Source organism: Streptomyces sp. NPDC028635, assembly GCF_040637635.1.
In the GTDB taxonomy this organism is placed as follows: Bacteria; Actinomycetota; Actinomycetes; order Streptomycetales; family Streptomycetaceae; genus Streptomyces.
This window is the reverse complement of the sequence record NZ_JBEZWX010000001.1, coordinates 253,008-483,693: the sequence shown is the minus strand read 5'-3', so window position 1 is coordinate 483,693 and position 230,686 is coordinate 253,008. Positions and strand designations below refer to the sequence as shown.

Annotated in this window: 174 protein-coding genes and 3 pseudogenes (2 of these 177 only partly in view); 88 read left to right on the top strand and 89 right to left on the bottom strand. The window is 72.9% G+C overall.

Annotated elements, in window-relative coordinates; all coding sequences use genetic code 11:
- Window positions 1–16: the start of a YihY/virulence factor BrkB family protein gene (locus AB0E88_RS01720; RefSeq protein ID WP_361622033.1), read on the bottom strand. 884 nt of this gene lie to the left of the window's left edge; the window shows 16 of its 900 coding nt (coding positions 1–16); its start codon is at window positions 14–16; its stop codon lies off the left edge, out of view.
- 154 nt (window positions 17–170) lie between these two features.
- Window positions 171–356 carry a CsbD family protein gene (locus AB0E88_RS01715; protein ID WP_361622030.1) on the bottom strand — a complete coding sequence of 62 codons (186 nt, stop codon included), beginning with the start codon at window positions 354–356 and terminating at the stop codon, window positions 171–173.
- A gap of 216 nt (window positions 357–572) precedes the next feature.
- Here AB0E88_RS01715 and AB0E88_RS01710 point away from each other — a divergent pair.
- A pseudogene (locus AB0E88_RS01710) lies at window positions 573–771 on the top strand (hypothetical protein); the annotation flags it as partial.
- Between the two features lie 360 nt (window positions 772–1,131).
- Here AB0E88_RS01710 and AB0E88_RS01705 read toward each other — a convergent pair.
- The gene (locus tag AB0E88_RS01705; protein WP_361622027.1) at window positions 1,132–1,368 is read right to left on the bottom strand and encodes a hypothetical protein; all 237 of its coding nucleotides are present in this window, start codon (window positions 1,366–1,368) and stop codon (window positions 1,132–1,134) included.
- Between the two features lie 382 nt (window positions 1,369–1,750).
- The gene (locus AB0E88_RS01700) at window positions 1,751–2,686 is read right to left on the bottom strand and encodes a zinc-binding dehydrogenase (protein ID WP_361622024.1); all 936 of its coding nucleotides are present in this window, start codon (window positions 2,684–2,686) and stop codon (window positions 1,751–1,753) included.
- 68 nt (window positions 2,687–2,754) lie between these two features.
- Between AB0E88_RS01700 and AB0E88_RS01695 the strand changes: the two genes are divergently transcribed.
- From AB0E88_RS01695 to AB0E88_RS01630, 14 genes are all read left to right on the top strand, one after another.
- A complete protein-coding gene (locus AB0E88_RS01695; RefSeq protein WP_361622021.1) occupies window positions 2,755–3,393 on the top strand; it encodes a helix-turn-helix domain-containing protein in 639 nt (212 codons plus the stop codon).
- 235 nt (window positions 3,394–3,628) lie between these two features.
- Complete coding sequence (locus AB0E88_RS01690) at window positions 3,629–5,833, top strand: MMPL family transporter (RefSeq protein WP_361622018.1); 2,205 nt, start codon at window positions 3,629–3,631, stop codon at window positions 5,831–5,833.
- 49 nt (window positions 5,834–5,882) lie between these two features.
- A complete protein-coding gene (locus tag AB0E88_RS01685) occupies window positions 5,883–7,070 on the top strand; it encodes a sensor histidine kinase (RefSeq protein WP_361622015.1) in 1,188 nt (395 codons plus the stop codon).
- A 2-nt stretch (window positions 7,071–7,072) separates the two neighbouring features.
- The gene (locus AB0E88_RS01680) at window positions 7,073–7,720 is read left to right on the top strand and encodes a response regulator transcription factor (RefSeq protein WP_361622012.1); all 648 of its coding nucleotides are present in this window, start codon (window positions 7,073–7,075) and stop codon (window positions 7,718–7,720) included.
- A 352-nt stretch (window positions 7,721–8,072) separates the two neighbouring features.
- Window positions 8,073–9,095: a threonine/serine dehydratase gene (locus tag AB0E88_RS01675; RefSeq protein ID WP_361622009.1), complete on the top strand. Its 1,023-nt coding sequence runs from the start codon at window positions 8,073–8,075 to the stop codon at window positions 9,093–9,095.
- 240 nt (window positions 9,096–9,335) lie between these two features.
- Window positions 9,336–10,442: a hypothetical protein gene (locus AB0E88_RS01670; RefSeq protein WP_361622006.1), complete on the top strand. Its 1,107-nt coding sequence runs from the start codon at window positions 9,336–9,338 to the stop codon at window positions 10,440–10,442.
- Entirely contained in the window at window positions 10,439–11,647 is a 1,209-nt protein-coding gene (locus AB0E88_RS01665) for an aminotransferase class V-fold PLP-dependent enzyme (protein WP_361622003.1), read from the top strand. The genes AB0E88_RS01670 and AB0E88_RS01665 overlap by 4 nt, the downstream gene beginning before the upstream one ends.
- Window position 11,648: 1 nt before the next feature.
- Window positions 11,649–13,238, top strand: coding sequence for an AMP-binding protein (locus AB0E88_RS01660; RefSeq protein WP_361622000.1), 1,590 nt, complete (start codon window positions 11,649–11,651; stop codon window positions 13,236–13,238).
- Window positions 13,235–13,504, top strand: coding sequence for a phosphopantetheine-binding protein (locus tag AB0E88_RS01655; protein WP_361621997.1), 270 nt, complete (start codon window positions 13,235–13,237; stop codon window positions 13,502–13,504). The genes AB0E88_RS01660 and AB0E88_RS01655 overlap by 4 nt, the downstream gene beginning before the upstream one ends.
- On the top strand, window positions 13,501–14,505 hold the full coding sequence (locus tag AB0E88_RS01650; RefSeq protein WP_361621994.1) for a TauD/TfdA family dioxygenase: 1,005 nt from the start codon (window positions 13,501–13,503) through the stop codon (window positions 14,503–14,505). The genes AB0E88_RS01655 and AB0E88_RS01650 overlap by 4 nt, the downstream gene beginning before the upstream one ends.
- Window positions 14,506–14,591: 86 nt before the next feature.
- The gene (locus tag AB0E88_RS01645) at window positions 14,592–15,578 is read left to right on the top strand and encodes an EamA family transporter (protein WP_361621991.1); all 987 of its coding nucleotides are present in this window, start codon (window positions 14,592–14,594) and stop codon (window positions 15,576–15,578) included.
- Complete coding sequence (locus tag AB0E88_RS01640) at window positions 15,571–16,329, top strand: alpha/beta fold hydrolase (RefSeq protein WP_361621988.1); 759 nt, start codon at window positions 15,571–15,573, stop codon at window positions 16,327–16,329. The genes AB0E88_RS01645 and AB0E88_RS01640 overlap by 8 nt, the downstream gene beginning before the upstream one ends.
- Window positions 16,330–16,635: 306 nt before the next feature.
- Entirely contained in the window at window positions 16,636–17,895 is a 1,260-nt protein-coding gene (locus tag AB0E88_RS01635; RefSeq protein ID WP_361621985.1) for an MFS transporter, read from the top strand.
- A gap of 296 nt (window positions 17,896–18,191) precedes the next feature.
- Window positions 18,192–19,409 (top strand): hypothetical protein, encoded by a 1,218-nt coding sequence (locus AB0E88_RS01630; RefSeq protein ID WP_361621982.1) that lies wholly within the window; start codon window positions 18,192–18,194, stop codon window positions 19,407–19,409.
- Between the two features lie 63 nt (window positions 19,410–19,472).
- On the opposite strand, the gene AB0E88_RS01625 is transcribed toward AB0E88_RS01630, so the two are convergent.
- Window positions 19,473–20,192 carry a DUF2625 domain-containing protein gene (locus AB0E88_RS01625; protein ID WP_361621979.1) on the bottom strand — a complete coding sequence of 240 codons (720 nt, stop codon included), beginning with the start codon at window positions 20,190–20,192 and terminating at the stop codon, window positions 19,473–19,475.
- A 247-nt stretch (window positions 20,193–20,439) separates the two neighbouring features.
- A complete protein-coding gene (locus tag AB0E88_RS01620) occupies window positions 20,440–22,860 on the bottom strand; it encodes a M4 family metallopeptidase (RefSeq protein WP_361621976.1) in 2,421 nt (806 codons plus the stop codon).
- A gap of 155 nt (window positions 22,861–23,015) precedes the next feature.
- Between AB0E88_RS01620 and AB0E88_RS01615 the strand changes: the two genes are divergently transcribed.
- Window positions 23,016–23,975: a LysR family transcriptional regulator gene (locus tag AB0E88_RS01615; RefSeq protein ID WP_361621973.1), complete on the top strand. Its 960-nt coding sequence runs from the start codon at window positions 23,016–23,018 to the stop codon at window positions 23,973–23,975.
- 614 nt (window positions 23,976–24,589) lie between these two features.
- Window positions 24,590–27,628 (top strand): carbohydrate binding domain-containing protein, encoded by a 3,039-nt coding sequence (locus AB0E88_RS01610; protein WP_361621970.1) that lies wholly within the window; start codon window positions 24,590–24,592, stop codon window positions 27,626–27,628.
- 97 nt (window positions 27,629–27,725) lie between these two features.
- On the opposite strand, the gene AB0E88_RS01605 is transcribed toward AB0E88_RS01610, so the two are convergent.
- Window positions 27,726–28,466 carry a nucleotidyltransferase family protein gene (locus AB0E88_RS01605; RefSeq protein WP_361621967.1) on the bottom strand — a complete coding sequence of 247 codons (741 nt, stop codon included), beginning with the start codon at window positions 28,464–28,466 and terminating at the stop codon, window positions 27,726–27,728.
- A gap of 213 nt (window positions 28,467–28,679) precedes the next feature.
- Here AB0E88_RS01605 and AB0E88_RS01600 point away from each other — a divergent pair, with 213 nt between their 5' ends.
- Together AB0E88_RS01600 and AB0E88_RS01595 are read left to right on the top strand one after the other, a co-directional pair.
- On the top strand, window positions 28,680–29,249 hold the full coding sequence (locus AB0E88_RS01600) for a hypothetical protein (RefSeq protein WP_361622305.1): 570 nt from the start codon (window positions 28,680–28,682) through the stop codon (window positions 29,247–29,249).
- Window positions 29,250–29,255: 6 nt separating this feature from the next.
- Window positions 29,256–29,633, top strand: a complete 378-nt coding sequence (locus AB0E88_RS01595; protein ID WP_361621964.1) for a peptidase inhibitor family I36 protein — start codon at window positions 29,256–29,258, stop codon at window positions 29,631–29,633.
- A 130-nt stretch (window positions 29,634–29,763) separates the two neighbouring features.
- On the opposite strand, the gene AB0E88_RS01590 is transcribed toward AB0E88_RS01595, so the two are convergent.
- A complete protein-coding gene (locus AB0E88_RS01590; RefSeq protein ID WP_361621961.1) occupies window positions 29,764–31,404 on the bottom strand; it encodes a sulfatase-like hydrolase/transferase in 1,641 nt (546 codons plus the stop codon).
- 573 nt (window positions 31,405–31,977) lie between these two features.
- On the opposite strand from AB0E88_RS01590, the gene AB0E88_RS01585 reads away from it, so the two are divergent.
- Window positions 31,978–33,279, top strand: coding sequence for a cation:proton antiporter (locus tag AB0E88_RS01585; protein WP_361621958.1), 1,302 nt, complete (start codon window positions 31,978–31,980; stop codon window positions 33,277–33,279).
- Between the two features lie 130 nt (window positions 33,280–33,409).
- Here the strand turns inward: AB0E88_RS01585 and AB0E88_RS01580 are convergent, their stop codons facing one another.
- From AB0E88_RS01580 to AB0E88_RS01500, 17 genes are all read right to left on the bottom strand, one after another.
- Window positions 33,410–33,871 carry a hypothetical protein gene (locus tag AB0E88_RS01580; protein WP_361621955.1) on the bottom strand — a complete coding sequence of 154 codons (462 nt, stop codon included), beginning with the start codon at window positions 33,869–33,871 and terminating at the stop codon, window positions 33,410–33,412.
- 296 nt (window positions 33,872–34,167) lie between these two features.
- Window positions 34,168–34,536 carry a hypothetical protein gene (locus tag AB0E88_RS01575; RefSeq protein ID WP_361621952.1) on the bottom strand — a complete coding sequence of 123 codons (369 nt, stop codon included), beginning with the start codon at window positions 34,534–34,536 and terminating at the stop codon, window positions 34,168–34,170.
- A 224-nt stretch (window positions 34,537–34,760) separates the two neighbouring features.
- Window positions 34,761–35,141, bottom strand: a complete 381-nt coding sequence (locus AB0E88_RS01570; RefSeq protein ID WP_361621949.1) for a hypothetical protein — start codon at window positions 35,139–35,141, stop codon at window positions 34,761–34,763.
- Window positions 35,134–35,394, bottom strand: coding sequence for a hypothetical protein (locus AB0E88_RS01565; RefSeq protein ID WP_361622302.1), 261 nt, complete (start codon window positions 35,392–35,394; stop codon window positions 35,134–35,136). The genes AB0E88_RS01570 and AB0E88_RS01565 overlap by 8 nt, the downstream gene beginning before the upstream one ends.
- 68 nt (window positions 35,395–35,462) lie before the next feature.
- Window positions 35,463–36,293, bottom strand: a complete 831-nt coding sequence (locus AB0E88_RS01560) for a zinc-ribbon domain-containing protein (protein ID WP_361621946.1) — start codon at window positions 36,291–36,293, stop codon at window positions 35,463–35,465.
- Window positions 36,294–36,960: 667 nt separating this feature from the next.
- A complete protein-coding gene (locus AB0E88_RS01555) occupies window positions 36,961–37,527 on the bottom strand; it encodes a phage tail protein (RefSeq protein ID WP_361621943.1) in 567 nt (188 codons plus the stop codon).
- A 109-nt stretch (window positions 37,528–37,636) separates the two neighbouring features.
- Complete coding sequence (locus AB0E88_RS01550) at window positions 37,637–39,607, bottom strand: putative baseplate assembly protein (RefSeq protein ID WP_361622299.1); 1,971 nt, start codon at window positions 39,605–39,607, stop codon at window positions 37,637–37,639.
- Window positions 39,607–40,029, bottom strand: a complete 423-nt coding sequence (locus AB0E88_RS01545) for a GPW/gp25 family protein (RefSeq protein ID WP_361621940.1) — start codon at window positions 40,027–40,029, stop codon at window positions 39,607–39,609. Before AB0E88_RS01545 ends, AB0E88_RS01550 begins: the two co-directional genes overlap by 1 nt.
- Complete coding sequence (locus AB0E88_RS01540; RefSeq protein ID WP_361621937.1) at window positions 40,029–40,346, bottom strand: PAAR domain-containing protein; 318 nt, start codon at window positions 40,344–40,346, stop codon at window positions 40,029–40,031. The genes AB0E88_RS01545 and AB0E88_RS01540 overlap by 1 nt, the downstream gene beginning before the upstream one ends.
- Window positions 40,347–40,548: 202 nt before the next feature.
- Window positions 40,549–42,375, bottom strand: coding sequence for a VgrG-related protein (locus tag AB0E88_RS01535; RefSeq protein ID WP_361621934.1), 1,827 nt, complete (start codon window positions 42,373–42,375; stop codon window positions 40,549–40,551).
- Entirely contained in the window at window positions 42,372–43,094 is a 723-nt protein-coding gene (locus AB0E88_RS01530; protein ID WP_361621931.1) for a LysM peptidoglycan-binding domain-containing protein, read from the bottom strand. The genes AB0E88_RS01535 and AB0E88_RS01530 overlap by 4 nt, the downstream gene beginning before the upstream one ends.
- 95 nt (window positions 43,095–43,189) lie before the next feature.
- Window positions 43,190–43,615, bottom strand: a complete 426-nt coding sequence (locus AB0E88_RS01525; protein ID WP_361621928.1) for a phage tail protein — start codon at window positions 43,613–43,615, stop codon at window positions 43,190–43,192.
- 167 nt (window positions 43,616–43,782) lie between these two features.
- Window positions 43,783–46,185 carry a hypothetical protein gene (locus AB0E88_RS01520; protein ID WP_361621925.1) on the bottom strand — a complete coding sequence of 801 codons (2,403 nt, stop codon included), beginning with the start codon at window positions 46,183–46,185 and terminating at the stop codon, window positions 43,783–43,785.
- 1,062 nt (window positions 46,186–47,247) lie between these two features.
- Complete coding sequence (locus AB0E88_RS01515; protein WP_361621922.1) at window positions 47,248–47,406, bottom strand: DUF6760 family protein; 159 nt, start codon at window positions 47,404–47,406, stop codon at window positions 47,248–47,250.
- Window positions 47,403–47,903 (bottom strand): hypothetical protein, encoded by a 501-nt coding sequence (locus tag AB0E88_RS01510; protein WP_361621919.1) that lies wholly within the window; start codon window positions 47,901–47,903, stop codon window positions 47,403–47,405. Before AB0E88_RS01510 ends, AB0E88_RS01515 begins: the two co-directional genes overlap by 4 nt.
- Window positions 47,900–48,340: a phage tail protein gene (locus tag AB0E88_RS01505; protein ID WP_361621916.1), complete on the bottom strand. Its 441-nt coding sequence runs from the start codon at window positions 48,338–48,340 to the stop codon at window positions 47,900–47,902. The genes AB0E88_RS01510 and AB0E88_RS01505 overlap by 4 nt, the downstream gene beginning before the upstream one ends.
- 33 nt (window positions 48,341–48,373) lie before the next feature.
- On the bottom strand, window positions 48,374–49,930 hold the full coding sequence (locus AB0E88_RS01500) for a phage tail sheath family protein (RefSeq protein WP_361621913.1): 1,557 nt from the start codon (window positions 49,928–49,930) through the stop codon (window positions 48,374–48,376).
- 256 nt (window positions 49,931–50,186) lie between these two features.
- Here AB0E88_RS01500 and AB0E88_RS01495 point away from each other — a divergent pair, with 256 nt between their 5' ends.
- On the top strand, window positions 50,187–51,956 hold the full coding sequence (locus tag AB0E88_RS01495) for a DUF4157 domain-containing protein (RefSeq protein ID WP_361621910.1): 1,770 nt from the start codon (window positions 50,187–50,189) through the stop codon (window positions 51,954–51,956).
- A 25-nt stretch (window positions 51,957–51,981) separates the two neighbouring features.
- On the opposite strand, the gene AB0E88_RS01490 is transcribed toward AB0E88_RS01495, so the two are convergent.
- The 4 genes from AB0E88_RS01490 to AB0E88_RS01475 all read right to left on the bottom strand — a co-directional run bounded on the left by AB0E88_RS01490 (window position 51,982) and on the right by AB0E88_RS01475 (window position 59,138).
- Complete coding sequence (locus AB0E88_RS01490) at window positions 51,982–54,390, bottom strand: ATP-binding protein (protein WP_361621907.1); 2,409 nt, start codon at window positions 54,388–54,390, stop codon at window positions 51,982–51,984.
- Window positions 54,387–55,091 (bottom strand): DUF4255 domain-containing protein, encoded by a 705-nt coding sequence (locus tag AB0E88_RS01485; RefSeq protein ID WP_361621904.1) that lies wholly within the window; start codon window positions 55,089–55,091, stop codon window positions 54,387–54,389. Before AB0E88_RS01485 ends, AB0E88_RS01490 begins: the two co-directional genes overlap by 4 nt.
- Complete coding sequence (locus tag AB0E88_RS01480) at window positions 55,088–58,270, bottom strand: hypothetical protein (protein ID WP_361621901.1); 3,183 nt, start codon at window positions 58,268–58,270, stop codon at window positions 55,088–55,090. The genes AB0E88_RS01485 and AB0E88_RS01480 overlap by 4 nt, the downstream gene beginning before the upstream one ends.
- 148 nt (window positions 58,271–58,418) lie before the next feature.
- Window positions 58,419–59,138 (bottom strand): response regulator transcription factor, encoded by a 720-nt coding sequence (locus AB0E88_RS01475; RefSeq protein WP_361621898.1) that lies wholly within the window; start codon window positions 59,136–59,138, stop codon window positions 58,419–58,421.
- 251 nt (window positions 59,139–59,389) lie between these two features.
- Here AB0E88_RS01475 and AB0E88_RS01470 point away from each other — a divergent pair, with 251 nt between their 5' ends.
- The gene (locus AB0E88_RS01470) at window positions 59,390–60,745 is read left to right on the top strand and encodes a hydrolytic protein (RefSeq protein WP_361621895.1); all 1,356 of its coding nucleotides are present in this window, start codon (window positions 59,390–59,392) and stop codon (window positions 60,743–60,745) included.
- 464 nt (window positions 60,746–61,209) lie between these two features.
- On the opposite strand, the gene AB0E88_RS01465 is transcribed toward AB0E88_RS01470, so the two are convergent.
- The gene (locus AB0E88_RS01465; RefSeq protein WP_361621892.1) at window positions 61,210–62,415 is read right to left on the bottom strand and encodes a cytochrome P450; all 1,206 of its coding nucleotides are present in this window, start codon (window positions 62,413–62,415) and stop codon (window positions 61,210–61,212) included.
- 399 nt (window positions 62,416–62,814) lie between these two features.
- Between AB0E88_RS01465 and AB0E88_RS01460 the strand changes: the two genes are divergently transcribed.
- Window positions 62,815–63,390 (top strand): DUF6817 domain-containing protein, encoded by a 576-nt coding sequence (locus tag AB0E88_RS01460; RefSeq protein ID WP_361621889.1) that lies wholly within the window; start codon window positions 62,815–62,817, stop codon window positions 63,388–63,390.
- Window positions 63,391–63,481: 91 nt separating this feature from the next.
- Here AB0E88_RS01460 and AB0E88_RS01455 read toward each other — a convergent pair whose 3' ends face one another.
- The 4 genes from AB0E88_RS01455 to AB0E88_RS01440 all read right to left on the bottom strand — a co-directional run bounded on the left by AB0E88_RS01455 (window position 63,482) and on the right by AB0E88_RS01440 (window position 66,011).
- Window positions 63,482–63,889, bottom strand: a complete 408-nt coding sequence (locus tag AB0E88_RS01455) for a DUF3224 domain-containing protein (protein WP_361621886.1) — start codon at window positions 63,887–63,889, stop codon at window positions 63,482–63,484.
- Between the two features lie 43 nt (window positions 63,890–63,932).
- Window positions 63,933–64,520: an SMI1/KNR4 family protein gene (locus AB0E88_RS01450; RefSeq protein ID WP_361622296.1), complete on the bottom strand. Its 588-nt coding sequence runs from the start codon at window positions 64,518–64,520 to the stop codon at window positions 63,933–63,935.
- Between the two features lie 89 nt (window positions 64,521–64,609).
- The gene (locus tag AB0E88_RS01445) at window positions 64,610–65,134 is read right to left on the bottom strand and encodes an SMI1/KNR4 family protein (protein WP_361621883.1); all 525 of its coding nucleotides are present in this window, start codon (window positions 65,132–65,134) and stop codon (window positions 64,610–64,612) included.
- Window positions 65,135–65,225: 91 nt separating this feature from the next.
- The gene (locus AB0E88_RS01440; RefSeq protein ID WP_361621880.1) at window positions 65,226–66,011 is read right to left on the bottom strand and encodes a helix-turn-helix transcriptional regulator; all 786 of its coding nucleotides are present in this window, start codon (window positions 66,009–66,011) and stop codon (window positions 65,226–65,228) included.
- Between the two features lie 63 nt (window positions 66,012–66,074).
- On the opposite strand from AB0E88_RS01440, the gene AB0E88_RS01435 reads away from it, so the two are divergent.
- Window positions 66,075–66,881, top strand: a complete 807-nt coding sequence (locus AB0E88_RS01435) for an SDR family oxidoreductase (protein ID WP_361621877.1) — start codon at window positions 66,075–66,077, stop codon at window positions 66,879–66,881.
- Window positions 66,882–67,131: 250 nt separating this feature from the next.
- Here AB0E88_RS01435 and AB0E88_RS01430 read toward each other — a convergent pair whose 3' ends face one another.
- Window positions 67,132–68,703, bottom strand: coding sequence for a prepilin-type N-terminal cleavage/methylation domain-containing protein (locus AB0E88_RS01430; protein ID WP_361621874.1), 1,572 nt, complete (start codon window positions 68,701–68,703; stop codon window positions 67,132–67,134).
- A 68-nt stretch (window positions 68,704–68,771) separates the two neighbouring features.
- Entirely contained in the window at window positions 68,772–69,344 is a 573-nt protein-coding gene (locus tag AB0E88_RS01425; protein ID WP_361621871.1) for a hypothetical protein, read from the bottom strand.
- 442 nt (window positions 69,345–69,786) lie between these two features.
- Here AB0E88_RS01425 and AB0E88_RS01420 point away from each other — a divergent pair, with 442 nt between their 5' ends.
- Together AB0E88_RS01420 and AB0E88_RS01415 are read left to right on the top strand one after the other, a co-directional pair.
- On the top strand, window positions 69,787–70,935 hold the full coding sequence (locus AB0E88_RS01420) for a hypothetical protein (RefSeq protein WP_361621868.1): 1,149 nt from the start codon (window positions 69,787–69,789) through the stop codon (window positions 70,933–70,935).
- A gap of 267 nt (window positions 70,936–71,202) precedes the next feature.
- Window positions 71,203–73,191, top strand: coding sequence for an FG-GAP-like repeat-containing protein (locus AB0E88_RS01415; protein WP_361621865.1), 1,989 nt, complete (start codon window positions 71,203–71,205; stop codon window positions 73,189–73,191).
- Between the two features lie 178 nt (window positions 73,192–73,369).
- Here the strand turns inward: AB0E88_RS01415 and AB0E88_RS01410 are convergent, their stop codons facing one another.
- From AB0E88_RS01410 to AB0E88_RS01400, 3 genes are all read right to left on the bottom strand, one after another.
- Window positions 73,370–73,918: a helix-turn-helix transcriptional regulator gene (locus AB0E88_RS01410; RefSeq protein ID WP_361621862.1), complete on the bottom strand. Its 549-nt coding sequence runs from the start codon at window positions 73,916–73,918 to the stop codon at window positions 73,370–73,372.
- 158 nt (window positions 73,919–74,076) lie between these two features.
- Entirely contained in the window at window positions 74,077–74,901 is an 825-nt protein-coding gene (locus tag AB0E88_RS01405) for a prepilin peptidase (protein ID WP_361621859.1), read from the bottom strand.
- A 59-nt stretch (window positions 74,902–74,960) separates the two neighbouring features.
- A complete protein-coding gene (locus tag AB0E88_RS01400; RefSeq protein WP_361621856.1) occupies window positions 74,961–75,347 on the bottom strand; it encodes a prepilin-type N-terminal cleavage/methylation domain-containing protein in 387 nt (128 codons plus the stop codon).
- Window positions 75,348–75,650: 303 nt separating this feature from the next.
- On the opposite strand from AB0E88_RS01400, the gene AB0E88_RS01395 reads away from it, so the two are divergent.
- The 6 genes from AB0E88_RS01395 (at window position 75,651) to AB0E88_RS01370 (ending at window position 84,644) form a co-directional block, all read left to right on the top strand.
- Window positions 75,651–77,462, top strand: a complete 1,812-nt coding sequence (locus AB0E88_RS01395) for a GspE/PulE family protein (RefSeq protein WP_361621853.1) — start codon at window positions 75,651–75,653, stop codon at window positions 77,460–77,462.
- A 76-nt stretch (window positions 77,463–77,538) separates the two neighbouring features.
- Window positions 77,539–78,750, top strand: coding sequence for a type II secretion system F family protein (locus AB0E88_RS01390; RefSeq protein WP_361621850.1), 1,212 nt, complete (start codon window positions 77,539–77,541; stop codon window positions 78,748–78,750).
- Window positions 78,747–79,190, top strand: coding sequence for a prepilin-type N-terminal cleavage/methylation domain-containing protein (locus AB0E88_RS01385; RefSeq protein WP_361621847.1), 444 nt, complete (start codon window positions 78,747–78,749; stop codon window positions 79,188–79,190). Before AB0E88_RS01390 ends, AB0E88_RS01385 begins: the two co-directional genes overlap by 4 nt.
- Window positions 79,187–79,711, top strand: coding sequence for a type II secretion system protein (locus tag AB0E88_RS01380; RefSeq protein WP_361621844.1), 525 nt, complete (start codon window positions 79,187–79,189; stop codon window positions 79,709–79,711). The genes AB0E88_RS01385 and AB0E88_RS01380 overlap by 4 nt, the downstream gene beginning before the upstream one ends.
- The gene (locus AB0E88_RS01375; protein WP_361621841.1) at window positions 79,708–83,535 is read left to right on the top strand and encodes a hypothetical protein; all 3,828 of its coding nucleotides are present in this window, start codon (window positions 79,708–79,710) and stop codon (window positions 83,533–83,535) included. The genes AB0E88_RS01380 and AB0E88_RS01375 overlap by 4 nt, the downstream gene beginning before the upstream one ends.
- Window positions 83,532–84,644 carry a type IV pilus twitching motility protein PilT gene (locus AB0E88_RS01370; protein ID WP_361621838.1) on the top strand — a complete coding sequence of 371 codons (1,113 nt, stop codon included), beginning with the start codon at window positions 83,532–83,534 and terminating at the stop codon, window positions 84,642–84,644. The genes AB0E88_RS01375 and AB0E88_RS01370 overlap by 4 nt, the downstream gene beginning before the upstream one ends.
- A gap of 132 nt (window positions 84,645–84,776) precedes the next feature.
- On the opposite strand, the gene AB0E88_RS01365 is transcribed toward AB0E88_RS01370, so the two are convergent.
- Together AB0E88_RS01365 and AB0E88_RS01360 are read right to left on the bottom strand one after the other, a co-directional pair.
- Window positions 84,777–86,087 (bottom strand): methyltransferase domain-containing protein, encoded by a 1,311-nt coding sequence (locus AB0E88_RS01365; protein WP_361621835.1) that lies wholly within the window; start codon window positions 86,085–86,087, stop codon window positions 84,777–84,779.
- Window positions 86,084–86,575 carry a hypothetical protein gene (locus AB0E88_RS01360; RefSeq protein ID WP_361621832.1) on the bottom strand — a complete coding sequence of 164 codons (492 nt, stop codon included), beginning with the start codon at window positions 86,573–86,575 and terminating at the stop codon, window positions 86,084–86,086. Before AB0E88_RS01360 ends, AB0E88_RS01365 begins: the two co-directional genes overlap by 4 nt.
- A gap of 290 nt (window positions 86,576–86,865) precedes the next feature.
- Here AB0E88_RS01360 and modA point away from each other — a divergent pair.
- Both modA and AB0E88_RS01350 read left to right on the top strand, forming a co-directional pair.
- A pseudogene (modA, locus tag AB0E88_RS01355) lies at window positions 86,866–87,360 on the top strand (molybdate ABC transporter substrate-binding protein); the annotation flags it as partial.
- A gap of 406 nt (window positions 87,361–87,766) precedes the next feature.
- Window positions 87,767–88,186 carry a TOBE domain-containing protein gene (locus tag AB0E88_RS01350; protein WP_361621829.1) on the top strand — a complete coding sequence of 140 codons (420 nt, stop codon included), beginning with the start codon at window positions 87,767–87,769 and terminating at the stop codon, window positions 88,184–88,186.
- Between the two features lie 281 nt (window positions 88,187–88,467).
- Here the strand turns inward: AB0E88_RS01350 and AB0E88_RS01345 are convergent, their stop codons facing one another.
- On the bottom strand, window positions 88,468–88,881 hold the full coding sequence (locus tag AB0E88_RS01345) for a hypothetical protein (protein ID WP_361621826.1): 414 nt from the start codon (window positions 88,879–88,881) through the stop codon (window positions 88,468–88,470).
- A 290-nt stretch (window positions 88,882–89,171) separates the two neighbouring features.
- Here AB0E88_RS01345 and AB0E88_RS01340 point away from each other — a divergent pair.
- A pseudogene (locus tag AB0E88_RS01340) lies at window positions 89,172–89,561 on the top strand (FAD-dependent oxidoreductase); the annotation flags it as partial.
- A 15-nt stretch (window positions 89,562–89,576) separates the two neighbouring features.
- Here the strand turns inward: AB0E88_RS01340 and AB0E88_RS01335 are convergent.
- Together AB0E88_RS01335 and AB0E88_RS01330 are read right to left on the bottom strand one after the other, a co-directional pair.
- Window positions 89,577–90,128 (bottom strand): GNAT family N-acetyltransferase, encoded by a 552-nt coding sequence (locus AB0E88_RS01335; protein WP_361621823.1) that lies wholly within the window; start codon window positions 90,126–90,128, stop codon window positions 89,577–89,579.
- A gap of 158 nt (window positions 90,129–90,286) precedes the next feature.
- Window positions 90,287–92,608 carry an LPXTG cell wall anchor domain-containing protein gene (locus AB0E88_RS01330; RefSeq protein WP_361621820.1) on the bottom strand — a complete coding sequence of 774 codons (2,322 nt, stop codon included), beginning with the start codon at window positions 92,606–92,608 and terminating at the stop codon, window positions 90,287–90,289.
- Window positions 92,609–92,852: 244 nt separating this feature from the next.
- On the opposite strand from AB0E88_RS01330, the gene AB0E88_RS01325 reads away from it, so the two are divergent.
- On the top strand, window positions 92,853–93,338 hold the full coding sequence (locus tag AB0E88_RS01325) for a hypothetical protein (RefSeq protein ID WP_361621817.1): 486 nt from the start codon (window positions 92,853–92,855) through the stop codon (window positions 93,336–93,338).
- A 62-nt stretch (window positions 93,339–93,400) separates the two neighbouring features.
- On the opposite strand, the gene AB0E88_RS01320 is transcribed toward AB0E88_RS01325, so the two are convergent.
- Both AB0E88_RS01320 and AB0E88_RS01315 read right to left on the bottom strand, forming a co-directional pair.
- Entirely contained in the window at window positions 93,401–94,204 is an 804-nt protein-coding gene (locus AB0E88_RS01320) for a maleylpyruvate isomerase family mycothiol-dependent enzyme (RefSeq protein ID WP_361621814.1), read from the bottom strand.
- A gap of 11 nt (window positions 94,205–94,215) precedes the next feature.
- Window positions 94,216–95,625, bottom strand: coding sequence for a PLP-dependent aminotransferase family protein (locus tag AB0E88_RS01315; protein ID WP_361621811.1), 1,410 nt, complete (start codon window positions 95,623–95,625; stop codon window positions 94,216–94,218).
- 47 nt (window positions 95,626–95,672) lie between these two features.
- Here AB0E88_RS01315 and AB0E88_RS01310 point away from each other — a divergent pair, with 47 nt between their 5' ends.
- The gene (locus AB0E88_RS01310) at window positions 95,673–96,896 is read left to right on the top strand and encodes an MFS transporter (protein WP_361621808.1); all 1,224 of its coding nucleotides are present in this window, start codon (window positions 95,673–95,675) and stop codon (window positions 96,894–96,896) included.
- 112 nt (window positions 96,897–97,008) lie between these two features.
- On the opposite strand, the gene AB0E88_RS01305 is transcribed toward AB0E88_RS01310, so the two are convergent.
- The 3 genes from AB0E88_RS01305 to AB0E88_RS01295 form a co-directional block, all read right to left on the bottom strand.
- The gene (locus tag AB0E88_RS01305; protein ID WP_361621805.1) at window positions 97,009–97,347 is read right to left on the bottom strand and encodes a DUF732 domain-containing protein; all 339 of its coding nucleotides are present in this window, start codon (window positions 97,345–97,347) and stop codon (window positions 97,009–97,011) included.
- A gap of 261 nt (window positions 97,348–97,608) precedes the next feature.
- The gene (locus tag AB0E88_RS01300) at window positions 97,609–98,658 is read right to left on the bottom strand and encodes a M4 family metallopeptidase (protein WP_361621802.1); all 1,050 of its coding nucleotides are present in this window, start codon (window positions 98,656–98,658) and stop codon (window positions 97,609–97,611) included.
- 429 nt (window positions 98,659–99,087) lie between these two features.
- Window positions 99,088–99,411 (bottom strand): WhiB family transcriptional regulator, encoded by a 324-nt coding sequence (locus AB0E88_RS01295; protein WP_361621799.1) that lies wholly within the window; start codon window positions 99,409–99,411, stop codon window positions 99,088–99,090.
- A gap of 479 nt (window positions 99,412–99,890) precedes the next feature.
- Between AB0E88_RS01295 and AB0E88_RS01290 the strand changes: the two genes are divergently transcribed.
- On the top strand, window positions 99,891–100,928 hold the full coding sequence (locus tag AB0E88_RS01290) for an NlpC/P60 family protein (RefSeq protein WP_361621796.1): 1,038 nt from the start codon (window positions 99,891–99,893) through the stop codon (window positions 100,926–100,928).
- Between the two features lie 87 nt (window positions 100,929–101,015).
- On the opposite strand, the gene AB0E88_RS01285 is transcribed toward AB0E88_RS01290, so the two are convergent.
- Window positions 101,016–101,855: a patatin-like phospholipase family protein gene (locus AB0E88_RS01285; protein ID WP_361621793.1), complete on the bottom strand. Its 840-nt coding sequence runs from the start codon at window positions 101,853–101,855 to the stop codon at window positions 101,016–101,018.
- Between the two features lie 130 nt (window positions 101,856–101,985).
- On the opposite strand from AB0E88_RS01285, the gene AB0E88_RS01280 reads away from it, so the two are divergent.
- Complete coding sequence (locus tag AB0E88_RS01280; RefSeq protein WP_361621790.1) at window positions 101,986–102,642, top strand: TetR family transcriptional regulator; 657 nt, start codon at window positions 101,986–101,988, stop codon at window positions 102,640–102,642.
- A 286-nt stretch (window positions 102,643–102,928) separates the two neighbouring features.
- Here AB0E88_RS01280 and AB0E88_RS01275 read toward each other — a convergent pair whose 3' ends face one another.
- The 3 genes from AB0E88_RS01275 to AB0E88_RS01265 all read right to left on the bottom strand — a co-directional run bounded on the left by AB0E88_RS01275 (window position 102,929) and on the right by AB0E88_RS01265 (window position 104,814).
- Window positions 102,929–103,099 (bottom strand): hydrophobic protein, encoded by a 171-nt coding sequence (locus AB0E88_RS01275; RefSeq protein WP_121790737.1) that lies wholly within the window; start codon window positions 103,097–103,099, stop codon window positions 102,929–102,931.
- A 186-nt stretch (window positions 103,100–103,285) separates the two neighbouring features.
- Window positions 103,286–104,299 (bottom strand): hypothetical protein, encoded by a 1,014-nt coding sequence (locus AB0E88_RS01270; protein WP_361621786.1) that lies wholly within the window; start codon window positions 104,297–104,299, stop codon window positions 103,286–103,288.
- Between the two features lie 392 nt (window positions 104,300–104,691).
- Window positions 104,692–104,814, bottom strand: coding sequence for a hypothetical protein (locus AB0E88_RS01265; RefSeq protein WP_361621783.1), 123 nt, complete (start codon window positions 104,812–104,814; stop codon window positions 104,692–104,694).
- 155 nt (window positions 104,815–104,969) lie between these two features.
- Between AB0E88_RS01265 and AB0E88_RS01260 the strand changes: the two genes are divergently transcribed.
- On the top strand, window positions 104,970–105,524 hold the full coding sequence (locus AB0E88_RS01260; protein WP_361621780.1) for a GNAT family N-acetyltransferase: 555 nt from the start codon (window positions 104,970–104,972) through the stop codon (window positions 105,522–105,524).
- A 171-nt stretch (window positions 105,525–105,695) separates the two neighbouring features.
- Here AB0E88_RS01260 and AB0E88_RS01255 read toward each other — a convergent pair whose 3' ends face one another.
- A complete protein-coding gene (locus tag AB0E88_RS01255) occupies window positions 105,696–107,123 on the bottom strand; it encodes a non-reducing end alpha-L-arabinofuranosidase family hydrolase (protein ID WP_361621777.1) in 1,428 nt (475 codons plus the stop codon).
- A 709-nt stretch (window positions 107,124–107,832) separates the two neighbouring features.
- Between AB0E88_RS01255 and AB0E88_RS01250 the strand changes: the two genes are divergently transcribed.
- Complete coding sequence (locus AB0E88_RS01250) at window positions 107,833–109,284, top strand: endo-1,4-beta-xylanase (protein ID WP_361621774.1); 1,452 nt, start codon at window positions 107,833–107,835, stop codon at window positions 109,282–109,284.
- 235 nt (window positions 109,285–109,519) lie between these two features.
- Window positions 109,520–109,702, top strand: coding sequence for a hypothetical protein (locus tag AB0E88_RS01245; protein WP_361621771.1), 183 nt, complete (start codon window positions 109,520–109,522; stop codon window positions 109,700–109,702).
- Between the two features lie 73 nt (window positions 109,703–109,775).
- Here the strand turns inward: AB0E88_RS01245 and AB0E88_RS01240 are convergent, their stop codons facing one another.
- From AB0E88_RS01240 to AB0E88_RS01225, 4 genes are all read right to left on the bottom strand, one after another.
- Entirely contained in the window at window positions 109,776–110,546 is a 771-nt protein-coding gene (locus AB0E88_RS01240; RefSeq protein ID WP_361622293.1) for a class I SAM-dependent methyltransferase, read from the bottom strand.
- A 98-nt stretch (window positions 110,547–110,644) separates the two neighbouring features.
- Window positions 110,645–111,067, bottom strand: coding sequence for a hypothetical protein (locus tag AB0E88_RS01235; RefSeq protein WP_361621768.1), 423 nt, complete (start codon window positions 111,065–111,067; stop codon window positions 110,645–110,647).
- A 49-nt stretch (window positions 111,068–111,116) separates the two neighbouring features.
- Entirely contained in the window at window positions 111,117–111,827 is a 711-nt protein-coding gene (locus AB0E88_RS01230; protein ID WP_361621765.1) for a 3-keto-5-aminohexanoate cleavage protein, read from the bottom strand.
- Window positions 111,828–112,153: 326 nt separating this feature from the next.
- Window positions 112,154–113,035, bottom strand: a complete 882-nt coding sequence (locus AB0E88_RS01225) for an NAD(P)-binding domain-containing protein (RefSeq protein WP_361621762.1) — start codon at window positions 113,033–113,035, stop codon at window positions 112,154–112,156.
- A gap of 96 nt (window positions 113,036–113,131) precedes the next feature.
- On the opposite strand from AB0E88_RS01225, the gene AB0E88_RS01220 reads away from it, so the two are divergent.
- Window positions 113,132–113,647: a helix-turn-helix domain-containing protein gene (locus AB0E88_RS01220; protein ID WP_361621759.1), complete on the top strand. Its 516-nt coding sequence runs from the start codon at window positions 113,132–113,134 to the stop codon at window positions 113,645–113,647.
- Here the strand turns inward: AB0E88_RS01220 and AB0E88_RS01215 are convergent.
- The 6 genes from AB0E88_RS01215 to AB0E88_RS01190 form a co-directional block, all read right to left on the bottom strand.
- Window positions 113,550–116,873, bottom strand: coding sequence for an amino acid adenylation domain-containing protein (locus AB0E88_RS01215; protein ID WP_361621756.1), 3,324 nt, complete (start codon window positions 116,871–116,873; stop codon window positions 113,550–113,552). The two genes, AB0E88_RS01220 and AB0E88_RS01215, sit on opposite strands and share 98 nt — an antisense overlap.
- 90 nt (window positions 116,874–116,963) lie before the next feature.
- On the bottom strand, window positions 116,964–118,229 hold the full coding sequence (locus AB0E88_RS01210) for an MFS transporter (protein WP_361621753.1): 1,266 nt from the start codon (window positions 118,227–118,229) through the stop codon (window positions 116,964–116,966).
- Window positions 118,226–119,518: a condensation domain-containing protein gene (locus AB0E88_RS01205; RefSeq protein ID WP_361621750.1), complete on the bottom strand. Its 1,293-nt coding sequence runs from the start codon at window positions 119,516–119,518 to the stop codon at window positions 118,226–118,228. Before AB0E88_RS01205 ends, AB0E88_RS01210 begins: the two co-directional genes overlap by 4 nt.
- Window positions 119,508–122,654, bottom strand: coding sequence for an amino acid adenylation domain-containing protein (locus AB0E88_RS01200; protein WP_361621747.1), 3,147 nt, complete (start codon window positions 122,652–122,654; stop codon window positions 119,508–119,510). The genes AB0E88_RS01205 and AB0E88_RS01200 overlap by 11 nt, the downstream gene beginning before the upstream one ends.
- The gene (locus AB0E88_RS01195; RefSeq protein ID WP_361621744.1) at window positions 122,651–122,857 is read right to left on the bottom strand and encodes an MbtH family protein; all 207 of its coding nucleotides are present in this window, start codon (window positions 122,855–122,857) and stop codon (window positions 122,651–122,653) included. The genes AB0E88_RS01200 and AB0E88_RS01195 overlap by 4 nt, the downstream gene beginning before the upstream one ends.
- Before the next feature lie 53 nt (window positions 122,858–122,910).
- Entirely contained in the window at window positions 122,911–125,601 is a 2,691-nt protein-coding gene (locus AB0E88_RS01190; protein WP_361621741.1) for an amino acid adenylation domain-containing protein, read from the bottom strand.
- A 193-nt stretch (window positions 125,602–125,794) separates the two neighbouring features.
- Here AB0E88_RS01190 and AB0E88_RS01185 point away from each other — a divergent pair, with 193 nt between their 5' ends.
- Window positions 125,795–126,541, top strand: coding sequence for an alpha/beta fold hydrolase (locus tag AB0E88_RS01185; RefSeq protein ID WP_361621738.1), 747 nt, complete (start codon window positions 125,795–125,797; stop codon window positions 126,539–126,541).
- 87 nt (window positions 126,542–126,628) lie between these two features.
- Here AB0E88_RS01185 and AB0E88_RS01180 read toward each other — a convergent pair whose 3' ends face one another.
- The 8 genes from AB0E88_RS01180 to AB0E88_RS01145 form a co-directional block, all read right to left on the bottom strand.
- Entirely contained in the window at window positions 126,629–128,182 is a 1,554-nt protein-coding gene (locus AB0E88_RS01180) for an amino acid adenylation domain-containing protein (RefSeq protein ID WP_361621735.1), read from the bottom strand.
- The gene (locus AB0E88_RS01175; RefSeq protein ID WP_361621732.1) at window positions 128,179–128,850 is read right to left on the bottom strand and encodes a 4'-phosphopantetheinyl transferase superfamily protein; all 672 of its coding nucleotides are present in this window, start codon (window positions 128,848–128,850) and stop codon (window positions 128,179–128,181) included. The genes AB0E88_RS01180 and AB0E88_RS01175 overlap by 4 nt, the downstream gene beginning before the upstream one ends.
- A complete protein-coding gene (locus AB0E88_RS01170; protein ID WP_361621729.1) occupies window positions 128,847–130,208 on the bottom strand; it encodes a lysine 2,3-aminomutase in 1,362 nt (453 codons plus the stop codon). Before AB0E88_RS01170 ends, AB0E88_RS01175 begins: the two co-directional genes overlap by 4 nt.
- Window positions 130,205–131,884 (bottom strand): carbamoyltransferase C-terminal domain-containing protein, encoded by a 1,680-nt coding sequence (locus AB0E88_RS01165; protein WP_361621726.1) that lies wholly within the window; start codon window positions 131,882–131,884, stop codon window positions 130,205–130,207. The genes AB0E88_RS01170 and AB0E88_RS01165 overlap by 4 nt, the downstream gene beginning before the upstream one ends.
- A gap of 52 nt (window positions 131,885–131,936) precedes the next feature.
- The gene (locus AB0E88_RS01160) at window positions 131,937–133,070 is read right to left on the bottom strand and encodes an acyl-CoA dehydrogenase (RefSeq protein ID WP_361621723.1); all 1,134 of its coding nucleotides are present in this window, start codon (window positions 133,068–133,070) and stop codon (window positions 131,937–131,939) included.
- A 40-nt stretch (window positions 133,071–133,110) separates the two neighbouring features.
- A complete protein-coding gene (locus tag AB0E88_RS01155) occupies window positions 133,111–134,232 on the bottom strand; it encodes an acyl-CoA dehydrogenase family protein (RefSeq protein ID WP_361621720.1) in 1,122 nt (373 codons plus the stop codon).
- Window positions 134,233–134,294: 62 nt separating this feature from the next.
- Window positions 134,295–134,546, bottom strand: coding sequence for a phosphopantetheine-binding protein (locus AB0E88_RS01150; RefSeq protein WP_361621717.1), 252 nt, complete (start codon window positions 134,544–134,546; stop codon window positions 134,295–134,297).
- A gap of 490 nt (window positions 134,547–135,036) precedes the next feature.
- Window positions 135,037–136,239 (bottom strand): acyl carrier protein, encoded by a 1,203-nt coding sequence (locus tag AB0E88_RS01145; protein ID WP_361621714.1) that lies wholly within the window; start codon window positions 136,237–136,239, stop codon window positions 135,037–135,039.
- A gap of 369 nt (window positions 136,240–136,608) precedes the next feature.
- Here AB0E88_RS01145 and AB0E88_RS01140 point away from each other — a divergent pair, with 369 nt between their 5' ends.
- The 3 genes from AB0E88_RS01140 (at window position 136,609) to glnA (ending at window position 140,625) form a co-directional block, all read left to right on the top strand.
- On the top strand, window positions 136,609–137,316 hold the full coding sequence (locus AB0E88_RS01140) for a maleylpyruvate isomerase family mycothiol-dependent enzyme (protein ID WP_361621711.1): 708 nt from the start codon (window positions 136,609–136,611) through the stop codon (window positions 137,314–137,316).
- A 99-nt stretch (window positions 137,317–137,415) separates the two neighbouring features.
- Window positions 137,416–139,038: an AMP-binding protein gene (locus AB0E88_RS01135; RefSeq protein ID WP_361621708.1), complete on the top strand. Its 1,623-nt coding sequence runs from the start codon at window positions 137,416–137,418 to the stop codon at window positions 139,036–139,038.
- Window positions 139,039–139,215: 177 nt separating this feature from the next.
- On the top strand, window positions 139,216–140,625 hold the full coding sequence (glnA, locus tag AB0E88_RS01130) for a type I glutamate--ammonia ligase (RefSeq protein ID WP_361621705.1): 1,410 nt from the start codon (window positions 139,216–139,218) through the stop codon (window positions 140,623–140,625).
- Here the strand turns inward: glnA and AB0E88_RS01125 are convergent.
- Window positions 140,613–141,983: a histidine-type phosphatase gene (locus AB0E88_RS01125; RefSeq protein WP_361621702.1), complete on the bottom strand. Its 1,371-nt coding sequence runs from the start codon at window positions 141,981–141,983 to the stop codon at window positions 140,613–140,615. The genes glnA and AB0E88_RS01125 overlap by 13 nt on opposite strands.
- A gap of 342 nt (window positions 141,984–142,325) precedes the next feature.
- Here AB0E88_RS01125 and AB0E88_RS01120 point away from each other — a divergent pair, with 342 nt between their 5' ends.
- Window positions 142,326–142,724 carry a hypothetical protein gene (locus AB0E88_RS01120; protein ID WP_361621699.1) on the top strand — a complete coding sequence of 133 codons (399 nt, stop codon included), beginning with the start codon at window positions 142,326–142,328 and terminating at the stop codon, window positions 142,722–142,724.
- 11 nt (window positions 142,725–142,735) lie between these two features.
- Here the strand turns inward: AB0E88_RS01120 and AB0E88_RS01115 are convergent, their stop codons facing one another.
- The 3 genes from AB0E88_RS01115 to AB0E88_RS01105 form a co-directional block, all read right to left on the bottom strand.
- Window positions 142,736–143,446 (bottom strand): DUF4232 domain-containing protein, encoded by a 711-nt coding sequence (locus AB0E88_RS01115; RefSeq protein WP_361621696.1) that lies wholly within the window; start codon window positions 143,444–143,446, stop codon window positions 142,736–142,738.
- Between the two features lie 241 nt (window positions 143,447–143,687).
- A complete protein-coding gene (locus tag AB0E88_RS01110) occupies window positions 143,688–144,641 on the bottom strand; it encodes an RNA polymerase sigma-70 factor (RefSeq protein ID WP_361621693.1) in 954 nt (317 codons plus the stop codon).
- Window positions 144,638–145,828 carry an FAD-dependent oxidoreductase gene (locus tag AB0E88_RS01105; RefSeq protein ID WP_361621690.1) on the bottom strand — a complete coding sequence of 397 codons (1,191 nt, stop codon included), beginning with the start codon at window positions 145,826–145,828 and terminating at the stop codon, window positions 144,638–144,640. The genes AB0E88_RS01110 and AB0E88_RS01105 overlap by 4 nt, the downstream gene beginning before the upstream one ends.
- Before the next feature lie 229 nt (window positions 145,829–146,057).
- Here AB0E88_RS01105 and AB0E88_RS01100 point away from each other — a divergent pair, with 229 nt between their 5' ends.
- Window positions 146,058–146,381: a hypothetical protein gene (locus AB0E88_RS01100; RefSeq protein WP_361621687.1), complete on the top strand. Its 324-nt coding sequence runs from the start codon at window positions 146,058–146,060 to the stop codon at window positions 146,379–146,381.
- A 235-nt stretch (window positions 146,382–146,616) separates the two neighbouring features.
- Complete coding sequence (locus tag AB0E88_RS01095) at window positions 146,617–147,357, top strand: class I SAM-dependent methyltransferase (RefSeq protein ID WP_361621684.1); 741 nt, start codon at window positions 146,617–146,619, stop codon at window positions 147,355–147,357.
- Here AB0E88_RS01095 and AB0E88_RS01090 read toward each other — a convergent pair.
- Window positions 147,245–148,180 (bottom strand): DUF817 domain-containing protein, encoded by a 936-nt coding sequence (locus tag AB0E88_RS01090; protein WP_361621681.1) that lies wholly within the window; start codon window positions 148,178–148,180, stop codon window positions 147,245–147,247. The genes AB0E88_RS01095 and AB0E88_RS01090 overlap by 113 nt on opposite strands.
- A gap of 333 nt (window positions 148,181–148,513) precedes the next feature.
- Between AB0E88_RS01090 and AB0E88_RS01085 the strand changes: the two genes are divergently transcribed.
- Window positions 148,514–149,179, top strand: a complete 666-nt coding sequence (locus tag AB0E88_RS01085; RefSeq protein ID WP_361621678.1) for an MSMEG_1061 family FMN-dependent PPOX-type flavoprotein — start codon at window positions 148,514–148,516, stop codon at window positions 149,177–149,179.
- 183 nt (window positions 149,180–149,362) lie between these two features.
- On the opposite strand, the gene AB0E88_RS01080 is transcribed toward AB0E88_RS01085, so the two are convergent.
- Both AB0E88_RS01080 and AB0E88_RS01075 read right to left on the bottom strand, forming a co-directional pair.
- Window positions 149,363–149,653 (bottom strand): hypothetical protein, encoded by a 291-nt coding sequence (locus tag AB0E88_RS01080; protein WP_361621675.1) that lies wholly within the window; start codon window positions 149,651–149,653, stop codon window positions 149,363–149,365.
- Between the two features lie 69 nt (window positions 149,654–149,722).
- Window positions 149,723–150,904, bottom strand: coding sequence for an MFS transporter (locus AB0E88_RS01075; protein WP_361621672.1), 1,182 nt, complete (start codon window positions 150,902–150,904; stop codon window positions 149,723–149,725).
- A 244-nt stretch (window positions 150,905–151,148) separates the two neighbouring features.
- Between AB0E88_RS01075 and AB0E88_RS01070 the strand changes: the two genes are divergently transcribed.
- Both AB0E88_RS01070 and AB0E88_RS01065 read left to right on the top strand, forming a co-directional pair.
- On the top strand, window positions 151,149–152,066 hold the full coding sequence (locus AB0E88_RS01070) for a helix-turn-helix transcriptional regulator (protein ID WP_361621669.1): 918 nt from the start codon (window positions 151,149–151,151) through the stop codon (window positions 152,064–152,066).
- A gap of 216 nt (window positions 152,067–152,282) precedes the next feature.
- The gene (locus tag AB0E88_RS01065; RefSeq protein WP_361621666.1) at window positions 152,283–152,813 is read left to right on the top strand and encodes an FxLYD domain-containing protein; all 531 of its coding nucleotides are present in this window, start codon (window positions 152,283–152,285) and stop codon (window positions 152,811–152,813) included.
- A gap of 76 nt (window positions 152,814–152,889) precedes the next feature.
- On the opposite strand, the gene AB0E88_RS01060 is transcribed toward AB0E88_RS01065, so the two are convergent.
- Window positions 152,890–153,519, bottom strand: coding sequence for a class I SAM-dependent methyltransferase (locus AB0E88_RS01060; RefSeq protein ID WP_361621663.1), 630 nt, complete (start codon window positions 153,517–153,519; stop codon window positions 152,890–152,892).
- A 254-nt stretch (window positions 153,520–153,773) separates the two neighbouring features.
- Here AB0E88_RS01060 and AB0E88_RS01055 point away from each other — a divergent pair, with 254 nt between their 5' ends.
- Window positions 153,774–155,297 (top strand): chitinase, encoded by a 1,524-nt coding sequence (locus tag AB0E88_RS01055; RefSeq protein ID WP_361621660.1) that lies wholly within the window; start codon window positions 153,774–153,776, stop codon window positions 155,295–155,297.
- A gap of 147 nt (window positions 155,298–155,444) precedes the next feature.
- On the opposite strand, the gene AB0E88_RS01050 is transcribed toward AB0E88_RS01055, so the two are convergent.
- On the bottom strand, window positions 155,445–156,296 hold the full coding sequence (locus AB0E88_RS01050) for a phytanoyl-CoA dioxygenase family protein (protein WP_361621657.1): 852 nt from the start codon (window positions 156,294–156,296) through the stop codon (window positions 155,445–155,447).
- Between the two features lie 118 nt (window positions 156,297–156,414).
- On the opposite strand from AB0E88_RS01050, the gene AB0E88_RS01045 reads away from it, so the two are divergent.
- The 5 genes from AB0E88_RS01045 to AB0E88_RS01025 all read left to right on the top strand — a co-directional run bounded on the left by AB0E88_RS01045 (window position 156,415) and on the right by AB0E88_RS01025 (window position 164,528).
- Complete coding sequence (locus tag AB0E88_RS01045) at window positions 156,415–157,284, top strand: AraC family transcriptional regulator (protein ID WP_361622290.1); 870 nt, start codon at window positions 156,415–156,417, stop codon at window positions 157,282–157,284.
- A 258-nt stretch (window positions 157,285–157,542) separates the two neighbouring features.
- Complete coding sequence (locus AB0E88_RS01040; RefSeq protein ID WP_361621654.1) at window positions 157,543–158,439, top strand: hypothetical protein; 897 nt, start codon at window positions 157,543–157,545, stop codon at window positions 158,437–158,439.
- Window positions 158,439–160,670, top strand: coding sequence for a bifunctional serine/threonine-protein kinase/ABC transporter substrate-binding protein (locus AB0E88_RS01035; protein ID WP_361621651.1), 2,232 nt, complete (start codon window positions 158,439–158,441; stop codon window positions 160,668–160,670). The genes AB0E88_RS01040 and AB0E88_RS01035 overlap by 1 nt, the downstream gene beginning before the upstream one ends.
- Complete coding sequence (locus AB0E88_RS01030; RefSeq protein ID WP_361621648.1) at window positions 160,670–163,009, top strand: ABC transporter substrate-binding protein; 2,340 nt, start codon at window positions 160,670–160,672, stop codon at window positions 163,007–163,009. Before AB0E88_RS01035 ends, AB0E88_RS01030 begins: the two co-directional genes overlap by 1 nt.
- A gap of 250 nt (window positions 163,010–163,259) precedes the next feature.
- Window positions 163,260–164,528 carry a geranylgeranyl reductase family protein gene (locus AB0E88_RS01025; RefSeq protein WP_361621645.1) on the top strand — a complete coding sequence of 423 codons (1,269 nt, stop codon included), beginning with the start codon at window positions 163,260–163,262 and terminating at the stop codon, window positions 164,526–164,528.
- A gap of 55 nt (window positions 164,529–164,583) precedes the next feature.
- On the opposite strand, the gene AB0E88_RS01020 is transcribed toward AB0E88_RS01025, so the two are convergent.
- Window positions 164,584–165,510: a helix-turn-helix domain-containing protein gene (locus AB0E88_RS01020; RefSeq protein ID WP_361621642.1), complete on the bottom strand. Its 927-nt coding sequence runs from the start codon at window positions 165,508–165,510 to the stop codon at window positions 164,584–164,586.
- A gap of 218 nt (window positions 165,511–165,728) precedes the next feature.
- On the opposite strand from AB0E88_RS01020, the gene AB0E88_RS01015 reads away from it, so the two are divergent.
- From AB0E88_RS01015 to AB0E88_RS01005, 3 genes are all read left to right on the top strand, one after another.
- On the top strand, window positions 165,729–166,082 hold the full coding sequence (locus AB0E88_RS01015; protein WP_361621639.1) for a hypothetical protein: 354 nt from the start codon (window positions 165,729–165,731) through the stop codon (window positions 166,080–166,082).
- Window positions 166,083–166,310: 228 nt separating this feature from the next.
- Window positions 166,311–167,648: a hypothetical protein gene (locus AB0E88_RS01010; protein ID WP_361621636.1), complete on the top strand. Its 1,338-nt coding sequence runs from the start codon at window positions 166,311–166,313 to the stop codon at window positions 167,646–167,648.
- Between the two features lie 64 nt (window positions 167,649–167,712).
- Window positions 167,713–168,246, top strand: coding sequence for an SMI1/KNR4 family protein (locus AB0E88_RS01005; protein ID WP_361621633.1), 534 nt, complete (start codon window positions 167,713–167,715; stop codon window positions 168,244–168,246).
- A 205-nt stretch (window positions 168,247–168,451) separates the two neighbouring features.
- Here the strand turns inward: AB0E88_RS01005 and AB0E88_RS01000 are convergent, their stop codons facing one another.
- A complete protein-coding gene (locus AB0E88_RS01000; RefSeq protein ID WP_361621630.1) occupies window positions 168,452–168,577 on the bottom strand; it encodes a hypothetical protein in 126 nt (41 codons plus the stop codon).
- Window positions 168,574–169,539 (bottom strand): helix-turn-helix domain-containing protein, encoded by a 966-nt coding sequence (locus AB0E88_RS00995; RefSeq protein ID WP_361621627.1) that lies wholly within the window; start codon window positions 169,537–169,539, stop codon window positions 168,574–168,576. Before AB0E88_RS00995 ends, AB0E88_RS01000 begins: the two co-directional genes overlap by 4 nt.
- Before the next feature lie 103 nt (window positions 169,540–169,642).
- On the opposite strand from AB0E88_RS00995, the gene AB0E88_RS00990 reads away from it, so the two are divergent.
- Together AB0E88_RS00990 and AB0E88_RS00985 are read left to right on the top strand one after the other, a co-directional pair.
- Window positions 169,643–170,746 (top strand): saccharopine dehydrogenase NADP-binding domain-containing protein, encoded by a 1,104-nt coding sequence (locus AB0E88_RS00990; RefSeq protein ID WP_361621624.1) that lies wholly within the window; start codon window positions 169,643–169,645, stop codon window positions 170,744–170,746.
- Between the two features lie 101 nt (window positions 170,747–170,847).
- Entirely contained in the window at window positions 170,848–171,171 is a 324-nt protein-coding gene (locus AB0E88_RS00985) for a nuclear transport factor 2 family protein (protein ID WP_361621621.1), read from the top strand.
- 73 nt (window positions 171,172–171,244) lie between these two features.
- On the opposite strand, the gene AB0E88_RS00980 is transcribed toward AB0E88_RS00985, so the two are convergent.
- Window positions 171,245–171,829, bottom strand: a complete 585-nt coding sequence (locus AB0E88_RS00980; protein WP_361621618.1) for an alpha/beta hydrolase — start codon at window positions 171,827–171,829, stop codon at window positions 171,245–171,247.
- Window positions 171,830–171,980: 151 nt separating this feature from the next.
- Here AB0E88_RS00980 and AB0E88_RS00975 point away from each other — a divergent pair, with 151 nt between their 5' ends.
- Window positions 171,981–172,409, top strand: a complete 429-nt coding sequence (locus tag AB0E88_RS00975; protein WP_361621615.1) for a hypothetical protein — start codon at window positions 171,981–171,983, stop codon at window positions 172,407–172,409.
- Window positions 172,410–172,427: 18 nt separating this feature from the next.
- Here AB0E88_RS00975 and AB0E88_RS00970 read toward each other — a convergent pair whose 3' ends face one another.
- Together AB0E88_RS00970 and AB0E88_RS00965 are read right to left on the bottom strand one after the other, a co-directional pair.
- Window positions 172,428–173,642, bottom strand: coding sequence for a cation:proton antiporter (locus AB0E88_RS00970; RefSeq protein WP_361621612.1), 1,215 nt, complete (start codon window positions 173,640–173,642; stop codon window positions 172,428–172,430).
- Between the two features lie 216 nt (window positions 173,643–173,858).
- Window positions 173,859–174,707, bottom strand: a complete 849-nt coding sequence (locus tag AB0E88_RS00965; RefSeq protein WP_361621609.1) for a helix-turn-helix transcriptional regulator — start codon at window positions 174,705–174,707, stop codon at window positions 173,859–173,861.
- Window positions 174,708–174,845: 138 nt separating this feature from the next.
- Here AB0E88_RS00965 and AB0E88_RS00960 point away from each other — a divergent pair, with 138 nt between their 5' ends.
- Window positions 174,846–175,625 carry an NAD(P)H-dependent oxidoreductase gene (locus tag AB0E88_RS00960; RefSeq protein ID WP_361621606.1) on the top strand — a complete coding sequence of 260 codons (780 nt, stop codon included), beginning with the start codon at window positions 174,846–174,848 and terminating at the stop codon, window positions 175,623–175,625.
- 73 nt (window positions 175,626–175,698) lie between these two features.
- Window positions 175,699–176,223 (top strand): AAA family ATPase, encoded by a 525-nt coding sequence (locus AB0E88_RS00955; RefSeq protein WP_361621603.1) that lies wholly within the window; start codon window positions 175,699–175,701, stop codon window positions 176,221–176,223.
- 29 nt (window positions 176,224–176,252) lie between these two features.
- Here the strand turns inward: AB0E88_RS00955 and AB0E88_RS00950 are convergent, their stop codons facing one another.
- Window positions 176,253–176,618 (bottom strand): hypothetical protein, encoded by a 366-nt coding sequence (locus AB0E88_RS00950; RefSeq protein WP_361621600.1) that lies wholly within the window; start codon window positions 176,616–176,618, stop codon window positions 176,253–176,255.
- 109 nt (window positions 176,619–176,727) lie between these two features.
- On the opposite strand from AB0E88_RS00950, the gene AB0E88_RS00945 reads away from it, so the two are divergent.
- Complete coding sequence (locus AB0E88_RS00945; protein ID WP_361621597.1) at window positions 176,728–177,669, top strand: RNA polymerase sigma-70 factor; 942 nt, start codon at window positions 176,728–176,730, stop codon at window positions 177,667–177,669.
- 112 nt (window positions 177,670–177,781) lie between these two features.
- The gene (locus AB0E88_RS00940; protein WP_361621594.1) at window positions 177,782–178,981 is read left to right on the top strand and encodes an FAD-dependent oxidoreductase; all 1,200 of its coding nucleotides are present in this window, start codon (window positions 177,782–177,784) and stop codon (window positions 178,979–178,981) included.
- 251 nt (window positions 178,982–179,232) lie between these two features.
- Here AB0E88_RS00940 and AB0E88_RS00935 read toward each other — a convergent pair whose 3' ends face one another.
- Window positions 179,233–180,183, bottom strand: a complete 951-nt coding sequence (locus tag AB0E88_RS00935) for a YafY family protein (protein WP_361621591.1) — start codon at window positions 180,181–180,183, stop codon at window positions 179,233–179,235.
- 62 nt (window positions 180,184–180,245) lie between these two features.
- On the opposite strand from AB0E88_RS00935, the gene AB0E88_RS00930 reads away from it, so the two are divergent.
- From AB0E88_RS00930 to AB0E88_RS00840, 19 genes are all read left to right on the top strand, one after another.
- Complete coding sequence (locus AB0E88_RS00930) at window positions 180,246–180,713, top strand: hypothetical protein (RefSeq protein ID WP_361621588.1); 468 nt, start codon at window positions 180,246–180,248, stop codon at window positions 180,711–180,713.
- Complete coding sequence (locus AB0E88_RS00925) at window positions 180,710–181,258, top strand: NIPSNAP family protein (RefSeq protein WP_361621585.1); 549 nt, start codon at window positions 180,710–180,712, stop codon at window positions 181,256–181,258. Before AB0E88_RS00930 ends, AB0E88_RS00925 begins: the two co-directional genes overlap by 4 nt.
- Before the next feature lie 225 nt (window positions 181,259–181,483).
- Window positions 181,484–182,719, top strand: a complete 1,236-nt coding sequence (locus AB0E88_RS00920) for an epoxide hydrolase family protein (protein WP_361621582.1) — start codon at window positions 181,484–181,486, stop codon at window positions 182,717–182,719.
- Window positions 182,720–182,831: 112 nt separating this feature from the next.
- Window positions 182,832–183,251 (top strand): YciI family protein, encoded by a 420-nt coding sequence (locus AB0E88_RS00915; protein WP_361621579.1) that lies wholly within the window; start codon window positions 182,832–182,834, stop codon window positions 183,249–183,251.
- 205 nt (window positions 183,252–183,456) lie between these two features.
- Window positions 183,457–184,059 carry a dihydrofolate reductase family protein gene (locus AB0E88_RS00910; RefSeq protein WP_361621576.1) on the top strand — a complete coding sequence of 201 codons (603 nt, stop codon included), beginning with the start codon at window positions 183,457–183,459 and terminating at the stop codon, window positions 184,057–184,059.
- Between the two features lie 214 nt (window positions 184,060–184,273).
- Window positions 184,274–184,870, top strand: a complete 597-nt coding sequence (locus AB0E88_RS00905) for a dihydrofolate reductase family protein (RefSeq protein ID WP_361621573.1) — start codon at window positions 184,274–184,276, stop codon at window positions 184,868–184,870.
- Window positions 184,871–185,045: 175 nt separating this feature from the next.
- Window positions 185,046–186,245 carry a cytochrome P450 gene (locus tag AB0E88_RS00900; RefSeq protein WP_361621570.1) on the top strand — a complete coding sequence of 400 codons (1,200 nt, stop codon included), beginning with the start codon at window positions 185,046–185,048 and terminating at the stop codon, window positions 186,243–186,245.
- Between the two features lie 10 nt (window positions 186,246–186,255).
- Entirely contained in the window at window positions 186,256–186,492 is a 237-nt protein-coding gene (locus tag AB0E88_RS00895) for a ferredoxin (protein ID WP_361621567.1), read from the top strand.
- A 374-nt stretch (window positions 186,493–186,866) separates the two neighbouring features.
- Window positions 186,867–187,214 carry a YciI family protein gene (locus AB0E88_RS00890; RefSeq protein ID WP_361621564.1) on the top strand — a complete coding sequence of 116 codons (348 nt, stop codon included), beginning with the start codon at window positions 186,867–186,869 and terminating at the stop codon, window positions 187,212–187,214.
- 102 nt (window positions 187,215–187,316) lie between these two features.
- Window positions 187,317–189,071 carry an acyl-CoA dehydrogenase gene (locus AB0E88_RS00885; RefSeq protein WP_361621561.1) on the top strand — a complete coding sequence of 585 codons (1,755 nt, stop codon included), beginning with the start codon at window positions 187,317–187,319 and terminating at the stop codon, window positions 189,069–189,071.
- Window positions 189,071–190,756, top strand: a complete 1,686-nt coding sequence (locus tag AB0E88_RS00880) for an acyl-CoA dehydrogenase family protein (protein ID WP_361621558.1) — start codon at window positions 189,071–189,073, stop codon at window positions 190,754–190,756. The genes AB0E88_RS00885 and AB0E88_RS00880 overlap by 1 nt, the downstream gene beginning before the upstream one ends.
- 48 nt (window positions 190,757–190,804) lie before the next feature.
- A complete protein-coding gene (locus tag AB0E88_RS00875) occupies window positions 190,805–191,092 on the top strand; it encodes an acyl carrier protein (RefSeq protein ID WP_361621555.1) in 288 nt (95 codons plus the stop codon).
- Window positions 191,093–191,294: 202 nt separating this feature from the next.
- Window positions 191,295–192,620, top strand: a complete 1,326-nt coding sequence (locus AB0E88_RS00870) for an alpha/beta hydrolase (RefSeq protein ID WP_361621552.1) — start codon at window positions 191,295–191,297, stop codon at window positions 192,618–192,620.
- Between the two features lie 66 nt (window positions 192,621–192,686).
- A complete protein-coding gene (locus AB0E88_RS00865; RefSeq protein WP_361621549.1) occupies window positions 192,687–193,610 on the top strand; it encodes a DUF6039 family protein in 924 nt (307 codons plus the stop codon).
- Window positions 193,611–193,626: 16 nt separating this feature from the next.
- Window positions 193,627–194,427 carry an enoyl-CoA hydratase-related protein gene (locus tag AB0E88_RS00860; protein ID WP_361621546.1) on the top strand — a complete coding sequence of 267 codons (801 nt, stop codon included), beginning with the start codon at window positions 193,627–193,629 and terminating at the stop codon, window positions 194,425–194,427.
- Between the two features lie 28 nt (window positions 194,428–194,455).
- Window positions 194,456–197,392, top strand: a complete 2,937-nt coding sequence (gene fabD / locus AB0E88_RS00855) for an ACP S-malonyltransferase (protein WP_361621543.1) — start codon at window positions 194,456–194,458, stop codon at window positions 197,390–197,392.
- Window positions 197,389–198,213 carry a DUF6039 family protein gene (locus tag AB0E88_RS00850; RefSeq protein ID WP_361621541.1) on the top strand — a complete coding sequence of 275 codons (825 nt, stop codon included), beginning with the start codon at window positions 197,389–197,391 and terminating at the stop codon, window positions 198,211–198,213. Before fabD ends, AB0E88_RS00850 begins: the two co-directional genes overlap by 4 nt.
- Window positions 198,214–198,335: 122 nt before the next feature.
- Window positions 198,336–212,333 carry an amino acid adenylation domain-containing protein gene (locus tag AB0E88_RS00845; protein WP_361621539.1) on the top strand — a complete coding sequence of 4,666 codons (13,998 nt, stop codon included), beginning with the start codon at window positions 198,336–198,338 and terminating at the stop codon, window positions 212,331–212,333.
- A gap of 2 nt (window positions 212,334–212,335) precedes the next feature.
- On the top strand, window positions 212,336–230,686 hold the 5' portion of the coding sequence (locus AB0E88_RS00840; protein WP_361621536.1) for an SDR family NAD(P)-dependent oxidoreductase. The gene runs 4,986 nt beyond the window's last position; the window shows 18,351 of its 23,337 coding nt (coding positions 1–18,351); the start codon lies at window positions 212,336–212,338; its stop codon lies off the right edge, out of view.

The following is a 230,686-nucleotide window of genomic DNA, read 5'->3' as shown; positions in this document are numbered from 1 at the left end:
GCTCAGCCTCGTCCATGACCACGTACCTTCCCCGGTGATTCGGCCGGGCACCCTCTCGGCCCCTGCACCGGCCCGCACCGCACGGATCGGCCCGATGACACGGGAGCACGATGCGCGAAGGACGGGCCGCAGCCCCGTGGGCCATGACCCGTCTTCGTTCAGGATGCGCCTCAGTGCTTGAAGATGTCCTTCGCCGCGTCCTTGGCCTTTTCCCCGGACTGCTTGATGTCCCCTTCGAACTGCTCGGCCTTGCCTTCCGCCTCCAGGCGCTCGTTGCCGACTGCCCGGCCGACCGCTTCCTTGGCCTTGCCCTTGATCTTGCCGGCGGCGTTGTCCGCCTTGTCCCCGGAGCTCATCGAAACCGTTCTCCAAGCCACGCGCCCATCGCGTTCCCCGGCACCACTACCCCCGCCGCCTCAGGTGATGTCCGATCGGCGGCTGCGAGACCGACCACGCCGGCCGTGACATGGATGCCCTGAGGATCGTGGCCGACGAGGAGACTTCGCTGTCCGATGCCTTCCGTGCCGGCGCCGAACGCCTGACCGGCCGGCCGGCCGATCCTCACCACGCCGACCACCGGCGTGATGGGCTTCGACCGCGAGCCTGGGGGCACGTTGCATTCCATGACGACCGAGGGCAAGACGTACGTCTACGTCACCGACGCGATCGGCAGCGTGGTGGCGCTCGCCGACGTCGACGCCCAACAAGGTCGACGCTTACGCCTACAGCCCGCGCGGGGTGCGCATCCCCGCGCAGTCCTCGGAAGCGGTTCTTCGTGGGTAAGCCGGGGGCTGCGCAGCCCCCGGCTCATCGGAAGGGGCAAGAATGAACTCTCTCGTTCTCATCCTCGTCGTTGTCGCCACAGCGGCAGCTGCTGGTTTCACGATGTGGGCGCAGTCGGCAAGCGCACGTGACTACTGGCGACGGCGTCGCGGACAGTGAGGGCAGGGTGGTGAGTTCCATCGCCGTGGCTGCCTTGGCAGTCTGCGCAACGGTCGCCTTCTTCCTTCTTTTCCGGTCCTTGGCGGAGCGCCGGAACAAACGGCGGCGCAGGCACCCCTGAGGAACCCCCCGACACCCGGCTCGCCCGGCGCAGTTCTCGCTGCGCCGGGCGGTGAACGCACATGTCGATCAGGAAGGGTTGAGGACGTTGCCGTTCACGCAGTGGTTCACGGTGTTGCCCAGCCCGTCGCCGCCGACGGGGACGACTGCCAGTTCCTGGAAGCAGACGGCTGCCGCGCTGAAGTTCCAGTTGTTCGCGGCGTTGACGCCGGACCCGAAGTTCGAGTCATTGTCGGCGTGGGCGGCCGGGGCGGACAGGGCCAGCGCGGCGAGGGGAAGGCCGGCGAGTGTCATGATCTTCTTCATGACCGGTCCCAACGACCGGCCCTCGTCGAAGATGTGGTGGCTGCGCCGTACGGAGTCACCGCCTTTCCTGCCCGGCGAAGCCTCGCTGGTGACGGCCGATCACCTACCGCCGCACCCTCCCCTGGTGAGTCCTGAAAGCGGTTCCCCCAACCGATCTCCGTCAAGGGTGGAGCCCCAGGACGATTGACGCCGCCATTCGGCTGAGTCACCGCCACCTCGACGGCATTCCGGATCCTCCCTGGGGGTGCGAGCCGAGGGGCGCCGCACTGCTACTGGACGGCCGCAGCGCCTTGTACGTCGAGTCCGGGGACGAGCAGCACTTGCCTCCAAACCCGACAGCTGCAGGCGGTGTCACCGACAAGGCGCTCCGAATGAGCCGTGCTCAGTGGACGTCGAGCACGGCTTTGCCCGGCACGCGGCGGGCTGCGAGTTCGGCTGCGGCCCGCGCCGCCTGTGTCCAGTCCGTGCGCAGGGCGACTTGCGGGTCCAGCTCGCCGCGGGCGGTGAGCGCGGCGAGCCAGGTGAGGTCGGCGCCCAGCCCTGCGGCATCGTCCAGCAGGTAGTAGGTGGCGATCTGGCGGTTGTGGCGATGACCGTTACCGAAGAGAGCCCCGTAGGGGAACTGCTCGCCGTCGCCGGATATGTGTCCTGCGGCCACCAGGACGCCGTGGTCGGCCAGGGCGCCGTGCGCGGCGACCATGTGGGCACCACCGACCAGCTCGACCACGCCGTGCACGGGTTCGATGTGCTGGAGCGCGGCGAGGTCGGTGACGATCTCATGGGCGCCGAGTGCGCGCAGTGCGTCCGCCTTCGCCGGATCGCTGGTCAGGGCAGTGACATGGGCGCCGCCTCGGGCCGCAAGTTGCAGGGTGAAGCGGCCCACCCCGCCGCCCGCGCCGGTCACCAGGACGCGTCGTCCCAGGATCGGGCCGATGCGGTGCAGGGCGCGCAGGGCCGTGCCCGCTGCGACCGGCAGGGTGCTGATCGGGCCGAGGTCGGCGCCTGCGGGCACGGTGCCGATGAGATGGGTGTCCACGGCGCGCAGTTCGGCCCAGGCGCCGTCCGCCCCGAGAGTGACGACCGGGGTGCCGACGGCGGGACCGGAGCCGTCGGTGGCTGCGCGGACCACGACGCCGGCGGCGTCCCATCCGGGCACCGTGCCGGCTTCACCCTCGGGGACCACATGGTGGACCTCGCCGGCGTTGAGGGAGAACGAGTGGACCTGGATCAGGGCCTGGTGGGTGGCGGGTTCGGGGTCGGCGACCTCGGTGAGCGCGAGATGTCCCGGGGCTGAGTGATCAATCGTTAATGCCTTCACGCCGAGAGATACTGCCACTGAGTAGCGTAAGCCTACAAGGGGCAAACGCGACTGCTAGGCTCTGCCTCGTGCACACGGATCCGAAAGAACTGCCGCTGCGGGAGCGCAAGAAGCTGCGGACCCGTCAGGCGCTGGTCGACACCGCCCTGGAGTTGTTCACGGCACGGGACTTCACCACGGTCACGCTGGACGAGATCGTGGACGCGGTAGAGGTCTCCAAGCGCACCTTCTTCCGCACCTTCACCTCGAAGGAAGACGTGGCCCTGGCCCCGGAGAAGGAACTGTGGACCGCCTACCTCGCGGATATCGAGGATCGGCCCCTGACCGGCGGGCACCTGCTGCGCGCCTACAAGGACGCGCTGTTCGCGGCACTGGATCAGATGACGGACGGATGGGAGCGGCGCTTCCAGGCCAGCCGCAGCCTGGCCGATCGCACCCCGGCACTGACCGCGCACAGCCTGCGCCACTGCTCAGAGGTCTCCGCGAACGTCGTACGGATCGTGGCGGACCGGTTGGCCGGGCACTCCCCCGGCCACACCGAACTGCGGCTCCTGCTCGACCTCATGCTGGCCGCCTGGCACTGCGCGCTGGAGGCATGGACCTCGTCGGACCCCGTACAGCGGGACCGTACGGCGCTCACCGAGCACGTGCGCCAGGCCTTCGCGGCAATCCCTGCGGTGGCGGCCATGGCAGCACAGGACAGCTGAGCGGACGCCAAGGGCGTCTGCGGCAGCAGTGGTACGACGACCCGCCCGCCTTCACCTGCTCGCGCCGCCGGCCCGTCACCCGGCGACCTGTGGAGCTGCCCGAGCCGACGAGCCCGGCCGGCTTCCTGGGCATGTCCCCGCAGTCCCTGGGTGACACGGGTCCACCAGTCGGTGGACCCCAGGTTCAACCGGTCGCTGCTGTCGGCATCGCCGCCTCGTGAAGAGCATGGACGTCATGAGGAACCTTCCTGTACGCATGGCTCGTTGGAGCGCCGCCCACCCGTGGCGGGGCATCGTCGGCTGGTTCGTGTTCGTGGTCCTGTGCCTCGGTGTCGGCCTCTCGGTGGGCACGACCGCGGCGACCACCGAGGACTTCCGTATCGGTGAAGCGGGGCGCGGCGAAGCGATCGCCGCGGAGGGCGGATTGCAGCAACGCCCGGTCGAACACGTTCTGATCACTCCGAAACCGGGGACCGGAAAGCTCGACATCGCCGCGGCCGATTCGGCTGCCGCCGACGTCACCGCCCGGATGCGCAAACTGCCCGAGGTGCTGTCGGTCGCCGACCCGGTGCACAGCGTGGGTGGTACGGCGGTGCGGGTCAGCGTCACCATGAAGGGCCCGGAATTGGAGGGCAGGAAACACGTCGACCCGCTGATCGAACAGACCGCGGCTGTGCAGAAGGCCCATCCCGGCCTGCGCGTCGAGGAAACCGGTTCGCCGTCCATCAGCAAGGGCGTCGACAAGCTGCGCGGCGACGACCTCTCGCGCACCGAGGTGGTCGCCCTGCCGGTCACTCTCATCACCCTGCTGCTGGTGTTCAGCTCCGTGGCGATGGCCCTCGTTCCGCTGCTGCTCGCCCTGTCCTCGATCGTGGCGGCCGTCGGCCTGTCGATGGTGGCCTCGCACGTCTTCCCGGACGCGGGTGTCGGCACCAACGTCATCCTGCTCATCGGCCTCGCGGTCGGCGTCGACTACACGCTCTTCTACCTCAAGCGTGAACGTGAGGAGCGGGCGCGTGCCGACGGCCGACTGAGCCCGCGGACCGTCGTCGAACTCGCCGCCGCCACATCCGGTCGGGCTGTCGTTCTTTCCGGTCTCGCCGTCGCCGTCTCCAGCGCCACGCTCTACCTGGCCGACGACGTCATCTTCTCATCCATCGCCACCGGCGCGATCGTCGTCACCCTGGTCGCCGTCGTCAGCTCCCTGACCGTGCTGCCCGCCGTCCTCGCCGCACTGGGCTTGCGTGCGGAGCGCCGGGCCGAGCGCCGGGCGGCCCGCGGGATCGCGCCGAAGAAACGGAAGGCGCACAGGACCGGCCCCGGCCGGCTGACCGCCGCCGTGCTGCGCCCCGTCGCCCGGCACCCGGTCGCCACCCTCACCGTCACCGTCGTCGGACTGCTCGCCCTCGCCGCCCCGCTTCTCAGCCTCAAACTCACCGACATGGGCCGGGAGACGCACTCCCGCTCCATTGTCGCCATGCAGGTCTACGACCGGCTGAACGCGGCCTACCCGGAGCTGAAGTCCATGCACCAGGTCGTCGTCCGTGCCGACGCCGACCGTGCGCCCCAGGTGAAGGCCGCGCTGCGCGACCTCGCTTCCGACGTCCAGGAGGACCCGCGCCTGAGCGGCACCTCCCAGCTGACCACGTCGCCCGACAAGCGGATCAGCATGCTCCAGCTGCAGGTCCCGTACTACGTCAGCAGTGACGAGGCCCAGTCCTCGCTCAAGGACATCCGGGGCACCTACGTCCCGAAGACCGTCGGCCGGGTCCCAGGTGCCGAGACCGCGGTGACCGGTGACGTCGCCCGCTACACCGACTACCCGACCCACCAGGAACAGAAGCTGCCCCTCATCATCGGAGCACTGCTCCTGGTCACCTTCGCCATGACCGTCCACGCCTTCCGCTCCGTGGTCCTCGGCCTGGTCGGCATCGTCCTCAACCTCCTCTCCGCCGCCGCCTCGCTCGGCGTCCTCGTCATGGTCTTCCAGCACACCTGGGCCGAAGGCCTGCTCGATTTCCAGTCCACCGGGTCGATCGGCTCCCGTGTCCCGCTCTTCCTCTTCGTGATCCTTTTCGGCCTGTCGATGGACTACCAAGTCTTTGTGATCAGCCGGATCCGTGAGGCCGCCCTGCGCGGAGTGCCGACCCGCAGGGCCGTGATCGAGGGCATAGGCAGCTCGGCGGGCGTGGTGACCAGCGCCGCCGCCGTCATGGTCACGGTGTTCGCCAGCTTCGCCGCGCTGCACCTGATCGAAATGAAGCAGATCGGCTTCAGCCTCGCGGTCGCCGTCCTCCTGGACGCCTTCGTCATCCGGATGCTGGTGCTGCCGTCCCTGACACTCCTGCTCGGTGAGGCCAACTGGTGGCCCTCCCGACGAGTGCACCGTGCACTCCACACCGGCAAACAGGTCCCCCGCACCCGGGAATCGGTAGGCTGACGAAGTCCCCGCCCGATTGTCAACACCCCTATGGGAGAGGTGAATCCGCGTGAGACAGGGGCAGCAGGAGCCGGGCGACCGACTCATTCAGACACGTGTCCTTCGCTGGAACCTGGCAGGCTGGATCCTGTTCGGTCTGCTGCCGCCGGCCATCGCCGTGCTCGACGCCTCACCGGCCCGGAGAGACTGCCTGCTCGGCCTGCTCGCCCTGATCGCCCTGTGTCACACGGTCGTTCTCAACCGGCCGGACAAGCCCCTCCTGCGTCCCCTCACCTACCTCGGCCTCCTGGCGCTCGTCCTGGGGACGACGGCCTGCCTCCTGGACGGCGGGGCCGCCTTCTACGTGGTGTCCCTGCCGCAGTTCTGGCTCTTCACTCGCTCCCCGCGGGACGCGATCACCCTCAGTGGCGTCGCCGCGGCACTCACTGTGCTCGGTGGCACGCTCGGCCAGGGGTGGAGCCCTCAACTCCTCACGGGCAACGCCATATCCACCGTTGTCGCCTATGCCGCCGGGGTGGGTCTGGGGCTGTGCGCGCACCGCTTCGTCGTCCGGAGCAACGAACGGCAGAAGCAGCTGACCGCGGCACTCGCCCTCACCCAGGAGGAACTGGCAGCCGCCCATCAGCAGCAGGGAGCGGCCGAGGAACGCGAACGGCTCGCCCGGGAGATCCACGACACCCTCGCCCAGGGCTTCGCCTCCATCGTGGTGCTCGCGGAGGCGGCCCGAGCAGCCGCCATCACCGACCCCATACGCTGCGCCGAGCAGCTCACCTCCATCGAGCAGACCGCGCGCGAGAACCTGGCCGAGGCCCGGGTGCTCGTCGGCACCGCCCCCCAAAGCGGACTCGCGGCAGGCTCGCTGGCCACCACCCTGCGCAGAACCCTGGACCGTTTCGTCCAGGACACCGGCCTCACCGTCACCGCCGAACTGCCCGATGTGGACCTGGACCAGCGCACCCGCGTCGCCCTGCTGCGCTGTACGCAGGAATCCCTCGCCAACGTGCGCAAACACTCGGGCGCATCCGCCGTCGGCGTCGTCCTCACCGAACTCGCGGGCATTGTCGAGCTGGAGATCACCGACGACGGCCGCGGCTTCGTCGTCGAGGAGTCCCGTGGATTCGGCCTCGACGGCATGCGCCGACGACTGTCCGAACTGGACGGCGAACTCACCATCACCAGCTCCCTGGGCGACGGCACCCGCGTCCTCGCCAGCCTTCCCACGCACAGTCAGGATTGACCATGACCGACACCGAGTACGACCGGATCCGGGTGGTCGTGGTCGACGACCACGCCGTGATGCGCGCCGGAGTCATCGCCCTGCTCGCCGACGAGCCCACCATGGAGGTGGTCGGCGAGGCGAGTGACGGCCGTGAAGGCGTCGACCTCGTCAAGCGGCTCGCCCCCGAAGTGGCCCTCCTCGACCTGCGCATGCCGGTGCTCGACGGCGTGGCCGCCACCACTGAGATCGCCGCCCTGCCGACGGCCACCCGGGTATTGATCCTGACCACGTACGACACGGACATCGAGATCGAACGAGCGGTGGAGGCCGGCGCCGTCGGCTACCTCCTCAAAGACACCACCCGCGAGCAGCTCGCCGACGCCATCCGCTCGGCGGCGCGCGGTGAGACGGTCCTCGCACCCAAGGTCGCGGAGCGCCTCGTGGCCCGGATGCGCCGACCCCAGCCGGTCGTACTCACCGCCCGCGAGCGGGACGTACTGAACGCGGTCGCCGACGGCCTGTCGAACGCCGAGATCGGCCGTCGGCTGCTCATCGGCGAGGCCACGGTCAAGACGCACCTCCTGCGGGTCTTCGCGAAACTCGACGTCAGCGACCGCACCCGTGCGGTCGTCATAGCCCTGGAACGCGGCCTCCTCGCGCGTTCCTGAGCCCCACGCGCACGCCTTGCCAACGAGGCCTGGCGCGAAGAGATCCCCATCAGGTTCGTCACCTTGGCACGCGGCATCAACCGCGCCCCTGCCGCCCGCGCGTGGCGGAGCCGCCACCCCCGCCACCCCGCCGCCCCGGCGTCGAATTCGCGCCATTGTCGCGCCAATTCGGGGCGACCACAAAGGGAAATCCTACCGATCCGGTAGGAAACATCGTCAAGGTAAAGGGTGGCAAAATTCGCAGGGGTGGCCTTGAAGCGCTTGCAATTCATCACCTAGGTTCCTGGCTTGGTTCATTCACCCGCCGACGACGCCGGTTCCGAGATCCGGATCCGCCGACCCTGGAGCGAGGATGCCCCACCCATCCGGCTCGCCCCTGTCCCTCTCCGACTTAGCCGAGTCCCTCGTCCACCACGACGAGATCTCCGCAGCCGCCCGCCTGCTGGCGGGACGCATCCGCCGTACCCCCGTGCTCCCGCTCGAGGGAAGCGAACTGCTGCTCAAGGCGGAGCATCTGCAACTGCTCGGCTCCTTCAAGATCCGCGGCGCGCTGAACGCCGTCGCCACCCTCCCCGAGGACGTCCGCGCCCGGGGAGTGGTCGCCTTCTCCAGCGGCAACCACGGCAAGGCCGTGGCCTACGCGGCCGGCCTGTACGGCATCAAGGCCACCGTCGTCATGCCGCACACCGCCCCCGCCGTGAAGGTCGACGGGGTGCGCGCGCTCGGCGCCACCGTCGAACTGGTGACGCCCGAGCGGCGCGACGTGTACCCGTACGAACTCGCCGAACGCACCGGCGCGCACCTCGTGCACCCCTTCGACTCGCGCGCCGCGATCGCCGGGCACGGCACGCTCGCGCTGGAACTGCTGGAACAGGTCCCCGACGTCTCGGCCGTCCTCGTGCCGGTCAGCGGCGGCGGACTGCTCAGCGGCGTCGCCGCCGCCGTCAAGGCGCTGCGCCCGCAGGTCGCGGTCATCGGCGTCGAGCCGGAACTCGCCGGCGACGCCGCCGAGAGCCTGCGCCGCGGCGAGCGCGCCGTGTGGACCACGGCGGACACCTACCGCACCTGCGCCGACGGGCTGCGCGCGACCACGCTCGGGACGCTGCCCTGGGCGCACATACGGCGGCTCGTGGACGACATCGTCACCGTCTCGGAGGACGACATAACCGAGGCCCTGTGTTGTCTGGCCCGCCAGGGAAGACAGCTGGTCGAGCCGTCGGGAGCAGTGGCCCCGGCGGCTCTTCTGTGCGGCCGCCATGTGCCGCCCGCCACGGCGGGCCCGGTCGTGGCGGTCGTCTCCGGAGGGAACGCGCACCCCGCCCTGGTCGCCTCCCTGCTGACCGCACCGTCCCGAAAATCGATCCAGACCATGTGACCGCACCGTCCTGAAATCGATCCACATCATGGGGGAGCTTTGTCACCGCACGCTCGGACCTCACTGCCGGCGGCATGCACGGAAGCGGAATTCGCCTACCAGTCCTTATCGTTCTACCGGGAGTTGATCGATCGCCACGGTCTCGCGGAAAACGGACGTCTTCGTCTGGCGTCGGAGAAGGAATTCCGCGCCCTGCCCTTCACCGGAAAGCCGGATTTCCGTCGCGGATTTCCGGCCAAGGTGATCAACCCCGCGGAATCCCTGCCCCAACTGACCTACACCAGCAGCAGTTCCGGCACCACCGGGGACCGTCTGGTCACCGTGGTCCATCGGCCGCTCCTGGCCGAGCGCATGGCGGTCACCGCCGCCGCCCACCCGGCGCTCGCCGAGCGGCTCCTGGGCGCGGAGAACCGCCGGGTGGCCCGGCTCGCCGCGCCCAACTGCTCCGACGTGGAGTGCGCCACGCCGCTGTCCACCCGCGCCGACCGCACCCTGCCCGACGGAACCCTCGTCCTGTCCGTCTCCCACGACGTGCTCGCCACACCGGACGCGATGGTCGACCGGATGCTGGAGGAGATCACCGACCACGCGCCCGCCTGGCTCTACGCCGACCCCACGCACCTGGCCTTCCTCTGCCACCGGGCCCGCGCACGCGGCGTGACCCGCCTGCCGGTCCGGGCCGTCGTCCTGACCTATTCGCTGCTCACCCACGCCGCCCGCCGCGCGGTCACCGAGGCGCTGCCCGAGGACGCCGTCGTGGCGGAGGTGCTGTCCATGTCGGAGTTCGGCTGGTTCGGGATCGAGTGCGCCCTCGGCGCGCGGCACCTGAACGAGGAGAACTTCCACCACGAGATCCTGCGCGAGGACGGCACCGAGGCCGGCCCGGGCGAGCTCGGCGAACTCGTCGTCACCAGCATCGGCGACCGCCTCTCACCGCACGTGCGCTACCGCACCGGCGACCTCCTGGAACCCGGCGGCGCCTGTGCCTGCGGAGCCGCGGGCCGCACCGTGATCCACCACGGCCGCGCCTCCTCCGGCCTGCTCGACGGCCCCGGCGGACGTGCCGTGACACCCCGCCAGGTGGACGACGCCCTCGCCGACGTGATGGGCGTACGCCACTACCGCGTCGACCAGAGCGAGCCCGGCACGGTCCGCTGCCGGATCATCACCTCCCCCGGCACCGACCCCGCCGAGGAGAGCGGCGCCGTACGGGACCGGCTGCGCGCGCTGTTGCCGCACGTCGAACACGTCGAGGTGAGCACCGTCGCCCACATCGAGGCCGAGCGGTCGGGCAAGTTCGCCACCTGCTCGGGTCCGGGCCGGGTCCGCGAAGGAGCGCTGCTGTGACCGCCCTCGCCGACCCGCGTGCCGACTTCCCCCTGCTGCAGCGCACCGTGGACGCCGGACGCCTGGTCTACCTTGACAACGCTGCCACCACGCTCAAGCCGCACTCCGTCATCGACGCGATCGCCGGCTACTACGGCACCGTCGGCGCGAACATACACCGCGGCAAGCACATCCTGTCCGAGGAGGCGTCCGAGCGGTACGAGCAGGTCAGGGCCCGGATCGCGGAACGGCTGGGCGTGCCCCCGCGCAACGTGGTGTTCACGGCCGGCACCACCGAGGGCATCAACCTCGTCGCCGCCGGCCTGCCGCTGAAGGAGACCGACCTGGTCGCCCTGCCCGTCGACGCCCACCACTCCGCACAACTGCCCTGGCGCGGGCGGTGCCGCACCACCTGGCTGGCCGCGGGCGAGGACTCCACCGTCGACGAGGAGTCCTTCCAGGCCGTCCTGGAGAGCCGGCCCCGTGTCGTGGTCCTCACCGCCGCCTCCAACGTCACCGGCCACACGGCCGACGTGGACCGGCTCGCCGCCCTCGCCCACGAGGCGGGCGCCTGGACCGTCGTGGACGCAGCCCAGCTGGTCCCGCACCGGCTGCCGCGCGTCACCGCGGGCATCGACGCGCTCGCCTTCTCCGCGCACAAGATGCTCGGCCCCACCGGCATCGGCGTACTCTGCCTCAGCGACCGAATGATCGATGCCCTCACGCCCGACCGGCTCGGCGGCGGCACCGTCGACTGGGTCGACCAGGACGGCTACCGGCTGCGCCGCGCCCCGTACCGTTTCGAGGCGGGCACCCCCAACATCAGCGGGGTGTACGGCTTCGGCGCCGCCCTGGAGTACCTCGACCGGGCCGGCGCGGACACCGTCGCCGCACGGGACACCGAGCTGCTCACCGCACTGCTGGAACAGGTGCGCGACCGGCCGTACCTCACGGCGCTCGGCGGGCTCGGCGACCGGGGACGCATCCCCGTGCTCACCGTCACCCTGCGCGGCGTACCCGACCCGTCGGCGATCGCCCGCGCGCTCAGCGACTCCTACGGCGTGATGTGCCGGTCGGGCCACTTCTGCGCCCAGCCGTACTTCACGGCCCACGACCACACGGCCGGACTGCGGATCGCGCCCTACCTGTACAACACGCGCGAGGACATCGAGTACGCCTTCTCCGCCCTGGACGAGGTCCACCGGCTGCTGGCGCGGAGCGTGTGAGATGACCGAGCACACCGAGGGCTTCCACGAACGCTTCCGCGCGGTCGCCACCGCCGCGCCCGATCGCACGGCCGTGATCGGGCCGGACGGCCGGCGCACCACGTACGCGGAACTGGCCGCGCTGACCGAGGCGGCCACCCGCTCCCTCGCCGCCCGGCGGCGCTCCGAGGACTGCGTGGTCGTGGAGGCCGAACGCTCCCCGCGCCACCTCGCCGCCATGCTCGCGGCCTGGCGGCTGGGCCTGGCCTACGTACCGCTGCGCGCCCACGAGTCGCCCGCCCGGCGCGAGCACGTCCTGCGGCAACTCGCCGGCCGGGCCCTGCTCGTCTCCGGCGACGCCTCCGCCGCCCGCATCGGCCGGGTCGACCGGCGCCGGCACGGCGAGCTGACCGAGCCGCTGCGCTGGCCCAGCGGCCAGGCGGCCTACGTCGTCTTCACCTCCGGCAGCACGGGCACGCCCAAGGGGACCGTGCTCACCGCCGAGGGCTTCACCGCCCGGCTCGACTGGAGCCAGCGGTGCTACCCGCTCACCGCCGACGACGTGCTGCTGCAGCACACCGCGGTCTCCTTCGACTTCGCGGTGTGGGAGGCAGCGGCCGCCCTGCTGCACGGAGCCGCCCTGCTGCTCACCGAGGACGGCCCGTACACCGACCCCGAGGAGGCCGTGGAGTCGGCCGTACGGCACCGGGCCACCGTGGCCCACTTCGTCCCGTCGGTGCTCTCCCTGGTCGAGATGTCCGGACTGCTCGCCGGGTGGACCTCGCTGCGCCTGCTCTACTCGGGCGGCGAGCAACTGCGCGGCACCCTCGCCCAGCGCGTGCTGCACCAGGCCCCGCACACCCAGCTGGTCAACCAGTACGGACCCGCGGAGACCTGCGTCGACTCCACCCACCACCCCTGCACCCCGCCTCTGCCGGACGGCCCCGTGCCCATCGGCCGGGCCATCGACGGCACCCGGCTCACCCTGCTGCCGGTGCCCGGCCTCGGCCCGGACACCGGGGAACTGCTCATCGGCGGCCCCGGAGTCGGCTTCGGCTACCTGGACCCGGCCGACCCGGCCGGCGACCGCTTCGGCCACGACCGGCACGGCCGCACCTTCCGCACCGGCGACCTGGTGCGCCGGCTGCCGGACGGCGACCTGCTGTTCCTCGGGCGGGCCGACGACCAGCTGAAGGTCGGCGGTGTCCGGGTCGAGCTCGGGGAGATCGAGTCGATCGCCGCCTCGTTCCCCGGCGTGACCGCCGCCGCAGCCCTGGCCGTGCCCGGCCCGGACGGCACCGCGCTCGACCTGGTGGTGGAGAGCCGCCGCGCCGATCTCGACGTACGAGCGCTGCGCGGCACGCTCACCGAACGGCTCATGGGTCCGGTGGCGCCGCGCCGGCTGCGCGTCGTCACGGCCCTGCCCCGCACCGCGGGCGGCAAGGTCGACCGGGCACGGCTGGCGGCCGCGTCCCGCCCGGCCGGCACGCCGCCCGCGCCCGGCGAACCCGCACAGGCGGCCCCCGTACAGGCCGAATCCGTACAGGTCCCTTCCGCGCCGGCCGCAACCGCCCACGCTTCCCGCGCACACGTCCAAGAGGAGATGCGTTGACTTCAGCGAACGACACCCGCGCCACGGATACCGCGGCCCAGGTGGCACAGGTCTGGACGGACGTCCTGGGCTGTCCCCCGCCCGGCGCGGACCAGCACTTCTTCGACGACCTGGGCGGCAACTCGCTGCTCGCCTACCAGGCGACCGTGCGGCTGCGCACGGCCCTGGACCGGCACGTGCCGCTCAAACTGCTGTTCACCGCCCCGCGGTTCGCCGAGTACACCGCACAACTGGACGCCACCGCCGAGGAGGAGCAGCCCGCATGACCGACGGCTCGATCACCCTCGACGACTGCACCACGCACGGCACGTTCCCGCTGATCGTCACCGCGGACGGCGTCCGGGACGCAACCGGCTGGGCCGCCGCCCACGCCGAGCAGTTACGGACCGCGCTGCACCGCCACGGCGCGGTGGTCCTGCGCGGCTTCCCCGTGCCGGACGAGCGCGCCTTCGAGGACGTCGTCCGCGCGCTGAGCGGCGGTTCCTGGGCCGAGTACACCGAGCGCGCCACCCCCCGCTCCCATGTGGCGGGCAAGGTGTTCACCTCCACCGAGTACCCGCCGGACCGCTCGATCTTCGTGCACAACGAGAGCTCCCACGTCCTGCGCTGGCCCCGCCACCTGTACTTCTGGTGCGGCACGCCCGCGCAGGAGGGCGGCGAGACACCGGTGTGCGACACGCGCCGCGTCCACCGCGCGCTCGACCCGGCGCTGCGCGAGCGGTTCACCTCCGAGGGGTGGATCTACCAGCGCACCTTCGGCACCGGCATCGGCTTCAGCTGGCAGTCCGTGTACGGCGTCGACACCTTCGAGGAGCTGGAGAAGTACTGCGCCGACCACCACATGGCGGTGCGCCGCGACGGCGACACCGTGCGGGTGCGCTACCGGCGCTGGGCGGCGATCCGGCATCCGCAGACCGGCGAGGACAGCTGGTTCAACCACGGCGTCTTCTTCAACCGCTGGAACCTCGAACCCGAACTGCAGGAGTTCGCCGAGGAGTTGGGCGAGGACACGCTGCCGTACAACACCCTGTACGGCGACGGCTCCCCGATACCCCGCGAGGTCATCGAGGAGATACGCGCCGCCTACGACGCCGCGACCGTCGCCGAGCCCTACCGGGCCGGTGACGTCATGGTCGTCGACAACATCGCCGTGGCCCACGGGCGCAGGCCCTACCGAGGGCAGCGGCGCATCCTGGTCACGATGACCGACCCCACCGACGGCACGGCCTTCGCGCCACCCGCCGTCGTGGCCACCCCCGGCTGGTAGCCGGACGGCCGCCCGGCGCGGAGCACACCGGCCCGCGCCGGGCGACCGGACCCGCAGACGAGTACGACGACAAGGGAAGAGCTTTCGTGAACATCGTGCTGTACGCCGTGATCGTGCTGTTCTGGGGCACGACGTGGATCGGCATCAAACTGCAGCTCGGCAGCGTGGATCCGGCGGTGTCGGTCGCGTACCGGTTCCTGCTGGCGGCTCTGTGCATGTTCGTGTGGACCACGGTCCGCCGGCTGCCGATGCGGTTCACGGCCCGCAGCCATCTGCGCTTCGCCCTCGTCGGCCTGCTGATGTACTCGACCAACTACGTGCTCTTCTACTACTGCTCGCAGCACCTCGTGTCGGGGCTGGTGTCGATCATCTTCTGCCTGTCGGTGGGCTTCAACATCGTCAACGGGCGCATCTTCCTCAAGCGGCCCATCTCCCGCACGGTCGTCCTCGGCGCGCTCGCCGGGCTGTGCGGTCTCGCCATGGTCTTCGCGGACGACATCGCCGGCACCGAGGCGGGCTCGGGGCTGGTGACCGGGCTGCTGCTCGGGCTCGGCGCGACGCTGCTGTTCTCCTTCGGCAACATCGCCTCCTCCTGGAACCAGGCCCGCGCCGGGCTGCCGGTCGTGCAGTCCACTGCCTGGAGCATGCTGTACGGCGGCCTGTTCACCAGCCTGGGCTGCCTGGTGGCGGGCAACTCCTTCACCGTCGAGCCCTCGTTCAAGTACGTGGCCGGTCTGGTGTACCTGTCGGTGTTCGGCTCGGCCATCGCCTTCGTCACCTATCTGACGCTGCTGGCCCGGATCGGTCCCGACCGGGCGGCCTTCGCGACCGTCGTCTTCCCGCTGGTGTCCCTGTCGCTGTCGACGATCTTCGAGGACTACCACTGGAGCCTGCTGGCCGTGCTGGGCGTCCTGGTGGTCCTGTCGGCCAACGCGGTCATCCTGGGCGGGCCGCACCTGAAGGCCGCCCTCGGCCGCCTCCGCCCGGCCGGCGCCGACGCGGGCGCGAACGGCGCTGCGGTGCCGGCGGGTGAGCAGGCCGCCGTACCCGAGAGCGGGCCGGGCCGTGGCTGACGGCCGGCCGGGCGCCGCCGGGCGCTACTACCTGCTGCCCTACGCGGGCGGCGGCGCCGGCGCCTACCGGCGGCTGACGGAGCGGTGGCCGGACACCGTCGAGGCCGTTCCGCTGGGCTGGCGGCCGGCCGAGTACCTCGGCACGGGCGGCATCCGCCGGCTGGCCGCCGACCTGGCGCGGCGGGTGGCCGAGGACGAGGCGCGCCGCCCGGCCGCGGGTTACGGCCTGTTCGGGCACAGCATGGGCGCGCTCGTCGCCTACGAGACCGCCGCCGCGCTGCTGGCCCTGGACTGCCCGCCGCCCGCGGTCCTCGTCGTCTCGGGCCGGGCGGCACCCCAGTACGGCTTCCGCCCCGCCGTCGACCCGGACGTACCGCAGAGCACGGCGGCGTACCTGCGCTCGTGCGGCGGTGACCTGGCGGCGGCCGCCGAGGACCCGGAGTTCGTGGACCTGGTACGGGAACGGCTGCGGGACGACGTCCTGCTCGGCGGGGAACACCTCCACCCGGACCGGCCGCCGCTGCCGCTGCCCCTCGTCGCCCTCGGAGGCCGCGACGACCCCCTCACCACACCGCGGGAGACGGAGGGCTGGCTGCGGCACAGCACCGATCCGGGCGGCCTGCACATCTACCCGGGCGGCCACTGGTTCCTGTGGGACCACGTGCCGGCGGTCGCGGACCGGCTGACGACGGAACTGCACACCCGCACGGAAGCGAACACCCCGGCCGGGGAGCCGCACCGGGGCGGGTGAGCCCGCGGCGACTACGGGGGTGGGGGCCCAGGGGATTCAACCCCGGGGCCCCCACGACTCTGCCGGGTCTTGCGCGAGTCGGTGTCGAACGGTTCGACGGCCGGTCGAAGCGGACCACCGCGGCGGCACCGCCTGCTGCCGGCGGCCGGCCCTCGACGACCGGCCGCACTGCGCGTCCGCCGAAACGGCGACCGAGACGCCGCGCACGTCCCACCGGCCTACCCCCCACCGAACCCGGTCCGGACCGCCGTTCCCGCCATGCCCGCAGCCCCCGCCCCCGCTCCCGCTCCCGCCCCGGAAGAGGACATGACCTCACACGCACCCTCCCACGCGACGGTCCCCATACCCGATGCCGCTTCGTCACAGCGCCGCACCCTTCGGGTCCTGGTCGCCGCGCAGATCCTCAGCGGCGCAGGTCTCGCCGCAGGCGTCACCGTAGGGGCCCTCCTCGCCCAGGACATGCTCGGCTCCACCAGCCTCGCCGGCCTGCCCAGCGCCCTGTTCACGGCCGGATCCGCGCTCGCCGCCGTCGCCGTCGGCCGCATCTCCCAGGCGAGAGGCCGCCGCCCCGGCCTCGCCACCGGCTACCTCACCGGCGCCATCGGCTCGGCCGGCGTCATCACCGCAGCCGTTCTGGACAACCCGGTCCTGCTGTTCCTCGCCCTGTTCGTCTACGGCGCCGGCACCGCCACCAACCTCCAGGCCCGCTACGCCGGAGCCGACCTCGCCGCCCCCGGCCACCGCGCCCGCGCGGTCTCCACCGTCCTGGTGGCCACCACCCTCGGCGGCGTCTCAGGACCCAACCTCGCCGCCCCCACCGGCCATGTCGCCGAGCACCTCGGCATCCCGAATCTTGCCGGGCCGTTCCTCCTCTCCGGCGCTGCCTATGCGTTGGCCGCGCTCGTCCTCGCCCTGTGGCTGCGGCCCGATCCGCTGCTCCTGGCCCGCTCCCTCGCCAACGCCGGCGAAGCCGACGCCGACCCGGCCGCCGCCCGGGCCACCGATGCGAACGAGGGTCGCACAGGCGTGGTCCTCGGCGCCCTGGTCATGATCCTCACCCAGCTCGTCATGGTCGCGATCATGACGATGACCCCGGTCCACATGCACGACCACGGACACGGCACCGCCGCCTCCGGTCTCGTCATCGCCCTCCACATCGGCGCCATGTACCTGCCCTCGCCCCTGACCGGCCGGCTCGTCGACCGCTACGGACGCATGACGGTAGCCGCCGTCTCCGGCATCACCCTGCTCGCCGCGGGTGTCCTGGCCGCCGCCGCGCCCGGCGACTCCGTCGCCCTCCTCGCCCTCGCCCTCGCCCTGCTCGGCCTGGGCTGGAACCTCGGCCTCGTCGCAGGCACCGCGATCATCACCGACACCGTGTCACTGGCCACCCGCGCCAAGACCCAGGGCCTGGTCGACGTCTCCATCGCCCTCGCCGGCGCAACCGGCGGCATGGCCTCCGGCATCATGGTCGCCGCCACCAGCTACCCCACCCTCGCCCTTTCCTGCGGCATCCTCTCCCTCGCCCTCCTACCCGCCGTCGCCGCCACCGCCCGCGTCCGCTGAGCACCACCAACGCCGGTACGCCTACGCCGGATGTCACCGTCACCGGCGCCGGACTGCTCTGCGCCACCCTCCTGCTGCACCTGCACGGAGGCGTTCCATCAGGCGTCCGGGAAACGGCCGAGTCGACGTTGCGCAGGGCCGGCAGTCGCCATGCCCGCGACGGCAAAGCCCGCCAGTGGCAGCGGCGTTGACGAGTCTCACCGATCAAGAGCGACCCACCGAAGATGTTCTTACCAGGTGGTGTTGTGATGGGCCGGGTGCGGATGGACGGTTGGCGGGTGAGGGAAGGACGGAACGTGTGGATCGGGCGTTACCGGGTGCGATGGCACATCGTGCTGCTCACCCTCTGGACGGCCGTGTGGTTCGTCGTGGCCGAGCGCCACGGAGGCGTGTCCTGGCACTACCTGCGCGAGGGCCAGGAACTGCTCTTCGGCCAGCAGCCCGGCGGTGGCCTCGCCCTCTACGCCAACCATCCCGACCTGCAGATCGGCCCCGTCAGCTTCGTCGTGGCCGGGCTCTTCTCACCGTTCCCGGCCGACGTCGGTGAGAAACTCGCCGACGCGTTCATGTCCGGCCTCGGCCTGTACATGCTCGTCCTGGTCGGGCGCGCGGCCGCCGACCACAACCGGGGCACCGGCCTCAACCACCGTCGACTGCAGCAGCGCGTCCTGATCGCGGGCACGGCCTTCATCCCCATGTGGGTGGAGGTCTCGGTCCGTTTCGCCCACCTCGACGACGTCCTGGCCCTGTTCTTCGCCACCTTCGCCGTCCGTGCGCTGGTGCGTGGCCGGGCGACGGCGGTGGGTGTGTTCCTGGCGCTGGCGGTGGACTCGAAACCCTGGGCGGTCGGCTTCCTGCCCCTGCTCCTGGCGCTGCCCCGCCCGGCCCGACTGCGCTCGGCGGGCTGGGCGTTCGCTCTGGTGGCAGTCGCATGGCTGCCCTTCTACCTCACCCACCTGGACACTCTGCACGCGGCCCGTTTCGCCATCCCCAACCGACCGGCGTCCGCGCTGCGCTGGTTCGGCGTCGACGACCCCGTGACCCCCTGGTGGGACCGCCCCGCCCAGATGGCTCTCGGCACCGCCCTGGGCACGCTCGCCGTACGGCGCAACCGCTGGCCGGCGGTGGTGTTCCTCGCCGTCGACGCACGCATCCTGCTCGACCCGAGCGTATACACGTACTACAACGCCTCGGTTCTGCTGGGCACCCTGATCTGGGACGCGATCGGTCAGCGCCGCCTGGTCCCGTGGGTCAGCTGGATCGCGCTGATCTCCCTCTACGGCAGCGCCCTGCTGGTCCCTTCGGACTCGGTACAGGGCTTCATCCGCCTCGCCTTCGGGATCGGCGCGGCGGCATACGTGCTGCTGTGGCCGCAACGTGCGCCGCGGGGCGGGCGGGGACACCGGTCTGGGGCCCACTGCACATCCAGTCCGGCCCGGTGCGGACAGCCGTATCAAGACGCTTCAGGCACCCTGCCCGACGCTCGATCCGTGGGAGATCCCTTGGCCTCGTGACAGACATGCCGACGCCGGACTCGGGCCCTGATCCGCTACCGCCGGCTGGATGGGGCGGCCGCTTCATACGGCGCCAAGAAAGCCCGGATCAACGCCATCGAACTGCCGGCATGAGTCCCGGGCGACCCCAAGCAACTCCCCCATGGAAACGGCGCGGCGGCTGGTCGCGGCGATGTCCTGGCGCGCCTCGCGAGACCACAGCGGTGGGAACAGCGACAGGCCCTGCTTACCGTTCAGCGTCCGGACCTCCTCGCGCCAGCCGGACCAGCGCAGGTCGGCATAGAACTCGTCGAGCGCCCCGGACACCAGCCAGGCCAGCCACGTCGAGTGACCGACACCCAAAGCCTCCCAGCGCAGGGAGTCCGGGGCGAAGTAGACGACCTCGCCGGGCCGGCCGGCACCGGCAGGAGCAGCACCGTTGAGAGCGAAGACGCCGCCCAGCACGTCGTGCGCCACCACCAGACCCGTCTCAGGCCGCCACACCGGATCGAACGCTTCGGGGAACCGATTCACGCGAGCCAGGCTCGGCACCCCGTGCGCAGCACCGCTCACGGGGCTGCCGAAGACCCGCAGCCATCCGCCGTCAACCAGCAGACCGCCGCAGTGCAGCGCCACCGCACCCAGATACGACCTGGCCGTGACCTGCAGCTGAAGGATCGACGCACTGCCCAGATCATCATCGAGCGGAAGTACCTCGACAGACACCGGACTCGTATCAAGTGTCTCCCTGAGCTCCGGCCAGGCCGGTTCCTCGACATCGATCAGCTGGCTCAACTCACGCATGCCCGCATCGTCGCACCCGCACTGTGCGTCCCCCTGGGCAGGTCACTTCGACGAGGGACATGATCCACGTCGATCCGGACGGCGCCGCTGTTCACTGATCTTGCTATCAACAGTCGAGCCATCAACAGGCTCGCCCCTGCCGGTCGGGACGGCCCTGTCTGTGGGTCCGGCAGAAGGCGGTCTGGCCGGTGTGGCATGGTTCCGCACGCCGGGGGCCGAGTGCGGAACCATGTCGGTGTGTTCGTGCTCAGCCGGTCGTCAGGGCGGTGTCGTCCACGACGAAGTCGGTCGCGAGGTAGGCGTCTTCGACTCCGGTGAACTTCAGGGTGACCGTCTGGCCCGCCAGCGAGGACAGGTCGAAGGACTTCTGGCTGTAGCCGGAGGCCGCGTCGGCGTTCGAGTACGTCGCCAGGGTCCTGGAACCGGCGGTCACCGTCAGCTTGTCGTACGCGGTGCTGCCGCTCTCCGCGGTGTCGATGTGCAGGTAGAAGGTCAGGGTCGCCTTGCAGCCCGCGGGGATCGTCACCGTCTGGGACAGCGTGTCGGTGTGCGCGGAGCCCCAGCCGTTGAGCCAGGCCGTCCAGGAGCCGCTGTGGGCCGGCTCGCGGCTGTCGTCGGTGATGACGGCGCTGTCGGTCCAGCCGGTGTCGCCGGACTCGAAGCCGGGGTTGGCCAGCAGCTGGGTCGAGGAGCAGCCTCCGCCGCCGGCGCTGACGGTCCAGGAGAAGGCCGCGGTGCCGGTGGCGCCGGTGGCGTCCTTCACGCTGACGGTGGTGCTGTAGGTCCCGGCCGCGGTGGGGGTACCGGAGATCAGGCCGGTGGAGGCGTTGACCGACAGGCCGGTGGGCAGGCCGGTGGCGCTGTAGGTCAGGGAGCCGCTGCTGGTGCTGGACGCCTGGATCTGGAGGCTGACCGCGGTGCCCACGAGGGAGGACTGGCTGCCTGGGTTGGTCACCGTCACGCCGCTGCTCGGCGGGGTGATGTGGCTGCCGACGTTGATGCCCGCGAAGGCGTTGCCGACCGCCGCGTACTGGACGGAGTTGGCGCCGTACAGTGCGGAGGCCGCGTTGAGGGCGGCGGTGCGGGCGCCGGCGTAGGTGGTGCTGGACGTCATGTACGTCGTCAGCGCCTTGTACCAGATCTTCAGGGCGGCGTCGCGGCCGATGCCGGTGACGGCGACACCGTCGGAGGTCGGGCTGTTGTAGGTGACGCCGTTGATCGTCTTGGTGCCGCTGCCCTCGGAGAGCAGGTAGAACATGTGGTTGGCCGGGCCCGAGGAGTAGTGCACGTCGAGGTTGCCGACCCCGGAGTACCAGCTGTCGGCCGAGTTGCCGTCCTTGCTGGGCTTGTCCATGTAGCGCAACGGGGTGCCGTCGCCCCGAAGGTCGACCTTCTCGCCGATGAGGTAGTCACCGGGGTCGGAGCCGTTGTTGGCGTAGAACTCCACGCCGGTGCCGAAGATGTCGGAGGTCGCTTCGTTGAGACCGCCGGACTCGCCGCTGTAGTTCAGGCCCGCGGTGTTGGAGGTGACGCCGTGGCTCATCTCGTGGCCGGCGATGTCCAGCGAGGTCAGCGGGGCGCCGTTCCCGGCGCCGTCGCCGTAGGTCATGCAGAAGCAGCTGTCGTCCCAGTACGCGTTGGCGTACGCGTTGCCGTAGTGGACGCGGGAGTACGCGGCGACCCCGTCGTTCTTGATGCCGCTGCGCCCGAAGGTGTCCTTGTAGAAGTCCCAGGTCTCCTGGGCGCCGTAGGCGGCGTCCGCGCCGGCCGTGGCGGCGTTGGAGTTGGTCCCGTCACCCCAGGTGTCGCTGCTCTGCGAGAACAGGGTGCCGGTGCCGGAGGAACCGTGGTTCAGGTTGTACGTCTTGTGACCGCCGCGCGTGGCGTCGGTCAGGGTGTACGACGAGCCCGACCGGGTCGTGGTCAGCGGGACCTGGCCGCTGTAGCGGGTGTTGCCGACGCCGGTGTCGATGCCCTGGTAGCGGTACAGCTCCTTGCCGGAGGGCGCGTCGGCGATGACGTGCAGCTTGCTCGGCGTGCCGTCGTCCTGGAAGCCGTCGATCACGGTCTCCCAGGCGAGTTTCGGGGTTCCGCTGCCGGCCCAGATCACCTTGCGGGCGCTGTCGGTGGCGGGCTTCGTGGCGCCCAGGGCTTCTGCGGACCTCAGCGCTTTGCTCTCGGCGGATGCCTTGGTGAGCGTCGCGGTGGTGGAGGGCACGGCGATCCGGTGGCGGTTGTTGTACGTGGCGCTCACGGTGCCGGCCGCCAGCGAGGCGGGTGGGACGTGCACGACGAGGTCGCCGCCGAGGACGGGCAGGCCGTCGTAGGTGCGCTCGTAGTGCGTGTGCAGCGTGCCGTCGGCGTCCTTGGTGACGTCCTTGACGACCAGTTTCTCCTTGGCGCCCAGGCCGAGGGTGCGGGCGGTGCCGGTCGTCGTGCCCTGGGCGCTGCGGATGAGGGCCTGGTGCTGGGCCGGACTGAGCCTGGCCTCCAGGGCGCCGTGGCGCAGTCCGTCGGGCCGGCTGTCGGCGGCGGCACGGAAGGTGCCGTTCGCGGCTGCCGCGGAGCCGCCCTCGGCTGCCGCGGCGGCGGTGCTCGCGAGGGCGCTCGCGAGGCCGGCCGTGAGTGCGAGTGCCGCGAGGGCCGCCGTGAGTCTGGTGGGGTGCACGTGTGCTCCACGTTCGTCGGGGGGTCGGTGGGATGCGGCCGAGTATGAGCGTGAGCATGACGAGAAAGGGACATCCCATCGGGCATAAGACCGGTGTTATGACCGGCACCGTCCGGACCGCTCCGGCTGCCCGTCGCCCTGCTTATGCTGGTGAAATGCAGTTGGAGTTGAGGCATCTCGAAGCTGTCCTGCGGATAGCGGAAGCGGGCAGTCTGGGCCGTGCGGCGGTGCGGCTCGGGGTGTCCCAGCCGGCCCTGTCCGCCCAACTGCGGCGTATCGAACGGGTAACCGGCGGAGAGCTGTTCGTCCGCGGCCGCAACGGCGTCGAACCCACGGAACTGGGTGAGTTCGTGCTGTCCGCCGCGCGCCGGGTGCTCGGCGAGATGGAGGCCCTGGCGGCCGGAACGAGAGCCGCCGCACCGCATCCGACACTGCGTCTCGGCTGCGTCCTGCTCGTCTTGGTGGACCGGTTGTTCGGGCACTTGGAGGAGGAGTTGCCCGACCATGAGATCGACGTCACCACCGAGCACTCGGCGACCACGCTCACCAGGATGCTCGGTGCCGGGAAGTACGACGCGATCCTGTACGGAGAAGTCGGCGACCACGAAGTGCCGCTCCCCGACGGCGTGGCCGCCCGCACCCTCGTCCCGAAGGAACCCGCCTGCGTGCGCCTGTCGGCCACCCACCCCCTGGCCGGGCAGGAGGAGATCGAGCTCGCCGACCTGGCGGGCGAAACCTGGACGCCGCTGACCGACGACGGCGACGGCGGTCCCGAGGCCATGACCGACGCCTGCCTCCGGGCCGGCTTCACGCCGAAACTGCGCTACCGGATCGCCGACCGCAAGATGCGCTGGGAACTGATCGCCGCCGGACGGGCCATCTCCATGTGCCAGCCCACCTCGCCGTATGTCGAGGGCACGGTCCTGCGCCCGCTGGCCGGCGACCCGCTCACCGAACGCATCCGGATCGCCTGGAACCGGGCCGCGCTTTCGCAACGGCGCGCCGACGCCCTGTACCGGGCGGCGGGACGGGCGTACCTCGACAGCGTTCCTCACAACGCCTTCTACCGCACGTGGTGGGAAGCCCGCCCCGAACTGCACCCGGTCCTCGACTGAGCGCATGCCGATCGATGCTGCCCGGCGGGAGGCGGGGCTGCGGCGACGGCCGGGAAGCGGCCAGGAGGAAGCGGCCAAAGAGGCGGGCCAGCACGCTGGATGAGCCTATGAGCGCTGCTCCTCGACGTCGCAAGGCGGATCGTCATCCCGGGCGCTGCCCCGCTTGGACGCGGGCGCGCCACGCGCTGCCACCTTCACCCCGGCGCCTCTCGAGCGCGTCCGTGTGACCTCCCCGCGGATCGGGACGAGGCTCAGCCGGGCCGACCGCCGTCAAGGGGCCCCGCGCGCTGGACGGGCGCCGAAAGTGCCACGTACAGGCCCCAGTTGGCCCACGGTCCTGGCGTCAGCCCGGCTTCTTCGCGAGGCGTTCCAGGTCCGCGCCGCCGATGCGCCCGAACTCTTTACGGCCCCGTAACGAGCGAGTATCTTCCCGGTGCGCAAGGAGTTGCAGCAATTTTCCGACATCCCTTTCAGGTCGGAGGCGCGCTGCATGCCGCGGTCCTGCGGCGCCACAGGGCCGTACGGCGGAGATCCACACGGGGTTCCCCTCGGCGGGGCCCCGCATGTCGGAGACCGCGGCCGCCGGCCGCGGCGCACCCCTTGGAGGGTTCGTGGTGAGACGCACCCCGGCCTGGCGGCCAAGACGCCCCTGGGCGGCACTGGCCGCTGTGGCGGTATTGATCAGCCTTCTGTCAGCCCTGCCCGGCGCCGGCCGTACGGCGAACGCGGCGCCGGCCGCAGCCGAGGCCGGCAACACGGCCACGGTGTTCTACTACACGAAGACCCGCAACTGGCCGCAGTACTACCTGCATTACGCGCCCGACGGGTCCGCTTGGACCTCGGTGCCCGGCACCGCGATGGACGCCGGCTGCACGGACTGGGTGAAGAAGACCGTCAGCCTCGGCGCGGCCACCTCCTGGCAGGCCACGTTCAACAACGGCAGCGGCACCTGGGACAACAACGGCGGCAAGAACTACGCCCTGGGCACCGGCACCATCACCGTCAAGGACGGCGTCATAGCCCACAGCGATCCGTGCGGCGGCAGCGGCGGCACCGACCCGTCGCCCTCACCCACTCCCACCTCCGGTACGACCAGCGCGACCGTCTTCTACTCCGCGCAGACCGTGGGCTGGAGCACCGTCAACCTGCACTACGCCCCCACCGGCGGCGCCTGGACGTCCGTGCCGGGCGTCGGGATGGAGCAGGCGTGCCCGGGATGGTTCAAGAAGACCGTCGACCTGGGCGGCGCGGCCGGGCTGGCCGCGACCTTCAACAACGGAAACGGCACCTGGGACAACAACAACGGCGCCAACTACGCCCTGCCCACCGGCGTCAGCACCGTGAAGGACAGGACGGTCACCAAGAACGCCACCGACCCGTGCGCGTCCCACCAGCCGGACACCACGGCGCCGACCGTCCCCACCGCCGTCAAGGCCACGGCCACGGACACGTCGATCGTCCTCACCTGGGATCCCTCCACCGACGACACGGCCGTCACCGGCTACCAGGTGACCCGCACGGGCGGCTCCAAGGGCAGCCAGGTCACCAGCGTCGGGTCCACCGTGCTCAGCGAATCGGGCCTGGAGCCGAACACCGCGTACACCTACACCGTCAAGGCACTCGACGCGGCCGGCAACGTCTCCGCCGCATCCTCCGCCGCGACCGCCACCACCGGTCAGGCGCCGCCGCCGGCCAAGCCGGGCACCATGCTCGGCGGCGACCCGCGCAAGGACCCGATCTACTTCGTGCTGACCGCCCGCTTCTACGACGGCGACAGCAGCAACAACCGCGGCGGCAACCAGGACGTCAAGTCCGGGAACGCCGCCAACCACGACCCGATGTTCCGCGGTGACTTCAAGGGCCTGGTGCAGAAGCTGGACTACATCAAGGCCCTCGGCTTCTCCGCCGTATGGATCACGCCCGTGGTCCTCAACCGCTCCGACTACGACTACCACGGCTACCACGGCTGGGACTTCTACAAGGTCGACCCCCGCCTGGAGTCCGCGGGCGCCTCCTACCAGGACCTGATCAACGCCGCCCACGCCAAGGGCATGAAGATCTACCAGGACGTCGTCTACAACCACAGCTCGCGGTGGGGCGCCAAGGGCCTGTTCGTCCCCACCGTCTACGGCGCGCGCGACTCCCAGTGGTCCTGGTACTACGACGAGAAGCAGCCCGGCTTCGAGTACGACGGCCTGACCGTCGAGCCCAAGTCCGGCAAGTCGTACTACAACGGCGACCTGTGGTCCACCGCCGAACCGTCCGGCAACACCTGCCTGAACTGGGGCAAGCCCAACGGGTACAAGTCCCCCGAGGGCTACACCCTCTACAACTGCCAGTGGCCGAGCCCCACCAGCGGCATGTTCCCGTCGAAGTACTACCACCAGTGCTGGATCGGCAACTGGGAGGGCGAGGACTCCCGCTCCTGCTGGCTCGCCGACGACCTCGCCGACTTCAACACCGAGAACCCCGCGGTGCAGAACTACCTCATCGGCGCCTACGACAAGTACATCGACATGGGCGTCGACGGATTCCGCGTCGACACCGCCGTCCACATCCCCCGCGTCACCTGGAACCGCCGCTTCCTGCCCGCCATCCAGCAGCGCGTCGCCCAGGACTGGGGACCGGACAAGGCACAGGACTTCTTCGTCTTCGGTGAGGTCGCCGCCTTCGTCAACGACAAGTGGAACCGCGGCTCGGTCAACCACTCCGCGCAGTTCTACACCTGGAAGGAACGCAAGGAGTACACCGACGACGACGTCCAGGCCGCCCTCGACCAGTACACCTACGAGGAGCAGCTCGGCACGGGCAACCAGCCCACCTCCACCAACGCCTTCCTCAACGGCAACACCTACCACGCCCCCGACCACTCGAAGTTCTCCGGCATGAACATCATCGACATGCGCATGCACATGAACTTCGGCGACGCGCACAACGCCTTCAACAACGGCAAGGACTCCGACGACTCCACCAACGACGCCACCTACAACGTCGTCTACGTCGACAGCCACGACTACGGGCCCAACAAGTCCAGCGTGCGCTACACCGGCGGTCAGGACGCCTGGGCCGAGAACATGGCCCTGATGTGGACCTTCCGCGGCATCCCCACCCTGTACTACGGCTCGGAGATCCAGTTCCAGGCCGGCAAGACCATCGACTGCGGCCCCAGTTGCCCGCTGGCCACCACCGGCCGCGCCTACTACGGCGACCACCTCGAGGGCACCGTCACCGCAGCCGACTTCTCCCGGACGGCGAGCGCCACGGGTGAGGTCGCCACCACCCTGGCCCAACCTCTGGTCAAGCACCTCCAGCGGCTCAACCAGATCCGCCGCGCCATCCCGGCCCTGCAAATGGGCCAGTACTCCACCGACGGCGTCTCGGGCGGCGGCATGAACTTCAAGCGCCGCTACACCGACGCCGCCACCGGGACCGACAGCTTCGCCCTGGTCGCCGTCACCGACGGCGCCACCTACACGGGCATCCCCAACGGCACCTACAAGGACGCCGTCACGGGCGACGTCCGGCAGGTCACCGACGGCACCCTCACCATCGGCGCCCCCGGCAAGGGCAACCTGCGCGTCTACGTCCTCGACCTCGGCGGCAAGAACGCCGCACCGGGCAAGATCGGCACCGACGGCCCCTACCTCAAGTAGCCCGGCCCCGCCTCGGCCGGTTCCTGACGCAGCTCCGTCAGGAACCGGCCGTCCGCACCGTGCACCTCCCCGCACTCCCGGAGTCCGCGCCCACGCCTCAGCCCCGGCCAGCGATCTCACGTTCGACGTCATGCACGTCGCGCGGCGTGTTGATGGCCCGCCAGGGGTTGTCGACCGGGTAGCCCATCAGTTGCTGCGTGCGGATCAGCATGGGGAATGTGGTCGTCTCATGGTCTCCTTCGTTCGGCAGCATCTCCTTGACGGGGGGTTCGAAGACGAAGACGCCGCCGTTGACCCGTAGCGGGGCAGGCTCCTGCGAGGCGAGTGCGGTCACCCGGCCCAGTTCGTCGCAGTCGGCTCTGCCCCTGGGCAGCCAGGGCCGCGGAAGGGCGACCGTGGCCAGCGCGCCGTGCCGCCGGTGGTGAGCGAACATGGCGGTGAGCGGGAACCGGGTCCAGATGTCCCCGTACACCGCCAGCCATGGTTCGTCGGACCGCTCCAGCGCAGCGGCGGCCAGCTTCAGACCCCCGCCCCGGCCCAGAGGCTTCGTCTCCACCACCACGTCCGTGCGAACGGGCGACGGACAAGCCTGAAGGTAATCACTGATCACCTGTGCGCGGTGGCCTGCGGAGATGACGACCCGTTCCACTCCCGACTCGGCGAACCAGTCGAGTTGGTGACGCAGGATCGGTGTGCCGTGCACCTCGACCATCGGCTTCGGCCTGGTCGACGTGAGCGGCCGCATCCGGCTCCCGACGCCACCGGCCAGGATCACCGCCTGGCGCACCACACCGAGGCCGGCACGCTCACCATCCACGCCATCAGTCAGTAGCCACATGATCACAGACCGTACAACACGACAGCCGACTGGTGTGGTGGCTTCTCCCGCCGGGCGGCCGGCGCCTCGGCTCGGGGCAGGGGCCGGGCCTGCGCCGGTCCGGCGCAGCCGTCGCCGTGCCCTCAGCCTTGATTGATCGTTTGGACTGGCGTGACGATCAGTGCTGCTCGGGTGCAGGCGGTGAAGGGGGCGACCGTTGGTGCCGTGCTGGCGATGGTCCTCGCCGGAGGCTGCACAGCGGCGTCACGGCCGACGCTGCCCACCTCGGAGCAGGGCCGTAGCGACCTGATCAAAGCGGCCCAACTGACGCTCGTGAAACGGTGCCTGACGTCCCGTGGTGCTGCCGGGCCACCCCCGGACGAGAAGGCGCTCTTCGGTACAGGACCGGCCGAACTGTCGCTCACTCTCGCCACCGGCTATACCGTCCGCGCGCACACGGACGGCTGCCTTGCCCAGGCACAGCGTTTCCTCTACGGCGACCAGGCCCGCTGGTTCCGTGCCGAGGTCACCGTCGACAATCTTCGCGCCGAGGCCGAGGCCCGGCTCGGGAAGGACCCGGCTTACCGGGCGGCACTCGCTCGCCGGGCCGCCTGCCCCGACGGGGACACCCGCTGTGTGCGCGCCAGCGGCCTGGACGAACTGCGGGCCCGGCTGGAGCCCGCCCAGCTCGCCGAGGTCCGTGCCGCGCACCGGAACGAGATCACCACCTACCGCCGGCTCCGCGACCACGCACTGCGCCGCGCGGCCGACTTGCCGGCGGACCCCCCACCAGAAAGGCCATGACCCCTCATGATGAAGAACAGGCTGCTCACCGTCGCCACCGCAGCACTTCTCCTCCTCGCAGGCGGCCTCGCCGCAGCCGGACCCGCCGGCGCGGCCGACTGCCCCAGCGGCGAGTTCTGCGCGTGGACGGCAGCCGACTTCCAGGGCCAGCGGGCCGATTGGTCCGGCGACGACGACGGATGGGAGTCCTACATCGCTGACCAGGACTCCTCCTGGGCCAACCACGCCATTTCAGGCCCGGGCACCAAGGACCACGTGCAGGTCTACTCCCAGGCCGACCTGGGCGGTCGGATGACGATCTGCCTCGCCCCCGGCCAGGAGGTCGACCACAACAGCGCCGCCGATGACAGCGGCGCTTCCCACACATGGGCCATGAGCTGCTGAATACGTGTCGCATGGGCCACCGTTCCCCGCCGGGCACTGCCCGGTGGGGAACGGGTCAGCCGGGCACTGTCCGGCGGACGGTCAACGAAGCCACAGCCGGAGTCGTGGCGACGAAGGCGTCCGGTGGGGGTCAGCGTCCCTGCGCGGTGAGTGTCCCGGGTCGGTGGTCGTCACCGTGCCAGGTGGGCCAGCCGAGCAGGCGTGGGCGTTCGGTGACCCAGGCGCGGGTGTCGGGACCGATCTCGGCGTCGATGAGGTCCTCCAACCGGGCGCGGTAGCGCTCGACCAGGTCCCGGTGGGCAGGGTCGGCGGCCAGGTTGTGCGTCTCGGCGGGGTCCTGGTCGCGGTCGTAGAGGACGACGTCGTTGTCGGCCAGGAGGGCGTCGGTGCTCGCGGGGCGGTTGGGGTTCAGAGGGGAGAAGTAGCGGCCGAAGGTGTAGCGGTGGTCGCTGTAGCTGCGCAGGAAGCCGCGCTTGTTCCAGTCGGGACGCAGGTCGCCGGAGGCGACGCGCTGGGGTGCGGCGGGGTCGGCGAACTCGAACCAGAAGGAGGCGTCCAGCGTCGTGATCGACTCCACGGCGTTCAGGACCCCCTCACGCACCGGCCGGCCGTGCAGCACCGGCGTCAGCGATTTCCCCTTGAGAGCGGGATGGCGGGTGGCGGTCTGCGCCGCGTCCAGTCCGGCGAACTCCAGCAGGGTGGGCGCGATGTCGACGGAGGAGGCGAGGGCTTCGGTGCGGGCTCCGCCGGTCACGTCGGGGTGGGCGATCATGAAGGGGACGTGGAAGTTCTCGTCGTAGACGAGGTTGCCCTTCTGGCGCAGGCCGTGGGAGCCGGCCATCTCGCCGTGGTCGGAGGTGAAGACCACGACCGTCCGGTCCGCCTGACCGGAGGCTTCCAGCGCGTCCAGGACGAGTTCGACGCTGCGGTCCACGTCGCGGATGGCGTTGAGGTAGAAGTTGAGGCCGTCATACCAGTGCTGGTCGTCCGCGACCGGACCGAAGACCGTGTCGATCATCCGCGCGTACTCGGCGATCGCCGGGGCGGCGCCCGTCAGGTCGTCGTGGAGACTGGCGGGCAGGTCGAAGTCCCAGCGGCGCTGGTAGACGGGGATGTTCGCGGCCGCTCGGGTGACCACGGCGTGGGCGAGACCGAACGGAAGCTGGACCTGGGGGCGGCCGCCGTAGTCGAAGCTCATGATGTCGTGGGGGTTGACGAAGTTGACGGCCATGAACCACGGCTGGTCCTCGCTGACGACCGGCGCGCGGTTGCGCAGCCACTTCACCGCCTGCCCCGCGATCACCGGGTCGAGTTTCAGGCCGGCCCAGGCGCCGCCGTCGATGTCGCCCCAGTCGTTGAACTCGCTGAACCCGTACGGTTCCAGGGCGTCGGTGGTGGGTCCGGGGTTCTCCGCGGTGACGTAGCAGTTCGACAGGTGCCACTTGCCCTGGTAGGTGGTGTAGTAGCCGGCCTGGCGCAGCATGGTGCCGAGGGTGCCCAGCTGGGGGTCCAGGGGACGGATGTAGGGCATGTTGTCGTTGTCGTAGATCTCGGTGATCGGCACGTGCCGGCCGGTGTAGATGGCCGATCGGGCGGAGCTGCACTGCGCGGAGGCGGTGTAGTAGCGCTCGAACGTGGTCCCCCGTTCCGCGATCCGTTCCCGGGCCGGCAACAAGTACCCCTGGGGCCGGGGAAGGGCGGCGCGTTCTTCGTCGGTGACGATCAGCAGGATGTTGGGGCGCTCGGTCATGCCCTGCCCTTCGCTCGTCACGCGCCGACGGTGATCGGATGGTGGTCGACCGCCGCGCGCGGACCGGTACGGATGCTGTCGAATCTAGGGCGGGCAGCCGGCCCGGGCCGCCCAGGACACGGCCGGCCGCCGCCGGATGAGTGATCGCCTCGTCCGCGGGAGTTCAGGTGGGTCCCCCGCGCACGAAGCCGGTGTGGTGCTCGCCCCGTTGGCAGGTGAGCCACTCCAGCCGCTCGTCTGGGTGGTACCGGCGCGCTCGGACACGTGAGCTGACCCTCCCGAAGGACGCCGTCGTCCCCACCCCGGCACGACAGGCGTTCATCCGACCGGGTGGGGCACGGCCGGTCCCGGTCGCAGGAAGGGCCCCGGCCGCTCGGCGGCAAGGGTGTACGAGCCCCCGGGACGACGCGTCCGCGACGTGAGGTGGTCGGCGGGCCGTCTCGTGTCGTTGACGGCGGGCACGCCCGGGGTGGCGCACAGTGGGCGGACGAGATCGCCGCTTGGAAGCGACGGGACACCGATGACCGTGACCACCGGGAGCCGACCGCCCCGACCGGCGCCTCCGGCCACACCCGCCCACCGCGGGGGCCGGCCGTGAGCGGCAGTGGCTGGACCGTCGCGGCGGTCTCCGCGATCGCCGCCGGCTACGCACTCGCCTCCCGGCGGCTGGCCACCTCGCCGGTGTCCGCCGCGATGGTCTTCGTCGGCGCCGGTATCGCCATCGGCCCCGTCGGTCTGGGCCTGATCAGCCTGCACCAGGACGCCGGACCGCTGCGCACCCTGGTGGAAGCGGCACTGACCCTGGTGCTGTTCACCGACGCCACCAGCGTGCGCCCGGCGGACCTGCGCAGCGGCGGCGCGCTGCCGGGGCGGCTGCTGTCGGTCGGACTGGTGGTGACCATCGGCGTGGGATGGCTGCTGGCCTGGCCGCTCCTGCCGGGCCTGACCGTGTGGGAACTCGCGCTGGTCGCCGCGATCCTCGCCCCCACCGATGCCGCCCTGGGCAAGAGCGCCATCTCCGACCCTCGCGTGCCCGGCCTGGTCCGGCAGACCCTCAATGTGGAGAGCGGACTCAACGACGGTCTGGTCCTGCCCTTCTTCGTGCTCTTCCTCGCCGCCATCCCCCACACCTCCTACGCCCACCAGGGGATGGCCGACACGTTCTGGCGCTCCTTGCTGCTCAGCCCCGCTCTCGGTCTCGCCGTCGGCGGCCTCGGCGGTCTGCTGCTGCACCTGTCGCTCCGGCACGACTGGGTCGCCCCGGAGTGGCGCCCCGTCTACGTGCTCGCCGCGGCCGCCGCCGCCTACGCCCTGGCCGCCGTCACCCACGGAAGCGGCTTCATCGGCGCCTGGGTGGCCGGCTTCGCCTTCGCCTACGCCCTGCGCCGAGGCGAACACCCCCGGCACGTGGTGGCTGACACCACCGAACTGGCCGAAGACCTCGGCGGCCTGCTGGCCATGCTGAGTCTGCTGCTCTTCGGCGCCGTCCTGCTCGGCCCGGCCCTGCAGCACCTCAGCTGGCGGATCGTCGGATACGCCGTGCTGAGCCTGACCGTGGTGCGGATGCTCCCCGTCGCACTCGCCCTGACCGGAAGCAGACTCAAAGCGGCGACCGTGGCCTACATCGGCTGGTTCGGCCCACGCGGCCTCGCCTCGGTCGTGTTCGCCCTCCTGGTCGCCGAGGAGCACCTCCACGGCGCGGACCTGATCAGCCGCGTCGTCGCGATCACCGTGGCGCTCAGTGTGCTGCTCCACGGAGCGACGGCCGCGGCTTTCGCCGCCCGCTACGGACACTGGTACGAGCAGGCCGTCGCAACCACGCCCGACCTGCGCGAACGCACCACCACGCCGGTCACATCACGCCGCCGCCGATTCCACTCGGCGGCAACCGACTGAAGTACCAACTGACCGGCGGCCCGGGCCGTGCCTGGGGCGATGACCCGGCCGTCCCCGTCCAGCGCCCTCGTGCGCTCCGCCGGCACAAGGGGCGGGTGCGGCGCCTCGTTCAGGGCGCCGGCACGGCATGTCAGGTCTGGCACTGGGAGGTGGCGGCGTGGGACCAGTTGCTCCAGGCGCCTCCTGCCGGCCGGACGTGGACGCGGACCGTGATCTTCGCGTTGACGACGAAGCAGACGCGGGTGGAGGCGGCGATTTCGATGGGGCCGACGGTCGAGCGGCGCTGGACGAGGGTGCGGCCGTTGCCCATCTTCATCCAGTCGTTGCCGTCACCGGCGACGTGGAGGAAGGCTTCGTACTCCACGTAGGTGGCGCGGGCGCGGGTGTTGGTGATGACGGTGTGGGCGGTGATGTCGCGGAAGAAGATCTTTCCTTCCTTGAACTTCTCGGCTTTGATGCAGCCGTTGGCGGCGATGCCCTGAGTGGAGACGGAGCCGCCGCAGGCGATGGCGGCGGCGTGGGCGTCGGCGGTGGGGATGAGGACGGCGAGGGCGGTGGCGGCGGTGAGGGCCGCGGTCTGTCGCAGGCGCATGGACTGTCCTTGTCTCTCGGCGGCCTGAGGCTAGCCGGGAGCGGGGTGGGAGCGTGTCATCTCCGCGAGCTTTTCCCCCCGATGGCCTCCGCAGGCGCGAACATCGGCAGTCGTTCCACCGCGCGGACGCTCGTTGCGTCGATCGCGCATTGCGACCAGCGGCACATGCAGCCCGACTCGCTGCTGACGGCTGCTCACGCGAAGCGCTCGGCCGGGGAACCCCAGCCGAGCGGCACCGTTGAGGTGAGAGACGTGCTTCCGAGGCCGCCTCGATCAGCGGCGCCCGTGTGGGCGGTTCAGCACTGAGGCAGCAGGTCCTGAGCGCGCCAGAAATCCGCGTCCGACAAATTGACCATGTTGACGTACACGTTGGTGTGGCCGGTGTCGTCATCGGTGCGCAGCCAGGCACCGGAGACATGGCCGTTGTTCGAGTACCAGTCGCCGGCGGTCCAGCAGTAGAAGTAGTTGCGTCCTGCGTAGAGGGTTCCCGCGTGGCTGTGCAAGTTGGGCTGGTAGTGGGTCCACTGGGTGACGGATGTCGTGAGATAGACCTTGCTTCGCGCCTGGGCGGAGGCCGCCTGTGCGGGACTGGTGCAGGCGATACCCACCAGACCTGTCGCTGCGAGCACGCCGATGACGCTGTTGCGGAGCCGATGCTTGCGCACGTTCTGATTCTCCCTGGATAGCTCTGTGTTGCGACGTCATGTGTAAGCGATGTCCATGAGAGCTGATCGGTTCCACACCGGAGGAGGTTCCTCGGCCTGCCCCTGCCCGCCCCCGCCCACCCTGCGTTGGCTCGACGGGGCCGAAGCCGTTTGCGTCCGTCGGCGTCGGCTCGAAATCGAGGGCCGAGGCCATAGCGGCGCCGGCGGGTGATCGGGGTTCGGTCTCAGGGCCGCAGGTCGAGGACGCGGACCGGTTCACCGACCCATCGGTCGGGGGCCGTGGTGGCGATGATCGCCCCGTCGGGGCGGTCGGGAGTCGGCTGCGCCGCGTACTGGCAGTGTGCCGCCGCCCAGGTGTCGTGCCGGGCCACGGCGAGGGCGGCCGGGAGGTCCAGGTCGAGCACCGTGATGCCCGGCAGTGCGGCCAGGTGTTCCGCCGTGCCCGGCCGGACACGGTCCGCTTCGACGAGTGCGCAGGTGGGGGCGTACAGGTACCAACCGGCCTGGGCGTGGGCGCGGTGGATGAGGCGGGAGGCGAGAACGTTGCCCTGGCCGGCCGCGGCCATCGCGGTGTCGTCCAGGACGACATGCATGGCGTCACTCACCGGCGGCCGCCCGGGCCAGGCGGCGGTCCAGCTCGCTGTCGAGGTCCCGTTCCTCGGCGAGGGTGGGCGCGTAGCCGTTCCACTCCTTCAGCGCCGCCCGGGCCTGTGCCGCCCGCGCGGCACGCTCGTCCGGGGTCAGAAGGGTTTCGGCCAGCCGGGCCAGGTAGGCGCGCAGCGACATGCCCTCCGCTGCGGCGATGGCGGCGAGCCGGTCGCGGGCTTCCTCGGGAATGCGGACATTGGCGTCAGGCATCATCGGGCTCCCTCCCTGCGCACAGGATACGGGTACGTACCCGTACCCATACTAGCGAAAGCGCCGGGTCAGGCGCGCTGGAAGAACTCCACCTCCGCGAGGGCGAGCCGGCGACCCGCCGTCAGGCCGGCCGGGGAGCGCAGGGTGAGGCTGATCGTGTGGACGTCGCTCAATCCGGTGGGGAAGGTCTGCGGGCCCGGCTTGTCGGCCAGGGTGAGTTCGCTGCGGTGCTCCTCGCCGTCGCCGGTCGTCACCACGAGGTCCATGCGCAGGGCGCGCGCCTGCCCGGCGTACTCCTGCGGGTCCGTGGAGGAACCGTTGGTGATGATGACGTCGACCAGCCGGAAGGGCGTGTCGAAGGTGTACGTCACCGTCGCGCCGGCCGCGGGTGCGGCCCAGTAGCTGTTGCTCACGCCGTCGGTGGTGTTCGTCGCCGGATGCCCCGGCGACCCAGCGCTCGCCGTCGTCCGCGCCGGGGTGACCTGCCGGGCGTCGCCCAGCTTGTCCCGCGTGTCCTCGAACAGGGCCCGTCCGGCCGGGAGCAGCAGGAACCCGCCGACGCACAGGGCCAGGACCACGCCCAGGATCACCAGCAGCCGCACCGCCCTGCCCGAACCCGACCGCACCCCGCGGCGGAACGGCCACACGGTCCGCCACCAGGGCAGTGCCTCGGGCGGTGCGACGGGGTCCAGCGGGGCCGCGCAGCGCCGGCAGAAGCGGCGGCCGGGTGGATTGGGCACCCCGCAGGAGGGGCAGGGCGGCCCCGTCACGTCGTCGTCGGCCGCCGCCACCGGCCGTACGACGGGACGGGGGGCCACCGGTTTGGCGGGGAGCACCGGCTGGACCGGGGCGGGGGCCGGGTCGGAAACGGGCGCGGGCGTGGGCGTGCTGGGTGTCACGGGGCGCTGGGCGGGGGGCGCGGGCGTGCTGGGTGTCACGGGGCGCTGGGCGGGGGGCGCGGGCGTGCTCGGTGCCACGGGTCGCGGGGCGGGACGCGCCGCGGGCTCCGTCGTCCCAGGACGGGCGGGACGCGCGGTGGGGGGCGGGCCCGCGGCGGGGGGCGTGGTCCGCTCCCCTGCCCCGGCGGTGCCGCGGCCCCTGCGGCGACCACCCGGCGGAGGGAGGGCGGGGGACGCGGCGGGTGAGGCTGATTGGGACGGGGCGGAGGCGGGTGGCTCGGCGGGTGGGACCGGTTCGGACGGCACTGGTTCGGACGGGGCTGCGCCTTCGGACGGGGCTGCGCCGTCTGCGCCTGCGGAGGCCGTAGGCCGGTCACCGGGCGCGAGCGGCGCGGTCCGGTCACGGGTGGGCTGTGGGGTGGCCTCCGGCTGCGTCGCGGACCCGGCCGGGGACGGCCGCGGCACGGGCCCGCCGCGCGACGGCTCGGCCGCCGGCGGCTCCTCGAGGTCCGGCGGCGACGGCTCCCCGGGAGCCGGTGCGGGCTGACCTGCGGACGTGCCGCGGGCGCCCGGGCGGTCCGACCAGCCCAGGTAGGCGCCGCAGTTGCCGCAGAAGTCGTCGGTGGGGTCGTTGGACGCCCCGCACGCGGGACAGGCACGCACGGCGTCACCTCCCTTCGTCGTCGGTGGGCGGGCCGGGCAGGACCTCCACCCGGCAGACGGTGTGCACCGGGCACATGGCCGTGACGACCTCCTGGACCCGGTCCGGGTCCACCGGGCCGCCGACTTCGGACCAGACCCGGACCAGGACCTCGGCGGGGGGCGGCGGGGGCAGGTCGGCGCCCGGGGTGGCCGACCACACCGCGGCGCCGTCACCGCCGACCTCGGCGTGCACGCCGAGAGCGAGCCGCAGCGCCTCGACGAGGCCGCGCCGGGTGCCGCGCCACCGGTGCAGTTCCACCGCGCGGCCGACCGCCTCGCGGCGTCGCTCCACCGGCCATGCCGGATCGTCGGCGGCGCCCACCCAGGACCCCAGCCAGGTCAGGAAGTCGGCCGGGGCCACCCGTGGGTCCAGATAGGCGGGCAGGTTGTCGAGGGTGGCGAACACCGGGGCGAGGACGGTGTCCAGTCCTGCGGTGAAGCGCTGCGCGAAGTCGTCGTCGGCGTACAGCGCGGGCAGATGCCCGCCGATCGGGTACCGGCTCGGCAGCCCGGGTATCGCGGCGCGGCTCATCCCCGGGCCCCCGTCCATACGGCGGTGGCGCACGCGCTCGTCGTCGTCGTGGCGGGCCCGGTCGTCGTCGTAGTGGCGGACGCGCTCGTCACAGCCGTGGCGGTCGCGCTCATCCCCGCACCTCCCCCCGGTCCTGCGGTTCCACCGCGGTGACCACGACCTGGTGCTGGTAGGAGAAGACCAGTGCGCCCGCGGCCACGTCGATGCGGTCCGTCGGCGCCCCGCGCCGCCCGGTCACGGGGTCGGCGGGGAACAGCAGGATCTCCTCGACCAACGCGTCGGTGGCGGCGCGTTGCAGCACGCCGAAGACGTCGCCGTACTGGACGGGCCGGCCGAAGGGCCAGCCGGATCCGTCGGGGCCGCCGGTCAGCGGGTTGAGGTGGCGGTAGAGGGCGGCGAGACAGGCGTCGCGGACGCGGTCGGTCGCGGCGGCTGCCGCGGCGAGCCGGGCGACGACGGTGACGCCCTGGTAGACGGGCGGTTCGACGACGAGCCGGGTGCCGATCAGCCGGCGTTCGTCGAGCTGCGCGGTGACCGCCCGCAGGACCTGGTCGGACGGGATGAGCTGCTCGAAGCGGAGCCGGTCGTCGCCCTCGTCGGCGACCGCGTCCGGCACGACGAGGACCCGTACCGCGCCCGCGCCCCCGGCGGGCAGGCAGCGCACCCGGCGCAGGGAGGGGGCCGCCTGGCGCGCTATGGTCTCGTGGTCGCCGGCGGTGACCGCGCGTTCCTGCATCCGCAGCGCGTCCGGAGCCCGCAGCCTGGCGTTGGCGACCGTCTCGCCGGCCACGCCGCCGCTCGCCGCCTCCCGGTTCACGACCCGGGCGATGTACGGGACGGAGCTGCGCAGGACGCAGATCGCGCCGCGCGCGACGTTGCCGGCGGGGCCGCCGCCGGTGCGGTAGCGGGCCACCCGCACGAAGGCGCCCTTGGGCGGCACCGCGCCGCACTGGCGCAGGGTGCCGTCGGCTTCGCGCAGGGCGGGCGGGAACGTGAACTCGCCGGTGGTGGCGTCGACCCGGACGTGCCGGTCGGCCGGTTGCGAGCGGCCGAAGTGCTCGACGACCTCCCAGCGCTGCCAGCCGTCGGCGGAGGACACCTCCACCACGGGCGGCTCCCGGTCGAGGAGGACGGGCGGGCGGCCGATGCGGAACGTCTGCCCGGCGACCCCCTCGGAGGTGCCGAGCGGCACGTCGGTCTCGGTCTCCGCGTGCTCGACCGTCATGGTGCCGCCGACGGTGAACACCGACGCCTCCCGGACCGTCGGGGACTCGGAGTAGAACGGCTGGCCGGGCTCCGGGGCGGTGACCCGGCAGCGCAGCCAGCCGGCCCGGACGCCGCCGATCACGGACGCCGTGTGCCCGGCCGGCACGTAGACGATGACCTCGCCGGGGCGGTTCAGGCCGCCGGTGGAGTCCTCGCCGGTCTCGCAGATCCGCCAGCCGGAGCCGTCCCACGCCTCCCACACCAGCGGGGGCTGGCGCGGGTCGACACCGATGCCCTCGACGCGGCTGTCCAGGCGCACGGCGACCACGCAGCGCGGCACCGCCGCCGGCAGGCCGAACAGCAGCGCGTCGCCCGCCTCCGGCGCCGCCTGGAAGGCGGGCACGTCGCGGCCCTCGGCGAGGTCGCCGGTGCGGTCGCTCTGCTCGCCGGTGCGGGGCGCGGTGACCAGCCGGACCAGTTCGCTGGGCACGATGCGCAGTTCGTCGGTGGTGGTGAACGGGACGGCCGCGTCCACCTCGCCGCCGGCCGTGGTCACCTCGGTGCCGGCGGGCAGCGTCACCGTGTCGGGCTGCGGCGCGGACAGCCAGAAGTCGACCTCGGCGACGGCCGCCGCGGGCGGGAACAGGCGGATGCCGAGCAGGTCGAGGAACGCGGTGTAGTTCTTGTCCGGCACCCGGTTCAGCCGGTACAGCAACTGGTCGACGAGGTAGGCGAACGTCTCGATCAGGGTGACGCCCGGGTCGGAGACGTTGTGGTCGGTCCACTCGGGGGCGCGCTGCTGCACGTACCGCTTCGCCTCGTCGACGAGTTGCTGGAAGCGCCGGTCGTCCAGGTTCGGGGAGGGCAGGGCCATCAGGCGGCGCCCCATTCCTCGGCCCCCTCCTCGGAGGGGATCGTGTAGAAGGGAAAGACCAGGTTGCGCCGGTCGTTGGTGGAACGAAGCGTGTAGTGCACGTCGATGTACAGGGTCCCGGCCTCGACCGCGTCGTAGGCGACCACCACGTCGTCGACCGCGATGCGCGGCTCCCAGCGTTCCAGTGCCTCGCGCACCTGCCGGGCGATGCGGCCGGCGGTGGCGCCGTCGCCGGGCGCGAAGACGTACTCGTGGATGCCGCAGCCGAATTCGGGGCGCATCGGGCGTTCGCCGGGCGCGGTGCCGAGGACCAGCCGAATGGCCTCCTCGATCTCCCGTTCCCGCTCGACCATGGCGATGCCGCCGGTCGGTCCGACGCGCAGCGGGAACGCCCAGCCGCGGCCGATGAACCGCTCGTTCATCACTCGCCCCCGATCAGCACGGTCGGGTGGCCGGCCGAGATCATCGCCCCGCACGAGGTCTTGTCGCGCATGCGCGCGGCCGGCAGCCCGCCGATGAGGACCCGGCTGCGGACGAGGGCCGCCGGGTCCGGCATGACCACGTTGCCCGGGCCCAGCGCCAGGTGCGGGGGCACGGCGCAGGTGTGCAGGCTGCCCGCCACGGCGGCGGGACGGCCGCCGATGAGCACGGTGGCGACCGCCCTGGCGGCGCCGGGCGGCGGGGTGGCGATGACGCCGCCGTGGTTGGTGGGGTCACCGCTGCGGGCTGCGGCCGGCATGCGGCGCTCCTTTCGTCGGTCCGACCGTCCCGACGGTGCACGGGATCGGTCGAGGGGTGCGGGTCGGTCGAGGGGGGCGGTCGGTTGAGGGGGTGGGTGGATCAACAGGGACGGTGGATCAAGGGGGTCGGTGGATCGAGGGGGGCGGTGAATCGACGGGGTCGGTGGGTCGGGGGGACGGTGGATCGAGGGCAATGCGGGCTCAGTTGATGCGGATGAGCTTGGCTTTGAGGACGCCCAGCAGGCCGCCGTCGACGGTGACCTCCGAGCTGCCGGACACACGGACCTTGCGGCCGGCGACGTTCACGCCGACCCGGCCCTGGATGTCCACGTTGCGGCCGGACACGCTCACGTCACCCCGGCCGGCGTCCAGCGTGATGCCCTTCCTGTCGAGCCGTACGGAGGTGAGCGCCTGCCGGGTCCGGCCGGCGTACACGGTCAGCTCGATGCGGTCCCGCCGGTCGTCCAGGAACACCTCGAGGCGCTCGTCGGCACTGCGCAGCCGGACTCCGGAGGGTCCCGGCGCCCGGGCGTCGAGGAGCTCCACCCGGTGTCCCGAACGCGACACGAGGGAGCGGCGGTTGACCCGGCCGCTGGTGCCGTCGACGAGCGGCACGTCGTGCGCCGACGGGGTGTCCACGCCGTTGTACAGGCCGCCGATGACGTACGGGGCGTCCAGCAGCCCCTGTTCGAAGCCCACCAGCACCTCGTCGTTGACCTCGGGGCTGACGACGCCCCCGCCGCCCTTGCCGCCCCACTGCACGGTCCGCACCCAGTCCGTGACGTAGGTGTCGTCCAGCCAGGGGAACTTCAGCCGTACGGCGCCGCTCTGCGCACCGCCCGGCTCCCGTACGTCCGTCACCACGCCGATCGCCAGACCGGGCATGCGCGGGCTGCGGGCCGGGGCGTTGGCCCCGGTCACCAGGCCGGTCAGGGAGCGGTCCGGGCTGGCGCTGACCCAGACCGTCGTCCGGTACCCGCCGTGCGGCTCCAGGACGTGATGGACGGCCGTCGCCGTGTACCGGCCGGAGAACGCCTGCCCGACGTTGCCGAGCGCGACCGGCAGACCGGCCCGCAGCCGCGGGTTGCCCTCCACCACGGCCTCCAGCTCGCCGAAGGAGGCGCTGACGTGAGCGGCCGTCGCGTCCGCCGCGGCCTTCGTCTCCGCCTGCGTCCGGTACGGCGTGTCCGTGACGGTGAGCTTCGACGACCTGCCGAACCGCGCGCTCAGCGCCGGGCTCAGCCCCGGCACCACCGTGTCGCTCTCCACCGAAGGCGCGCGGGCCACCAGCGGCCGCTTCGTCGTGACGTCCCAGCCGCGCACCTCCACCTGCGAGGCGCCGTCCGCCGCCGACAGCGAGGCGCGCAGCGCCAGCAGGTTGCGCCCGTACTCCAGCACCATCGGATCGCGGGTGGCCGGGGTGGACGGCGCGGGTGCCCCCGACGCCTTCCGCGGTGGCACGAAGTGCAGCAGCCCCTTGTCGTCGACGTGCACCTGCGCGCCGCTCTCCTGCGCCAGGTACTGGAGGAAGTCCCAGTCGGAGACGTTCGCCTGCGAGAGCTGCCCGTAGGTGACGGGTGCCGCCTCGACCCGGCCGCACGCCAGCCCGGCGCCCGCGGCCACCTTGCGGACGATGGCCTCCGCCGTCATGTTGCGGTACGCCACCACCTTGCGGCCCCGTTGCAGACGGTGCGCCCGGGAGTAGGCGCGCACCACCGTGAACGAGCCGGTGCGGTCGCGGTCGACCTCCAGGCCGGTCACCTCGCCGTCGAACAGCCGCTCCCGCGCCTGCCCGGAGACGGTCACCACCGACACCCGCACGGGCGTTCCGATGGTGATGCCGGTCGCGCGGAGGAATTCGTGGTCGGGATCGCGGAAGGTGAGCACCGCCGCGTCCGGCAGTCCCATGTTCTCGTCGACCACGCAGCTCACCAGCTGGGCGGCCCAGATCCGTGGCAGTTCGCCGGGCGTCTCGATGACGGGGTCCGCCGCGAACGACCGGCCGCCCCGGGCCTCGGGTGTCGTCACTGTTCCTCCTGGGCGCCGGCGTCGCGCAGCCCGGGCACCACCAGTTCGGTGCCGGGCACGAGCGCCATCGGGTCGTCGATGTCGTTGGCCTCCGCGATGACCCGCCAGGCCGTCGCGTCGCCGTACTCCCGCCACGCCAGCAGCGCGAGGCTGTCGCCGGCGACCACGGTGTGCGTGCTGCGGGCGGTGCGCGCGCCGGACGTCGGGTTCTGGCCCGGCGGGTCGACGCTCGCCTCCTCGATGGACAGCGCGCAGGTGGCCCGCAGCGGCCTGCCGTCCACGTCGAAGAGCGTGTACGTCACCGACAGGCTCGACAGCACGCCGTCGAACGAGGTGGTGCGCGCCGTACCCCACTCGAACCGCACCCACGGGCTGGCCGGCTTCTTGCGGCCGAGGCTGGCCGGGGTCGGCACGCACGCCTCCATCAGCGTCTCCACCGCCTGCTCCACGGAGTTGTCGTGGGTGGCGGTGGCGTCCAGGAACACCTCGAGGCTCAGCTCGCGCGGGCCGCTGCCGACGAACTCGGGCAGCGCCGACTGCCCGGCCATCCGGGACGGGGTGCGCCGCCACTCGGTGGACTTGCGCAGCTGGAGCGTCGACGGGTTGAACTGGAGGTCGAGCCGGGCGATCGTCCCGCCCGGCTTGGCGCCGACGGAGGCCGGGGGCTCCTTCAGGGTGAGCTGGGCCCGGGCCCGGCTGGAGCGGACCGCTGAGAACATGCCGTGGCTTCCTTTCCGGGGGCGGGCGGCGGTCGGGGACGGGTGGTGCGGCGTCCTGGGGACGGGTGGGACGGCGTCCTGGGGACGGGGGCGGGTCAGGAGGGGCGCAGGCCCTGGTGGGCGATCTCCAGGGTTTCGATGGCCGCCTGGGAGCTGGCGGGGTCGAAGGACGGGCCCTGCCAGCGCACGGGGACGATCCCGAGGACCTGCCAGCTGATGATCCGGCTCAGATCCGGTCGCAGCGCCACGATCTCGCCGTCCTTGGGCTCCACCCGTTTCAGCGTCTCGTCGAGCCAGCGGGCGATCTTCGCGGTGTCCGCGGTGACCGGGCGGGTGAGCGTGATGTTCGACCAGGACACACGGCTCGGGAGCTGCCAGGTGAAGCCGTTGTTGCCCCCTTCGGCGTACGTCTCCATCTCGACCTCGGCGCCCATGCCGGAGCAGGTGTGGAAGGCGCCCAGATCACTGCCGCCGATCGCGAGCCGGAAGAACACGCTCGTCGCGAAGATGCTGTCGGTCATTTCTCGTCACTTGCCAGTCGGGGGTCGTCGGTCGTGCGTCGGGGGTCGTGCGATGCGGTGCGGGTCGTGCGGTGTGGGTCATGGGTCGTGCTTCGTGGTCGTGCCGTGCGCGGGGTCTGTCGTGCGTTCCTGGGGTGCGCGGGTCTGTCGTGCGGTGCGGGCCGTTCTCAGCGGCGTCCGTCGTGGGGGCGGCCGGTGCGCTCCCGGCCGCGGCGCAGTTCGGCGCGCAGCAGCCGGGCCACGGGGTCGATGAGCCGCCGCGCCAGGTCGTCCAGGTCGAGACCGGCCTCGCCCTGGGGGTTCTCCGGGCGACGGGCCGCCGCCTTGCCCGCACCGGGGGCGGCGGCGGACGGGAGCGAGCCGGTCGACGCCGACCGGGGCCGGCCGTGCGCCGCCGTCTCCTTCGCCGCTGCGCCCCGGGCGGACCCGGCGGCGCCGGTGGCGCCGGTGGCGTCGCGCTGCACGGGCGCGGCCGCGCCCGGCGCGACGACCCGTGCCCGGGCCACGGGAGGGGGCCGCACCGGGTCCGGCGGCGGACGGTCCGCGAGCGGCGGGGCCTGCGGGGCCGTCACCGGCAGAGGGCGCGACCGTACGGCAACCGGCCCATCGGCCGCGGGCGGCCCAGGCAGAGCGGGACGCACGACGGGTACGCGCCGGACGGCCTCCGGGAGGACATACGGCACCGTGGGCGCGGCGGAGCCGTGGTGCGCCAAGTTGGGCGCGGCGGGGAAGGTCTGATGGTCCGTCGACGGCGCCGGGCGCCCTGCCGGTCCTGCGGCCCACGCGGGGGCCGGTGCCGACGCCCCGCCCGCGGACGGCCCGGCGGTGCTGCGCTGAACCGGTGGCATGGTACGGCCCGGCGTGCGTCCGGCGTCCACGCGCCGGGCCGGGGCCTCGGCGGACCGAGTGGTGTCGCCGGGTCCTTCAGCCGGTGCGCCCGGCCAGCGCGCCGCCACCACGGGGCGGCTGCGGGGCGGGGCGGCGGCGCCCGACTGCGCGCCCTGCGGGGTCGGCGTGCTCAAGGTGAGCGGGCGGCCGGCGAGCAGCGGAACAGTACGGGACACGGCCGGGACGGCGGAACGGGCCACGGTGAGCGGGGCGGCGCCGGGCGAGCCTGCCCGGGCCGCCGCTGCGGACGTCCGGCCGCCCGCGGTCCCGGGCGCGCCGTGGGCGACCGGGGCGTGCCCGGCACCGCCCTTGGTGACGGCGGCCGGGCGCGTGGTGTCGGTTCTCGCCACGGTGACCGGCGTGGACGCCTGGGCCCCCGCAGGCGCGGGGGTCGGCGCTGTGATGCGTACAGGGTCGGGCGCCGGCCCGTCCGGTGCCGGAACACGGACGCTGCCGGACGCCTGAGGGGGCGTCACCACCGGTGTGGCGGGGCTGTCGAGGGGACCGGCGACGGGCGCGGCGGGCGGCGCGCCCGGGGTGGCGAGACGGCGCTGGACGTCGGCCGTTCCGAGCAGCGGCGCGTCGTCGGCCGGTGCGCCGGCCGAGGAGGACGGCGCCGTGGTGGTCGCGGCGCCCCTGTCCTTGGGTGCCGAAGTCCGCTGGACGTCCGTGACCGACGGCGCGGTGGCGGACGGCAGGCCGGGGGACGCCTCGGGAGAGGCTCCCCCGGACGAGGGCCCGGTGGTGGTGGCGGGGCGTGCGGCGCTGGGCGGGAGGGCGGACAGCGGCGCGCCCAGGCCGCCGCGCACACGGGCGCCGGAAGCACCCCGGGCGGGCGCGCTCCGGTCGCGGGCGCCGAGTGCGGTGCCCTGCGCAGCGTCACGGACGTCCGGCGTGACCGTACCCGCCCCACCGGTGCCGCCGGAGCCCGTGCGAGTGTCGCCGTGCGGCGCGGGGGCGTCGTCGGTCCGGCGCTGGAGGACGGGCAGCGCGGGACCGGGTGCCGCGTCGGCACTGGCACTGGCACCGGACCGTGCGGCGGTGGGCGGGCCCGGCTGCGGCTCCGGTTGCGGGATGGCCGTCGGGGGGAGGCCGCCCAACGGCGCACCGAGCGGCGCCCGGCCGCGCGCCGCCGTCGCGGTGCGCTGCACGGAGGCGGAGGCGGACGTGGAGGTGGAGGTGGAGGCCGGCGGGCCGGTGGGTGCGGGCGCCGCCGTGCCCGTGCGCTGGGCGGAGGCGGAGGCCGGCGGGCCGGCCGGTTCGGGCGTCGCCGGGGCGGGGGCGGCGCCGGAGGCCGGGCGCACCGTTGCGAGCCGGCGCACGGGGGTGACCGAGCGCCGGGCGACGGTCAGACCGGCGCCCGTCGGGACGGTGCGGACGCGGGGGCGCGGCTCGCCGGTCCGCGCGGTGCGGGACGTCTGCGGCTGCTCGCCGTCGCGTGCGGCTCGCGCTCCGGCGCTCGGGGCGTCGGCCTGACGGGCGGCCGGGGGCGCGGACGTACGGCCGCTGTCGTGCGTGGCATTCGCGGCGGGACGGTTCCGGGACCCGGGGGCGACGGCCGGAGGGACCACCGCCACCCGGCGTACGAGCGGGGTCGGCGGGGCGGCGGTGCTGTGACCCGAGGCCGCAGCGGCACCGGTGACAACGGGCGCCGTGCCGGCACCGGCGTCGTCCGGCGTCACGGTTCGGGAACCCCTCGTCGGCGCCGGAGCGGCATGGGAGAGCACGCCGGGTGACTGCTCCGACGTAAGGCCCCGGGAGCGCCCGGGCCCGGCGTCCGCTGACCCGCGAGCGTCGGCACGGTCACCGGCGGCATGGTCCGAGGCGGCATCGGCGGCACGGGCGACGTCAGCGCGCGAGGAGGCCCCGCCCGGCGGGCGGGCGCCTTCGCGTGCCGGAGCCCCGCCCTGCGGACGAGCCCAGTCACCTGCCGGAGCCCCGCCGGGCGCGGGGTCGCCGCCACGCGAAGGCGTGCCAGCACGCGAGGGAGTCCCGCCGGCCGCCGGAGTGCCGCTGCGCGAAGGGGTCCGGCCGGGCGAAGGAGCAGCGCCGGTCGAAGGAGTACCGCCGGGTGAGCCGGTGGCCGGCTGCCTTCGCGGTCCCGCCGGGGCCTCGCCGGGTGAGACCGGGGCCGTTCGGTCGGCGCTCCGGTCGGGGTTCCGGTCGGCCGTCCGGTCGGCGGTACGGCTACCGCGCGTCGCGCCGGCCCGGGAGCCCTGGGCCGGCCTGGCGGGGCCGGGGCTCCACGGGCCCGGGACGTCGTCGGCCGGGGGTTCCGCGCCCTGCGGGCGCACCGCCCTCAGCAGCAGCGGTCCCCCGGCGGGCTGCGTGGGCCGCGGGGCCGCGGGGCGGGTGACGCCGCGCACCAGACCCGTGGGGGCCAGGGGCGTCAGCGCGTGTCCGAGACCGCGGTCGAACGACGGGTTCTGCCAGGCGGTCAGCCCGGCCCGGAAGGCGAGGCCGTCGCTGACCCCGAGCGGGGCCCGGGACAGGGTGAGGTCCGGCGCGGCGGTGCGGCGCCAGCCCCCGTCCCAGTCGCTCGGCACAGAACGGCCCGTGTCCGACGGCCCGCCCGCACCGGCGGAAGCACCCGGGGCGCCGCCGGGCCCGCCGGAGGCTCCCGCGGAACCCGCCGCACCCGAGGGATCCCGGCCACCCGCAGGACGGGGGGCGTCCGGGGAGCCCGGGACGCCGGAGCGGGCCGCGAGGGTACGGCGACGGAACCTGTCCCGCCACGCCATGTGCTAACCGCCCTCGTTCATACGGGTGTTGATCCGGGCGATCTCCGCGACCCACTGCCGGCGTTCGTCATGGGTCAGGTCGAGGATCTCCTCGCGCCGCCAGTGGAAGTGGTAGGCGATGTACGCGATCTCCTCCCGGAGCCGGGGAAGGGCGTACGTCACGATTCCCCCAGGCGCCCACCCGAGAGGTCGACCTCGAAGCCGCCCTCGCAGTGCGGGCAGGTCACCGCGGCGCGGGTGTGGCCCTCGCTGTTGACGCGGCGGTAGAAGTCCTGGAGGAAGGCGACGTCGGTGGCGTACATCCGCTCCACGACCCCGGCGTGCACGTCGGTGATCGTGCCGATCCGGGTGATCACCTGGCTGAGCAGGACCACGCTCAGGTACGCCGGGTTCTCCTTGACGCGCAGGTCGATCTGCGGGCGCAGTTCGTCGCGTGCCGTGGCCAGGCGCATCGCGCCGTGCCGGTGCACGGTGCCCGCCTCGTCGACGTACCCGCGCGGCAGCTCGAACTCGAACTCGGTGCGCAGCCCGTGCTCCTCCCGGCGCGGCGCGGCGGCCGGGGCGGGCGCCGCCGCCTGCTCGGGCGCGGCGGCGGGGGCGGGCTCGGTCGCCTGGAGGATCTCCTCCAGGCTGCCCGCCGTCACCGTACGGCGTCTCATTCGACCACGATCTCCTCGAACACGATCGTGACGGACTCGGTGGCCGCGGACGACTCACCCGCGCGCAGCGACGGCCCCTCCCACCGGGAGGCCCAGCCCTGCATGAGCTGGATGCGGCGCACGGTGCTGCCCTCGGAGTCCTTGATCTCGATGGTGAGGTTCTGCCGGGCCGAGTTGACCGCCCCGTTGTTGAGGGTCTCCTTGATCCAGTTGGTGAACTCGCTGCTCTGGTCGAGTCCCCGGGTGATCGTGATCTCGCCGGCCTGCCGGGCGCCCGGCTGCTTGCGGATGATCTGCTTGCCCTCCGCGGTGACCTGCTTGACCTCGACGACCTCCTCCTCGACGGTCAGGCCGCTGATCTCCTGGATCGATTCGACCAGGTAGCCGCCGAGTTGCACGCCGAAGACGTGTGTGGACAGTGCGTCGCCCGTTGCCATGACTGTCTGTCACCTTTCCTGTGGACCCGCGGGTCACTCGTCGATGAGGCTGGTGCTGTCGGAGAACTGGGCCAGCCGGAACACCACGAACTCCGCGGGCTTGACCGGCGAGACACCGATCTCGCAGACGACGCGGCCCTGGTCGATGGACTCCTGCGGGTTGTTGTCACGGTCGCACTTGACGTAGAACGCCTCCTCGGCCGTGCGGCCGAACAGCGCGCCCCGGCGCCACTCCTCGGTGAGGAACGCGGTGACGTTGCGCCGGATGCTGGACCACAGCCGGTCGTCGTTGGGCTCGAAGACGACCCACTGGGTGCCCAGGAGGATGGACTCCTCCAGGTAGTTGAACAGGCGGCGCACGTTCAGGTAGCGCCAGGCCGGGTCGGAGGACAGGGTGCGCGCGCCCCAGACCCGGACCCCGCGCCCGGGGAAGGCCCGTACGCAGTTGACGCCGATCGGGTTGAGCAGGTCCTGCTCGCCCTTGCTGAGCCGCAGTTCCAGGTCGACCGCGCCGCGGACCACCTCGTTGGCGGGCGCCTTGTGCACACCGCGCTCGGCGTCGCTGCGCGCCCACACGCCGGCGATGTGGCCGCTCGGCGGGACGGTGGTGTTGCGGCCGGCGGCCGGGTCGAAGACACGGACCCACGGGTAGTAGAGGGTGGCGTAGCGGGAGTCGTAGCCCGCCTCGTCGTTGCGCCAGGTGCGCACCTGCTGCGCGGTGAGGCCGGGCGGGGTGTCCAGGACGGCGACGCGGTCGCCCATCTGCTCGCAGTGCGAGATCACGGCGAGCTGCACGGTGCGCACGCCCTCGGCGTCGATGTCACCGCGCTGGTAGGCGCTCATCAGGTCCGGCACCGCGACCATGGTGATCTCGTCGATGCTCTCCAGACCGCCGAACCCGGTGCGGGCGCCCGCGTCGCCGACGTACTCCGCCGGGTCGAGGCGGGCCACGTCGGAGGCCGTCGCGGCGGGCGCGGCCGGGGCGTCGGGCACGGCGAGCGTCTGCGCGGCCGGCCGGGTCTGGGCGGCGCCCTGCTGCTCGGCGACCTGGATCAGCCGGGAGGCGCGGACCTGGTTGACCAGGTAGCCCTTGACGTTCTTGCGCACCGAGGCCTCGTAGGTCTCTGCGACCTGGTCGCCCTGGCGGACCAGGACCTTGAAGCGGTCCTCCGGCGGGTTCTCGCCGTCGGCGTCCGCGATCTCCACGGAGACCCCGGTGACACCGGGCCGGGCGGCGACGAGGAAGCCGCCGAGGGCGACCGGCTGCGCCGCCGGGGCCGGCCGCCGGGCGGTGTCGCCCGTCGCGGGGGCCGAGGCGTCGTCGGCGCGGCCGCCGATGCGCACGATGTAGGCGGCGCCGCCACCGTTGGCGAAGTAGCCGTAGACGGCGTGCGGCAGATAGGCGCCCTCGGTGAAGCCGCCGAAGAGCTGGGTGTACTGGTCCCAGCTCGTGACCAGCGTCGGCGTGTGGAACGGGCCGTTCCCGGCGAATCCGACGAACGCGGCGACGGCGGTGCCGACCCCTTCGATCGGCCGGGCACCGGACTGCACCTCCTCCACGTACACGCCCGGGGTGAGGTACGTCGGCATGCTCGCTCCTTCGGGTCCTGCGGCTCGTTCGGCTCGGCCAGCTGTGTCCAGGACGAGTCTGCGCGGCCGGTGGCCGCGACCGGCAGGGACGCGGGGACCATGCCGGGGGCAGCACCGCTGCCCCTCCCGCCCCCCGCGGCGGCCCCTTCGCCGCCCCCGCCTGCCCCCGACATGCCCGTCCGTCCCTGGACGGCCCTGCGGGCCGGGCGGTCCACTGAGGGCCGCAGCAGGGGTGTGCCGACGAGGAGGCAGCGCAATGCGAAGGTCCGGGGCGCACGCCGAACAGGACGAGGTACGGCAGGACGCGGACGGCCCGGCCGCCGCCCGCCGCGATACGGGCGCCGGCGCCGCCGTGCCGCCGCCGCTCACCGCCGACGCACTGCGGGCGGCGCAGGGCGACGCGGGCAACGCCGCGGTCTCCGCCATGATCGCCCGCCGGGTCCGTCCCGTGACAGTCGAGGAACAGCCCGATCCGGGTTTGCACGAGGTGCTGCGCGGCTCCGGCAAACCGCTGGCCGCACCGGTCCGCCAGGACATGGAATCGCGGTTCGGGACCGACTTCTCCGACGTGCGCCTGCACACCGGGGCCGCGGCCGCGCGTTCGGCCCGCGCCATCGGAGCCCGCGCCTACACCTCGGGCAGCCATGTCGTCCTCGGCGACGGCGGGGGCGACTCGCACACCCTGGCGCACGAGCTCACCCATGTCGTCCAGCAGCGCCAGGGGCCCGTCTCCGGAACCGACAACGGGGCCGGTCTGAGCGTGTCCGACCCGTCCGACCGGTTCGAGAAGGAGGCGGAGGCCACCGCCCACCGGGTCATGAACTCCCCGGCCCCGGCCCAGGACGCGCACGTGCACTCCCCGGCCCCGGCCCAGGACGCGCACGTCCACTCCTCGGCCCCGGCCCAGGACGCGCACCTCCACTCCTCCGGCGACCTCGGCGTGGCCCGCGCGGTGGACCGCGGGGCGGCGGCCGACGGGCCGGCGGTGCAGCGGGCCGCCGCCGTAGACGTCCAGCGTCTGGAACTCGACATCCAGGGCGGCGGCGCCGAAGGTCCCACCACGATCCGTTCCGCGTCCGACCTGATGGTGTGGCTGGTGGGCCACCCCACCCGTCAGGCCCCGCTCAACTGGGCGGAACCGGCCGTCCTCCAGCGCGTCCTCGCACAACTCCAGCGACTGGACGGCCCCGTGGGCGGCGACGCGGTGTGGGGCGCGGTGCGGTCGGTCGTCGAAGCCCGGGCGCGGGCCCAGCAGGGAAGCGACTCCAGCAGCGATTCCAGCAGCGACAGCGAGAGCGGCGGCGGCTTCTTCCGCCCCACCCGGGCGCGCGGCGACAGCAGCAGCGAGAGCAGCAGCGACGAGGAGTCGGACAGCGCCAGCGTCACCTCCTCCCCCTCCCTCACCGGAGAGGACTGGGACGAGGGCCAGTGGGACCAGGACGACATCGGCCTGGCGCAACCGCACGAGTTCCGCCGCCAGATGCCCGACGACGAGCGCACCCGGCGGCAGGCCGAGATCACGCAGAGCCTGTCCGGCTACCGCCTGGTCGGGTTCCACGGCACCCACGTCGAGAGCATCGGCAGTCTGATCGCGCACGGACCCGACGCGGAGAAGTTCGGCAAGGGGGCCGGCACGGGCAAGGGGAACGGGTTCTACGTCGCACCGGTCGTCGCGCCCGCCGGCAAGTCGGCGTCCGGCACCGGTGCCGCGAAGAAGGAGGCGCGGCAGTGGGGCGGCTTCCTGGTCGCCGTCTATGTGCGCGAGGATGTCGAGGTGGTGGAGGCCGCCGGCGGGTCCGACGACGGGTTCGCGTTCGAGAGCGGAAGCGAGAGCGGCGCCGCCGACGCCTCCGGGCCGGTGATGACGTACCACGGCTCCGACGAACTGGTCATCCCCGAGGAGCTGTTCGGCAGTGTGCGGCTGGTCCGCAACCCGGACGACTTCGCGATGGTGTCCGACCCCGCCCTCGACGCGGTGCCGTACGAGGACGGGGTGAGCGAGTACAACAAGGGCAGGAAGAAGTGACCCGGTCGGCGGGGGCGGCCGCGGCTCAGGCGCCGACGGCCGTCTGGAGGTAGGGGCCGAACTCGCCCTCCAGGACGAGCCGGCCCAGCTTGCGGTACTCCTGCGCGATCGCCGTCACCAGCCCGTGCATGGTGAGCGGCGCGCCGGACTCGGCCGCGAAGTAGGCGGCGGTCACCGCGCACGCCCGGATGGAACCGCCGGCCAGCTCGAAGCGGTCGGCGCAGAAGGCGAGGTCCAGGTCGGCGGCGCGGGGCAGCCGGCCGCCCAGGCAGCGCTCCCACAGCGCGAGCCGCTGACCGGCGTCGGGCACGGGGAAGTCCGCGACCACGTCCAGCCGCCGGGTGAACGCCTCGTCCAGGTTGGCCCGCAGGTTCGTGGTCAGCACCGCGATCCCGTCGAACGACTCCATGCGCTGGAGCAGGTACGCCGACTCGATGTTGGCGTGCCGGTCGTGCGCGTCCTTCACCTCCGAACGCTTGCCGAAGATGGCGTCGGCCTCGTCGAAGAGCAGCACGGCGTTGACCGCGGACGCCTCGGTGAAGATCCGCTCCAGGTTCTTCTCGGTCTCCCCCACGTACTTGTCGACGACCGTGGACAGGTCCACCACGTACAGGTCCATGCCCAGGTCGGCGGCGACGACCTCGGCGGACATGGTCTTGCCGGTGCCCGACTCGCCGGCGAACAGGGCGATCACACCGCGGCCGCGGCCGCCGCCGGGCCGCATCCCCCACTGCCCGAGCACCTGCTCGCGGTGGCGGGCGCGCAGGGCGAGTTCCCGCAGCCGCCGGTGGGTGGCCGGCGGCAGCACCAGGTCGTCCCAGCCGACGCCCGGCTCCACCCGGCGGGCGAGCCGGTCGAGCCCCGCGCCGTTCTGCGCCCGCACGGCGGCCCGCAGGTCGTCGGGGCCGACCGGGCGCCCCGCGGCGGCGGCCGTGCGCACCGCCACGTCGGCGGCGCGGCCCACCTGCCGGGCGTCGAGGCGGTGCGCGGCGACCGCCTCCGCGAGGTCCGGCACGTCGTCGGACGCGAGGTGGGGCACTCTGTCCGACGCGAGGTGCGGCACGTCGTCGGACGCGAGATCCGGCACGTCGTCCGACGCGAGGTTCCGCTTCGGGCCGCGGGTGTCGTGCGCGGCGGCCCGTTCGAGGGCGTGCCGCCAGCGTGCGGCCTGCCGCTCGGGCGACGGCGCCGGCACGGCCAGGGTGACCGGCGTGTCGGCGGCCCATTCCGGGTCCCAGCCGATCGAGCCGTGCGTGATCAGGGGGATGCCGCGCAGCGCCGCGCACACCGCCCGTACGGCGCGGGCCCGTTCGGCCGGTTCCCCGGGGAGCGCCTGGAGGGGGCCGAGGACGACGGCGGCGCCGGTGAGCCGTGCTTCCAGAGCCACCAGACGGGCCAGTTCCGGTACGTCTCCGGGGCGGCGGGCGAGCGCGGCCGCGTCCAGGGCGAGCGGGTGCGGTCCGGCCGTGCGCAGGGCGGCGACGGCGAGCCCGGCGGCGTCGCCGCCCCGGCTGCGCAGATGGACGAGCCCGATGCCGGTGCCGGCCGCGGCCGCCGCCCGCCGTACGTCCGCCGGGTCGGCGGTCGGGTCCGGGTGGACGTCGTCGAGCACGCCGGCGAGCCGGGCGTCGGGCCGGTCGTGGCCGAGCAGGTGCGCGGTGACCCGGTCGGGGACGGTCACCGTCCTGGACAGCGGGGGCCGTTCGGGCTCCCTGACCTCCACCAGGCCGCCGGCGACGAGCGGTGCGCCGGGAGCGAGCCGGAACCGCGCGGCGACCGCTCCGGCCGGCCCGCACAGCTCCAGGGCGAGCCCGACCGTGGGGCGGCGGCGGGTCAGGTCGTCGTTGAGGTAGCCGTAGAGGCGCTCGAACCGGGCGTCGATGTCGGGCGCGAGGGCGACCAGGAGCAGGTCCAGGTCCAGCGGGGACAGCCCGAACCGCCGGGCGAGACGGCCGAGGACGGATCCGGCGGGCGGCTCCCACGGCTCGTGCGGGGGTACGTCGAGGCCGCCCGGCTCGTCCAGGAGCCGGGCGACGGCCTCCGGCGTGAGGTACTGCCCACGGTAGGGATCACCGGGATCGGGATCGCCGGCCCGCCGCCCGGCCACGGCCCGCCGCACCCGCTCCTCGACGACCGCCAACCGCCCCCACAACCCCTCCGCACCACCGGACTCCGACGGCACGGGCGACAAGGTCTCACCGGGGGCACCGACTTGGCCGTCGACGGGCCCGGCGACTACGACGTCGGCGGTGGCCCCGGGCACGGCAGCCGTGGTTGCGGGCGCGTCGGGATCGGCGGGCGCGGCGGCTGACGTGCCGGACGCGCCGGACGCGACGGCTGTGTCCGGCGCGGCAGCGCCCCGCGTGGCCCGCGTCGATGCGGAGGTGACGGGCGTTCGGGCCGTGGTGGGCGTTCGGTTCGGGGTGGAGGTCATGGCTGGCGGTCTCCTCGGCGGCGGCGGGTGGGGGCGGGGCCGCGGTCGCGGGGGCCGGCGAAGCCGTCCGGGCCCGGGTCGGTCGTCTCCCGGTAGCGCAGCCGGCGGCCCGGTGCCGTCCCGCCGTCCGCGCCGCGGGTGGCCGAGCGCACGACGAGGCCCTCGGTGACGGGCGTGGCGGCCGCCCGGGTCACGCCGGCCAGCGGCGCCCGCACCCGGGCCTGGAGCGACGCCTTCAGCTCGCCGCCGAGCGCCGACCACACGTCGGCGGGGGACGGCGTGTACTCCCCGGCCCCGGTGGTGTCCAGTGCGACGGTCAGCCCGAGGTCGGCGAGCGTGCCGGTGAGCAGCCGGGCGGGCAGGGTCTCTGAGGACACCAGCGTCGTCAGCACCTGGGACAGCAGCCGGTGTTCGTCCTGCGGGCGGCTCGCCCACGCCGTGACCAGGTACGTCAGCTCGAACCAGCGCGGCGGGCTGCGCCGTGCCACGAGGTGGCCGTCCGCGTCGTACACCTCACCGGCTCCGCTGCCGCGCCGGGTGGCGTCCTCCCGGATGTCGTACAGGAAGACGCAGACGGTGGGGGCGCTGCGGCGCGCGGCCCAGTCGCGGGTGGGGGCGTCGAAGACGACCTCGACGCCGGATGCCTCGAGACCGGACTCGGCGAGCAGCCGTCGCAGGGCCTCGTCGACCTCGTGGATCACCGGCGGGTCACCTCGTCCGGCGGCTGGATGCTGCCGTTGACCACCAGGAAGTCGGTGGTGACCGGGGAGAATCCGGGTCCCTTGGCGGTGATCACGCGCGGTCCTGTCTGGTCCTTGGCGAGGATGAGGAGCTGGCCGATGAAGGTGCCGTCGGGACCGGGGACGGTCGGCGCCGCCGCCGCGGTGATCCCGGGTTTCCAGGTGAAGCGGACCGGCGCTCCCGGCGGGAAGTCCTTGCCGCGCACGGAGGTGACGAAGCCGGGCTTGCCGATGTCCGGCACCGCGACGATGCGCGGCTGGAGGATGCGCAGCCGTGTCCGGGTGGTGTTGTCGCGCGGGTCGGCGTCGGTGCCGGTGGTGGTGAGCCGGCCGGTGACACGGCCGGTCATCGCCTTGTCGGGGCTGAGCACGACCCGGACGACGGTGCTCGTGCCCGGTTCCAGGTCGGGCAGCGCGCACTCCCAGGAGGCGTCGCAGCCGGGTGGCGGACCGTTGTGGGGGATGCCGCCGGGCAGGCCGATGCGCAGCCGCAGCCCGGTCGCCAGCGCGTTGCGGCCGTTGCGCACGGTGTACGTCACCACGACCCGCCCGCCGACATAGCCGGGGTTGGGCTGTGCGGTGACCCGTACGCCGGGGCCTGCGGCGGGCGCGGGCGGCTCGGGCGGCACGGTGGGCGTCGGCCGGGGCGTCGGAGCCGGGGTCGGCGTCGGAGTGGGGGTGGGGGTGGGGGTGGGTGTCGGCGGGGGCGGCGGTGCGGCCTCGCGCACCGGGACCACGGTCCGGCCGGCGTTGTCGCCGGGCTGCGGGTCGAGCACCGTGCCGGTGACGGACCAGCCGATCGGCTGGTCCCCGGGGGTCAGGCCGGTGAGGGTGACGTCCACGGTGACGGTGGCGCCGGGACCCACGACGCCGACGTCGCAGGTCAGCGCCGTGGCGTCGCAGGTGCCGCCGGGCCAGGTGACGCCGGTGACGCCGACGCCGGGCGGCGGGTCGATGGTCAGGGTGGTGCCGGGGGACGCGGCGGGCCCCTGGTTCACCAGGTCCACGCCGATCGTGGTGGAAGTGCCGACGGTGACCTTCGGGGTGGTGCCGGGCGCCCGGACCGCCAGGTTCACCGACTGCTGGACGCTCGGCTCCTTCTGCCGGCCCGGCAGCGAGGTCATCAGATGGGTGAGCTTCCCGGTGGCGAGGTCCAGCAGCTTCAGTTCCTCGGGGCTGTTGACCGCGCGATCGGGGCGTGCGCTGATCACGAGGCCGGTGCCGTCGGCGGTCCAGGCGGCGTCCCGCGGCTGGAACGGGCCGGTGGCCTCGGGCAGTTCGCGCCGGCAGGCGCCGGGCAGGTCGCGGGCCGTGGGCGGCAGCAGCACCCGGCAGTCGTCGCCGGCCGGCGAGGTCAGGATCAGCCCGGCGTGTTCGTCGATCCGGCCGCCGCCGTTCTTGCGGTTGAAGACGACCGAGCGGCCGTCGGGCGAGAACGCCGGGCTGTCGTCGATGACGTCGCAGGCACCCGGGCAGATCCTGGCGCTCAGGTCCAACTGCCGGTCCAGCCGGCTCACGGGCACCGTCCACACGTGCTTGTTGCCGCCGCCCCCGCCGATCACCTCGTTGCGGGTGAACGCGAGGGTCGTGCCGTCGGAGGACCAGGCGGGCTGGGCGTCACCGCCCGCCCGCTCCCCGGGCGGCGGGGTGATCTCCCCGGTGATGGCACCCGTCGCGACGTCCGCGATCAGGATGCGGCTGGGTCCGCCGACGCCGCCCGGCGAGGTGCGGGTGAACGCGAGGTGCTCACCGTCCGGGGAGAACGTCGGGTCGGTGTCCCAGTCGGTCTCGCCACGCCCCGCGAGGGGCAGCCTGGCCGGGTTCCGGCCGTCGGCGTCCACCATCCAGATCCGTTCGACCCGGCCGTTACCGCCGTCCTCGAAGCGGGTCACCGCGATACGGCGGCCGTCGGGCGTGTAGTTCTGCCGCTCGGTCCACGGGTCGAACTTCGCGGAGGGCCGGAACAGCGGGTCCTTCGCCGGGTCGGTGTTCGTGTCGGCCGCCGGGTCCTCCTTGAGGATCGGCAGCCCGAGGTCGCGCGGGTCGGAGCCGTCCGCCCGCACGTCCTGGAGCGTCACCTGGTGGCCGTCGGCCGCCGTGTCGCGTTCGACGACGGCGCGGCCGCCGTCGCGCGGTCCGAGCCAGGTGACCGAGGTGACCTCACGGTCCTCGCTGAGCACCACCTGGGGCGTGGCCTCGGAATGCGCGGGCACGCGGAACACATGGTCCCAGTTCCCCTCGCAGCTGCACGGCCGGTCGGGGCTGAGGAACAGCACGTCGGTCCCGTCGGGCAGCCAGGTTGCCCCCCGGGTGCGCCAGCCGGCCTGCGCGCCCGCCAGCAGCGGACCGTCCGTGGTCCCGTCGGTCACCCGGAGCCGGGGATCGCGCTGCCCGGTGGCGACGCCGGTGTACGCGATCAGGCCGCGGTGCGCGGCGTCGTCGACCGGGTTGAACACCGGGTCGGTGGCGGTGCCGTTCGCGGGGTCGGTGACCCGGGTCGCGGTCCCGCCGGCCAGGGGCCGTACGTAGATCTGCTCGCCGGCCAGGGCGTCGGCGTCGCTCGCGTACGCCAGGCGCCGTCCGTCGGCGGAGACCGTCGGGCACTCCTCGTTCGCGGGGGTGTCGGTGAGCCGGGTCAGACCGGTGCCGTCGGTGCGCACCAGCCACAGGTCGCGTTGCTTCCTGCCGTCCCGGCCGCCCGGCCCGGACGCGTCGAACACCACGGACCGCCCGCCGGGGGTGAGCCGGGGGTGCGCCGCGTCCATCCCGGCGGTCAGGCGCCGTACGGAGCCGTCGGCCGCGCGCAGGTAGATCTGCGGCTGCCGCTCGTCGCGCAGACTGGCGAAGACCATGAGGTCGCCGAGCGCGGACGGTTGAACGTCCTGGTGGGTCGGTGCCTCGCCGAACAGCGCGTCGGAGCGGGTATCGGTGTCGGTGGCCACCCGGCCGAGACTGCGGTGCCGGGTGCCGGCGTAGGCGATCCGTGTGGCGTCCGCCGGGGCGGCGGCAGCGGCTCTCGGCACGGATCCGGCGTCGCCCGGTCCGGCCGCCGCGGTCACCCCGAGCAGGGGGACCAGCAGCAGCAACGACATCCCGAGTCTGCCCGGGCGGTACCGCCCGCCGCGGCCAGCGGTTCGCATGGAGGTCCCCCTCGCGGTCTGGTGCGGCACACGTGGGTGTGCCCCCCGCCACCCTGCGCCGGACGGACGCCGGACGGCAGGGCGGCGGGGCCGTGTCCGGGGGAAGAGCGCGGTGTGCTTTCGGGCAGCGCGGGGTGCCCGGCCGCCCTCAGATGAGCCCGTTGCGCAGCGCGTACCCCACCGCGTGGGCGCGGTTGCGCAGTTGCAGCCGGGTGGTGATCTCGTGCAGGACGTTCTTCACCGTCCGCTCCGAGTACGCCGTCTTGCGGGCGATCTCAGCGGTGTCCAGGCCCTCCGACACCAGGCGCAGCATGTCCGCCTCGCGGGTGGACAGCGTGGACAGGGACAGGCTGCCCGGGTCGAGGGCGGAGCGCTGCGCGCTGCCGACCTGGCTGAGCAGTCTGCCGAGCAGGTCGCCGGGGAGCACACCCTCGCCGTTGGCCGCGGCCTGGACCAGATGGACGAGCCGGTCCTGGTCGGCCTCCGCGCGCCGCAGCACCGCCGGGACGCCGCACTCCAGGACGCGTTGCAACGCGCCCGAACCGAGGGAGCCGACGACGAGGCCGACGCGGGTGGCGGAGTTGACGCGCAGCCGATTGAGCAGGTCGGCCACGGGGTCGTCGATGGTGTCCACGACCACCAGGGACACCTGCGCGTCCTCGCGGCCGCTGTCGCCGACCAGGTCGATCTCGGGACGCTGGCGTAACTGCTGGACGACGCCGGCGCGCAGGATCGGATCGGCGGCGTAGACGGTCACGGTCACCCGGGGTGACGGGCCCGAGCGGGCGGCCCGTTCCCCGGGAGCGGTGAAGGGTTCGTGGGAGGTGGCGAGGGACATGGCGAAGCTGCTCTTCTCTGCACGGGACATGGATGCGGTCACCTGACGGGACATGGGTGCCGTCACCTGACGGGGCATGGGCGCGGTCACCTGTTCGTGAGCCGAGGGGAGGATCGTCTGGACGGGACGACCCGGCGAAGGCGGCGCGCGGGCGCCGCGGGGTGACGTCAACGACACGGCGCCCACGGTGAGTTGGCGGTGGCCGTGCGGGCACCGGAACTGCCCGGTCGTTGCCCTCGCGCCCCTCGGCGCGGCCGGGCGGACGCTTCTAGCGTGGCGGTGTGACGCCTTCTGCAGCCTCTTCCGGTCCCGGTACGCCCGGACTCGACATCCCGGTCGTGACGGTGGCCCCCGGCGGCACCGCGACGACCAGTCTCACCGTCCGGAACGACAGCGACATCGTCGAGGCCTACAGCCTGGAGGTCGTCGGGGACTGCGCGCCCTGGTCCACCGTGGAACCCGCGCGCGTCTCCCTCTACCCGGGCACGTCCGAGACGGTGACGATCCGGCTGGAGCCGCCGCGCTCCCCGGAGATCCGGGCCGGAGAGACGCCCCTCGCGGTGCGGGTCCTGCCGACCGAGCACCCCGACGGGGTACGGGTTCCCGAGACCACCGTGCACATCGAGGAGTTCCACGAGCTGCGCACCGAGCTGCTTCCGCGCCGGCGGCGCGGCTGGCTGCGCGGCCGGTACCGGCTGGCGGTGCGCAACGAGGGCAACACCCCGGTGCGGGTGGGCTTCACACCGGGCCAGGCGGGCGAGGAGCTGGCGTTCGCGTTCAGCCCGGCGGAGCAGAGGCTGGAGCCCGGCGAGTCGGCGGAGACCGGGCTGCGGGTGCGTACCGGCAAGCCGGTCTGGTTCGGCGCCCCGGTGGTGTGGCCGTTCACGGTGGACGCCGCCGAGACCGGGGAGCTGGAGGAGGCGCGGCCGGACGACAGCGTCCACCGGCCCGCGCTGGAGGCGGAGTTCGTTCAGATCCCGCTGTTCCCGAAGTGGCTGATCGCGCTGCTCGCGGCGCTGCTGGCACTGCTGCTGGCGTGGTTCGCGCTGGTCCGGCCCGCGGTGCGCAGCGCCGCCAAGGAGGCGGCGCACGAGGCGGTGCAGCCGCGCCCCACGACGGCCGGGGAGCAGGGCGACGCCGGCGGGACGGGCGGCGCCGGCGGCGGCGCGAGCGCCCCACCGGGCGCCCGCAAGCCCGGCCAGGGGCAGAGCCAGGGCACGGGGACCGGCGACGGCGGCACCGGCGGCACCGGGGCCGGGCCCGGCACGGCGTCCGGCGGACAGCAGAGCTCGGCGACGATCGACCTGACGACCTCCGGCGGGGAGACCAAGTCCGGGACGTACAAGGTCCCCGAGCAGAGCGTGTTCGGTGTGACGGACATCGTTGTCGCCAACTTCCAGGGCGACGAAGGGGTCATGACGATCACCTTCGGCGACCGCAAGATCACCACGATTGCCCTGGAGACCTTCCGCAACCAGGACTACCACTGGGTCACCCCCATCAAGATCGCCGCCAACGACACCGTGACCATCGAAGTGACCTGTGCGAAGCCGGGCACGCCCGCCACCGGCCGGCGGGCGCAGGGCTGCCACGAGGTGCTGAACGTGAGCGGGCTGCTGGGTCGTACTGACCAGTAGATCGGACGTCGTACTTCCGCATCATTCTCGGTCGGTGGTGACTACATCTGTAAAGAGTGACCGCGGGTTCAGTCCGGAAATCGACAACGCCGGTCCGAAAATGACGCACCATGATCATCATGGCGGCTGTAGGGGCCGGACACATGGTCACGCCGGGCCGGCACGCTCAGGTCCGGGCGGACTCCCCCGTACCCGCAGCGTCGAACGCTCGGGGCGGATGTGGTCGGCAAGGGCGGGTCAGTGAGCCGAGTGGCGTGCGAGCACGGGTCGGGTCAGGCGGATGGGGGCGAGACGCCCGGTTCCGTTGCCCTGACCGGGCGTTTGGGCTCTCCGACTGGGCGGGGAACCAGATGCCGACCGGGGGAAGCAACGACGGCTCGCGACGACCCCACGGTGGGTACGGCAGCCGCAGGGCGGCCGCCGTGCCCGGGTGACGCGGCGCTCGTGCTCGGCGGGGCCCGCGTCTACCAGCGCACCGGCAGCTCGCGCAGGCTCCGCATGAGACTGGTGCGCCACCGCGGTGTGCCGTCACCGTCGAAGGCCAGGCGAGGGAAGCGGTCCAGCAGGATGCGCAGGGCCAGGGTCGCCTCCAGGCGGGCCAGCGGGGCGCCCAGGCAGTGATGCAGGCCGTGCCCGAAGGCGAGGTGTGCGCGGGTCGCGGCCGGATCGCGGCGGATGTCGAACCGTTCGGGGGCGGGGAAGCGTGCGGGGTCGCGGTTCGCGGCGGCGATGGAGAGCACGACACGCGCGCCCGCCGGTATCCGGGTGCCGCCGAGGGTGATCGGTTCGGCGGTGTAGCGGTAGGTGCCCGCCGGTGCCGGCGACTCGAAGCGGAGCGTCTCCTCCACGGCGCCCTGCAGCAACTCGGGGTCGGCGCGGAGCGCGGCGAGCTGCCCGGGATGGCCGAGCAGCAGGTGGACGGCGTTGGCGATGAGGTTGACGGTGGTCTCGTGCCCTGCGACGAGCAGCAGGAAGGCCATGCCGAGCAGTTCCTCCGGGGTGAGCCGGTCGGTGCTGTCCCCGTCGTGAGTGCGGACCAGGGCGTGCAGCAGGTCGCTCTCCGCTCCGTCCCGAAGCCGCCGCTTCTCCTCCGCCAGCCCGGCGAGGTACGCGGCCATCTCCCGCGAGGCGCGGGCGGACTGCTCCGCGTCGTCGAGGGCGACGACCTGCGTGGACCACGCCCGGAAGGCGGCCCGGTCCGCGTCCGGCACCCCGAGCAGCTCGCAGATGATGGTGAGCGGCAGCGGATAGGCGTATGCGGCCACGAGGTCGGCGCGGCCGTCGGCGGCCACGGCGTCCAGGAGCGCATCGGCCGCCTCCTGCACGCGGGGCCGCAGCGCCTGGACGCGGCGGGCGGTGAACTCACGGGCCACCAGTGTCCGCAGGCGGGTGTGGTCGGGCGGATCGACCTGGAGCATGTTGCGGCCCACGGCGTAGAGCCCGTCGTCCTCGAAGTCGGCGGAGTGCCGCACGTCATGGCGCAGCCGGGGGTCGGCGAACGCGGCGCGCACTTCCTCGTGCCCGACGACCAGCCATGACTCGTCCCCGGTCGGGAAACGCACGTGGTGGACAGGCCCGCGGGAGCGCAGCGCGGTGAAGGCGGAGTAGGGATCGGCGGTGAAGTCGTCGGTGAGGTCGGCGAGTCGGACGGTGGGGTGCTGCGTGCGCATCGGCGGCTCCCGGACGGAAGCGGGGAACAGTCCCCGTTTATAAGTCGGGTGCGACCATAACATGAAACGGGGACTGGTCCTCGTTTCGGTCACGGCGCGGAGCCACGGTAGAGGCCGCCGGTGCGCGGGATGGCTGCGTCCTTCGCGGCCCGCCGGCCCGCCCGGGACCGCTGCGTCCTTCGTGGGCCGCCGGCCGGCCCTGGACCGAACTCCCTTCCGTCCGTTGTCGCGTCGCGGACGAGGATCGACGGCGATGTCACGGCCGCGGACATGGACGCGGACACGGACGCAGGAGCCTTCCTGAGCAGGGGGGTTGGAGAGCCTGCGGCCGACGCGCCCGGTGCCGGGGGCACTCGGCGCGGGTTGCCCGGATGTCGCGTCACGACTATGACTCGTCACGTGACGACGACCCCAAGCGAATCCCTGCCCCCCTGGACCCACGTCGAGGACTTCCTGCGCGACCGCGGCGCCGACCGCATGCCCCACCCCGGCGGCACCCTGCTGGCCCATCTCTCCCGCGTCGCCCGTCTGCTGGCCGCATGGGGCGCCGATCCCGACGTCCAGTCGGCGGGGCTGTGCCATGCCGCCTACGGCACCGACGGGTTCGACGAGGCCCTGCTCAGCACGACCGAACGGGCCACCCTGGCCGGCCTCGTCGGCGAGCGCGCCGAGGCGCTGGTCCACCTCTACGGCAGCTGCGACCGCAGCGCCGTGTACCCGCTGCTCGGCGGGGACGCCCCGGTGGTCTTCCGCGACCGCTTCACCGGGGACGAGCACATTCCCTCCGACGCCGACCTGCGCGCGTTCATGGAGATCACCGCGGCCAACGAACTGGACGTCCTCGCGCACAACGAGGACCTGACCGCCCGGTACGGCGCCGCCCTGTACGGACTCTTCGCCCGCTCGCGCGACCTCCTCTCCCCCGCCGCCTGGGCCGCCTGCACCCGGCAACTGGGGCCTGACGCCCGCGCGTGAGCAACGCCGAGGCCGCGGGTCACGAGTCCGTGGGATCACGGGATCACGGGATCGTACGAAGGCCGTGCTCACGGGAGCCGGCCCTCGCCGGTCAGCCGACTTGGTAGTCGAACCAGATGCGATGCGTGCCGTCGGCGTCAACGGCCATGCCGCCGGTCCCGGAGATCCCGGCCAGCTCACCGGTACCGCTGGACGGCACGATGGAGAAGAACTCCGCTGTGCGGTCGCTGCCGGATGTCGTGGCCGAGTGCACGAAGTTGAAGGACCCCTCCCGTCCCTGCAGCGAACCTTCGAACGACTCCATGGCCACATAGGTACCGACGCCGGTCGACTGGTCGAACGCGGCAGTGAACAGGGTCGCCGAACGTCCGACGACCTCTCCCTCGAAGCGCTTCTCCATCCTCGCGACACCTACCGGCAGCCCCGTGGACACAGCAGGCTCGGGCGTCAGCTCAGTCGGGACGAACGCCTTGACGCTGAAAGTTGCCGTAGCTCTCATGCACCGACGGTACCGAGGGGGTCTGACAAACACCGCGGCAGAGTCAGATCTTCGGGGCCATGCGAGGGCGGTCGGGATGGGCGCGAAGCTGCGGTGAGGTGAGTTCGAGGGCCCGGTCGTCGCGCCCGGCGCTCATGTGGTTGAGCCAGCGTTCGTACCATTCGAGGAAGTCGGTGGCGGAGGAGACGTTGGGGCCCCAGTACCCGTCACTGTTCCCGATGAGAACGCGGCCGGTGAGGGGACCGGTCACCGCGATGACGCAGACGTCGGTGCAGCCCATCTCGATGATGTGGAGGAAGAGGTCACGGCCGTGAGCCTTCGGGTCTGTGCCGTTGAAGCCGCGGGGTGCTCCTGGTTCTCCGCGCGGATCCATGACCAGCAGGGAGCATCGCTCCAACGGCATGAGGCCGTAGAAGGGCGCCGCGCCTGAGCTGCCGATGTGCGTGAGGAACTGCCGATAGGCATCGGGCAGGAGGATGTCATGCTCGGCCTCGAACGCAGCGACGCGTGCTTCCGCCAGCTTCGGACCGAGGCGAAACTCGTGGTGCTCTTCTCCGAAGGAGTGGCTGCGCAGGGGTTGGAACGGCATCGCGGCCAGCTTGCGACGCAGGCGGGGTATGCGGGGATCCAAGGTGCATCTTCTCTCGTCTTCGGAGGGGTCGATCACAGGCGCTCGGTCCGCCGGCCGTATCGACGGGTCGGCCCCGGCAGCCGCCTCCCTCAGTGCTCGCAGGGCTCCCCTGCCAACTGGCTGTCCAGTGGGCTGGGGCCGTCCAGTCGGCCTGCGATGCCCTCGGCGAAGTAGTCGCGAACGGACGTGATGGTGGTGGGAGAGAGTCTGCGGCAGCACTCGTTCCCGTCCCAGACCCAGATGCGGCCGTCGGGCGTACGGAAGTCGACGAGCGTCCACATCGCGCAGCCGCGGTCCATGATCGGAACGATGCCCGGCGGGACGGTCTCGTCGTCCGGGTCGTCGGTGGGAGTGGTGAAACCGCGGTAGAGCTCGAGGATGTCCTCGCCATCGCAGAACCAGTGGTCAGGAAGCGGGCTCAGTGAGGCGCACTCCCAGCCGTCGACACCGAAACCGCCGTTGGAGACCTCGGTGTAGAGCCTGCGCAGGAAACGGGGCATCGGATGACAGACCTCCGCCTCGACGGCAGCGATCACTGTGGGAGTCGCCACCGGAGCCAGATTGCCGGCGGGCGTCTGCTTCCTGATCAACGCGAGCAGCTCGTCCTCGGTCATGTCGTCCCCTCGGTTCATCAACACACGGCCCAGCATGAGGCATGTCCGGTAAGGCCGGGTGAGCTCGCGGCATCGGCAAACGCCTGCTGTGTCACAGGAGACGTGTCAGGGCCGTCTCGGACGGGCTTCCGGCCGGTGCCTGGTACACGATGATCACCTGTTGTTCGGCGCCGCCGACGGTGAGCGCCTGCCTGCGCAGGGCGAGGCTGCCGACGACCGGGTGCTCGAAGCGCTTGAGTTCGTCACGGGCGGGCCGTGTCTCGTGCCGCGCCCACAGACGGCGGAACTCCTCGTCCGTCTCCAGCTCGGCGACCAGGCGGACGGTCCTGGGGTCGCGGGGGTCGGCTTCGGCGCGCAGGGCCGCCGCGGTCTGCGCGGCGACCTCGGCCCAGTCGGGGAAGAGCCGGCGGGACGCCGGGTCGAGGAACACCGCCCGGACCAGGTTGCGTCCAGGCTCGTACATCGGGGCGAGCGCGCGGGCGTGCTTGTTCGCCGCCAGCACGTCGAAGCACCGGTCGCGCACGTACGCAGGGCGGTCCGCCCACGCGTCGAGCAGCCGGTGCACGTCCGCGGAGACCTCGGTCCGCGACGGCGGCGCAGGGGCCGGCCCGGCAAGGGCGTGCAGGTGGGCGGAGGCGTCGTCGTCCAGTTGCAGCGCCCGCGCTAGGGAGCGCAGCACCTGGGGCGAGGGGTGCCGGTCGACGCCCTGTTCGAGCCGGACCAGGTACGGCTCGCTGATTCCGGCGAGCCGGGCCAGTTCCTCCCGGCGCAGTCCTGCCACCCGGCGACGTCCGCCCACGGGCACGGCCACGTCCGCCGGAGCGACTTGTCCACGCCGGGCCTTGAGGAAATCGCCCAGAAGATTGTCGGCCGCCATGGTGCGAGGGTAACCCTGCGGGGGTGCTGGCTGCCGAGGTGCGCAGCGCGCAGGCTCGATGCCATGAAGACCTGGTTCATCACCGGCGCGTCCCGCGGCTTCGGCCGTATCTGGGCCGAAGCCGCTCTCGACCGCGGCGACCGCGTCGCCGCCACCGCACGTGATCTCGAGACCCTGCGGCCCCTCGTGGACGCCCACGGGGACGACGTGCTCCCGCTCCGCCTCGACGTGACCGACCGCTCCGCCGCGACTGCCGCGGTGCGGCGGGCCGCCGAGACCTTCGGCCGCCTCGACGTGGTCGTCAACAACGCGGGGTACGGCCTGTTCGGCATGGTGGAGGAGACCACCGAGGAACAGGCACGCGCCCAGCTCGACACCAACCTGTTCGGCCCGCTGTGGGTGACGCAGGCGGCCCTGCCCTACCTGCGGGCCCAGGGCAGCGGTCACATCCTGCAGGTCTCCAGCCTCGGTGGCCTCGCCGCCTTCCCCACGCTCGGGCTGTACAACGCCTCCAAGTGGGCCCTGGAAGGGATGAGCGAGGCCCTGGCCCAGGAGGTCGCCCCGTTCGGGATCCACGTGACCCTGGTCGAACCCGGCCCCTACGGCACCGACTGGTCGGGCGCCTCCGCGGTGCACACCGAGCCGCTTCCCGCCTACGAACCCGTCCGCGCCGCGCGCCGCGCCGGTGCGTCCGCCCGCACGCCTCAAGACGCGCGGGCCACAGCCGCCGCGGTTCTCGCACTCGTCGACACCGACGCACCACCCCTGCGGCTCTTCCTCGGCACCTACCCCTATCCCGTTGTCGAGGCGGCCTACCGCAAGCGGCTCGACGCATGGGAAGACTGGCGCCACCTCGCGTCCCGGGCGTGATCCTCGAACCTCGCCCAAACCCCTTGTGCGCAGGCGACTTGAACGTCATGCTCCCGACGCTGAGACCTGGCCAACCATCAGCTGATCACAGGTCTCAGGTCTCCGGCTTCCGGCGATCTGTTGAGATATCTAGACGCCTCGCTCACCTCCAAGAACGACGAACACGCCGTAAATGAGAAGCTGTGGCCGCCGCGCTGACGGGCCCGTGTCCGTCAGGGCGTGACGGTGATGACCTGTGAACCGGCCAGTCCTAGGCCGATCCTGTCCGGAGCACCGCGAGCGTTCCGTCCGCAAGATCGAGCGCGTACACCTTCGCCGTCGTGTCGTTCACGGCCAGCGCGCCGAACTGACGAGGCGTGCCTAGCGGAGCCTGCGTCAGCAGCGTGGTGCCATCGGCCATCCCGAGGCCGCCCGGCGCGCCGCCGGTGTTCTTCTGTGCCACGAAGACCCTGTTGACGTTTCTCAGCACGGCGATCTTGTGCGCCGCGTTCCCGAGGGCAGTCGACACACCGCAAACCGGTGCCTGCCCCGTGACCGTCGTCCCTACGATCCGGTCGATCCGGCCTCCGGACCCACCGCATTGCGTTCCACCGCCGAGGTAGACGTAGACCGCCCCCGCCGCGGGATTGTAGACCGCAGACATCGCAGCGTAGATCGGCCCCACCGGGTCGTCGATCGCGGTTGAACTGCCGTCACTGGGGTTGATGGCGATCGTTGTCGCGACGCTTTTCCACTGGCCCGGCTTGTCCGGGTCCTGAACGCACCTCTTGGCGAGGAGGTAGACGAGGTTGCGGTGTGGATCGACAACGGTCCTGCCGCGAACGGAGTTGGCGAGGAGGGCGTTCACGTCGGTGGCGCAGCCCGACTTCGTGGGGAACTCCACTACGACCCTGGCCTCGTGGCTCTGCGACGAGATGGCGAAGAGGCCGCTGTTGGTGGCCGGGGTCGCACCTATGGCGTTACCCGACTTTGCGAAGTACACCGCATGATGCTCGGGGTCGAATTGGAAGTCCATGCCGCTGATGTCGTTCACGAGTCCCGAAGCGGGCAAGGGGATCGGCGTCGCCGACGAGCCGCCGGCCGCGATGTAGGCGACCGCCGAGGTAATGGCCGTACTGCCGCCGACGTAGACGTCACCGTTCTCAGGGGAGACGGCCAGACCGCTGACGGTCGTCGTATAGCCGCCGACATGGGTCACTTGATTGCCGTGGACGGTGTCGATGATCGCGACACCGCCCGTACCCCCGACGTAGACCCGCCCCGAGGCCGGGGCGACCGCGATCCGGGTCGGGCTCGTCACCGCGCCGGAGACGTCGATCGGTGAACCGATCGGGGCGTCGGTCCTGCCGTCGATCACGAACACGTTGTTGCTGCCGCTGGATACGACGTACACCCGATTGGCCTTCTCATCGACCGCGAGGTCGGTCGGATTCGCGCCCACCGGGACCGCTTCCGCTCCGCTCTCCGTCGGTGAGGTGTCGTACAGCGTGAACGACGACTTCTCGCCTCGGCCGCACTTGTTCTCCTCGCCGACCGCCACCATGTTGTAAACCGGTTCGCCGGCCAGCAGTCCATCGGCTTGCAGATCATCGACAGTCCCGTAGTGTCCGTGCTTCGCACAGTAGGACTCTTCCGCCGTTCGCAGGGTGGCCGCGTCAGCGGCGACCGAGTTCTTGCGGCCCTTGTCGCCGATGCCCCTGACGGAGAACACCACGATGGCGGAAAGGACGCCCAGGATCACGATGACCACGAGCAACTCGATGAGCGTGAAGCCGTCCTCGCGTCTGGTGCCCAAGAGGAAGGGGCGATGGTGCGGTCTCATGGCAGTCGGGGCTTCCTTCGGTCGATGGGTCACGTCCCGCCTGGGCGCACGCGCGAGCCATTGCCGTGTCACGGCGTTTCCCTTCGCACGGGCTTGACGTCCTTGGGTCCCGGCAGGTCAGGACACGCAATGCCGTTCCCGTCGCCGTCGAGACGATTCGGGTCGGCCGGCGCGAAGCGCAGGACGGCCTGCGCGTCCGCCTGGCTTGCGAAGTCCGGGCAGTCGTAGGCGTCATTGCCGTAGCGCAGGAAGTAGCGAGCGTCGAAGGGCCTCTTGGGCTGTGGGCAGAGGGCACTGCGGGTGTCGCCAGGAACGCACCTGAACTGCCGTGCGGCGCGGGCAACCGGAGTGGTGTCGCGTGGTTCCGGCAGTCCGCGGCATGCGACGCCGCCGCCGTCGTCGAGATGATTCGGATCGCTGGGGTTGGCCCGCAGCACCGCCTGGGCATCCGCCTGGCTGGCGAAGTTGACGCATCGGAAGGCGTTGCCGTGGGTGGTGTACTCCTTCGCGTCGAACACCTTGCTGTGTGGGCAGAGTGCGCTGCGCTGCGTGCCCGGTGTGCACCACGCGGGGTCGGCCTTCTGGGCCTGGGCGGACGCTTCCGACCCGCCGCGCGCGAGCGTCACAACGACCAGCGCCACCGAGGCCACCGCGACTACCAGCGCACCCCACCTGGTCGCACGCGAGCGCGACAGTCTGCTCAACGGTCCCATCACTCGGCTCTGCCCATGGTGTCGCCAGCCCCTCTCGTGCGTCCGTCAACGGGCCGACGACACACTTGTCCGCCGGCCGGTTGCAGGTTGGATACGTGCATTACATGCACAGCGAGCGCGGTTGTCAATCATTGACTACTGGGCTCCCAAGTGAGCACCATGCAGGCAGGTGCGGCACGATCACGCCGGGAAGCCCCGCAGATGCCAGGATTTCTGGCGTATCTGTCGACCCCCGTCTGCGGGGCCTCGTGCGTCGGCCGCCATTCACCGGATCGATCAGGAGTAGCAGATGCAACGAAGGTCCAGACGCTCTCGGAGCGCTCCGAACTCCGGCATCACCGCGATGCGCCGGATACGGAACGCGTTCACGGTGGGCGCCCTCGCGACAGCACTGATCACCGTCGCGGCACCGACAGCACTCGCCACGACGAATTCGCAGGTCGGCATCGCGAACAACATGTATCCCGCCGTGAAGGACATGAAGGGCACGATCGCATCACTGGAGACGTTCACGCCGTTCACCGCGAACTCCGCCTCCCAGGTGGGCGGTTTCTGGAACAAGCCGGCGATCGATACGTCGACGATGCGGGGGATCACGTCGGGAAGTCTGCGTCAGCAACTGAAGAGCGCCGGCCCCTACACCACGTGCAACCCCTCTTCGTCGAACAACTGCGTCGACGGGCCGTTGCATATCGACGCGTTCCTGTCGGCGGACGAGGCCAACGTGGACGCGGTCATCCCGACCTCGGTCGGCGGGACGTGCACGGCGAGCGCCAGCGTCGAGTGCAACGGCGACATCAACAGCAAGCACGCCGTGGCCATCGGGCACCTGGCGATCTACAGCTGCAGCGGCAACTGGGCGGGCTCGACCAAGGGTGACGACCCGTCCAACGGCGGTAGCCCGCCGCTGCCGTTGGGCGCGGACGCCAATGGCAGCGGTAACGGCAAAGCGCAGTCGCCTCGTTGTGACGCTACGCCGATCAACGGCGGCGCTCCCACGACGATCTCGGGGGTGGTGAGCTGGCTTGCGACGAGCGGGCACCGGATAGCGGTCGCCGATCCGGCCTCGGCCCCGTTCGGGGCGGCGTCCAAGCAGGCGCTGACACAGAACGGGTTCTCGTGGGTCGACAGCGGGACGGGGCAGAACGTGTTCCGCGGAAGTGCGTGCGACAGCGCGGGTACGGCGTGCAAGGTGCGCCTGGAGTCAGGGATCAGCCAGGTGCGCGGCGCGGTGACGGCGAACGCCGGAGGGAACACCCAGCTGGGTCTCGTCGCGAAGTCGAACGTCGTGCACGTGAGCTGGACGTCGAGTTCACTGAACGGCACTACAGGCAATGACCCCAACACGTGGACCGAGCTCGATCCGAGCGCGTACTCCGGTTACGGGGACATCGAGCAGTACGGCGTCGCCCTGAACGGCGGCAACACCGGCGCAGCGGCTGCCTGGAACGACCTCTTCACCAACCAGTGGGACTTGGACACCACCATCCAGTCGACCCTGGCCGCCTACGGTTACTAGGCGAGCCTGAGCACGAGGCAACGGACCGTCGGCCGGGAGCACATGCCCGGCCGGCGGTCCCGGTCTGGCGGCACTCGTCACCTGGCCCCCGCCGACCGGCGAGAGAACCGCCGGCGTGCGCGTCCCGCGGCGACACCGACGCCCTCGCCTCCGCCGCAAAAGCTGTCAAACGATGACTACCGGGGGCCGCCGTCCAGCGTCGACCGGTCGCCTCGGCACAGTACGTTACCGATTTGTTTTATCAGGCCCTGAGGAGGGGCCTCACCCATGAGCAGATCACCACGTCGGAACCTCCCGCCGGACGGCCGCGCAGGCGCCGTCACGCGCGGTCGCTCACCCCGCGTTCCGGCGCTCATCTTCGCGGTGGCGACCGTCGTCCTGGCCGCCGGCCCGGCCTCGGCGACCGGCGCCGACACCACCGGCTTCGCCACCGCGGTCAACCTCGACGACACCGGCCGCGGCAGCTCCGCCGTCGCCGTCGGCGATCTGAACGACGACGGGAAACCGGACCTCGTGACGGCGATCCGCGCGGAGGGCCTGGGCGTGTTCCTCGGCTCGGGCGGTGGCGGCTTCGGCGCCGTGACCAAGTACGCGGCGCCGCGCACCGCGTCGAGCGTCTTCCTCGGCTCCGTGGCGATCCGCGACGTCAACGGCGACGGCCACAGGGACGTCATCAGCCAGGACGCGCGTGGCAACGTAGCCCTGGTCTGGCTCGGCGACGGCTCCGGCGCTCTCGGCGCCGGCGCGGCGGTGCAGCTCAATCCGACGCCCGGGTGCGACAGCACCGGCGACAACCCGTGTGTCGTGCGCTTCCCGACCGACATCGCCACGGGCGACTTCGACGAGGACGGCAAGCCGGACCTCGCGACGTCCAACGCGAACACGAACAACGTCTCGGTGGTGCGCGGCAACGGCGACGGCACGTTCGGCGCCGCCACGCAGTTCGCACTGAACGGCGGTTCCGGCCCGCAGGGCATCGCGGCCGCCGACCTCGACGGCGACGGCCATCTTGACCTTGTCACGTCCAACTCGTCGACCGGCACGCTCTCCGTGCTGCCGGGCGACGGACACGGGGGCTTCGGCACGGCGTCGAGCGTCCCGGCCGGTGTGGCCCTGCCGTCCAAGCTCAAGCTGGCCGACGTCAACGAGGACGGCAAGCTGGACGCCGTCGTCGTGGCCCCCGGCTCGCCGGGGCGCGTCGCTGTCCTGCTCGGTAACGGCGCGGGTGGCTTCGGCACCGCGAGCGTCCTGTCGGCGGGGGCGAACCTCACCTCCGCGTCGGTGTCCGACCTGAACGGCGACGGCCACGCCGACCTGGTCGCGTCCAGCGCCCTCTCGGCCGAGGTGGTGGTGCTCGAGGGCGACGGCACCGGTGGGTTCGGCAGCCCGCTCGCCTTCGGGCTGAACGGCGGCAGCAACCCGCAGGCCACGGCGGTGGCCGACCTCGACGGTGACGGGCGTCCCGACGTCGTCACGGCCAACAGCAACAGCTCGGCGACGTTCGTCAACGACGCGTCGGTGCTCCTCAACACGACGAACCGGCCACCGACGGCCGCGAACGAGTCGTACGGCCACGTCGGCGCGGACACCCCGCTCGTCGTCGGCGCTCCAGGCGTCCTCGGCAACGACACGGACCCCGACGGCAACACGCTGACGGCGTCGGTCGTGACCGGCCCGGCGCACGGCACCCTCACGCTGAACCCTGACGGCTCGTTCGGCTACCAGCCCGACAGCGCCTACGTCGGAAGCGACAGCTTCACCTACAAGGCGACCGACGGCACGGACGACTCGAACGTCGCGACCGTGTCGATCAGCGTCTCCGCCGGCTGTCACGGTCTCGCCGCGACGATCACCGGCAACGGGGCCGTGACCGGCACGAGCGGCGCCGACGTCATCGTGACCGGCAACGGGAACGACAGTGTCAGCGGCAACGGCGGAAACGACACGATCTGCACGTTCGGTGGCAACGACGCCGTGTCGGCCGGCAGCGGGGACGACTCCATCGACGGCGGTGACGGCAACGACGCCGTCAGCGGCGGTGACGGCAACGACGCCGTCCTCGGCGGCACCGGCGACGACGCGCTCTCCGGTGGCGCCGGCAACGACACCGTGGTCGGCGGCGCCGGCAACGACACCCTGGCCGGTGGCAGCGGCACGGACGTCTGCGCCGGCGACGCCAACGGCGGTCCGGCGCTTCCGGGTACGGATTCCGTCGCGGTCGGCGGCTCCTGCGAGACCGTCGTCGAGGTGCCGTAGCCGACGAGCCGGTTTCGGCGGCTGCCCGGGATACGCTGACGGGACGTCGCGGGTTCGGCGATCGGATCCCTCGATCGCCGAACCCGGTTCTCGTGCCGGCCGGTACCGGCCCAGTCGAGCCGTGGCACGCACCCGGCGGGGACGTGGACGCCGAGGGGGGATGTCCACGGGCCCGACGTCAGCCGGTGCCGACCGCCGGCCGCGTCGAGTCGATGTCGACGGCGTCGAGAAACCGGCGCGCTGCGCGGACGTGTTCCAGCCGCCAGGTGTAGATCGCGCGGGTCAGGTAGTCGCCGGCGTGCTCCTTGGCGCGCAGCGACTCCTCGATCTCGTCGATGACGACCCGTTGGCGCTCGACCAGGCGCGTGGGGCTGGCCTCGCGACGCTGGAGCAGCAGGAGCTTGATCGTGAGGTCGGCGCGCACGTCGAACAGCTGGGTCACGGGTTCGCTGAGCCACCGGCTGACCGCCAGCTTCGCCGAGCGGGTGGCGGCGTAGACCATGCGCTGCGGCCCACGGTTGCCTTCCTCTGCGCCGACCGGCGTGATCAGTTCGCGCTCGACCAGCCGCGTGATGGACCGGTAGACCATGGGTCGCGAGATGTACCAGAACTCACCGATGGCCGCACCCTCCGCGGTGAGCGCTGCGATGGCGAAACCGTGGCTGGGTCGTTCGGCGATGAGTGCGAGCACAATCCACTCGGCCAGTGGCAGATCAAGTTTTCCCATGGTAACCAGGGTAGGGATCGCCGATCGTGCCCGTGACGTCGCCCCGGCCCGGAGCCGGACCGGCTCGTATGCGGGCCGGAGCGCCGGAGAGGGGACCCGGCGGACCGGGAGGCGGGCGCGCGAGGAAACAGCCTGCGGATCGCGTCGGACCCGGGCTGTCATGACCGGTGGTCGACCGCCGTGAGCGGCGCACCCGTCGCGTACGGGTCGCTCACGCTCTCGTACCAGTGGATGACAGGAGCGCCGACGAGGAGGGCGGCGATGGCGCCGGCGGCGAGGAACACCCCGAAGGGGAGACGGGTGTGGCGGGTGGCTCGCCCAGCGGCCATGAGCGCGACGCCCACCAGCAATCCGGCGAAGCTGCCGGCCAGCAACGCGAAGATGAGATACCACGGTCCGAGCCAGCCCAGCCCGGTGCCGAGCAGTCCGGCCAGGCGCACGTCGCCGAATCCGAGCCAGGCCGGCCGCACCCAGTGCAGGGTGAAGAAGACGGCGAACGCGCCCACTGCGCATGCCGCGGTCACGCCGAGCCGGTGCCACTGGCCGGTGGCCGCCGCGGCCGTGAGCAGACAGGCGGCGGTGAGCCCGAGAGTCGGGTAGATCAACCGCCTGGGGAGCAGGAACTGCTCGGCGTCGCAGGCGGCGAGGGCCAGCAGCCCCGCGGTGAGGACCAGCGCGGCCGGCAGCATGTCCGACCAGCCGAAGCGCAGTGCCTCGGCGACGAACAGGATGGCGGTGAGCGCCTCGACGAGCGGGTAGCGCGCGGGGATGGGGACCCGGCAGGCGCGGCAGCGCCGGCCGAGCAGGAGCCAGGACACGATGGGGATGTTGTCCCGGGCGGCGATCGGCGTGGCGCATCGCGGGCAGGCGGAGCGGGGCCGCACGACCGAGCCGCCGGCCGGCACCCGTGAGACGGCGACGTTGAGGAAGGACCCCACCGCGAGCCCCAGCAGGCCGATGATCACGACGAGGGTGGGTGGCATGCGAGCGATGTTCCTTACGGTGCGTACCGATGGTCACCGGCGGCGAGGGCCCCCGCGGCTCAGGCGGTGCAGGGGTTCGCCTGGCCGCCGGGAAGCGCGGTCTTCGGCGTGATGTCGTAGGTGGCACCGTTCACCTTGACGTCGTACCAGGCGGAGGCGCTGGAGAGGAACCCGCCGGTCACCAGGTCGTCCATGCTGCCGTAGACGCCACGGTTGTCACTGGCGAAGTAGGCCTCTTCCGCGGTCTGGATCGTGGACTTGTCGGTCTTGCACGCCGAACCCTGGCCCTTGTCGTTGATGCCGCGGACGGAGAAGACGACGATGGCGGACAGGACGCCGAGGATCACGATGACCACGAGAAGCTCGATGAGTGTGAAGCCGGCTTCCGCCGTCCCGTTCAGTGCGCGCATGCGTCGGCGCAGCATGTCCTGCAGGTAAGTGGACATCTCTCTCCATCTGAAGCGACCGGTTCAGCCAAGCCGAGTAGCTAGTAACTGACTGATTAATCAGCGGCAGACTACTCAGCCGACAAGGGACTTACAAGGGGTTGTTCCGGCGTCGACTGTCGGCATGAGGGCGGATGACAGTGCGGTTTCGTCGCTGTAGTATCCGGCTGACTAATCAGCGGCTGACAGTTATTGTCGAGAAGGTCGCGGGTGACGATCGCCCGTTGTTCCGGCTGTGTGAACGGGGTGGGTGCTTTGACGAATCGCCGGCTTCTGCGTCGCCGCGCGGCGACGACAAGCCCAGTGGGCGAGGACGGCACCCCGCCCGACGAGGTGCACGGCCCGGAGTCCTCTCCGGCCCCGGCGGGCGAACCCGTCCCGGCGGGCGAGCCGGTCCCGGGCACCGCGTCCGGCACGGCGCAGTCGTCGCCCGCAGGGCGGACGCGGCCCCGTCTCGGGGAACTGCTCGTGCAGCGCGGGCTGCTCACCCCGGCGCAGGTGGACGAGGCACTCCTGCAGCAGTCGGCGTCGGGCAAGCGTCTCGGCGTCCTGCTGGCCGAACTCGGCATGATCGACGAGCGATCGCTGATCGAGGCGCTGTCGGTTCAACTCGGCGTCCCGGTCGCCGACCTGCGCCAGAGCGAACCTGATCCCGAGGCGGCCGCCCGGGTGCCGGAGGCGCTCGCCCGCTCGCTCGGCGTCGTCGCGGTGCGGCGGGCCGAGGGCACGCTGCTGATCGCGGCGGGCGACCCGGGTGACCCGCGCGTGCTCGACGAGGTCAGCCGGGCCGTCGCACCGGATCGGGTGCAGTTGGCGATCGCGGCTCCCTCGGACATCCGGCGCTCGATCAACAGCGCGTACCGGGCGTTGTCCGGCGTCAGCAGCCTGGTCGAGGCGTTCGAGGCGACCGAGACCGGCCGCAACGCCGGTGCCGGGGCCAGAGTGGTGAGCGAGGACGCGCCGGTCGTGCACCTGGTCAACCTCATGCTGACCCAGGGCCTGCGCGACCGGGCCTCGGACATCCACATCGAACCCCACGCCGACCGGGTCCGGGTCCGGTACCGCATCGACGGCGCCCTGCACGACGTGCTGAGCCTGCCGGAGAACATGGGCCCGTCCGTGGTCAGCCGTATCAAGATCATGGCAAACATGAACATCGTCGACCGGCGCCGCCCGCAGGACGGACAGATCACCACCGAGATCGACGGCAGGCCGGTCGACATCCGGGTCGCGACCACCCCCACCATCTGGGGCGAGAAGGCGGTGCTGCGGCTGCTCGACAGCAACCGCACCCTGCTGCGGCTGGGCGAGCTCGGCATGCCCGCCGCGACCTACGAACGGTTCTCGTCCCTGCTGCGCTCCCCGTACGGCATGGTCGCCTGCGGGGGACCGACCGGCAGCGGCAAGACGACCACCCTGTACGCCACGCTCGGTGAGCTGAACCAGAGCGAGCGCAACATCACCACCATCGAGGACCCGGTGGAGTACGTGGTCCCCTCGGTCAACCAGATCCAGATCAACGAACAGGCGGGCATCTCGTTCGCCACCGGGCTGCGCTCGATCCTCCGGCAGGACCCCGATGTGATCCTGGTCGGCGAGATCCGGGACGCCGAGACGGCGCGGATCGCCGTCGAGTCCGCTCTCACCGGCCACTTCGTCCTGTCGTCCATCCACGCCGCCGACGCCTGTTCCGCGCTGCACCGGTTCGCCGACATGGGTATCGAGCCGTTCCTGATCACCTCCACGGTCGCCGGGGTGGTCAGCCAGCGACTGGTGCGGCGCATCTGCGACCAGTGCCGCGAGCCCTACCGGCCGGGTGTGGACGAACTGGCCTTCTTCGCACAGGCCGGCGGATCGACCGACACCGGGTTCTGGCAGGGGCGCGGCTGCAACTTCTGCTCCCGTACCGGCTACCAGGAGCGGATCGGCGTCTTCGAACTGCTCGTGACGAGCGATGCGGTCAAGCGGCTGCTCGTCGAGAAGGCGCCGGTCGCCGCCCTGCGCAGGGCCGCCCGCGAGGAGCACATGGACAGCCTCCTGGACGGAGGCGTCCGTCTGGTGGAGGAAGGCATCACGACCATCGCCGAGATCATGTCCAGCGTGTACGTGGCGTAGTGCCCGACTCGCCGGACGCGGCACCCGACACCGACTCAGCGAACCTCTGACACCCGCACACCAGGAGGGCACCGGCATGGCCACCTTCAAGTACGTCGCGGTCGGCCCGGACGGAAAACGGGCCTCCGGCGTGCTCAAGGGCTCCAGTGTCGACGGCGTGACCGACAGCCTGACCCGGCAGGGCTACGACGTGCGGTCGGTCAAGGCCGCGGGCCGCAGCCTGCTGCAGCTCGAACTCACCGCGGAAAAGGTCGACCTGGTCGAGCTGAGCAACTTCTCCCGCCAGATGGCCGCCTTCATCAAGGCCGGAGTGCCCATCCTGGACGCCCTGGAGATCATCCGCGCCGAGACCAAGGACAAGAAGCTGGGCAAGGTGCTCGTCGACGTCATGGACTCGCTGCGCTTCGGCGAGAGCTTCGCCGGCGCGATGGCCGCCCACACCTCGGCGCTCCCGCCGTTCTACGTCTCCGTGCTGCGCTCGGCCGAGGCGACCGGTGAACTCGACGTGGTGATGGCCCAGTTGGGCCGGTACATCGAGCGCGATGTCGAGGGCCGGCGCAGTATCCGCTCCGCCCTGACGTATCCGAGCCTGGTGATGGGTCTGGCCGTCGCGGTCGTCCTCGTCCTCGTGATCTTCGTGCTGCCCCGTTTCAAGCTGTTCTTCGCGTCCTTCCACGCACAACTGCCGCTGCCGACGCGGATCCTGCTGGGCTTCACCGACTTCGTCACGGCCTGGTATCCGGTCATCGTCGGCGTGCTCGTCGCGCTCGTCGCGGCGGTGATCGCCGGTCTGCGGACCGAGCGGGGACGGGTGCTGCGCGACCGCTTCCTGCTGGCGATGCCGGTGGTCGGCGACGTGGTCCGCTTCATGGTCATCGAACGGTTCTGCCGCATCCTGACCTCCATGATCAAGGCCGGTGTGCCCATCCCGGAGGCGCTCGGCCTGGCCGGTTCGGGTGCCAACAACCTGGTGTACGAGCGGTCCATCGGGGCGGCCCGGACGGAGATGCTCGAAGGCGGCGGCATCTCCCGGCCGCTCGCCCGCACCAAGCTGTTCCCCGGGTCGGTCACCCAGATGATGCGCGTGGGGGAAGAGACCGGGACCCTCGACGACCAGCTCGAGAACGTGTCGGATTTCTACGAACAGGAGCTGCAGTACAAACTCAAGCGGCTGACCAGCCTGTTCGAGCCTGCCGTGGTCATCTTGGTCGGGGTCGTCGTGGGTTTCGTGGCCGTCGCCCTCATCTCGGCGATCTACGGCGTCTACAACCAGGTCGAGGTCCAGTGACCGGCCCGGCACGCGGCCCACGCCACTCACGCCGCCGCCGCGGCGACGAGGGCGAGACCCTGGTCGAGGTTCTCGTCGCCGTCGTACTCATGGGCGTCGCCTTCGTGGCCGTCCTCGGCGGCCTGGGCACCGCGATCATCAGCTCGGTCGCACAGCAGAAGATGACCAGCGCCGACTCGGTCATCCGCAGCGCCGCCGAGAAGGTCGTCAGCGACCCGTACGTGTCCTGCGCCAGGAGTTACGAGACTCCGGCGCCACCGGCCGGGTACACCGTGACCGTCGAGGTCGAGTACTGGGACGGGGTGGGTGCGTTCGGCCGCCCCTGCCCGACGGCCGACACCGGAGTGCAGAAGGTGACGCTGACCGTGCACTCATCCGGCCCGCGCCCCGTCAGGGACGCGACGCTCGAGGTGGTCAAGCGGGAGTCGATGCTGTCATGACGACCCGACGTCCCACCGACGGCCCGGAGTCGGGGTTCACCCTGACCGAGTTGCTGGTCACGATCGTCATCGTGGGCATCATCGCGGCTCTGCTGCCCAAGGCGATCATCATCGGACTGCGGTTCACCGCGGGCACCGAGAAGCGGGTGGCCGCCACCGGCGCGGTGGGCACCCTCAACCGCTATTTCTACGGCGATGTGCACAGCGCGGACAGCGTCACGACCCGCCCCGCGTGCGGCGCGGGCGGCGTGATCGTCCACCTGAGCCGGCCCGGCACCGACACCGTCTACACCTACGACCAGCAGACCGGCGCGCTCAACCGGGTGACGTGCACCGACAAGGGGGTCGTCACCACGTTGCTGGGCCGGTTCGACAACGCCCCGTCGACTCACCCGGTGACGCTGCGCTGCGGTGCCGAGACCTCGTGCACCTCTCCCATGGAGGTAACGCTGACCGTGCGGACCGACCCCACCGCTCCCCCGGCGACTCTCACCGCCGTCCGGCGATCGAGCGCGTCATGACCGGCCGCCCGCATCCGCGCCGCCCGCGCGACGACGAACAGGGCGCGACGTTGATCCTCGCGCTGGCCTTCGTCGTCGTCTTCAGCCTGGTCACGGTGTCGCTCCTGTCCTTCGCCGGCACGGGGCTGAAAGCCGCGAGCGTGTACGCCGACCAGGGCAGACGGGACTACAGCGCGGACGGTGCCACACAGCTCGCGATCAGCCACTTCGCGCAGGGCAACCCGTGCGCCGACTACACCGCACCGCCGGTCGACGGGCGGCGGATGATCGTCCACTGCGACCCCCTCAACGCCTCTCCCGTGACCACGCGCGCGACCCAACCGCAGAACGCGCTACGCAGCCTGGGCCGGGCGGCACAGGACGGCATCCACGTGACCACGCACGGCCTGCGCGTACAGGGCAGCGTGTTCTCCCGCTCGGACATCACCACCGGCACCGGCACATCCATGGTGGTGGCGGGCGACGTGTCCGCCGTCGGCGACTGCTCCCGTGCCGTGTCACAGCCCCAACTGCCCGCGGCCCAGGCGCCGTACGTGCGCGACTGCGCCAACGACACCCCGTCCGCCCCCGCCGACGAGGTCATGGGCACCGACCCGGACTACGCGCCGCCCGCGACGGCCGTCCCGGCCCGGCAGACGGTGCCCGCCTGCCCCGGCCCCGGGTCCTGGCTGGTGCGGCTGCGCCCCGGCTACTACGACGACGCCCGCGCCCTCAGCCGCCTCACCGGGGGCGACTGCCCCGACGCGGTGGTGTGGCTGCAGCCGGGTGTCTACTACTTCGACTTCACCTTCACCGGCGGCACCGCCGTCTGGACGGTCGACGACCCCACGGTCAGCGTGGTCGGCGGCACGCAGTCAGGCTGGGATCCCGGAGCCCCCACCCGCCCGGCCGTTCCCGACCCGGGCGGCTGCGACAAGACGCGGCCCGCAGGCGTCGAGGTCATGATGGGCGGCGGCAGCCAGTTCCGGGTCGACCGCGGGCACGTCGAACTGTGCGCCCCGGTGACGCCGGACGCACAGCAGATGGCGGTGTACGGGGTCCAGCCGCCGAAGCCGTCACACACGCTGAAGCCGACAGCGGTCGTCACGAACACCGGCTTCGCCAACCCGGGCCAGGCCCTGACCACGGGCGAACAGCCGACTCTGCCCGGGTGTCCCCAGCCGACGGGCACCGCGAGTTGCACGGCCGACGCCGTCCTCGACCCGACGAAACGTCGATCGGCCTCGATACAGTTCGCCGGCTTCACCCCACAGGTACCGCCCGGCTCGGTCGTCACCAGCGCGACGCTGCGTGTCGGACACCAGGACGACGGCGACCTGAGCGCTCCCGGCGCGGTGAAGGTCACCACCGCCGTCGGCGGGGACACCTGCCGCAGCGACACCCTGCCCCGGCACACGGCGCTCACCGAGGATCCCCCGATCGACCTGCTGGGCCCCTGCGGGCTCACCGACCCGGCCCGGCTCACCGGCCTGACAGTGACCTACGCCGCCGCCCTGGACGCCGACGGCACCACCGCCACGGAACGCCTCGACGGCATCAGGCTGGAGGTGGCCTACCGCACGCCGGCCACGTTCAAGCCGACCGCGGTGACCGCGTCGACCGGGTTCACCGCTGCCGGCACCGACCCCGACAACGCCCTGGAGATCGGCGAACAGCCGACCTCGTCGGTGGCCGGCGCCGTCCTGACCGAGGCGGCCCCGTCCGCGTCGATCACCCTCGCCGGGTTCGGCCTGCCGCCCCTGCCGCCGGGGTCGACGATCGACTCCGCCGTGCTCCGGGTCGCCCACCAGGAGACCGGCGACGCGGCGGCGCCGAGCATCACCGTCACCCCCGCGGGCGGCGGTGGCCGCTGTACCGCCCTGCCGCTCACCGCGCGGGCCGGCCTGGGCGACGACCGCGTCGACCTCAAGGCATGCGGTATCACCGACCCCGCCCAGCTGACCGGCCTGACCGCGACCTACAACGCCGGACTGAACGGGGGCGGCAGCGCGGGCGCCGACTCCCTGGACGGCATGTGGCTCGAAGTCGTCCACGACCCGCCGCCGCCCCGGCCGGCGACGAACGCGCGGTCGACGACGTTCCTCCCCGCAGCCGACGCCGAGGCGATCGACGGCACCGACACTGCCCGCACCACACTCGACTCGGTCACCACGCCGACCGCCGCCATCGACCTCAGCGGTTACGACACCCCTGCGGTGGCGCCCGGTTCAGTCCTGGACGGGGCCCTGCTGCACATCGCGCATCGCGACGATCCCGGGGCGGCAGGAGGACCACCGCCGACGGTCGCGGTCACCCTGTCCGGCCCCGGCATACCCCGCTCCTGCACCACCCCGCACAAGCTCGCCGCGCACCGGGACGCCCTGGCCACCGACACCGTGGACCTGGTCGCCACCTGCGGGCTGACCGACCCCGCCCAGTTGACCGGTCTGGTCGTCACCTACACCGCCACCCTCGGCACCGGCAGCACCACGGGCACCGATCAGCTCGACGGCGTCACCCTGGAACTGGCCTACCGGCCCCCGCTCTCGGTACGGCCCACCAAGGCGAGCAGCCTCGCGACACCCACCACCGCGGCGTTCCTCGACCCCGAGAACGCGCAAGCGATCAACACCACCACCTCGACCGCGACACTTGCCGCGGCCACCCCGTCGGCGTCCCTCCGGCTCGCCGCGTTCGCGATGCCGCCCCTCCCGGCGGGGGCGGTGATCGACAAGGTCGTCCTGCGCGTATCGCACCGGGACGACGACACCACCCCGGCACCGCCCTCGCCCGCGCAGCCACCCACGACGGCGCTGACCGTCTCCGGCACCGGCACGGCCTGCGACGCGAACCACGCCCTGACCGCCCATGAGGGAGCACTCGGGGTCGACGTGGTCGACCTCGGCGCCTGCGGGGTCACACGGGGCGAGCAGGTGTCCGAGCTCGCTGTCGACTATGCGGTGAGGCTGGGCACGGGCAGCGCCGACGCCGTCGACCGGCTCGACGGCGTCGAGCTCGACATCGTGTTCCGCGCCCCCTCCATCCGGGCTTTGTCCGGCTGCCTCACGGCGGGGAGCCGTTGCGCGGTGCTGAAGTCGACCGACGACGCCGACACGGCCACCGACCGAAGCCGCCTGGTCGTCAACGGCACCGTCTACGCGCCGACCGCCGCCGTCGACCTGTCGATGAGCCAGGTCGCCACGCAGGTCGTCACCCGTGGCATCATCGCCCGGACCATCGGACTCGGCATCAGCCCGGCCACCGGATACCTCCGGCCCGTGATCGGAATCCCACCGGAGCCGGTGCTGTTCACGACCTATCCGGCCGTGATCGCGAAACCCTCGTCGGTCACCGCGGTCACCGGGTTCACGACCCCGGCTCCCGGCGCGCCCGTCGACGTCACGGACGCCATCGTCCCCGGCGGTGGCCAGGCGTCCCTCACCCTCGGCGGCTACGCCCAGCCGGCGCCGGCCACGATCGGACCGCTCGACCACGTCGTCGTGCAGGTGACGCACCACGAGGACGGCGACGTGGAGTCGGTGAAGATGTCGGTGGACTTCCCCGGCAGCACCTGCACCGGCGTCGACACCTCACTGGACGTACCGGTCCGTCTCGGCGCGAGCGGCCCGGTGACCGACCAGGTCGACCTGGCACCGTGCGGCCTGACCAACGCCTCCCAGTTGGCCGGGCTGACCGTGACCCACACCGTGACCGCCGGGAGCGGCGGCGCGACCGAGCACCTCGGCGGCACCCGGATCGACCTGCTGTCCGGCCCGCTCCTTCAGGCCGCCGTGTCCTTCGACGGCCACACCAGCACCGTCAAGCAGTGGACGGTCCTGCCATGAGCAAGCACACCACCGTGGAGACCACCATGTCCGGGCCGAGTTCGGCGATCATCGACCACCTGCTCGGTGAGCTGTGGGAACGGGGCGGCAGCGACCTGCTGCTCACCGCAGGATCGGCGCCGTTCGTACGCGTCGACGGTGCCCTGCGACCGGTCGACGGGGCCGCGCTGACCGAGCCGGAGGTCGACCGCCTGGTCACCGGCGTGCTGGGCGAGGAACTCACGGAGCGGTACCGCCGCGACAAGCAGGTCGACTTCGCGTTCAGCTGGGGGGAGAAGGCCCGGCTGCGCGGGAACGCTTTCGTGCAGCGCGGCGCGTCGGCGCTGGCGCTGCGGATCATCCCGTTCGACGTGCCGTCGTCCGAGCGGCTCGGACTCCCCCCGGTCGTCATCGGATGGGCGGGCATGCCGCGCGGCTTCGTGCTGGTCACCGGGCCGACCGGGTCGGGGAAGTCGACAAGCCTGGCGGCGCTCGTCGACCACGTCAACACGCACCGGTCCCTGCACATCCTCACCATCGAGGACCCGATCGAGTACCTGCACCACCACAAGCGCTCGGCGGTCAGCCAACGCGAGGTCGGCACCGACGCCGACTCGTTCCCCGCCGCGCTGCGCTCGGCCCTGCGCGAGGATCCCGACGTCCTGCTCCTCGGCGAGATGCGCGACCCGGAGAGCATCTCGGCGGCCCTGACCATCGCCGAGACCGGGCACCTGGTGTTCGCCACCCTGCACACCAACGACACGGCGCAGACGCTGGACCGCATCGTCGACGTGTTCCCGGCCGAGCAACAGCCGCAGATCCGCCTGCAGTTGGCGCACACCCTGGTCGGCATCCTCAATCAGACGCTCATCCCCCGGATCGGCGGGGGCCGGGTGGCCGCCTTCGAGGTGCTGGTGGGCACGTCGGCGATCCGCAACCTGATCCGCGAGGGCAAGACCCGCCAGATCCGCAACGTGATCTCGACGGGCCACCGTGACGGCATGCAGACCCTCGAGACCAGCATCAACGCCCTCGTCGCGGCCGGCGTCGTCGCCTACGAGGAGGCCGTACGGCACACGGCCCACCCGGAGGACATCCAGCGACCCTACGCCCCGGCCGGTCGCACCTGACCGTCCGACGGGTGGCGTGTCGAGGAGCGCCGGGGGGGGGCAGAGTGCCCGGGCGGGCCGTAGTCGTCGCTCCCGGTGCGTCGGGCCGGTCACCGCGGCACAGCAGGGCGGCCCACAGGTCGGTCCATGGCTTCATCCGCCGGAACGGACCGCGCGGGCCAGGAAGTGGCGCGCGGCGTCCTCGTAGCAGGCCAGCTTCCAGCCGGCGGTCTCCAGGGCGGGGCGCAGGTTCTCCTCGGCCAGGGGGTCGTCCGGGTCGAGGGGGCAGCCGTGACGGGCGGCGCGTTCGGCGCGACCCGAGGGGTGGAACAGCAGGAGGACACCGCCGGGGGCGGTGACCCGGGCCCACTCCCGCAGGGCCGCGTCGGCGTCGGGCACGTGGTTGACCAGGCCCGCACTGAAGACAGCGTCCACGGCGCCTGCCGACAGGGGCAGCCGGCAGGCGTCGGCCAGCAGCAGCCCGGCGAGACCGGCGCGGCCCTCTCGCGCGGTGGCCGTGAGCATCGCCGGGGTGAGGTCCAGGCCGACGACGACCCCCTTCTCGCCCACCTGGGCGCGCAGCGCGGGCAGGGCCCGGCCACTGCCGCAGCCGACGTCCAGGGCGCGCTGCCCGGGGCGCAGTCCCATGCGGGCGACGGCCGCCGCGTACACCGGGTTGTCCGCGGCGAAGCGTTCCTCCCAGGTGGCGGCGCGGGGTGTGAAGAAGGTGCGGGTCGCCGTGCCAGGCGCGCGTTCCGTGACCAACGAGGCGAAGCGGGCGAGGACCTGGTCGCGGTGCGGGGCCGGAATGGCCAGCTCCGGGCGGGCGGATTCCACCGGCCCACGTGCCGTTGCCGGGTGGCCCGCGAACGCCGCCGCGACGGCATCGGCGGCCCTCTTGCCGGCCTCCAGGTGGAAGCGCAGGCCCCACGCCGTGCCGCCGATCCGGAACGCCTGGACCCGGCGACCGTCGCAGGAGGCCAGCACCGTGGCCCCCGTCGGCAGGTCCGTGGTGTCCGCGGGCCGGTGTGGGACGCGGAGCCGAGGGGGCAGCGCGGAGAAGAGCGGGTCGGTGTCCGCGGCCGGGTACAGGTGGATCCCGCCCCAGTCGGCGCCGAAGTCGTCGCCGCAGCGGGCCGTTCCGCCCGCCGCCGCTGCCAGGAGCTGCGCGCCCCGACCCACTGCGAGCACCGGCACCTCGGCCTCCAGCGCGGCGCGCAGCAGCGCCAACTCGGCCGACCGGCCGGGGAGGTCGTCGCAGGCCTCGTCCCGCGTGGGTCGGCGAGCGCCCATGAGTACCAGGGCGACGGTGTCGGCGAGTGTGGCCGGCACCGCGTCTCCTGCCCAAGGGCGGCAGACCCGCAGCTTCAGCCCGGCCGCCTCCAGGGCCGTGGCGACGGCGGACGGTCCCTCCTGCGGCGCGTGTTCCAGGACCAGGACGCGCGCGCCGGGCGCCGGGCTCACCAGGTCCCGCCTGTCGCGGGGTAGCCGCCGTCCACCTGGATCGTCTCGACGCCGCTGATGTGCCGGGCCCCGCAACGATCCTGCCGGAGCACCAGTTGCGGGCCGACGCGGTCGAGCGGATCGCCGTCGAGGGTGACGCCGAGCAGAACGGGGGCACGTCCGAAGTCGGGGTCGATTTCAGCCCATGACAGCAGTGCGTGGTGGCCGTCCGCGCCCCGCACGGCGATCAGGAAGCGCAGTCGGTCCTTGCGGCGGGACGGGTCGATGGCGGGGACCGCCGCGGTGAGGACGTCATGCAGGAGCGGTCCGGTGAAGCGGTGGTGCTGGACGCCGCTGGTGGCGCACCCGAAGGCGACGTGCGCCTCGTGCTGGGGCCAGGCGAGCAGGCCGGGCACCGTCAGCCGGGCCGGGCGGGCGAGATCTCCGCTGATGACGATTTCCGCCAGCTCACCGGCGGACGTACGGGCAGCCGCGAGGGACTGGGTCACGAGCCACCACCTCCGGCATGACCGTACCCGACGAGCCACTCCATACAAACGCACATGCGAGGTCGGAACTGTCAGCACCCGGCTCATGCGAAGCTACAGGTGACCTTCACCTCGCATATGCGGAAGGATCATTCCGCTGTGCCGACCACCGGGTCGAGGAGGCCTCCGCCTTGCTCGGCGTCAGCCCCGACAGCGTGAGGGGCCCGGTCGGCGGCTGGAAACCGGCGGTCGAATGCGACGAGCCGGGGCACAGGGGCGACCCCCCGCCCGGCCGTCGCGGCCCACGCCGCAAGACGATGAAGACCGTCACGGACAAGGGCGACGCGGTCGGCACCCCGGCCACCTTCGTACGCAATCAGCTGGAGATCGCCGCGCTCCCCGGCAACCCCGACAAGCCGGCCTCTCTGAAGGACCTCACCAGGCCGGGGCTGAAGGTCGCGCTGTGCGACAAGACGGTGCCGTGCGGCACCGCCGCGCAGAAGGCCCTGACCGCGAGCGACATCAAGCTCACCCCGGTGTCCTACGAGGAGGACGTCAGGTCCGCCCTCAACAAGGTCGTGCTGAAGGAGGCCGACGCAGCGCTGGTCTACAAGACCGACGTGAAGGCGGCCGGTGACAAGGTGCAAGGCGTCGACTTCCCCGAGTCGGCCAAGGCCGTCGACGACTACCCCATCGCCCTGCTCAAGAACGCCAAGAACGCCGGAGCCGCCGAGGCGTTCATCGCGCTGGTCCAGTCCCCCGAGGGCCAGAAGATCCTGACCGGAGCCGGTTTCCTCAAGCCGTGAGCCCTCTCCGCGAGACAGCGCGGTCCACGCCCGAGCGGGTGGTCCCTGGCTGCGGCGCGTCCGCGGAAGCAGCCGTCCCTGTCCGGCGACGCCACTCTTCGCTGTGCCCATGCGTTCGCGACATCCGGCGGTGCGAGGTGGCCGGTCTTCAGACACACGGCGACCAGCGACCGACGCCCCGGAGACACCGTGTGGGCTTGCGTCAAGGCACCGGGACACCGGCATACCGGGCCCGAGAAGACGGGCAGAGGGCCGGCCGGATGATGGGGTACCGCGTGTGCGAGCCGTAGCAAGATCTTTCGCTCGCGTATGCGACGGCCCTCACGCGGCGCTGCTCCTGCCGCACTAGCGTGGAACGCGGCATACGAAGACAGACGAACCACCCATACCTGCGAGGCGTCCGACCATGAGCCTGAGTATCCGCAACCAGATGCCCGGTACCGTCACCTCCGTCACCCCGGGCGAAGCCATGGCGACGGTCAAGGTCCGCCTCGACGGCGGCCAGGACGTCACCGCTGCCATCACGGTTGACGCCGTCAAGGACCTCGGTCTCGCCGAGGGCTCTGCGGTTCGCGCCCTCGTCAAGGCCACCGAGGTCTCGCTGGCCACCGGCCGGGTGGAGGGCTTGTCCATCCGCAACCAGCTGTCCGGCACCGTACGGGAGATCGCGACGGGCGCCGCCATGGCCACGGTCAGGGTCACGGTCGAGGGCGGGGAACTGACCGCCTCGATCACCAAGGACGCCGCCTCCGACCTGGGCCTCAAGCAGGGCTCCTCTGTCACGGCCCTCTTCAAGGCGACGGAGGTCTCGCTCTCAGCCGTGTGATCCCGTCGGCCATTCGCCGTGGCCGCGTCCTGGATGTGAGAACGTGCCTGCGGCAGACCTGGCACGACGGACTTCAGGCGCTCAGCCCCGGCGGCGGCGCCACAGAAACCGTGCTGTGGCGCCGCCGCCCCCCCCGGGGGGGGGGGGGGCGGCGGGGGAGCGCCCCCGGGGGGGGGGGGGGGGCGCCCCCGCGCCCGGGGCGTCCCCCCCCCCGGGGGGGGCCCCCCCCCACCCCGGGGTGGGGCCCCCCCGCCCCCGCGGAGTGCGGGGGCGGCGGCGGGTCAGCGCACCTTGCGTGGGTGTCGCTCCGCCCATGCTCCGGTCTCGTCCCGCAGATAGGCCGGGACGCACCAGCGGGGCCGGTTGAACCATGCCACCAAGAGCTGGAGCACGACGCCCGCCAAGAAGACGACGAACAGCAGGGCGGCTATGACGAGCGCCACGGAGGGACCCTTGTGCGGGCGCTGGCCGACGCCGACGGCGATGAACATCACCATCGCGGCCAGCAACGCCACCAGCCCGACCGCGAAGGGGGCCCAGCCGCGCACCAGTCCGCGGCTGACGTCGGCCTTGAACCGGAACACCCTCTGGTTCACCACGCGCCGGTAGTAGTCCGGATCCTTCCACAGCCGCTGAGCACGCCAGGCGGAGAAGCAGGCGCTGCCGCCCCAGAAGACCAGTAGGAGGACTCCCACAACATTCGCTCCGAACCAGAACCAGAAGTGAAGTGCCGAACCTGCGAGGACGGATGACATGGGCGGGCAAGTCCGCCGTTTGTGCGGTACGGCAGTCACCCCCCAGAGGCTCGGCTGGGAGGAAAGTCTGCCTCAACCGCGCAGGGCGGAGGCCAGGATCGCGGGCAGCGCCTGCCACCGGGGACGAGCCGCGAACGCGGTGAGCAGGCGGCTGGTTCGGGCTCGGGAAACACGCTGGGTGAGCTGGTGTCGACCACTACACCCCGTTCAACGTCGTCCTCGACAACTCTCCGCCGGATGGTTCCGTGGGTGTCCTTGTCGGCTTCCTCGAGGGCCGGCACGCCCGCGAACTCGCCGAACGAACGGCTGACGAGCGCCGAGCTGTCGTGCTCGACACTCTGGTGACTCTTTTCGGGGAGGAAGCCGCGTCCCCGCTGGAGGTCGTCGAACAGGACTGGATGGCGGAGGAGTTCACGCGGGGTTGCTACGGGGGCCGCATGGCACCCGGCGTATGGACTCAGTACGGTGCCGCACTGACCAGGCCCTGCGGACGGATCCACTGGGCCAGTGCCGAGACGGCATCGATCGGCAACGGATACATGGAGGGCGCGATCCGCGCGGGGCGTGCCGCGGCCGGCATGATCCTCAAGCGGGAGCTCGGCGCGGCCCTGTCATCCTGACCGGCTGACGCCTGGCTACTCCACGGACGCCGTGAGCGGGGACCACAGGCCGAACCACTGCTCGGCGCCCCACTCCTCGAACCGCTGTACCTCGGTGAAGCCCAGCTTCGCGGCGAGGCGCATCGAGCGGTCGTTGGCGGTCTGGGTGCAGAGCACCACCGGCTCGCCGGGAAGCGCGTCGGCGAACCAGCCGAGCGCCGCCGCGCACGCCTCGGCGGCATAGCCGTATCCCCACGCCTCCGGCACGAACATGTAACCGAGTTCGGCCTCCCCGGCCTCCGGGCGGACGTGCCCCGGACGCTCGGCGTCGCGCCGTTCGAGCGTGACCGTGCCGATCATCGCTCCGTCGAGGTCGACCACGAAAACACCGGTGCGCCGCCCGGGCACTTCGGGCACCGCGCCTTCGAGTTCGGCACGCGGTCGAGGGCCACCGAGGTAGGTGCGCACCTCCGGCGACGCGAACAACTCGATGAACGCCGCACGGTCGCGGGCCTCGGACTCGCGCAGCACGAGCCGTTCGGTCCTGGTCGGGGCAGGTGGCCAGGCGACGGGTCCGAGTCCGGTCATGGCGGGCAACCTACCGCACCCCGCGAGCGTGCACAGAAGGGAGAGGGAGACGGCCTGGTCGTCGGCGGGGCACCGGCCGGCCGATCCGGTCCGCCCGGGTGACGAAGGAGGCGGGGCCGTGCAGGCCCCGCCCCCTCAGACGCATCGGTCCGGCCGGATCAGAGCGTGCCGGTGGACCTGCGGCGCCACCAGACGAGTCCGGCGCCCGCCGCGAGCAGCAGTACGGCCGCCGCCGCGACGACCGCGACCTCGGTGCCGGTGTTCGCCAGACCGCCCCCGCCGCCGTTGTCGCCCGGCGGTGTGGCCGGCGGCTGCTGGTGGTCACCCTGGGCGGTGTGCCCGGGGCTGGGGGTGGGCGTGGCCGCCGGAGTCGACGAGCCGCCGCTGGGGGTGGGTGTCGGCTTGTCCGTGGGTGTGGGTGTGGGCGTCGGGGTTCCCCCGCCGGTCCCGGTGTGTGTGGCCGTGTTGCCGCCGAGGGCGAGCAGGCCCTTGTTCTCGGCGTCGTCCGTCATGGCCGCCTTGACGGAGATCTCCGTGGTGCGCGGGAGATAGGTGTGCTGGGTGTGGAACTGCGCCTTGTCGATGTCCTTCTTGGGTGCCTTGGAGAAGTCGACACCGCCCGACACACAGGTGGCCGGCTGGCCGGCCTTCTCGCACGGGTAGCTGTAGTCGCCCTCGGTGAAGGACTTCACGTACTCCTTGTACGTCTGCTGGGGCGTCCAGGAGCGGTTGCCGCCCCGCAGCGGCCAGTCCGTGACCTTGTTGCTGTTGATGAACGCGTGGTAGTCCGTCGGGGACGCGGCGTCCTGGCGGCGGATCCATTCGGCGGCGACCCGCGCGCTGTAGACGCGCCGCAGGTCGGCGTACGCGGCGCCGGTGTTCACCTTCGTCTCGATGTCGGGCACGATCATCGAGTCCATCAGCTGCTGCACCCGCTTGTGCTGGGCCTCGGTGAGGTTGCAGGGGCCGTTCGGGCTCGGCGTCCTGACCTCCTGCGGCACGGAGTTGACCTGCAGCGGGGCGTCCAGGATGTACAGTCCGCCGTCCTGTTCCCGCACCACCGCCGGCTTGGGCACGATCCAGTTCCGCACGCCGTGCGTGCAGGGGATGTTCTCCGCGGCGAGCGTGTCGAAGAGCTTCTTGCCCACGCCGGTGCGGGGGTCCATGTCCTTCGCGAAGTCGTGCTTCATCTGCAGGTCGGCCTGGAGCAGCACGCGTCCGGCGTCGGTCGTGCCGAACGTCTTGTCCATGATCCGGTCGGGCTGGTCCGGGTTGAGGTTGACCCAGAACCGGTCCGGCGTCAGCGACAGCCAGGTGAAGAAACCGTCCGAGATGAGCTGGGCCTTCTCCTTGCCGCCGTAGCCGAGGCCGGCGGACTCGTCGACCTTCTTCGCACCGAACGAGTAGTTCAGGCCCTGGCCCTTGACCGGCTTGCCCACATAGCGCAGTTCGAGGGTGGAGAAGTCCACCCCGCCCGGCCCGCGCCCGCGCAGACCCTGCGGGTCACCGGCGCGCATCCGCGCGTTGCGCTGCGCCATCTCCCCGGCGGTCCCGGGCGACTCCCGTACGACCTCGGAGCCGCGGCCGATGCTCCTGGTGGTGTCCTGCGCGGTGTACTTGCCCGGGGTGTACTCCGGCGCCGGGGTCGCGATGTGCTCGTACGTGGTCACCCGGCCGGAGCCCGCGAGCTGCTTGAGCCCGGCCGTGAACCGCCGGGTGTCCTCGGACTGCGTCTCACCGAAGGCGTACCGGAGCTTGTAGTCCTTGTACTTGGGGTCCTTCAGGAACGCGCGGTCCTTCGGGGCCTGGCTGGCGTCGTGGTTGCCGCCGGACTTGATCTCGACCGCTTCCCGGGTCCGGCGGTTGAAGGCGTCGAAGCGCCGCTTGTAGGGCTTTCCGGTTTCCGGGTCGGTGACCGTGACCGTCTCCTCGCAGATCCAGTCCGGTCCGGTCAGCTTGAGGTCCTTGACTATCTTGGCGTGGAAGGCGTTGCCGCGCGGGTTGCGCCCGTACACGTCGATGTAGGCCTCTTGCAGCCAGTTCTGGAAGCCGCCGTACTTGGTGTCGGTGCCGCCGTTGCGCTGGAGGTAGTTCTTGTAGGTGGCGTAGACGCGCTCCTTGGTGCCCTCGGCGTACATCTTGTAGGGCTTGGTGAGTTTGTCCAGGATCGCGTCGCGCTGCGCGGGATCGTCCGGCAGGGTGAGGCCGTTCATGGCCATCCGCTGGTTCGGGTACCCGTAGGTGTCCCACTCGGCCTCCGGCCGGACCGCGTCCCTGGTCGCCCACGGCAGGTCGGCCGGGTTGGTCGGGGTGGTGCCGGTCAGGCCGAACATCTCGTCGCAGCGCTGCGCCCGGACGGCCGCGTCCGCCGTGCCCTGAAGCTGCGGCAGGCCGCTGAAGGAGAGGATCCCGACGGTGGCGAGCGCGACGGCCGCGCGCGCCCATGTGCGCCGGCCGCGTCTGTTGTCCGGATGGTTCACGCGAATCTGTCTTCCCCGGGAGCCCAGAGCAGGTTGGGGAGGAAACGGTGTGACGCCAGGGCCCCCGTGCTCATGGCGTCGAACAGACACGCTAGTCACCCGACGCACAGGAAACCCAGAGTTTTCTCAGGCGCGTTGCGCTCAACTCCTCTTCTGCACAGCTTCGTTACGTCTCAGAACGCTCTGAGTGCGGGTGCGGCCGGGGGTTGCGTCGGCCCCTGGGTCCGGCCCGTACGCTGTCGGCATGAGCGAGCAGCAGTGGACGGATCACCCCCGGCTTCACGCGTGGCTGCGGCAGCAGGAGGCCGCGTTCCCGGGGTGGTGTGCCGACCACCCCGGTGTGTGGGACTTCTCGCCGGAGTCGGTCGACCGGCTGGAAGCGGTGGTCAGGGCCCGCTTCGGTACGGCGGCACAGGTGCGCGCCGCCCGCCGGACCCCCGAGGTCACCGTCCCCGCCTGGTATCTGGGCGAGGTGTGTGTGCGCGCCGGCGCGGTGTGGAAGCACAACCCCGGCGCTCCGGACGACCCCGATGCCTGGGAGGGCCTCTTCGTCGGGGTTCCCGACGATCCGATGGAGGACCCGGACCACGAGGACCTGTACGAGGACGAGGACTACCGGCCGGCCGCGGTCCCCGTCGCCGAGCTGCGGGGCATGTTCACGAAGGGGAGCGACTGGCGGCTCAGGAGGGTGGTGGAGGAGTTCGCGGAGTGGGCCGGGGGTGCGGGGTGAGCGGTGGCCGGTACGGGTGACCAGTGTCCGGTGAGGGCATCGGGGTCGGCGTCCGGCGCGCGTCAGGTCCAGCCGGGAGCCGGCGGGAGCGGCCAGCGCGGCGGGGTCGGCAGCGACACGTCCGAGCGGAGCCGATGGTCCGAGCGGAGCCGGTGATCCGAGCCGAGCCCGTGGTCCGAGCGGAGCCCGTGGTCCGTGTCGCGTCCGGCGAGCCAGGCGAGAAGGGCGTGGGCGGCGCCGGTCACGGTGAGGCCCGTTGCGGAGAGCGTCCAGGACCGGCCGAGGTCCTCGGCCACGACCCGGGCGACGGGGAAATGACGGGCCGTCAGCGCGCTGAGGGTCTCCTCGAGCGCCCAGGTGACGTAGTCGGCGGGCCAGTCGGCCGGGAGGTAGCCCAGATCCAGGTCGACGTGGTGGGTCTCGAGTTCGCGCCGGCAGCGGTACAGGGTGAACCAGGCGGGATGGTGCCAGCCCGCCAGCGCGGTGACCAGCCTGGTCCAGCCCTCGGCAGGCATGACCGCGGCCTCGTCCAGCAGCCGGTCCAGGCTTTCCCGCAGATCGGCGACCAGTTCCGCGGCGCCGCGAGCGGCGCCTTCGCGCAGCGCGCGGTCCAGTGTGGCGGCGTCGGCCCGGGGTCCGGGCTCGGTACCGGTCCGGGCCAGGGACAGCAGCCAGCGGTAGGCGTCGGCGCTGCGGGCGAGGTGGGTGACGACGTGGCCTCGGCTCCAGCCGGGCAGTGCCGACGGCTCGCGGGCCAAGAGGTCGCTCAGCCCCTCGAGGGTGGCACCGAGGCGGGTGACGGACCTGCGGATGCCGTCGAGGACGAGCGCGACGTCGGCCGCGGTGATGGCGCTGCTGTCGGACACGCGCCCGTACTCTACGGCCCGACGGCGAGCAGATCGCCGACGGCCGCGACGCCCGCGGTGATGGCGCGCTCGCTCACGTTGCCGAAGCCGAGGACGAGTTGGGCGGGCGCGGCGTCCCGCGAGGCGCGACACGCGCTCATGCCGTAGAGGCCGACGGAGCGGGCCCGGGCGGCGGTGACGACGTGGTGTTCGTCGGCGCCGCGGGGCAAGTGGGCGACGGCGTGGAAGCCGGCCGCCAGGCCGGTCACCCGCAGGCCCGGTGCGTGCTCGGCGAGCGCGCCGAGCAGGGCGGTGCGGCGGGACGCGTAGCCGGCGCGCATGCGGCGCAGATGGCGGTCGAAGCGGCCGGACTCGATCAGCCGGGCCAGGGCGAGCTGGTCGAGCGTGGACGTGCCGCGGTCACTCAGGTGCTTCTGCTCGGCGAGGGGTCCGGCGAGATCCGGTGGGCAGAGCAGCCAGCCGAGCCGCAGGGCGGGGGCGAGGGACTTGCTGACGGTGCCGATCGCTATGACCCGGTCGGGCGCGAGGCCCTGGAGCGCGCCGACGGGCTCGCGGTCGTAGCGGAACTCGGCGTCGTAGTCGTCCTCGATGACGATCGCGTCGCGGTCCCTGGCCCAGTCGAGCAGCGCCAGTCGCCGCTGCGGGGCGAGGGCGACGCCGGTGGGCCACTGGTGGGCGGGGGTGACCACGACGGCGCGGGCGTCGGTGGCGGCCAGCGCCCGCACGTCGATGCCGTGCTCGTCGACCGGCACGGGAACGGCCCGCAGGCCCGCCGCCGCGGCGGCCGCGCCGACGGTGGCGGGCGAGCCGGGGTCCTCGAAGGCCACGGTCCGCACTCCGGCACGCGCGAGGACGCGGAGCGCGAGGTCGAGGCCCTGCGCGTAGCCGTTGCACACGACGGTGCGCTCCGGGTCGGCCGCCGCGGCGCGCACCCGGCGCAGGTAGCCGGCCAGGACCTCGCGCAGGACCGCGCTGCCGCGCGGATCGCCGTAGTCGAAGGCCGCCGTCGGCATGGCGCGCGTGGCCTCGCGGGTCGCCCGGAGCCAGTCCTGCACCGGGAAGGCTCCCAAGTCGGGTACGCCCCACCGGAAATCGGCCACCAGGCGCGGTTGCGGGGACGGCGGTCGGGCGGTGGCGGCCGGGAGCGCGGCCGCGGCCGCCACCCGGGTGGCCGAGCCGGGGTGGGTCACCAGGTAGCCCTCGGCCTGGAGTTGGGCGTAGCACTCCTGCACCAGGCCCCGTGAGAGTCCCAGCGTGCGGGCGAGCTCCCGGGAGGACGGCAGCCGTTCGCCGACCTGCAGCCGCCCCGTGCGGATCGCGTCCCGCACCCCGTGTTCCAGCTGCGCGCGCAGGGGCCGAGCGCTGGTCCGATCGACGACCAGCAGCAGTTCGGGCGAGGAACCGGACCACTCCAGCGGCACGGAACTGGAGCTTACCGGTGATCCGGCCGGCCGCTTAGCGTCCTTGCGTGACCGCCTCCTTTGACTCGACTCGCCCCTCTGTCGCGCAGCGCCCGCCCCTGGTGACGCGGCCGCTCCTGCTGCGCTTCGTGTCCATGCTGGGCGCCTCGTCCAGCTTCTACCTGCTGCTGTCGGTCGTCCCCGGCTATGCCGCCGACCGCGGCGGGGGAGGCGGTACGGCGGGGCTGGCGACCGGCGCGCTGATGCTGGCGACAGTCGCCGGCGAACTCGCGACACCGGCTCTGGTCAACCGCTTCGGTTACCGCGCCGTGCTGGCCGCCGGACTGTGCCTGCTCGGCGCGCCGGCGCTGGTGCTGGCCGAGACCCGGAACCTGTGGTGGATCGTTGCGGTCTGTGTGCTGCGCGGCCTGGGCTTCGCGTTCACGGTGGTCGCGGGCGGTGCTCTGACGGCGTCCCTCATCCCGGCCGAACGCCGGGGCGAGGGGCTGGCGCTGGTCGGCGTCGTCTCCGGGGCGCCCGCGCTGGTCGCGCTGCCGCTGGGCGTGTGGCTGGCCGCACACACCGGCTACCCGGGCGTGTTCACCGCCGCGGCCGTGGCCGCGCTCGCCGCGGTCGCGTCGGTCCCGGGCCTGCCCGACCGGCTCCGGGACCCAGGAAGGCCCGTCGCCCTGACCGAGGGCCTGCGGGCGCCCCAACTGCTGCGTCCCGCCGTGGTGTTCGCGGCCACCACCGTCGCCGCGGGCATCGTGGTCACCTTCCTGCCGCTCGCGGTTCCCGCGTCGCGGACCGGCCTGGTCTCCCTGGCGCTGTTCGTCCAGCCCGCAGCGGCCACCGTGGCCCGCTGGTGGGCGGGCCGGTACGGCGACCGCCACAACCCCGCGGCTCTCGTCCTTCCCGGCTTGCTGATCTCCACCGCCGGAACCCTCCTCATGGCTCTGCCCGGCAGCGCGGTCGCCGTCATCGCTGCCGTCACCGTGTTCGGCGCCGGCTTCGGGATCACCCAGAACGCGACGCTGTCGCTCATGTACGCGCGCGTACCCGCCTCCGGCTACGGCACGGTCAGCGCCGTGTGGAACGTCGCCTACGACGCCGGCATGGGCGCGGGCGCGGCCGCCTTCGGCGCTCTCGCGGCAGGGACCGGCTACGCCTGGGCCTTCACACTCACCGGCGCCGTCATGCTGACCGCCGTCACGCCTGCCCGCCGCGACCGCAGGGCCACCGCCCGCGCCGGCTCGGACCAGTCTGCGCCGAGCCTCGCACCGAGAGAGTGAACGCCTGCGGCGACCGGCGAGGGTGGCCCCTCGCCGGGGAGTGCCGCAACCGTCCCCGCGTCGCGCGCGATGGTCCGCAGGGAGTTCTGCCGGCGCCGGCTCTTCGGGGCGGTCAGGCCGCCGGCAGCTTTCCCGCCTGGTCCGGGCAGTACACCTCCACCGCCGCCGACACCAGGGCCGCGGCCTCCTTGGGTTCGAAGTTGTGGAAGACGGCGTACTGCATCGCGTCGCCGTACGAGCTGCCTCGCAGCGTCAGGCAGATGTCGGTCCCGGTCGAACCGAGGGTGTCGGCGAGCTGATCCGTCTCCATGTCCCCCAGGCCGTACGGGTCGGCGGCTGCGACCGCGTCGGCGTATTTCCTGTCGTCGGCGGACGGCCCGCCCGACGAGCAGCCGACGAGCAGGAGCCCGGCGAGCAGGGTGCACGCCGCGGTGTTGATCTTTCGTCTCATGGTGTCATCATCGCCGCCCCGATGATCATGCTGTTAGTGGCGTGATGGTTCTGTGACGACTCCGGCGACGGATGCACCTGTGTACGTGTCCGCGGTCGGTGCTCGCCGGCGTGGCCGGCTGTCCACGGCGGTGGAGCCTTCGGCAGTCTGCCGGTCGGGCCTCGGTTCTCTCGGCCGCCCCGTGCTGCCGGCCCAGGCGCGGTGAGGGCTCGGCGTCCCGCTGCGGAGGCGGCGGATCTGCCGCCTCCGGTACGTCGGGTATCAGGCGACGCCGGGGATGCCGCGGGCCCGGAACGCGGCGCGGACCGCGTCCGCCGCGCTCTTGCCGTACATCTGCTGCGCCGTCGCGACCGTCGTGTTGGCGGCCGCCGCGAAGCTGGTGTCGGGGGCGAAGCCGAACTGGGCGTCGACGATGATCCGGTCGGCGACGCGCGCGCCGAGGGCGGTGCGGATGTCGAACAGCGCGCGGGACCAGATCTCGCCGTCCGCGTGGACCTCGCCGACCCGGTCCGCGTACGTCTTGTCGGAGTCGATCCGGCGCAGACAGTGCGGGGCGTCGCTGTACATGACGGAGTCCCAGTCGGCGACGCAGGCGACGTCGGTCTTCATCGGCCAGCCGTAGCGCGCGGCGGCGTGCTCGCCGACGGTGACGGCGAGGTAGTCGCCGAAGGCCTCGCCGATGGAGCCGGCCTCCGGTGAGGTGCCGAAGCCAGGCACTTGGGCGTTGTGCACGGCGTGACCGTATTCGTGCACGATGACCTCGGCGTCCTCGGCGTCGTCCACGCCGCCCTTGCCGTAGCGGATCTCCGCCTTCTTGTCACTGAAGAAGGAGTTGTCGGCGCCGTACTGGTTGATACGGACCGGCTGGACGCGGTCGTTGGCGCCGGGCAGTTCGCTGCCGAAGCCGAGGCCCTGCAGGTACTCCTGGGCCTCGTTGACCCAGAAGTACGCCATGACCTGCTCGAACTGGTCGTCGTGCCGGTTGTACGAGGCGGCGTCTGCGACCCGCGCGGAGGCACCGGTGTCGGAACGGACCGACACCCAGCGGCCGGAGAGGCCACCGCTGCCGTCCAGGTTGCGCAACGCGACGGTCGCGTAAGCGGAGGCCGGAACGGCGTCGGCGGCGTCCTTGGCGTCGGTGAGGGTCTGGTCACCCGACGACTGAACGGGGTTGACCATGAAGACGCGGGCCTGCGGGCCGAGCACGGGGACGGGGGCGGTCGTCGTCGCGGAGGCCGAGGCGGCCGTCATGAGCAGGGCCACGGTGGCGGTCGCCCCGGCGAGCAGACCGCGGGGTGTGCGGTGAGCCATGTACATCCTCCCGTTGGGATGGCGTGGACGCGGCGGTGCGGAGTGGGCGTGATCTTCGCGCACCGCCCGGCTCTTGAACAGGTCCACGACGAAAACAGAGTCCCGCCTTGGGGCGTGCGCCGCGCGGCCATCTCACCTACCCGTGCCCGGATGCCGTCCCCGTCCCAGTTCGCCATGCGGCGTGCGCGGGGTGATCAGCGGGGGCGGGCGTCGGGAACACGGCGCAGGTGGCCGTCCCGTGGGCGTACAGCTTGCCGTCCTCGGCCCCGGTGAGCCGTCCGTGTGGCTCAGCCCGAAGAAGTCGCCCCTACCTACGTGTATCTCGCCCGTGTATATCGCCTCGGACGCGGACCCGAGCTTCACCGTTGGTAAAACCATCGCCGTCACCGGTGGTCTCACCGACACACGCTGAACCGGCCCGGTGCCGGGTCAACCGGTCTGGGCGGTGGGCAGGCGACCCGGCCGGGGTTGTTGTTCGAACTCGGAGCGGGCCGTCTCCAGCAGGCGGCGCCACGAGGTGACGGTCGGTCTTCGGCGGAGCAGCGCACGCCGTTCGCGTTCGGTCATCCCGCCCCAGACACCGTGATCGATGCGGGCGTCCAGTGCGTAGGCGAGGCACTCGGTCCGTACGGGGCAGCCCGTGCACAGTGCCTTGGCCCTGTGCTGCGCTGCTCCGTCGGCGAACAACTCGTCAGGGTCGGCGTCCTTGCACGCCGCGCGCTCATTCCAGCCGCTGTCCATGATCACAACCATGCCCGCCCACTCCCCTTGTACGCCCCGCACCGTGGATCACCGGTGACGGGAAGGTACGCCGTGAGCGCGGACGGCAGAAGAGCGGGCCCGCAGCAGGCCACCTTTTCGAGTGACACCTCTTGCGGCACCCGACGCGGACGTGCTTGGGGACGCGCGAGCGTATCGCCAGCCATACTGCAACGCGCCTCCGAACTGGTCCTCCTGGTCGGCGGGCACTGGCTCGGCGGAGGCAAGTGGTTGTCGAGGCGGTTGGCTGCGGCCGACTCCGGGATGCACCGCGCGTTGTCGGGGGCTGCCGCGCCGGCGATCCTCCGCGAGCTACTTCTGCCGGTAGTTCTGCATGGTCCACCGCCACAGGCCCGTGGTCCACTGTGCCGGAGGACGCCGGTCCTCCTCCCCTCCCCTCCCCTTTGCAGGCCCACCCCTCGCCCAGGCCGTCGGCGCGACTGCCGTCGGCCGAAGGAACAGGAGTCGATTCCGTGCCGTCCCATCGTCGAGCCAAGCAGCCGAGCCGTGCGCGTGTGAGCGTGCTGACCACCGCAGCCGCCGCTGCCGTCGCGCTCAGCGCAAACGCCGCCGAGGCCACGCCCGGTCAGCGGCTCGGCAAGGACGAGGTGAAGGCGAAGGTCGACCAGCTCTACGAGCAGGCCGAGCAGGCCACCGAGAAGTACAACGGAGCCAACGAAAAGCAGCAGAAGCTCCAGAAGGAGATCTCCGCCCTCCAGGACAGGGTCGCCCGCGGCCGGCAAGACCTGAACACTCTGCGTGAGGGCCTGGGTTCGCTGGCCTCGGCCCAGTACCGTTCCGGGGGCATCGATCCCTCGGTGCAGCTCCTGCTCTCCTCCGCCCCGGACGACTTCCTCGACAAGGCGACCACCCTCGACCAGTTGAGCGGCCAGCAGGTCAAGGCGCTGAAGGAGATCCAGGACAAGCAGCGCGAACTCGCTCAGGAGCGCGCCGAGGCCACCGAGAAGCTCAAGGACCTGGCCTCCACCCGTACCGAGCTGGGCACCAAGAAGAAGGAGATCCAGAGCAAGCTCGCCGAGGCGCAGAAGCTGCTCAACACCCTGACCGCCAAGGACAAGGCGGCCCTCGACGCCGAGCAGCAGCGCGCCAGCCGCTCCTCCGCCGAGCGTGTGCGGATCGGCCACCACGCACCCGCGTCCGGCCGGGCCGGGGCCGCGTTCGCGGCCGCCCAGAGCCAGCTCGGCAAGCCCTACATCCGGGGCGGCACAGGCCCCTCCTCCTACGACTGCTCGGGTCTGACCTCCTGGGCCTACGCCCAGGCCGACGTCTTCATACCGCGTACCTCCGAAGCCCAGTCGGGCATCGGCACCCGCTTGACGAGGAGCCAGCTCCAAGTCGGTGACCTGGTCTTCTTCTTCAACGACCTGCACCACGTGGGCCTGTACGCGGGCAACGGTCAGATCCTGCACGCCCCTCGCACCGGCACGGTCGTCCGGTACGAGTCGATGGACACCATCGGCGGACCGTTCATGTTCGGGGTCCGCGTCTGACCGGACAGGGAGCGGCGTGCGGTGACGTCGTCCGCCCGGCACCGCGCACGGGCCCAGGCTCCACCGTCTCCTGCGGGCCTGCCGCGGTCACCCCTGCCAGACGTCGGCCACCGAAGCGGCCGACGCACGGGCTTGGGCGTGGCCCGCGCGGGCGGCAGCCGGCCGGCGGGTGTCGTCGGCCATGTTCCGGCCCATCACGCGCCGCGCGGACCGATCGGGTGACAGCAGGACGACTCGCGCTCCCTCCTCGGACAGTTCCGCGGCCTGCTGCGGGGCGCTCGGATGCGGCCCGACCGCCCGGGATACGGGCGCGATCGCCAGTACCCGGTGGTACCCGCGTGCGAGCTGGAGGTTGGCGGTCGAACGGCTGCCGCCGTCCATCCAGCGCCGGCCCGCCACGGTGACCGAGGGCCACACGATGGGCACGGCACAGCTCGCCGCCACCGCTTCGAGAAGCGTCGTCCCGGAGTGCGCGTCGAACACCTCGGTCTGTCCGCTCCGCGCGTCCACCGCGGCGATCCGCAAGTCCCGTTCGGGCCAGTCGCGTACGTCGCCCAGGAGCGCGCCGACCGTGTCGAAGACGTCGGACTGCGGGCCGGTGCGGGCGCGGAGTGCTGCCCGGGCGAGGCGTTCGATGGACCGTTCGGGGTCGCGGGAGCCGAGGGCCGCCCAGAGGAAGCTCGCCGTCTGGCGCGCTGTCACCGGCAGGCGGACCGCGTCCGCTCCGGAGAGCTGGCGCTCGTAGAGCTCCGCGGCCGGGACGCCGGACCGGAGCCGCGATCCGAAGACGGCTCCCGCGGACGTGCCGATCACGACGTCGGCGCCGCCGAGATCGATCCCGGCCTCGGTGAGTCCGGCGAGCACCCCGGACAACCAGGCCCCGCCCACCGGTCCGCCGCCGCCGAGCACGAGTGCGCTGCCGGACATGCTTCCGCCCTCCCCGTAAGCGACCGCGGACGGCCCGCCCGCGTAAACGGGGAGTCATCCCCGCTTCGGGTGACGATAGCATCCGTAGCGGGGACCACTCCCCGGTACGGCGCAGGAAGAGGGAGATGTGATGGGCGACCGTTCGCCGGCAGGGCGCCGCGACGCGCAGCGAAACCGGAAGCTGCTGACAGACACAGCCCGCGAAGTCTTCGCCGAACAAGGGCTGCACGCCCCGCTCGATGTGATCGCCCGCCGGGCGGGCGTGGGCAACGCCACCCTCTACCGCCACTTCCCGACCCGCGCCGCACTCGTCGACGAGGTCTTCCGGGACGCGCTCACGGAGACCACGGCCGCGGGCGAACGCGCGCGGACCGCCCATGACGCGTGGACGGGACTGACCGAGTACGTGCGGACCGTGTTCGCGAGCCTGGCCGCGGACCGCGGCACCAACGACCTCATGACCACGAACCTCAAAGGCGTCGCCTCCCTGGAGGCGATCCACGCACACAACCGCGAAACCATCGACGAGTTGCGCCGGCGCGGACAGGAGCAGGGCACCGTCCGCCCGGACCTCACCACCGAGGACCTGCTCTTCATGCTGGCAGCGCTGGGCCGGACGGTACCCGCGCTCACCGCGGTCGCCCCGGATGCCTGGTTCCGCCCCCTCACCCTGCTCCTCGACGGGCTGCGCGCCGACCCGGCCGCACCTCCTCTGCCCGCGCCGGCTCTCAGCTCCGACCAGCTCGGCACGGTCCTGCTCACCATGGGTGCGAACAGCGGGACTTGAGAGGCTCACGACGTGGGGGCGTGCGCACCGGCCCCGCAGACAGGAGGAGCAGGGTTCCACTGCTGGGCCTGCGGGGCCGGTGCATGACACACGTACCCCGCGATGCGTCCGATACGCCCGATCCCTCCCAACTGCCCAGAGGGACGGCCCTTACGAGAGCGGAGCCCTCTTCTCAACCAGAAAATGGGACCCGGCTTCTCAACGAGAAAATGGGGCCCGGCCGTATCCGGCCGAGCCCCATCACCTCACGCGCGTGGCGCGCTCCTCGCGCCGGGCGTCCTTTCCTCTACCAGCGGTACCAGCGGCCCTTGCGGCCCGCACCGTCCGCGGAACGGACGACGAAGCCCAGCAGCCACACGATCAGCACGATCACCGCGATCCACCAGAGCGCCTTCAGCGCGAAACCCGCACCGAAGAGGATCAGAGCCAGCAGCAGAACCAGAAGCAGGGGAACCATTGTTATCAACCTCCTGGCCAACGAATGCCCTTATCTCAGTCCTACAAGCCCACAAAATGTGAGTTACTTCCGCGCGGTGCGGGGCATATGCACGCGGCACGCCATGCAGGGTTCCCCGGGTCCCGCCTCGCACGCACCACGGCCGGGCAACGGCTCCGGCCGTCCGCCTCGGCTCAAGCGGTCCCGTCAGACGCGCACCACGTGCAGGGTGAGCGCGACGCCGTACTCCCCGGTCAAGGCGAACAGCCGGCTGCCGTCCGGGGACCAGGCCAGCCCGTGCGGACGCAGGTCCAGGCCGGTGCCCGGGTCCAGGTCGACGACCTGAGAGGGCGCATCGGCGCCCGGGGCGAACAGGTAGACGTCAGGGCCGTAGGAGTTGTCGATGCCGGCGGCGACGGTGCCGTCGGGCGCGACGGCGACCGCGTCCGGGTAGGCCTCGGTGGGGTAGACGTGCTCCACCGACAGGTCCGCGAGACGGAAGGCCAGGTGGTGGTACGGCGCGCCGCTCACCGCGAACAGGGTCCGCCCGTCGGGTGTCAGCGCCAGGTCGCCGACGTCGGAGATGCCGCCCGGGTTGTTCTGCGTGGTGCGCACGACGGGAGCGCCGGAGGTCACGTCGTACACGGTGACCGTGCCCGCGGTCGAGTGCTGGTCGGCGGCGATCACCAGGCCCGGCGCGCTGGGGGCGGACAGCAGCATCGGCGGGCCGGGCCAGGTGCCCTCCGGGAGCTGGGCCAGCCTCACCCGGGGCCGGGCGCCCAAGGTGAGGGAGCCGAGGTTGCTCTCCCACTGGTCGCCATAGGCGAACCAGAGGGTGTTGTCCACGAGGGCCATGCGCAGCGGGGCGGTGCCGGCGCCGGTGGCGTAGCGCGCGGTCGTCCGGTAGGTGGCGGTGTTCACGGCGGCGATGGCGTCGCCGCGGCTGAGGGCCACGTACAGGGTGCGGGCGTCGGGGCTCAGTACCAGGTCGGCGGCGCCCGGCAGACCGGTGAGTGTGCGGGTGACGCGGCCGTCGAAGTCGGTGACCACGACGGAGCCGGTCACGATGTCGGCGATGTACAGCCGCTGGTGCACGGCGTCGACGGCCATGTCGGCGTGGTACTCGACCGGCAGGGTGGTGGTCGTGACGGCCGGGGTCGCCGCGGCGCCGGGCGCGGCGCCGACGAGGGCGAACAGGGTCAGGAGTAAGGCTCCGAGCAAGGCTCTGAACCGGATGCGTCGCATACGCACGTCGTCCTCACGTACGAGCGCCCCCCACGGGCGCGATCGGCAGGGATCAAGCGCTGCGACGTCTGCCCCCTCCCGGCGTGTCCATGTGCGTACGCCACCGGACGTAACCCTTCCGTGCCCGGGTGACGTTGCGCGGCGCCGGGCGGCCCCGAGGGCCGGTGTGAGGCGGCTGCTCTCCGGTGCGCCGTCGCGGCCGGAAGCAGGTGCTCGTGCGCGCCGTCACCGGCGTTCCGACACGGCGCGAGCCACCTCGGCGCCGTACTGCTCGCATCGAAGTGGAGCTCCGGCGGAGGGTGGGGCGCAGAGGTGTGCGCCGCCCACGGACTTCCCAGTCGGACCACTGGTCCAGGGCTTGATCCTGGTTACCGCCGGCCGTACATCCCGACGACGAAACGCGCGAACCCGGCCGGGTCGTGGGGGCAGGCCCACACCTCTCGCGTCTCCAGCACGTCCGTCAGGTCGTCCAGCTCGTCGTCGAGCGGCACGTCGTCGCACGGGTGCGCCGCATGGCCCGCACGGCCCGCACGGCCCGCGACCCAGCGCTCGTTCGGCCTCGGCCATCACCCCAAGGACCTGAGCCTCGGCCGCCGCGTCCGCGTACGCAGTACGGACCCGTCAGCACGTGCTCCAGAATGAGGAGATGGTCACGCTCGAGACTCCCCGTCTGATTCTGCGTCGTTGGCGCGAGGAAGACGTCGCGCCCATGGCTGCCATCCATGCCGACCCCGAGGTCATGCGGTGGATCCGTGACGGCAGTGTCCTCGACGAACGGCAGACGCGCGGCCGGGTGCGGACATGGGAGAGCGAGTGGGAGTCCCGGGGCTTCGGCCTGTTCGCCGTGGAGATCCGGTCCACCGGCGAGCTGGCCGGGTTCACCGGACTCTCGGTGCCCGACTACCTGCCGGAGGTGCTGCCGGCGGTCGAGATCGGCTGGCGGCTGGGACGTGCCCACTGGGGGCAGGGCCTGGCCACCGAGGCCGCCGCGGCCGCGATGCGGTTCGGGTTCGGCGAGCGAGGGCTGGAGCGGATCGTCAGCATCGCTCAGGTGGGCAATGACGCCTCCGAGCGGATCATGACCAAGCTGGGGATGCAGCCGGTTCGTGAGACCGTCAATCCTGCCGGCGGCCGGCGAGTACGCGTGTTCGCGGTGTCGTCGGAACAGTACGCCGACCGGATCGACGGCCGCGTCCGCTGAGGCGAGAGCCTCCGACGGCGTCGGAACTGAGGGGAACCCCGGCCGCCGAACGGCTGGGGTTCCCCTGGACGGTGAGCGTCGGTCGGCGGGCGGACGGGCTGACGCCGTGAGCCGCTCGTCGACAGCGGTCGCAGAGGGCACCAGGGCGCGGTCACCCGTCAACCGGGGTGGTCAGCGGCGCAGGGTGAGGACACCCGGCCGCCATGGCAGCTGGTCGTAGGGGCCGCTCGCGGTGGGGGACTTGCCCTGGTAGAGCAGCTGGAGGTTGCAGGGGTCGATGGTCATGGTCTGGTCGGGGTTGTTGCGCACCAGGTCACCGTGGCTGATGTCGTCGGTCCAGGTGGCCCCGCTGTTGGCCTTGCCCGCGAAGGGGTTGCTCTCGCTCGCGGCCTGCGGGGTCCACGCGCCGCTCAGGCTGGAGGCCGTGAAGGAGCGGAAGTAGCGCTGCTCGTTCGCACCCCGAGCCTCGACGATCATGAGGTACTGGTTCTGGCCCTGAACCTTGTAGACCTGCGGCGCCTCGAAGAGGTTCTTCACCGTGTCGCTCATGACGGTCGTGTACGACGAGCCGAAGTTGCCCGGGAAGTTCCCGATCGGCATGCTCGCCCGGTAGATCTTGCCGTTGTCGCCGGCGAAGAACAGGTACATGTTCTGGCCGTCGCCGATCAGGGTCTGGTCGATCGGGCCGGTACCGGAGTCGGGAAGGCTGCCGGTGAACAACGGCTGCGGCGCAGACCAGCCGTTGGGGTTGGTGGGGTCGCTCGACGTGCGGTAGACGAAGGGCGACGCGCCCCACTGGTAGGCCAGCACCCAGATGTTCTTGGGCGCGAAGTAGAACAGCGTGGGCGCCACCGCGGCCTGGCTCATCCCGGTCTGGCCGGCCGACGCCATGTCCGACCAGTTCGTGAACGGGCTGAACATCATCGAGCCGTACGACGATCCCGACACGTTGGACGCGTAGACCAGGTGCTTGCCGTTGTAGACGACGTCGGTGAAGTCCTTCAACGCCGCCCACCCGTTCGCCGGCTGTGCCAAGGCACCCGTCGACGTCCACCGGTACGTCGACGGAAGGGAACACGTGCCCGGAGGGGTCTGCGTCCCGGTCAGGCCGGTCCACTTCTGGCCGGTGCCGCCGTTGCACGTCCCGATCTGCACCGCCGTACCGTTGGCCGTACCGGAGCCCTGGGCCTCCAGGCACAGCCCGGACTCCACTCCGACGACCGTGCCGTCGGAGTTCACCTGCCACTGCTGGTTCGCACCACCCGAGCAGGACCAGATCTGCACCCGGGTCCCCGGCGCGGTGGCGTGACCGGGAACGTCCAGGCACTTGTCGCCGTACACGGTCAACTGCCGGCCGTCCGTCAGCGTCCACTGCTGATTGGTCCCACCCCAGCAGTCGTAGAGCTGGAGGTATGTGCCGTTGTCCTGGGCGGCGCCCGGCACATCGAGACACCGGTTCGAACCGACACCGCGCAGGGCGCCGCTGGTGGCCGCCTGAGCCGGGGTGACGGCAAGCATCGCCGCCAGCGCGGCCAGGACCGCGACCGACGCGGCGAACACCGCAGACGTATGCCTGCGACCGAAACTTCCTCTGTGCATGGGGACTTCCTCAACCTTGAGTGGGGGATTCCGGCACTTCCGCTGATTGGCGAGGTCATGACATACACATGCATGGGCTTGTTCGACATCACGAACGTGAGTCGAGGTGTCGAGCATCTGAATGATAGGGAACCCGTGAGGGCCGTCAACAGCTTGCGCATGATTCGCCGTCAACTCCGAATGTGAGGGCTGGCGTCCGCGCGAACAGTCCAGACACCGGGGCACCTGCGGTTCGCGCCGCCCTGGGCGTGCGGGACCATGCGATCAGTCCTCTGCGACCCCTCCACTGCTGCACGAATGACAGACCAAGGACCTCCGGGGAGGCCGCGCCACCACGCCATGAACTTCGAATGTTTCGGTCCGATGAGTGAAACTTTATTGGCGACGAGTATTGACGATGCGTCATCGCCACCTCAATCATTTCTGCCGGAGCAACCGGCCACAGGTCGATGTCCCGAACCCGCACGTGCCTGGGACGGCCCGTGCCGCACCGCAGATCTACGCACAGCCGCACCGCAGATCCGCGCACCAGCACACCGAGGTGTCCGGCCATTCCGTGCTGCCCGGACTCCGGCCTGCCCCGTCGGTTCACCTGCCCCGTCGGTTCACCTGCCCTTCCCTTCGCCTGCCGCACGGCAGCGGAGGGCGCAGAACTTCCAGCGCTTCAGTCCTTCCGTGATTTCCCCCCTTCTTTTTTGGAGGCACAGTGATGGGCTCGTACGCCCCACCCAGGCCCGTGGTCCGCCGGCGGATCCGCGGCCCGCTGTTGACGCTGGTCACCGGCGTCCTCGTCGCGGCCGCCGCACTGGTCGCGCCGCCGACCGCCCAGGCCGCCCAGGCCCCCCAGGCCGCCCAGAGCACTCTCGGCGCCGCGGCGGGGCAGAGCGGCCGCTACTTCGGCACCGCCATCGCCTCGGGCAGGCTGGGCGACTCGACGTACACGTCGATCGCGGCCCGGGAGTTCACCATGGTGACGCCCGAGAACGAGATGAAGATCGACGCCACCGAACCGCAGCGCGGCCAGTTCAACTTCACCGCCGGCGACCGCGTCTACAACTGGGCGGTGCAGAACGGTAAGCAGGTGCGGGGCCACACCCTGGCCTGGCACTCCCAGCAGCCCGGCTGGATGCAGAGCCTCAGCGGCAGCCAGCTGCGCCAGGCGATGATCGACCACATCAACGGCGTGATGGGCCACTACAAGGGCAAGATCGCGCAGTGGGACGTCGTGAACGAGGCCTTCGCCGACGGCAGTTCGGGCGGCCGCCGCGACTCCAACCTGCAGCGCACCGGCAACGACTGGATCGAGGTCGCCTTCCGCACCGCGCGCGCCGCCGACCCCGCGGCAAAGCTCTGCTACAACGACTACAACATCGAGGACTGGACCTGGGCCAAGACCCAGGGCGTCTACGCCATGGTCCGGGACTTCAAGCAGCGCGGTGTGCCGATCGACTGCGTCGGATTCCAGTCGCACTTCAACAGCGGCAGCCCCTACAACAGCAACTTCCGCACCACGCTGCAGAACTTCGCCGCGCTCGGCGTCGACGTGGCCATCACCGAACTCGACATCCAGGGCGCCCCGTCCTCGACCTACGCAAGCGTCACCAACGACTGCCTGGCCGTCGCCCGCTGCCTCGGCATCACCGTCTGGGGCGTACGCGACACCGACTCCTGGCGCTCGGGTGACACGCCGCTGCTGTTCAACGGAGACGGCAGCAAGAAGCCGGCCTACACCGCCGTCCTCAACGCGCTCAACGGCGGCAGCTCCACGACTCCTCCCGCGGATTCAGGCCAGATCAAGGGTGTCGGTTCGGGCCGCTGCCTGGACGTGCCCAGCGCCAGTACCACCGACGGCACCCAGGTTCAGCTGTGGGACTGCCACGACGGCACCAACCAGCAGTGGACGTACACCTCCGCCGGCGAACTGAGGGTCTACGGCAACAAGTGCCTGGACGCCGCGGGCACCGGCAACGGCGCCAAGGTGCAGATCTACAGCTGCTGGGGCGGCGACAACCAGAAGTGGCGCCTCAACTCCGACGGTTCCATCGCCGGTGTCCAGTCCGGCCTCTGCCTCGACGCCGCCGCAGCCGGAACCGCCAACGGCACCCTGATCCAGCTCTACTCCTGCTCGAACGGCAGCAATCAACGCTGGACCCGCGGCTGACGGCACCTTCCACGCGAACGGAGGCTCGCATCGACGACGGCCCCGAGGTGCGGTCTCTCCCGCACCTCGGGGGCCGCCGGCCTGGCCATGTGAGCTGCGCCGGCGGTGGCACCGGCCTCGGTGCCATCAGTCGGGCGGTGCTCAGGCGTCCCGGCCCGATCAGGAACGCCAGCCTGGCCACCGCCATCATGCGGTACAACACTTCTACGACGAGGGGTCCGTACGGCAGGTAGTCGTGCTGTACTTCGCCAAAACCGGCCAGGTGAAGGAGATCGAGGCCCGCATCGGCGAGGACGACGCCTGGGGGCTGACCCTCGCCGAGCCCGACCCCGCCGAGGCATCCGCCAGGCCGCAGTGGGCCCCGGCAAAGCCGGGCGCCACCGGCTCCCGCACGTCGGGTACGCAGCCGGGCAACTGACGCACCCGCTCACGGGTGAGGGACCGCATCCCCGGCGCACCTCGGGGATGCGGCCCTTGCTCCTGCGACTCGGCTACTTTCTGTCGGCCGCGGCGCGGAAGACGTACGCCGTCATGGGGGCGGTGACCGGCCCGGGGCCCAGACGGGCCGTCATCTCCTCGATGACTGTCGTCCGGACAGCTGGTCCCTCGCCGCGTTCCTCAACGGCCGCGCGCACCGGTGTCCCGGTGAGGTACCCGGTCGCAAGGTCGGCGGTCGAGGCGGCCCGCCCCTGAAGCGTCAGCTCCTGCTCTTCCTCGACGGCGAACCCGGCGGCCTCCAGATCGGCGACCACGACGGCGGGGTCGGCGTAACCATGGGGAACCGTCGGGAAGAACCGCGGCGGGTCGACCGGAAAGGCCCGCTCCAGCCCCGCCTGCAGCGCGACCTCGAAAGCGTGCGTCGCGAGCGGACCCCAGGTGTTGAACAAGAACCGGCCGCCCGGGGTCAGCACGCGCCGGACCTCGGTGAAGGCCGCGACCCGGTCGGGAAAGAACATCACACCGAACTGGCAGACCACCAGGTCGAAGCTGCCGTCCGGGAACGGCAGCCGCTGCGCGTCGGCCTGCCGCCACTGCGCACCCGAGGCGCGGGCGGACCCGTGAGCGACCATGGCCTCGTTCAGGTCGGTGGCCGTCACTCGGGCCGACGACACCTTCTCGAGCAGCCTTGCTGTCAACGCGCCTGTTCCGGCGGCCAGTTCGAGAATGAGCCGAGGGCTGAGCGCGGCCGCCCTCGCCGTCAGATCCTCGGCGAAGGGCCGGAAGACCACCGGCACGAGGTACTGCTCATAGGCCGCCGGCATGGACTCCGACCACAGCTGGTCGGCGTTGATTTCCGTCACCCTCAGGACGGTAGTCCCGCGCCCGGAGCGCCTCGGCCCCGGCGCGCCGCCATGCGCCCCTAAGTCAATCGCTGTTCGGGGCCCTCGAGGCCGGTTGCCCCGGCGCGAGCCGTGGCTGCCGCCTCCAGCAGGGACCAGCCGTCGATTTCCCGTACGCGTCGCTCCTCCGGCTGCCACCCCGCGGCCAACGCCGCGTCGAGCAGGGCACGGACAGCGCCGGGTTCGTGGAGGTTCAGGGAGGCACCGTGGACGTATCCCACGTCTCCCGAGCCCAGAGGAGCGCCGCCCGGGACGTACGTGCCCGGGCCCTCGGCGAAGACGATGCGCAGGATGCCTCCGGTGCCGGCCGGCTGCGGGTGCAGCGTGAGGGTCTCGCGGCAGGACCGGCCGCTGTCCGCCCCGCTGTGGCTGTGGCGGAGCGTCCACAGGTACGCACGCCCTTCGGCGATCAGCCGACGGGGCTTCTTCGGATGACGGGGCACGGCGCCCAGGGTACGCGGATGGCAGCACATGCCTCTGGCGGTGGCCGAGTCAGCCGATGATCTGGCGTGCTGCGCGGACGAGCGCGGCGTTGTCCGGGGCGGGGGCGCCGTCGGGGAGGTGAAGCACGTCCTCCAGGCCGATTCGGGCATCCAAGCGGCGGGAGGCCGCGAGTCGCAGGACGGGCCATGCGGCGGTTGCTTCACCGTGCAGGAGAATCGGCCTGGCAGCCGGTTCGAGTTCCTCCAACAGCGCGGCCGCGGCGTGGAGCGCGTCCTGGGGGGCGGACTCGGTGATCTCGGCCAGGACGCGCAGGACTCGGCCCGAGCCGGGCCAGTTCACGAACCGTTGTGCCGCGGACGTACCCGAGTAGATTCCGGCTTCGATGCCGATCCCCCGCTCCAACAGGGCCGCGGCGACCTCGGCGGCGCCGTCCTCGTGCCAGTTCACGGAGGCGTGGTCGGGCACCACGGTCCAGGACCGGACCTGCGCGGCACGGGCACGAGGATCCGGCGTGGCCCACGCACCGGTGGTGACCCCCACCGGGACACCCGGCACAGCAGCCCGCACCGCGCTCACAGCGGCCGCGACGGCGGCGGCTTCCAGCGTGTCCCGACCGTCGCGGTCCTTGGGGTGCAGATGGACGTCCTCGGCGCCGGCGGCCACCGCCTCACGAGCGGCCACCGCCAACTCGGCCGCTGTCAACGGCAGATGGGGACACTCGGCCCGGCTTCGAGCACCGTTGAGACAGACCTGCAGCATGACGTCATCTTCGCAGACCGCAGACAGGGCTCGGCCTCGGTGTCCTCGGCCGTTCGGCACGGATCAACCATCGGCGCCGTACGGCGCGGACCCCGCGGCGTCTCCCACTCCCGCCCGGCGGACGGTGTGCGTCAACGGATCCGAACGGCATGAGGTCGAACATCGCCACCAGGGCCAGGCCGCCCGCCAGCGCGGGGATCACAGCGGAGAGCACCCCCAGGGGGACCAACGAGCTTCAGCGGGGAACACCATCGCCTCGGCGTCCGTGGCCGTCGGCAGAGCCGAGCGGCCCAGCGATCGGTTCCCTAGGAACGGCAAGTGGACGGTCAGCGCGTCAGGAGGTCGATCACTCCCGTCAGGTCCTCTTCGCCGTTGCTCTCGCTCAGGCGGCGGCGCATCAGCTCGAAGTAGGGGGTGAGCAGTTCCGGGCTGACACCCTGCTGCTCGGCGGTGCTCAGGAAAGTCGGCGTGCCGGCCACCTGCATGGCGAGGCTGGAGACGACACCCTCGGTGTAGTCGCCGCTGCGCAGCGCTTCGGCGGTCCGGTGCACGGCCGGGGCCATCGCGACGAGCCAGTCGGCGAGCAGCGGGGCGAACGCCGTGGGGTCGATGGCCTCCTTGCGGATCAGGGCGAAGGCGTGCGCGGCACCGGCGAACATCCCGTACATGGCGCTGAGCAGGGCCACGTCGTGCAGCGCCGCGAAGCCCGCGTCCTCGCCGACGTACGTGGTGCCGGCCGGGACGGCAAGGGTCTCCCGGTGCCGCTCGAACAGCTCTGCCGAGCCGCTGTAGAAGACGTAGCCGCCGGCTTCCGGGACGCCGATCATCGGAGGGACGGCCATGATGCCGCCGTCCAGGTAGCGGGCGCCGCGCTCGCGGGCCCACTCGGCGCGGGCGCGGGCCTGGGCGGGGGTGCTGGTGGTCAGGTTGACCAGGTCCCGGCCGGCCAGGTCGGTGCCGGCCAGCGCCTCGCCGACCGAGGCGTCGTCCAGCAGGCAGACGACGATCAGGGTGTTCGCCGCGACCGCCTCGGCGGCGCTGTCCGCGGCCCGTGCGCCCTCGGCGGCGAGTGCCGCTGCGCGGGCCGGGGTGCGGTTCCAGACGGTGAGCGGGTGACCGGCGGCGAGCCAGGTGCGAGCCAGTGCGGTGCCCATCGCTCCGAGGCCCAGCAGCGTGACGGGAGTCTTCTCAACGGTGTTCTGTGTCATGCCGATTAGGCTGGTCAAAGGCCTGGCGGTGAGCAAGTACGCACTTCGGTGTGGGTGGTTACCCCGGGGTGAGCAAGCACGTCGGAAGGGTGGGGCATGACGACGCTGAACCGGCCGGGCACGCGGGACGGCCATGTCTGCGGGATCGACACCGCGATGGAGGTGATCGGCGGCAAGTGGAAGGTGCTGATCCTCTGGGCGCTCCATGAACATCCCTGCCGTCGCTTCGGGGAACTGCGTCGGCTGCTTCCCGGGATCACTGAGAAGGTGCTGGCCTCTCACCTGCGTGAGCTGGAGGCGGACGGTGTCGTGCACCGCGTCTCCTACGAGGAGGTGCCGCCCCGCGTCGAGTACTCGCTGACCGAGGACGGCAAACGTCTCAACGACGCGCTCCAGCCGCTGGCCGCCTGGGGGCGCGAGCGGCCGGCCGCTCGGGGGCCTGAGGAGAAGGCGGGCCGCGGCCTGTCGTTCGGATCATCGCAGCCGGACGACAGACCCCAGAGCACGTCCGGGCTCATCGGCGGGCCTTCTCAGGTGGTGAGCAGGCGGCCACGAGATCGGACAGCGCCGACCGGAAGCCCGCGAGAAGAAGGTCGGCTTCGCCCGGTGTGAGCAGGCCGGTGCGGCATTCGAGACGTCCCGACAGCCGGCCTTCGCCCTGGAGCAGCGACAGGGTGACGGGGTACTTCGCACGGTCGGGGGTCACGGGCACACTGCGGCTCACCAGGCCGTCGAGGCGGACCGCGGGGGCGTCGTCGACGCTGAGATACAGCGGGGGGAAGTGCGGCGGCAGCGGCAGGTGTGCGCGCAGTGCGGTGAGGAGCCGGGGGAAAGGGATGTGGCCGTGGCCCTTGACGGCCCGGTCGAACTCGTCGCGCACCTGGTCCAGCAGCGCGCGGCCGGTCGCCGTCGAACGGAACGGGCCGAGCAGCACGGTGTTCAGCAGGCAGCCCACGACGCCCTCGGACTCCGGCGTGTCGCGGCCGGAGACGGCGACGGCGAGTGTCGTCCGGTCGGATCCGAGCACGTCGGCCAGGGCGCGGCGGTAGGCGGCGCACAGGAGGACGAATGGAGTGTGCCCGGCCCGCGCGGCGGCGGTGGTCACCGCGTGCGCGAGGTCGTCCGGGAGGTCGAACTCGCTCGCGTGCACGTCTCCTTGGAGAAGGGCGTCGGCGTGGTCCGGTCGTGCCGCGGCGAGCAGGGGGGTCAGGTCCCGCACGGCGCGGGCTAGGTCGGGGTGCCGTCCCCGGTCGGTGTCGTCGGCTTGCGCCCAGGTGTTGAGGTCGCAGACGGTGACGGGCCCGGAAGCGGTTGGCGTGCCAGGCATGTTGTGGAACCGGGACAGGTCGTCGAGGAAGAGCCGCAGCCCCCAACCGTCCATGATCAGGTGGTGCCAGGCCAGGAGCAGGGCGGACGGTGCGCCGGGCGCGTTGAACAGCACCGCGCGCAGCAGGGGCCCGGTGTCGATCGTCACCGGGCGGGCGGCTTCCCGCCGTGCCAGGGTGAGGGCCGCGCCCGGCGGCAGTTGGGCCGGCAGGTTGCGCACGGTGAGGGCGATGCTGTGGCGTCCCAGGACGAGGTGGGGTTCCCCGCCTCGGATCTCCACGGCGGCGCCCACCGCGGGGTGCCGGCGGGCGGCGCCGCGTACGGCGTCGGCCAGGCGCTGGACGTCGAGGTCTCCAGTCAGTTCCAGGCAGTGGGTCTCGGTGTAGAGCAGGGGGTCGCCGGCGAGCTGTTCGTGGGCGAGGATCGCCCGTTGACCTGCGCTGAGGGGGGCGCGGGTCCTGCCCGTCTCGCGGTCGGCGCCCGGTTCGGGGTGGGACGGGGCGGCGGCGACGGTCGCGGCCAGGTCGCCGGCCGACGCGGCGCGCAGGACGTCCTCGACACCCACCGAGCGGCCGGTCAGCTCGCGGAGCCGGGCCGCGGCGCGGGCGGCTCCCAGGGAGGTGCCGCCGAGTTCGGCGAAGGTGAGCCCGGGGCGTACGGGACTGCCGGTGGCGTGCTGCCAGACGCGGGCCACCGTGCCGAGGAGGGTCTCGTCGTGCGGGATCGTGTCCTGCGCGCCGAGGAGGACGTCCGCGGCGGCCCGGGACGCGGCGAGCGCCGTGCGGTCGAGCTTGCCGTTGGGGGTGAGCGGGAAGGCGTCGTGGGTGGTGACGGTGGAGGGGACCATGTAGTCGGGCAGGGTCCCGGCGGCGAACGCGCGCAGGGCCAGCGGGTCCACGCTGCGTCCTGGCGCGGGGACGACGTGGCCGGCGAGGCGCGTGTCACCGGGGTGGTCCTCGGAGACGGTGACCGCTGCCCGGGCGACGCCGGCGTGCTGCTCCAGCACGTTCTCGATCTCGGCGAGTTCGACGCGGAAGCCGCGGACCTTGACCTGGAAGTCGACGCGTGTGAGGTAGGTGAGGGTGCCGTCCGGCTCTGGCCGCACCAGGTCCCCGGTGCGGTACATGCGGGTTCCGGGGGGTCCGAACGGGTCGGCCACGAAGCGCTCGGCCGTCAGCGCCGGCCGGCCGAGGTAGCCCTGCGCGAGTCCGGCGCCGGCGATGTACAGTTCGCCGGCCGTCCCGGCGGGGACGGGTCGGAGTGCGTCGTCGAGGACGTACACCTGGGTGTTCCTGATGGGGTTTCCGATGGAGCCCGGAACCGTGGTGCCGTCGACGGTAAGGGCGGTGGACCAGATCGTGGTCTCGGTGGGGCCGTAGAGGTTCGTCACCTGGCAGCCGAGGGCACGCATCCGCTCGGCGAGGGCCGCGGGAAGGGCTTCTCCTCCGACGAGCATGCGCAGTCCGCGGACGGCGTCGGGCACCTCGGCAACCAGGGCCTGCCACAGGGAGGGGGTGGCCTGGAGGGTGGTGGCGCCGGTCCGCGTGAGCAGTCCGGCCAGGGCCCAGGGGTCTCGTACCTCCTCGCGTGCCGCCAGGACGACGGTGGCGCCGCAGGCCAGCGGCAGGTACAGCTCCAGAGCGGCGATGTCGAAGGCGACGGTGGTGACGGCGACCAGGCGGTCGCCGGGGGCCAGCGGGAACAGCTCGCGCATGGCGGCGAGGAAGTTGGCCAGTGCGGACCGGGGGACGACCACGCCCTTGGGGCGGCCGGTCGACCCGGAGGTGTACAGGACGTAGGCGGGCCGGTCGGGTTGCTCGGCCGCGGACGACGGTGAAGACGCCGCGGGCGCCGGTGGCTTCTGCGGCGCCTCGGGCGCGGGCGGGACGTACGGCGTCCCGGTCGAGGGCGGGCCGCCCTGTACGTGGATGAGCGGGAGGCCGGGCGCGACGGTGGCCGCGAGGCTCCGGGCGGCCGGGTCGGGCGCGGTCAGCAGGGCCTTCGGCGCGGCGTCGGCCAGGACGTGGGCGAGGCGCTGAGCCGGGTGGTCCGGGTCGGCGGGCACGTAGGCCGCGCCGGTCTTCAGGACGGCGAGCAGGGCCACGAGCAGGTCCGCCGAACGGGGCAGCAGCAGCGCCACCCGGTCCTCGGCTCCGACGCCCCGGTCCGCGAGGACGCGGGCCAGCGCGTCGGCGCGCGCGTTCAGCTCCGCGTACGTCAGCCGGGTGGTGCCGCAGATGAGGGCGAGCGCGTCGGGGGTGCGTCCGGCCCACGACTCGAACAGTTCGGCCGGGGACGGGTCGGGCGGCGCGCCGGGCTCGGTGGTGCCGGGCGGCGGGAGCTCGCCGGCGCGCTCGGTGACGTGGTCCAGGCAGCCCTGACGGGCGTCCGGGCCGTGGACGGCCGTCCATCCGGCGGGGGTCGCGGTGCCGGCCGGCCACAGGGAGAGCCGGCCCCGCCGATCGGCGAGCACCAGGTAGGCGCAATCCGGGTCCTCGAAGGGGTTGGTCACGATGAGCCTCCGTGCGCCGCGGCTCGCTGATGGCCACGGCTTGGTGTGCGGGCGTCCGTACGGTCCGCCGATCGGTCGGCGCGCTGCCGTTCAGGGCGCCGTGGCGGACTCCTGCGGGGCGTGGTCGCGCCGGGCGGCGGCGCCTTGGTTGCGGGCCGCGCCGGCGGCCAGGTGTCCCAGCGCCGTCAGAGCGCCCAGCCCCAGGCATCCCAGCCACAGGCCGCGGTCGGTGTGCTGAAGGACGTAGCCGCCCAGCGAGGGGCCGATGAGGCCGGCCACGTTGTACGACACGGTGAAGAACGCCTGATAGCGACCGCGCATGTGGTCGGGCGAGAGCGAGGCCGCGAGGGCGGGCCCGGTGGCGGCGTTGAGCATCTCGCCGGTGGTCCACACCAGCGTGGAGACGACGAAGAAGGCCGCGGAGTGCCCGACCGCGATGACGGCGAAGCCGCCTCCCATGAGCGCGGCGGCGAGGGCGAGGATCCGTTCGGGCCGCCGTTTCGCGACCAGGCGGGGCACGAAGAGCTGTCCGAGGACGATGACGACGCCGTTGAGGGTGATGAGCCAGCCGTACGCGGCGGGCGGCAGGCCGGCGTCCTGCACGGCGAGCGGGAGTGTCGACATGTGCTGCATGAACACCACGCTGAACAGCACCGCGAGACCCACCAGCGCCAGGAAGGGGCGGTCACGCAGGACGACACCCACCCCGCCGCCGCGCTCGGTACGGCCCGCACGCGCCGCGGAACCGGACGGCACGCCCGGGTCGCGCGCCGGTTCGGGCACCGCCAGGAGGACGACCACGGCCGCGACCAGCGTCGTCCCCGCGTCCAGCAGGAACAGCAGCCGGTAGTCGACGTCGATGACGAACCCGGCCAGTGCGCCGGCGACCGAGAAGCCGAGGTTCACGGCCCAGAACTGCAAGGAGAAGGCGCGTGGCCGGTGTTCCTCGGCCACCAGGTCGATCATCAGCGCGTTCACCGCCGGACGGATCATGTTGCTGGCCATGCCCACGCCGACGGCGAGCAGCAGGATGCTCACCCGGTCCCGTGCGAAGCCCAGCCCGGCCATGAGGACCACGGTGGCGAGGTTGCCGGTGAGCAGGGTACGTCTGCGGCCGAGGAAGTCGGCGACGAATCCACCGGCGAGGGTGCCGAACATGCCGCCGCCTCCGAAGGCGAGGCCGACGACCAGCCCGGCGAAGGAGGCGGAAAATCCCCGTTCCTTCGTCAGGTACATCGACATGAAGAGGATGACGAAAGAACCGAGCTGGCTGACCAGGGTGGCGCCCCACAGGAACCAGAAGGCGCGCGGCAGCCCTCGCGCGGCGCGTGCCGCCCGGTCGCGCAGCCCGGTCATGCGCCGTTCCCGGGGCCGGGATCAGCGCTGACGGCCTCGGCCAGGGACGCGGCGAGGCCGGCGCCGAACACGCTCGCGTCGGCGACCAGCCGTACCGCGGCGCCGCTGCCGTCGGCGCGTTCGGTGCCGTAGACGCGCAGGGCGCCGTGCAGCCGGTAGGCGCCCATGGGCGGTATCTCCAGGGCTCTGCCCGGCCGGCCGCCGATCCGCGGCGGCTCCTGCTCCGTCAGATAGTTGAACAGGGCGTAGGGGGGCAGGGGTTCGCTCGGCAGATAGCGCGCCCCGTACCAGCGGGGTTCGAGACGGCGGACGACCTCGGCGTGATGCAGGGGGTGGCCGCGCAGGGAGCGGAAGACGGCCTGGGTCACTTCGTGGACGGTGTCGTCTGCGGTGCCGCCGACGGTGAAGGAGGTCACCTGCCAGTTGGAGAGGAACCCGGCCATGTTCAGCTTCTCGGGGCTGGAGCGACGGGAACTCTGGAGCAGGAAGCGCAGTGGTGCGGTGCGGTCGGCCGGTTCCAGCACACGCAGCAGGGCTGTGGAGACAGCGGCGAGGACCCGGGCGGAACGGCCCAGCGCGGTGCGGGCGTAGGGGGCTCCGGGGTCGAAGGCGACCGTGGTGTGGGCGGTTTCGGGCGCCACGGTGACGCCGGCCGGGCGGGCGAGGTCCGGGTGCAGCGGAGGGTAGGTGGTGCCGCCGGTGGTGCGCCGCCAGTAGTCCAGGACCTTGCGCGCGGCGGCGGAGTCGGCCGCCTTCAGTTCCTCGTGGAAGAAGGCGTCCGCGGGTGCGGGGGGTGGCCCGGCGGGTTCCTCACCGCGCAGCAGGCTGAAGAAGTCCGCGACGACACGGTGGTAGCTGTGGCCGTCGATGACGAGGTGGTCGATGCTCAGGCCGATGAGGGTCTCGTCCGCTCCGGGGCTGACGACCAGGCGCGCGAGCGCTCCGCCGATCAGGGCGAGGGGCGCGCACAGCACGCCGAGGAAGTCCTGCGGCGAGGTGACGGCGAAGGTCTGGGCGGTGATGGCGGTGGCGCCGTCGCGGCGGCAGGTGAACGTGCCCGCCCCGGTGTCCTCGAAGACGCTGCGCAGGGTGTCGTAGCGGGCGACGACCGCGTGCCAGGCGGCCCTGGCCCGGCGCGTGTCGACGGCGCCGGCGAAGGACCAGGCGAAGGTGGGCTGGTCCTGGCTCGGCTGCCCGGACGCCCACAGGGTGAGCCGTTCGCGCTGCGCCAGGGACACCGGTGGCGTCACGGCGCCGCGCGCGGGAGGCGGGGCGGGGTCAGCAAGCATCGAAGGGGTCCTCACACAGGCGTCGCAGGGTGTCGAGAAAGCGCTCCGCGAGAGCGGTACCGAAAGCGGAGGTGGTGCGGGTGCGGTCGACCCGGACGGTCAGCTCCCAGTTCTTGTCCATCGGCTGCCGGCCCACCTCGACGACGACGGGGAAGCTGGTGCGGTCGCAGAACCACCAGTCGACGACATGGACGGCGTGCAGCTCCGCCAGCGTGTCGAAGGGCCGGAAGTCGGTGTAGTTGAAGAGCACGGAGAACGGCGCGCCGCCCGCGAGGGCCTGGATGTCCGCGAGCGGGAAACGGCGGAACGGGGCGGCCGCCCGTTCCTCGGCGAACACGGACCGGATCAGGTCGGCCCAGGTGCCTCGGGGCGGTGCGGCACGCAGCGGCACGCTGTTGAGGAAGAGTCCCAGGGCCTGTTCTCCTCCGGCCTGCTCCGGACGGCCGCCCGTCACGACCCCTGTGACGGGCCGTGGGTCGCCGGTGGCCGCGCGCAGTGCTTGCAGGTGGGCCGCGAGGTACACGGACTTGGGGGGCACGCCCAGGCGGTCGCCCACCCCGCGTACGGCGTCGACCAGGTCCGCGGGGATCCCCAGCCGCGCGTCGGGGTCGAGGGCGGGCGTGGTGTCGGCGCCGTCGGGCGGGGGCAGCCGGGTCGCACGGGCGTCGCGCACGAGGCGGGTCCAGTGTTCCCGGGCGGCCTCGGACCGGCTGTCGGCGCGTTCGAGGGCGACGTAGGCGTGGTACGGGAGGGTGGGTGCGGCCGGTGGTGCGGGGGCCGGGTCCAGTGCGCGTGCGTAGGCGGCGGTCAGCTCGGTGACGAGCAGGGCGAAGCTCCAGCCGTCGAGGATGCTGTGGTGGGCGGAGACCGACAGCTGGAAGGTGCCGTCGTGATGGTCGTGGACGTGGCAGCGCCACAGGAGTGCGCCCTCCAGCGTGAACGCGTGCTGCCACTGTCCCCGCCACCAGGCCCTGACCGCCTCGGCGGCGGTGGCCGCCGGGGGCAGTTCCTCGCCGTGGTGCAGCGGCACGGTGACGTGGTCGTGCACCAGTTGCAGGGGCTCCGAAAAGCTGCCGAGGTCGAAGGTGGTGCGCAGGATGTCGTGGCGTGAGGCCAGTGCTTCGAGGGCGCGGTGCAGGGCGTCGGGGACGAGCGGGCCTTGGAGGCGCACGCTCACCACGTCGTGGTAGAGGGTCGGGTCCCCGGAGAGCTGGGACTCGAAGATCATGCCGAGTTGGAGGGAGGTCAGCGGGCAGGCCGTGGTGACGCCCGGCGGCAGCCGGTCGGCGGTGGCCGGTGCCGTGCCGCCGGCGGGGGGAGCGGTGGTCTCGGTGGGGGCGGCGGTCGCGTGCGGGGCGAGGGTCGCGACGGTCGGATGCTGGAACAGGTGCTCGACCTTGAGGTCGAGTCCGGCCTCGCGGGCCAGGCCGACGACGTGCAGCGCGACGAGGGAGTCGCCGCCCAGGGCGAAGAAGTTCTGGTCGTTCTCGACCCGTTCGCGGCCGAGGGCCCGGCTCCATATGCGGGCCAGGAGCTGTTCCACGGATTCGTCCGGGCCGGGCCGCGGTTCGTCGGCGGGCGCGTGGGGCGGGGCGGGCAGGGCCTTGCGGTCCAGCTTGCCGTTCGGGGTCAGCGGGAAGGAGTCGAGGAGGACGAGGGCCGAGGGCACCATGTGCGCGGGCAGCCGCTCGGCAAGGGCCCGGCGCAGCTCGTCAGCGGTCGCCGTGGCCGTCGGTGCGAGCACCGCGTAGCCGGCGAGCACGGCCTCACCGAAGGCGTCGGTGCGCAGCGTCACGGCTGCTTCGCGAACGCCCCCGAGGGCGCCGAGCGCCGTCTCGACCTCGCCCAGTTCCACGCGGAATCCGCGCAGTTGCACCTGGTCGTCGGCGCGTCCCCGGAACTCCAGCTCGCCGTCCGCGGTGAGCACCGCCAGGTCGCCGCTGCGGTAGAGCCGTTCACCCGGGGCGCCGAACGGGTCGGGCACGAAACGCTCGGCGGTCAGCGCCGGCCGGCCGAGGTACCCCAGGGCGACACCGGTGCCGCCCACGTACATCTCGCCCGTCTCGCCGGGCGCCACGGGGTTGCCGGCGGGGTCGAGGAGGTGGACGCGGACCCCGGGCAGCGGGCGTCCGATGGGGCTGCGCGCGGTGCGGCAGTCGTCGGGGGTGAGGCTCTTCCACGTGACGTGCACGGTCGTCTCGGTGATGCCGTACATGTTGACCAGGCGCGGGCGATCGGTGCCGTACCGCTCGGTCCAGGGCCGCAGGGCGGCCGGGTCGAGGGCTTCGCCGCCGAAGACGGTCAGGCGCAGCGCGGTGTCCGGGAAGTCCGCCGCCTCGGCGGCGCGCAGCAGTTGCCGGAAGGCCGTCGGGGTCTGGCTGAGGACGGTGACGCGTTCGGCGCGCAGGAGCCGCAGGAAGGACTCCGGGGAGCGGCTGGTGGTGTAGGGCACGACGACGAGGCGCCCGCCGTGCAGCAGTGCGCCCCACAGTTCCCATACGGAGAAGTCGAAGGCGCAGGAGTGGAAGAGCGTCCACACGTCGTCCGAGTCGGCCGCGGCGATGCCGAGTTCGTCCCGGCAGCCGTCGAAGAGGCGGACGACGTTGGCGTGGGTGACGACGACGCCCTTGGGGGTGCCGGTGGATCCGGAGGTGTGGATGACGTACGCGGGGTGGTGTGCGTTCGCGCCGCCCCGGGGGTCGGTGTCGCTCTCCCCCGCCGTGTCGCGCGCGGACAGGTAGTCCGTGCCGGGGAAGGCACCGCGGTGCCGTTCCTGGCCCACGACGACGCCGCACCCGGTGTCGTCCAGGGTGAAGCGGAGGCGGTCCGCGGGATAGGACGGGTCCAGCGGCACGTACGCGGCACCGGACTTCAGGACCGCGAGGATCGCCACCACCAGGTCGGCGGAGCGGTCCGCGCACACCCCGACGAAGGTGCCCGGCCCCGCGCCGCGGCGCAGCAGCGCGTGCGCGAGCCGGTTCGCCGCGCGGTTGAGCTGCGTGTAGGTGAGGGTGCGCGGCCCGTCGGTGAGGGCGACGCGGTGGCCGGCGCGGGCGGCGCGGTGTTCGAAGATCCCGTGCAGGGTGCTGGTGGCGCTCCCCCGGGCGTCGGCGCCGGCGTGGGCGGCGGCGGTCATGCGGAGGTCTCCCGCCGGGTGGTGAGCGGGCGGATGTCGGTCCACACCGCGGCGACGTGATCGAGGCACTCCTGGTGCGATCCGCTGAAGCCGAGGGGCCGCCAGCCGGCCGGCCGGGTCCGGTCGGCCGGCCACAGCGAGTGCTGGCCCTCGTCGTTGACCACGACGTCGAAGCGGCGGGTGGGGTCCTGTGGTTCGTACATGGCACCTTCCTGTTGCGCAGAGGTCACCGGGACCGGGCGAAGGCCGACGTCGGTCACGGCTCGCGGCCGCCGAGGAACGGTGCGGCCTCCCGCGCGAAGTCCCGCAGCCGGGGGTGGTCCATGAGGGTCCGGATCGGGATATCGGCGCCCAGGACCACCTTCAGGCGCGCGATGGCACGGACGGCGAGCAGCGACTGGCCGCCGAGCGCGAAGAAGTCGCTGCCGGCGTCGACCGGCCGGTCCAGGATCTGCTGCCACACGGCCGCGACCTCGGCCTCGAGCCGGGTGGCGGGCGCCCCGCCGGGCGGGGCACCGGTGGGGGCGGGCCGCCCGGGATCGGGCAGGGCGCGCCGGTCGAGCTTGCCGTTCACGGTGGCGGGCAGCGTGTCGAGGACGACGATGTCGCCCGGGACCATGTAGGCGGGCAGGGTCTGCGCCAGTCGGTCCCGCAGGGTGGCGGGGTGGAGCCGTGCTCCGGGGGTGGGCACGGCGTACGCCGTCAGCCGGGCGGACTCGCCCGACCCGTGGACGTGGGCCACGGCGCTGCCGACTCCGTCGAGGACGCGCAACGCGGCCTCGATCTCGCCGAGTTCGATGCGGAAGCCGCGGACCTTGACCTGGCTGTCGGTGCGGCCGAGGAACTCCATCGTGCCGTCGGCCCACAGCCGTGCCCGGTCCCCCGTGTGGTACATGCGGGCACCCGGCGTGTCCGCGTACGGGTCGGGCAGGAACTTCCGCGCCGTCAGCGCCGGTTCGCCGTGGTAGCCGGAGGCCAGGCAGTCGCCGCCGATGTACAGGTCGCCGGGGACCCCGACCGGTGCCGGGCGCAGCTCGCCGTCGAGGACGTAGTAGCGGGCGTTGTCGATGGGGCGGCCGTAGGGGATGCTGGGCCACTCGGGGTCCACCTCGGTGATCCGGTGGAAATTGGACCAGATGGCCGCCTCGGTGGCGCCGCCCAGGGAGACGACTTCGGCGCCGGGGAAGGCGGCGCGTACGGCGTCCGGCAGGCTCACCGGGATCCAGTCGCCGCTGAGGAAGACCAGGCGCAGCGCCGCCGTGGGGGCCGGGTCCCGGAGCTCGAGCAGCGGTTCGAGCTGCTGGAGGGCGGCGGGTGCGGAGTCCCAGAAGGTGACGGCTTCGCCGTCGAGGACGGCCAGCAGGCGCCGTGGGTCGCGGATCTCCTCGTCCGACGCGACCCGGACGCTGCCGCCCGCGGCGAGCAGCCCGAACACGTCGTACACCGACAGGTCGAAACCGAAGGCGGTCAGGAACAGCACCCGGTCGCGGGGGCCGACGGCGAACGTGCCGTTGACCCAGCGGATCAGGTTGACCACGGGTGCGTGCCGCAGCAGGACGCCCTTGGGGGTGCCGGTGGAGCCCGAGGTGAAGATGACGTAGGCGAGGTCGTCCGGGCCGGCCCGGCGCGGCCGGGGGGCGTCGCCGGGGACCGCGGCGACGGCGGCGTCCACGATCGCCGGGCTGTGCGCTCCTGCCGGGTGGGGCCGGGCGGTGGGTGCCTGCTCCGGACGGGGCGGGGCGGTGCCGGGGGCGGCGGTTGTCTGTGCCGGGGTGGTGTCCTCGGGTGGGTCGGTCCAGAGGATGTGCCGCAAGTGGGGCAGGTCGGCGGAGAGTTCCCGGAGGGAGGCCACGCGGCTTCCCGCGCACACCACCGCCGGGCAGCGCAGCGACCGCAGCAGGTGCCGTACGCGCGCGGCGGGCAGGGAGCACTCGACGGGGGCGTACGCGGCACCGGACTTGAGCACACCGAGCAACGCGACCACGCTGCGGACGGTGCGCTCCAGGTGTACGGCCACGAAGTCACCGGGGCCGATGCCCCGGGCGGCGAGCCCGGCGGCCAGCAGATCGGCCTCCCGGTCCAGTTCGGCGTAGGTGAGCCGGTCCTCGCCCTGGACGACGGCGACGGCGTCGGGGGTGCGTGCGGCCTGCCGCTCGACCAGCTCGTGGATGCAGGCGGGATCCTGCGCGGCGGTGCGCGTGTCGTTCCACTCGTGCAGGAGCCGGCGTACCTCGTCCGGGGAGAGCACGTCCAGTTCGCCGAGGTGCGTCGCGCCGTCGGCGGCGGCGACGGCGGCGAGGGCCTGCCGCAGGTGGCGCAGCATCCGCGCGGCGTCGGCGCGTTCGACGCGGGCGGTGTCGTGGTCGAGGTGCAGGGCCGGCCGCTCACCCAGGGTCGCGGTGACCTCCATGGCGAGGGCGGCGTCGGCGGGCGCCGCGGGCCCACCGCAGATCCTGATGACCTTGTCGTAGAGCGGCACGTCCGGCTCGAGGTCGCTCAGTACGGCGATCTCGCCGGCCGTGAGCACCATGTGGCGCGGCTCGGGGAGGGCCTCTTGGAGGGCGGCGAGGAGTTCGCGCACGTTCTGGCCGGGACCGGTCTCGACGCGCACGGGCAGCGGGGCGGTGGCGGGCCGCGCAGCGGACTGGGCCGGCCCGGGCCAGGTGGCCGGCGCGGGGACGGCCGCCCCGTACACGAGGTCGCTCCCGCCGCCGTAGCGGACGAGCAACAGGGTCCACGCGGCGAGGACGAGCAGGCCGGGGTCGACGCCGAGGCGGTGCGCGCGGGCCCGCAGCGCCTTCTCCTCCGCCGGGGTCAGGGCCTGCTCGTGCACGGCGCGCGGGCCCGGCGCGGAGGCGGGGCGTTCGATGCCGAGCACGGTCGGTTCGCGGAAGCCGGTGAGCCGGTGGCGCCAGTACTTCTCCGCTTCCCGTACGTTCCGTTCCACTTTCTCCCCGCTCTTCCTCGACACACCCGCCCCTGTTTTCCGCACAGCGGAATCGAAGTTTCAAACGCCTGAGACAATAGGCCGGATTTCGTGAACCCGTCAAGCAAGGTCCTGTAATTTCTCTTCCGTTGCCCGAACCGGCGGCAGACCACTACCCGCCGTTTCTTCCTTCCTTATTCGGAGATGATTCACCGTGTCCGACCCCTGGCTCACCGCGATACCGCGGACGCGTTCCGGCGTCCGCCTCTTCCTGTTCCCGCACGCCGGCGGCGCGGCCTCCGCCTACGCGCGCTGGCTGGACCTCGGCGGTGGCGCGCTGGACGTCCGGGCGGTGCAGTACCCGGGCCGGGAGAGCCGCTTGCGGGAACGTCCGCCGTCCGGCCTGGTGCAGCTCGCGGAACAGCTCGCGCACGCCGTCGCCGCGGACGGCGGTGCCGGCGCGCCCTGCGCGTTCTTCGGCCACAGCATGGGGGCCCTGGTCGCCTTCGAGACCGCCAGGCACCTGCGTGAGCTGGGAGAACGCGGCCCCGACCATCTCTTCGTGGCCGCCTGCGCGGCTCCGCAGCTCCCTCGCGAACCGCACTTGAGCACCCTGCCGGACGAGCGGCTGCGCGCCTGGCTGGAACACCAGAACCCCGCGGTGGCCGAGGTGCTCGCCCATCCCGAGCTGGCCGCCCTCGTCCTGCCCGCGGTGCGCGCCGACCTGACCGCCGTCGAGCACTACCGCATGCGACCCGGCCCCGTCCTGGGCTGCCCGGTCACCGTGCTCACCGGGGATCAGGACACGGTGCGGGGCACGGACGTCACCGGCTGGAAAGAGCACACGACCGGTGAATTCAGGCATCACGAATTCCCCGGCGGCCATTTCTTCGTGCAGCCGTCGGCTTCGACTCTCATCACTCTGATCCGGGACCTGGTCACCCCGCCCGGGGGGAATTGACCCGGGAAATACCGGGCGCCGGAAAACCAGCTCCGCACCGAAAGGGGGGCGGTTCTGGTTTTCCGGTCCGGTCCCGACGTTGTGCGGCTAACGTCCCTCCGGTCCGGACATTCCCAGGGCCGCCGCGACGGCCGGGCGGTCGATCTTGCCGTTCGCGTTGAGCGGCAGGGCGGGCAGCGCGGTCAGCGTCTCGGGCACCATGTACGCCGGCAGCCGGTCCTGGAGGGCCGCGCGCAGCCCGGCCGGGTCCACGGCCGCCTCGCCCGTCGGGCTGAAGGCGGCCGCCAGCCGCACACCGGAGTCCGAGACGGGTGCGAGGACGACGGCGTCGGCCACTCCCGGATGGCTTCGCAACGCCGCTTCCACCTCGCCCAGCTCCACCCGGTAGCCGTGCACCTGCACCTGCTGGTCCAGTCGTCCCAGATGGACGAGGACGCCGTCGTCCCCCAGCTCCACCCGGTCGCCGGTGCGGTACCAGTGCGCGTCGGTGAGCGGCGTCGCCGGATCGTACGGCGACCCGTCGGGCGCCAGGAACCGTCCCGTGTTGTGGGCTGGGTCCAGGTAGCCGTCGAAACGCTGCGGGCCCCGCACGCACAACTCGCCCTCGTGCAGCAGGATCTCGGCTCCCGGGTGGGGTCGGCCGATGGGGACGGTGCCGTTGGCGGGCTCCGGCCAGCCGGACGGGTCGGCGGACAGACGGTGGGTGACACAGGTGACGGTCAGCTCGGTCGGGCCGTACCCGTTGTCCACCGTGCCGCCGGGAGCCGCCCGCTGCCAAGCCAGCGCCTGACGCAGCGTCAGCGGCTCGCCGCAGAACATGCTGCGCCGCAGTGTGGGCATGCTGCCGGGTTTCAGAGCACGCAGCCGGCCGGCCAGCGTGATCACGGACGGGACCGAGTTCCAGTGGGTGAGGGCGCGCTCGGTGACGAACCGGACGGGAGCGAGCACCTCGTCGCGGGTCGGCACCACCAGCGTCGCCCCCGAACCCCAGGCCGCGAACATGTCGAACACCGACGGGTCGAAGGTGAGGTCGAAGGTCTGCGAGAGCCGGTCGCCCGGCCGCACCCCGTACCGGGCCACCGCGTGCCTCAGGTACGCGCACGCGTTGCGGTGCCGGATCGGCACGCCCTTGGGCACCCCGGTGGACCCGGACGTGAACAGGATGTACGCCAGGTCGCCGGGACGCGGCCGCACCGGTTCCCGCCCGGCGCCCGGCTCCCCGGCGGCGGCCCGCGGCGCCCAAGCGCCCGGATCCCACTGCCGGACCGGCAGAGCGACCTGGCCGGCGACCTCTCCCCCGCCGTCGGTGAGCACCAGGTCGACGCCGGCCGCGGCCGCGACGGCCGCGTTGCGTGCCGCGGGGAAGGAGACGCCCAAGGGCACGACCGCCGCGCCGAGCCGCTGGACGGCGAGATACCCGGCGTACGCCTCCGCGGTGCGCCCGGCGAGCAGCCCGACCCGGCGAGGCCGGTCACCGCCCGTGTGGCGCACGAGTCCGTCGGCGATCCGCCCGGCGTATCCGGCGAGTTCGGCATACGTGAGCCGGCGGCCGGACACCTCCAGGGCCGTGTGGTCCGGGTACGCGGCGGCGGAACGCGCGAACCAGTCGTACAGCGTGTCGTGGCACTCCTCGGTCGTCATCGGTCGATCGCCTCGTTCGGTGTGCGGGTGCGGGTACGCGGGGGGCAGGTGCCGTGGGGAGCGGTGAACGCGCAGCTGAGCGGTGTGCCGAACCGGTCGCGGAGGCTGTGCCAGGCCAGCCCGCGCCAGGTGCCGGAACGGGCCCCGAGCGGTACGTCGATCGTCCAGGGACGGACCGCCAGGCCCCGTCCGGTGGCCTTGGCGCAGGCCTCCTGCGCCGTCCACACCCAGGCGAGTTCGCGTGCGGCGGCGGGTGCGGGCAGGGTGTCGAGTTGCGCCGTCCGCTCCCGCAGCAGGCGCCGCGCCAGCGTGGGCGAGGCCCACTGCGGCGGGTGCTGGACGTCCACGCCGACCGCCCGGCCCACCGCGACGGCGGCGGCCACGGTACCGGCGTCGTGCGCGATGCTGACGCCGAGACCGGGATGGCCCTCCAGCCGCGGCGCGCCGTGCGGGCCGGCGACGGTGGGAGCGTCGGCGGCCTCGGGACGGACCTCCAGCAGAAGGCGGCGGAGCAGACCGCGTCCGGTGAGGAACTCGCGGGCCCGCCGGGCGGGCATCGAGCGGGCCGTGTGCCGGTCGCCGGGATGGGTGCTGACGGGGAGGTCCCCGCCGTCACCGGCGGCCAGCCACACCCCGGGGGCCACCGGCACCGTCACGAACCCGCTCACGGCGCGCCGTTCCCCGCCCGGCCACCGACCGCGTCCCGCAGGTCGGCCGGGGTGTCCGGGTGAAGTTCCAGGTCGTGGAGCCAGGCGGCGTCCGGGTCGTACCGGGCCCGGAACGGCCGCCCCACCAGGGACGGGTCCCGGGCTTGCAGCATGCGCAGCTGGAACCAGCGTTCCGGGCCCGTCTCGTCGATCCCGTCGACGACGACCTTTCCAGGGGTGGCGGACATCACCGGCCCGCGGACGGTACGGGCGAGCCCCGGCAGCGTGCGATACGCGTCCTGGAAGATCTCGGTGGCCCTCGCGAGGGGCACCTTGAAGTAGTCCTGCGGGCCGGTGTCGCGCTCCACGAACATGTAGTACGGCACGGCCCCCGCGGCCAGTTCGGCCCGCCACAGCCGCGCCCACACCTCGGCGTCGTCGTTGACATGGGAGATGAGAGGGGCCTGGCAGTAGATGACGGCGCCCGTGTCGCGGATGCGGCGCAGCGCCTGCCGGGCGAGGCCGGTGGACAGCTCGCGCGGATGGCTGAAGTGCGCCATCACGGCGAGCTGCCGGCCGGACGCCACCACCTCCTCGAACAGACGCAGGACGTCGTCGGCGTCCGGGTCCGTGACGAAGCGCTGCGGCCAGTACGCCACCGACTTGGTGCCGATCCGCACGGTACGGACGGACTCGACGCCGAGCAGGGGTTCCACGTGGCGGCGCAGCCGTTCGGTGGACATCACCATGGGGTCGCCGCCGGTGATGAGCACGTCGTGCACGTCGGGGTGGTCGGCCAGGTGGGCGAGCAGGCCGGACGGGTCGGGGGCGGCGAACCGCAGGTCGGCGTCGCCGACGAACTGCGCCCAGCGGAAGCAGTAGGTGCAGTAGGCGTGACAGGTCTGTCCCTGGCTGGGGAAGTACAGCACCGTCTCGCGGTACTTGTGCTGGAGGCCGGGCAGGGCGGCGCCGTTGTGCGTGGGCACGTTGAGCTGCTGCTGACCGGAGGGATGCGGGTTGAGCCGGCGCCGTATGGCCGAGACGGCTTCACGCAGCAGCAGCCGGTCGGCCGGGTCGGCGGACAGCTTCTCCAGCTCGCGCTCGTCCTCCTCCGTGAGCATCCCCGGCTGCGGGAAGGTCAGCTGGAACAGCGGATCCTCGGCGCCCCGGTCCCAGTCGATGAGCTGGTCCAGGACGTAGCCGTTGACGCGGAAGGGCAGCACGAGGGAGATGCGTCGCACCGTCTCGCGGGTCTCGGGCGCCAGGCCGTACCGGTCGGCGATCTCGTCGATGTGGCGCGGCCCGAAGGCGCGGAAACGCTCACCGGGCGGGCCGGCCGGACCCCGCGTGGCCCCCGGTGCGGTGACGGTGGACTTCATCGTGCGGTGTTCCCTTCGTGCTTCTTGCGGAACAGCGCGTCGCCCAGGACGAGGAAGTCCAGGTCCAGAGCGCGGAACGTGGCCAGGGCGTCTCCCTTGGTGTTGACGATCGGTTCGCCTCTGCCGTTGAACGAGGTGTTCAGCAGGACCGGTGGCACGCCGCGCCGCTCCAGGGTGTCCAGGACCGCGCCGACAGCGGGGGCCTCGTCGGCGTACAGCACCTGCGGCCGGGTGGTGCCGTCGACGTGCACCACTCCCGGCGCGACCCGCCGGCCGAGGTCGGTGGCCCGGGCGGCGCCGAGCATGTACCGGCTGAGGTGTTCCTGACGCTCCCACAGCCGGGCCCCGTACTCCGGGCGGGTCACCCCGGCGAACGGGCGCCACTGCTCCCGGTCCTTCAGGGTGTTGACGCGGGTGTTGACCTCGGCGGTGTCGGGGACGGCGATGATCGAGCGGCGGCACAGTGCGCGCGGACCCACCTCGGCGCGGCCCTGCGCGACGGCCCCGACGCGGCCCGCCAGCAGCAGGTCGGTGACCCGGTCGATGTCGAGGTCCTCCCGGATCAGGTCGGAGGTGTCCAGGGGGGCCGGGGTGCGGGAGTGGGACGGGCCGTCGACGTCGGTGCCGAGGTAGGGGTCGAGGGGTTCGCGGGTGCGGTCCTTGGGCGGGCACACCGTCCAGGCGGCACCCAGGGCGACTCCGGCGTCGTGCGGGACGGGCGGCACGTACACGGGGCCCGGGAGGGTGCCGTTGGTGCTGCAGTTCAGGGCGACCCCGCCGGCCAGGCAGAGGGCGTCGGTACCGGAGATCTTCCGGGTGACCGCGGCCAGGGCGGTGACCGTCTCCTCCACGACGCGCTGGGCGGTGTAGGCGACGCGGACCGCGTTCGGGTCGTCGGCCAGGCTGCCCTCGGGCGCGGCCGGGGCCTCGGCGCCCACGAGCGTGGAGTAGCGCTCGCGCCAGGCGGCGAGGGTCCGGTCGTACTGCTCCTTGACCTCGTCGGCGGTGGCGCGGCCGGGACGCTCGGCGAGAGGGGGGACGGCGAGGCGGAAGTCGTCGGCGTCCACGTCGACCAGGGATTCCACCGGGAGGCCGCGGGCCCGCCCGTAGGCGGCGAGTCCCATGGTCTTGCCCGCGTTGAGGAAGGAGAAGCCGAGCCAGGTGGAGGCCGCGTCGTAGGCGTAGCCGAGCGAGGAGGTGCGCGGCCAGCTGCGTTCCCGTCGCGGCTCGGCGCCGTCCTCGAAGGTCCAGATGGTGGTGGACTCGTTCTCGCCGTGCCCGTCGACGACGAGGACGCCGGCCTTGGGGAAGGGGGAGGCGTAGAAGGCGGAGGCGGCGTGTGCGGCGTGGTGCGGTACGCGCACCACCTCGGGCAGCCGGTCGCCGAAGTCGAGGCCCACGGCGAAGTCCAGGAACTCGGCGTCGTCGGCGAAGCGCCGCGGGTAGAGCTGCTCGGTGTTCCAGCCGATGGCGACGACGTCGAGGTCGGCGGCGGTGATGCCCGCCTGGTCGAGGCAGTGGCGGGCCGCGTGGAGAGGCTTGCGGTACAGGGAGTGACGTACCCGGTTGCAGCGCTCCTCCTCCGAGAAGGCGATCACCCGGCCGGTTCCGTCGATGAGACAGGCGGCCGTGTCGTGCCAGCCGGTGGGGGGCGCGTTCACACCGAGAATCCACATGGGTCGCTCCGTAGGTCGTGGGGGTGGAAGGAATCGGCGGCCGGGGCCGGTGTCACGGCGTGGCGGCCGGCGCGGTGGTGAGACGCAGCAGGTCGAGTTCACTGCGCGCGGAGTCGGCGACGATGGACCGGACCACTTCGGTGGCTCCGCCGCTGATGGCGAAGATGGCGGCCTGGGCGCGCAGTTCCTGGATGCCGCCGCTGGCGAATCCGTGGGCTCCCTGGAGCTGGCCGCAGGTCTCGAGGACATGGTTGACGGTGGTGCCGGCCGCCGCCTTGAGCGAGGCCGCCGCGGCGGCGTCGTGGCCGTGCACGACGCGGTCGCGGAGCCCGTCGCACAGCGCCCGCAGTTGCTGGACCCGCACCAGGCTCTCCGCGAAGAGCTGCCGGACACTGTCGAGGTCCCACAGGGTGCCCGTGCCGTGGGGTCTGCCGGTGAGCCGGCGCAGGGTGCTGTCGAGGGCGGTGCGGCACAGTTCGACGCTCCACAGGGCGCCGGCGAGGCGTTCGGGGCCGATGTGCCGGACGAACGCGGGCAGTCCGAGTCCGACGCGCCCGACGATGTGGGACAGCGGGAGACGTACGTCCACAAGGTCGATGTCGCCGGTGCCGGAGCCGTCGAAGAGGGCGGTGTCGGCGGGCCGTACCGTCACCCCGGGGCTGTCGGCGGGGACCAGGAACCAGGTGAAGTGGGTGAAGTGGGGGCCGGGCCGGTGCCGGGCGAGAACCAGCAGCTGATCGGCCGGGACGGCGTTGTTGATCCAGCGTTTGGCGCCGTCGAGCACGGCGTGGTCCGTACCGATCCGGGCTTCGGTGCGCAGGGAGGCCAGGTCCGATCCCGCGGTGGTGTCGGTCGCCGCCAGAGCGGTCACCGCCCGGCCGGCGAGGGCTTCGCGGAGCGCGTCGGCGCAGGGGCCGGGCGCGGTGCGGGCACCGGTGGCGAGCAGGGGCAGGGTGGTGGCGGCCTGGACGCAGAGGGACATGGTGCTGCCGAAGGCGAACCGCTCCCCGGTCACGGCGAGGACGCGGGCCAGCCGTTCGGGTAAGACGCCCCGGTCCGCCTGTCCGTCCGGATACATCCAGGCGATCAGTCCCGCGGTGCCCAGGGCGGCCCACAGGTCGCGCCCGGTCGCCTGGGGCGGCAGGTGGGCGACGGCGGCCCGCACCTCCTCGTCCCCGCCTGCCATGCGGTCGCGTTCGGGGGCGGTGTCGCACCGCGGTGGCCGGTCAGACAAAGCACACCTCCCGGTCGAGCAGGGCGAGCCGGCCGTCCGCCAGGTGCAGCCGGTCGTTGTGGTAGTTCAAGGTCGCCGAGCGCAGGTCGCGCAGGGTCTGCTCCAGCCGGGTCGGGGAGTCCTTGAGGTAGCCGTGCTGCAGGCCGACCGCGTCGATCAGATCGTCCACGGCGGCGCGGCACTGCTCGGAGGCGCTCAGTTTGAGGCCGTTGAGCAGGAGTTGGGCGGACGGCGCGGTCAGGTCGGGGGTGCTCTCCACCATCCGCAGGGTGTGCCGCAGCTGGGCATGGACCGCGTCGAGGCGCTGGCGGGTCCGGGAGAGCCGGGTGAGGAGCAGTTCGGAGCCGACGTCGAAGCGTTTGCGCCCCTGCGGGCTGCGGATGAGGTGCAGGACGCGGGAGAGGGCGCCGGCGGCGGCGCCGAGCCAGGCCGCCGACCAGCCCAAGTGCGCGTAGGGGACGAGGACCCGGTCGGCGATGGTACGGAAGGGCACGTCGGGGGCGAGTACCTGGTACGCCGGTACGGTGCCGGTGAGCTTCAGCGGCGCGCTGCGCGTGGCCCGCATCCCCATGGGCTGCCAGTTCCCGGTCCGTTCGGCCAGCAACTGCTCGCGTGCCGCGTACACCAGGGCGACGTCCCGGTCGTGCGTGGCCTGCGCGTTCTTCATGGTGATGAGGAACCCGTCGGCCTGCTCGCCCCCGGTGACGACCGGCGCGAAACGGTCGACGACGAGGTCGGCGCCCTCTTCGCGCAGGGCGGCGTGCGCGCTGTAGACATGGCCTCCCTTGCCGCTCTCGGTGCTGACGGACGCCAGGTAGTGGCGACCCTCGCCGAGCACCGGCAGCAGCCGGGAGCGCAGCGGCTCGGCGGCGAACTCGACCACGGCGGCGACCTGTTGGCAGTGCATGGTGAAGATCAGTCCGAGCGACATGTCGCACCGGCCGAGGGCAAGGCCCGCGTCGACGACGTCGCGCAGACCGCCGCCCATGCCTCCGTGGGCGCGCGGCACGACCAGGCCGAGGAGCCCCTCGGCCCGCATCGCGTCGAGGGCGTCGCCGGGGAAGGTGGCGTCGCGGTCGGCGGCGGCCAGGTGCTGCTCGGCCACCCCGGTCACACGGGCCAACGCCTCGGTGAGAGCGGGGTGTCGACCCTCGGCGGTACTGGCGGCGGGTGCGGTCACAGGGCCACCGACCCGTCGGGGAGCTGTACGGTGACCGCTTTCCAGAGGTTGCCGGGGGTGGCGAAGGTGGTCTCGTTGAGATCGGTGTCCGGCAGGGTGATGTCGTAGGCCTCCTCGATGCCGAACAGCAACTCGATGGACCGCATGGAGTCCATGCCGAGGTCGCGCAGGCTGGTGTCGGCGGTGATCTCGGTGGAGCTCTCGACTCTGAGCTGCCGGCGCAGGAGGTCGATGAAGGCGCTGTCCACAGCGGGCTCCTCTCTCAGGGAAGGTCGTCGGGCGGGTGGGGCTCGCCGCGGCTGGGACGAGCGACGGGCGTGCGGTCCGCGCCCCGGGACGCGTGGCGGAGGGCGTGACGCGCTCGAGGTACTCGGACTCCCCTTTCAAGGGGCGGGGGTCCGAACTCCCCTCGCGGCGAGGCGTGTTGATGCCGTACTGGTGCTCGGGCACGGTTTCTGGGGCCCCGTCCCGCACCCCCGGGAACGGGCGAGGCAACCCGCACGCGGCCCGGGGTCGGGGTGAGCGTTCGGGCGTCGCCGGGCCGGAATCGGCGGCGGGAAGTCGGACTGCGGGGAAGTCGGACTGCCGGGCGACAAGACCCGGGGCCCTCGGCCCGGCGTCCGGGCCCGGCGTCCGGGCCCGGCGTCCCGGCGTTCGGGGCCGGTGTCGTGGACCGGTTCCGGAGCAGTCGCCGGACGGCACCCGTGAGGCGTCCGCCGGCGGCCTGCCTGCGTCACCTCAGGGCTCGGCCGGTTCCCGAGCGCCCCGGACGACGCGGCACAGCCCTTCGACGCTCCGCAGGTTCTCCGGAACCAGGTCGTCGGAGTCGAATTCGACGCCGAGCTCGGCTTCGAGGCGCTCGATGATGTCGACCATGCGGAACGAGGTGAATCCCTCCACGGTACGCAGATCGGTGCCGGCGCCCAGCGAGCCCGGGTCGCCTCCGAGTACGGCGGCGACCACTTCGGCGACCTGGACGCGCACCCTGTCGGAGGCGGCGTCGCCGGGCAGGCCCGCGGCGGTGGGCGGCGCCGCGGGTTTTCCGGTGTCCGGGAAGACGTTCCGGTCCGCTTCGAGGAGTTCGGCCAGCCGGTCCACCAGGCCCGGTGGTTCGGGGCGCCCGCGGGCCACCCGGCGGTAGGCCACGTAGGTGTGCGTGACCAGCTGGTTCCATCGCTCCAGGTGACGTGCCGTCTCCTCGTCGGGTGCTCCGTCGGCCACGAACAGCGCGTGCAGGGTGCGCGAGCGGGCGAGCAGCCAGGCGTCGCCGGTCAGCCGGTGCAGCACTGCTTCCCGGTCGGCGCCCTGGTGGAGCGCGGCGAGGTAGTCGTCCATGGGGACGTGCTCCACCCGGATGCGGGGTCCGTCACCGGCACCGGACGGCCCGGGCGCGATACGGAACAGCTCCACCTCGCCGAGGACGGCCAGTTGGTCCGCGGTGAGAGTCCAGGCGCCGGGTCTGGCGGCGCCCCAGGGGGTGTCGTTGTCGTAGGCGTCCACGACCGTCCAGCCGTCGTCGGCCGCGTCGGGCGCGATGAGCAGGAAGCTGTGGTCCATGTGCCGTCGGCGGTGGTAGGGCAGCCAGGGCATCTCGTAGGCGTCCGCGACGGCGTAGCAGGGCGCCCCGGGCTGGACGGCACCGGGCAAGTCGCCCCCGGTGACCGTCTTCTGGCCGGTGACACGCAGGTCCAGGCATCTTTCCGCTTCGACGAGCTGTTCCGCGAGCGGGGGGTCGACGGTGGGCAGCCCGTCCGCACCCGGGTACCACCGGCTGCTGAGCCGCGAGCCGAGTCGCAGGTGGGTGCCCCGACCGTGGAAGTGGTCGGCCAGCACGGCCAGATTGGACTGCACACAGTCCAGGAGGTCCGCCCGGACCGCGGACAGCGCCGCGAGCCGGCGCTTCGCGTCCGGGAGCCGGTGTTCTTCGCTGTCGTGCTGCACACATCCCCCATCGGGTCGGTCGCGAGTCGACCGGTCGATATCGGTACGGCGGGCCGCGGGACGGCCGTGTCACCCCGTGCGCTCCTGCACAGGCGGCGGCAAGCCCGCCCTGTGGCCCGCTCAGCACTGCCGCCGGGAAGTGGTCTCAGCCACTGGGTCCACTTCCGTGATGCGGAATATTTCATCCGCATTGCAACATCACGCTGCCACGCATCAACAGTCAGGACAATGCACAGTGACTCAGATCACTACCCCCAACTGGCCATCCGCTCGAGCTGGTTGACGCCACGGAAGTACCCCACTTACAGTCGAGTAACTTTCCGCACTTCGAACAGTCATTTCCGCATTATGGAATGCGCGAGGAGCGCTATGCACGACCTCGGGGCACTGGACCCGATCAACGCGTCCACGGACCGGTTCATCGCCACGGTCGCTTCCCTCACCGATGCCCAGGTCGACGGAGACACCCTGGTCCCCCCGTGGACCCGTGGCCACGTCATCACCCATGTCGCCCGCGCCGCGGAGAGCCTCTGCCGACTGCTCACCTGGGCCCGCACCGGCGTGGAGACGCCCCAGTACGCGAGCATGGAAGCCCGTGCCGCCGAGATCGAGGCCGGGGCCCGGCGGCCCGTCACCGACCTGGTCGCCGACCTCCGCGACACCGCCGCCCGCTTCGAGGAGGCGGTGCGCGCCCTGCCCCCCGCGGCCTGGCACGGCGAGGTGCGGATGCGCACCGGGGAACTGCGCACGCCCTCGACCCTGGTCCCCACCCGGCTGCGCGAACTGGAGATCCACCACGCCGACCTGGACGCCGGCTACGGCTTCGCGGACATACCGGCCGACGCCGCCCAGTGGATCCTCGACGACATCGTCGAGGCACTCGCCCGGCGGCCGCAGACCCCGGCGCTGCGTCTGGAGGCGACCGACACCGGTCTCGTCCACACCCTCGGGACCGGTGGACCCACGGTCAGCGGACGGCAGGCCGACCTGCTCGCCTGGCTCAGCGGCCGCTCCCCGGGTACGCGGCTCGTCGCCTCCGGCACCGACACGGTTCCGCCTGCTCCCTTCTGGATCTGAACGGCTCTGGATCTGAACGGAATCTGAACGGCTCTGGATCTGAAACGGCGCCCCCGTCCCCGTCCGGGCCCCGCACCACACCGCTTCACGAAAGGACCGATGACCGGCATGGTGACCGTCCGTGAGGACGCGCGGCTCCTCCCCCACGCCCGACCACGCGAGGACGGGACGAGATCCGAGGCCCGCCTGTTGCACGAGTTCCTGCTGGCGGGCGCCTGGCTGGTGCCCGACCGGACCGCCGTGTACGAGCTGGGCGACGACGGTGTGCCGCAGGCGCTCAGCTATCGCGAACTGGAGCGCCGCGTCCACGCCTGTGCGGACCTGCTGGCCCCGCTCGGCCTCGACGTGGGAGACCGGGTCGTGCTCGAGGCCGACACCTCCGCGCACGCTGTCGCCCTGCTGCTGGCCTGCTCCCGGCTCGGCCTGACGTTCGTGCCCGTCAGCCCGGAGACACCGGCACGGCGGGTGGCGGCCATCGTGGAACTCGCCGAACCCGCGCTGTTCCTGACCACCGCCGGGACCTGCCGGATCCAGCCCCCGGCGGGCATGGGCACCGGCCGTTTCGGGCCCGGCGGGATCGAGCTGTGGACCCGGCCGCGCGAGCGCGTCCGGCACCGGCGCGCGGTCGTCGAGACCGACCCCGCCTACATCATCTTCACCTCCGGTACGACGGGACGGCCCAAGGGCGTCGTCATGACGCAGCGCGGCATCGTGTCGTACTTCCGCATGCTCATCGCGGACAGCGACATCGGCCCGGACGAACGCGTCGCCACCACCGCCCCCCTGCAGTTCGACCTGTCCCTGTTCGACATCGGGATGGCCCTCGGCAGTCTCGCCTGCTGCGTGCCGGTCCCACGTGCCCTGCTGCGCTGGCCGCGCCGCTTCCTGCGGTTCCTGAAGGAGATGGCCGTCACCCAGGTCAACGGGGTCCCGTCGATCTGGCGGCAGGTGCTGCGGCACGAGCCGGACATGTTCGCGGACCTCACCGACCTGCGCGCGATCCTCTTCTCCGGCGAGGAGTTCCCGCTGCCGGAACTGCGCCGGCTGCGTGAACTGCGGCCCGGCATCCGGGTGCTGAACAGCTTCGGGCACACCGAGTGCATGTCGTGCTCGCTGACCGAGGTGGCCGACCCGCTTCCGGCCGAGACCGTACGGCTGTCCATCGGCACCCCTCATCCCGGCTCCGAGGGGATGCTCCTCGACGCCGACGGGCGGCCGATCGAGGAGGCCGGCGTGACCGGCGAACTCTATCTCCGCTCACCGGCCATGTTCGCGGGCTATTGGGGGGACCCGGAGGCAACGGCGGCCGCCCAGGTGCCCGACCCCCTCAACCCGCGTTCGGGTCAGCCCGTCTTCCGCACCGGTGATCTCGCCTACCGGGGTGCCGGGGGCGAGCTGTACTACTGCGGGCGCAAGGACTCGCAGGTGCAGCTCCGGGGCAACCGGGTGGAACTCGGCGAGGTCGAGACCCGTATCGAGGAACACCCCGACGTGGCCGCCGCGACGGCGCTCGTCCTGCCCGACGCCACCGGGGAACAGGTGCTGTTCGCCTTCGTCACCGGCGGCTCCGGCAGGGCGGAGATCGATGCCCGGGCCATCCGCGCGTTCTGCGCCGAGACCCTGCCCGACTACATGATCCCCGAGGAGGTACGGATCCTGCCGGAGATGCCGCTGACCCCCAACGGCAAGGTGGACCGCGCCGCCCTGCGGGAACGGGCCTGAGCACATGGCCTGAGCACATCGCTTGAGCACATGGCCCCGAGCACATGGCCCGAGCACATGGCCGGGTCTCGTCGGCCACGACGATGCGACGACAGGACCCCCGACAGGTCCGGCCGCACCCTCCGCGTTCCCGGATCCCTGGCCTCACCACCGCACACCCCGCAAGGAGCAAGCCACGTGTCACCGAGCCCGGACGACCTCGTACGCCGTATCGCCGACGAGGAGGTGCGCTTCCTCGACATCAGGTTCTGCGATCTCCTCGGCCGGGTGCAGCACTTCAGCCTGCCCGCCGCCGCCGTGACACCGTCCCTGCTCGCCGAGGGCGTGGCGTTCGACGGGTGCTCGATCCGCGGCTTCACGTCCATCGACAAGTCGGACATGCTGCTCCGCGCCGATCTGGACTCCGCCTGGATCGACCCCTTCCGGGAGCGCAGGACGCTCGTCGTCAACGCCTTCGTGCACGACCCGGCGACCGGCGAGCCCTTCAGCCGCGACCCCCGCCACGTCGCGCGCAAGGCGGAGGCCCACCTCGCGGCGTCCGGCGTCGCCGACCGCGCGTACTTCGGCCCTGAGCCGGAGTTCTACATCTTCGACTCGATCCGCTTCGGCGAGGACGCCCACACCGCCTTCCACCACATCGACTCGGCCGAGGGCTGGTGGAACACGGGCCGTGAGGAGGAGGGCGGCAACCTCGGCTACCGCATCCCCTACAAGGAGGGGTACTCGCCGGTCAGTCCCCACGACCGCTTCGCCGACCTGCGCGACACCATGGTCTCCCTTCTGGAGGACTGCGGGATCGCCGTGGAGAAGTCGCACCACGAGGTCTCCTCCGGCGGCCAGACCGAGATCAACTACGTCTACGGCACCCTGCTGCGCTCGGCGGACGAACTGCAGTTGCTCAAGTACGTGGTGAAGAACGCGGCCTGGCAGCACGGCAAGACCGTCACCTTCATGCCGAAGCCGCTCCAGGGCGACAACGGCAACGCCCTGCATGTGCATCAGTCGCTCTGGAAGAACGGCGAACCGCTCTTCCACGACCCCCTCGGTTACGGCGGCCTGTCCGACACCGCCCGGTACTACATCGGCGGCGTCATGCGGCACGCGGCAAGCCTGTGCGCGTTCACCAACCCGTCGCTCAACTCGTACCACCGGCTGCTCCCCGGCTTCGAGGCCCCGGTCAACCTCGTCTACTCGCAGGGCAACCGGTCGGCCTGTGTGCGGATCCCGGTGACCGGGGACGACGCCCGCGCCAAGCGGGTGGAAATCCGCTTCCCGGACGCGACCGGCAACCCGCACCTCGCCTTCTCCGCGCTGCTGATGGCGGGACTCGACGGTATCCGCAACAAGATCGAGCCCCCCGCGCCCGTCGACGCCGACCTCTACACGGACGAGGGGGCCGAACGCCTGCCGGAGAACCTCGCCGAGGCCGTGCGCGCCCTCGAGGAGGACCACGGCTACCTCCTCGAAGGGGACGTCTTCACCACCGACCTCATCGAGACGCACATCCGGCTCAAGCGCGAGCGGGACATCGACGCGATCCGTCACCGCCCGCACCCTTACGAGTTCGCGCTCTACTACGACGCCTGATCCCGCCCGAAGCAGCGCTCGAGTTCGTTCAGGTCGTAGAACTTGCTGCCCTTGGACACCGGAGTGCAGCCCTGCTTGAAGGCGGTCTCCTTCTCGTTGTAGAGCATCCGCACGAGGTAGGTGCCGCCCTTGCGGAAGACGTCCCACTGGATGTTCGCGCCCAACGGGGACACGGACGCGCCGCGCCAGGGGTTGTCCGCGTACGTGTACGGCTGCTCGGCGGTGACGGGCTTCGTGCTCCCGGGCAGGCCCATCAGCGCGGCCAGCGGGATGATCTCCTCCGCGTGCGTGAAGCGCAGCTCGGCACCGAGGTCACTGGTCCCGTCCCGTTTGGCCTCGACCTTCTTGAAGAGGTCGTCGAGCAGGACACCGGCCATCTTGTAGGTGATGTCGCTGTCCGTGAAACCCGGGCCCTTCTGGTAGAAGTCCTCGGCGTCGCTCAGGTAACCGAACCAGGCGGCGTCGCTGGGCGGGACGTACCGCTCCATGCCCCATCCCTTGCCGTCGGGGCTCTCGTTCCTCATCGCCGGAGCGATGCCGTACAGGTTGTAGACCGCCTCCGCGGCGTCGACGTCGCTGCCGATGGAGGAGAACTCGCCCTGGACGACGCGCTGCACGAAGGCGGGCTTGAACAGCTTGCCGAGGACACCGCGGGCGGCCCGGTGGGTCGCGGGCTGGTCGGTGATGCTCTTGAGGGTTCGTGCGAGCCGCTCGTCGGTGGCGATGTAGTCGCGGTACGCGGCACCGCCGGCCGCCTTGTGGAAGTAGAGCACGTCCTTGTCGGTGCGGGTCGCGCCGATGAGCGGCGCGAGGCGCGGGTCGGTGGCGGCGAGAGCGGCGGTGAAGGCCTTGCCGCTGTCGACGGCCCGTGTCTGTCCGGAACTGACGACGTCTATCTTCTCGTTCTTCTCGGCGATCCGGGTGAACAGCTCCGGAAGCCGCTGCTCCATGCGTGCGGCCGTGCCCGCCATCTCCTGCTTGCCGCGCCCGCTGAGGTTGCCGTACCCCACCGTGGCCATGGCGTCGAGCAGCAGTCGCACACGGGGCCCGAACTCCCGTCCCGCTCGGGTGAGTTGGCCCTCGCTCTCGGCCTTGTCCCACAGGGCGAGGATCAGGTCACCGTCCTCGCTGTCGCTCGCGGCGCGCGAGCCGTGCCGGGAGACGTTCTCGGTGAAGACAGGGGTGAAACCGGCGGGCGCGGGCTCATAGCTCCGCGGGTTCTGCCGGGGGGCGTACGGGGCCTTGGTCCCGTAGCTGTCGGCGTGCGCGGTCCTCTCCGTGGTGGCGTGGGCGGGCAGGGCCGTGGCGAGCAGTGCGCAAAGCCCCAGGGCGAGGGCGGGAGTGACAGTACGTCTCATGGGCGCATCGTCAGCGCCGGCCGTGAACGGGAGATGACCTCGAGGTGGCGGGCCTGCGGCCGGGCGCAGGTGCGTGTCACGGGGACGCGCAGCCGAGCGGGCCGCGCGCCTGCCTCGGTCGGTGATCCTCGCCCGAGGGACCTCCGCGCTCCGGGTCATCGCGCAGACGAGCAACGGAACGCCGGCGAGCGGTGCGTCAACGGCCTGGCGCGTGGCCCGGCGCGTGACCGCGGCGGTCGCACGGCGGGGTGATGCCGGGAGCACCACCACCCGCACTCCGTCTCCGGGCAGCTGAGTAGGCGTACTCATGCCTGGAGGGGACTCGCGAGGCAGGATCGGCCCATGCAGCCTTCCGCCTGTCCTCCCCGGCACCGCTCGGCCCAGCGACGGCCGGTCGCGCCGCGTGTACCCCCTACCTGGTACATCGCTCCCGGTGCATCGCTGGGTCTGGCGTTTCTGTGCGTCGGGTACGCCGCGGCTCAGTGGTGGAAGGCCGTCACCGGGCAAGCCGCTGTGGGTGTGCAGAACCGCCTGCTTCATGTCGTCGACACGGTGGTCTTCGTGCTCAAGGACTCGTTCGGGGACGGCAACAGCCCTCCTGAGCGTCCTCATCACACGGTGGAGGCGGCGCCGCACCACCTCGATGTGGGCCAGCCCTTGCTTCTGGCCGCCGTTCTGGCTGCCGTGGGGCTTGTCGGCCTGGCCTGCTTGGCGGCGGTGCGGCGCAGGGCCGGCTCGTAGTCGACGTCGCGTCAGAAGTCGTACGGCTTCTTTGTGTTCCAGTTCAGCACATCGGCCTCGTTCCAGCTGAACTGCGGCTTCTCGCCCTTGCTGTCGACGGAGTAGAACGGGCCGTTGTGACCGTCGGCGCCGCGCAGCGCGAGGGCGAACGACTGCGCGGTGTGGTTCTTCGAGCCGTAGTCGAAGAGGTTCACCGCGCTGTATGCCTTGGCTCCCGGCCGGAGCACGATGTGCCGGTCGCCGCCCGGGTTGTCCTTCTTCGAGTGGGGCAGTGCGGCGCTGTCGACGTCTCCCCCGAGCTTCACCGCCGGGTACGAGGTGACCCAGCACGGCGTGGAGCCCTCGTTCGTCGCGGTGACCAGCAGGTGGTCGCCCTGCTGACCGGCGAATCGGTGCACCGCGGTGACCAGCATCTCGTCTCCGCGGCACGGCCGGGCGTCACTCGTCGTGCCCTTGCTCGCGGTCTGGTCCGTCCCGCTGGAGGGCTTCGCCGAGTGCGTCTCCGCCTTGGCCTTCCCACCACTGCCGGTCTGTTCGGTGCCGCCCGTGCCGTCCCCCTGGGACGCGGGCCGGCTCTGCGCGGTGCCGGAGGTGTGGCCGCCGCCTGCCGGCTGCGAGCTGTCGTCGGCGCCCCCGCAGGCGGTCAGGCCCAGCGCCAGCGCGGCGGTGACGGCGGCCAGAGCGGCCGGACGGGCGGTACGGCGGGCACGGTGTGTGGTCATGATGAAAGCTCCCCCATGGTGTCCCGGGACGCGGCGCCCGCCCTGCTCACGCAGAGCGACCGGCCGTATCCACTGTTTCACTGCACCCCTTGAGATGACGTCAGGACGCGCACCGTTCACTCCGGTCTGTCCGCATTCGGTAACAACGCTGCGGGGGTTGCCCCCGCGCGAGGAGGCCGCGGCGACCGGTCGCGGGTGCGCGTGGCCGCGCGCACGGGTCATGTGCGGACCTTGAGTCACTTCAGTCGCTGATCGGCGGCCACTCGGCGGAGGCACCGCCGACCATCCGGTGCCGGGTGCCCTCGGTGACGGCGTGGAGCTTGTCCGGGTTGGCGACGTTGTGGATGGTCGAGATGCGGCCCTCGGCGTCGAAGTCGAAGGTCAACGTGGCGATCACCCGGTCGGGGCCGTGGAAGACCACGCCCGGGCCGCCGTTGATCGTGGTGAGTTCGGCCCGCATCTGTCCGGGCTCGACGCCCTGGTAGGTCGCCGTGCCCAGCGCGGAGAACCAACGGGCCACGGTGTCCAGGCCGATGACCGGCTTGAGGGCCTGGCGGACCTTGCCGCCGCCGTCCGTCCACAGCGTCACGTCCGGGGCGAGCAGTTCCATCAGCGTGTTGATGTCGCCGCCGGTCGCCGCGGCGAAGAACCGTTCGGTGACGTCGCGTTGGCGGGCGCGGTCCGCGGGGAAGCGCGGCCGCCGGGCCCGCACATGCTCGCGGGCGCGGTGCGCGGCCTGCCGTACCGCCGCCTCCGATCGCTCCACCGCCTCGCCGATCTCCGCGTAGCTGAAGGCGAAGACCTCCTTCAGTACGAACACCGCGCGCTCCAGGGGGCTCAGCGTCTCCAGCACGACCAGCAGGGCCGTCGAGACCGAGTCGGCCGCGGCGACGCCGTCTGCGGTGTCCGGGTCGGTGAGGACGGGCTCGGGCAGCCAGGGCCCCACATAGGTCTCGCGCTGGTGGCGGGTCGAGCGGAGCCGCTCCATCGACAGGTTGGAGATGATCCGGGTCAGGTACGACTTGGGGTCGGCGACCTGGGACCGGTCGGCCGCAGACCACTTCAGCCAGGCGTCCTGGACGACGTCCTCGGCGTCGGCGGCGGTGCCGAGGATGCGGTAGGCGACGGAGAAGAGCAGGGTGCGGTACCGCTGGAAGGCGAGCTGGTCGGCGTCGGTCTGCTGCGGCTGGGTCATGTGGCGCTCCTGGTCCGGGTGTAGCGGCCGCCGTGCGGCCAGAAGGCGCCCGAGGCGGGCATCTTCTTCATGCGGGCGAAAGTCGGCCATGGCGCCGCGCTGACCGTCTCCTTGTACCGTGCCGCCCGCTTGCCGGTCAGCACGATCCGGCGCGGGCTGTCGTCGGGGCGGGTGAACTGCACCACGGCGTCGTTCCGGCCGAGGCTGACGGGGGTGTGGTAGTAACCGAAACGGAAGGGCTTGGGGTCCTTGCCGGCCAGCACCCGCAGGATCGACAGGGCCGCGTGCACGCCGGTGGGCATGCCGCCCTGGCAGGTCCCGTGCATCACGCCGTAGCCCTGCCGGATCGCCGCCGCGTCGCCCACGGCGTAGACGTCGGGGTGGGAGACCGAGCGCAGCGCGCTGTCGGTGAGCACCCGGCCCCGCTCGTCGACGGCCAGGCCCGCGGCCGTGGCCAGCGGGGGGACGCGGGTGCCGCTGGTCCACAGCACCGCGGCCGCCGGGATGCCGGAGCCGTCCGCGAGCTCGACGCCGTCCGGCAGCACCTTGACCACCTCGACACCGCTGCGCACCCGCACACCGAGCCGGGCGAGCGCCGCGTCGAGGTGGGCCTTGGCCTTCGGGTGCATGCTCGCGCCGGGTGCCCGCCGGCCCAGCAGGACCACCTGGAGCCGCGGGTGCCGCTCGGCGATCTCCGCTGCGGCCTCGATGCCGGTGAGACCACTGCCGCAGACCACGACGGTCCCGCCGTCGAGCCCGGCCAGCCGCTCGGCGAGGAGGGCGGCGTCCTGCGGGCCGTCGAGGGTGTACGCGTGGTCGTCCGCGCCGGGGACGGTGGCGCTGTCCGCGATGCTGCCCAGGCCGTAGACCAGGGTGTCGTAGCGCAGGACACGGTCGTCGTCGATCCGGACGGTCTTCGCCCCGGCGTCCACGGCGGTGACCCAGCCGCGGACGAAGCCGGCCCCGGTGCCGTCCAGAAGTTCCGGGATGTTCAGCTGGGCCGTCTCCTGGCCGGTGGCGGTCAGGTGCAGGCGGAGCCGCTCGGTGAAGGTGTCGTAGGGGTTGACCAGCGTCACTCGCAGGTTCCCGCGCTTCCTGGTGCGGGCCGCCAGCTGGATCGTGGCGGAGAGCCCGGCGTAGCCGGCGCCCAGGACCAGGACCTCGTGTTGCCGCGTTGTCGCGTTCATCGCTCTGCTGCCTCTTTCGTGTCGGCCGTTCCCGCCTTGCGGACGACCACCGGACGCAAGCTGCCTTGCCGTTCGTGACATGGGGCCGATGTGACCCGCGTCACTTGAAGAGGAGAGGTCTGGACCGGGGGTGGCGATCACCGTCCTCGGCGCACCCCGAACGCATGGAGCAACGACGCCCCGGGCACCCGCCTGTGCAGGTCAGCCCCGCCGAGACTCTGGAGATCCGATGATCCGCAACGCCGTGACCTGTGACCGTGAGGGCTGCCTGGCCCTGTACCTGGAGCCCGAGGAGCCGGTGAACGCCCGGTTCGAGGAGCTGATCACCGAAGCCGGGTGGGTCCTCCGGCCGGCGGCCCAGGTCCTGCCCGGCCACCCGGCCGCGCCCGACGTCCTCGCACACCTCTGCCCCGCCTGCGCCGCGGGGCGCGGCCCGGTCCTCGAACGGGGAAAGTGCCCCACGTGCACCGGCCTGGCCGAAGACCTGGAGGCCGGGTCCACCTGCCACTACTGCCGCAAGGTCGTCCCCCACCTGGCCGACGAATGGTGCTGACCCGCAGACGCCGGGACACCCCCGCCGGCACCGGCCACCGTGATGCCGGCGGTGCATCCGGGGCATGCGGGGCCCTTCACCTCGGCTGCGGCGGGTGAGCCGGGGCAGTGATCCACCGGACGCTTCCCGAGAAGGGGTGCCGGTCCGACGGCCACCGGTGTCGGTCACCGAGGACCACCGCTCAGGGCCCCTAATCGTGTTGACCGCCCCCGGCAGGCAGTGCTGGAGTCGGCACGTGGACAGCATCCCCGCCAACCGGCGGCTCTGGAACCGGATCAGCAGCACCTACCAGCGCGAGCACGACCCGCAGATCGGCGCCACACCCCGGCTGTGGGGCATGTACTCCATCCCGGACGCACAGCTGCACGCCCTGGGCGACGTCACCGGCAAGCGGGTCCTCGAACTCGGCTGCGGCGCCGGCCAGTGGTCCAGGGCGCTCGCCGCCGAGGGCGCCGCCGTGGTCGGGGTGGACCTGTCCGAAGCCCAACTCGCCGCAGCGGCGGGCACGATGGGTGCGGCCCGCTACCCGCTGGTGCAGGGCGCCGCCGAACAACTCCCCTTCGCCGCCGACAGCTTCGACCTGGTGTTCTGCGACTTCGGTGGGCTCAGCTGGGCGCCCCCGCACCTGGCCGTCCCGCAGGCCGCACGCGTCCTGCGCCGGGGCGGGCGCCTGGTGTTCAACGTCGCCAGCCCATGGTTCGAGGCCTGTTACGACGAAGCCGCCGGCCGCGTGACCACGACGCTGCAACAGGACTACTTCGGGCTGGACACCATCGCCGAGGGCGACGGCGCGACCAGCTATCAGCTCACCTACGGCGACTGGGTCAGGGTCCTGCGCGGCGCGGGTCTCGTCATCGACGACCTCATCGAACCGCGGCCCGCAGTCGGAACACCCAACGGCTACAACGAGACCGACCCACCCGACTGGGCACACCGCTGGCCGGCGGAACTGCTCTGGGTGTGCCACAAACCGTAGGTTCCGCCGCGCCGGGGCGTGAAGGCGTCCCCGGTTCCGGGCGGGCAGCCGTCAGGTGTTCGACGAGGACGAACGTCACGCTGATCAGCAGGGACCAGGCGCCGAACTTGGCCAGGGGCACCGGGTGCCAGCCGCCGAGCTGCTGCGGGTAGCTCCAGGCACCCGCGTAGGTGGCCGCGTTCTCGGCGACCCACAGGAAGAAGCCGATCAGGACGAAGGAGACGGCGAGCGGCATCCGGTAGCGATGCGTGCCGACGTCGAATCCGACCCAGGTTCCGGCGGTCGCGGCGATCATCGCCACCGCGAGCGGCCAGCGCAGGTCGGGCAGCCAGTGGTGGGTGAAGAAGTTCAGGTAGACGGCCGCGGCCACCAGGGTGGTGGCCGCCGCGCGGTAGCGGGTGTACCGCAGCCGCATCAGGCGCCGGGCCCGGCACACATAGCCGGCGACCGCCGCGTACATGAAACCGCCGTACAGCGGGACTCCCGCGATCTTGGTGAGGGCGTCCTCCGGGTAACTCCATGAGCCCAGGCGCACCTTGACCAGTTCGAACAGCAGGCCCACCGCGTGGCACACGACGATGACGGCGGTGTCCCGCCGGGTCTCCCAGCCCACCCTTCGGGCGACGACGGTGAGCAGCACACCGTAGATCAGGATCAGGTCGTAGCGGGCCACGGGCAGCGGCGGCAGCAGCCGGGCGGCCCCGATCCCGGCCAGCAGCGCCACGGCGAAGGCGCAGGCCCGGGCCTGGACCACCCCGAACCGGACCAGTTGGCGGAGCCCGTGCCGCAGCCCCCTGGTGATGGACCTCTCCTCGCGGTGCATGCCCCCTCCTCCGCTCGACGGCGAGGTCACGATCCTAGGGGCATATTTGAACGTGTTCAAAGATCGGGCCTTCACGGTGACCACCGCGCTGTACGTCGCTGTACGTCCGCCGAAGCGATGACCGGCCCACAACGCGCCTTTACGGCGCCGTGGGCGCGCTCGGTGCCCTGGTCCTGTCCTTGGCCTCGACGGCCACCGGGATCGGTTGAGAGCCGGTGACCGCTGAGGACCGGCCGCTGCTCGTCGCGGCCTACGGGTAATCCTTCGTTCCTCCGACGGCCGGTGTGGTGAGATCACCGCATGGTCTCCTCTTCCACGCCCAGGACCGGCCGCATGAGGATCGGCGCTGGTCCCGCCGGCTCGCTCTTCGACGCGCTTCGGGCGGACGCCCTCACCGGTCCGGAGCAGTTGCGTGAGCTCTACCCGCCGCCGAACCCGCACGCGCTCCGCAAGGAGAGCGACCACCTGACGGCGGAGACACGGGCGTTGATCGGCTGTTCGTCGCTGGTGTTCATCGGCAGCGCGGACGCCGAGGGCCGGGCGGATGTGACGCCGCGGGGCGGGCCGGCCGGGTTCGTCTCGGTGCTGGACGAGCGGACCTTGGTGGTCCCCGACGCGACCGGCAACAAGCGGCTCGACACCATGCACAACGTGCTGGAGACCGGCCGTGCAGGGCTGCTCTTCCTCATCCCCGGCCGTCCGACGACGCTGCGCGTCAACGGCCGCGCCTGCGTCTCGGCCCGCCCGGAACTGCTCGCCCGGCTCACTGCCGTCGGCAGGCCGCCGGTCACCGCGCTCGTGGTGCAGGTGGAGCAGGTCTATCCGCACTGCCCGAAGTCGCTGATGCGGGCCGACGCCTGGCAGCCGGAGCGGTGGGTGCCGGCCGATGCCCAGCCGACCAGCGCCGAGGTGACGCTGGCCCAACTGGACGTGCCGGGTCTGACCGTCGAGCAGATCGAGGAGGCCGAACGGGAGTCACTCCGCCTGCGTTACGAGTGAATGCGGACCGAGCCCTCTTCGCAGGGGTACGCCGCTCACGGCGAGGGGCGCCCCGGAGACAGGGCGCTACAGCCCCGAGCGCCCTCGGGTTTCTCGGCCGCGTCGAGCCCGCACCAGCGACAGCCGCCTCATGTGGGGACGCCGGGCAGGGCCCCCTCTTCGGTCGCCGCTGGTGCGGGTTGTTCACTCCGCCGGGTGGAGTTCCGCGTACAGCATGTCGATCAGTTCGCTCGCTTCGCGGGCGTGGGGGTCGTGCGGGATCTCGTAGTAGCCGCCCGGGGTGGCGATCACGTCGCGAGCCGACTCGTCGTGCGGGTGCTGCGCTTCACCGTGCTCGTGCGGTTCGCGGGCATCGGGGGTCTGCCACCACCACACCCTGTCCCGGATCTCGTCCTTCGACAGCGGTCCGGACAGGATGATGTCCCGCCCCTGCACCTTCCCTGTGATCCTGATGGCGTCGGCGTCCGTGGCCATGCGCAGGTTCCCCCTTCCCGTACGCAGGGTGTGCCCCTGCCCCAGCACTCCTTCCACGATCCGCACCCGTCAATCCCCGAGGGGGCCGCAGCGCGCCCGGCCCGCCGCCGCGGCCACCGTCAGAGGCACGGTCAGGAGCGCCGCCAGCCAGAACACAGGGCGGTAGCCGTGCTCCTGCACGGCGGAGGCCGCCAGCTCTGTGGCCACGGCGCTGCCCAGGTAGAGGGCAACGCCGAACATGGCCACGCCGGTCGCGCGGGCCGTGGGGGACACGGCCGTCGCCCAGGACTGGATCGTGGAGTGCATGAAGGACCAGCCGCCCCCGAGGAGCAGGGCGACCAGGACGAGCGCCCCGGTGGACTGGCTGCAGCCGGCGAGCAGGTACGCCAGAGCCATCTGCACCCCGCCGGCCACGATCAGGCCCACCGGGGACCATTGCCCGACGAGCCGTTTGACGACCTGCGCCGCGGCCATGGAACCGACCCCGTACAGAGCCGCGACCGCGCCGGCCGCGGTGGTGGGAACTCCGTGCGCCTCCAGCGCCGGGGCCAGATAGGTCAGGAAGCCCAGGAGCACCGCTCCCTCCAGCATCGCCACCGCCATGACGTACCACTGCCGGCGTGAGGTCAGGACCACGCGGAAGGGCGCCAGCAGTGATCCGGGGCGGCCCCGCTCGGGCTCGGGCAGACGACGCAGAGCCACCGTCAGGTACGCGGCGAGGACACCGGGCAGCGCGAACACCAGCCGCCACGTGAGGTAGTGCGCCAGCGCTCCCGCTACGACCGTGGCCACGGCGGTGCCGAGCGCGAACGCGGTCATCAGCTCACTGAGGGGCCGCTGCCGTGTCGCGGCGGGCACCGTGTCGCCGACGTACGTGAGCGAGGCGGCGATGGACGCGGCGAAGAACGCGCCGGCCAGGGCGCGGGCCCCGATCAGCACGGAAGCGTCGGGAGCGAGGGCGGAGGCGAAGGCGGCCAGGGCCGCACCGGTCAGCGACACCCGCATCACCCGCACCCGGCCCCAACGGTCGCCGGCCACGCCCCATACCGGCTGCATCAGCCCGTAGGCGAGGTAGTAGCCGCTCGCGGCCGGCACCACGGCGGGAAGCGCGACCCCGAGCCCAGGGCCGATGAGAACCAGCATGGGCGCGATGCAGAAGCGGTCGAAGTTGCTGACGAATCCAGCGGTGCGCAACAACCGCAGGGAGGACGCGGGCAAGGCCGCCACTGGTGTCGGCGCGGTGCTGGTCACGGGTGGACGCTCCCTTCCAGAGGGTACGACGGGGGAACAGACGACAGAGGACCGCTCCTGGGCGGACTCGGTCCGACCCCAGTCCAGCACCGGGCCCCGCGGCGCGGAGAGCGCCGGCTATTACGATCACTCACAGCCTGCTGGTCCGGCGTCGCGCCTGGTTGCGGCAGCATCACAAGGGGGCGTACGTGTTCAGGCCGACGCCCGCTGTCCGGAGGAGAGGCACGATGACGCGCGGCGGGCTGTGGCCCCTGGACCCCTGCAACTCGGCCCCGGCGGCACGCGTTTCCCCGGCGGCCCCGGCCGGCGGCAGGTGTGGTGGCCGGTGAGCGCCGCGCTCACGCCCTCGGGCGAGTCCCCCCGCCGTGAACTGGGCGCCTTCCTGCGGTCCCGCCGTGACCGGCTGACGCCGGGAGACCTGGGCCTGCCGCAGACCCGCGGCCGCCGGACCCCGGGGCTGCGGCGGGCGGAGGTCGCGGAACTCGCCGGCATCAGCGTCTCCTGGTACACGTGGCTGGAACAGGGCCGGGTGCGCACCTCGGAGCAGGTGCTGCGCGCGGTGTCGCGGGCGCTGCGACTGGACGCCGCCGAAACCGCGCACGTCCTGTCGTTCGTGGAGGAGAGCAGGCCACCCGTCGACGCACCCACCTGGGTGTCACGCAACCTGCTCAGCCTGGTGCAGGCCATGGCACCCCACCCGGCCGTGGTCCTCGACCCGCACTGGGACCTGCTGGCGTGGAACGCCGGGTACGCCGCCCTGCTGACCGATCCGGCGCGGCTGCACCCCAAGCAGCGCAACCTCCTCTGGCTGGTGTTCCGCTGGCCGCCGGCGCGCGCCCTGCTCGCCGACTGGGAACACGAGGCGCGCGCCCTGCTCGGCCAGTTCCGCTCACGGGCCGCTCGCCGGCCGAACGATCCGCGGTTCGCCGAACTCATCGGCGAGCTGCTGTCGGACCGTGACGCGGCCCGCTGGTACGAGCGCCGGGAGACGGCCGGGTTCCAGCCCTCGGTCCGCCGGTTCCGGCATCCGGCCGTGGGCGAGCTGCGCCTTCGGTACGTGAAGCTGGCCGCCGTGGACGAGCCCGGTCACCACTTCCTGGCCTACTTGCCCGACGACCGGGACGCCGAGGACGCCCTGCGCCGCCTGCAGCCGAACGGGTGAGGCCGGGGGGACCCTCGTCGGAGGCTCAGCTGCGGGAGCGTCGCACCACCGTGCCCGTCCGGGTGCGGCGGTCGTCGCGGTCTCGGAGGTGGCACCTGGCGGAGCGCACCGCGCTATTCGGGTGGAACTGCCCTGACGCGTCCCCGTGGGGCATGCGGCAACCGGCCGGGCGTCTTTCACTGGAAGCCGTACCACCGGTCCAGCACGGGAGAAGATGTGGGAGCTCGCCTGAGGAAGAGGAGCGTACGCCGCACCGCGGCTGTGCTGCTCATGACCTGCGCCGTGGCCGGCCTGACCAGCTGCTCCGATGACTCGGGAGCACCGTCGACGGGCAGCAGCAAGGCGGCCTCGGCCGCCTCGTCGGCGGCGTCCGCGGCCTCCTCCGCCGTGGCCTCCCTGGCCTCCGAGGGCGCCTCCGCACTCGCCTCGGCCTCGGCCGAGGCCGGACGGCGACTGGACGAGGTGAAGGGCGGGATCGACGCCAGGAACGAGGTACGCCTCGGCACGCCGGCACCTGCCGACGACGGTCGCGTCACCGTTGCTGTCACCGTGCACAACACCGCCGACTCGACGAAGTCGTTCGTGGTGCAGGTGAACCTGCGCGACCAGGCGGGCAATCTCCTGGACACCACCCTGGTCACGGTCGGCGGCGTCGGCGCCGGCAAGGAGGGCACCGCCACCGCCCGCAGCAACCGCAAGCTCTCCGGCACCGTCAGGGCCGAAGTCGCCAGGGCCCTGCGGTACTAGGTGATCGCCCTGTCCCCGCGGCGATTCTTCCGGGAGGGTACGACGAGGGGGCGGCGGTCCGCCGGGCGGAGACGGCCTACGGGCGGCGGGCCAGCAAGTGGGCGTCCAGGAAGCCTCGTTCGGTGTCCGGGTCGTGGATGAGCCGGGCGAACGTGACGAGTCCGGCGCCGGCCAGCAGGTCGGCGAACCGGTCCGCCGGCCAGCTGTAGGCGGGCGTCACCTTGTGGTCGAAGCGGACCGGCTCCGGCCCGTCGGTCGCGAAGAACGAGGCCAGCAGCAGTCCCCCGGGAGCCAGGACACGTACCTGCTCGGCCAGCAGGGCGGGCAGTTCCCCGGGCGGGGTATGGATCATCGAGTAGTGGGCCAGGACGCCGCCGAGCGCGCCGTCCTCGACCGGGAGGGCCTCCATCCGCGCCTCCTCGAACCGCAGCTCCGGGTGGGCGCGCCGGGCGTGCTCGACCATGCCCGGGGAGAGGTCCAGCCCGAACGCGTCCAGCCCCAGCTCGTGCAGCATGGCCGTCAGATGTCCCGGCCCGCACCCGACGTCGGCTGCCCGCGGATTTCCCGTCCCGCGCACCAGCTCGGCGAAGGTGCCGATCATGTTCCGCGAGAACGGGTGGGTCTCCAGCCGATCGGCGAACTTCGACGCGTACAGCTCGACGACCCCGTCGTAGGCCGTCCTGGTCTGCTCCTGGTGCTCCGTCACGGGAAGGGAAGGTAACACCCGGCCCGGTGCCCGCGAATCGGACCGTGCCGCGAGGTGACGGAGATTCACGCGTGGTCCAGTCCGCCGGCAGGTGCCCTGTCCTGGGGAGAGGGCAGCCCAAGGGCCCAGATTGGTCTAGTCCCATTTTGGTCCAGACCATTGACCCGGCTCCTTGCGCGGCGATATCCCGGTACCCGGCAACTCCCCGACGTCACGGGGACGTTGGCCCCATCCCTCCACACACCGGGACTGACATGAGACTCGTGCGATCCGCCCGCGCAGCCCTCACCGCCGCCGTCACCCTCGCGGCCGCGACAGGCCTCGCCCTCACCGGGACCGGCACCGCCCAGGCCGCCACTCCCCTGCCGAACCACGTCTTCGCCCCCTACTTCGAAGCCTGGACCGGCGAGAGCCCCGCCGCCCTGTCCGCCCAGTCCGGCGCCAAGCACCTGACGATGGCGTTCCTGCAGACCGCCTCCAAGGGCTCCTGCACGCCCTACTGGAACGGCGACACGAGCATGCCGATCGCCGCCTCGACCTTCGGCGCCGACATCAGGACGATCCAGGCGAGCGGCGGTGACGTCATCCCCTCGTTCGGGGGTTACACGGCCGACACCACCGGCACCGAGATCGCCGACAGCTGCACCGACGTCCAGCAGATCGCCGCCGCCTACGAGAAGGTCATCACCACCTACGACATCTCGCGGCTCGACATGGACATCGAGGTCGACTCGCTCGACAACACCGCCGCCATCGACCGCCGCAACAAGGCCATCAAACTGGTCGAGGACTGGGCGGCGGCCAACGGGCGCAAGGTCGAGATCTCCTACACCCTCCCGACCACCACGCACGGCCTCGGGGACACCGGCGAGGCCCTGCTGCGCAACGCGGTGAGCAACGGCACCCGGGTCGACGTCGTGAACCTCATGACCTTCGACTACTACGACAACCAGGCCCACGACATGGCGAAGGACACCCAGACCGCCGCCCAGGGCCTGTACGACCTGCTCGCTCAGCTGTACCCGGGCAAGAGCCCGGCCCAGGTGTGGAACATGGTCGGCGTCACGGAGATGCCCGGCGTCGACGACTTCGGCACGGCGGAGACCTTCACCCTGGCCAACGCCCGGACGGTGTACGACTGGGCCGTGTCCAAGGGCATCAACACCCTGTCGTTCTGGGCGCTGCAGCGGGACAACGGCAGCTGCGCGGGAGGCGCTGCCGCGGACAACTGCTCGGGCATCCAGCAGAACACCTGGGACTTCACGCACGTCTTCGCGCCGTTCACCGGCGGCACCACCACCCCCACGAACGACTTCTCCGTCGCGCTGAGCCCGGCCTCCGGATCCGTGACCGCCGGCCAGTCCGTCACGGCCACCGTGAAGACGGCCGTCACGGCGGGCGCCGCCCAGAGCGTGAGACTCGGCGTCACCGGGGCCCCGGCAGGTGTCACCGCCTCCCTCAGCCCGTCGACGGTCACCGCAGGCGGTACCTCCACGCTCACCCTGGCCACCGGTTCCGCCGCGCCCTCCGGCACCTACACGGTCACCGTGACCGGCACCGGCACCTCCGGCAGCCACTCGGCGACCTACGCGCTGACCATCACCGGCGGCTCCGGCAGCCAGTGCACGGACGCCCCCTGGGCCCGGGACAAGGTGTACACCGGCGGCCAGCGGGTGTCGTACAAGGGCCACTCCTGGAAGGCCAAGTGGTGGACGACGGGCGAGGAGCCCGGCACCACCGGCGAGTGGGGCGTCTGGCAGGACCTCGGCGCCTGCTGAACCGCCGCCCCTCACCTGCCCGGGCCGCCACGGCCCCGCAGGAGGCCCCGGACAAGGCATCGGAAACGAGTCTCGTCCGCCAGGGTCCCCTGCGGGGTCGCCCCGCGTTCCGCCGGCCGAACCTGGGCCGCCGGCGTGCGTGACCGGTCAGCCGGCCGACGCGTGCTCTGCCCGGCCGCGCTGAGCTTCGTGGCCGGCCTGTCCGCTGCCCTCGTTCGCGGGGCCGGGGGTGGCGTGTCCCAGGCCGCGGCGGATCGCGATCTCCACGGGTGAGTACGCGCCGTCGGCCCGGTCCAGTGCGTACGGCGCGGACGGCAGCAGCGGCGGCTGGGCCATGAAGCGCGGCCGCACGCCGTGGTGCGGTTGTGCCGCGTGGACCAGGAACGGATGGCACAGAAAGACGTCCCCCGGGGAACCGGTGGCGAGAGCGAGCGGCCGGTGGGCGGACGCCGCTGCGAGGTCCGGCGCGAGGTCCAGGACGCTCGCGCCCTCCTCCCCGTACGGCTCCAGCACCTTCGGCACGTCGAGGTGGGAGCCGACCCGGATCCGCGTCGGAGCGTCCTCCTCCCCCACCTCGCTGAACAGGAACAGCATCAGCAGGGCCCGGCCGCGTGAGCGGAGGTTGGTGAAGGGCCAGGTCTCGCCGTCCACCGCATAGCTGCCCTCGATGTGCCAGCCCGCGTCGTCGGGCTCCTCCGCGTGCGGGAAGCGCAGCGGGAAGGTGCCGAGCGAGTAGCGCGGCTCCCAGCGCCCGGCGCCGGCCAGCAGGTCGTACGCCCGGTGCAGGGCCGGGGAGTTGGGTGCGGCGGCGAACGGCCCCTGTGCCATCCCGCCGACCCAGTGCACGGGCCGCGTCCATGTCCGCGGGTCGTCCGGGTCGCAGCCCGTCTCCTGCCACAGCAGCCGCGCGCAGCTCGCCGCCACGCGGGGCGCGACGGCGCCCTCCAGCTTCACGAAGCCGTCGCGGAGGAAGCGGGATACCAAGGTCGTGTCGTCCATGCGTCCATCGTGCGGTGCCGCCCCTGACCGCCACCCGACACTTGCCGCACCGCTTTTCTCGGGTGCGGCATGCGGGACACCACCTGATTGAATCGTCGGTCGGATCTTGGAGGCGACGGTGCTGGAGCGGTTGAATCAGGTCATGGAGGACATCGAGCGGCGGCTCGACGGCTCCATCGACGCGGGCGAGCTGGCGCGGGCCGCCGCCACCTCGGAATACCACCTGCGGCGCATGTTCTCGGCGCTCGCGGGGATGCCGCTGTCCGAGTACATCAGGCGCCGGCGGCTGACCGTCGCGGGCGCGGAGGTACTGGCCGGGGAGCGAACGCTGCTGGAGATCGCGGTGCGGTACGGATACGGCTCGGGCGAGGCGTTCGCACGGGCCTTCCGCGGCGTGCACGGCGTCGGACCCGGCGAGGCGCGGCGCACCGGTGCCGCGCTCAGCTCCCAGCCCCGCATGTCGTTCCGCCTCGTCGTCGACGGGAGCAGCAGCATGCGCTACCGCCTCGTGCACAAGCCGGAGTTCACCGTCGTCGGGGCGAAGGCCCGGGTGCCGCTGGTGCATTCGGGGCCGAACCGGGCGATCATCGATTTCGTCCGCGGGATCGGCCGGCAGGTGGGGGAGACTCTGGAGAAGCTGTCCGACCAGGAGCCGCACGGCATCCTCGCGGTCTGCGACGACCTCGATCCCAGCAGGACGGAGGGCGCCGAACTCGACTACTACCACGGGGTCGTCACCTCGGCCGCAGCTCCGCAGGGCATGGCCACGCTGCCCGTGCCGGCCGGGACATGGGCGGTCTTCACCACCTCGGGGCCGGCCCCGGAGGCGATCCAGGCGCTGTGGCGGGACGTGTTCACCGAGTGGTTCCCGTCGAACCCGTACCGGAGCCGCCCCGGGCCGGAGATCCTGCGTCTGCGGATGTCGGCGGACGGCAAGGCGGCGGACGCGGAGCTGTGGCTGCCGGTGGAACAGCAGCCGGTTCAGTGACGCGATGCCGTGACGCCGCGCGTACGGCTCGCAAGGCCGCCGAGGCGGCCCACGGCCCTTCGTCACACCGGCCACGCGCCGAGGAACCCCGGCAGACGTACTGGGACGTTCCACCGCTGCGGCCCTTCCGATCCTGCTAGCTTGGGCCCGCCACGATCATGGCTCGGGGGGTCATCGACGCGGGGCCGGGGACGAGGGCCGTGGGGACGGCCGGACCGGGCTGCCTCGCGCGGGGGCGCCGTGCCGGGGGGAGAGAGTATGCGTTCCATACGCAGGCCGGGGCGCCGGGAGAGAGCGCGCTGGGCCGCTCTGGCGGTCGCGGTCGGTCTGCTGACCGGCGGCTGCTCACCGTCCGGCGGCGACGGTTCAGCGGCGGGGCAGCGGCATCACGGGGGAACTCCGTCGGCGACGACGGCCACCGGCTCGCCGGTGACCCCCTCCGGCAGTGCCTCGGGGAACGGCTCGGCCGGCGCCTCCCCGACAACCCCCTTCACGCCCGACGCCGCCAAGGTGCCGAAAACGGCGGCGGACGCCGAACGGCTGGCCGAGGCCGTCGCACTGCGACCCGAGGAGTGGCGGCAGGACTTCGTGGCGCAGAAGCCGGCCGCGAGCGCCCCGGGCACCTGGGCCGTGCTGGACGACTCGTGCCGGTGGCAGCGGCGGAAACTGCCCGCCGGGGTGCTGGCCGGCGTCTCGCGCTACAGCGAACTGCCCGGGGGCACGGACGCCGCCACGATCAAGGTGACCGCCATGGTCACCGTCCACGCGTCCGTGACCAGTGCCGACCAGGAACTCAGCACCACGCTCGAGGAGGTGCTGCGCTGCCCGGACCAGCAGATCAGATCGGCCGAGCGGGTGACGGGCCTCGGATCGCTCGGCAACCCCTTCGGCAAGGGCGACCAGAAGTACGCCGACGACACCGTCTACGAAGCCGGCCACTACGACCTGGACGGCGCGGCGACGAACGCCCAAGGCGGCGCGGATCAGGGCCAGTTCACGTATCAGTGGCTGGTGGCCCGGCTGAGCACGGTGACGGTGGGCGTGTCGGCGCGCTGTGCCGCCGGCTGCACCCAGCAGCAGCTCAGCCGGACGGCGATCGACGGACTGGTGCGGATGCTGCAACGGATTCGGACGTCGCTCGGGACGGTGGGCTGATGGAACCGCTGCGGACCTCCGACCCGGCGAGGGTGGCGGAGTACCGTCTGCTGCGGCGGCTCGGCGCGGGTGGCATGGGAGTGGTGTACCTGGCGCGCTCCGGGGCGGGCACCCTCGTCGCCCTGAAGCTCGTGCTGGAGGAGTACGCCGAGGACGAGGGCTTCCGCGAGCGGTTCCGTCGCGAGGTGGCGACGGCCCGGAGGATCACCAGTCCGTGGGCCGTGCCCGTCGTCGACGCCGACCCCGAGGCGGCGGCCCCCTGGCTCGCGACCGAGTTCGTGCCGGGGCCGTCCCTCGCCGAGGCCGTCACGGCCCACGGGCCGCTCGCACAGCCCGGGCTGAGGGTGCTGGGAGCCCGGCTCGCGGAGGCCCTGCACGCCGTCCACACGGCCGGGCTCGTGCACCGCGATGTCAAACCCGGCAACGTGCTGCTGGCCGTCGACGGGCCGCGACTGATCGACTTCGGTATCGCCCGGGCACCGGAGGAGACCACGCTGACCGCGACCGGCATGGTGGTCGGCACCCCCGGGTACCTCTCGCCGGAGCAGGCCCGGGCGGGCGAGGGCCCTTCGGTGGGGGCGCCCAGCGACATCTTCTCCCTCGGCTGTGTCCTCGCCTTCGCCGCGACCGGGCGGCCCCCGTTCGGCACCGGCGCCCCCGACGCGCTGATGTTCCGCGCGGTGCACGACCCCGCGAACCTGGACGGAGTACCGCAGGACGTCGCCGCGGTGCTGCGCGGCTGTCTGGAGAAGGACCCGCGGGACCGCCCCACCGCCGGGGAGGTCAGGGCGGCGTTCGAGGGCGACCGGCCGGTGCCCGCCCCGGCAGAGGGCACCGGTGGTGCGCCGGACGGCACACCCGAGGCGGAACCCCCCGCGTGGCTGCCCGAACCGGTCGTCCGGCTGATCGCCGAACGGTCCGCGTCCGTGCTCGAACTGCCGGACATCGACGCCACCGAAGTGGACGCGGCGGCCGTGCCCACCGCGGGCGCGCCCACCGAGGCCGCCGCGGAAGCCGCGGCACCACCGGGACGCCGCCGGTTGCTGCTGCTGGCCGGGGCCGCGGCGGTCGTCGCGGCCGGGGGCGGCCTCGCCGCGTGGGCGGTGACCCGCGACGACGGTCCCCCGGCGACCACCGCCGGCGGGCTCCCGGTGTACGTCCTCGGGGTGCACGCCGACCTGACCGGGGACCGCAAGGACATCGGCAGGGCCCAGGAGCGCGGTGTGCGGCTGGCTGTCGAGCAGTTCAACGCCCGCACGGACCGGCCCTTCACGCTCTCCGTGCGGGCCGAGGACGACCGTGGGGACCCCGCGGAGGCGGCGCGCGCGGCGCAGCGGCTGGCCGACGACCGCTCGGTCCTCGCCGTGATCGGGCCCACCACCGACGCCACGGCAGCGGTGTCCCTGACGACGTACGACACCGCGCTGCTGCCGGTCGTCGCGGTCTCGCCGGGGGCGATCAGCCTGTCGGTCCAGGGGCACAAGTCCTTCTTCCAGGCCCGCCCGCAGGATTCGATCCTCGGCTTCTACCTGCGCGCGTTCCTGCTCGGGACGGCCCGCGCGCGGACCGTCGGGCTCATCGACGACCGGAAGGCGGACGATTACGCCTGGGAGCTGTGCGGCCCGTTGAGCAAGCTGCTGCGGGAGGCCCGGCGGCCGAGCGTGCCCAAGGTGGTCAGCGCGCTGCAGACCGACTTCGCCGCCGTGCTGGACGAGCTGACCGCGGCGGGAATCGACTCCCTCGTGTTCGCGGGCTACCACGACCGGGCGGCGCTGCTGGCGAGGGAACTGCACGACCGGCGCTTCACCGGGGCGCGCGCGGCGGCTCAAGGCGTCCTCGACGAGCGCTTCCTGAGTGCGGCGGGGGCCGCCGCCGACGGCTGGACGATCGTCGCCCCCGCCACCGACCCGTCCGTGCAACCGGAGGGCCGGAAGTTCGCCGCCGCCCACCGCGGACGCTTCGGCACCGCACCGCACTGGTACGCCGCCGAGGCCTACGACGCGGCCGGCCTCGTCACGAGCGCCCTGCGCTCCCTGCCCGCCGCACAGCGCAGCCGCGCCAGACTCACGGAGGCCATCCGCGCCGTCACCTACCGGGGCATCACCAAGAACTTCGCCTTCGACCCGGCGACCGGCGCGCTGCGCATCGACGGCAGCGGCGTCTTCCTGTGGAAGGTCTCGGGCGGCGTTTTCCAGTACGCCGGTCCGGCGCCGTACCAGGTCCCGGTCTGATGCAGCCCTTGCGCGCCACCGACCCGCCGTGGGTCGGCCGCCACCGGGTGCTGCACCGGCTGGGCGCCGGGGGCATGGGCGTGGTGTATCTGGCGCGCTCGCCCGGCGGCGCTCTCGTCGCCGTCAAGGTCGTTCGGGCCGGGTACGCGGACGATCCCGGGTTCCGCGCCCGCTTCCGCCGCGAGGTGGAGATGGCCGGCCGGGTCCGCAGTCCGTGGGTGGTGCCCCTCGTCGACGCGGACCCCGACGCGGCCCTGCCCTGGCTGGTGACCGCGTTCGTCCCCGGGCCGGCGCTCGCCGACGTGGTGGAGGAGTGCGGGCCGCTGCCGCCGGCACCGGCACGGCGTCTGGGTGCCCGGCTCGCCGAGGCGCTGGACGCGGTGCACGCGGCCGGCCTGGTCCACCGGGACGTCAAGCCGGGCAATGTGCTGATCGCCCATGACGGCCCCCGCCTGATCGACTTCGGTATCGCCCGGGAGGCCGAGGACACGGCGCTCACTGCCACCGGCATGGTGGTCGGCTCCCCCGGATTCCTGTCGCCGGAGCAGGCCCGGGGCAGCGGCGGGCAGATCGGGCCGCCCAGTGACGTCTTCTCCCTCGGCTGTCTGCTGGCCTACGCCGTGACCGGCGTACGGCCCTTCGGCGAGGGCTCGCCGGCCGGCATGCTCGCCCGCACGGTCTACGACGCACCCGACCTGGACGGTGTGCCGGCCGGGCTGACACCACTGCTGCGGGCGTGTCTGGAGAAGGAGCCGCAGTCCCGGCCGACCGCCGCCGAGGTGTGCCGCACGCTGACCGCCGCGGATCCGAGACAAGGCGAGGCGTGGCCGTCCGCCCCGCACCCACCGACGGACGGCACACGGCCGTCTCCACCGGAACCGGCGCCGGGCGACGCCCGGCCGTCGGCGGGCGGCGCATGGCTGCCCGAACCGGTCATGCGGCTGATCGCGCATCGCTCCGCGGCAGTGCTCGCGCTGCCCGCGGTCGAGGCGACGCAGGTGTCCGCGGGCCCCGGGGTAGCGGCGGGTCGGCCGGCGTCCGAAGGCACCGTCTCCGCGTCGGCCGGGACCGCGTCGCCGCCCGCCGGGATCACCGTCCCGCCCGCCCGGTACACGCGCCGCCGGTTGCTCGCCCTGGGATCGGCGGCGGGTGTGGTGTCGGCCGGCGGCACTGCGGCCTGGTGGGCGGCACACCGCGGCCGAGGCGCCGCGTCACCGGGGACGGCGGCGAAACCGCCGCGTCTGGCCATCGCCGTCCAGGCGGATCTCACCGGACCCCGGCGGGCCGCGGGCATCGCCCAGCGCGACGGCGTGCTGCTCGCCGTCGACGCGTTCAACTCCCGCGCCGGGCAGCCCTTCCTGCTGGACCTGCGCATCCACGACGACGCGGGGGAGGCGGAACGAGCCGTGGCCATCGCACAGCAGGTGGCTGCCGACGACAGGATCCGCGCGGTGATCGGCCCGACCACCGACGCGTGTGCGACGGCCGTCCATCGCACCTATCAGGATGCTCAGGTGCCCACGCTCTGGGTGTCCGTCGGCGAAAGCACCACCGAACTGCCCGCGTCCTCCGTCACCACCCGGGAGGCCGTCCCCACGAACCCGTCGGACGCCTCGCTGGCCGCCCCCCTCGTCGCCTGCGTCAACCGTCTCCCCGGCGCGCGCAGAGCGATGCTCATCGACGACCGGACGGAGGGCACGTTCGGCTCCGTCGTCTGCGCCTACGCCGCGGAGGGCCTGCGGTCGGCCGGGACCGTCGCGCCCGTGGCGGGCACCCTGGCAGCCGACGGCGACTTCTCCGCTCTCGCCGCCCGCGTCACCGGCTCACACGTCGACGCGGTCGTCTTCACCGGTGGCCCCGAGCGCACCGCGCGCCTGGCGGGGGCGCTGCGCACGGCCGGTTACTCCGGTGCGCGGCTGGCCACGCAGCGCGCCCTGGACGGGGCGTTCCTGCGGGGAGCGGACCGACTCGCCACGGAGGGCTGGCTGTTCGCGACGGTGTTCACCGACCCCGTGGCGGTGTCCTCCGCGAAGCCTTTCGTGACCGCCTACCGCACACGCTTCCGGTCGGCGTCCCCGCCCTGGTACGCCGCCGAGGCGTATGACGCGGCCCTGTTCGCCGCCACGGCGATGGCCGCTGTGGGCCCGGGCGGTGCGGCACGCGCGGCTGTCCTCAACCGGCTGCGCGACACCGAGTACCGGGGCATCACCAAGACCCTGCGGTACTCGGCGGCCACCACCACGTACGTGCGCGACGAGGACGCCCTGTATCTCTTCCGGTCCACGAACGGCCGCTTCCGCTTCCTCGGCCCCTATCGAAGCGCCCCTCCACCGGGGTGAGCCCTTGCGCCGGGAGGATGCGGCGGGGCCACACTGTCCTTGGTCGGGCCCGTGCCGGCGGCTGAAGGCACTCCCGGCGTGGCGTCCGCGGTTCGGCGTAGTGCGCCTCAGCGCCGTTCACCAGTCCGGGTCACTCACCGGCGGGAACGGTTGCAGCCGCTCCGGCGTGACCAAAACTCGGGAGGGGCTGCACACGGCGGTCCCGCCCCTCTCCGGCGGTGGTGCCGGAACAGAAGGAGATGCCGTGTCCTTGGCTGCCGCTCACGAGTCCGCCGACGTGATCGTCGTCGGTGCCGGCCCAGCCGGATCGACCGCCGCCTATTACCTGGCAGCGGCGGGCCACAGCGTCCTGCTGCTGGACAAAGCGGCGTTTCCCCGGGACAAGATCTGCGGGGACGGGCTGACGCCCCGCGCCGTGAAGGAGCTGACCGCGATGGGGGTCGGCATCGACGGCGACGGCTGGGTGCGCACCGCGGGCCTGCGGGTGTACGGCGTCGGGGCCACCGTGCTGATGCCCTGGCCCACGGTGGCCTCCTTCCCCGCCTTCGGCCTCGTCCGCACCCGCGAGGACTTCGACCAGCTCCTCGCCCGTCACGCCGTGGCCGCCGGGGCCCGTCTGCTGGAGGCGACCAAGGTCACCGCACCCGTCATCGACGCTGCGACCGGTCGGGTCACCGGTGTCACCGCCGAGCACGACGGCGCGTCGCGTACCTACCGGGCACCCGTGGTCGTCGCAGCGGACGGCGCGTCCAGCCGCCTGGCCGTCGCGCTCGGGCTGCACCAGCGCATCGACCGGCCCATGGGGGTGGCCGTACGCCGCTACTACACCGCCGCACGCCGCAACGACGACCACCTCGAGATCTGGCTCGACCTGGAGACGCGCAACCGGAGCGGACGCACCTATATGCCGTTCGGGTACGCGTGGATCTTCCCCGTCGGCGGCAACACCTTCAACGTCGGACTCGGTACCTTCCACGTGGGACAGAAACCGGACGTCGACCACCGGCAGATGCTGCAGGCGTGGACACGGCGCCTGCCCGCGGCCTGGCACTTCGACGAGGCGCATGCCGTCGGCCCGGTCCGCGGAGCTCCCCTGCCGGCCGGTTTCAACCGGCACCCGCAGTACACGAGGGGCGTGCTGCTGACCGGTGACGCCGGCGGGATGATCAACCCGCTCAGCGGCGAGGGCATCGATTACGCCATGGAGTCGGGCCGGCTCAGCGCCGACGTCGTCTCCCGCGCGCTCGCCCAGCCCACCGCCGCCCGACGGGAGCAGGTCCTCCAGTCCTACCCCGACCTCGTCCGCAGCTGCTACGGCAGTTACTTCACCCTCGGACGCCTCATCGTGCAGGCCCTCAACCGGCCCGCGGTCATGAAGGCCGTCGCCACCAACAGCATGCGCCTGCCGGTCCTGCGGACCCTCATGTTCAAGCTGTGGACCAATCTGTCCGACCCGCACAGCAAGGACGCGCTCGACCGTGTGATCACCACACTGCAGCGGCTGGCGCCACCGGCGTGAACAGGCCACGCGCCGCGGTCCGCTCGGGGCGGTGACGTCCGCGGCCGGCCGCCCCTCAGCTCTCGCGCCGGCGGCGCAGGTCGCTGACGGTCTCGCCGAACTCCCTTTTCAGGGCCCGGCCCAGGTGTCTGGTGTCGCGCAGTCCCCAGCGCGCGGCGATCGCGGCCGTGGAGGTGTACGCGGAGGCGGGTGAGAGAAGGTCTCGGCGGATACGGAGCAACCGCTCATGCCGGACCCAGGCGGCGAAGGTCGGACCACTCCCCCTGAGGAGCGCATGGAGGTACCGGACCGAGATGCGGTGCTGATGCGCGACACGTTCCGCGCTGAGGTGCGGGTCGCCGAGGTGAGCCAGTGCGTAGGCGCGGATACGATCGGCGAGGTCGCTGGCGACACAGGCCCGCTCGGGGGTGGTGTCGGCGAAAGCGGCGAGGAGGAGCGAGGTGAGCGCGTCGGCCAGATAGGCGCGAGACACACCCTGACGCGGCAGATCTTCGTCCGCTGCGGACAGGGCGTGGCCCAGGAGCCGGCCGATCCCGCCCTGGGCGGGAATGGGGAGCGTCGTGCGTCGGCTCACGGAATCCGCGTGCCGGCCGAGACTTGCCCGGGGAACGCAGAACACGGTCATGTCACTGGAGTCGGCACCGATGAGCCGATAAGGGCGCGTGTTGTCACAGGTGAACAGTTCACCGGGTTTCACCGTCGTGGTCCGGTCGTCCTGGGTCGCCGTGACGGAACCGTGGTGGTGCAGATTGAAATGCATCCACTCCATGTCGCTGGAGGTGATGCTGCGCTTGTCCCGCGTCACCGTTGCGGCGGTGGCTCTGATCCGAGCGACGACGACCGGCCCGATGACCGTGTGGTCGACCACGGCTTCGAACTCCGTCGGGCCCGGGTCCCGCACCCGCAAGGGGGCGAACAGGGCCGAGGCGACCGCCTCGAACGACTCCGCGCTTCGTAATCGGGAACTTGTGCAGTCTGTCATGCGGATATACCTCCGGCCCCCGGTTTTCGAGCGGCAGCTTACTGCCGCAGGGTGCACGGTGCACGGTGCGCGAAATGGGGAGTCGCGGTGCGCGCATTGGTGTCCTCGGGCCATGAACGGCGCCTACGGTCGTCATCGAAGGTGCCAGGCGATCAATCGCCGGAACGGCATGAGCCGATCACCTCATATCCATCTCGTCGGACAACCGGGAGATCTCCGTGATCAAAAGTCGTATCGCAAAGGCAGTGGCCTCCACGGCAGTCGTCTTGGGCGGAGTGCTGACGCTCGCGCCGAGCGCGGCGGCCCACAGCGTCTCGTCGTCGACCGCTGCGCCTGTGTCCAGCGATTCCGCGCTGCGGTCGTGCTGGGGCCAACGGGTGTTCGGCAGCGCGGGCCATCACGGCAACAAGACCTGGTGCGACTCCGGGCGTTACCGTGAAGTGATCACGTGCGAGACGCTCGGCGGCTACCAGTACGTGCACTACGGCCCGTGGGTGTGGGCGCCCGCGGAGAGCGTCGCATGGTGCAATCTGGGCGACGAGATCATCGGGGACCGCACGCAGGTGGGGTGAGGCCCGTCCTCGCCGATCACGGCCGGGGATCGAACCGGAACCCGGTGTTCTCGATCAGGGCCCGCGTCCGGGACACGGCCAACCACCCGCCTGCGCGTAGGGCTGCCCCGGCCCGCGGCCGGGCCCGAACTCGACGAGCACGGCGAGGACTTCCCCGCCCGCGCGCTGTGGGCGAGGGGTCCGCCGCGGGCCTCCCCTTCGTGCACCGGTCCGTGATCGACTGGGCTCATGACTCAGCTGAGCCGCATATACGTGGACGAGTGCCGGAACGGGAACGAGGGGCTGCGGGACGTGGTCGCGCGTGCCGCGCTGCCGCCCGTGTACGGCGGCGCCTGGCGCAGGCATCTGCTGGCCCGGCCGTGGTTCGCGGCGGCGGAGGAAACCGCCGTCTTCGCACGTGACGTGGAGGACCTGTTCGCCCTCCTCGTCTCGCTGCCGGACCGCCTGTTCGAGGGCGACCGGGAGCGGTACGCCGCCGCGCTCGGGCTCGCGCCCCGGCACGCGGCCCTGCTGCGGCGCTCGGCGGACGGGCACCCGGCGAAGCTGGGGCGCGCCGACGCGTACCACGACGGACGTGGCTACCGGCTCCTGGAGTTCAACCTCGGCAGCGAGATCGGCGGCATGGACATGGCCGTGTGCAACGCGGCGCTGCTGGGCGTCCCGGAGTTCTCCGACTTCGCCGCCGCGCACGGGTTGTCGTACGTCGACACGGCCGCGCGGCTCGCGGAGGACCTGCGCGAGCGGGCCCGGCCGGCGCTGTCGGGCGGCTCGGCGGAGCCGGTGATCGGTTTGGTCGAGGGGCACGGGGGCGTCGCCGCGTACGGGCCGTTGATGCGGTCGATGCAGGAGGCCATGGCGATGCAGGGCCTCGACGTGCGGATCGGCGAGGTGGGCCGACTGCGCACCCGGTCCGACGGGAAGCTGACCCTGGACGGCGCGCCTCTCGACCTGGTGCTGCGCAACTTCGGCGCCAGCCAGCTGCTCGACGACCCGGCGGGCCCGGAGGTCGCCGAGCAGTTGTTCCGCGCGCACGACGCGGGGCGGACGGTGCTGTTCACCACGCTGGAGAGCGGGTTGTACGCGCACAAGAACGCGCTCGCCATGGTGTCCGACCCGCGCTCGGCGGACGCCTTCGACGACGCGGAACGGGAGCTGGTGCAACGGGTGCTGCCGTGGAGCCGCACGCTGGGCCCGGCGGCTCCTGCGGATCTTCTCGAGGAGTGCCACGAGCGCCGCGAGGAACTGATCCTGAAGCCGGGCGCGGGCCACGGGGGCCTGGACACCTTCGCCGGCTGGGAGTGCTCCGAGGCGGAGTGGCACGCGGTGCTGACGAAGGCCGCCGCGCGGGGTTACGTGGTGCAGGAGCGGGTGACACCGCGCACCGAGCCGGTCCTCGACCCGGCGACCGGCGCGGTCCAGGAGTGCATCGCGGTCCTCGGCGTCTTCCTCACCTCACGCGGCTTCGCGGGCGCCCACGCCCGCGTGAACCGCGCGGACGGCGGCGCGGTCGTGGGCCTGAGCAGCAACCCGGACACCCGGATGGCGTGCGTGTTCACCCACCGGTGAGGGGGCCGGTTCGGCGCCGGCCATGGCGGCACGGCCGGCGCGCGCTGATCACTACTCTGTTCGCATGATCCCGCAGGAAGACCGTCAGTTCCCCGCCGAGCTCGCTGCTGCCATGGCCGTTCGGCTCGACTGCATCGGCGAGGACAGTGTGGATTTCGAACCCTACGAAGCCTTCCTGAGCGCCGACGCGACGACGGACTGGTTTCGCGCCTGGACGGGCAACGGCGACCTGGACGGCGACGCCTTCCGAGTCTTCGGCCAGGACGGTACCGGTGGGTGCGCGGCGTTCTGGCTGGTCCGCCCGGGAAGGGAGTTGAGGGAACAGCCGGTCGTCTTTCTGGGCTCCGAAGGGGAGACAGGAGTCATCGCACGGGACCTCGCCTCGTTCCTGTGGCTCCTGGCTGACGGTTTCGGCCCCTGGGAGGCCGCCACCGCGGACGAGCCCGAATCCGATTGGGCTCCCCGGACCAATGAGGCCCTCGTGGGCATTGCTCAGCACCACGCGCCGGGCTGCCAGGCATCGGCGCAGGCGGTCATCGCGCAGGCCGCGCAGGAATTTCCCGACTTCGACGCCGTCATCATGGGACTGTGCCGCTGAAGGAGGCGACGCCCGCGGTACCTGCGGGCGGCGCTCGCACCCCCCGGAGGAAGGGGTCTCGGCAGACATCGCACTGCTGTCCTTCGGCCCGTGGATATGATCGCGTCATGCGGCGACGGGGGCCCGTGGTGGAAGCGGTGCGGTGGCTTGCGGTCTGGGGTGCGTTCACCGTCGTCATGCGCTTTGTCACCGCGTTCGCGGGCATTTACAGGGGCTGGTCGACCACCGCGGTGACGTCCGCGGTGATTGTGGCCGTCTGGTTCCTGGTTCCGTGGGTGCGGGCCCGCAGGGGCGCCGCGGCGGAGTAGCCGGGCCGCGGTGGGAGGCTCACGCGCCGTGCGGTGAGAGTTCCCGGGTTCGGGAGCGGAACGTGCGGCGGTAGGTGTCCGGGGGTACCCCCAGCGTGCGGTTGAAGTGGCGGCGCAGCGTCGTGGCCGTACCCATGCCCGTGGACCTCGCGATGGTGTCGATGTCGTCGTCCGTCTTCTCCAGGAGTTCCTGCGCGTGGCGGATGCGCTGGGCGAGGAGCCACTGGAGGGGTGTGGTGCCCGTGGCCGCGCGGAAGTGGCGGCCGAGGTGGCGGGAGCTCATGCCGGCCCGGCGGGCCAGGTCCTCGACGGTCAGGGGCTGGTCGAGGCGTTCGATGATCCACGGGAAGAGCGCGGCGAGCGGATGGTCGTCCTGGTCGGGGACGGGAGCGGAGACGAACTGCGCCTGGCCGCCGGCCCGGTGCGGCGGGACGACGAGGCGGCGGGCGACGGTGTTGGCGATCGCCGAGCCGTGGTCGAGGCGGACGAGGTGGAGGCACAGGTCGAGTGCGGCGGCCTTGCCGGCGGAGGTGAGCACGGTGCCGTCGTCGACGTAGAGGACGTCCGGGTCGACCTGGACGGCGGGATGGCGGCCGGCGAGGACGTCGGTGTGGGCCCAGTGGGTGGTGGCGCGCCTGCCGTCCAGGAGACCGGCCGCGGCCAGGACGAAGGCGCCCGTGCACAGGGAGACGATGCGGGCGCCCCCGTCGTGGGCGGCCCGCAGCGCGGCGACGAGGTCCGGGGGCGGGGGGACGTCGACGTCGGCCCAGCCGGGGACGATCACCGTGTCGGCGCGCCGAAGACGCTCGAGGCCGTGGTCGGGGGCGAGACGGAAGGGGCCCAGCCGGACGGGGTGCGGGGCGCACACGGTCAGGTCGTACCAGGGGACGGTGACGGCGGCCGGTGCGGATCCGAACACCTCGAGCGCCACGGCGAGTTCGAAGTGCAGCATGCCGTCCGTGACGGCGAGCGCGACAGAAGCCATGTCCGGAAGTGTATGGGGTGTGTCGTTCCGGACACTCACGGTCGGCTTCCCGGCCCCGTCAGGATGGGCTCCGGTTGATCGGTTCGCGGAAATGGAGGACGTCATGCCGGCGGGACGAGCGGTGGCGGTGTACGGCGCGTACGGGCACACGGGGCGGTTCGTGGTGGCCCACCTGGTGGAGCGGGGGTTCACCCCGGTACTGGTGGGGCGCGACGCCCGCAAGCTCGGGGCACTGGCCGACGAGTTCCCGGGGTTCGACGTGGGACCGGCTGCCGTGGACGACGCCGGCGCGCTCGACCGGGCCCTGGACGGGGTCGCGGCCGTCGTCAATTGCGCGGGGCCGTTCGCCGTCACCGCGGCCCCGGTGATCGAGGCCGCTCTGCGCGCCGGGATCCCGTACGTCGATGTCGCCGCCGAGATCGAGGCGAACGCCGACACCTTCGCGCACTTCGCGGAGCGCGCCCGCCGGGCCGGCGCGGTGGTCGTGCCCGCGATGGCCTTCTACGGCGGGCTCGGCGATCTGCTGGTCACCGCGGCGATGGGTGACTGGACCGAGGCCGACGAGGTGCACATCGCCTACGGTCTGAACAGCTGGCACCCCACACCGGGCACCCGGCTCGCGGGCAAGGTGTCCGCCGAACGGCGCGGCGGACGCCGGGTGCGGTTCACCGGGGGCCGCCTGGAGTACCACGACGACGAACTGCCCACCCTGACGTGGCCGTTCCCGCAGCCGATGGGCAGCCGGTCCGTCATCGGCGGCTTCACCATGGCCGACGTCGTCACCGTCCCCAGCCACCTGGCCGTCCCCGAGGTGCGCACCTACATGACGACCGAGGCCGCGGGAGGGGTGAGCTCACCCGACACGCCCGCGCCGAGCGCCGTCGACGAGCGGGGGCGCTCCGCGCAGACCTTCCTCGTCGACGTCGTCGTACGCCGAGGCGACGCCCAGCGCGGGGCGGTCGCCGGCGGGCAGGACATCTACGCCGTCACGGCGCCCCTCGCGGTCGAGGCCGTCGCCCGCGTCCTCGACGGGCGGACCCGGACCGTGGGCGTCGCCTCGGCCGGCGAGATCTTCGACGCGGCCGACTTCCTCCGGTCGCTGGCGCCCCACATCACCGTCACCCTTCCGCAGGCATCTGTCGACCGCGGCCGGCCCGGCCGCCGTTCAGGGCTCGGCCGAGACGGCGACGGCACGGCCCGCGACTGACCCCCGACCGCGCCGGCGGGCCCGGCCGCGGGCCCGCTGTCGGAGGGACGGCCACGGCCGGGGTACGACGGGGTCGGCGGCGGCGGGTGTACGGCTAGGGCATGACGATTCCCGTGAAGCAGCTCAGCGACCCGGCCGTGCGTTCCTTCGTCACGGCCCTCAACGCGGGCGACCAGAGCGCCGTGTACGACGTCCTGACGCCGGGCGCGACCATGGCCGACGACGGAACCGACCGCGACGTCCGCGAGTGGCTCGACCGTGAGGTGTTCTCCACCCGCGGGCACATGGACGTCGAGGCGGAGGCGGACGACGGCCGCGCGCTCGTCGCCCGCTACCGCAACGACACCTGGGGCGAGATGCGGACCAGGTGGCACTTCACCGTGGAGGACGGCAAGGTGTCCCGCTTCGAGACCGGCCAGGCGTAGGGCGGTCGCGGACGGCAGGCGCCCCGCCCCGCGGCCTCGCCTGAAAAGCGGTGCATTCAGGGAGCGCCGTGTCCTACGGACGTGCGGGGGGCCGGGTCCGGCGCCTGCCGGGGCTGATCGCTTCGGCCACTTCGCTCATGTCGTTGTTCAGCTGGTGATCGCGTCCGGGCAGCCGGTGCAGTTGTGCCTGCGGGATGGCGCGAGCGTAGAGGTCGGCGTGCAGCGGTGGGGCGATCTCGTCCTCGAGTCCGTGGAAGACGTGCACGCGCGCCCCCCGCGGCAGTCTCGCGCCGAGGTCGCCGGGCAGTTCGAACTCGGTGCCCGGCCAGCCGCCGTCGCCGACGAACGGGGCGGCGATCAGGACGATCGCTGCGAGCCCGCTCTGCGGCGGCTGCTCGGCGAGTGCATGGACGAGGATCGTTCCGCCCACGGAGTGGCCCGTCACGACCGCGCCGTCCCGGAGGTCCGCCAGTTCGCGCCGGATCACCGGGCCCCATCGGGCAAGGCTCGGGTCGTCCTCGTGAGGCATCCGCGGATAGCGGACCTCGTACGCGTCCCCGAGTTCTCGCCGCAGGCTGCCGGCCAGCTTGTCGTCCCACGCGTCGTGCGTGCCCGCGCCACCGCCCTGGACGAACAAGACCTGCTGAGTCCCTGTCATGTGCAATCGCCCCTTTCCGGCCAGTGGACAACTGGATCCGCCTCGCGGCATCACGCGAGAAAGTTGATCGAAAACATGTTCACCGTCGCCGGGATGACATACGGTCGCTACCGCTCGCCGGACTGTCCGAGCGAGCGGGGAGAGGGAAAAGATGCGTCACAGGATCGCGACCTTGGCCGCCACCACCGTCATCGCCGCAGGTGGGGTACTCGCCACCGCGTCGTCGGCGTCGGCAACGGTCGACCCGCCCGGCAGTTGGGACCACACGTGGACCACCGTGGACGCCGGCAAGGGCGGCACGGTCTACATCGCCGAGTACGGCGACGTCGTCTCGCTCTGCGACACGAACGCCGACGGCCGTACCCCCGAGGCCGAAGTCTCGTACGAGAGCGTGAACGGCTGGGTCTCGGCCTACTCGCTCAGGGCCTCGGGCGGCGAGGGATCGTGCGCCTCCGCCAGGGCCTCCGACGGGGGCAGCCACAATCTCCCGGAGAACAAGGAAATCGAGGTCACGCTCTGGCTGGGACCGCTCTACCACGATTACGGCGTGACCACGCACTACTACCTCAACGACCACTAGTCACAGGTTGCGGGTTCCTCACCAGGCCTCGGACTCCGTCGAGGACAGTGACATCGGTTCCTCGCCGCCGCCCCGGGCGCGCAGCCGCATCGCCGCCAGGGGCAGCAGCAGGACCGAGAGGATGGCTGCGCCGACCAGTGCGGCCGCCTCATCGGTGCCGAGGACCTTCTGGTCGACGCCGATCGATGTGATGGCCACGACGAGCGGCAGGCAGGTCGCGGCGAACAGGGCGAGCGCCGGCCGGCCGCCGGGCCCGAGGCGGTGCGGTGCCAGGACGTACACCGGCCCACCGCGCACCAGCAGGAACAGCAGCAGGAACACCGGGAGCAGCAGGAGCGGACGGCCGCCGTCGAACAGGGCCTTCAGGTCGAACTCGATGCCGGTGACGACGTAGAACAACGGCACCAGGAAGCCGAACCCGAGGGCCTCCAGCCGGCCGAAGACCTCGGCGCTGTGGGCCGCCGAGGCACCGTGCAGGACGATCCGGGTGAGGACGCCGGCGGCGAAGGCGCCGAGGAGGATGTCGAGCCCGAACGCCTCGGCCAAGGCGAGCATGCCGACGAGCAGCAGCACGACGAAGCGGACCGCGAACTGCCCGCTGCTGTGCAGGGTCGTGTCGATCAGCCGGGAGAACCAGGGCGGCCGCGGCCGCAGCGCCCACCACACGGTCGCGGCAGTGATCAGGGCGAACGCGACGAGCAGGGCCGCGGACTCGCCGGGCTTGCGCCCGCTCAGGAGCAGCGCCGTCGCGACCACCGGCCCGAACTCCCCCACGGCGCCGAACGCCGAGACCACCGTGCCGAAGCGGCCGTGCAGCTCTCCGCGATCACGCAGAATGGGCAGCACCGTGCCCAGGGCCGTACTTGTCAGAGCGGTACCGACGACGAACGCCCGGTATGTCGCGCCGTCGTTGATCCAGAAGGCGAGCCCGATGCCGAGGGCGAGGGAGATCAGCCATGCTCCCGCGGCACGGCGCAGGGTCGCGCCACGGACGGCGGCGAAGTCGATCTCGTACCCTGCCAGGAAGATCAGCATGGCCAGTCCCAGATGGGACAGGGTGTCGACGATCTGGTCGGTATGGGCCCAGCCGAGGGCATCGGGGCCGATCACGATGCCGAGGGCGATCTCGAAGACGACCAGCGGAACACGGACCCACCGCGCCGCTCCGTCCGCGAGGAGGGGAGCCAGTACGGCGGCCGTCATGATCAGGACGAGGGTGCCGGGATGGAACATGACGCCACCTCAGCACGACAGCGGCGCGGTGCTGCCGCACCGACGGCCACGTCCGGGCCTGGTTCGCTGAGGTGGCCGTGCACCGCCCGGCCCTCGTCGTGGGGGCCGCCGCCCGGGGCGATCTCGGCCGTCGGCCGTGACCCCTGGGGCGGGCGTGCCGATGGTCCGCCGACCCCTGGGGTGGGCGTGCCGATGGCCCGCTGCCGCGGCGTCGGGTCACTCGCCGAGCTGAGCGTGCGCCGCGGGCTGTCCGTCGCCGGTGTCGGAGTCCAGGCGCGCGAGGAGGCGCAGGCCGTCCTCGGCGGGGCTGCCGGGCGCTGCGGACAGCACCAGCAGCTCCATGCCCGGCTCGTCCGGGAGCGCGAAGTTCTCCTGGTGCAGTTCCAGCAGTCCGACCAGCGGGTGCCGGTACGCCTTGCGTCCATGGGTGCGGGCCCGGACGTCCGCGCGGGCCCACAGGCGGCGGAAGCGCTCGCTGCCCATCGCCAGCTCGCCGATGAGCGAGGCCAGGCGGGGGTCCTCGGGGTATGTGCCGGCGGCCAGGCGCAGGTGTCCGACCACGTCGAGGGTGCAGGTCTCCCAGTCGGCGTAGAGGCCGCCCTCGGTCTCCTCGAGGAAGATGTGCCGGGCGATGTTCAGGCCCGGCATCGGCCGGCCGAAGAGGAGCCCGGCGAGGCGGTTCCCCGCGAGCGCGTCCAGGCGGTGGTTCATGATCAGCGCGGGTGCGTCGGTGACCAGGCCGAGGACGCGCCGCAGCTCCGGCCGGACCCGCCCGCCGGGCACGTTCGCGCTGCGGCGGCGCTGCCGGGCCAGCCGGTGGAGGTGCCCGCGTTCGGTCTCGTCGAGGGCGAGGACGCGGGCCAGTGCGTCGAGGACCTGCTCGGAGGGCTGGGTCGCGCGGCCCTGCTCCAGGCGTACGTAGTAGTCGACACTGACTCCGGACAGGTGCGCGACCTCTTCGCGGCGCAGCCCCTCGACCCGACGGCGGCTGTCGGTGGGGATGCCCACGGCCGCCGGGTCGACCCGGGAACGGCGGGTCCGCAGGAAGCCGGCGAGATCGTCCATGCCGCCAGTATGGCCTTCGCGCCGCCCGTGAAGGTGGTACTGCCGTTACCAGGAAGTCCCGTCCGACGGAAGCGGCGCCCCTGAACGCGGGCGCCGCGGCGCTCCAGGATCGAAGGCACCCGATCCGAAGGAGTTCCCGTGAAGACGCTCATCGTCCACGCCCACCCGGAGCCCAAGTCGCTCAACAGCGCGCTGAAGGACCTCGCGGTGTCCACGTTGGAGGACGCCGGGCACGAGGTGGTGGTGAGCGACCTGTACGCGATGAACTGGAAGGCGGTCGTGGACGCCGAGGACTACGGCCCCCACGCCTCGACTCCGCTGAAGGTCCCCCTGGACTCGGGCCGGGCCTTCGAGGCCGGCACGCTCACCCCGGACGTCCGCGCCGAGCAGGAGAAGCTGTTGTGGGCCGACACGATCGTCTTCCAGTTCCCGCTGTGGTGGTACACGATGCCCGCGATCCTCAAGGGCTGGGTGGACCGGGTGTTCACCTACCGCTTCGCTTACGGCGTCGGCGAGCACAGCGAGACCAAGTACGGCGAGCGCTTCGGTGAGGGCACCCTCGCGGGCAGGAGGGCTCTGCTGTCGGTGACCGTCGGCGGCCCGGAGTCGCATTACGCCGCTCGCGGGATCAACGGCCCCATCGACGACCTGCTGTTCCCGATCCACCACGGCATCCTCTACTACCCGGGCGTCGAGGTGCTGCCGCCGTTCGTGCTGTACGGCGCCGACCGGATGACCCGCGAGGACTTCCCGGACGCCGCCAAGGCCTGGACGCAGCGCCTGCTCACCCTGGAGTCGACCGAGCCGATCGCGTTCCGGCGCCAGAACTTCGGCGACTACGAGATCCCTTCACTGCGACTGAAGGAGGGACTGGAGCCCGCGGGCCGCACGGGCTTCACCCTGCACGTGCGCGCCTGACACCGGCGACCGGCGGGAGGAAGCGAGGACGGACCCGCGGTGCAGCCCTCGACCCGCGCTAGCCTGGCGCCTCATGATCGTATGGCTCAACGGCACCCATGGCGCGGGCAAGACGACGACCAGTGCGCTGGTGCAGCAACTGCTCCCCGGTTCGCGGGTGTTCGACGCCGAGAAGGTCGGCGAGACGCTCATGGACATCACGCCGGGGCTGCCCGCGACGGACAACTTCCAGCACTGGCCGCCGTGGCGGCCGCTCGTGGTCGAGACCGCCCGACGCGTCCTCGAGTACGCCGGCGGCACGCTGGTGATGCCCATGACCGTGCTGGTCGAGCAGTACTGGCGCGAGATCAGCTCGGGCCTCGCCCACCACGGGATTCCCGTACGGCACTTCGTCCTCCACGCCGACCAGGACACCCTCCGCGCGCGCATCGCGGGCGACACGGTGGTCGGCCGCGACTCTCCCTTCCGCCTCCACCACCTCGAGCCCTACGCCGAGGCGGCCCGCACCTGGCTGCACGCCGAGGCCGAGGTCGTCGACACCACGCACCTGACACCCGCCGAGGCCGCGCTGCGGATCGCGGAGTCCGTCGAGGGGTGACACTGGCGCCCGATGGGATCGCTCCGCGGTCACGCCAGGTCGGTCAGGTCCTCCGCGTACACCTGGGACAGGGGTTGCGGGCCCACGTACTGCTGGCAGTTGCACTGGGCGGCCTCGTAGCGCAGGGGCTTCTTGTTCTCGTCCCAGGCCGTCGGCACCTCGACTCGTTCGTGGCAGCGGCCCTGCTTGTCGTGCTTGGCCAGGTGGTGCGTGCAGCCGCACACCGGCTCCGGGGGCTTGTTCGCCGCTTCGACGGCCAAGCGCTCCTGTTTCGCCGCCTCCAGCAGTTGCAGTCTGCGCTCGTGCCGGTTGCGCAGCGCGGTGCGGATGTTGTCCGCCGCCCAGGCGAAGCCGCCTGTCCAGAATGCTATGAGCACCCACCAGAACCAGTCCATCGACTGCCCCCTCCCCCTTGGTCGCCGCCGGGTCAGCATAGAGGGATGTGCCGAGCGCCTCGGCCCGTACGTCTGCCCTGGTCGGCATCCTTTGCCTAGGATTTGAGGCATGGCCCTGATCACGCGTGACGTCGACCGGTTCCAGGCCGCCAGGCCCCGGCTGGAGGCGATCGCCTACCGGTTGCTCGGCTCGGCGAGCGAGGCCGAGGACGCCGTGCAGGAGACGTTCCTGCGCTGGCAGGCGGCCGACGTCGAGCGGATCGAGGTGCCCGAGGCCTGGCTGACCAAGGTGCTCACCAACCTCTGCCTGAACCAGCTCACTTCGGCACGTGCCCGGCGCGAGACGTACGTGGGGAGGTGGCTCCCCGAGCCGCTGCTCGCCGGGGACCCGATGCTCGGCCCGGCCGACACCGTCGAGCAGCGTGAGTCGGTGTCGTACGCCGTCCTCGTGCTGCTGGAGCGTCTGTCGCCCAACGAGCGCGCGGTGTACGTGCTGCGCGAGGCCTTCGACTACCCGCACCGCGAGATCGCCGAGATCCTCGACATCACCGAGGCCGCCAGCCAGCAGATCCATCACCGGGCCAGGAAGCACGTCGCGGCCGGCAGGGCGCGTACCGAGATCGACGAGGCCGCCGCCCGCAGGATCGTCGAGGAGTTCCTGGCCGCGGCGACCAGCGGCCGGACCGAACCCCTGGTGCGGCTGCTGACCCAGGACGCCGTCTCGGTCGGGGACGGCGGCGGGAAGGTCCCGGCTCGCGCGAAGGCGTTCGAGGGGGCGCTCGCGGTCGCCAAGTTCCTGCGCGGCCTGTTCAAGCCCAGCGCCGCCAAGCGGGCCCACATCGGCGGCGCGGCCGAGATCTACGCGACGACGGCCAACGGGGAACCCGCCGTCGTGGCGGTCGTGGACGGCCGGGTCGTCGGTGTCACCTGCCTGGAGGTGAGCGAGCGGGGCATCGTCGCGCTGCGCAGTCAGGTCAACCCGGACAAGCTCGTCCGCGCGAGTGCGCAGTGGGCCGCCGCGGACCACGGGGCCCCGCTGTACACCCTCTGAGCAGATGTGACGTGCTTCACATCCCGATCCTGTCAGGAAACGTCGGGCTGTCCGGTTCAGGGGGCGAAGCCGCGCAGACAGCGGCGCGATCCTCACCGACAGGAGCAGCCCCATGCAGCACCGCATCGTCGTCCTCGGAGCCGGCTACACCGGAGCCATCGCCGCCGGGCGCCTCGCCAAGCGGCTGCACCGCGAGGACGTCACCATCACCCTCGTCAACCCCGAGCCCGACTTCGTCGAGCGGGTCCGGCTGCACCAGCTGGCGACCGGCCAGGACCTCAGGCCCCGGCCGTTCGGCGAGATGTTCGCGGGCACGGGCGTCAAGCTGAAGCTCGCGCGGGTCACCGCCGTGGACGTGGACCGCAAGGCGGTGACGGTCACGGCCGGCGACGGCGCCGAGCGGGAGGACCTGGCGTACGACACCCTGGTCTACGCCCTCGGCAGCGGCTGGAACGACGGCGGTGTCCCCGGCGTCGCCGAACACGCCCACGAGGTCTCCAGCCGGCCCGGCGCGCTGCGGCTGCGCGACCGCCTGGCCGCCCTGGGCGCGGGCCGGCCCGTGGTCGTCGTCGGCGGCGGCCTGACCGGCGTCGAGGCCGCGACCGAGATCGCCGAGGCCCGCCCGGACCTCGACGTCGCCCTCGCCGTCCGCGGCGCGCTCGGCGACTGGCTGTCGGCCAAGGGCCGCGCCCACCTGCGGAAAGTGGTGGACCGCCTCGGGATCACGGTCCACGAGCACACCGAGGTCACCGCCGTGGCGGCGGACGCCGTGACGACGGCCGACGGTCGGACGGTGCCCGCCGAGGTCACCGTCTGGACCACCGGCTTCGCCGTCCACCCCGTCGCGCAGGCCACGACGCTCGAGGTCACCGACGGCGGCCGGATCGTGGTCGACGCCACGATGCGCTCGGTCTCCCACGAGGACGTGTACGCCGTGGGCGACGCGGCGATGGCGATCGGTCCGGGCGACAAGCCCCTGCGGATGTCCTGCGCCTCGGGTGTCCCCATGGCCTGGCAGGCCGCCGACGCCCTCGCCGCCCGTCTCACCGGCGCGAAGGTTCCCCGCGTCGACATCCGCTACTTCCAGCAGTGCGTCTCCCTCGGCCGCAAGGAGGGCCTGATCCAGTTCGTCACCGCCGACGACCGAGCGGTCGAGCGTGCCCTGACGGGCCGCGTGGCCGCCTTCTACAAGGAGATGATCTGCAAGGGCGCGGCCTGGGGCGTCGCCAACCCGACCGTGGGCATGCCGTCCCGGCGCCGCCGGCTCCTGCGCCCGCAGACGGCCACCGCACCGGCCGGGGCGGCGGCCTGAATCCACCGTCCGCCATCTCGACCAGGCCGGCTGACACAGCCCCCGCCGGCCCCTGCCGCCGGCCGCACGCCGGGGCAGGGAGCCGGTCGGGCGCGCCTGGGTGTCGCCGGACGTTCCGAGTCACGGCGACTCGCCTGGTCCGGCGCGGGTTCGGGCGTGCGCATCGGCCTCCGCGGGGGCGCTCGCCGGGGTTCGGGACCGTTTCGCGCGTGCGCAGGGGCATCCGCGGGCGCGTGATCGCCCTCCGGACGTCAGGTCCGCGGGGTCCGCGCGGGGTGGTCGTCGTAGCGGGCGGCCAGCGTGCGTACGGTCTCCGCCATGCGGTCGCGGAGTTCGGGCGGGGACAGGACCTCGATGTCCGTGCCCAGCCGCAGGAACTCCCCGTGGGCGTGGTCGATCGACTCGATCGGCACGCGGGCCTTCGTCCACCCGTCGCTCGTGGGCGTCACTCCGAGACGGCGGGCGCCCTCCGCGGTGAGCCGCACCAGGGCTTCCCCGGTGTGCAGCCGGGACCGGAAGCCGGCCACGTGGTCCTGCCAGTACGCGGCCAGGTCGAACCCCTCCGGAGCGGCGAACTCCGCCAGGGGCCGAAGGGCGAGGATCTGGTCGACCCGGTAGGTGCGGATCCCCGACGGGCCGCCCGCGACCAGGTACCAGCGGCCCGCCTTCAGGACGAGTCCGTACGGCTCCACCCGCCGCTCGATCTCCTCCGGCGCCCGCCAGCGCCGGTAGCGCAGCAGCACCGCCCGCCGCTCCCACACCGCGGCGGCGACCGCGGCCAGGTGGGGCGTGCGGTCGGCGTCGCTGTACCAGCCGGGGGCGTCGAGCAGGAAGCGTTCCCTGATCCGCCCGGCGTGCTCGCGCAGCTCGGCGGGGAGCGCGGCGCGCAGCTTGAGCTGGGCGGTGGCGAGCGCCTCACCGAGGCCGAGGTCGGCGGCGGCGCCGGGCAGCGCGGCGAGGAACGCGGCCTGCGCCTCGTCGGGGGTCAGCCCGGTGAGCCGGGTCCGGTAGCCGTCGACCAGGCGGTAGCCGCCCGCGTGTCCGGCGGCGCCGTACAGGGGGATGCCGGCGGCGGCGAGCGCCTCGACGTCCCGGTAGACGGTTCGGACGGACACCTCCAGCTCCTCGGCCAGCTGCCCGGCCGTCATCCGGCCCCGGTTCTGCAGCAGGAGGAGCAGGGTGACCAGTCGGCTCGCGCGCATGCCGTTCAGTATCCGCCTTCACTGACAGGGGATGTCAGGGGACCGTCCCTAGTCTGCGGCGCATGAACGACTTCGACTTCCTGCACGGCTCCTGGGACGTGGCCAACCGCCGTCTCACCGCACCGCTCGAGGCGGGCTCCGGGACCTGGGTGGAGTTCCCCGGTCACGCGGTGGTCCGGCCGCTGTTCGGGGGCGCCGGCAACATCGACGAGATCACCTTCCCCACCCTGGGCCGTCAGGGCGTGACCCTGCGCCTGTTCGACCGCGAGACGCGGCGCTGGTCGATCCACTGGTCCGACAGCCGCACGGGCCGGCTGGACCCGCCCGTGGTCGGGGGCTTCACCGGCGACCGCGGTGACTTCCACGGTGACGACACCTATGGCGGCCGCCCGATCCGGGTGCACTTCACCTGGTACCGCCTCGGCCCGGACCGCGCCCGCTGGGAACAGGAGTTCTCCGCCGACGACGGCCGCACCTGGGAGCACAACTGGACCATGGACCTCACCCGTAGCGGGCGGGCCGGCGCATGAGCATCGTCGAACTGCGGCAGTACACGCTGCGTCCGGGGGCCCGGGAGACGCTGATCGAGCTGTTCGAGCGCGAGTTCGTGACCGGTCAGCAGGCGGTCGGCATCACCGTCGGCGGACGGTTCCGGGACCTGGACGACCCGAACCGGTTCGTCTGGCTGCGCGCGTTCCCCGACATGGCGCGCCGCCGGCGCTCGCTGGAGGCGTTCTACGGCGGCCCCGTCTGGCAGGAGCACCGCGACGCGGCCAACGCCACCATGACCGACAGCGACGACGTCCTGCTGCTGCGCGGCCCGGGCTTCACACCGGGGCCCGGCGCTGCCGAGGTGCTCGCGACCGTCTGCCACCCGCCCGGGGCGACCGCCTTCGACGTGTACGCCGCCCGGCACCTCGGCCCGGGTCATGCCCTGCATCGCACCGAGCACGCCGAGAACGACTTCCCCCGGCTGCCGGTCCGCACCGGGGAGGACGTCCGGGTCTGGTTCGGCCCGGCACAGCCCCCGCCCTGGCCGACCCGGATCCTGCGGCTCGAACCGGTGACGGCCTAGGGTCTGGGGGAAGGCCGAGTCCTGGTGGGAGGGGTGCGCGGTCGTGCGGCGGGAGCGGCGGGTGTTCGCCGTGTCGCTGCCCGCACTCCTCGCATCGGGCCGGCCCACCGCTCACCCAGCCCGCCATCCGACGGCACCGCTCGCCCAGCCCGCAGCCCGCAGCCCGCAGCCCGCAGCCCGCAGCCCGACGGCACCGCTCGTCCCGGTCCGGTAAGGAGTCACGGCATGACCGACGCGCACGCCTTTCCCCTGGAGCCCACCCCGATCCATGTGTCCGACGCGGTCCTGGACGACCTGCGGGCCCGTCTCGCACTGACCCGTCCGCCGCTGGACGAGGGGAACGCGGACTGGTCCTACGGCGTCCCGGACAGCCATCTGCGTGAGCTGGTCGCGTACTGGCGGGACGGCTTCGACTGGCGCAGGGCGGAGAGCGCCATCAACGTCCACGAGCACTACGAGGTGAGTGTCGACGGTGTTCCGGTGCACTTCATGCGCAAGCCCGGCCGCGGCCCGCGCCCGGTCCCGCTGATCCTCACCCACGGCTGGCCGTGGACGTTCTGGCACTGGTCGAAGGTGATCGGCCCGCTCGCCGACCCGGCCGCGTTCGGCGGCGACCCCGCCGACGCGTTCGACGTCATCGTGCCGTCCCTGCCCGGCTTCGGCTTCCCCGGCCCGCTCACCGGCTTTCCGGACGTCAACTTCTGGAAGGTCGCCGATCTCTGGCACACCCTGATGACCGAGGTCCTGGGATACGACAGGTACGCCGCCGGGGGCTGCGACATCGGCGGGCTCGTCTCCAGCCAGCTCGGGCACAAGTACGCCGACGAGCTGTACGGCATCCACATCGGCTCCGGACTGCCGCTCGACTTCTTCAACGGCCCGCGCGCCTGGGACTTCGCCCGGAACCGGCCCCTGTCCGACGACCAGCCCGCCGGCATCCGTGACCGCATCATCGAGCAGGACCACCGCTGGGCCTCCCACCTCGCCGTGCACATGCTCGACGGCGCCACGCTGGCCCACGCCCTGAGCGACTCCCCCGCCGGGCTGCTCGCGTGGCTGCTGGAGCGCTGGAACGCCTGGAGCGACAACGGCGGCGACCTCGCATCCGTCTTCAGCAAGGACGATCTGCTCACCCACGCCACGATCTACTGGGTGAACAACTCCATCGCCACGTCGATGCGTTACTACGCCAACGCCAACCGCTACCCGTGGACCCCCGCCCACGACCGCGCCCCCGTCGTGCAGGCCCCGGTCGGCCTCACCTTGGTCACGTACGAGAATCCGCCCGGCATCCACACCGCCGACGAACGCGTCCGCGCGTTCCGGTCCGGCCCGCAGGCGAAGTGGTTCAACCACGTCGGCGTCAACGCCCATGACCACGGCGGCCACTTCATTCCCTGGGAGAACCCCGACGCCTGGGTGAGCGACCTGCGCCGCACCTTCCGCGGCCGCAGGCCCTGAACGAGAGGCCGGAGAAAAAATCTTGGCCGGTGATGTCGAGAACCCACGGCCGGCTCCGTCTCCGGGGTGAACGTGACCGCGACGGGTCACCTCGGGACCAAGGAGACGCACCATGGCCAAGTACCTGCTGCTCAAGCACTACCGCGGCGCCCCGGCATCGGTCAACGACGTGCCCATGGACCAGTGGGCGCCGGAGGAGATCTCCGCACACGTGCGGTACATGAACGACTTCGCGGCGAGGCTGGAGAAGACCGGTGAGTTCGCCGGCGGCCAGGCGCTCGCCCCCGAGGGCACCTGGGTCCGTTACGACGGTGAAGGGCGCCCTCCGGTCACCGACGGCCCGTTCGCCGGGACCAAGGACCTGATCGCCGGCTGGATGGTGATCGACGTCGACACCTACGAGCGGGCCGTCGAGCTGGCCGGGGAACTGTCCGCCGCTCCCGGGAAAGGCGGGAAGCCGATCCACGAGTGGCTCGAGCTGCGCCCCTTCCTCGCCGCACCCCCCACTGTGACGGACTGTCCTCACGGCTGATCGAGGACCGCGCCGCAGCCGCGCACGGAGCCGGAACCAGCCGTCGATCGAGACCCGCTGCTCCCGGACGGACCGGCTGCTCCCCGACGGAGCCGTCGATCGACACCGGCTGCTCCAGGACGCCGAACAGGCCGGCGGCGATCCTCGCCGAACTCCCACGACACCCCCGCACCGACACACCCCGCACTGACACAAGGAGCACGACATGACCCGGCAGACCGGCGGCCGCCGTATCGTCACCAACATGGCCCTCTCTCTCGACGGCCGCTATGCCGCCCCGGACGACCCGCTCGACATGAGCTGGGTGATGCCCTACGCCGTGACCGACGTCGCCCGCGACCATCTGACCGGCCTGTGGGAGACGGCGACGACGGCCCTGCTCGGCCGGGTCAACGCCGAGGGCTTCCTGGGGTTCTGGCCCTCCGTCATCGGCATGGAGGGCGCGGACCCGCGCGACGAGGGCTTCGCGAAGTGGCTCGTCGGCACCGACAAGGTCGTGCTGTCCTCCACGCTCGAGGAGGCGCCGTGGGAGCGGACGACGATCGTCGACCAGCCGGCCGAGGAGGTCGCGGCCGACCTCCGAGCCACGGAGGGCGGTGACATCCTCGTACCGGCCAGCGCGAGCGTCATCAAGGCGCTGCTGGCGGCCGGCCAGGTCGACCGGCTGGCCCTCACCGTCTTCCCGGTCGTCCTCGGCGGCGGACCGCGGCTCTTCGACGACGGCCTGCCCGCGAGCGAGTGGACCCTCGTCAGCCGGACCGCGGGCGAACACGGGACGCTGGCGCTCGTCTACGACGCGATCCGCTGAACCGCACGCCGGCCGACGACGTCCGCGCCCCCGCCGGCGCGTCGGGCCGGTCGGCGCAACCGCCCGCGTCGCACAGCGGGTTCCGGTGGAACGGGGCTTTCGCAGGCCGGCCGCGTGTCATGATCACCCGGCGCCCCGGCGCCCCGGCGCCCCGGGCACACCGACCGGCGGTCCCGGGGCCGTACGACAGCGGACCGGACAAAGGGGAATCAGCGTGCGCAGACTCGTCCACTACGTGGCCACCACTCTCGACGGGTTCATAGCGGGCCCGGGCGGCGCCGACCCGACCGGTCCGAACGGCTTCTGGCCCGTGCCGGAGGACTACGTCCGGCACCTCGTCGCCGAGTACCCGGAGACGCTGCCCGTGCAGGCCCGGCAGGCGCTGTCCGTCACGGCGCAGGGCACGCACTTCGACACGGTGCTCGAGGGGCGGCGCAGCTACGAGATCGGTCTCGCGGCGGGAATCACCGACGCCTACCCGCACCTGCGGCACCTGGTGTTCTCCCGCACCCTGACCGAAAGTCCGGACCCGGCCGTGGAGCTGGTCGCCGACGACCCGGTGGCGGTGGTGCGCAAGCTCAAGCAGCAGGAGGGCAAGGACATCTGGCTGCTCGGCGGGGCCGAACTGGCGGGCTCCCTGTACGCCGAGATCGACACCCTGATCCTGAAGGTGGGCCCGCTCACCATCGGCGACGGGATCCCGCTGTTCTCCCGCAAGGCCGCTTTCGACCCGCGCACCTGGACGCTGTCCGACCACACCGTCCTGGGCAGCGGAGCGGTGTTCCTCACCTACACCCGCGCCGACGGCTGAGCGGTCCGCGAGCACGACGGGGGCCGGACGGGGGGCGTCGGGCGTACGTCGCTCCCGGCACCCGGGCGGGCGGATGTTCAAGAGTGAGCGGCGCGTCAGGGGCCGGGCGGGCCACGCTCGGGCGTGAGGAGGCCCTCAGCGAGGTGCCGGGTCCTTGAGGCGAAGGAGTGGACTCATGTCGACGACGAGGCGGGTGCACACGTACCCCTTCGAGGGGGAGGTGCACGGACTTGAGATCCACCCCGCGTTCGAGGAGCTGCGGGAGGCGGAGCCGCTTGCCCGGGTGAAGCTCCCGTACGGCGACGAGGGGTGGCTCGTCACCCGGTACGACGACGTGCGGACGGTGAACTCCGATCCCCGTTTCAGCCGGGCGCAGATCGGTGAGGACACCCCGCGCACCACTCCGCTGGCCCGCCGCGGCGACACGATCCTCAGCATGGACCCGCCGGAGCACACCCGGCTGCGCCGGTTGCTGTCCAAGGCGTTCACGGCCCGCAGGATGGGGCAGTTGCAGCCGTGGCTGGAGGAGTTGTTCTCGGGGCTGCTGGACGGTGTGCAGCGCATGGGTCCCCCGGCGGACGTGGTGCGTGACCTGGCGGAGCCGTTCACGATCGCGGTGATCTGCCGGCTGCTGGGCGTGCCGTACGAGGACCGCGGCAAGTTCCAGCACTGGTCGGAAGTGATCATGTCGACCACGGCGTACAGCAAGGAGGAGGCGCTGGCCGCCGACCGGGCGATCCGGACGTATCTCGCCGGCCTGGTGTCGGCACGCCGGGCCGAACCCCATGACGATCTCCTGGGTGTCCTGGTGGCGGCCCGGGACGAAGGGGACCGGCTGTCGGAGGAGGAGCTGATCACCTTCGGGGTCACGCTGCTCGTCGCGGGACACGAGACGTCGGCTCACCAGCTGGCCAACATGCTGTACGTGCTGCTGACCCACGAGGACCAGCTGCGGCTGGTGCGCGAGCAGCCGGAACTGCTGCCGGGAGCGGTGGAGGAGCTGCTGCGTTACGTGCCGCTGGGCAACGGGATCGGCAACGCGCGGATCGCCCGGGAGGACGTGGAGCTCAGCGGTGGCACGGTGTGTGCCGGTGAGGGTGTGATGGCCGCCGCGGTCAACGCCAACCGCGATCCGCGGGTGTTCACCGATCCGGAGCGTCTCGACGTCACCCGGGAGAAGAACCCCCATCTGGCGTTCGGGCACGGGGCGCACTACTGCCTGGGGGCGCAGCTCGCCCGGATGGAGCTGCGCGTGGCCATCGGCGGGGTTCTGGGGCGTTTTCCCGGGCTGCGGCTGGCGGTCCCGGCGGAGGAGATCGAATGGAAGACGGGTGGTCTGTTCCGCGGTCCGCGGCGGCTGCCGGTCGCTTGGTGAGGTGAGCGGGATGGACGAGGAGCGTACGACGCGCTGGCGGGTGGAGGCCGATCACGGGGTGTGCATCGGCACGGGTATCTGCGCCGGGGTGGCACCCCAACGTTTCCAGGTGGTCGACGGTCGGTCGGTGCCGCCGGCCGGGGAGCTGGAGCCGGACGAGGACGTGCTGGACGCGGTGGAGTCCTGCCCGGTGGAGGCGTTGCGGGTGCGGGACGCGGTGACGGGTGCGGTGCTCGACCTGTCGTGACGGGCGGGCGGGCGGCGTCGCTCGAGTGGTCCTCGAGCGCCCTTCGAGCGGTCCGGGGCACACAGTGGTTAGGGTCGGCGGCGTCACCGCGTTCGGGTGGCCGCTTCCCGGCCCTCGCACCCGGTCCTGCTCCGGCGGAAATCAGCCGTAATTCGGCGGGAATTGGTGCGGTGAATACAGGCCGTCCGCCTGGCGGAGAGGCACGGCGGCTAGTTTCTCTTACCGATTTCCCAATTGCCGTTCCACTCAATGGAGTTGCTTCCTCGGGACCGACTTGACAGGGGTCGCGGGGGGCCTATTGAGTATCTCCTCGGATTCTGGAATTCCGTATTCCAGTGCCGGTTTTCGCACGTCGCGACAGTAGGAGAACCCGCATGAAGTTCGCCATCGTCATCATCGAGAACGCCGAGTCCAGGCGGAAGATCCAGGAGGACCGCCTCGCCTACCGGAAGCAGATCGAGGAGTGGATGGGCCAGCAGGCCCAGGCCGGTGCCCTCGTGGGCGGCGAGGCGTTCGAGACCGAGTCCGTGGCGCCGGTGACGGTGCGCCGGACCGGTGACGGCACCCCGAAGGCCGTCGAGGAGCCGTTCGCGGGCGGTGACGAGACGCTGGGCGGTTACATCCTCGTCGAGGCCGCCGACCGGGATGCCGCCGTGGAGATCGCCAAGACGTGGCCGACGCCCGAGACCCTCGAGGTGCGGCCGCTGTGGGTGGCCCAGTAACAACGGCCGGGCACGGCCCTGAGCCCGCGCCGGGGCGTCCGCGAGCAGCGGCCGCCCCGGCGCGGACCCGCGGCGCGGCCCATCAGTGAAAAGGGGGAAGCGATGCCGGGGACCAGGAACGGGACACCGCCGGCCGACGCGGCCTCGCTGCTCGAACGCCGGCTGGGAGACCCCGAGGACCCGGCGACGATGCTGTCGTACGCCCGCGTTCTGGACGCCGACCGCCACGAGACCTTCCCCGCCGATCCCTGCGGGCTGCTCGACCTGTGGGGGCTGCCGGACCACTACGTGCCCGCCGAGCACGGCGGGCAGCTGACCGACTACCAGCAACTGGCCGCGCTCGTGCGCACGGTGGCGGGACGGGACCTGACGACGGCGGTGGTCCACACCGGCACCTTCTTCGGCTCGGCCTGTGTGTGGGCCTCCGGCGACGACGAGGCCGCCCGGCGCCTGGCCGCTCTGGTGCGCGAGGGGCACAGCGTGGCGCTCGCCCTGTCCGAGCGGCACCACGACGACGACCCGATCACCACCGACGTCACCGCCTGGCCGGTCGCCGACGGTTTCCTCCTCAACGGCGAGAAGGCGCTCGTGCCGGGTGCCGCCCGGGCCCGGGTGCTCTGTCTGCTCGCCCGCACCGGGCCGGACTCGGGTCCGCGCGCCTACAGCGTGCTGCTCGTCGACAAGCGGACGCTGAGCGGCGGCCGGTGCGTGGAGGCGGCCCGCACCCCCACCGAGGGTGTGCGCGGCGCCGACCTCAGCGGGGTGCTCTTCACCGACGTCGTCGCTCCGGCCGGCAGCCTGGTCGGGGCCCAGGGGCAGGGCGGCGAGATCGTCCTGAAGGGGCTGCAGCTCGTGCGCGGCATCACCCCGGCCCTGTCGGCGGGCGCCGCGGGCAACGCGCTGCACCTGGCCCTGAGCGCGATACGCGAGTCGTCCGGCCCCCTGCCCGGCGCACTCGCCGACGTGCCGCTGACCCGCCGGATCCTGGGCGAGTGCGCCGCCGATCTGCTGGCCGTCGACGCGCTGGCCACGGTCACGGCGCGCAGCGTGCACCTGCTGCCGCGCGAGCTCTCGGTGACGTCCGCGGCGGCCGCGTACCTGGTGCCCGCGGTCGTGGGCGAGGTGCTCGCGCGGCTCGTCGGACTGTTCCCGCAACGCACCGGCGCCCCGGCGCTGGAGATGCTGCGCAAGGCCGAACGCGACCACCGGACGGTGCGCGTCCTCGGCGGCAGCGACACCGCCCATCTGTACGCCCTGGCCGCCGCGTTCCGCCATCTGGCGCGCCGCGCCGGCGCCCGGGGCGCGGGCGTCGACCCGGCCGTGTACGACCCGGGGGCGCCGCTGCCCCCGCCGCGTCCGGGGGATCTCGCTCTCGTCCCGCGCGACGGCAGCGCGCTGCTCGCGGCGCTGCCCGGGCTGGCCCGGGAACTCGCCGAGACCGCGGCCACCACGCCGGCGCTGGCGGGTGCCGCCCGGGTGGCGCAGGAGCTCGGCGGCCGCGCCGAGCGGCTGCGGGCCGCGCTGCCGCCCGCCGTGCACACCCTGTCCCGGCTGCCCGCCGCGTCGGCGGAACAGGCCCGGCAGGTGGCGGTGTGCCTGGCGGCCTCGGCCTGCCTGGGCATGTGGCGGCACGCGCCCGTGCTGGAGGGCAGGTGGCCCGACGGGCTGTGGCTGGAGCCCGCGCTGCGGCGGCTGCTGCGGCGGCTCGGCGGGGCGGACACGGACATGGTGCAGGACGGACCGGGATCAGGCGGCCGGGGCTTCGACGCGCTGGCCGACCGTGTCGCCGACCTGTGGGCACATGACGGCGCGCCCTGCGCTCTCGTGCCGCCCGCGGGCGTGGAAGGAGCAGCGTGATGAGACTGACCGCGGCCCGGGGCACCCGTCCGGGATCGGTGTCGGAGGACAGTGCCGTACGGGCCCGTATCGCCGCCCTGGACAAGCACTTCGGCAGCCCCGGCGACCTGTCCAACCCGCTGGGTGAGGCGGCGCTGCTGCGCGCCGACGAGGAGGCGCGCGTCCCGGACGCCCTGCCGCAGCTGCTCGCCGGCTACCGCTTCGGCGCGGAGTTCGTGCCCACCGAGCTCGGTGGCCGCTTCGTACAGATCGACACCCTGTGCAGGGTGGTGCGGACCGTCTTCCGGCACGACGGCGCGCTCGGTCTCGCCACGGGCGCCTCCACGCTCCTCGCCGTGGCCCCGGTGTGGGCGGCGGGCCGGGCCGACCAGCAGGAGTACGTGGCCCGGCTGCTGCTGGGCGGCGGGTGTCCCGCCGCCGTCGGCGTGGGCCGGGACTGCGCCGTCGCCGATGCGGCACCGGCCGCGCGGCGGGACGGTGAGCGGTACGTCCTGGACGGGCACGGCGAGAGGTGTCTCGACGCCTACCGGTCCGACGCGCTGCTCGTGTTCGCCCGGACCGGTGCGGGTCCCGCGGCGCACAGCGCGCTCCTGCTGCGGGCCGGGGAGCTGCCGGACGGAGAACTGCGCGGAGGTCCGGGCCCGCGACCGTCGTTCACCGCACACGGTGTACCGGCCTCGGCGCTCGTGGGAGCCGAGGGCGAGGGCGGTGAACTGGCGCGCCGCATGAGGGAGTTGGCGGGCTGCGCCGTGCCGTCCATGGCGGTGGGCGCCGCCGACGGCGCCTTGCGCACCGCCGTGGGGTTCGCCCGGGACCAGCGGCTGCTCACCCATTCCCTGGTCGATGTGCCGTTCCACCGGGCGCTGTTCGCCGGCGCCTTCCTCGACCTGCTCGTCGCCGACTGCCTGGCGCTGACGGCGACCCGCTGCCTGCACGCGCTGCCCGGTGAGGCCGGTGCCGTCGCGGAGGCGGCCGCCCTGGTCGTGCCGCACCTGCTCGGCCGGGCCGTCGACGGCGTCGCGGGCGTGCTGGGGCTGGCCGGCTGTGTACGGCAGGGGCCGTACGCGATGTTCGGCAAACGACGGCGCGACCTTCAGCGGCTGCCCGCGGCACCGGTGACCGCTCCGGCGGCGCTGCGCGCCGGGTGGGCGAAGACGCGCGGCCGGTCCGTACCGCGTGCGGTGTTCTCCCCGGGGGAGGGCCTGCCGCCGCTCGACTGGCGCGGCCGGCCGGAGGCGGTCTCCGACCCGCTGGCGTCGTCGCTGCCCGCGTTCGCCGCGGACGTCATGGGCCGCACCGATCTCGGGCCGTACGGCCGCGTGCTGGGCGCCGCGTGCGCGGCGCTCGTCGACGAACTGCGCGATCTGACCCGGCAGTGCGCCCAGTTGCACCCCGAACAGCTCGGGGTGCCGCACCCGCACGCCCGGCATCTGGCCCAGCGGCACGGTCTGCTCCTGGCCGCGGTGGCCGCTCTGGGTGTGTGGCGGGAGGCGGACGGGCACCGGCCGGGTTTCCTGGCCGATCCCGCGTGGGTGACGGCGGCACTGCACCGCCTCGTCGTGCGGCTCGGCCGTGAGATACCCGCGCCGCCCGCGACCACCGAGCGGGAGGTCGTGGCGGAGCTGCTCGCCCGTCACCGCTCGCACCGCACCTTCGATGTGTACGACACCCCCCTGGCCGGCTGACAGGCGGCCCGTCCGCCCGACGCCGGCCCCTGCCTGAGGATTTCGACCATGCCGAGGCCGTCCCAGCACCTTGACGAGGCGGACGTCCGCCACTGGCTGGTGTCACGGATCGTCGCCTATCTGGGAGGCGACGCCCGGACCCTTGACCTCGCCCTGCCGTTCAGCGAGCACGGCCTCGACTCGCTGGCCGCGTTCGGGCTGTGCGGCGACATCGAGGAGGAGTACGGGGTCGTCCTGGAACCCACCGCGGCCTGGGACCATCCCACCGTCGCCGCGCTGAGCCGCCACGTCGTGGCCCACGCGGCGCCCCAGCCGGGCGGGACCCCGGAACGCTAGGGAGCTTCCGCCGATCACGCCGCAGCGCCGCACCGCTGTACCCGCGCACCCGCGCACCCGCCATGACCGGCGAGACGCGCCGGGGCCGTGCGGTCCGCTCAGTTTTGAGCGGACCGGGGGCCCGGCCGACCGCATGGTGGGGTGCCGTCGCGGTGCCCCCGGGCGGCCCCGACCCCGTAGGCGCGAAGGAGAGGCACTCGCCATGACGGACGGCGTGACGGACATGGCCACGGCGGGTCCCGGCACCGGCGGGCTGCGGCCCCTGCTGGACGCCGTGCACGAGACGGCTTGCGAGGTGCGGGCCCGGCGCCCCGACTACTTCGAGCAGCGGCCGCTGCGGCTGCCGGCCGATCTGCTCGAGCGCCACGGCGCCGGCCGTGACGAGGTCCGCCGGCTGGTGTCCGAGGCGTACGGGCTCCGGCTGGAGCCGGCGGCCGACGCACGGGACTGCACTGCCGTGGACCGGCTGGCGGCCACGCGCGCGGCGCGGGGCCCGGAGCCCGGCGCCGGCGGGAGCGGCGGCGGCACGGACAGCGGCGGTGTGCCCACGGCCGCCGGCCTTGCGGCCGTCGTGCGGGAGCAGGACGAAGCGCGGCGCTCCCTCGAACAGCAAGCGGCCCGCATCGCCCGGACGGAGCCGCGCCGGGTCGGGGTGATGGGCGGCGTGCTGCCGTACGTCGCGGCCGGCACCGCCCGGGACGGCGAGCCGCCGGTCGTCCTGGTGAACGCGCTCGGGATGGGCACGGCGCTGTGGCACCCGCTGATGGCGGCGCTCGCGCCGGCCCACCGCGTGCTGACCTGGGCGCCGCGGGGCACCCGCGCCGGCACCCGGCCGCTGCGGCTGCGCGACCAGGCCGACGACCTGGCGGCGGTGCTCGCCGCGGAGGGCGTACGCGAGTGCCATCTGGTGGGCTGGTGCAGCGGGCCCAAGACGGCCGTGGAGTTCCACCGGCGCCGCCCCGACGCCGTACGGTCGATGGTCTTCCTGCACGGCTCCTTCCGGCACACGGGCGACCCGGCCGGGCGCGAACCCGACACACCGTACGAGCGCGGACTGGAGGAGTTGTGCCGGGCCGTCGCCGCCCGGCCGGCCCTCGCGGCGCGGATGCGCGCGCTGTTCACCGGCCGGCGTGCCGGCCTCCCCGACGACCTGAGCGCCCACCGCTTCGCCGAGGAGGTCCTCGCGCTGCCCGCGCCGGGCCTGGAGGAAGAACTGCTGCGCCCGTTCGCCGACGACGTCCTGCCCGCCTATGCCCGGCAGTTGCTGGACTACTGGGACCACGACGCGCTGGCGCACGCCGGCCGGGTGCGGGTGCCGGTGCTGTGCGTGACCGCGGAGTTCGACCGGATCGCCTCCCCCGAGCGGCTCGCCCAGGCCGCCGGCCGGTTCCCCGACGCCCGCCACGAACGGCTGCCCGGCGCCACGCACTACTCCATGTACGACCGTCCCCGTGAGGTGGCGCGGCTGCTCGGGGACTTCTTCTCGACGGCCCGGCCGCGCTCAATTGTGAGCGGCACCGCGCGCTGACGCTGCCTAGCGTCGGACACCGGCGGCCCGAGGCCGCCTCACTCGTGCGACGAAGGAGACAGTGCGATGACCGACGCGGTGAGCCCGGCCCCGGGCGCCTTTCTTCCCGCGCAGGCCGGGCCCCTCGGCTCCGGCTCCGACCTGCTGCACTCCGGGAACGCGGGCTTCATCATCCACCGGGCGGGCCAGCTCAACCACGCCTTCCGTTCCGAGGGCCGGCAGTTCGCCAGGGACCTGGTCGACCACCTCAACAAGGTGGTGGAGGGTGTCGCCACGATCGCGGTGCACGAGGAGATCCTCGGCACCGCCGACCGGCTGCACTGGCTGATCCACATGAAGCAGCCCAACGACTACAGCCGCTTCCTGGAGATAGCCGACCACGACCGCAGCTTCAAGGAGATCACCGAGGCCGACCGGATCAAGGCCGAGCAGGGCGCCGGCAACTGGGAGCGCATGTTCGTCGAGGGCTCCTTCCAGGAGCGCGTGTACGTGCCCCAGCACGGACTGGACGACCACGACGACGACCACCACGACGACCACCACGACGAGCCGTCGGACACGTTCGTGCCGCCGGCCCGCCACCAGACCGGCCTGCCCGAGAGCCGGCAGCGCAACTCCCTGGACAGCGGCCTGACGATCATCCGCACCGCCCAGACCGCGTTCCGCTTCCGCACCGAGGCCCGCGAGTTCGCCTTCGCGTGGGCCGCGGAGGTCAACCGGGCCCTCGGCGGCGAGCTGACGGTCTACCTGTACGAGGAGACCTTCGGCCAGCAGGACCGCATCCACTGGATGATCCACCTCGACAGCTTCGACACCTACCGCAAGCTGACCGAGCTGAGCCGGAACGACGCCGACTACCGGGCGCTGTTCGGGCGTGAGTTCGTGCCCGCGCACAAGGGCGGCGGCGGCTGGGAGCAGACGTTCGTGTCGCCCACGATCCACGACACGGTGATCACGCCGCTGCACGCCGGCGCGCCCCTGTGGTTCTGAAGCGGCGGACACGGCCGTGACGGCGGACAACGATCCGACGCACCAGGGCGTGCGGCTCACCCCCGAGCCGCACGTCCTGCGTGTCACGCTGGCGAGCCCGGACGGCCTGAACAGCCTCAGCGGCGAGGTCCTTGCGGCGCTGGAGGCGGCTCTGGACCGGGCCGAGGCCGATCCGGACTGCCGGGTCCTGCTTCTCGAGGGCTCCGGCGGCACGTTCTGCACCGGACTCGACTTCGAGGAGGCCGCGGGCGATCTCGCGGGCGGTGAGGTGCGGGCCGGCCAGGGCGGGGAGGCGTTCCTCGCCCTGATGCGGCGCTTCGGCGAGACACCGGTGGCGGTGGTGGCCTGTGTCGACGGGCGCGCCACCGGGGGCGGTATGGGGCTCGCGGCCGCCGCCGACCTGGTGATCGCCACCGAGCGCAGCGAGTTCAGCCTGCCCGAGGCGCTCTGGGGTCTCGTGCCGTGCTGCGTGCTGCCCGTCCTGGTGCGGCGCACCGGCTTCCAGGTGGCCTACTCCATGGCCTTGACCACGCAGCCCGTGCCCGCCCGCCGGGCTGCGGAATACCGCCTGGTGGACGAGGTGGTGACGGACCCCGACGTCGCGGTGCGCAGGCTTCTGGTCCGGCTGACCCGGCTCGACCCGGTGACGATGGGCGAGCTGAAGCGCTATGCGCGCACCCTGTGGTTCACCACGCAGGAGACGGACGCGTTCGCCCTGCGGGAGTTCACCCGGCTCATCGACGCGCCGGTCGCCCGGCGCCGTATCACCGACTACACGACAGCGCGGCGGCTCCCGTGGGAGAAGCCGCGGCCCTGACCGGGAACGGGCCAGGAGGGACGAGGCGATGGTGGCACTGCTGTTCCCGGGACAGGGATCACAGCGCAAGGGCATGGGGGACGGGCTGTTCGCCCGCTTTCCCGAGCTGACCCGGCAAGCGGACGACATCCTCGGCTACTCCGTCGAGGAGTTGTGCCGCACCTCGGGCGAAGGCCGGCTCGACCGCACCGAGTACGCGCAGCCCGCGCTGTTCGTGGTCGGTGCCCTGACGTATCTGGCCCGCGACACGGGGCTGCCCGAGCCGCGGTTCCTGGCCGGGCACAGCCTCGGCGAGTACGGCGCGCTGTTCGCCGCCGGCTGCTTCGACTTCGCGACCGGGGTACGCCTGGTGCGCGAGCGGGGCGCCCTGATGGGGCGGGCCAGTGGCGGCGGCATGCTCGCGGTGCTCGGCGTCGACGGGGCCGAGGTGCCGGGGCTGCTGGAGGAGACCGGGGCGCGTGAGGTCGATGTCGCGAACTTCAACGCGCCCACGCAGACGGTGCTGGCCGGGCCGCTGGAGGAGCTGCGCCAGGTCTCGCAGGCGCTGGCGCGGCGGCCTGGGGTGCGCTGTGTGCCGGTGCGGGTGAGCGCGGCGTTCCACTCCCGGCACATGCGGCCGGCGGCGCAGGAGTTCACGCGTTTCCTGACCGGCTTCTCCTTCGCCGATCCCCGGCGCACGGTGGTGTCGAGCGTGACGGCGCGGCCCTACCGGCCCGGTGAGGTGGCCGAGGTGCTGGCCCGGCAGATCGCCGGCCCGGTGCGCTGGGCGGAGACCATGGCGTACCTCGACGCGCACGGCGTACGGCAGGTGGAGGAGGTGGGCCCCGGCCAGGTTCTGACGGGCCTGTGGAAGCGCACCTACCCCTCGGCGGGCCGCGGCGGGCCGACCGCTGCGGCGCCGGGAGCCGCGCCCCGGGTGCCGGTCCCGCGCGGGACCGACGCACCCGCGTCCACGCCGACGGCCCCGGCCGGCGCGGTCACGGCCACGTCCGCCGCGCCACGCGGCACGGTCACGGCAGGTGCGGCGACCCCCACTGCTGCCACACCGTACGGCACCGTCCCGGCAGGTGCGGCGGCCCCCACCGCAGCCGCGCCGTACAGCACAGCCACGGTCGGCACGCAGACGGCCACCACTCCTCCGCCGTACGGCGCAGCCACGGCCGGCGCAGCGGCCCCCACCGCAGCCGCGCCGTACAGCACGACCCCGGTCGGCGCGCCGGCCGCCACCACTCCCCCGCCGTACGGCACGGTCACGGCAGGTGCGGTGGCCGGCGCACGGGCCGGTGGTCCCGGAGCCGCGGGCACCGCCGTCGCCGATCCCCCGCACCCGGGCACCACGTCGGCAGCCGCCCCGCCGCGCGCGGTGGCAGCGGCACGCACCGGCGTCGCCACCGCGCCCCCCGCGGCCGGGCCGGCAGCCGGCGCGGCCTCCGTCGCGGGTGCGGTGCCCACCGCCGGGCCGGTGCTCTCGCCCGTCGGCGGCGCCGCCCGGGACGGCGGAGCAGCGGGGCGGCCGCCGCGATTCCCGGCCCCGGCCGCCCCCTCCGGACCGGCCTCGGGAGCCCCGGCTTCGGGGGCCGAGGAGCTGGGGTGCGCGGAGTTCCGGCGGGAGTACGGGATCCGTTACGCCTATCTCGCGGGGGCGATGTTCCGGGGGATCGCCTCGGCGGAGCTCGTCATCCGGATGGGCCGGGCCGGACTCATGGGGTTCTTCGGGGCCGGCGGCCTCACCCTGGAGAAGGTGGAGAGCGCGCTGCTGCGCATCACCGACGCGCTGGGGCCGGACGGCCGCTACGGCATGAACCTGCTGCACTCGATCGACGATCCGGCCTATGAGCAGCACCTGGTCGACCTGTACCTCAGGCACCAGGTGCACACGGTGGAGGCCGCCGGGTTCACCCAGCTCACTCCTGCCGTGGTGCGCTTCCGCTTCGTGGGCGCCCACCGCGACGGCCAGGGCCGCCCCGTCGCCGTCCGCCGGGTCCTGGCCAAGGTGTCGCGCCCGGAGGTCGCCAACGCCTTCATGGGGCCGCCGCCCGAGCCGATCCTGCGCCAGCTGGTCGCCGAGGGCCGGCTGACCGCGCGGGAGGCGGAGATCGCCGCCGAGCTGCCGGTCAGTCAGGACATATGCGTGGAGGCCGACTCCGGCGGCCACACCGACGGCGGCGCGGCCCTGACCCTGCTGCCCGCCATGATCCGCCACCGGGACGCGGCGATGGCCCGGCACCGTCACGCCCGGCGGATCCGGGTCGGCGCGGCCGGCGGCATCGGGTCTCCGGAGGCCGTGGCGGCGGCGTTCGTCCTCGGCGCCGACTTCGTCCTGACCGGCAGTGTCAACCAGTGCTCACCGCAGGCCGGCACCTCCGACGCCGTGAAGGACATCCTGGCCGGGCTCGATGTGCAGGACACCGCCTACGCGCCCGCCGGTGACATGTTCGAGATCGGCGCCCAGGTGCAGGTGGTGCGCAAGGGGACGCTGTTCGCGGCCCGCGGCAACAAGCTGTACCAGCTCTACCGCGCCCACGACGGCTGGGAGTCCATCGACGCGTCGACCCGGCGCTCGATCGAGGACACCTACTTCAAGCGGCCGTTCGCCGAGGTGTGGGAGGAGACCCGCGCCTACCACCTCGCGCGGGGGCGGGCCGCCGAGATCGAGAAGGCGGAGCGGCTGCCCAAGCACCGTATGGCGCTGGCGTTCCGCTGGTACTTCGCCCGGTCGGTGCGCTGGGGGCTGGAGGGCGACCCGGCTCAGAAGGCCAACTACCAGATCCAGTGCGGCCCGGCGATCGGCGCGTTCAACCACGTCGTGCGGGGCACCGCGCTGGAGAACTGGCGCGACCGCCATGTCGACCTGATCGCCGAGCACCTGATGACCGGGGCCGCCGCCCTTCTCGCCCGCCGCTGTGCGCCCCGGGCGGCACCACCCGACGTTGTTGACGCATCCACTGCCAGGAGCAGCTCATGACCGCCCTGACCTTCCATTCGACCAACTCCGGTGTGATCGTCGAGCGCACCGCCCAGCTGAAGCAGGAGTACCGGACCGAGGGCCGTCGTATCGCCCTGGAGCAAGCGGCCCACCTCAACGAGAGGTTCGCCGGCCGCACCACGGTCACCGTGCACGAGGAGGCGTTCGGCTCCCGGGACCGGCTGCACTGGCTGATCCATCTGCCGCAGCTCAGCGGCCACCGGGAGATCGTGCGGCTGCTCGACGGCGACGAGGGGCCGGCCGCGGACGCCGGCTGGCACGGCATGTTCGTCGACGGCTCCTTCACGGAGACGGCCCTGATCCCGCAGCACTGGGGCATGTACGGCACCGACGAGGCGCTGCCGGAGGGCACGGCGATCGACGCGGCCGCTCCCGACCTGCGCGTCCCGCCCGCTCAGCGGCAGACGTCCGTGAGCCCGGACAAGACCGTCAACTCCGCCACGGCCGGGATGATGATCCACCGAGTCGCCCAGCCGAAGTACGCCTTCCGCGCCGAGGCGCGGCTGTTCGCCCGCCGCATCACCGAGTCGATCAACACCCGGCTGCCGGGCATCGCGTCCTCGTTCCTGTACGAGGAGGCGTTCGGCCCGGCCGACCGGGTGCACTGGCTGATCCACATGAAGAACGAGGACTCCTACTACGACCTGATCGACATGCACATGCGCATGGACGAGGAGACCCGCGCGATCTACCTCGACGAGATCATCGCGCCGGAGAAGGGGGGCGGCACCTGGAACCGTCTCTTCGTCGAGGGCAGCATGGGCGACACCGCCTTCGCCCCGCTGCCTCAGCTCCGCTAGAGAAACGCTCGCCGCACCCTCTCACCGCCCGCGGGTCCGCTCACTTCTGAGCAGGCCCGCGGGTGTGCTGTTCCTAGGGTGCGACACGGCGCAGCAACGGTGTCTCTTTCGTGGGAGCGGATATGGAACGAACCAGCTCTGCGGGTCGGCAGGACGCGGCGGGCACCGACCTCGCCGAGCGTGTCGCGGCCATGGTGGTGCGGGTGGTGTCCGAGGCACGGCCGGACGGCCCGCCCGTGAGCACCGGCAGCGAGCTGCGCGCCCTCGGCCTGGACTCGATGACGGCGGCCCGGCTGTGGCTCGCCGTGCAGGGCGAATACGCGGCGGACGTGCCGCTGGGCTGGCTCACCGAGCCGATCACGATCGGCGAGTACGCGCGCCGGGTCGCCGGGCACGCGGTGACCGGGGCGGCGGGCGAGGGGACGACGACGCGGGGCGCGCAGGCCGCCGGATCGCGGGTCGTCACCGACCCGGAAGCCCGCCACGAGCCCTTCCCGCTGACCCCGCTGCAGGAGGCGTACCTGATCGGCAAGGAGCCCGATCTGCAGCCCGACGCCGTGGGCTGCCACCTCTACCGCGAGTTCGACGTGCCGGACCTGGACGTGGAGCGGCTGCGGGCCGCCTGGCAGCGCCTGGTGGAGCACCACGACATGCTGCGCGTCACCGTCACCGACGACGGCCGCCAGCAGATATCCCGGCGAACCGGGCAGTGGGACCTCCCGGTCCACGCCGGCGCGAGCCGTGCGGAGTTCGCCGCGACCGCGGCCGCCGTGCGCGCCCGGATGTCCCACCACCTCTTCCCGGCCGGCCAGTGGCCCCCGTTCGCCGTCGAGGTGACCCTGGGTCCGGACGGCACCGGCCGGGTCCACTTCGGCATCGACGCCCTGGTCACCGACGGCCAGGGCCTGGACCTGCTCACCGCCCAGTGGGAGGCGTGTTACGCCGACGACGCGCACGTCCTTCCCGCACCGACGGCCGGCCTGTCGGTGCGGGACTGCGTTGTGGCCCTGGACGCGGCCCGCGGCGGCGACGCCCACCGTCGTGACCTCGAGCACTGGGTGCGCCGCCTGAAGGAACTGCCGGGCGCGCCGTGCCTGTTCACCGGCGCCGCGCCCGTACCGGCCGATGGCCTGACCTGTGTGCGCCGCAGCAGCCGCGGTGCGCGGCTGGCGGCCGACGAGTGGCAGGCGCTGCGCGAGCGGGCCGAGACGCTGGGGGTGTCACCGACCTCGCTGGTGCTGACCGTGTTCACCGAGGCGCTCGCCCGGCACGGCGCCCACGAACCGTACTCGCTGGTCGTCACCACCAGCCGGCGTCCGCATCTGCCGTCCGACGCCGACACCCTGGTGGGGCCGTTCACGGCGACCACCCTCGTGGAGGCCGTCCTGCCGCAGCAGCACAGCTTCGAGGAGGCGGCCCGGCTCACCCATGAGGGCCTGTGGCAGGCCCTGGAGCACTCCGCGGTGTGCGGGGTGAGCGCGCAGCGCGCGTTGCGCGGAGGTGAGGAGGGTCCGGGGCCGCTGCCCGTGGTCTTCACCAGCATGCTCGACGCGGGGGCGCGGCCACGCGAGCGCGGTTTCGGCGCCGCGCCCGTGTACGCCGTCAGCCAGACCTCCGGGGTGTGGCTCGACCACCAGATGTGGGAGCAGGACGGTGAACTGCGCCTGCGCTGGGACGTCGCCGACGCCTGCTTCGCACCCGGTGTCGCGGACGCCGCGTTCGCCTCGCTGTGCAACGGGCTGCGGGCGGCCGCGGCCGGCGGTCCCGTGGCCGTCCGGCCCCTGAACGACCTGCAGCAGGCCTACTTCGTCGCGCGCGCCGGCGCCGAGCCGGCCCCGTGGAGCGGATGCCAGGTCGTCGTGTCGCACGACACCGAGGAGCGGGTGGACCCGGTGCGCCTGGAGTCGGCCGTCGTGCGGCTCGTCGAGGCCCACGACGTGCTGCGGTCGGCGGTCACCGAGGACGGCGCCGTCGAGGTGCGCGAGCAGGCCCCGCGCCGGTGGACGGTGCCCGTCCTCGAGGACGGCGAGCCCGGCGCGGTGCGCGAGGCGATGGCGGCTGCCCCGTTCCCGCTCGGCCGGCACCCGCAGTTCGAGGTGCGGCTGGTGCGCGGCGCGGGCGGTGACACGGTGCTGCTGTGCGTGGAGCTCACACTGGCCGACGCCCGCAGCATCCACCTGATGGGCCGTGAACTGATGCGTCTGTACGCCGATCCGGCGGCGCAGCCGCGGCCCGCGGCCGCAGACAGCGCGGCTGAACCGTCCGCGCGGCAGGAGGCGGACGGGCAGGAGCACTGGCGGGAGCGGCTGCGCGCGCTGCCGCCGGGTGTGCCGCTGCCCGCGCCGCAGGAGGGGAACGCGCCCGGACGCCGGGTGCGGATGGCCGGCGCGCCGCTGCCGGTGCGGCCGCTGGCCGACCGGTGCGCCCGACGCGGGCTGAGCCTGGACGCGGCACTGCTGACCGCTTTCACGGACGTGCTCAGCCGCCGCTACGGCACGCGTTTCTCGGTGCCGGTGGTGCGCTGGGACCGGGACCTGGACGCCCGCAGGCCCGGCGAGTTCACGGCGCTGAGCTGGGTGGCGTGCGCGCCGCGCGAGCTGTCGTTCACGGCACGGGCGCGCCGATGTCAGGAGATCCTGGAACAGGACGCACGGGTGCCGGTCGGCGGACTGCCGGAGCTGCGGCGGGCCGTTGCCCGCGCGGGCGGCGCCGGTCATCCCGTCGTGTACACCTGCGCCCTCGACTTCGGCGACGCCCCGGCCCTGCCGGGCGGTGTGCGCGCCGGTCAGTGGCTGAGCTGCACCCCCGACGTGTCCCTGGACTGCATCACCACCGTCGACGGCCCGCGGTTGCACCTGGCCTGGGACGCCGTGGACGGCGCTGCCGCCGAGGGCGGCTGGGAGGAGCTGTACGGCGAGTACCGCCGGCTGGTGGAAGGCCTCGCCGAGGACGAGTCCGCCTGGGAGGAGAACGCGGGCGGCACGCCGGAGGGTGACTCCGGGGAACGGGACGGCGGGGGTACGGCGGAGCACGCCGCCTCGGAAGGTGACGCCGGGGACGAGGGCCGCGGGGAGCCGGAGGGCTCCGCTGCGGCGGACGGCCGAGGTGACGAGCGCCGGGAGGAGGCCGCCGGGGACCAGGGCCGTGAAGACGTCGCTGGGGACGAGGGCCGGGAGGACGGCGCCGGGGAGGTGCGCGGCGCGCAGCTGCACACCATCCTCCACGAGTGGAACGACACCGCCCACCCCTTCGACGGCGACCGGTTGATGCACCAGTTCTTCGAGGAGCGGGCCGCCGGGCAGCCGGAGGCGGAGGCGCTGCGCTGGCGCGGCGGCACCATGACGTACCGGGAACTCAACCGGCGCGCCAACCGCATCGCCGCGCGGCTCGCGGAGCAGGGGGTGGGCCCGGAGACGGTGGTCGCGGTGAGCGTGCCGCGCGGCCCCATGATGGTCGCCGCCGTCCTCGGCGTACTGAAGGCCGGCGGTGTGTATCTGCCGATGGAGCCCCACCTGCCCGCCGAGCGGGCCGCCGTGATCCTCGAGGAGGCGGACGCCGCGCTCGTCGTCACGACGGCCGACCGGGAGGGCTGGCCGGTGCCCGACGGCTGCCCCCGGCTGTGCGCGGACGCCGCCGTGGCGGGCCCCCACCCGGCCGACGCCGACACCGACCCGAGCCCGTCGGCGCAGCCGCACAACACGGCGTACATCATCTTCACCTCGGGCAGCACCGGCCGCCCCAAGGGTGTGGCGGTGGCCCACCGGCCGGTGCTGAACCTGCTCAACTGGTGCCACCGCACCTTCGGGTTCGGCCCCGGGGACATGGGGCTCTGCGTCACCTCGCTGGGCTTCGACCTGTCCGTCTTCGACGTCTTCGGCCTGCTCGGCGCAGGCGCCGCGCTGTATGTCGCGGATGCGGAGCAGCAGCGCGACCCCGCCCTGCTCCTGGACGTCCTGCTCACCGAGCCGGTCACCTTCTGGAACTCGGCGCCCACCACGCTCGCGCAGGTCGGGACGTTGCTGGAGGGGGTGCGGGGCGCGGACGGCACGGACGATCTGCGGCTCGTGTTCCTCAGCGGCGACTACACCCCGCTGTCCCTGCCGGACGAGGTGCGCGCCGTCTTCCCGCGCGCCGACCTGATCAGTCTGGGCGGCGCCACCGAGGCGACGGTGTGGTCCAACTGGTTCCGGATCGGCGCGATCGATCCGGGCTGGCGCAGCATCCCGTACGGCAAGCCCATCGACAACTGCCGCTACCACGTCCTCGACGAGCAGTTGCGGCCCTGCCCGGTCGGCGTCGAGGGGGATCTGTACATCGGCGGCGAGTGCCTGGCCCTGGGGTACGTCAACCAGCCCGAGCTGACCGCCGACCGGTTCATCCCCGACCCGTTCCACGACGACCCGGAGGAGCGGCTGTACCGGACCGGTGACCGGGCCCTGTACTTCCCCGACGGCAACCTGTGCTTCCAGGGGCGCGCCGACAGCCAGGTGAAGGTCCGCGGGTTCCGGGTGGAGCTGGGCGAGATCGAGCACCGGCTCCGGGCGCACCCGGGGGTGAAGGAGGCCGTGGTCCTGGCCCGCGAGGACGGCTGCGGCGACCGCGTCCTCGTGGCGTACGTGGTCGCGCAGGGCGGCGGCGAGGTCAGCGGGCGTGAGCTGCGCGCTTTCGCCGGGCAGGCCCTGCCGGAGTACATGGTGCCCAACTTCGTCGGCTTCCTGGCGGGCTTCCCCGCCACCTCCAACGGCAAGCTGGACCGGGCGGCGCTGCCCTGGCCGCTGCGCAAGGAGCACATGACGCCGCCGGCCGGGGCGGACACCGCGGTGGCCGCCGCTCAGGAACCGCGGTCCACCGCCGCCGAACCGGGCGGGGCGGGCGGGGCCGCGGAGGCGGTGCCCTCGTACGAGGCGCTGTGTACGGAGATCGCCGCGCTGTTCGCCCGCACGCTCGGGGTCGAGTCGGTGGAGGTCGACACTGACCTGTGGGACCAGGGCGCGACCTCCTTCAGCATGGTCCGCGTGTCGGGTGCGCTCCAGCGCACCTACAAGCAGCGGTTCCCCGTCTCCTCACTGCTCGGCGACCCGAGTGTCGCGGCGATCGCCCGTTGGGTCCACCAGCGCCTGACGGAGGCGGCGCCGGCGGCGGCCGGCCCGGAGACACCGGCGGCGCGGTCCGGCCCGGGGACGACCGGCCCGGAGCCGGGATCCGATACGACGGGTCCGGAGACGGCATCCGGTACGACCGGCCCGGAGACGGCACCTGGTACGGCCGGCCCGGAGACGGAACCGGCCGCGCCCGCCCCGCGAACGGAGCCCCGTACGACCGAGCCGCGAACGGAGTCCCGTACGACCGCCCCCGAGACGGAAGCCCGTACGACCGTGGCGGCGGACGTGCCCGAGGCGGTGGACTTCTTCTCGCCCGAGGAGCGTGAGCGCTTCAAGGGGCAGCGGTGGAACCGGCGGCCCGACGAACCGGCGCTGCCGGAGGTGGCGTTGCCGCGCGCCGAGTACGAACCGGAGCTGTACGCCTGGCGGTCCAGCCGCCGGGACTTCCTGGAAGCGCCGGTGCCGCACCGCTGCTTCGCGGGACTGCTGGGGCTGCTGCGCGAGGCCGCGGGCGCGGAAGGGCGGCGCACGCTGTACCCGTCGGCCGGTGACACCTACGCCGTCCAGGTCTACGTGCACCTGACCCCGGACGCCGTCGAGGGTCTCGACGCCGGCCTGTACTACTACGACCCGGCCCGGCACGCGCTGCGCCTGCTGCGGCCCGGCGTGTGGCCGGACCGCGGGGACCACTTCTACTACAACCGGCCGGTGTTCGACCGTTCACGGTTCGGGATCTACCTGTTCGGTCAGCGGCACGGCATCGAGCCGCTGTACGGCGAGGAGAGCCTGCGCTACCTCACCCTGGAGTCCGGGTACATGGGGCAGCTGCTGCTGATGGGGCAGGCCGCGCACGGCGTGGGCCTGTGCCCGATCGGCGCCCTGAACACCGGGCAGCTGCGTGACTGGCTCGGCCTGGACGAGGGGCACGTGTTCCTTCAGGCCTTCCTGGGCGGTGCCGCGGCGCACCCGGAGCGCAGCGCGCTCGGCACCCGGCCGTTCTTCACCACGCCGACGGCGGCGCCCGCCGACGCGCGATCCGCGACCGCGGACCCGGCCTCGGCCCGCACGGACACCGGCGCGGACACGGCCGGAACCGGCACGAGCGCCGGTGCGGACACGGCCTCGGCCGGCACGCACACCGGCGCGGTCACGACCGGTGCGGACACCGCTGTCGGCTCGGCCGGCGACCGTGCGGCCGCAGCCGTGGCGCCCGCCGCCGCACCGACCGCGGTGATCGGCATGGCGGGCCGTTTCCCGGGCGCCGAGGACCTGGACGCCTTCTGGGACAACCTGGTCTGCGGCCGCAGCGCGATCGGCGCGGCACCCGCGTCCCGGCCTGAGACGGCGCCCGGCACGACGCGTGCCACCGGCGGCTTCCTGCCGCACATCGACCGGTTCGACAGCCTGTTGTTCCATGTGTCGCCGCAGGAGGCGCAGAGCGTCGACCCGCAGGCACGACTGGTGCTGGAGACGGTCTGGCAGTGTCTGGACGACGCCGGGCACACGGCCGACTCGCTGCGCAGGTCGGCCGGGCGGGTCGGGGTGTTCATCGGCTCCATGTGGCACGACTACCGGCAGCAGGGCGCCGACCGGTGGGCCGCGGGCGGCACCGCGGACGTCCCCGCCACCGCCTCCGACATCGCCAACCGCGTCTCGCACTTCTTCGACTTCCGCGGCCCCAGCCTGGCCGTCGACGCCTCCTGCTCGTCGTCGCTGACCGCACTGCACCTGGCGGTGGAGAGCCTGCGCCGCGGCGAGTGCGGGGCGGCCGTGGTCGGTGCCGTCAACCTGCTGGCCCACCCCTACCACTGGGGCCTGCTCGAGGGCCTGGAACTGCTGGCGGCCGACACACCGCCCGGCGCCTACGCGGCCGAGGGCAGCGGCTGGCACCCGGGTGAGGGAGTGGGCGTGGTGCTGCTGCGCCCGGCCGACGCCGCCCGCCGGGCCCAGGACACCGTGCACGGGCTGATCGAGGGCACCCGCATCGGACACGCGGGCCGGGGACCGCGCTACGGCGCCCCGCACACCGCCGCGCTCACCGACTCGCTCGCCCGGGCCCTGGCCGACGCGTCGGTCCTGCCCGACGAGATCGACTACGTCGAGTGCGCGGCCGCCGGCGCGGGTATCGCCGACGCCGCCGAACTGGAGGCGCTGGGCTCCGTGCTGGCCCGCGGCGCGGACGCCGCGCCGGTGCCGGTGGGCACGGTGAAGCCGAACATCGGCCACCTGGAGGCCGCTTCGGGCATCTCCCAACTGATCAAGGTTCTGCTGCAACTGCGGCACGGGCGGCTCGCGCCGACCCTGATGGCGGGTGAGCGCAGTCCGCTCGTCGACTGGGAGGACCTGCCGGTGGAGCCGGTCGACCGGCCGCGCGCCCTGACCGCGAGGGCGGCGGACGGCCGGGCCACGGTGCTGGTCAACGCGATGGGGGCAACCGGCTCGTACGGGCATGCGGTGGTGCGCGCCGCGGACCCCGTCCCCGGGTCGGACGCCGCCACCGGGGCGGGTGCCGGGGCGGCGGTGAGCGGTCCGCACACGCTGGTGCTGTCGGCGGCCTCCGCCGAGGCCCTGACGGTGACGGCCGAGCGACTGCGCGACCACCTGGCGGAGGCCGGGCGCGGCCACCGGCTCGCCGACGTGGCGTGGACGCTGCAGACCGGGCGCACCTCGCTCGGCCACCGGCTCACACTGTCGGCCGACGACATCCACGACGCCAGCGCCGGGCTGACCGCGTTCGTCGACGGGCGCCCCTACCCCGGGCTCGCGCACGCCGTGGCCGATCCGGCGTCGGCCGGCGTCCCCGCCACCGTGCCCGACATGGCCGTAGCCGCCGAGCAGTGGCTGCGCGGGCACACCGTGGACTTCGCCCGGCTGTGGCCCGCTCCCGCCCGCCGTGTTCCGCTGCCGGTCCACGTCTTCGATGCGGTCCGGCACTGGCTCACCGCTCCCGAGCCGGTTGGCGCGGGCGTCGCCCGGTCCGCAGACGGCACCGTACGGCCGCCGTCCGTGGCGCGTGGGCCGGTCCCGGTGGCCGGACCGGGTCCGGTGGCCGGAACGGGACCGGTGGCCGGAACGGGACCGGTGGCCGGAACGGGACCGGTGTCCCCTGACGGGGAGGACCGGGTGAGCGGTGCGGCCGGCGACGCCCGGGAGGCGAACCCTGCCGAGGAATACGTCCTTCGGTGTTTCGCCGAGGTGAGCGGGGTCCCCGCCGGGCAGCTGCACCCGCGGGTGCCGCTGGAGCACTACGGGCTGAACTCCCGTATGGTCGCCCGTTTCAACGAGCGGCTGGGCCAGGACGTGAGCGGGGTCTCGAGCACCGTGCTGTTCGAGTACCCGGACCTCGCCGGGGTCGCCGCTCATCTGGCGGACCGGCACCAGGGGCCGTGGACGTCCGCCCCGGACGCCGCGGCAACGGTTCCGGCAACGACCACCGCCGCAGCCGCGGCCACCGTCTCGGCCACAGCCACAGCCACGGCCACCGTCTCGGCCTCGGAACCGGACCGTCTCCCGCAGCCCGGGATCTCCGGACCGGACCGGGCCGCCGACCGGAGCGCCGAGCCGGAACCGGTGGCGATCGTCGGGATCGCCGGCCGCTACCCGGGGGCGCGGGATCTGGAGGCGTTCTGGGACAACCTGGTGAAGGGCGTCGACAGTGTCGGCCCGCTGCCGGCGGAGCGGGCCCGCGACGGCTGGCCCACCGAGCTGATGTGGGGCGGCTTCCTCGACGGCGTGGACCGCTTCGACCCGCTGTTCTTCGGCATCACCCCGCGCGACGCGCAGCTGATGGACCCGCAGGAACGTCTCTTCCTGGAGGTGGTCTGGGAGACCCTGGAGGACGCGGGGTGCACCAGGGCCCGTATCCGTGACCAACTGCGCTCCCGCGTCGGCGTGTTCGTCGGCACGATGTACAACGAGTACCCCTTCTTCGGCGTCGAGCGTTCCGTGGACGGGCCGCCCGCCGACACCGGCTCCGCCGTCGCGGGCATCGCCAACCGGGTCTCGTACTTCCTCGATCTGCACGGCCCGAGCCTGGCCATGGACACCATGTGCTCGTCGTCGCTGACCGCGCTGCACCTCGCGGTGGAGAGCCTGCGCCGGGGCGAGTGCGCCGCGGCGGTGGCCGGTGGCGTCAACCTGTCGCTGCACCCGCACAAGTTCCGCCAGCAGGCCCGGCTGAAGATGTCCTCCAGCGACCACCGCTGCCGCAGTTTCGGCGCGGGCGGCGACGGCTTCGTACCCGCCGAGGGGGTCGGAGCGGTGCTGCTCAAGCCGCTGTCCGCCGCCGAGGCGGACGGCGACCGCATCCACGCCGTCATCCGGGGAACGGCCGTCAATCACGGCGGCAAGACCAACGGCTACATGGTCCCCAACCCGGTGGCGCAGGGCGACCTGGTCGGTGCGGCACTGCGCCGCGCGGGTGCCGACCCCGCCACCATCGGCTACCTGGAGGCGCACGGCACCGGCACCCAGCTCGGCGACCCCGTCGAGATCAACGGCCTCAACCGGGCCTTCGCGGGCGCGGATCTGGCTGCGGGCAGCCGCCCGATCGGCTCCCTGAAGGCCAACATCGGCCACGCGGAGGCGGCCGCGGGCATCGCGGGCCTGACCAAGGTGGTGCTCCAGCTCCGCCACCGCCATCTGGTGCCGTCGCTGCACGCCGAGCAGCTCAACACCGCTGTGGACTGGGACAGTTCACCCTTCGAGGTGGTCCGTGAGGGCCGCCCCTGGGCCGCGCTGACGGGCCCGGACGGGGCCCCGCTGCCGCGCCGGGCCGGGGTGAGTGCCTTCGGCGCGGGAGGCGCCAACGCCCATGTCGTGGTGGAGGAGTACGTGCCCGCCGCCGACGGCCGGACCGGTGAGGACGACGGGCGCCGACCCCAGCTGATCGTCCTGTCCGCGTACGACCGTGACCGCTTGCGTGCCCTGGCGGGGCGGCTGCGGGACTGGCTGCGCCGGGAGGACCGGCCCGCGCCGGCGCTCGCCGACATCGCGCACACCCTGCAGAGCGGCCGTGAGCCACTGCGCGAGCGCCTCGCGATGGTGGTGGTCGACGTGCCCGAGCTGTGCGACGCCCTGAACCGGTTCGCCACCGGCGGCACCGGTGCCTGGGTGCTCGGCCGGGCCCCGGGCGGTGGCCTTCCGCCCGGTCCGCTCGCCACTCCGGACCCGGCGGCCGACCGGGAGGCGGAGCTGCTCCGCCTGGCCGGGCACTGGGCCGAGGGCGGCACCGTCGACTGGGCGGCACTGCACCCCGTACGCCGTCGCCTGGTCGCGCTGCCCTCCTACCCGTTCGCCGGGGACCGGCACTGGCTGCCCGAGCCCCGTTCGACGGAGCGGGCACCGGCCGCCGCCCTCCCGGCGCCCCTTTCCCCGGCGCCCGCCGCCGTGGCCGCGCCCGCACCGGCGGCCGCCGCCCGCGGCGCCGCACCGGAACCGGCCGCACCGGCGGGCACGCACGAGGTCACCGGCCTGTACGGCCGTACCTGGCGGCCGCTGCCCGAGCTGCCGGAGACGGCGGCGCCGGAGGGGCGCGTGGTGTGTGTCTTCTCCGCGTCCAGTGAGCCCGTCGCGCGTGCCGTCGCCGCCGCGCTCGGCTCCGACCGGGTCGTGCTGGTGCGCACCGACTCCGCCACCGGGGACGGTGTGGCGCACCTCGCCGACGAGTCCGGGGCCACCGCGTTCGTCGACGCCCTGCCGGCCGACGCGCCGGGCGCCGTGCACGGGCTGATCGACCTGGCCGACCTCGGCCGCGCCGGGGACGAGGACCCGGACCGCTTCGCCGTACGACTGCGCCTGCTGCAGCGGCTGGTGCGCGTCCTGCGCGGCCGCGGTGGCCGGGTGCTCCACGTGACGCGGGGGCTGTACGGGCCCGCCGGCCCCGCGCCCTCGCTCGCCGGGGCACGCATGTCCGCGTTCGTGCGGATGCTCGGCGCCGAGTACCCGCGGGTGCCGGGGACCGTCCTCGACCTGGACGTCCCGGCCGCCGGGCCCGGGCAGGCCGTCCGGTGGATCCTCGCCGAGTACCGCGCACCGCACGGCCCGAGCGAGGTGGCCGTGCGCGGCGCGCTGCGCCACGGGCCGCACCTGGTGGACCTCGCTGCCGCCGGGCACCGGCCGCTGCGCCCCGCGGCCGACCGCGCCTACCTCGTCACCGGCGGCACCCGGGGCATCGGGGCGCAGGTGGCCCGGCTGCTGGTGCGCCGCGGCGCCCGGCGGATCGCCCTGACCGGGGCGCGCCCGCTGCCGCCGCGCTCCCAGTGGCCACACCTGGCCCAGGACTCCCCCGAGGCCGAGACGGCCGCACTCGTCAGGGACCTGGAAGCCCTCGGCGCCACGGTGCTCGTGCACTCGGGGCCGCTGAGCGAGCGTGAGCGCACCGGGCGGTTCCTGCACGAGGTGCGCGAGGTGCTCGGTCCGATCGGCGGGATCGTGCACTGCGCGGGCCGTGCACCGGTCGGTCGGCCCTCGTTCGTCGGCAAGGACCCGGCGGACTTCACCCCCGTACTCGAACCCAAGACGACCGGCCTCGAGGTGCTCGACGCGCTGTGCGCCGAGGACCGCCCGGAGTTCTTCGTGCTGTTCTCCTCGCTGTCCGCCGTGGCGCCCGGCCTGGCCGCCGGGGTCCTCGACTACGCGGCGGCCAACGCCTTCCTCGACCTCTACGCCGGCCATCAGGCGCGCTCGGGCCGCACCGGATTCCGCTCGGTGGCCTGGCCCACGTGGAGCGAGTCCGGGATGGGCGCGAGCCGGCCGGACGGCTGCGCGCCCGTGGGTGTCGGGCCGCTCGGCGACGAGGAGGGGCTGCGGGCCCTGGAGCGCGTCGTGGCCCTGCCCGCCGACCACACCCACGTCGTCGTCTGCCCGCCGCTCGGCGGCGTCCCCGCCGACCCGGGCGTGCTGCTCGGCCGTCCGCGCGAGACGGCCGCCGCCGCGCCGGCCGCCGCACCCGCACCTCCGACCGCCGGGGACCCCGTGTCCCCGCCCCGTGAACAGGAGCCCACCGTGGCGCACACCTCCCCCGCCGGGCCGCCGTGGCTCGTCCCGCTGTTCAGCGAACTCCTCGCCATCCCCGAGGACGCCCTGGACCCCACGGCGCTCTTCGGCGACCTGGGAGTGGAGTCCGTCCTCCTCGGTGACATCCTGGAGCGGCTCGAGGAGAGCACGGGTCTGTCCCTGGAACCCGCGACGATCCTCGACCACCCGACCATCGAGCAGCTCGGCCGTCACCTGGTGGAGCTCGGCGTGCCGAGCGCACCGTCGGGGTCCGCGGCTCCTGCCGTGCCCTCCGCGCCGGACACGGTCCCGGTCCCGGCCACGGCGTCGGCTCCGGTGGCTCCGGTGGCGGTGGACGCCCCGTTCCCCGCCGCGGTGAGCGCCGTACCCTCCGCCGCGGCCCCGGGCGGTGCCGGGGCGGGGAAGATCGCCGTCATCGGGCTCGCCTGCCGCTTCCCCGGCGCCGAGGACGCCGCCGCCTTCCAGCGCAACCTGCTGGCCGGGGTGTGCTCGGTGACCGAGGTTCCCCCCTCGCGCTGGGACGCGGAGCAGCTGTACCGGCCCGAGCCCGAGCCGGGACGCAGCATCAGCAAGTGGGGCGGGTTCCTGGACGGCATCGAGGACTTCGACCCCGACTGGTTCGGCATGAGCGAGGACGAGGCCCGCTGCCTCGACCCGGCCGTGCGGCTGTTCCTGGAGGGTTCCGCCACCTGTCTCGCCGACGCCGGATACGGCCCCGAGGAGCTGGCCGGCCGGGAGGTGGGTGTCTTCGCCGGTGCCCGGATGTCGCACTACGGGCGCCGGGTGGGTGACCGGCGCGGCCTGGTGGGGATGGGCTCGGACCAGAACTTCATCGCCGCCCGCGTCGCCCACCACTACGACCTGCACGGCCCCAACCTGGTGGTGGACAGCGCCTGTTCCTCCTCGCTGGTGGCGCTGCAGCTGGCCTGCCGCAGCCTGCTGGCCGGCGAGTCGGAACTGGCGCTGGCCGGCGGGGTGGACGTCCTGCTGGACGAGGAGCCGTACCTGGACTTCAGCGCGGCCAAGGCGCTGTCCCGGCACGGCCGGTGCGCCACCTTCGACGAGAGTGCCGACGGGTTCGTGCCCGGCGAGGGCTGCGGGGTGGTGCTGCTCAAGCCGCTCGAGGCGGCGCTGCGCGACGGCGACCGGGTGCACGCGGTGCTCGACGCGGTCGCCGTCAACAACGACGGCCGCACCATGGGCCTGACCACGCCCAATCCGGCGGCGCAGGCCAAGGTCGTACGGCGGGCCCTCGCGGCCGCCGGACGCGGCGCGGACGAGGTCGGCCTGATCGAGGCCCACGGCACCGGCACGATGATCGGCGACCCCATCGAACTGCGGGCCCTGACCGAGGTGTTCCGCGAGGAGACGCAGCGCACCGGGTTCTGCGCCATCGGCAGCGTCAAGACCAACATCGGGCATCTGCTGAGCGCCGCCGGCATCGCCGGGCTGATCAAGGCGGTGCTCGCGGTGCGGGACGGGCGGATCGCACCGTCGCTGTTCTGCGAGCGGCCCAACCCGCGTTTCGACTTCGCCACGTCACCGTTCCAGCCCAGCCGCGCGGCCCGCGAATGGGTCGCGGAACCCGGCCGGGTGCGGGTGGCCGGGGTGAGCGCGTTCGGGCTGGGCGGCACCAACGCCCACGCCGTCGTCAGCCAGCTGGACCCGGCGCTGGCGGCGGCGCACCGGCCGCGGCCCGCGCTTCCCGCTCCCCTGTTCAGGCGCCGCAGGCTGTGGCTGGAGGCTCCCGGCCGCACCGCGCCCCCGGCGCCCCTGCCCGAAGCGGCCGCCCCCGCACCGTTCGACGCCGGTCCCGCACCGGCCCCGCTCGCCGCCGGTCCCGCACCGGCACCCGTCACCTCCCCGGCATCCGCCCCCCGGCCCGCGCTGGGCGCCACCCTTCTCGGCCTGAGCTTCGAGGAGGACGCCGCCCCCGTGGCCCCTCTCACCCCGACCGTCGCCGACTCCGCTGCGGCGCCGCAGGAAGGACAGAAGTGGTGAACGTGCCCTCCGCAGCGAAGCCGGGACCCGAGCTGGTGTGCCATGTGGTCCTGGAGCACAACGACTTCGTCATGCAGAACCACCGGGTGCACGGCGTGTCCGTCATGCCGGGCGTGACGTTCCTGGACATCGTCTTCCGCGTCCTGCGCGAACGCGGCTTCGACACGGCGCGCGCGGAACTGCGCAACGTGCTGTTCCACGAGCCGGTCGTGACCGCCCCGGGCCGCGACTGCGACATCCGCCTGACGGTGTCGGAGCCCACCGACGGCAGCCGCTGGATCACCGCCGAGAGCCGCCGCCGCGAGGCCGGTGTGCCCGTCGGCGCCCACCGGGAGAACTTCCGCGCGGAGCTGGTCCTGCACGACCTGCCCGAGCCCGAGCCGCTGGACGTCGGCCGGCTGCGCGCCACCGCGCGCCGGGTGAGCGACCTGGACGAGATGTACGCGCGGGCCCGCGCCGAGGAGATCGTGCACGGCTCCGCCATGCGCTGTTTCGGCCGCCTCTTCCACGGTGACGGCGAACTCCTCGCCGAACTGGGCCTGGACGAGGCGTCGGCCGCCCTCGACGAGCGGTTCCACCTGCACCCGGCGAAGATGGACTGCACCACCATCGCCGCGTTCACCCAGCTGCCGCCGCCGGACCAGGACCCGTTCATACCGGTGTACATCGAGTCCTTCCGCGCCCCGCGTCCGCTGACCGGCACCACCTACGCCCACATGCCGCGCCCCGAGACGTACGCCCCGTCCGGGGACGTGATGTACAACGACTGCGCGCTGTACGACGGCGACGGCCGCTTCCTGGCCGGCTTCACCAAGCTGACCTGCAAGCGCATCCGCAACCCCGAGCTGATCACCCGGCTGCTCGACGACCCGGACCGGGCGCACCCGGCCGCGCCCGGCCCGGTGCCGCCCGCCGTGGCGGTGCCCGCCCCCGCCGACGCCGGCGCCCCGGTTCTCGCCGACGTTCCCGCAAACGTTCCGGCGGACAGCGGGCCGGAGGGCGTGCGCACGCATCTGCGCGGCCTGGTCGGTTCGATCCTCGGCAAGGCGCCGCACGAGATCCGTACCGACGCCGGCTTCTACGACCTCGGCCTCGACTCCGGGCACATGCTGTCCATCAGCCGCAGCCTGGAGGAGTACGTCTGCGCGCCGCTGTACCCGACGCTGCTGTTCGAGTTCTCCGACATCGACTCCCTGGCCGCGCACCTGTACGCCGAGTACGGCGCGCAGCTGCGCACCCCCGCCGCGCAGGCACCGGCGGAGCCGGCCGGGGAGCAGATCGGGGAGCAGGCCGCCGCGCGCGTCGAGGCGGCCGCCGACGACACGGCCGCCCCCGCCGCCCTGTCCCTGGGCTGTCACCGGCCCGTGTGGTCGCCGCTGCCCGCCTCCGCCGGAGACGACGGGCCGCGGACGGTGGTCCTGGTCGGCTCGGACCCGGCGACCGCGGCGGCCCTGCGCGAGGCCGCGGCACCGGCCCGGGTGGTGCGCGCGGAGCGGGCCTCGGCGTTCGAGCGGCTGGCCGCCGACCACTACCGGCTCGACCCGGCCGACCCCGACCAGCTCGACCTGCTGAACGCGGCGCTGGCCGAGGAGGGCACCACCCCCACCGCGTACGTCCGCTGCGCCCGCGTCCGCGGCGCGGGCGACGAACGGGGCGCGCTGCCGGACGCCTACCGGGAGAGCTGGGCGCTGGCCGTGGCCGTCACCCGGACCCGGCCGACCCGGCCGGTCGCCGTCCTCTTCGTGCACCCGCGCGACCCGCAGGCGCCCCGTCCGCAGGAGGACGCGCTGGGCGCGCTCGCCCGCACCGTCAGCGCGGAGGCACCGCTGCTGCGCTGCCGCGCCGTCGGGTACGACGCGGCCTCGACGGTGCGTGAACTGGCCGCCGTCCTCGCCGCCGAGAGCGCGGACCTGTCCACGGAGAGCGAGGTGCGCCACAGCGGCGGCACCCGTCTGGTGGTGCGGCACGAGCCGCTGCCGGTGCCCGCGGGCGCCCCGGTACTCCGCGAGAACGGCGTGTACCTCGTCACCGGCGGGGGTGGCGGCCTGGCCGCGCTGCTCGTCGACCGCCTGGTGGCGGCAGGCCCGGTGCGGCTGGTGCTGACCGGCCGCAGCGCTCCGGGACCCGAGCTGACGGGCCGCATCGACGCCTGGCGGCGGCGCGGCGCCGAGGTCACCTTCGTGCGCGGCGACGTGGCCCACCCCGACGACGTGTCGGCCGCGGTGGCCCGTGCCCGCGAGACGTACGGCCGTCTCGACGGGGTCTTCCACTGCGCCGGGACCGTCGACGACGGCCTGTTCTTCCGCAAGGACCCGCAGCGCTCGGCCGCCGTGCTGGCCGCGAAGGTGGCGGGCACGCTCCACCTGGACGAGGCCACCGCCGACGACGACCTGGCGTTCTTCGCGCTGTTCTCGTCCGTGTCGGCGTCCGTGGCCAACCCCGGCCAGGCCGACTACGCCTACGGCAACGCGTTCATGGAGCACTTCGCCGAGCAGCGCGCCGCCCGCCCCGACCGGCGCGGCGTCAGTGTCGCCGTCGGCTGGCCGCTGTGGGCCGAGGGCGGGATGCGGGTCACGGACGAGGTGCTGCGCCGTTCCGCTGCGGACACCGGGCTGCACCCGCTGCCCGCCGGACCGGGCCTGGACACGCTGTTCGGGCTGCTGTCCGGGACGTCACCGCGGGCCGTCGTCACCTACGGCGACCAGGAGCGCGTCGCCGCCCTGCTGCCCGCGCCGCGGACGGCCACCGGCGTCACGGCGTCCGCCGCCGCCCCCGGCGAGGGCCCGGTGGGCGACGACATCGCGATCATCGGTGTCGCCGGACGCTACCCGCAGGCGAAGGACCTGGACGCCTTCTGGCGCAACCTCGCCGAGGGCCGCGACTGCGTCACCGAGGTCCCCTCCGACCGCTGGGACCACGCCGCCCTCTTCGACCCCGAGCGCGGCAAGGAAGGCCGCACGTACGGGCGTTGGGGCGGCTTCCTGGACGGCGTCGACCGGTTCGACGCGGCCGCCTTCGGGATCTCGCGGCGCGAGGCCGAGCTGATGGACCCGCAGGAGCGGCTGTTCCTCACCGTGGGCCGGCAGGCCGTCGAGAACGCCGGTTACCGGCCCGAGGAGCTGGCCCGCACCCGGGTGGGGGTCTTCGCCGGGGTCATGTGGAACCACTACCAGTTGTGTACCGACGGCAGTGCGGACCCGGTCGCGCCGACCGCCCTGCACTGCTCGGTGGCCAACCGGCTGTCGTACTGCCTGAACCTGTCCGGGCCCAGCATGGCCGTGGACACCGCCTGCTCGTCGTCGCTGACGGCGCTGCACCTGGCCGTGGAGAGCATCCGGCGCGGCGAGTGCGCGCTCGCCGTCGCCGGCGGCGTGAACGTGGCGGCGCACCCGCAGAAGTACCTTCAGCTCGCCCAGGGCCGGTTCCTGTCGACGGACGGCCGCTGCCGCGCGTTCGGCGCGGACGGCGACGGCTATGTGCCGGGTGAGGGCGTGGGCGCGGTCCTGCTCAAGCCGCTCGCGGCGGCGCTCGCCGACGGCGACCACGTCCACGCGGTGATCAAGGGCTCGTTCCTCAACCACTCGGGCCGTACCAGCGGTTTCACCGTGCCGAGCCCCGCCGCCCAGGCCGCGCTGATCGCCGAGGCGCTCGAGCGCTCCGGGATCACCGCGGACAGCGTCGGCTACATCGAGGCGCACGGTACCGGCACCGCGCTCGGCGACCCGATCGAGATCGAGGGGCTGCGGCAGGCGTTCGCCCCCGCGCACCTGGCTCCGGGAAGCTGCGCCGTCGGTTCCGTGAAGTCGGGGATCGGGCACCTGGAGAGCGCGGCCGGGATCGCCGCCGTCACCAAGGTGCTGCTGCAGATGCGGCATCGCGAGCTGGTGCCGTCGCTGCACAGCGAACGCCCCAACCCGCACATCGACTTCGCCTCCTCCCCCTTCTTCGTGCAGCGCACCCGGTCGCCGTGGGCCCCGCCGCAGGGCGGCACGACGCTGCGGGCCGGGGTGAGCGCGTTCGGCGCGGGCGGCTCCAACGCCCATGTCGTTCTGGAGAGCGCGCCTGCCGCGCCGCCGGCCACGCCGGGTGCGGGGCCGCAGCTGTTCGTGTTCTCCGCCCGCACCGAGCCCCTGCTGCGTGAGGTGGTACGGCGTCAGCTGCGGCACCTGGAGGAGCTCGGCCGTGCCCGGGGCTCGGTCTCCGAGGCGACGGCGCTGCTCGCCGGTGAGGTGGCCGCCGTGCTGGAGGTGCCCGCCGATGCGCTGGACGTGCACGAGAGCCTGGCCGATCTCGGAGTGGACCGGCTGGCTCTGGCCGAGCTGGAGCGCCGTCTGACGGGGCGCCTGCCCGCCGGGGTGCCGCTGTCCGGGCAGGCGTCCGTCGCCGAGCTGGCCGAGGCGGTGGCGGCCGCGGCGCGGCCCGACGCGGTACCGCTCGTGGACATCGCACACACCCTGCGCGTGGGGCGCGACCAGCAGGCCGTCCGCCTCGCCGTCGTCTCCGGCGAACCGGAGGACCTGCGAAGCAAGCTGGCCGCCTTCCTCGAGGGCGAGGAGGACGGCGAAGGCGTCTTCACCGGCCGCGCCGGTGACGGCGAGCCGGTGCGGCTGGAGGGGGCGGCGGAACTGTTCCGTCTCGGCCGGCTGCCGGAAATCGCCCGTGCCTGGGCGCAGGGCGCCGAGGTGACGTGGGACGAGTGCCGCGCCGAGGGGATACGGCCGCGCCGGGTGCCGCTGCCGGCGCATCCGCTCGAGGAGCGGTCGTACTGGATCGGTGGCTGGCGCGCGGCCCAGGAGGGCGGCGAGGAGGAGCGCGCCGCGATGCCTGCGCCGTCGGCGGAGGCGGCAGCGGAAGCGGAAGCGGCGGCGGCCCGCACCACGGCCGTCACGCCGGCGGTCGCGCAGGCCGTCACTGAGGACGCCGTCCGGGACGCCGCGTCCCGGGACCGGCTGCCCCTGGCCGTCTCGCCCGTGGGCGGCGGGCGGCCCGAACTGGATCGGGGAGAGGCGCTGCGGGCCGTGGAGGACGCGGTGCGGGCGCGGCTGTACCTGGAGCGGGACGAGATCGACCACCGGCTGTCGTTCCACGAGATGGGCCTGGACTCCGTGGGCGCCGTGGAGATCGTCGAGCACGTCGGTGCGCGCTTCGCCGTGCAGATCGACCCCGTGGCGCTGTTCGACCACCCCACGGTGGCCCGGCTCGCGGACCACGTCGTGGACCTGTGGCGGCACAGCCCGGCACTGACGGCGGGCGACGACGCGCCGGACACACGGACCGGCGCGGACACGGCCGGCACGGACCTGTCCGCCACGGACCCGGCCGGCACGACCACCGCCGGCACGGACGGGGCCGGCACGGACGGGACCGGCACGGACGGGACCGGGCCCGAGGGCGGGGCCGGCTCGGCCGGGGCGCCGGTGTCCGCCGTCGCCCCGGCGCCGGCCGAGGGCAAGGACGCGTCCGCGTCGGAGGTCTGCGGTGACATCGCCGTCATCGGCATGGCGGGCCGCTTCCCCGGCGCCGAGGACCTGGACACCTTCTGGGAGAACATCGCGGCCGGACGGGACAGCTTCACCGAGGTGCCCCCGGGGCGCTTCGACGTCGGCGCGGTCTTCGACGCCGACCGCCTGGTGCCGGGCCGGACGTACAGCAAGTGGGCGGCCATGCTGCCCGAGGTGGACCGGTTCGACGCGGCGTTCTTCAACCACTCGCCGCTCGAGGCCGAGGTGATGGACCCCCAGCAGCGGCTGTTCCTGGAACAGGCCTGGTCCGCCCTGGAGCACGCCGGGTACGCGGTGGGCTCGGACGAGCGCACCTCCTGCGGCGTGTTCGTCGGCTGCGCTCCCGGCGACTACGCGACGCTGCTCGGCCGGGCGGGCCTGGCCGACACCGGGCACGCCTTCCTCGGCACCACCAGTTCCCTGCTGCCCGCCCGCATCGGCTACTTCCTGAACCTGGACGGCCCGACCATGGCCGTCGACACGGCCTGTTCGTCCTCGCTGGTGGCGGTGCACCTGGCGGTCGAGGCCATCCGGCGCGGCGAATGCGCGATGGCGCTCGCGGGCGGTGTGGCCCTCATGGTGACGGAGCAACTGCACGTACGGGCCAGCAAGGTCGGGATGCTCTCGCCGCGCGGGAAGTGCCTCCCGTTCGACGCCTCGGCGGACGGCACCGTGCTCGGCGAGGGCGTGGGCGCCGTGGTGCTCAAGCGCCTGGACCAGGCCCTGGCCGACGGCGACCACATCCACGGCGTCATCAAGGCGACCGGAGTGAACGGCGACGGCCGCACCAACGGCATCACCGCGCCCAGCGCCGCCTCGCAGGCGGCACTGATCGCGGACGTGCACCGCAGGGCCGGGGTGCGGGCCGACGACATCGGCTACGTCGAGGCCCACGGCACCGGCACGGCGCTCGGCGACCCGATCGAGGTACGGGCGCTGACCGAGGTGTTCCGCCGCGCCACCGACCGGGTCGGCTACTGCGGCATCGGCACCGTGAAGGCCAACATCGGCCACACCACGATGGCCGCGGGCATCGCGGGACTGATCAAGACGCTGCTCGCGCTGCGCCACCGGGAGCTGCCGCCCGCCCCGGCCTTCGACACCCCCAACCCGCGCACCGAACTCGACACCAGCCCCTTCTTCGTGGTGCGCGAGCGCCGGCCGTGGGAGCCCGGCGCGGGCGGGGAGCGGATCGCGACGGTCAGCAGCTTCGGCTTCAGCGGCACCAACGCCCACGCCGTGGTGGCCGAGGCGCCCGAGCCCGCGGCACGGCCCCTGGAGCCCGCCCGTGAGCGGCTGTTCGCCGTGTCCGCGCGCGACGACGCGGCCCTCGACCGCGCCCTGCGGCGGCTCGCCGACGCCGATCTGGACGGTGCGGACGCGGCCGACCTGGCCTTCACCCTCGGCGTGGGCCGGACCCATCTGCCGGTGCGTGCGGCCGTGGTCGCCCGGGACGTGCCCGAACTGCGCCGCAAACTGCGCCAGCTCGCGTCGGGAACGCCCGCTCCGGGCTGCTTCCGTACCGGACGGGGAACGTCGGCCGGTGAGCTGGACGAGCGGACGCGCGCGGAACTGGCCGGCCGGGCCGGGTCGGCGGCGGCCTCCGAGCGCGTCGGCGCCCTGGAGCGGCTCGCGGCCGCCTACACCGAGGGCCAGGACATCGACTGGCAGGCTCTGCCGTACGGGGCCCGCCCGCGCCGGGTGCCGCTGCCGACGTATCCCTTCGCCGGGGACCGGCACTGGGTCACGCTCCCGGAGACCGACGCGTCCGACGGACCCGCGCAGCGGCCGGCGTCCGCCCGGCAGGCGGCTGAGCGGCCCGTGCCGGCCCCGGGTGACGGCGGTGCGCACCCGCTGCTCGGCACCTCCTCCGGAACGCCGGGTGACCCGGACGGCGTCCGCTTCCGGGTGACCGTGCCGGCCACGCACTGGGTGCTGGACGAACACCGCATCGGGGAGCGGCCCGTGCTGCCGGGTGCCGCCGGGCTGGACCTGGCGGTGTCCGCCGCGCGGCGGTCGGGTCTGGGCGGCACCGTGCGCCTGCACGGCGTGCAGTGGCTGCGGCTGATCGACGCCGAGGCCGCCGGGGATTTGCGGCTCACCCTCACCGGTGACGGCGACGGGTACCGTTTCGCGCTCTGCGCGGGCGCCGACGGGCCGGTCTGCTCCCGTGGTTCGCTCACGGCGGCATCCGACGGCGCCACGCGAGGGGCGGCTCCCGAGACGCTCGACGTCGCGGCCGTGGCCGCCCGTTGCACCCGCGAGGTCCCCGCCACCCGGTTCTACGACGACTTCCGCAGCGGCGGGATCGCCTACGGCCCGTCCTTCAGGGTCCTGCAGAAGATCGCCTTCAACGACGACGAGGTGCTCGGCACCCTGCGCGCACCTGCGGACGCCGGCGCGTTCGCCCTGCACCCGGCGCTGCTCGACGGGGCCCAGCAGACCATCGCCGCGCTGGAGGCGGGCAACGACGCCACCCTGGTGCCCTTCTCCGTCGAGACCGTGGAGGTCTTCGACACCGCCGCCGTCCCCGCCTTCGCCCATGTGGTGCGCACGGGAGGCCACCGCTACACGGTGCGTCTGGCCGACCGGTCAGGACGGGTGTGCGTGCGGTACGAGGGTCTGGCCCTGCGCGCGCAGCACACGCCGGCCGACGCCATGATGTACCGGCCGGTGTGGCGCCCCGCCCTCCGGCCGGACGCCGCCGGGACGCCCGCGGGCGGCCGGACGGTGGTCGTGCACACCGCCGACTCCACGGCCCTGGCGGCCGCACTGGCGGCCCGTACGGGCGCCGGCACGGTGGCGTTGCCGGAGGCCGGGGCCGGCGCGGCCGAGACCCACGCCTTCCTCGAACAGCCGCTGGACACCGTCTACTTCCTGGCCCGCACCGGGGACGCGGAGGGGCCCGCCGAGGCCGACGGCACCGCGCTGGAGCTGTTCCGCCTGGTCAAGGGGCTGCTCGCGGCGGGCCGGGGCCGGGACCGGATCACCTTGCGCATCGTCCTGGCGGGCGCCGTCCCGGCGGGTGCCGAGGAGCCGGTCCGGCCGCACGCCGCCGGAGTGCTCGGCCTGGCCCGGGCGATCGAGTCGGAGTGCCCGCGCTGGAGCGTGGCCTGTGTGGACGTCGGCGTGACGGACGCCACCACCGACGCGGCGCGCACCGCCGAGCGGATCGTCGCCGAGCCCGGTACCGAACCCCTGGTGCTGCTGCGCGGCGGGGAACGCCTGGAGCGCGTCTTCGAGCCGCTGCGGCTGCCCGCGCCCGAGGGCATGGAGCCCTTCCGCGAGGGCGGTGTGTACGTGATCGCCGGCGGGGCCGGAGGCATCGGCTTCGCCCTGAGCCGCCTGCTCGCGCGGATCGCCCGGGCCCGACTGGTGTGGATCGGCCGCAGCCCCGAGGGACCGGAGCACCGGGCCAAGGCGCAGGAGATCGCCGCGCTGGGCGGCGAGGCGCTGTACGTGCGGGCGGACGTCGCCGACGAGGCGGCGCTGCGCCGGGGGCTCGAGACCGTGCACGCCCGGTTCGGGCGGGTCGACGGCGCCGTGCACGCGGCGCTCGATCTGCGGGACCGCACCATCGCCCTGATGGACGAGGAGGACTTCGTCGCCGGGCTCGCGCCCAAGGTGGCCGGAGTCACCGCCTTCGCCCGGGTCTTCGGCGCCGAACCGCTGGACTTCCTGCTGGTCTTCTCCTCCGCGGTGTCCTTCGTGGAGGCCGGCGGCCAGGCCAACTACGCGGCCGCGAGCACCTTCGAGGACGCCTACGTCCAGTGGCTCGACCGGCGGCACGACTATCCGGTGTCGGTGGTGAACTGGGGCTTCTGGGGCAGTGTCGGCGCCGTCGCCAACGACCGGATGCGGGCTGCCTTCGCCCGCCTGGGCGTGGGCTCCGTGGAGCCCGCCGAGGGCATGGCGGTACTGCGGCGCGTCATCGGAGGCCGGGTGCCGCAGACCCTGGCGATGAAGGCGGACCCCGCGGCTCTGCCCGCGATGGGCATCCGGGTCGCCGGGCAGGACGCCGCGGTGACCGCGCCCGTGACCCCGCCCGTGGCGCCGGCCGCGCGGTCCGCCGCGCAGGGCGCGGACGACGCGGGTGTCACGGCCGCGGCACCGGCGCCGACACCGGCGGCCGGCGCGGGCACTCTGCCGGAACGGGCCGTGCGCGACTACGTCGCCGGCGTGTACGCGGAGGTCCTGAAGTACGAGACGGCGTCGCTCGACCCGGAGGCGACGTTCGAGACGTTCGGCGTGGACTCGCTGGTGTCCCTCAACATCGTCGACCGTTTCGAGCAGGACCTGGGCGATCTGCCGCAGACCCTGCTGTTCGAGCACATGACGATCGGCCAGGTCGCCGCCTACCTCCAGCAGGAGCACGGCGAGCGGCTCGCCCGGGTGCTCTCCGCCAGCGGGGGACGCGAGGAGGACACGGCGACGGCGGTCGCGGCGCCCGGCACGGCGTCGGCCTCCGATGACGCCCCGTCCGGGGACGACAGTGAGGTGTTCGCCCGGGCCCGGGAGGCGTTCGCGCAGGTCGAGGCGTTCAGCCGGGATCTGCTGTGCCGCACCTTCCCCCGACTGGACGGCGTACCGCGACCGGGCGAGAGCGTCACGGCCGACGACCTCGCCGCCCGGCTCGGCGTGGTCGACCGTCACCGCCGCCTGTTCGACGCGGCGCTCAGCGTGCTGCGCTCCTGCGGCGCGGTGACGGGTGACGCGCACACGGTCACGTTCACCGGGGCGCCTGCGGTGGAGCCGGTGGACGGCGCCCGGGTCGCCGCCCGCTACCCGGAGATGAGCGGCCACGTCACGCTGCTGGAGCGCACCCTCGGGGCGCTCGGAGACGTGCTGGCGGGCCGCCGCAACCCGATGGACGTGCTGTTCCCGAAGGGCTCGGTGGCCCTGGTGGAGCCCATCTACAAGGGGCAGCCCATCGCCGACCACTACAACCGGCTCCTGGCCGGCGAAGTGGCCGACGCGGCCCGCCGGGTGCGCGCGGAAGCGGGCCGGCCGGTGCGGGTCCTGGAGATCGGTGCGGGCACGGGAGCCAGCTCCCGTACCGTGCTGCCCTCGCTGGCCGCCTCGGACGCCGAGGCCCACTACTGCTACACCGACATCTCCCCCGCGTTCCTGCGCCACGGCGAGCGGGAGTTCGGCCCCTCCTTCCCGCAGCTCGCCTTCCAGACCCTGGACATCTCCAAGGACCCGGTGGAGCAGGGCTTCGAGCCCGGCACCTACGACGTGGTGCTCGGCACCCACGTGCTGCACGCGACGCCGGACATCGAGCGGACCCTGCGCAACATCCGCACGCTGCTGCGGCCCGGCGGTGTGGTGCTCGTCAACGAGATCACACGCTTCTCGGAGTTCCTCACCCTCACCTTCGGCCTGACGACCGGCTGGTGGATGTACGAGGACGCGGAGCGGCGCCTGCCGCACTCGCCGCTGCTCGCCCCGGTGCAGTGGCGTCAGGTGGCCGAGGCGGCCGGACTGCGCCCGGTGCGCACCCGCGGCCTGCCCGGCACGCCCGCCGACGAGCTGGAGCAGTCCCTGGTCGTGGCGGAGCGGCCGGTGGAGGACGGGGTGGCCCCAGGGCCGCGGCAGGCCGGTGACGAGGTGACGCCGGCGTCCGTGCGGTCGTATGTGACCGGGGTGTTCGCCGAGGTGCTCAAGTACCGGGCCGAGGACCTGAACCCGGCCGCCACCTTCGAGACCTTCGGCGTCGACTCGCTCGTCAGCCTCAACATCGTCGACCGCCTCGAGCGTGACCTGGGCGATCTGCCGCAGACCCTGCTCTTCGAGCACACGTGCATCGACAGCCTGGCGGAGTACCTGATCGCCGAGCACGGTGCGCGGCTCGCGACCGTGGCGGGCGCAGCACCGCAGACGGCGAACGCGCCGCGGGCGGGCCAGGCGGCCCCGTCCGGGGCCACCGCCTCGGTGGCGGCCGAGGCGGCCCCGGCTGCGTCGGGCGGGCCGTCCGGGACGGCCGGGGCCACGACCCCGGTGGCGGCCGAGGCTTCGCCGGACGCAGTACCGGCCCAGGCTTCACCGGGCGCACCGGAGCGGGATTCGTCGGCCGCAGCGGACCGGGACTCGTCGGCCGCACCGGAGCGGACTTCGTCGGTCGCAGCGGCCGAGGCGGCCCAGGTTGCGTCCGGCGGGCCGGCTGACTCGGGCCAGTTCTCGTCCGGGGAGCCGGCCGGGGCGGGCAGCGGTACGGCGCCGCCCGTGGACGGGGCCGCCGCGGCGGTGGCGGCCGGGGCCGCGCCGCAGCCGGCGGTCAGGGCCGCGGCCGTGGAGGACCCGGCCGGGCCGCTGGACATCGCCGTCATCGGTGTCGTGGGCCGCTACCCCGGCTCCCCCGACCTGGAGGCCTTCTGGCGCAACCTCTCCGAGGGCCGCAGCTGCATCAGTGAGATCCCCGCCGAACGCTGGGACTGGCGACGCAACTTCGACGCGGACAAGAGCCGCAAGCACCGCAGTTACAGCCGCTGGGGCGGTTTCATCGACGGCATCGAGATGTTCGACGCCCCGCTCTTCGGCATCCTGCCGCGTGACGCGGCCGACATCGACCCGCAGGAGCGGCTGTTCCTGGAGACCTGCTGGGAGCTGCTGGAGACGGCCGGCTACCTCGGCACGTACACGCACGAGGCGCAGACCGGCGTCTTCGCCGGGCTGATGTACGGCGAGTACGGCCTCCTCGCCGCCGCCACCGACTGGCCCGAGGGTCGTTACGCCACCGGCCACTCCGCGTACTGGTCGCTGGCCAACCGGGTCTCCTACACCTTCGACCTGCAAGGCCCGAGCCTCGCCGTCGACTCCGCCTGTTCCTCCGCGCTCAGCGCCATCCAGCTGGCGTGCGAGAGCCTGCGGCGCGGTGAGTGCCGGATGGCGATCGCGGGCGGGACGAACCTGATCCTGCACCCCGCCCACTTCGCGGCCCTGTGCGCGCGCAACATGCTGTCGGCCGCGGACGCCTGCCGGGTCTTCGACGAGGGCGCCGACGGGTTCGTGCCCGGGGAGGGCGCGGGCGCCGTCCTGCTCAAGCCGCTCGCCCAGGCCGAGGCCGACGGCGACACCGTGTGGGGCGTGATCAAGGGCGCCTTCAGCAACGCGGGCGGCAAGGTCAGCGGTTACACCGTGCCCAACCCCAACGCCCAGGCCCGGCTGGTGCGGCAGACGCTGCGCCGCTCGGGAGTGCACCCGCGGACGGTGTCCTACGTGGAGACCCACGGCACCGGCACCGCGCTCGGCGACCCCATCGAACTGGGCGGTCTGACCAAGGCGTTCCGTGCCGAGGGGGCCACCGACGACGGCTACTGCGCCGTCGGTTCGGTGAAGTCGAACATCGGCCATCTGGAGGGCGCGGCCGGGATCGCCGCCATCACCAAGGTGCTGTTGCAGCTCAAGCACCGCACCCTGGCGCCCACCATCCACCTGGACAAGCCCAACCCGAAGATCGACTTCGCGGGCTCGCCGTTCCGGCCGCAGCGTGCCGCCGCGCCCTGGGAGCGTCCGGTGGCGCTTGTGGACGGTGTGGAGCGCGCCTGGCCGCGGCGGGCCGGAATCAGCTCGTTCGGAGCGGGAGGAGCGAACGTACACATGGTGCTCGAGGAATACACCGGGGCGGAGCCGGGGGACCCCGACCCGCGCCGGGCCGCCGCGGAGCCGGAGCTGTTCCTGCTCTCGGCGCTCGATCGCGAGACGCTGGGCCGCTACGCCGGGCGCGTCGCCGATTTCGTCGCCTCCCCCGCGGGCTCGCGGGTCCTGCTCGCCGACCTGGCGCACACCAGCCGGGTGGGCCGGCGGGAACTGCCCGAACGGCTGGCGGTGACGGCATCGACCCATGCCGAACTCGCCGAGCGGCTGCGCCGGTTCGCCGCATCCGGTGAGCCGGGTGAGGGTGTGGTGACGGCCACGGCCCGCAAGGACGGCTCCGGAAGCGGTCTCGGCGCCGAGGCGCTGGCCGCCGCCCTGGCGGAGCGCAGCTGGGCACAGCCGGCGGAGCACTGGACGCTCGGCGGCCGCGTCGACTGGCGTGCGGCCGACACCGCGGGTCCCGTGCGCAAGGTCGCCTTCCCGACGTACCCCTTCCACCGCAGCCGCCACTGGATCACCTCCGACCCCCACCATTTGGCGCCCTCGGGCCCGGTGGCCGGGGACGCGGCGGCCCGTGCGCTGCCTGCCGAGGACGCCGAGGCCGGTGTCGCGGACTTCACCGGCGCGCGGCCGGCCGACGCCGGACACCAGGGCCAGGGCCAGGGGGAGGGCGCAGGGGCCGCTTCCGCAACAGCTTCCGAGCCCGCAGCCGAAGCCGCCTCCACGGCCGGCACCGACGTCGCCCTCCAGCCCTTCTCCCCGGCCGGCACCGGCTCGGCGCGCTCCGTCTCGCGGTCCGCTGCCGCCGGGGCCGTCGCACCCCTCCCGGCCGTCCCGGCTGTTGCGCCCGTCGCGGCCGTCGCGGCCGAGCCGGGGGGTGCGGAGTACGTCGCCGCCGTCGTCGACGACGAGCCTGCCGTGGCGGCCGATGTCACGGTCGAACGCCGGACCGGCCACCCGGCGATCGCGCTCGCCGCGCACCACAGGATCTCCGGTGCCCGCTGGGTGCCCGGAGTGGCCCTGCTGGAGCTGGCGCGGGAGTCCTGTCCGGCCGCACAGGGCGACGCGGGCCCGGCCTTCCCCTTCCGGCTCGGCTCCGTACGCTGGCCGGCCCCCGTCAACCTGGACGCGGGCATCGAACAGGTGACGCTCGGGTACACCGCGAGCGCCACCGGCACCGCGTTCCGGATCACCGCGGGAGGCCCGACCGGCACCACCGTGGCCCGGGGCACCCTCGTCGAGGGCCCCTGTGCCGAGGACACCGGCCTCGACCTGGCCGCGCTGCGGGAGCGCCTGACGGACCGTCCCGACCCCTGCGCCTTCTACGACGCGTTCGCGGGCGCGGGCCTGGAGTACGGCCGTCCGCTGCGCACCGTCGCGGACCTGTGGACGGGCGCCGGGGAGAGCCTGGCCCGGCTGAGTCTGAGCCGGCTGATGCGCCGCAACGGCCCCGCGTACGCCCTCCACCCGGCGCTGCTGGACGGCGCTCTGCAGGCCGTCTCCAGCCTGTGCGCGGCGGAGGAGTCGTATCTGCCCGTCGGCATCCACGAGATCCGCGCCCACGGGGCGCTGCCCGCGGACTGCTGGGCCCACATCCGCGAGGTCACGGCCGCGGACGCGCCGGACGGGCGGCGCCGGTTCGACATCCGGCTCGCCGACGGTGCCGGGCGGGTCCTGCAAGCCGTCGACGGCCTGGAGATCGCCCCGCGCCGCGGCGGTGACGCCCCCGCGACCGTGACCCGCTACCTGGCCCCCGTGTGGAGCACCGCGCCACTGCCGGAGCAGGGCCCGCTGCCCTCCACCGTGCTGCTGTGCGCGGCGGACACCGCGGAACGCGAGGCGCTCGCCGGGCGGCTGACGGCCGCCGGCAGCACGGTGGTGTGCGCGACCGACGGACCTGCCTTCGCCCGCGACGACACCGGCCCCCGTCCCGTGTACACCGTGCCCGGCGGCGACCCGGCCGAACACGCACGGCTGATGGAGGACCTCGCCGGGCGCGGGCTGCTGCCGGACGCCGTCGTCCACCTCGCCGACGCGCCCGGTCTGCCCCTCGGGGACGACACCCCCGTGCTGCCGTTCGTCCTGTGGTCCGCCGTGGCGGTCCTCGGGCGGCCCGGACGCCCGGCGCTGCGGGTGGTCTTCGCCCACCGCGCGGGGGCGCGGGGAGCGGAGCCGGTGCACACCGCCGTCGGCGCCACGCTGCGCACCCTGGCCCTGGAGCACAGCACGTTCGGCGGTGTGCGGGTGCAGCTCGCGGCCGACGGCACCGCGGCGGACGCGGTCCTCGCGGAGCTGCGCGCCGTACGGCCGGGTGCCGCCGAGGTCGCCTACGACGACGCCGGCGTCCGCACGGAGAAGAACCTGGAGCCGTTCGAGCCGCCGGCCGCCGGGCTGTGCGACTTCGCGCCCCGCGCGGGCGGCACGTACCTGATCACCGGCGGAGCCGGCGCGCTCGGCCTGCACTTCGCCACGTATCTCGCCGAGCGGTCCACGGAGGGCAGCACGATCGTGCTGGTCAGCCGTTCCCGGCCGGGCGAGGAGGCCGCCCGCCGCATCGAGGAGCTCGACGGTGACGGAGTGCGGGTGGTGCACCGGTGCGCCGACCTCACCGATGCCCGGTCCCTGGCGGATCTGGTGGCGTCCGTCGGCGCGGAGTTCGGACCGCTGCGCGGCGTACTGCACTCCGCGGGCGTCACCCGGGACGCCCGTGCCGTGAAGAAGACGGCGCGGGAGGTGCAGGAGGTGCTCGCGCCGAAGGTGCGGGGCACCGTGCACCTGGACGAGGCGACGGCGGACCAGCCGCTGGACTTCTTCGTCGTGTTCTCCTCGATGTCCGGTGAGTCGGGCAACCCGGGCCAGGCCGACTACGCCTACGCCAACGCGTTCCTCAACGCCTTCGCCGCCCGCCGCGACCGTCTGCGCGCGGCCGGGCTGCGCTCGGGGCGCAGCCTGTCCATCGGCTGGCCGCTGTGGGCCGACGGCGGCATGACCGTGGACGACGCCACCCGGGAGCTGTTCGCCCGCGCCTTCGACATGGTGCCGCTGAGCACCCGGGCGGGTCTCGAGGCGTTCGTCCGGGCGCTGGCCGCCGACGTGCCCGCGCTGTGCGTCGTGGAGTCACCGGTACGGCGGCGAGCGGCGGCGGCCCCGGCCGGCCCGGTCCAGGACACCGCACCGAGCGGGGAACAGGCCGCCCTGGACGGGGCGGTGCTGCGGGAGCTGGTGGAGCGGGAGAGCCGTGAGCTGGCCTCCGGGTTCCTCTTGGTGGACCCCTCCGAGGTCGATGTCACGGCCGAGCTGCTCGAGTTGGGCTTCGACTCGATCACGCTCACCGAGCTGGTGAACAAGGTCAACGAGCGCTTCGGCCTCGACCTGCTGCCCACCGTGCTCTTCGAGTGCCCGGACCTGGTCTCCTTCGCCGGGTACCTGACCGAGCACCACGCGGGCGAACTGGCCCGGCACTACGCGCCCCGGCAGGACTCCGTCCCCGCCGCCGCGGACAGCGACGCCCCGGAGGCGGCGGAGGGCGCGGCCGCGGCGGCCCCCGGAACCGAGGCGCAGGCACCGGATCCGGTGACCGACGCGCAGACACCGGACCCGGTGACCGACGCGCAGGCGCCGGCTCCCGTGACCGAGCCCCGTGCCGTGGGCCCCGTGCCCGCGATGCACGCGGCGGACACCGGGGCCGTACCCGCCGTATCCGCTGTACCCGAAGATGTGACCGGTGGCGAGGTGACCGGCGCGGCCGTGACGCGGACCGTGCCGGTGGCGGCCGGTACGGCCGAGGGGGCCGGACGGATGGAGATCGCCGTCGTCGGCATCGCCGGGACGTTCCCCGGCTCGCAGGACGCCGACGCCTTCTGGGAGCACCTGGCGGCGGGCGACGACCTGATACGACCGGTGCCCGAGGACCGCACCGCGATCCGGGCCAATCCGGCCACCCGGGACCTGCGCGGCGGTTTCCTCGACTCCGTCGACACCTTCGACGCCCGGCTGTTCGGCATTGCCCCCAACGAGGCCGCCCTGATGGACCCGCAGCAGCGGCTGTTCCTGCAGACGTCGTGGCGGGTCTTCGAGGACGCCGGCTACCGCCCGGCCGACCTCGCGGGCACGTCGTGCGGCCTGTTCGTCGGTGTCGCCACCCATGACTACGACGAGTTGCTCAAGCAGAGCGGCGTACCGGTGCAGGCGCACACCGCCACCGGGATCGCCCACTCCGTCCTGGCCAACCGGGTGTCCTACCTGCTGGACCTGCACGGCCCCAGCGAGGCCGTCGACACCGCCTGCTCCAGCTCGCTGGTCGCCATCCACCGGGCCGTGCGCGCCCTGCGGGACGGCGAGTGCGACATGGCCGTCGCCGGTGGCGTCAACGTCATCCTCACCCCGGGACTGCTCGAGTCGTTCCGCCAGTCGGGCATGCTGAGCCCGGACGGCCGCTGCAAGACCTTCGACGCCGGCGCGGACGGGTATGTGCGCGGCGAGGGCGTCGGCGCGGTGCTGCTGAAGCCGCTGGCCCGGGCCGAGGCGGACGGGGACCACATCTACGCGGTGGTACGGGGCAGCGCCGTCAACCACGGTGGCCGCAGCAACTCGCTCACCGCGCCCAACCCCGAGTCCCAGGCCCGGGTGGTGGCGGCGGCCGTGCGTGACGCCGGCATCGCACCGGACACCATCACCTGTGTCGAGGCGCACGGCACCGGCACCCGGCTCGGCGACCCGGTCGAGATCGAGGGTCTGAAGAAGGCGTTCACCGCTCTGCACAAGGAGCGTGGCGAGCCCGTGCCGGACACCGGCCGGATCGCCATCGGCGCGGTGAAGACGAACATCGGGCACCTCGAGACGGCCGCCGGCATCGCCGGTGTGATCAAGGTGGTGCAGGCGATGCGTCACCGTGTGCTGCCGGCGAGCCTGCACCTGCGGCAGCTCAACCCGTATCTGCGGCTGGACGGCACGCCCTTCCGTGTCAACGACCGCAGCCGGCCGTGGGAGCCCGCGCTCACCTCGGACGGCCGGCCGGTGCTGCGGGCAGGGATCAGCTCCTTCGGCTTCGGCGGTTCCAACGCACACGTGGTGCTGGAGGCGTACCCGGCGCGGACCGCGCCCGCGGTGCAGGAGTTCACGGCGCACACCGTGCCGCTGTCAGCGGGTGATCCGGACGATCTGCGCGCCTACGCGGGCCGTCTGGCCGAGCACCTGGCGCGTACGCCGGAGGCCGACCTCGCGCGGGTGGCGTACACGCTGCAGACGGGGCGTACG

Coding starts and splice junctions, on each gene's coding strand:
- AB0E88_RS01715 (WP_361622030.1), bottom strand. CDS start 356: ATGAGCTCCGGGGACAAGGCGGACAACGCCGCCGGCAAGATCAAGGGC.
- AB0E88_RS01705 (WP_361622027.1), bottom strand. CDS start 1,368: ATGAAGAAGATCATGACACTCGCCGGCCTTCCCCTCGCCGCGCTGGCC.
- AB0E88_RS01690 (WP_361622018.1), top strand. CDS start 3,629: ATGAGGAACCTTCCTGTACGCATGGCTCGTTGGAGCGCCGCCCACCCG.
- AB0E88_RS01680 (WP_361622012.1), top strand. CDS start 7,073: ATGACCGACACCGAGTACGACCGGATCCGGGTGGTCGTGGTCGACGAC.
- AB0E88_RS01675 (WP_361622009.1), top strand. CDS start 8,073: ATGCCCCACCCATCCGGCTCGCCCCTGTCCCTCTCCGACTTAGCCGAG.
- AB0E88_RS01660 (WP_361622000.1), top strand. CDS start 11,649: ATGACCGAGCACACCGAGGGCTTCCACGAACGCTTCCGCGCGGTCGCC.
- AB0E88_RS01650 (WP_361621994.1), top strand. CDS start 13,501: ATGACCGACGGCTCGATCACCCTCGACGACTGCACCACGCACGGCACG.
- AB0E88_RS01635 (WP_361621985.1), top strand. CDS start 16,636: ATGACCTCACACGCACCCTCCCACGCGACGGTCCCCATACCCGATGCC.
- AB0E88_RS01625 (WP_361621979.1), bottom strand. CDS start 20,192: ATGCGTGAGTTGAGCCAGCTGATCGATGTCGAGGAACCGGCCTGGCCG.
- AB0E88_RS01615 (WP_361621973.1), top strand. CDS start 23,016: ATGCAGTTGGAGTTGAGGCATCTCGAAGCTGTCCTGCGGATAGCGGAA.
- AB0E88_RS01605 (WP_361621967.1), bottom strand. CDS start 28,466: ATGTGGCTACTGACTGATGGCGTGGATGGTGAGCGTGCCGGCCTCGGT.
- AB0E88_RS01600 (WP_361622305.1), top strand. CDS start 28,680: ATGGTCCTCGCCGGAGGCTGCACAGCGGCGTCACGGCCGACGCTGCCC.
- AB0E88_RS01595 (WP_361621964.1), top strand. CDS start 29,256: ATGATGAAGAACAGGCTGCTCACCGTCGCCACCGCAGCACTTCTCCTC.
- AB0E88_RS01580 (WP_361621955.1), bottom strand. CDS start 33,871: ATGCGCCTGCGACAGACCGCGGCCCTCACCGCCGCCACCGCCCTCGCC.
- AB0E88_RS01565 (WP_361622302.1), bottom strand. CDS start 35,394: ATGCCTGACGCCAATGTCCGCATTCCCGAGGAAGCCCGCGACCGGCTC.
- AB0E88_RS01555 (WP_361621943.1), bottom strand. CDS start 37,527: ATGAGCCGCGCCGCGATACCCGGGCTGCCGAGCCGGTACCCGATCGGC.
- AB0E88_RS01550 (WP_361622299.1), bottom strand. CDS start 39,607: ATGGCCCTGCCCTCCCCGAACCTGGACGACCGGCGCTTCCAGCAACTC.
- AB0E88_RS01545 (WP_361621940.1), bottom strand. CDS start 40,029: ATGAACGAGCGGTTCATCGGCCGCGGCTGGGCGTTCCCGCTGCGCGTC.
- AB0E88_RS01540 (WP_361621937.1), bottom strand. CDS start 40,346: ATGCCGGCCGCAGCCCGCAGCGGTGACCCCACCAACCACGGCGGCGTC.
- AB0E88_RS01530 (WP_361621931.1), bottom strand. CDS start 43,094: ATGTTCTCAGCGGTCCGCTCCAGCCGGGCCCGGGCCCAGCTCACCCTG.
- AB0E88_RS01525 (WP_361621928.1), bottom strand. CDS start 43,615: ATGACCGACAGCATCTTCGCGACGAGCGTGTTCTTCCGGCTCGCGATC.
- AB0E88_RS01510 (WP_361621919.1), bottom strand. CDS start 47,903: ATGAGACGCCGTACGGTGACGGCGGGCAGCCTGGAGGAGATCCTCCAG.
- AB0E88_RS01505 (WP_361621916.1), bottom strand. CDS start 48,340: ATGGCAACGGGCGACGCACTGTCCACACACGTCTTCGGCGTGCAACTC.
- AB0E88_RS01500 (WP_361621913.1), bottom strand. CDS start 49,930: ATGCCGACGTACCTCACCCCGGGCGTGTACGTGGAGGAGGTGCAGTCC.
- AB0E88_RS01495 (WP_361621910.1), top strand. CDS start 50,187: ATGCGAAGGTCCGGGGCGCACGCCGAACAGGACGAGGTACGGCAGGAC.
- AB0E88_RS01490 (WP_361621907.1), bottom strand. CDS start 54,390: ATGACCTCCACCCCGAACCGAACGCCCACCACGGCCCGAACGCCCGTC.
- AB0E88_RS01480 (WP_361621901.1), bottom strand. CDS start 58,270: ATGCGAACCGCTGGCCGCGGCGGGCGGTACCGCCCGGGCAGACTCGGG.
- AB0E88_RS01475 (WP_361621898.1), bottom strand. CDS start 59,138: ATGTCCCGTGCAGAGAAGAGCAGCTTCGCCATGTCCCTCGCCACCTCC.
- AB0E88_RS01465 (WP_361621892.1), bottom strand. CDS start 62,415: ATGCGCACGCAGCACCCCACCGTCCGACTCGCCGACCTCACCGACGAC.
- AB0E88_RS01455 (WP_361621886.1), bottom strand. CDS start 63,889: ATGAGAGCTACGGCAACTTTCAGCGTCAAGGCGTTCGTCCCGACTGAG.
- AB0E88_RS01445 (WP_361621883.1), bottom strand. CDS start 65,134: ATGACCGAGGACGAGCTGCTCGCGTTGATCAGGAAGCAGACGCCCGCC.
- AB0E88_RS01440 (WP_361621880.1), bottom strand. CDS start 66,011: ATGGCGGCCGACAATCTTCTGGGCGATTTCCTCAAGGCCCGGCGTGGA.
- AB0E88_RS01435 (WP_361621877.1), top strand. CDS start 66,075: ATGAAGACCTGGTTCATCACCGGCGCGTCCCGCGGCTTCGGCCGTATC.
- AB0E88_RS01430 (WP_361621874.1), bottom strand. CDS start 68,703: ATGAGACCGCACCATCGCCCCTTCCTCTTGGGCACCAGACGCGAGGAC.
- AB0E88_RS01415 (WP_361621865.1), top strand. CDS start 71,203: ATGAGCAGATCACCACGTCGGAACCTCCCGCCGGACGGCCGCGCAGGC.
- AB0E88_RS01410 (WP_361621862.1), bottom strand. CDS start 73,918: ATGGGAAAACTTGATCTGCCACTGGCCGAGTGGATTGTGCTCGCACTC.
- AB0E88_RS01405 (WP_361621859.1), bottom strand. CDS start 74,901: ATGCCACCCACCCTCGTCGTGATCATCGGCCTGCTGGGGCTCGCGGTG.
- AB0E88_RS01400 (WP_361621856.1), bottom strand. CDS start 75,347: ATGTCCACTTACCTGCAGGACATGCTGCGCCGACGCATGCGCGCACTG.
- AB0E88_RS01390 (WP_361621850.1), top strand. CDS start 77,539: ATGGCCACCTTCAAGTACGTCGCGGTCGGCCCGGACGGAAAACGGGCC.
- AB0E88_RS01380 (WP_361621844.1), top strand. CDS start 79,187: ATGACGACCCGACGTCCCACCGACGGCCCGGAGTCGGGGTTCACCCTG.
- AB0E88_RS01375 (WP_361621841.1), top strand. CDS start 79,708: ATGACCGGCCGCCCGCATCCGCGCCGCCCGCGCGACGACGAACAGGGC.
- AB0E88_RS01370 (WP_361621838.1), top strand. CDS start 83,532: ATGAGCAAGCACACCACCGTGGAGACCACCATGTCCGGGCCGAGTTCG.
- AB0E88_RS01350 (WP_361621829.1), top strand. CDS start 87,767: ATGAGCCTGAGTATCCGCAACCAGATGCCCGGTACCGTCACCTCCGTC.
- AB0E88_RS01335 (WP_361621823.1), bottom strand. CDS start 90,128: ATGACCGGACTCGGACCCGTCGCCTGGCCACCTGCCCCGACCAGGACC.
- AB0E88_RS01325 (WP_361621817.1), top strand. CDS start 92,853: ATGAGCGAGCAGCAGTGGACGGATCACCCCCGGCTTCACGCGTGGCTG.
- AB0E88_RS01305 (WP_361621805.1), bottom strand. CDS start 97,347: ATGAGACGAAAGATCAACACCGCGGCGTGCACCCTGCTCGCCGGGCTC.
- AB0E88_RS01300 (WP_361621802.1), bottom strand. CDS start 98,658: ATGGCTCACCGCACACCCCGCGGTCTGCTCGCCGGGGCGACCGCCACC.
- AB0E88_RS01295 (WP_361621799.1), bottom strand. CDS start 99,411: ATGGTTGTGATCATGGACAGCGGCTGGAATGAGCGCGCGGCGTGCAAG.
- AB0E88_RS01285 (WP_361621793.1), bottom strand. CDS start 101,855: ATGTCCGGCAGCGCACTCGTGCTCGGCGGCGGCGGACCGGTGGGCGGG.
- AB0E88_RS01280 (WP_361621790.1), top strand. CDS start 101,986: ATGGGCGACCGTTCGCCGGCAGGGCGCCGCGACGCGCAGCGAAACCGG.
- AB0E88_RS01275 (WP_121790737.1), bottom strand. CDS start 103,099: ATGGTTCCCCTGCTTCTGGTTCTGCTGCTGGCTCTGATCCTCTTCGGT.
- AB0E88_RS01260 (WP_361621780.1), top strand. CDS start 104,970: ATGGTCACGCTCGAGACTCCCCGTCTGATTCTGCGTCGTTGGCGCGAG.
- AB0E88_RS01255 (WP_361621777.1), bottom strand. CDS start 107,123: ATGCACAGAGGAAGTTTCGGTCGCAGGCATACGTCTGCGGTGTTCGCC.
- AB0E88_RS01250 (WP_361621774.1), top strand. CDS start 107,833: ATGGGCTCGTACGCCCCACCCAGGCCCGTGGTCCGCCGGCGGATCCGC.
- AB0E88_RS01240 (WP_361622293.1), bottom strand. CDS start 110,546: ATGCCGGCGGCCTATGAGCAGTACCTCGTGCCGGTGGTCTTCCGGCCC.
- AB0E88_RS01230 (WP_361621765.1), bottom strand. CDS start 111,827: ATGCTGCAGGTCTGTCTCAACGGTGCTCGAAGCCGGGCCGAGTGTCCC.
- AB0E88_RS01225 (WP_361621762.1), bottom strand. CDS start 113,035: ATGACACAGAACACCGTTGAGAAGACTCCCGTCACGCTGCTGGGCCTC.
- AB0E88_RS01220 (WP_361621759.1), top strand. CDS start 113,132: ATGACGACGCTGAACCGGCCGGGCACGCGGGACGGCCATGTCTGCGGG.
- AB0E88_RS01210 (WP_361621753.1), bottom strand. CDS start 118,229: ATGACCGGGCTGCGCGACCGGGCGGCACGCGCCGCGCGAGGGCTGCCG.
- AB0E88_RS01205 (WP_361621750.1), bottom strand. CDS start 119,518: ATGCTTGCTGACCCCGCCCCGCCTCCCGCGCGCGGCGCCGTGACGCCA.
- AB0E88_RS01200 (WP_361621747.1), bottom strand. CDS start 122,654: ATGACCGCCGCCGCCCACGCCGGCGCCGACGCCCGGGGGAGCGCCACC.
- AB0E88_RS01195 (WP_361621744.1), bottom strand. CDS start 122,857: ATGTACGAACCACAGGACCCCACCCGCCGCTTCGACGTCGTGGTCAAC.
- AB0E88_RS01180 (WP_361621735.1), bottom strand. CDS start 128,182: ATGACGACCGAGGAGTGCCACGACACGCTGTACGACTGGTTCGCGCGT.
- AB0E88_RS01170 (WP_361621729.1), bottom strand. CDS start 130,208: ATGAAGTCCACCGTCACCGCACCGGGGGCCACGCGGGGTCCGGCCGGC.
- AB0E88_RS01165 (WP_361621726.1), bottom strand. CDS start 131,884: ATGTGGATTCTCGGTGTGAACGCGCCCCCCACCGGCTGGCACGACACG.
- AB0E88_RS01160 (WP_361621723.1), bottom strand. CDS start 133,070: ATGGCAGGCGGGGACGAGGAGGTGCGGGCCGCCGTCGCCCACCTGCCG.
- AB0E88_RS01140 (WP_361621711.1), top strand. CDS start 136,609: ATGCACGACCTCGGGGCACTGGACCCGATCAACGCGTCCACGGACCGG.
- AB0E88_RS01135 (WP_361621708.1), top strand. CDS start 137,416: ATGACCGGCATGGTGACCGTCCGTGAGGACGCGCGGCTCCTCCCCCAC.
- AB0E88_RS01125 (WP_361621702.1), bottom strand. CDS start 141,983: ATGAGACGTACTGTCACTCCCGCCCTCGCCCTGGGGCTTTGCGCACTG.
- AB0E88_RS01120 (WP_361621699.1), top strand. CDS start 142,326: ATGCAGCCTTCCGCCTGTCCTCCCCGGCACCGCTCGGCCCAGCGACGG.
- AB0E88_RS01115 (WP_361621696.1), bottom strand. CDS start 143,446: ATGACCACACACCGTGCCCGCCGTACCGCCCGTCCGGCCGCTCTGGCC.
- AB0E88_RS01110 (WP_361621693.1), bottom strand. CDS start 144,641: ATGACCCAGCCGCAGCAGACCGACGCCGACCAGCTCGCCTTCCAGCGG.
- AB0E88_RS01105 (WP_361621690.1), bottom strand. CDS start 145,828: ATGAACGCGACAACGCGGCAACACGAGGTCCTGGTCCTGGGCGCCGGC.
- AB0E88_RS01100 (WP_361621687.1), top strand. CDS start 146,058: ATGATCCGCAACGCCGTGACCTGTGACCGTGAGGGCTGCCTGGCCCTG.
- AB0E88_RS01090 (WP_361621681.1), bottom strand. CDS start 148,180: ATGCACCGCGAGGAGAGGTCCATCACCAGGGGGCTGCGGCACGGGCTC.
- AB0E88_RS01085 (WP_361621678.1), top strand. CDS start 148,514: ATGAGGATCGGCGCTGGTCCCGCCGGCTCGCTCTTCGACGCGCTTCGG.
- AB0E88_RS01080 (WP_361621675.1), bottom strand. CDS start 149,653: ATGGCCACGGACGCCGACGCCATCAGGATCACAGGGAAGGTGCAGGGG.
- AB0E88_RS01055 (WP_361621660.1), top strand. CDS start 153,774: ATGAGACTCGTGCGATCCGCCCGCGCAGCCCTCACCGCCGCCGTCACC.
- AB0E88_RS01050 (WP_361621657.1), bottom strand. CDS start 156,296: ATGGACGACACGACCTTGGTATCCCGCTTCCTCCGCGACGGCTTCGTG.
- AB0E88_RS01040 (WP_361621654.1), top strand. CDS start 157,543: ATGCGTTCCATACGCAGGCCGGGGCGCCGGGAGAGAGCGCGCTGGGCC.
- AB0E88_RS01035 (WP_361621651.1), top strand. CDS start 158,439: ATGGAACCGCTGCGGACCTCCGACCCGGCGAGGGTGGCGGAGTACCGT.
- AB0E88_RS01030 (WP_361621648.1), top strand. CDS start 160,670: ATGCAGCCCTTGCGCGCCACCGACCCGCCGTGGGTCGGCCGCCACCGG.
- AB0E88_RS01020 (WP_361621642.1), bottom strand. CDS start 165,510: ATGACAGACTGCACAAGTTCCCGATTACGAAGCGCGGAGTCGTTCGAG.
- AB0E88_RS01010 (WP_361621636.1), top strand. CDS start 166,311: ATGACTCAGCTGAGCCGCATATACGTGGACGAGTGCCGGAACGGGAAC.
- AB0E88_RS01005 (WP_361621633.1), top strand. CDS start 167,713: ATGATCCCGCAGGAAGACCGTCAGTTCCCCGCCGAGCTCGCTGCTGCC.
- AB0E88_RS00995 (WP_361621627.1), bottom strand. CDS start 169,539: ATGGCTTCTGTCGCGCTCGCCGTCACGGACGGCATGCTGCACTTCGAA.
- AB0E88_RS00990 (WP_361621624.1), top strand. CDS start 169,643: ATGCCGGCGGGACGAGCGGTGGCGGTGTACGGCGCGTACGGGCACACG.
- AB0E88_RS00985 (WP_361621621.1), top strand. CDS start 170,848: ATGACGATTCCCGTGAAGCAGCTCAGCGACCCGGCCGTGCGTTCCTTC.
- AB0E88_RS00980 (WP_361621618.1), bottom strand. CDS start 171,829: ATGACAGGGACTCAGCAGGTCTTGTTCGTCCAGGGCGGTGGCGCGGGC.
- AB0E88_RS00975 (WP_361621615.1), top strand. CDS start 171,981: ATGCGTCACAGGATCGCGACCTTGGCCGCCACCACCGTCATCGCCGCA.
- AB0E88_RS00970 (WP_361621612.1), bottom strand. CDS start 173,642: ATGTTCCATCCCGGCACCCTCGTCCTGATCATGACGGCCGCCGTACTG.
- AB0E88_RS00965 (WP_361621609.1), bottom strand. CDS start 174,707: ATGGACGATCTCGCCGGCTTCCTGCGGACCCGCCGTTCCCGGGTCGAC.
- AB0E88_RS00955 (WP_361621603.1), top strand. CDS start 175,699: ATGATCGTATGGCTCAACGGCACCCATGGCGCGGGCAAGACGACGACC.
- AB0E88_RS00950 (WP_361621600.1), bottom strand. CDS start 176,618: ATGGACTGGTTCTGGTGGGTGCTCATAGCATTCTGGACAGGCGGCTTC.
- AB0E88_RS00945 (WP_361621597.1), top strand. CDS start 176,728: ATGGCCCTGATCACGCGTGACGTCGACCGGTTCCAGGCCGCCAGGCCC.
- AB0E88_RS00940 (WP_361621594.1), top strand. CDS start 177,782: ATGCAGCACCGCATCGTCGTCCTCGGAGCCGGCTACACCGGAGCCATC.
- AB0E88_RS00935 (WP_361621591.1), bottom strand. CDS start 180,183: ATGCGCGCGAGCCGACTGGTCACCCTGCTCCTCCTGCTGCAGAACCGG.
- AB0E88_RS00930 (WP_361621588.1), top strand. CDS start 180,246: ATGAACGACTTCGACTTCCTGCACGGCTCCTGGGACGTGGCCAACCGC.
- AB0E88_RS00925 (WP_361621585.1), top strand. CDS start 180,710: ATGAGCATCGTCGAACTGCGGCAGTACACGCTGCGTCCGGGGGCCCGG.
- AB0E88_RS00920 (WP_361621582.1), top strand. CDS start 181,484: ATGACCGACGCGCACGCCTTTCCCCTGGAGCCCACCCCGATCCATGTG.
- AB0E88_RS00915 (WP_361621579.1), top strand. CDS start 182,832: ATGGCCAAGTACCTGCTGCTCAAGCACTACCGCGGCGCCCCGGCATCG.
- AB0E88_RS00910 (WP_361621576.1), top strand. CDS start 183,457: ATGACCCGGCAGACCGGCGGCCGCCGTATCGTCACCAACATGGCCCTC.
- AB0E88_RS00900 (WP_361621570.1), top strand. CDS start 185,046: ATGTCGACGACGAGGCGGGTGCACACGTACCCCTTCGAGGGGGAGGTG.
- AB0E88_RS00895 (WP_361621567.1), top strand. CDS start 186,256: ATGGACGAGGAGCGTACGACGCGCTGGCGGGTGGAGGCCGATCACGGG.
- AB0E88_RS00890 (WP_361621564.1), top strand. CDS start 186,867: ATGAAGTTCGCCATCGTCATCATCGAGAACGCCGAGTCCAGGCGGAAG.
- AB0E88_RS00885 (WP_361621561.1), top strand. CDS start 187,317: ATGCCGGGGACCAGGAACGGGACACCGCCGGCCGACGCGGCCTCGCTG.
- AB0E88_RS00880 (WP_361621558.1), top strand. CDS start 189,071: ATGAGACTGACCGCGGCCCGGGGCACCCGTCCGGGATCGGTGTCGGAG.
- AB0E88_RS00875 (WP_361621555.1), top strand. CDS start 190,805: ATGCCGAGGCCGTCCCAGCACCTTGACGAGGCGGACGTCCGCCACTGG.
- AB0E88_RS00870 (WP_361621552.1), top strand. CDS start 191,295: ATGACGGACGGCGTGACGGACATGGCCACGGCGGGTCCCGGCACCGGC.
- AB0E88_RS00865 (WP_361621549.1), top strand. CDS start 192,687: ATGACCGACGCGGTGAGCCCGGCCCCGGGCGCCTTTCTTCCCGCGCAG.
- fabD (WP_361621543.1), top strand. CDS start 194,456: ATGGTGGCACTGCTGTTCCCGGGACAGGGATCACAGCGCAAGGGCATG.
- AB0E88_RS00850 (WP_361621541.1), top strand. CDS start 197,389: ATGACCGCCCTGACCTTCCATTCGACCAACTCCGGTGTGATCGTCGAG.
- AB0E88_RS00845 (WP_361621539.1), top strand. CDS start 198,336: ATGGAACGAACCAGCTCTGCGGGTCGGCAGGACGCGGCGGGCACCGAC.